We start from the raw sequence: 229,888 nt of genomic DNA, 5'->3' as shown, positions 1-229,888 counted from the left end.
GCTGCAGGTAAAAACCATGGAAGAGTTGGACTTGGAATAGCATGGTATCAGACGGCCAGCCAGGTGAATACTGGTTGGCCTTGTCGGTGGAGGAGATGGATGCGGGGCTGCGGCTGCTATACGGAGTGTAAAAGCCGTACATGCACTCCTGCATTTGACAGAACTTACTGACAAGCGTAGAGTATAGCAGTGTATGGAGGGGGAAGCGAGTGAACTCTGCGCGCACGTTGTTTGTCACAGGCATGATTCAAATTATCCCGGTCGCCGCCGCAGGGATCGTGGACGGGCTTGTGTTTGGCATCCTCGCCCGGCAGGCAGGTCTCGGCATCGCGGAAGCCTTGCTGTTTTCACTCCTCGTCAACGCAGGGTCGTCGCAGTTTGCCGCCGTCGGCCTGATCTCGCAGGGGATTGTGGGCTGGCCCATTCTGGTCTCCGCGGCTTTGCTGAACGCCCGTCACCTGCTGTACGGCCTGTCGCTCGGGCCCCACTTTCGCGGGACGCCACCGTGGAAGCTGTCGTTGATGGCGGCTGGCCTGAACGACGAGACGTACGCCCTGACATCCACCTATCTGGCGTCCGGCCAATAGCCCAGCCTCTCCTTTTTTGCCGGTGCGAGCGCGGTCGACTATCTGATCTGGAACGCCAGCACGCTGGCCGGCGCCTGGTTTGGCGCGGTGTTTACGGAAACGGAGGCGTACGGCCTGGACTTTGCGTTTGTGGCCACGTTCCTCGGCTTTCTCGCAATTAATCTGCTCTCCCCGTTTCATGTGAAGGTGGCGGCCGGCGCTGCGGCTGTCGCCTGCCTCGCGTACTGGGGAGGCGGCGGGACGGCGGCGGTGATTGCCGGAACGCTGACGGCAGTGGTGATGGGAGCGGTGAGCCGTGAACGATAAGGTGCTGCTGATCATTGTCCTGATGGCCGTGATTACCTATCTGACGCGGTTTCCCATGCTGCTGATCAGCTCGCGCTGGGAGATCCCCGACTGGCTCCGGCGCGGACTGGCCATGGTCCCGGTGGGGGTGTTCAGTTCGCTGACCGTGCCGCCCATTCTCTTTTATGGGAAAGACGGGCAGTGGAGTCCGGAGTACCTCGCGGCGGGGGTGGTTTCACTCGCCGTCGGCCTGTGGAGAAAGCAGGTCGTCTGGGCGCTGTTGGCCGGGGTGGGGGCGATTGTGCTGTGGCGGGCCCTTTTCTGAAGATCGGGAAGAGCGTGTAAAAAAAGGCGAGCTTGCGCATCAATGCAGGCTCGCCAGTTGTTTTTTGCCGGCGTACAGCGCCATCATGCTGAACAGAACGGCCAGCGCGCCCGCGTAAAACGGGACGTGCGGCGAGTACCACTCGGCCAGCTTGCCCGCCAGCCAGGGCGCGATCGCGCCGCCGACAAAACGGACGAAGCTGTAGGCGGAAGACGCGACGGCACGCTCCACCGGCGCGACGTCCATCACCGATGCGGTCAGGACGGTGTTGATAATGCCCAAAATCGCGCCGGCCAGGACGATAGCCAGCACCAGCGTCACTTGCGACGATACGCCCAATCCCATGGCCGTCAGGTCTGCGGACAACAGCAGCAGCATGGCGAACAGCGTGGGGACGGACCCGCAGCGCTCCTGCAGTTTCGGCGCCACGATCACCGAGGTGATGGCGAGCATCACGCCCCAGAAGAAAAACACGTATCCCAGGCTGTGTTCGTCCATGTGCAGCACAAACGGAGAAAACGCCAGCAGCGTAAAAAACCCGAAGTTGTACAGAAGCGCCGTCAGCGCCATGGTAAACAGGCCGCGGTGCCGCAACGCGCGGAACGGATCAAGGAGCGAGCTGCGCCGCTTCGGCTTGGGCACGTCGCTGAGCGGTACGAAGACAGCAAGCAGCGCGATCGCCATCAGCACGGCGACGCCGAAAAACGGCCCGCGCCAACTGATGCCCCCGAGCAGCCCGCCAAGCAGCGGCCCCACGGACATCCCCAGACCGATGGCCGCTTCGTACAGGACGATCGCTCCCGCCGTGCCGCCGCTGGCCACGCTGACAATCACCGCCAGGGCGGTGGAGATGAAAAAGGCGTTGCCCATTCCCCAGCCGGCGCGGAACCAGACGATTTGCATCACCGAGTCGGACATGCCGCCGAGAAAGGAAAACAGGATGATGCCGGCCAGGCCGACCAGGAGCGTCGCCTTGGGTCCGATCCGGCTGGAGACCCATCCTGTGACCAGCATTGTCAAGCCGGTCATCAGCATGTAGCTGGTGAACAACAGGGATACTTCACTGGGCGTGGCATTCAGTTGGCTCGCAATCGCGGGCAGGATCGGGTCGACCAATCCGATCCCCATGAAAGCGACCACACAGGCAAACGCGACAGCCCAGGCTGATTTTGGCTGCTGCATGATGATGCGCCAGGCATGCGCGTGACTTTCCATTAGGAATCCTCCTTTTTGATTTCGATTTCTGTCTGCAGTTCCTGTTTTTTTCTGGCAATGCGGGTCAGCTTCTCATCGTAGTCGGCCAGCAGCTCCGAGAGTTTGTTCAGTTTGTCCTGCAGGAAGCCGCGCTTGGCCAGGAGCGTCCGTTCCAGTTCGGTCAGCAGGTTCAGCTTATCTTCGGTGGACACTTCCTGGTAATAGCCCTGCTTCAACAGCTCGTATTTGTGGGACAGGTCCATCATGTCCTTGATTTCCTGCAGCGACGCTCCCAACAGGTCGCGGGTGTTTTTGACGTGCAGGATGTGGGCGATGTCCTCGTCCGTGTACATGCGGTATCCGCTCTCCGTTCGCCCGGACGGATTGACCAGCCCTAATTCCTCGTAATAGCGAAGCGCTCTTTTCGTAAGGCCGGTTTTTTCGGCTGCCTCCTCAATGCGGTACAACGGGCTCCCTCCCATACGCGTGTGTAATGGCACGACGACAAACAGACAAGGTTTATGATACAAAACGGTAACGTTAACGTAAACGTTATTGTTTTCCGCTTATATGGGCCAGCCGCGTGCACAAAAAAGCCCGGACCAGACCAAATGGCTGATCCGGGCACAGCATCGGCAGTGCTCACGGACGGTACCCCAATTCTGCAGACATCTCTCGCACGGTCTCCAGCAGTTCCCTGAGGATCGCATCCTTCTGGGGAAGAACGCGGTCGGACGGGCCGATCACGCTGACCGATGCGGCTACTTCACCGGTGGAATCAAACAGCGGCGCCGCCATCCCGGTAACGCCCACGTTGCGCCGGTCGGAGCTGAATTCGTAGCCCCGTTCCCTGATCTCCTGCAGCGCCCGCTTGATCTCGTCGGCTGACGTGTACGAGTAGGGCGTGTATGTCCGGATTCCCTCCGCCAGCACCTCGTCCTGAAACGATTCCGGTTTGTAGGCCAACAGCACGCGGGACGCGGAGGTGGAATAAAGGGGGAAGCGGCGGTGCGTCTCGACCGTAAAGCGGATCGGGTGAGGCGAATCCACCTTGGTGACGTAGATGGCGTCGGTGACGTCCTGCAGGCACAGCACGACCAGCTCCTGCGTGCGAGATACCAGGCGGTTGATATAGGGAGCGGCAAAGTCGACGATGTCGTGGTTTTTCAGCACCTTGTTGCCCAGCTCCAGCAGCGTGTAGCCGAGTGTGTACTGCCTGGTTTTTTCGTTTTGGCGGATAAATCCTTCCGCCTCCAGCGTCGCCAGCAGCTTGTGCACCGCTCCCTTGGAGAGCTGCAGCCGCTTGCTCAATTCCGTCACGCCGAGCTCCTTGGGCGCGTCGAGGAAGATTTTCAAGAGCCGGCAGCTGTTGCGTACGGAAGACAGAAAATGATCCATGGATACGACTCCTCCAAAGCTCACATTTAGAATTAGTCTACCATAACCGGGAAGACTTTACGGTTCGAAAAGAGATAATCATCCCTTTACTCAGACTACCTTGAATTGTCAGTCTCCTTTATGATAGTATATCACTATAGTTCTCGAATAGGAAACTGTGTTTTCTATTCGTGAACGATTTGCCAATAAACATACACATAGCGGGGGATGAACACGTGAAGAAACAGGCATTATCGGTACTGTCCATTCTTGCTTTAACCGGTTCATTGATCGCCGGCTGTGGGTCTTCCGCCGGGCAGTCAACCGCGTCCGGCCAGCCTGTGGGGCAGGGCGGCAGCCAGGCACAGGCGCAGTTGGAGGACACGTTGGTCGTGGCGGGCAACGGCGCCACCGTCGAACAGCTAATGAAAGACGAGATTTTCAAGAAGTTCAACGAGAAGTACCCGAACGTGAAGCTGACCTACGTCTCCGGCGTCTCGACCGATATCGTGGCCAAGGTAAAAGCGCAGAAAAACGCGCCGCAGATCGACGTCACCATCGTCGAGGGAGGCGAACAGGAAAAAGGGCGCCAGGAAGGGCTGTGGGAGGCGCTTTCCGAGACGGACATTCCCAACATGAAAAACGTTCCGCAGGACCTGCGCGTCGCGGAAAACAGCGGAGTAACCGTCAACTTTACGCCGATGGGCATCTCGTACAACGCGGAGCTCGTCAAGGAAAAAGGCCTGCCGGTGCCCAAGTCATGGAACGACTTGACCAGACCGGAAGTGAAGGGCTATATAACAATGACCGACGTGGCCAGCAACTTCGGCCGCTCCACGATGATCATGCTGGCCTACGCCAACGGCGGTTCGGAGAAAAACATCGAGCCCGGCTTTGAAAAAATGAAAACGATTGCGAGCTACATGCCGACGTTTGCCAAGAGCGCGGCCCAACTCCAACAAAACCTGCAAAACAAAAGTGCAGCCTACACCACCTGGACGATGGCCCGCAGCCTGACGCAAAAAGAGACGGGCCTGCCGTTGGAATTCGTCTTCCCGGAAGAGGGCGGAAACATCGTGCCGAACGTCGCCACGCTGGTCAAAGGGGCCAAGCACCCCAACGCCGCCAAAGCGTTTATCGACTTCCTGCTGAGCGACGAGGTGCAGATCATGTACGCGACCAAGCTCTACTACAACCCGGCCACGGCCGTGAAGCTGCCGGAAGACGTGGCCAAGCAGTTGGAGTTTGACCGCAGTAAAGTGGTGAACTTCGACTACGACACGATCAGCAAGGAAATGTCCGCGTGGCTCGATCGCTTCAACAAAGAGATCGCGCCGCTGACAGGAAAGTAGGTGTCCCTTTGAGCAAGGTAATTGACGTCGAACTGCGCAACATCATGAAGAAGTTCCAGAATAACGTCGTGGTTCGGGATTTCAACCTGCAAGTGGAGCAGGGAGAGTTTGTCTCGTTTCTCGGGCCGTCCGGCTGCGGCAAGACGACCACGCTGAACATGATCGCCGGATTTCTGGACCCGGACGAAGGGGAGCTCTTGATCAAAGGGCGGCGCATGAACGGCGTCCCCCCTTACAAGCGCGAACTGGGCATGGTGTTTCAAACCTATTCGCTGTTTCCGCACATGACGGTGGCGGAAAACGTCGCCTACGGGCTGAAGCTGCGCAAGGTGGGCAAAGCCGAGATGCAGGAGCGGGTGAAGCGGGTGCTGGAATTGGTCAAGCTGCCGCATGTGGCCGAACGCTATCCCAAGCAGTTGTCCGGCGGTCAGCGGCAGCGGATTGCGATCGCCCGCGCACTGGTGATCGAGCCGTCGCTGCTTCTTTTGGACGAGCCGCTCAGCAACCTGGACGCCAAGCTGCGCGAAGAACTGCGCGACGAACTGAAGCGGCTGCACCAGGAGATCGGCGTGACCACCATTTTCGTTACCCATGACCAGGAAGAAGCGCTCTCTTTGTCGGATCGAATCGTCGTGCTGAACCACGGCCGCGTCGAGCAGATCGGCACGCCTGAGGAGATCTACAACCGTCCCGCCTCCGAGTTCGTCCACACCTTCATCGGCAAGACCAATCGCCTGGAAGGAGTCGTACTCGCTCAGGACGGAGAGAGTCTCACCGTGAAAACGATGGGCGGCCTCATCGTCAGGGCGGCCCGGCAGCAGCGGGTGTTTGTTCCTGGCGAAAGAGTGGCGATGTTTGTGCGGCCGGAAAAAATCCGAATGGCGGACGGAGCGGCAGCGAGTGAGGTCAATCACGTCAGCGGCCAGTTGATGATTGCCTCATTTTTGGGCGCCTTTACCGAGTGCGAGGTGAAGGTGGGAGGTCATACCCTGTCCGTTAAGGTGCAGATGGACGGGCAGGGGATGCCGCTTACCCCCGGCAGGGCGGTCAACTGCCGCTGGGAGAGCGAAGACGTGCTGGTCATGCCGGCGGAGAGGGGATAGCCGATGAGCAAGCGTATCTCCATTCTGCTGCTGACGGCGCCGAGCATGATCGTGCTCCTGGGCGTGTTTCTGATTCCGATGCTGCTGATGCTCCTGTTGAGTTTTCAGGACGACACGCAGGCGTTCAGCTTGCAAAACTACCTGTTGTTCATCCAGGACCCGTTTTACCTGGAGATTCTATGGCGGACCATCCGCATCAGCCTCTGGACGGTGCTGTGCACGCTCCTGCTCGGCTTTCCCGTGGCCATGTTCATGGCGCAGGCTTCAGGCCGGATGCGGGGCGTCGTCACCATACTGATTCTGGCGCCGCATCTGATCAGCGTGGTGATCCGCAACTTCGGCTGGGTGGTTGTACTCGGTGAAAAGGGCTGGATCAACGAAACGCTGCTGAGGCTGGGCGTGATCGACCAACCGCTGCGCCTGATGTACAACGAGCTGGGCGTGGTCATTGGCCTGACCGATTCATTTATCGCCTACATGGTGCTGGCGATCGCCACCAGCCTGTATGCGATTGATCCGTCGCTGTCCAAGGTGGCGTCCATTTTGGGAGCGTCTCGCTTGCGGACGTTTTTCACCGTGACGCTGCCGCTCACCCTGCCGGGTATTATCGCCGGTACGACACTGGTGTTCAGCTTGTCGATGAGCGCGTTTGTGACGCCGGCGCTGATGGGGGGCACCTCTGTGAAAGTAATGCCGGTCATCGCCTACGAACAGATTATGTCGACGCTCAACTGGCCGCTGGGAGCGGCACTGTCCTTCCTGCTGCTGGGCAGCACGATCCTGCTGGTCACTCTGTACACGCGGTTGATTGAAACCAAGCGATACAAAGAGGTGTTTGCGTCATGAAAAAGCTGAACGGGTTCGGACTGATCACCTTCTTTGTGCTGCTTCTGGTCAACCTACCGTTTCTGGTTATCATCCCCAGCTCGTTTACCGCGGCCGGATACCTGTCGTTTCCGCCGGATGGCTTTTCCTGGCAGTGGTACGACAAGATTCTGGATCGGCCGGAGTTTATCGAGTCGTTCTGGTTCAGCCTGCAGCTTGCCGCGATTACGGCCGTGCTGGCGACGCTGATCGGCACGTTGGCGGCCTTTGCCTTGAGCAAGTACAAATTCCGCGGCAGCGGGGTCATCAACGGCCTGCTGCTGTCGCCGCTGACCGTGCCGTCGCTGATCATCGGGATCGCCGCGCTGCTGTTCTTTACGCGGATCGGCATTGCAGGCACGTTTACCGGCCTGCTCCTGGCCCACACGCTGATCTCCATTCCGTACGTGGTGCGGCTGGTGCTGACCGGCCTCAGCACGTTCGACTACACCCTGGAAAAGGCGGGCTACATGCTGGGAGCCCGGCCGCTGCGGGTGTTTTGGGACGTCACACTGCCGCTTTTGCGGCCGGCCATCGTGTCGGGTATGATCTTTTCGTTTCTGACCTCGTTTGACAACGTGACGGTGTCGCTCTTCTTGGTGGCGCCCGACACGACAACGCTGCCGCTGGCTATTTTCACCTACATGCAGGAGACGCTGGACCCGCTGGTGGCCTCCATCTCCGCGGTCGTCATCCTACTCAGCCTGGTGTTTATCGTCCTGCTGGAAAAGGTGTACGGGCTGGAGCGCCTGTTTGGACTCAATTCCCAATCCCATTAAGGAAGAGGCACGATGTCAATTCACTCGTATTTGCAACAACATCACCAACACCTGATCCAGCTCTTGGAAGCCTGCGTCAACATGGATTCCCCCTCACGCGACAAGGAGGCGGGGGATCGGATGGCGGAGTGGTTTGCCCGCTGCTTCGAGGAACTGACCGGAGGCAGGGCGGAGCGAATCCCCAACAGCGTCTACGGCGACCAGGTCCGCTGCGTGCTGGGAAGCGGCAGCAGACAAGTCCTGTTGATTGGCCACTACGACACGGTCTGGCCGCGAGGGGAAGCAGCCCGTCGTCCGTTTTTCATCCGGGAGGGAAAAGCATACGGCCCGGGCGTCTACGACATGAAGGCGGGCGTGCTGCAGGCGATGTTTGCGCTGCGCTCGCTGGCGGAGCTGAACCGTCTGCCGGCTGACAAGCAGGTGGTGCTTTTGCTCAACAGCGACGAAGAAATCGGCAGCCCTACCTCGCGGGCACTCGTCGAACGGGAGGCGTCCCGTTCCCTGGCCGGCTTCGTGCTGGAGCCGCCGATGGAGCCGGACGGCGCGCTGAAGACGTGGCGCAAAGGCAGCGCCCACTTTACTCTGCACATCCACGGCGTTTCCGCCCACGCCGGGGTGGACCACGACAAAGGAGTGTCGGCGATTGAGGAGCTGTCCCGGCTGGTGCAGTACCTGCACGGACTGACCGACTATGCGAGCGGGACGACCGTCAACGTGGGGCTGGTCAAAGGGGGAATCGGCTCCAATGTGGTGGCCGATTACGCCGAAGCAGAAGTGGACGTCCGGGTGAGGACGCTGGAGGAAGCGCGGCGAATTGAGCGGCTGTTTGCGGGACTGACGCCCAGCCTGTCCGGCGCGCGGTTGACGGTGTCCGGCGGCATCCGCCGTCCGCCGATGGAACGGACGGAGCAGGTCGCCGCCCTGTTTGCCCTGGCCCGGAAGATTGGGGCAGAGGAGTTGGGTATGTCGCTGCGGGAGTCGGGCACCGGCGGCGTCAGCGACGGAAACTTCGCCGCCGCCTGCGGTCTCCCTACCCTTGACGGGCTGGGGGCAAAAGGCGGGTTTGCCCACTCGCCGGAGGAATTTGTGGAGCTGGACGAGATTCCCAGACGCGCAGCCCTGCTGGCTCGGTTGATCGAAGAGGTGTAGCACATGTCGAGGAACAAGCCTGTTTGTTGATGGACAACCCTTTTGCGCAGCGTCTGCCGGCTATGTCCGGCTGCGAGCGCAAAGGGGTATTTTGCTGTGTGCAAGCCGACAGAGGAAAAAAAAATGCGCCTGCTGTGCGCAGGCGCCGGAAAGCGGGTTATTGTCCCGCTTCGCCGATAAACTCGGCTTTCTCTTTGCCGAACTTGTAGATATACACCTGGGAGTGCTTGTTGTCTCCCTTTTCGTCAAAGCTCACTTTGGTAAACAAACCGTTGAATTCGCTTGTGGCGCGGATGGCGTTCATCACCTGTTCGCGCGTCGGCTTTTTGCCGCCGTTTTCCTTGATCGCCTGCTCGATGCCGTTCAGAGCGACCAGGGTTGCGTCATAGGCAAACGGAGAAAATGCGCCCGGTTCCTTGTTGAATGCCGATTTGAACCGTTCCACCCACTTCTTGCCTTCCTCCTGGGAGCGGATGTCGCTGACCACGGTTGCGTAGACGATGCCTTCTGCGGCAGGTCCGGCGATTTTGTACATGTCGTTCGACTCCAGCCCTTCACCGCCCATGAATTGGCCCGTGTAGCCCTTCTCGCGGGCCTGCTTGGCGATGATTCCCAGCTCGGCGTACATGCCGCCGTAGAAGACGAGGTCGGGCTTGTGTGCCACCAGTTGGTTCACGATTGCGCTGTAGTCTTTTTCGCCGGGGTTGAGGCCTTCATAGGCCACCTCTTTCACACCCAGCTCTTTGAACGCCTTGCGCACCTCATCGGCCAGCCCCTGTCCGTACGCGGTCTTGTCGTGGGCGATGTAGACGGTGGTAATGCCCATCTTTTCCTTGGCGTATTTGGCTGCTGCCGGCGCGATCTGGTCGTTGCGCGCCACCAGGCGGTTTACGCTCTTTTTGCCTGCTTCCGTCAGTTCAACGCCGGTGTTGGCCGGAGAGATCATCGCAAGTTTGCCTTCCTCGTACTTGACGGACGAGGGGATGGCGACACCGGTGTTGTAGTGGCCGATCACGGCGTATACATCCGGGTCGGCGATCAGCATTTCCGCATTGGAGACGCCGATTTTCGGGTCTGCCTGGTCGTCCTGCGGGAAGAGCTGCAGGTCAAAGCCCAGCTTTTTGAAGTCTTCCATGCGGTCCTGGACGGCCAACTGCGCCCCCAGCTTGATCCCGTCGCCCTCCAGCGACTGCGTGCCGGACAGCGGGCTTTGCGTGGCGATTTTGATAACGTTGGAGCCGGCGTTTCCGCCGCTGCCTTCATTGCCTCCCGAAGAAGTGGAATTGCCCCCGCCGCAGCCAGCAACGAGCGAACCTGCCAGCAATCCGGCAAGCAACAAGCGAACGGTTTGTGATTTCATGACGTAACCCCCATATCATTTGTGAGAAATATATTTTTCTCTAACATATCAGGATATAGCATATACGTCAATGAATATTCCGTATTGTGTGAAAATGGAAATTGTTTTGGACATAAACGGTCGGCGCGCAGCAAAAAAGTCCCGGGATGACCGGGACTTCAATTCATTCCGGAAGTCTATTTTCTGTCAACCGGCAGCGTCACCGTAAAACAGGGGCCGTCCGCCTCATTTCGCACGGAAATGCTTCCGCCGTGGGCTTCGAAGACGGCGCGGGCGATGGCCAGACCGAGGCCGTGCTTGCCCGATTTGCCTTTGCGAAAACGCTGGAACAGATGGGGCAGCAGGGCTTCCTCGATGGGCGGCCCGTCATTGGAGATGGTGACGGTCACCGTATCGCCCGTCTGGGTACCGGTGATCGTCAGCCGGTTGTTTGCGTAGCGGAGTTGATTTTCCAGGATGTTGACGAACGCCGTGCTGAGCTGTTCGCCGTCTCCTTCCAGCACCAGCGCAGCAGGCAGGCGCAGTTCCCAGTTGACGGCCGGGTTGAGCACAGAGAGGCGCTGCTGCAGGAGGCTGAACATTTCCGCCAAATCGACGCGCCCCATCTGCATCATCTGGGAGACCGACTCGATCTTCGTCAGGTAGAGGAGCTGACCCACTACCTTTTCCAGCCGCTTGCTCTCTTCCATGATGATCTCCAGCCCTTTTTCCGCCTGCGGGCCTTTAAACACGCCTTCCAGCAGGCCGTGGGCATACCCCTGTATCGCCATGATCGGTGTCTTCAACTCGTGCGAGATGTTTTGGATAAAGTGGCGCTGCGACTCGTCGTATTCCTTCAGTTGGCTTTTCATCGACTCAAACGAGCGGGCCAGCTGGCCAATCTCGTCCTCCCGGTCCATCGTCAGCGGGATGTCGAACTGCCGGCGGGCAATCTTTTGGCACGACTCGTCCAAGGTACGCAGCGGTTTGCTCAGATAGCGGCTGAACCAGACAGCCAACAGCCAGCTCACCAGCAGCAGAATAATGAAGATGATCATAAACTGGCGGGTCAAGAGCGCATTGATCTGGTTCAGTTCCCGCTCCTTGGAGAAGAGGACGAGGTAGTAGGGAAAGCCGTGGTAATCCATCAGCTTGCTGACAAACAGGTAGTCCTCCCCGCCCCGTTCGAGCGTGCCGTGCTGCAGTCGGTTCCGGGGAAAGGAGGACGCCCCCCTGAACAGGTCGACTGTGTCCTCGTAGGAGAGATTGTCTGTCAAGCGCTTGCCCAGCACATGGCCGTCCGCGGAAAAGACGATCATGTCAAACGAGTATTCATAGCGCGACAGGAGCAATTGCAAAAAGTAGGGAGCGGCCGCGGGAACGGGGAGCAGCTCGTTGTGCTCGTTGAAAGCGATGTGTTCCGACAGGGTGTAGAACTCTTCCTCCAAAAGGGCATACGTGTTGTTGACCAGATAATGCTTGACGGCAAAGGGATAGACGATGCCCACGCCGATCCCCAGCACGCTGGTCAGCAGCATGAACAAGATCAATATCTGCCGGGAGAGCGGCAGGTTTTTCAAACGGAATTTATTCATCATGGGATTCATCACGGCCGGGTCAAACGGTAGCCGAAGCCATAGACGGTCTCCAGCGGGAATTTGGGCATTTTTTTGCGGATGCGTTTGACCAGGTCATCCACAGCCCGGTCCGATCCGATGTAATCCTCTCCCCAGATGGCCGTCAAGATTTGTTCCCGGTTCAGGGCAAGCCCCTGGTTGTGCAGGAGGTAGATGATCAGTTCAAACTCCTTGGTGGTCAACTCGATCAGGTTGTCCCCTTCCTTGACCAGCCGGCCTTTCTCCGAAATCAGGTACGGCCCTACCGCGACCCAATCCTGGTACGCCTGCGGCTGGGCTGCTGCGAGGACTGGCCCTTTTTCGTACGTGCGCTGCAGCAATTTTTGCACCCGGATGACCAGTTCCCGGGGCAAAAACGGTTTGGCCAGATAGTCGTCGCTGCCCAGCTCCAGCCCGATGATTTTGTCGATGTCCTGATCCCGGGCGGAGATGAAAATGATCGGCACGTCCGATTTGCTGCGTATCAACCGCAGGAGCTCGTATCCGTCAATGTCGGGCAGCATGATGTCCAAAATCCAGATGTGGGGCTGTTCCGGCTCGTCCAGCACCGGCAGCACGTCGGCCCCGCTGGAAAACGCCCTGACCCGGAAACCGGCGCTTTCCAGGTAGGACTGCAAAAGCCCCAGCAGATTGGTTTCGTCGTCCACGAGATAGACGAGGTAGGGAGTCTGCATGGTTCATTCCTCGCTTTGCCTCAGTCGTTTGGTAACATTGTAGCACAGCGCCGTTGGTGATGTGTGGGAGGGGCGTATGAGAATCGTGGAAAACGTGTGGAAGCAGGATTCTCCTGTCACGCGCAGAAAAGAGAGGAAGGCAATGAGAAAACTGGAAAGGAGCGCTCCCATGCGAAGACGCACACCATTCATGTTGACGCTGCTGACTCTGGCGCTGCTCACGGCGTGTACCGGAAAACCGGGCGACACCACGCCCCAGCCGGAGCAACCGCCCGCTCCCCATGTAGAAACACCTCCGACCGAACAGCCGAAATACGCTTACACCGCCCCGTTTACCGGTCTGGGAAGCCCGGTGAAGCTGGAACAGCGGCCGATCATGGTGATGATCAACAACGCGCCGGCTGCGCGTCCGCAGTCCGGGTTGAATCAGGCAGACCTGGTGTACGAGGTGCTGGCGGAGGGGGAAATGACCCGTTTTCTCGCTGTCTTTCACAGCCAGCGGCCGGACGTGATCGGCCCGGTACGCAGCATTCGCCAGTATTTTATCGAGATTGGCGTCGGCCTGGACGCCGTGCTCGTACACGCGGGCGGCAGCCCGGAAGCACTGGCGACGCTGGCACGTTCCGACTACAGTCATCTGGACGAGATTCCCAACGGCCGTTATTTTTGGCGGGAAACGTTTCGCAACCCGCCGCATAATCTCTACACCAAGCCCGACCTGATCGAGCAGGCGATCCGCGACAAGGGCATGCGGACGAACAGCGATCTGCCGCGGATGTCCTTTTTGCCGGCTGATGCTGAGATTACCGGGGGAGAGCCGGCCAGTCAGATCGACATCACGTTCCATCGCCTGAACAAGGCAGCTTTTCAGTACGACAAGGAAAAGAAAAAATACCTGCGTCTGACCGACGGCAAGCCGCACCTCGACCTGACAACCGGCGAGCAGTTATCCGCCACCAACGTGCTGGTTATCGCCGCCCGACACCGCGTGCTGGACAAGGAAGGACGGCGCCAGGTGGATGTAGTCGGCCCGGGTGACGGCTATCTGTTTGAACAGGGAATGGCGCGCAAGATCAAGTGGAAGCGGCAGGGCGGCATCATTCGCGCGTACGAGGACGCGGCCATGACCAAGGAACTGCCGCTGCTGCCGGGCAACACGTGGGTGGAGATCGTCCCCAACGCACCATCGCTGTCCCACTATGTGAAATACCAATAAGGGCTTGCGAAGTGGCGCCATATCTTCTAAGATTAGAATAGCCTTAGGGCTTTAGTGCTTGAAAATTTTACAGTGAAAAACATTCCCTGCGAAATGATGGGGTGATTGTGATGCAATTGGAAAAATTGAAAGGCAAAGGGATCGAGCAGCTTTTTGAAGCGATTCTCTCCCTGGAAACCATCGAGGAGTGCTATCGCTTTTTCGACGATCTCTGTACCGTGAACGAAATGCAGTCGCTGGCGCAGCGCCTGGAAGTGGCCCGCATGCTGCGCAAGGGGTACACGTACAACCAGATCGAAGCGGAGACAGGAGCGAGCACGGCGACCATCTCCCGTGTGAAGCGCTGTCTGAACTACGGCAACGACGGCTACCAACTGGCGCTGGAGCGGATCGGCAAGTAGAGTGGGAGGCAGACATCGGTGATTGACTATCGTGGCTGGCGCCATACCTTCAAACTGGACCCGGACAAAACGATTGGCGACGAGGCATTGGAAGCGCTGTGCGAGTCGGGGACGGATGCGATCATCGTCGGCGGCACCTATGGCGTGACGTACGACAACACGCTGGAGTTGATGGCACGGGTCCGCCGCTACGCGGTCCCGGCCGTGTTGGAAATCTCCTCGCTGGATGCGGTAGTGCCCGGCTTTGACGCCTATTTCATACCACTGGTGCTCAACGCGGGCGATCCGGACTGGATCTTTGCGCCGCATGTCTCCGGCCTGAAGGCGTACGGTTCCTACATCCACTGGGAAGAGATCTTCACGGAAGGCTACCTGATCGCCAACCCCGAGGCTAGCGTGGCGCAGTTGACCAAGGCCCGCCCAATCGCAGACAGCGACGAGGCCAAAGCATATGCCCAGGTGGCGGCAAACATTTGCCGCCTGCCCATAGTCTATGTGGAGTACAGCGGCACCTACGGCGACCCGGAACTGGTCCGGGCGTGCCGGGCGGGAGCCGAAGGGGCGCATCTGTTTTACGGCGGCGGCATCCGCACACCGCAGCAGGCGGCGGAGATGGCGGCGATCGCCGACACGGTCGTGGTGGGCAACGTGATCTACGACGACTTGCAGGCGGCGCTCGCGACGGTTGCCGCTGTCAAAGGCGTGCAGAAGCAGCGGTAAGGGAAAAGGAGACTCATTGATGAGTCTCCTTTCAGTTTGTAGACTAAGTCCGTGGCGCATGGTTGATCGGGCCCGCTCGCTCTCTTGACGCCCAGCAAAGAAGTGGATGACGTCCGCTCCAAAACGTGACGCGGGCAGGGGGCAAACATCTGGGTGTTTCGACGAAGTGAGACTTGTGCCCCCTGTTTTTCCCGCGTCTTTCGTTTTTCCGCTGGGCAGGTCGTCAAAGGAGCTCATCGTAACCCGCTCGGTCTATTTCAAAGTCCAGTGACCCTTCGACAAATCGGTAACCGCCCGCCAATACTTCCGGAATCTCTGCAAACAGGCCCAACTGGTCCTGGAATGCGGACAAATCGGCAATGACCAGGCTCTTTTGTTTGTAGTAATGGGATTCCATATCCGGACGATCCGTTCGTTGATAGACAAGGTAAGCCGTTCCTGGCGAAAATTGCTTTTCCGGTTCGACCAATTCCTGATCAGCCTTTGTCATCGCGGTCTGCATGCGCTCTTCCTTGCCGACGATCCGGGCCTGTTCGATTTTGTACGAGAAACGTCCGCTCACCATCTCCTTTTTTTCCCTTCTCGATGAAATCTGTCATCTCGTTGCCTCCTTCCTCCCATTTATTAGATAGCCGGACTCGCGAAATGGTTTTTTTATTTCACCTGAAAATGTGGAAAGAATTCCAATAATCAACAAACTTTTGTGTTACGATGTTGGTAAACGGCAAACGGCCAAAATCTGTGTGTTTCCATTGGGGAAGTGCCGATTATGAACTAGACAAAATGCCGCCCGGAACCAAAAAAAGGGCGCCCGTATTCCGTGGGGCGACCCTTTGTCTGCTTTGCCCGACGCCGGGTGTGGCAGATGGCGCTTATCTGCGATGGCTGGAGGGCACATAATCCGGAAAGTCGGTAATGATGCCGTCAACGCCCGCAATCAGCAGCGGATTCACCTCGGCCCGTTTGCGCACGGTCCAGGCGAAGACCTGCATGCCGCGTTCGTGGATGCGGTCGGTCAGATCGGCGGTCACCAGATTGCGGCTGGGGTTCACGTAGTTGGCGTAGGTCGCAAACTCGTCCAGCATCGCGTCTGTCAAATGACTCGCCTTGTTGGTCAGCACACCGATCGGTATGTCCGGCAGGAGCTTGTGAAACCGTTTCAGCGATTCAAAATGGAAGGACTGCACGATAACCTTTGCGCTGCGTGCCTTATCCATGCCGCGCTTCTGCAGGGCGTCGGCCACCTTGCTTTCTACACCGGGATACAGCTCCGGCGACTTCAGCTCGATCAGGATGCCGATTTTGCCGCGGAATTCGTCCAGCACCTGGTCAAGGGTAGGGATCGGTTCCCCGGCAAAGGCGGAGTGGAAGAAACGGCCCGCATCCAGCCTGAGCATCTCCTTGAGGGTGAGGGCGCCTACGCGGCCGGTGCCGTTGGTCGTCCGATCGACCGTATTGTCGTGGATGACCACGAGATGACCGTCCTTACTGACGTGCACGTCAAGCTCGATGTAATCCGCCTTCATCTCCACCGCCTTGCGAAACGCGGCCATGGTGTTCTCCGGTGCGTAGCCGGAAGCCCCCCGGTGTGCGATCGTTTCCGTCCGGTGGTACGAAAAATCGGATGCGACGGTCAAAACGGCAGCCGGCTGAAGCAGCGCCGTCAACAGGGTGGCGGACAAGGTGATTCCCGTGCGAAACATGCGCATCTCCTCCCTAGATTATCAGTATGTGAATGTGCGGGTCTTTGGTTGCAGGGGGAAGAAATGTATCGCCCATTCTGTTCACACACGAATCCGTAATCGTGTGTGCATGATCCAAAGAGTTGCCGGAAAGGAAGGTAGCAAATGAGACCTGTTGCGCGAAGTCGGTTGCGGCTGGCGGCGGGAGTGTGCTTCTACCGCCTGAAACGGTACGCAGAGTGGCTGCTGGGGGGAAAGCAGTATTCGCGTGAAAAGCAAAGCGAACTCCTGCCCCATCTGCACATCCGTCATCAGACGCCGCTCCTGCGTCGGCTCAAGAATGTGGACATGTGGATGCAGCACAACAAAATCATCAATCTGCGCCTGGCTGCCGAACGGCTGAACGGGGTGATCGTTCGTCCCGGGGAAACCTTTTCCTATTGGCGGCTGATCGGCAAGCCGACGCGTAGGAAAGGGTACGTGGAGGGCATGCTGTTGTCACACGGCCGCGTCATATCCGGTGTGGGGGGAGGACTGTGCCAGCTGTCCAACCTTGTATACTGGATGACCCTGCACACGCCGCTGACGGTCACGGAGCGGCATCGGCATGGCTATGACGTGTTTCCCGACGCCAACCGGACCCAGCCGTTCGGCAGCGGGGCCACCTGTTTTTACAACTACCTCGATCTGCAAATCGCCAACCAGACCCAGCAATCGTTCCAGCTGCACGTGTTTCTCACCGACACTCACCTCGTCGGCGAGTGGAGAGCCGAATACCCTCCCACGCGGCGGTACGAAGTGTACGAAAAGGAGCATGCCATTACCCCGGCCATCTGGGGAGGCTACGAGCGAACCAATGTCCTGCACCGCCGGGTGTACACGTTGGACGGAGAATGGCTCGATGACGAATTTATCGCGGAAAATCGCGCGATGATGATGTACGAACCGCTGCTGTCGTCCCAGCAATCCCGCTGACAGCGATGCGAGGGGACGTTATGGACTGCCGGTGATTTTGGATGCGCCATGAAAAGGACCGCCGCCGATCCTGCGCGGGTGCGGCGGTCTTTCCGTTGGCAGGGATTGCATGAGCGAGGGCGCGGATTCAACTGGAACTTGCCTTCGATCTGTGCGAAAATAGGAACATATGCTTTCGTTCGGGAGCGCTTTGACAGGCAAGAAAGGTGGACGTATACATATGGCAACAGTTGACCGAATTTTAGCTGGACTGAATCCGCAGCAGCGGGAAGCGGTCCTGACCACGGAGGGGCCGGTGCTGATTCTGGCGGGTGCGGGCAGCGGCAAGACCAAGGTGCTGACCCAGCGCATCGCCTACCTGATCAGCGAAAAACAGGTGGCGCCGTGGAGCATCCTCGCCATTACCTTCACCAACAAGGCGGCGCGGGAAATGCAGAGCCGCGTGGCGTCCATCGTCGGCGCGGGAGCGGAGGACATCTGGATCTCGACGTTCCACTCGCTGTGCGTGCGGATATTGCGGCGGGACATCGACCGCCTGGGGATCAGCCGCAGCTTCTCCATTCTCGACGCGGGCGACCAGCTGTCCGTCATCAAGCAATGCCTCAAGGAATTGAATCTCGATCCGAAGAAATACGAACCGCGCGCCATCCTGGCGGCAATCAGCGGAGCGAAAAACGAGCTGACGGACCCGGCGGCGTACGCCAAACGGGCGGCCGATCCGTACAGCCAGGTCGTGGCCAGGGTGTACGAGGCGTACCAGAAAAAGCTGAAGAGCAACCAGTCGCTGGACTTCGACGACCTGATCATGACGACGGTCCGGTTGTTCAAGGAAGTGCCGGAAGTGCTGGAATACTACCAGAAAAAGTTCCGCTACATCCATGTGGACGAGTACCAGGACACCAACCGGGCCCAGTACATGCTGATTTCCATGCTGGCCGACCGCTACCGCAACGTCTGCTGCGTCGGGGACGCCGACCAGAGCATTTACAAGTGGCGCGGCGCGGACATTTCCATCATTTTGAACTTTGAAAAGGACTATCCGGAAGCGAAAATGATCAAACTGGAGCAAAACTACCGCTCCACCAAGACGATTTTGCAGGCCGCCAACCAGGTAATCGCCCACAATGTCATGCGCAAGGAGAAAAAGCTCTGGACGGAAAATCCGACCGGGGAAAAGATCGGCTGCTATCAGGGTGATTCCGAGCACGACGAGGCGTACTTCATCGTGGACACGATCAACAAGCTGATGCCCGCCTACAAGCGCTACGACAAGTTCGCCGTGCTCTACCGGACCAACGCCCAGTCCCGCGTGGTCGAGGAAGTGTTTATCAAATCAAACATTCCGTACACGATCGTGGGCGGCACGAAATTCTACGATCGCAAGGAAATCAAGGACATTCTCGCCTATCTGCGGGTCATCTCCAACCCCGACGATGACATCAGCCTGGCGCGGATCATCAATGTGCCAAAGCGCAACATCGGGGAGACGACCGTGGAAAAACTGCAGAACTACGCCAGCGCGCACGGCCTGTCGCTTTACGGTGCGATTCAGGAAGTGGGCTACATGGCGCTGCCGACGCGCACGACCAACGCCATCCTCGCCTTTAACGAGCTGATCACCAACCTGATGCAGATGACCGATTACCTGACGGTGACAGAGCTGGTGGAAGAGGTGCTGAAGCGGACCGGCTACCGGGAGGCTTTGAAAGAGGAGAAGACGCTGGAGGCGACCGCCCGTCTGGAAAACATTGAGGAGCTGTTGTCCGTTACCCAGGAGTTTGAGCGGAAAAACGACGACAAGAGCCTGCTCGCCTTCCTCACCGACCTGGCGCTGATTGCCGACATTGACACGCTGACGGAGGACGGGACAGCAGAAGAAGACCCCTCCGCGGAAGGCCAGGTCGTGCTGATGACCCTGCACAGCGCCAAGGGGCTGGAGTTCCCCGTGGTCTTTCTGGTCGGCATGGAGGAAGGGGTGTTTCCGCACAGCCGGGCGCTGTTTGACGAAGGGGAAATGGAGGAGGAGCGCCGCCTCGCCTACGTCGGCATCACCCGGGCGGAAGAGCGCCTCTACCTGACCTGCGCCCGGATGCGCACCCTGTTTGGCCGGACCACGAACAATCCCCCTTCCCGCTTTTTGCAGGAAATTTCCGCAGAACTATTGGACGGCAGCCCGGTGATCGAGGGACGCTTTGCCCGGACCGGGGTGTTCGGCCAGCGGGAAGCGGCTGGTCGGCCGTATGGCGCGCAGACACAGACGGGGCTGCGATCCGCGACAGGCATGCGGACGGGTGGCTCGTCGTTTGGTCGGCCTGCGCAGTCTGCGGCCAGGCTGCCGGGTCACGGCGCGGCCGCAGGTATCGACTGGAAAGTGGGCGAAAAGGTGAAGCACGGAAAATGGGGCATCGGAACAGTGGTCAAGGTGAAGGGAAGCGGAGACGACATGGAGCTGGACATCGCCTTCCCCAGCCCGATCGGCATCAAGAAACTGCTGGCTAAGTTTGCCCCGATTGAACGAGCTTAACAAAAAGTGAAATATGAAACGGTATAGCAAAGGATGAATGAGATGGACCGATTGACGGCAGAAGCACGAATTCGCGAACTGCGGGAACAAATCGAGCGGCATAACCGTCTGTATTACGTAGAGGACCGACCGGAAATTACAGACCAGGAATACGACATGCTCATGCGGGAACTGCAGGATCTGGAAGACCTGTTCCCGGACATGGTGACGCCCGATTCGCCGACACAGCGGATCGGGGGCGAACCGCTGCCCTTTTTTGAAAAAGTGGTGCACAAGACGCCGATGCTCAGCCTGAGCAACGCGTTTGACGACGAGGACCTGCGCGACTTTGACCGGCGCGTGCGGCAGACGGTGGGCAGCCAGACCGTCCACTACGTCTGTGAGCTGAAAATCGACGGGCTGGCCGTCTCCCTGCACTACGAAAACGGCTTGTTCGTCAAGGGGGCGACCCGCGGTGACGGCACCACCGGAGAGGACATCACGCAGAATCTCCGGACGATCCGGTCCATCCCGCTGCGCTTGACCCGGCCGCTGACACTGGAGGTGCGGGGCGAGGCGTACATGCCGCGCAGCGCGTTTGAAAAGCTGAACCGGGAGCGGGAAGAGCGGGGGGAAGCGCTGTTTGCCAACCCGCGCAACTCGGCGGCCGGTTCGCTGCGCCAGCTCGATCCGAAAATTGCCGCGTCCCGCCAACTGGACACGTTTATCTACAGCATCGGCGAGCTGCAGGGGGAGAGCGTGGAGTCGCACAGCGAAGGGCTTAACCTGCTGGAGTCGCTGGGCTTCAAGGTCAACCCGGAGCGACGGGTGTTTGACAACATCGAGGATGTGATCGAATTCGTCCACGGCTGGACGGACAAGCGGCGGAACCTGCCGTACGACATCGACGGCATGGTGATCAAGGTGGACAGCTACGCCCAGCAGCAGGAACTGGGCTTTACCGCCAAAAGCCCGCGCTGGGCGATCGCCTACAAATTCCCGGCGGAAGAGGCGGTCACGATTCTGGAGGGCATCGAGGTGTCCGTGGGCCGCACGGGGACAGTCACTCCGACCGCCCTGCTGAAGCCGGTCAGCCTGGCGGGAACGACGGTCAAACGGGCTTCCCTGCACAACGAGGACATCATCCGGGAAAAGGGGCTGTTGATCGGCGACCACGTGGTGGTCAAGAAGGCGGGGGACATCATCCCCGAGATTGTGGCCGTCCTGCCCGAACGGCGAACCGGCGGGGAAGTGCCGTTTTCCATGCCGACGCACTGTCCGGAATGCGGCAGCGAACTGGTTCGCCTGGACGATGAGGTGGCCCTGCGCTGCATCAATCCGATGTGTCCGGCGCAGATTCGCGAAGGCATCATCCACTTCGTTTCCCGGCAGGCGATGAACATCGAGGGGCTCGGAGAGAAAGTGGTGGCCCAGCTGTTTAACGCCGGCATCATTCACAGCGTCGCCGACCTCTACTATCTGCACCAGCAGCGGGACGTGCTGCTCGGCATGGAGCGGATGGGCGAAAAGTCGGTCGACAACCTGCTGACGGCAATCGAAGCCAGCAAGGAAAACTCGCTGGAGCGGCTGCTGTTTGGCCTCGGCATCCGCCTCGTCGGAGCCAAGGCGGCGCGCGTCCTGGCCGAACACTTCGGCGACATGGACGCCATCATGCGCGCCAGTGAGGAAGAACTGACGCAGATCAACGAGATCGGACCGAAAATGGCTGCCAGCCTCGTCAACTACTTCCGGCAGCCGCAGGCCGAAGCAGTGATCGAACGGCTGAAGGCGGCAGGCGTCAACATGACCTACAAGGGCGTACGGGCGGAAAGCGGAGCCGACCTGCCGCTGGCCGGTAAAACGATTGTCCTCACCGGCACGCTGTCCAGCATGACCCGCCAGGAAGCGGAAGAAGCGATAACGCGCCTGGGCGGCAAAGTGACGGGCAGTGTCAGCAAAAAGACCGACCTGGTCATTGCCGGTGAAAAGGCAGGCTCCAAACTGGAAAAAGCGGAAAAACTGGGTGTGGCCGTCATGGACGAGGCCGGCTTTTTGCAGCTTTTGGAAGGGAACAACAAGTAGCCATACAGCGGCCACCTGTGTTTGAGAACGGGAAAGGGTGTGGTAAGCATGTATCGCTTGCTGCGTGCGGGAATGGTCATAACGGCGCTGGCGCTTCTGGCAGGCTGCAGCGAGAACGAGCGGAGCAAGCCGGTGACCCCTGCAGTGACAGCGGCCGCCATACCGGGTGACTTGACCTACCAAGACGTTCTGCAAAAAGGGGAAGTGGTGCACAACCTGGCGATGACAGCGGATGCCCGGCAGGTCTGGGTGGGGACCCACTCCGGTCTATACAGCTCGGCCGGCGGCGGTTTGTGGGGACTTCTCTTCCCGCAGTTGGAGCAGGAGGACGTAGCGGGCTGGTATGTCGATCCGCAGAACCCACGGCAGATCTTCATGGCCGGAAGTGACGGGGTCATGCGCTCCACAGACGGGGGAGAGACGTGGAATCGGGCGGACGAAGGGCTTCCCAAGCCGGCCAATATTCGCAGTTTTATCGGCACACGTGAGGGTGACCAGATCCGGTTGTTTGCCTTTGTCACCGGCGAGGGCATTTACCAGTCGTCTGACGAGGGTGACCAGTGGAAGATGTGGCTGCCGCTGGATCAGGAAGTGTACGCGATGGATTACAATCCGCTGGAAGACCGCCTGTACGTGGCTGCGCAATACAATCTGCTCTATCACGAGAGCGGGCAGTGGTACACGGAAACGGTACCGAATGTGCAGCAGATTTACTGTCTGGCCGTCGACCGGACGACGGGGATACTGGCGGTAGCCACCGAACAGGGCATCATGGAAAAAGAGGACGGAGAGTGGCGACCGCTTGCGGCCAAGGCTCCGGAAAAGCTGATCGTGGTTGCGCCCGGAGCAGGCCCGTACAGGTGGGTGGGCATCGGCGAATCTGCCTTTGTGTACGCACTCACTGATGACAAGTGGACGAAGTGGAACTGACCACCCAGGCGAGAAACAAGGGCGTTATGCCTGTTTGCAAATACAAGGGAGTACTGGTTATGAAAATGAAAAAACAGTCCAAGTTCTATTCACTGGCGTTGACGGCACTCCTGTCGGTTGTCACAGCGGGCTGCTCGTTTTGGCCCGGGGGCGGCCAGGAAAACAACCTGCCGCCCAATCCCACCATCACTTCGGTGGTGGCGGTGTCGGAAGATTACTACGGGAGCATCGTTCCTTACAAACCCAACCAGACACGCGGCATGCTGGCAGGAAACAGCTACCGGATCGATTTCAGCCGTCTGGAGCTGGGGTTGATGGAAATTGCCCGTGATACGTTTCCCACGGACGAGTACCTGTTTCAGGAAGGGCAGCAGATAAAAGCGGAACAGGTCAGCGAATGGATTGCGCAGTACAATATCAAAGCCCCGGACGGAAAAAAGAAGACGGGCTTGCTCGTCAATGTGCTGGAGCACGACTATCTGGAGAAGCAGCAGAAGCAGTTGGCCGGCATGGTGCTCGGCATCTCCCTGTCGCCGATCTACATGGACGCGACGGGCAAGGAGAAGACCTACAATACGGATGAACTGCGCGCCAAAGGGCAGCAGGTGGCCGCCCGCATCGTGCAGGCGGTCCGCGCAGACAATCCGCAGATCCCGATCGTGCTCGCGCTCTACCAGGTGCCGGACAAAAACTCGACGCTGGTGCCGGGCCATTTCATCATGTCGGGAACCGTAAACGCCAATGAGACTGCCATTTCCAAATGGCAGCCCATTAACGAGGAATACTTCCTGTTCCCCAGCGATGTTGCGGAGAAAAATTATGCACAGCAATCGCTGCAGTTCGACAAGTTTAAGCGGCAAACGCAAAACTTCTTCGGAGAATACATCGGCATGACCGGACTTGGTCGATTCATGGGCGGCAAGTTGACGGAACTCACCATTACCGCAACAGCCGAGTACGATTCACGAACAGAGGTGCTGCAGTTCACGCAATTTGCTGCAGCTGCGATTGATGAGGCGTTTGACAAAAGCGTGCACGTCAATCTGTACGTGCAGTCGATCAACCGGCCGTTGGCGATTTACATCCGGCCGGCCAGCGGAGAGCCGTACATGCACATCTATCGTCAGTAAAAACGTCCTGTCTATTGGCAAGAAGCCAGAGATACTTCATTTGTATATGAAAAAGCCGGTTTTCCCGCGTATACGGGGATGACCGGCTTCTGTTTTCGCAAGCAGCAACTTCATCATGATGAAGATATCAAGTGAAGTAAATAAGGAGACACTTTTGTCTACGTGTGTTCAGACAATTGCACATTTTTGTTCATATCCAATTCCATTTACGGACTGTTGCTTTTCGGTAAAAATGCAAACACTATAGTGGTCTGCAGGTCGTACAAGGTTGGTATGATCCTTGCATATAATTTGTGATGACAATTTGGAGAACATGATAAGGAGGCGTCACAGATGCAAGTGGAATTCAAAAACGAGCCGTTTACCAATTTTAGCTTGCCGGAGAACAAGAAGGCGTTTGAAGAAGCGCTTGCCAAAGTGGAAAGCGAGCTGGGCCGGGAGTACGATCTGATCATCGGCGGCGAGCGCATCAAAACGGAAAAGAAATCCCGCTCCATCAACCCTTCCAATAAAGAACAAGTGATCGGGATCGTTTCCCAGGCCGATCAGGCCCTGGCGGAAAAAGCGATTCAGGTTGCCGCTCAAACCTTTGAGAGCTGGAAAGCTGTTCCGGCGGAAGCGCGTTCCCGCTACCTCTACAAAGCAGCTGCCATTCTGCGCCGCCGCAAACACGAATTTTCTGCGTGGCTGGTCAAGGAAGCAGGCAAGAGCTGGGCAGAAGCCGACGCTGACACGGCGGAAGCGATCGATTTCATGGAATACTACGGACGCCAAATGGACAAACTGGCTCAACGCCATCCGCTGACCCGCATTCCGGACGAAGACAACGAACTGTACTACATCCCGCTGGGCGTTGGCATCGTGATCCCGCCGTGGAACTTCCCGCTGGCGATCATGGTGGGCATGACCACGGCTGCAATCGTAGCGGGCAACACCGTTGTGCTGAAGCCGGCATCCACCACGCCGGTCATCGCTGCGAAGTTCATGGAAATCCTGGAAGACGCAGGCGTTCCGGCGGGTGTCGTCAACTTCGTGCCTGGTTCCGGCAGCGAAATCGGCGACTTCCTCGTGGAGCATCCGCTGACCCGCTTCATCAGCTTTACCGGTTCCCGCGATGTGGGCCTGCGCATTAATGAACTGGCGGCCAAACACCGTCCGGGCCAAAAATGGATCAAGCGCCTCGTTGCCGAGATGGGCGGTAAAGACTCCATCATCGTAGACAACGACTGCGATCTGGAACTGGCGGCGCAAGCCATCGTGACATCCGCGTTTGGCTTCTCCGGTCAAAAATGTTCCGCATGCTCCCGGGCGATCGTTCACGAGGATGTATATGACCAGGTGCTGAACCGCGTCGTGGAGCTGACGAAACAGCTCACCGTCGGCGATGTTCGCAATCCGGAATTCTTCACCGGTCCGGTTGTTGACGAAAAAGCATACAACAAGATTCTCGAATACATCGAGATCGGTAAACAGGAAGGCAAGCTGATGGTCGGCGGCGAAAAAGGACCGGACAGCGGCTACTTCATCATGCCGACCGTATTTGCCGATGTTGATCCGCAGGCGCGCATCATGCAGGAAGAAATCTTCGGTCCGGTGGTGGCCTTTACCAAGGCACGTGACTTTGACCACGCGCTGGAAATCGCCAACAACACCGAGTACGGCCTGACCGGCTCCGTAATCAGCCGCAATCGCGCGCATCTGGAAAAAGCACGCACCGAATTCCACGTGGGCAACCTGTACTTCAACCGCAAGTGCACTGGTGCTCTGGTTGGCGTGCATCCGTTCGGCGGCTTCAACATGTCCGGTACGGACTCCAAAGCGGGCGGTCCGGACTACCTGCTGCTGTTTACGCAGGCCAAACTTGTTTCCGAAAAACTGTAATCAGCGAGACGACAAAGGCTGCCCCCATACGGGGCAGCCTTTTTGCTGCTCCAGCCGCTCTTTTCTCCCACAAATAAAACAAGCCCGTTAAAAAACGGACGAATGAGCTGGTGACCATTTATTTTGCATAGATGCCAAAAATTTTGGCATTTCCAATGATGTCTCTGTGTTTGTTCATGTTACTTTTTGGATGGGGAGTAGAAGCGATAGTTGTTTCGCCCGCTGCTCTTGGCCTTGTACAGAGCCTGGTCCGCGTGGCGCAGCAGTTGATCCGTGTCAGTGCCGTCGTGGGGAAAGAAGGCGATACCGATGCTGGTGGTGATGGAAAACTGTTGCTTGGCAATCAACCACGGCTGCTGGAGCACGTCCAGGATGCGGGCTGCCACTTTGGCCGCCTCTGTCTCCGATTCCAGGGATGTCAGCAGGATAACGAATTCATCGCCGCCGAGGCGGGCGACCGTGTCCACATCCCGTACGCACGATGTCAGGCGTTTGGCCATCACCTGCAAAAACTGGTCGCCGACGTCGTGGCCCCAGGTGTCGTTGATATCCTTGAAGTTGTCACAGTCGAGGAACAAGACGGCCAGGAGTTGATTCGAACGCTTTGCCTTGGCGATTGCCTGCTGCATGCGATCCAGCAGCAAGCGCCGGTTGGGAAGGCCGGTGAGCATGTCGTGGTACGCCATGTGCGCCAGCTGTGATTCCAGTTTTTTGCGTTCAGTGATGTCCCGCGTCACGGCAAACACGTGGGTGCAAACGCCATTGCTGTCGCAGATGGGGGTGAGGATGGTTTCACCGACGAGTTCGCCGTAGGTGGTGAAATGGGTTGCCGTTCCGCTTGCCACCGCCTGCCGGTACATGCTGTTGAGGACGGCTGCCTTTTCTTCCGGATTGACCTCTTCGATCAGCTTTCCGTATGCCGCTTCCGTCAGACCAGCCGCCTGCATGGCGGCCGGGTTCATCAGCACGTAGCGAAAACGGGGTCCTTCTTCGACTGCCATGAGAAATACCATATCGGACATATGTTCAAAAAAACGGGTCAGCACGCTGCCGTACTGATTGATCAGCACCTCAATGTCTTGTTGTCCCATGCCCCGGTCTCTCCTGTAGGTAAGCTTGTACCGCCATTATAGTATAGCAATCGCCCACCTCAAAATGATGAGACCATGGTCGGAGTCCGGGCTTTACGGCCCGTGTAAAGAAATGGTACAGTAGGGTTATGACCTTTGAACGGAACCATGAGGAGTTGTCATATGCGTAAGAAGCTGCTTCCCGGCTTGATACACCGCCTGCCGCAGAATGCGCTGTCGCGGACGATGGGGAAAATCACCGCATCCCGTTTCAGCCGGCTGGCGATTCGCCATTACATCCGCCATTACAAGATCGATCCGACCATTATGGAAAAGCCGGTTCATGAATATCGCACGCTGAAGGAATTTTTTACGCGCCGCCTGAAACCGGGGGCCCGTCCGATTGCTCCGGGAACGGATGTCGTCATCAGCCCCGTGGACGGAACGGTATCGCAAATGGGGGACATTCGCGAGGGGACGCTGATTCAGGCCAAAGGCAAGCAGTACAGCCTTGCCGAGCTGTTGGGCGACGCTCCGGAAATGGCGGAACGCTTCTACGGCGGCAGGTTCATCACGATCTACTTGAGTCCGCGTGACTATCACCGCATCCACATGCCGGTGACAGGCAAACTGCTCCGCTACACGTACGTGCCGGGGCGCCTGTATCCGGTCAACCAACTGGGGATTGAACACGTCGACAGGCTGTTCGCCCGCAACGAGCGCCTCGTCACCTACATGAAGACGGAACAGATGGGCTGCGTCGCGCTGGTCAAGGTGGGTGCCCTGTTTGTCGGCAGCGTAAAAGTCGTGTACAACACCGCCACGACCAATGTCAAACACGGCCGGCAGACGAGCGGTCCGATCCTGGGAGAGCCCTGCCTCGACAAGGGAGACGAACTGGGCTGGTTTGAATTCGGGTCCACCGTCATCCTGCTGTTTGAATCCAGACAGCTGGAATGGGCGGACAACGTTTCCATCGGCAGCACGGTGCTGATGGGACAAAAGCTGGCACAACTGAAAGCAAGCGAATAACCAGGCAGTGAATGCTAAACGCAAGCCCGAGAGCACGCTCTCGGGTTTGTTTGTCTTTTCATATGATCTCCGCTCTTAATCGAAAAATCCCGGCTTAAATTGACTGAACCCGCTCTTTTCAAGTAAGATCAAAGTTATGTGATAGTTTCGGAGGTGGAATGGATGAGCGCCATTACCCGCAGGGAAGTGGAGCATGTAGCCAACCTCGCCCGCTTGAAGCTGACCGAAGAAGAAGCGGAGCGATACACGAAAGACCTGAACGCCATTTTGGAATTCGCCGCCAAGCTGAACGAGCTGGACACGTCCAGCGTTGAGCCGACCAGCCACGCGACCGACGTAAAGAATGTCATGCGCGAGGACGTGAACCGTCCGTCCCTCTCGCGCGAAGATGCGCTGAAAAACGCGCCCGACCACGAAGACGGCCAGTTCAAGGTACCGGCTGTATTTGAATAACCGCAGACATACAGGAGAAGGGAGGACACCATTGTGTCGCTGTTTGACAAGCGATTGTCGGAAATACATAGCGCTCTGCGCAAAAAAGAGCTGTCCGTCACCGACCTTGTGCAGGCGTCCATCGCCAGCGTCAAGGAGCACGACGAAGACATCCGTTCCGTTCTGTACGTGGACGAAGAAGGGGCCCTGGCTCAGGCCAAAGCATTGGACGAGCGTCTGGCCAAGGGAGGAGAGGAGCTGGGCCTGCTCTACGGCCTGCCTGCAGGCTTGAAGGACAACATCGTCACCAAAGGCGTGCGCACCACTTGTGCCAGCAAGTTCCTGTCCAACTACGACCCGATTTACGACGCCACCGTCACGAAAAAGCTGAAGGAAGCGGACGCGGTGATTGTGGCCAAGCTGAACATGGACGAGTTCGCCATGGGCGGCTCCAACGAAAACTCCGGCTTTTACCCGGTGAAAAACCCGTGGAATACCGAGTACGTGCCGGGCGGTTCCAGCGGCGGTTCGGCTGCCGCCATGGCATCCCGCCACTTCTTTTTCACGCTCGGCTCTGACACCGGCGGCTCCATCCGCCAACCGGCCGCTTTCTGCGGTGTCGTCGGACTGAAGCCGACATATGGCCGCGTCTCCCGTTTCGGGCTGGTGGCGTTTGCGTCGTCGCTGGACCAGATCGGACCGATTACGAAAAACGTGGAAGACGCCGCCTACGTGCTGCAGGCGATTGCCGGCCACGACGAGTACGACTCCACGTCGGCCAGCGTCGAGGTGCCTGACTACCTTTCCGCATTGACCGGCGAGGTGAAAGGCCTGCGCATCGGCGTGCCCAAGGAGCTGATCGGCGAGGGGATCGACCCCGAGGTGCGCGAAGCAGTGCTGGCTGCACTGAAGCAGTTGGAGAGCATGGGCGCCACCTGGAGTGAAGTCTCCATGCCGCACACCGAGTACGCCGTGCCGGCCTACTACCTGCTCGCGTCCTCGGAGGCGTCGTCCAACCTGGCCCGCTTTGACGGGGTGCGCTACGGCGTGCGCGCCGAAAACGCCGACAACCTGATCGAGTTGTACAAGGAGTCGCGCAGCCAGGGCTTCGGACCGGAAGTGAAGCGGCGCATCATGCTGGGAACCTACGCGCTCTCGTCGGGCTACTACGACGCCTACTACAAAAAAGCGCAGCAGGTTCGCACCCTGATTATCCAGGACTTCACCAACGTGTTTGCCGATTTTGACGTGATTTTGCACCCGACCACACCGACCACGGCCTTCAAGATCGGGGAAAACATCGACGATCCGGTCAAAATGTACCTGGAAGACATCTGCACCGTACCGGTCAACCTGGCAGGGCTGCCGGCCATCAGCGTGCCGTGCGGATTTGCCCAAAACGGCCTGCCGATCGGCATGCAGATCGTCGGCAAGGCGTTTGACGAATCCACCGTGCTGCGCGTGGCCCACGCTTACGAACAGGCTGCCGGCCATTATCTGCGCAAGCCGGAACGGGTGAGGGGGTAAGAGAGATGAGCCAGTTTGAAACCGTCATCGGCCTGGAAGTACACGCCGAGCTTTCCACCAACAGCAAAATCTTCTGCGGCTGCCCGACAGAGTTCGGTGCGCCGCCGAATACCCATACCTGCCCGATCTGCCTGGGGCATCCCGGCGTCCTGCCCGTCACCAACAAGCAGGCCGTGGAGTTCGCGATGAAGGCAGCGCTTGCGCTCAACTGCGAAATTTCCCGCGAAACCAAGTTTGACCGGAAAAACTACTTCTACCCGGACCTGCCCAAGGCGTATCAGATCTCCCAATTTGACCAGCCGATCGGCAAAAACGGCTGGATCGAGATCGAAGTCAACGGGGAGAAAAAGCGGATCGGCATCACCCGCCTGCATCTGGAAGAGGACGCGGGCAAACTGACGCACAGCGACTTCGGCGATACGCTGGTCGACTTTAACCGCGTCGGCGTGCCGCTGGTGGAGATTGTCTCCGAACCGGACATCCGCTCGCCTGAAGAGGCAAAGGCGTATCTGGAAAAGCTGAAGGCCATCCTGCAGTACACCGGCGTGTCGGACGTGCGCATGGAGCAGGGCTCGCTGCGCTGTGACGCCAACGTCTCCATCCGTCCGGTGGGCCAAAAGGAATTCGGCACCAAGACGGAATTGAAAAACATGAACTCGTTCCGCAACGTGCAGGCGGCACTGGAGTACGAAGTGGAGCGGCAGAAGCAGGTCGTTCTCTCCGGCGGCACGGTCGTGCAGGAAACCCGCCGCTGGGACGAAACCAACCGGAAGACCCTCTCCATGCGGTCCAAGGAAGAGGCGCACGACTACCGCTACTTCCCGGACCCGGACCTGGTGCGGATGCAGATTTCCGAAGAGTGGATTGAAGCCGTGCGGGCTTCCATTCCGGAGCTGCCTGACGCTCGCCAGGCTCGCTACGTGAACGAATACGGCCTTCCGCAAAGCGACGCCGCCGTCATCACCATGTCCAAGGAAACGGCCGACTTCTTTGACGAAACCGTCAAGACGGGCGCTGATCCCAAAGCGGCCGCCAACTGGCTGATGGTGGAACTGCTGGGCTATTTGAACGCCAACAACTTGACGTTGGCCGACGTGAAAATTACGCCGCACGGACTGGGCGAGATGATCAAGCTGATCGAAAACGGCACGATTTCCTCCAAGATCGCCAAGACCGTCTTCAAGGAGATGGTGGAGACCGGCAAGGAGCCGAAACAGATCGTCGAGGAAAAAGGGCTGGTGCAGATCAGCGACGAAGGCGCCCTGCGCCAGATCGTCCAGGACGTGGTCAACGCCAACCCGCAGGCTGTCGCCGACTACAAGGCCGGCAACGAGAAGGCCGTCGCCTTTTTCGTCGGTCAGGTAATGAAGCAGACCCGCGGCAAAGCAAACCCGCCGATGGTCAACAAGCTCTTGCGGGAAGTGCTGCAAAACGCGTAAGATACAGACGGACAAAACAGGGACACGCTTTCTCATTGAGGAGCGTGTCCCTGTTTGTTGCGCGGGAACAGAGATCCGCTCCTGGTATTTTGTCAGCGACCGATGGGCATTTTGCACCTGGGCAGAAGTAGTTAATCGTAGGATAAAGGTGAAAACCATTATGTATATCATCGGGACCCTGTCGGTGTGCAACGCTTTGGAATCCAACAGTATTCACCCAAAAAAATAACACCCGTTAATTGGGTGCTTTTTAATCAAATCGAGCGACGGGTAAACAAATCATAAATCAAGGGCATGCATGGACCTTCTCGTTCATTTACAGATGAACCTATTATTTGATGCTAAAAACAGTTAGCAACTACATTCGTGAGATTAAAGAAATCTAATAATGCATCCTTCACAGATTTAGATAATCCTTCAGAAGCTTTGTCCAAAGCTTTTGAAATTGATTTCTTTCTGGAAAAACCATTGTACCGGAATTCATCATAATATTTTTTTATCGTCTTTACTGCTTTTGTAGTTCCCCCAAGAGCTTTGATAGCTGATTTAATTTTTGTTATTTTAGTGAATGAAAATGCATTGGTTACCAAAGCTATTCCCACTGCAGCAATACATCCTGCAACGCTTCTGGAAACTTTAAGATTTGGTTTTACCTCGCTAAAGTGTAAATTATCTTCACTGTCTACAGTAACGTATAGTCCGGTTGTTTCCTGGAACCATATCGCAGTTGCTTGAGGGCCTTGATCCAAAACACTTTGTGGAATATCTTCAATCGCTTGAAGAATAACAGTGGTTTGATCAAAGACTTCATTATCAATTAACTGTTCTGCTGGCAGGTTTTCATTCTCATCCGCATTGGCAACGTTAGGAACTACAGTAACAAAGAGACAAAATGACAAGAAACACAACAGAAACTTTTTAACCTGCAAAAGCCTTCTCTCCCTTACTAAAAATTATTACTCTGCGTAACTTAAACATATCAATAAAAATAGAATTTTTTCAAGAGTTTTTCGTATAATATTATACAGAAAAGGAGGATATTTGTAATGAAAGACAATTTATCCCTGGTAGGCGCCATATGCCTGTTAATCGTGACGATCGTTAATTTTTCGACTGACAATCAACTGATTACAGGAACAGTCGGCGGAATTCTATTTCTGTTTGTGTTGATTCTTAACATAAAATCAAGGCTGGATAATAAAAAAGCAAACAAAAAGTAACGAGGAGCGTTTTCAATCCTGAGAAGCATCTCTGACTGACCGGCTGCTGTTGTGTTGATACAAGCGTTTGCCGTCAAGGCAGGAAGTCCTTGTTTGAATTGTAAGATTGTGCCCGCTCCCCTATAATGAAAAGGGACAATGTGTGGAGGAGGAGGGCATGGAAATGAACATCGTGTCCGTCACGGGAGAAAGCGTGCCGCCGAGCAAAGGTGGGTCGCCTGCCGATACATTTGAACGATCCATCGCGACCTGTGAGGTGAACGGACAGCAGAGAACGGTCACCGTCACCTACGTTCGCTACTTTGAAAAGGTGCTGGCCGAGCGGGGCATCTACGATCAGGATGCGGAGGGCATTCCGGTCAACCGGCTGGTGGCCGTGCTCTTTTTGGAAAAACACCCGGATGAGCGGGGAAACCGCCACTACATCAACGACACCGACAAGTTTCTGTCGCTGTTTGCCGGATTTTCGCTGGAAAATTTCAAACGAAAACACGTTGGATTATCCCTTGCGTAACTTGCAAGGGTTTTCTTTTATTTGTCCGTATACCGTACTCTCAGGGGACATCGGCCAGTTGATTTCATATATAATGGATGATAAGCCAAATATTCTCGTGGTGTTGCTAGTGGATCAGAAAGGAGAGCAGTCAGTGATCGAAGTAGATCAGGTCAGCAAACGATTTGGCAACGTCGCGGCAGTGCGGAACGTGACGTTTTCCGTCTCCTCCGGCGAAGTGTACGGGCTGCTCGGTGAAAACGGCGCAGGCAAAACGACGACGATGCGCATGATGGCGACCATCCTGCAGCCAACCGAGGGAGATATTCGAATCGGGGGATATTCTGTCCGCACCCAGCCGGTGGAAGTTCGCCGGCGTATCGGCATTCTGTTCGGGGGTGACGTGGGCCTGTACAACCGGCTGACGGCGCGGGAAAACATCGCCTATTTCGGCAGGCTGTACGGTCTGACGGGGCCGCGCCTGGACCAACGCATCGATCAGTTGAGCCGGATGCTTCAAATGGAGGCGTTTATCGATCGGCGGGTCGGCGGGTTTTCCCGGGGGATGAAGCAAAAAGTAGCGATCGCCCGCACACTGGTGCACGATCCTGACGTGATACTGCTGGACGAACCGACGACCGGACTGGATGTGACGGCGGCCAACATGTTTCGGCGCATGGTGACGATGCTCCGGGAAGAGGGAAAGACTATCCTGTTCTCCAGCCACAATATGGGGGAAATTGAAAAGCTGTGCAGCCGCATCGCGATCATTCACAAGGGAAGCATCCGCTATGCGGGTACGGTGGCAGCGCTTCGAGAGCGCTGCGGCATGAATGACTTGGACGATATCTTCATGGCGATGGTCGAGGAGGGCAGACATTGATGGACAGAAATGTCGTGTGGACCATATTCGCCAAGGAGATGCTCGATCTGCTGCGTGACCGCAAGACCTTGATCGGCACGTTTCTCATACCGCTTGTCGTGATACCGTTTGTGTTCTTTTTGCTCAGCATGTCGTACAGCAACGTGGAAAAGGAAGCGCGCTCCTACGTACCGATCGCCGTTGAAGGCACGTCGAAACTGGTGGATCATCTCCGCTCTCAGCCAGGCGTCCGCATCCTGTCGCCGGACAGACCGATGGAGGCGCTGAAGGCGGGAGAACTGCGGGCAATTGTGACCATCCCTGATCATTTCGACCAGGTACTGCGGAGCGGGGGGAGAGTCCAGCTGCATGTCGCCTACGACAACACCAACCAAAAGTCGGTGTACGCAAAAAGCGTGATCGACAGCGCAGTGCAGCAGTACAGCTCCGACATCGTCAGCATGCGGCTCAGGCAGGCGGGTTTGTCTGTGGAAGCGATCGAGCCAATTGAAACGACGTACGAAAACGCTGCGTCCGACGAACGGCAGACCGGCGGCATTCTGGCCGGGATCATTCCCCTGATGGTGGTGCTGTCGCTCGCTTCCGGCGGGGTGGCGGCCGCCACCGATCTGGTCGCCGGCGAAAAAGAGCGGGGCACGCTGGAATCGCTGTTGACCACTCCGATTGCTGCCAACCAGATCCTGACGGCCAAGCTGCTGGCGGTCATGGTGATGAGCTGCATCAGCGCCACCGCCTCGCTGCTGTCCCTCTCGTTTGTGTTTCGGTGGGGACCTCTGAAGGTGGACGGGACCGACCTTTCTTTCGGCTTTTTGTCCCCGGCCTCACTTGCAGTGCTGGCGGCGACCATTGTGCTGCTGGCCGCCTTGTTCGCTGGGCTGGAGCTGACGCTCAGCACCGTCGCCAAATCGTTTAAGGAGGGGCAGACCTACATGACCGGCGTCGTCATCCTGGCGATGATTCCGTCCTACATGTTGATGCCCATCCACCCTGTAGACATTCCTGCGCTGTACTACGTCTTGCCGGTCTTCAACGGGGTGGCCTTGTGCAAGGAGGCGTTTTACGGTGAGGTCGATCCCTTGCACACCTTGGTCGGATTGGGGACGTCGCTGCTCTACGTGACCGCCATCATCGCCGCGACTGCCCGTCTGTTCCGCCGGGAAGGAGCGGTCGTGAGATAGTTCGTGAGATATTGACGCCGGGCGGCGGATGCCGTTCAATGTCGGCAGTTCGCTTGGCCCGGCGCACCTTTTTTGTCTTCGCCGTTCAGCAGCAGTTGCGGTGAGAGGGGATACGGCATGCTGCCTACTTAACCACGGAGTCGCTTATCACCAGGGAGTCGCGAATCAGCCAACCGGCGCCGATTACACCGGCATCGTTGCCCAACGTTGCGGGCAGGATTTCGGTCGACTCCGCTACGTGAGAGAACGGAACAAACCGGCGGAACGACTCGCGCACCCGGGAAAAGAGAAACTCGCCGGCTGCCGCGACGCCGCCCCCGATAATGAACTTGGCCGGGTTGAGTGTAGCCGCCAGATGGGAGAGGGCCAGACCCAGATAGAAGGCGACTTGGTCGGTGATCGCCAGGGCGGCAGCATCTCCCGCCTTGGCCGCATCCAAGACGTCCTTGGCCTTGATGTCGCCTTGGCGGGCGAGTGTTTCTGCCAGGAGCGGGCTTGTCCCCTCTTGCGCGGCTTTTAGGCCTTCACGGATGATCGCAGTGGCGGAGGCGTACGTCTCCAGGCAGCCGGTCTTGCCGCAGTTGCAGGCCGGCCCTCCCTCGGGCACCATCGTGATGTGGCCGATTTCACCGCCTACGCCGTGGATGCCGTTGACCACCTTGCCGTGCAGGATCACGCCGCCGCCAACGCCAGTGCCCAGTGTGATCAGAACCATATCTTTGGCACCCTGTCCGGACCCCCGCCACATCTCGCCAAGCGCGGCAGTGTTGGCGTCGTTGTCGACAGCCACCGGCAGGCCGGTGAGCGCTTGCAGTTTGTCGCGCAGCGGTACGGGGCGCTTCCAGTGCAGGTTTACCGCTTGATAGACGATGCCGTTGGCCGCGTCGACCGGACCGGGAATCCCTACGCCGATGCCGGCCACCTGTTCCTTGGAAAAGCCATGCTGGTGCAACATGCTCGTTGCCATGTCCACCACTTTTTGCAGGACGCTGTCTTCGCCGTCCGCCACGGGTGTCGGCTCCTGGGTTTTGGCAAGGATGTTGCCCTCCGTGTCGAGCAGGGCCATTTTGATTGCTGTTCCTCCTACGTCAACGCCTACGATGATGGGTTTCACACAAGCTCCTCCTATCTCCTCCGATTGTAATCTTTTCCTATCCTCTTATGATAACATGTCGGGTACAGCATAGCGATTCCCAAAAATGGCTATACAGGATATGATGAAAAGAGAGAAGCCATGAGCGAGTACAGGAAGAAGGGACATGCGTTGAAACGTGCCAGATTGATTTACAACCCCAGCTCCGGCCGGGAAATCGTGCGCCGGCGGCTGCCGGACATTCTGGAACTGCTGGAGTCTGCCGGCTACGAGACGTCGTGCTACGCGACAAAAGGGGAAGACGACGCCACCGAAGAAGCGGAACGGGCGGTCAAGCGCGGCTTTGACGTGATCATCGCCGCCGGCGGAGACGGCACCATCTACGAGGTGGTGAACGGCATGGCCGGAAAGCCCGCACGGCCCGCTCTCGGCATCATCCCCTGCGGAACGAGCAACGATTTTGCGCGTGCTCTCGGCATTCCCAAATCAATTACTCGTTCCTGCAAGATCATCGCAGCAGGAAAGCGGAAGCGGGTGGACGTCGGCCGCATCAACAACCGGTATTTTATCAACATCGCCGGCGGCGGGTCGCTGACCAACCTGACCTACGAAGTGCCCAGCAAGCTGAAAACCCTTCTGGGCCAATTGGCTTACTATGTCAAGGGACTGGAAAAGCTGCCGTCGCTTCATCCCATCCGCGTCAAACTGGAGACGCGGGACAAAGTGCTGGTCGACGAAGAAATCATGATTTTCCTGATCACCAACAGCCATTCGGTCGGCGGTTTCGACCGGCTTGCCCCCAACGCCGACATCTCCGACGGCAAGCTGGATTTGATCGTCGTCAAAAAAGTTGGCCTGGGCGATTTTATCCGCCTGGCGGCACAGGCTATACGAGGGGAGCATGTAAAAGACCCCAACCTGCTGTATTTTCAAACCGACTACATCAAGGCGACATCCCCGTCAGGCGAGACGGTTCAGCTCAATCTGGACGGGGAATTGGGCGGCGAGCTTCCGTGCGTATGCGAAGCGCTGCCAGGGCATCTCGAATTGTTTGTACCGTGAGCCAGTGAGGTCAGGCCCCTCGCCATGACGCGGTCAAAGGCGGCGGGGAACCCCTTCTGTTTTTCAGTATGAAAGTGAAAAGGAGCAACAGTAGTGGCCAAGACAGCAAAGAAGCGACGCGGAACGGCGGTCAAGCCGGAGCTTGACCTGCCGGTCCGCCTCGGACAAACCGTAGAAGTGGAGATAACCGGACTCAATCACGAAGGAGCAGGCGTCGGTCGGGTGGACGGCTACACCCTGTTCGTGCAGGGAGCGCTGGCCGGAGAGCGGGTGCGCGCACGGGTGGAGCACGTGAAAAAAAGCTACGGCTTTGCCTCGCTGCTGGACGTGGTCGAAGCCAGTCCGCACCGCGCCCAGCCGCCCTGTCCGGTGTATGACCGTTGCGGCGGCTGTTCGCTGCAGCACCTCGCCTATGAGGAGCAGATCCGGCACAAGCAGCAGATCGTCAAAGACAATCTGCGCCGGATTGGCGGCTTTCCCGTGGACGGGGAAGGAGCGGTCGTCGTCCATCCGACGATCGGGATGAGTGATCCGTGGCGCTACCGCAACAAAGCCCAGGTGCCGATCGGCGAGCAGAATGGGGCGCTGGTGGGCGGCTTTTACGCCGAGCGCTCCCACGAGATTGTCGACATGAACGAATGCCTGATCCAGCACCCGGCCAACGACGAAGCGGTCGCCGCCGTCAAGCGGATCGCCGCCCGGCTGGGCATCCAGCCGTATGATGAAGTGCGCCATACCGGCCTCCTGCGCCATGTGGTGGCCAAGGTGGGGGCGCGTACAGGCGAAGTGATGGTGGTGCTGGTGACGACAGAGGAATTCATCCCGCAGCGAGAGATGCTGATCGAGTCCATCCGCGCCCAGGTGCCGGGTGTGACCAGCATCGTGCAAAACATCAACCCGGACAAGACCAATGTCATTTTCGGCAAAACGTCGATTACGCTTTGGGGCAGCGACGTGATCTACGACTACATTGGCCCGATCAAATTTGCCATCTCTGCCCGCTCGTTCTACCAGGTGAATCCGGTGCAGACGGAAGTGCTGTACAACAAAACACTGGAGTACGTCGGCGCCACCGGGACAGAAACGGTGATCGACGCCTATTGCGGCATCGGGACAATTTCGCTCTTTCTGGCGCAAAAATCCCGTCACGTCTACGGCGTTGAGATCGTGCCGGAAGCGATCGCCGACGCCAAGCGCAATGCCGAACTGAACGGCATCGCCAACGTCACCTTTGAAACCGGCCCGGCCGAGGTGGTCATCCCTGCGTGGAAAGACCAGGGCATCCGCCCCGACGTGATCGTCGTCGACCCGCCGCGAAAAGGCTGCGACGAGGCGCTGTTGACAACCATTTTGCTGATGAAACCGCAGCGGGTGGTGTACGTCTCCTGCAACCCGTCGACGCTGGCCCGGGATTTGAAGGTGCTGGCGGAGCTGTACGAGCTGAAGGAAGTGCAGCCGGTGGATATGTTCCCGCATACGGGGCATGTGGAGAGTGTGGCGCTGCTGACCCTGAAATAGAGCAGAAAACCCTTGTGTATCAAGGGTTTTTATTTTTTTATCTCTAAAATGGTTGTGTGTGTTGCAGACAAAACCAGCGGGATTTAAAATTATAGGGACTTCATTATCTGAATAGTCAATCTTCTGTCTTGTAGCATTACTGGGGAGATCATCACATTACTACTGGATGCACGGTGCTTTTTCACCGAGGTCGCGTCTTCCGTGGACATTGCAGTATGAACGGCAAGACCGTTGCCCACGCCAGCCTGACCATCGCCAAGGCGAAGCTGGACAAAAAATGTTGATGTCCCCTTGCAGGGGACGCCGGGAGGTACATCCTTATGAGCAATGTTCTCTATGAAAAAAGCAATGGCATCGCCTATGTCACCCTCAACCGCCCCGAGGCGATGAATGCCATTGACGAGGCCACCAACGCAGAACTGGCGGAAGTGTGGCGGGATTTCGCCGCCGACGATGCCGTGGATGTGGCCATTCTCACCGGCAGTGGGCGGGCTTTTTGCGCCGGCGCCGATCTGAAGACCTTTATCCCCAAGTGGGAGGGGGCCAACATGTTGGATATCCGCAAGAATATCCCCCATGGCCTCGGCGGTGGGCTGACTCGTGGGCAGCACCGTATCTACAAGCCTATCATTGCTGCGATCAACGGCTATGCCGTCGGCGCCGGGCTGGAAATCGCCCTGGCCTGTGATATCCGCATCGCTTCCGAACAGGCCAAATTTGGCGTCTTCGAGGTGCGCTATGGCCTGCACCAAGGTGATGGCGGCCTTGTCCGCCTGGTGGCGGTAGCCGGAATCGGCGTGGCGCTTGATCTCACCCTGACAGGACGGGAGGTCTCGGCCCAGGAGGCGCTCGCGCTAAGACTGGTCACCCGCGTCGTGCCGCCTGAAGAACTGATGAAGACCGCCGAGGAGACGGCGCACATGATACGGCGCAACAGCCGCAATGCCGTTCGTTCCGCCAAGGAGACCATCCTTGAACTGATCGGACGCCCATTGGACGACGCACTGAGACTGGAGACGCTATACGGCTATTCGAGTCTAGGGGACTTTGCCGATGCCCGTGCAAGGCTCTCACAGTTTGGAAAGAAATAGCACTGTACCAGCGGAATGGGATGATGCCATCTACGCAGTAAAGCTGCATCTGGGTTCGTAATGAGATTTGGACTGACGATCCTATATGTAACGTTATACTTGAACGAAACAGTTTCTTGCCAAACATCATAACCCTGAATGAAACGATAGAAAGGGAAGTATATTAATGATTCAAACAGAGAGACTGAACATTTATCCGCTTTCTGATGAAGAAATGCGTGACGTGATTCAAAACGAATCAAACGAAGCGCTGAAAGCCGCCTATTCAGAAATGCTTGCCGGTTGCCTGGAGAATCCGGAGCAGCGCATTTGGCATGCGCTGTGGGTGTTGCAGCTGAACGATGGAAGCGGGAAAATTATTGGCAGTTTGTCGTTCAAAGGACTGAACGACAATGGAATGGTTGAAATCGGCTACGGAATAAATCCGGAATACGAAGGAAAAGGGTTGATGACGGAAGCAGTATCCGCAGCGGTTCGCTGGGCATCGAAACAGCCAGGCGTGTTATCCATAGAAGCCGAGACAGAGCCGGACAATATTGCCTCCCAAAGAGTGCTTGAAAAAGCGGGGTTTATACCGAGCGGAGTGATTGGAGCTGAGGGGCCGAGGTACATCTGGAAAAACGGATAACGGCAATCCGCCCATCCCGCTGCAAAAGTCCGCGCCGGTCTGCACAACGCAATTACCACTTATGCGGGAAAGAGGCTTACAATCGCGTGTTCCTGCAGCGTTATGCGAAAAAATCAACGAAAAGGGGATATTATCAGAAAAACCTTTGCTGATGTATAATCATTGATGCAAGTTCGTTATCTCAATCTGTTCAGAATAGCAGTGGTGAGAGATATGAGCGATGAGATTTCCATCTTGCCGATTCAATCGTTCTACTCCCTCAATGATTGCGTCGTAGCGGCAGAGCTCCTCAACAAAGTGCCGTTGGTCATGCGGTTTGAACCGGTGCTGAGTGACGACGAATGCCAGCAGTTGATTGAGGCAGCCGCCTCCCGTCTAAAAGAATCCAGACTTGTCAACAAGGTGGTCAGCCAGATTCGCTCGAGCCGCGGGATGTTTTTTGAAGAAGAGGAAAACCCGTTGATTCGGCGCATTGAAAGGCGAATTTCCGAATTGATGAACGTGCCGATCGAACACGCAGAAGGATTACAAGTGCTTCACTACGCTCCCGGTCAAGAATACAAGGCTCATCATGACTTTTTCCGTCCAAATACTCCTTCGGCCAAGAATAATCGGATCAGCACGCTGGTCATCTATTTGAACGATGTGGAAGAAGGGGGAGAGACAGTCTTTCCGTTACTGCAGTTATCGGTGAAACCAAAACGCGGCTCTGCGGTGTACTTTGAATATTTTTACCGCGACCAAGCCTTGAACGACTTGACCTTGCACAGCAGCGTTCCCGTTGTTCGAGGGGAAAAATGGGTCGCAACGCAGTGGATGCGCAGACAGCGGGTCCGCAGCCTTGGACTCATTCCGAATCCAGCATAGCCGGATGCGTTACATAAATCTTCAATATAATATTCGCACTTACGCGACAACTCGAAGCACGTGAAGGGGGATTTCCCCGTGAGTGTCTTCTGGTTGTCTTTTTTGGGTTTGAATAGGTGATCTGCACCCAAGGAAAGGATTCAAAAGCAAGTCATGCTGACATTAATCCATAACGAATGCTTCCGATTGATTACATGTACTGTATTTTTTTAACCGTATTAAAATTGCAATTGTTCTACATTTCGTATACAGTAACAGTATCGAAACGTTTTCGTGGAGGGTTCACATGGCTACGATGAAGGACATTTCCAAGAGAGCGAAAGTGTCACTTTCGACCGTTTCGGCCGTCATTAATCAATCTGCATATGTGAGTCCGGAACTGACGAAGCGGGTGATGCAGGCGATTGAGGAACTGAATTATCGGCCAAATGCAGTAGCACGGAGCCTGAAAAAGAAGTCCACGAATACCATTGGCTTCATCGTGACAGATATCTTAAATCCCTTTTACCCGCCGATGATCAAAGGCATTGAAGATGTGGCGTTTGACCATAACATCAACGTAATTTTATGCAATATCTCTAATGACCGAAATCGCATTCAGGCATATTTGGAGCTGATGGTCGAAAAACAGGTCGACGGCATTCTTCTGGCGAATATTGCTACAGCAAAGGATTTAAACGAAATTGAAAAAACAGGGTTAAAGTATGTGTTAATCAACCGAAAGCCGCCCGGGTATGATAAAAATTTCGTCGGAATCAACAATCCGCTCAGCTCTGAATTAGCCGTAAATCACCTGGTTTCACTGGGGTACAAACGAATTGCCTATTTTGGCGGCAATTTGGAAATCAACACGGCACGGGAGAGAAAAGACGGATTTATCGCATGTATGGCTCAACACGGATTAGAGGTAGACCCCATGCTTTTGTATGACGGGGAATACTCCATGGAATCGGGGTACCGGAATGTAAAGAAGATGCTCGAACAGGTGAAGGAATTGCCCGAGGCAATCTGTGCGGTGAGCGATATTGTCGCGTTCGGGGTGATCAAGGGGCTGAGAGAAGCGGGTATTCGCGTACCCGAGGATATTGCCGTTATCGGCAATGATAACAGCTCCTTTTCGGAAAACTTCCTGGTCCCCCTGTCCAGCGTCGATCACTCCACGTATGAGATGGGGAAACTATCGATGGAATTGCTGCTGCAGATGATACAGGAAAAGGAACAGATGGTGGCGCGGCAAATTATCCTCACGCCATCCCTGGTCATCCGTGAAAGCTGCGGCGCACAAAAAAGAAAATGAGCTGAATAACCATTTTCCTTATCTTTATGAAAGAAAAATGGTCAGTGTGTAGACAAAGTAGCCGTAGTGGGGAAAACACGTTTCCGTCATCCGCTCCGTGCTTTACCCACCGAACACAAGCTAACGCTCGCGTTCGGCGGGGCCCGTGCTCGCCCAGCAGGGAAGCCAGGCGGCACGCTACGCATCGATTTGCGGGGGATCGCCAAAGCCGCATTGCTACGCCGTCTATTCAAAGGTGGCGCTCCTTTTTCCCGCAAATCGCTGCTCCGCTCGGTAGGGCTCACAAGTCGCTCTGCCTGGAAACGTGATTCTCCTTCGAACAATCTGTGTGTCTTCAGTCTTAACCATTTTCCTTTCTTGGTGAAAGTGAAAATGGTTTTTTTGTGGTTGTAGTAGAAATTATAAAAATTTTCGGCAAAAAATATTGATTTTATACATAGTGGTCATTATAATCAGAATCACAAGCAGCGAAACGTTTCGCCAGAAGTGTAGTGTCTGTCCGTCGATGAGGATTGCTGAAAACAGTGAAAAAGAGAAGTAAACATCCATGTTTTCACTTTGTTCACAAACATGTGAGCCTGAAAATCACAGGGGTTTCACGTCTTTTTTTACGCTTTCTATCGAAACGTTTCGATGAGGCTTTTTGGCGAGCAAGCATTCAAAAACGATGCGAGGAGGAATTGCGATGGAAAAATTGATTATCACCGTTGCTCCCACAGGTTCTCAGACGACTCGTGAGCATACGCCCTATCTGCCGCTTACTCCGAAAGAAATCGCCGATTCCGTTTATGAGGCTTGGCAAGCGGGCGCATCAATCGCACATATTCATGTGAAAGATGAAAACGGAAACAATACCTTGGATTTGGATACGTACAGGGAAGTCGTCGCTCGCATTCAGGACAAGTGCGATATCATTATCAACTTAACGACGGCTGGCGGTTTGTTTATGAACGATGAAGACAGGCTGAAGGTTTGTGAATTGGAACCGGAGATGGCGACCTTTGATGCCGGTACGATGAATTTTGGCTCGCATGTCTTTTATAACACTCCACAGTTTCTGGAGCGGTTGGCGTTAAAAATGAAAGAACATCAGATCAAGCCGGAAATTGAAATATTTGAAGTCGGCATGCTGGAGAATACGTTGAGGATGGCGGAAAAAGGTCTGATTGATTTGCCCGCACATTTTCAATTTGTCCTGGGCATACAGGGAGGAATGCGGGCTACCCCGAGAAATCTGATGTTTTTGGTTGAAAGCCTTCCCCCTGGTTCCACGTGGTCAGCAATCGGGGCCAGCAAAGATCAACTGACGATCAATACCATGAGCATTCTGTTGGGGGGACATGTCCGCGTGGGCATGGAGGACAGTGTTTATTTCCGGAAGGGTGAACTGGCAAAGACGAATGCGCAATTTGTGGAACGAATCGTTCAATTATCAAACATGCTGGGGAGAGACGTTGCAACACCCAATGAAGCGAGAGAGATTTTGGGCTTGAAGCAATCGAAACGTGCAGCAAAACACTAACAGCGAGCACGTTATGAGAGCGATCTTACACGAAAAATTGTAAGCGATTTCACATCGGACCAGACTTCACACCAGACCAATGAAGAGAATCAGCGAGTGAGGAGGAGAACAGATGAGAATGGCAATTATGGGTGCGGGTTCGTTGGGGACGATCATCGGAGCGCTGATTACGAAAGGGGGGCGAGAGATAGAGTTAATCGATATTAACAAGGAGCATGTGGACGCACTCAACAATTCAGGGGCAAGAATTACCGGCTTTTTGGATCTGTGTGTACCCGTAAAAGCGATTGTGCCGAGCGAAATGACAGGTACGTATGATTTGGTTTTTCTGCTGACCAAGCAGGTTTATAACAAGACGACGCTGGCACAACTGCTCCCCCATCTGTCTGAGGACAGCATCGTGTGTACGCTGCAAAATGGTGTGCCTGAAGATTATGTTTCGTCCGTGATCGGGCGCGAAAGAACGATCGGAGGCGTGGTCGGGTTCGGGGCGACATGGTTGGGACCTGGGATTTCAGAGCTGGCGACGGAAGTACATACGATGCAAAACTATGCGTTTGACATTGGAGAACTGGACGGATCGATAACGCCTCGCATCCAGGAAGTAAAGAAGGTGCTGGATCTCGTTGGGCATTGTCATATTTCAGCCAACATTCAGGGAATCAAATGGGCAAAACTCTTGATGAATGCCACATTTAGCGGAATGTCGGCGGCATTGGGATGCCGTTTCGGTGACATTTTGAGGAATGAGGCAGCGATGTTTCATTTGGCCCATATCGCCGATGAAACGATCAAGGTGGCACATGCGCACGGAATCCGCCTGGAGCCGATGCAGGGAAAAGACATGGAATTCCTTGAGCTGCGGGATCACGATGACGTCCCTAATAAAATGAGCTTTTACCGGGAAGTATGGGGACCGCACAGCAATACAAAAGCCAGCATGCTGCAAGATTTGGAGAAACAGAGACCGACAGAAATTGATTACATCAACGGCTTCGTCAGCAAAAAAGGAAGGGAGGCAGGGCTTAAAACGCCGTACAACGATTTGGTCGTTCAGTTGGTGAAAGAAGCGGAGAAAAAGGGCAGACCTCCGAAATTCGAAGACAATATTGTCTATTTTGGTTCGCGTCTATAGGAAAGCGGGGAAAGCCCCCGATGTTGAAATCCTCGAAAATGGAAAGGAGTGTACGGGTATGCCGCTTGTCGCATTGTTTTTAGGGATTGTCCTGTTGTTTCTGCTCGTTATCGTATGCAAGTTCAATGCGTTTTTATCGCTCATGTTGTCCGCAATCTTCGTCGGACTTTTCCTGGGAATGGAGCCGTTAGCGATCGTAAAATCCATTGAAGCGGGACTTGGCGGTACGCTGGGGCATCTGGCGATTATTATTGGATTGGGAGCGGTTTTTGGAAAAATCATCTCGGAAGGCGGCGGAGCGAACCGAATTGCTTCTACCTTGATTGAGATTTTCGGGGAAAAACGGGTGGATTGGGCGATTTGTATCGCATCATTTGTGTTGGGGGTAATCTTGTTTTATGAAGTCAGTTACATTTTGCTGATTCCCATCGTGTATACAATCGCCAATGAAGCAAAAGTGAAGTTGATGAAGGTGGGCATGCCCTTTCTGGCTGCAATCTCCATTACCCACGTCTTCTTGCCGCCGCATCCGGGACCAACCGCAATCTCCGCTGCGTTAGGGGCGAATTTGGGTGTTGTGTTGGGATACGGATTTTTGCTGGCCATTCCCGCTACGGTGATTTTTGGTCCGTTGATTGCCAAGCTGTATCGGAATTGGGAGATCAACATCCCCAATCATTTGGTCACCAAGAAAGAATTTAACATGGCTGAGGTCCCATCCTTTGCAACGTCAGTATTCACGACGTTGTTACCCGTTATCTTGATCTTGATCGGGGTGATTGCAGAGTTCGCATTTCCGAAAGAGTCGATCATCAATCAAACCCTGACCTTTATCGGGAATGCGGATATCGCCCTGCTTGTTTCCCTGCTTGTCGCCGTATACGTGTTTGGGCTGCGTAAAAAGAGAAAGACGATGGTTGAAATCATGAAAATTGCCGAAGGTGCACTGATCTCCATGGGAGGAATCATTTTTATCCTCGGTGGCGGCGGCGCCTTCAAGCAAGTAATCCTTGACAGCGGCATGGCACAATACATTGCCGATGTCACAAACGGATGGGATATTTCTCCCTTTATCCTGGCATGGTTGATTGCGCTGATCATTCGGTTGGCTGTAGGATCGGCCACCGTAACGGTGTTAACGACAGCAGGAATTATGCTGCCCATCGTCCAAGAAACAGGTGTGAGCCCTGAATTGATGGTACTTGCCATCGGAAGTGCTTCCATTGCCTGGGCTCCGCCGAGCGATGTCTCGTTCTGGATGACAAAGGAGTATTTTAATTTGACGATTGGACAAACCATCAAATCTGTATGTTTCATGTACACCCTTGTCGCGATTTACGGCATACTCGGCGTTTTGGCATTGGACATGATGTTCGGATAATTTTGACAAATTGATTGCAACTCATAAGGAATGGATTCGAAAATGTGATGAGGAGTGTCGTGCATGAAACTGGCAGGGAAAGTTGTCATCATTACGGGAGGAGCAGGAGGAATAGGCAAAGATGCGAGTGTATGTTTCGCAAACGAAGGGGCACATGTTGTTGTCGTTGATTGCGATCCGCAGCAGGTGGAAAAAGTGGCAAACGAGGTGAATGGCTTCGGACTGACTGTTGACGTATCCAGACGCGATCAAGTGGATTGGATGGTCAGTGAAGTAATCAACCGATATGGCAAGATTGATGTTTTGATCAATAATGCCGGAATCACCATGGACGCTACGCTTGTGAAGATGACGCAGGAACAGTGGGACCGCGTGATTTCCATTAACCAGACCGGTGTCTTTCATTGCACGCAAGCGGTCGTACCCCATATGATCAGGGAAGGCTCCGGCAGAATCATCAATACCAGCAGCATTGTGGGGAGAATGGGGAATTTCGGACAAACGAATTATGCGGCATCGAAAGCAGCGGTGATTGCCATGACGCAAACGTGGGCAAAAGAGCTTGGCAGGAAGGGAATTCTCGTGAACGCTGTGGCTCCCGGCTTTATCGTGACCCCGATGACAGACAAAATGCCGGAATCTGTACTTCAAGGCATGAAGGAGAAAATCGCTCTCCGACGGCTGGGACAACCAAGGGATGTCGCGAATGTGTATGTATTCCTGGCGAGCGATGAGGCCAGCTATATCAATGGCGCTGTCATACCTGTCGATGGCGGTCTGTCAATTTAGATTGAAAAGCTATGAGGGGATTGAACTTTGCCTCGGGCGAAGCTCAATCCTTTTCGTGTTTGGCTGGTTTTGCCCCCGAGGCGACAAATATCATTCAAAAATACATCAAATAGTGGAGAGAATATATGAGATATGTATATATATGGTATTATTGGAGTGATAAATTTGCAGGAAAATCAAACCAATAGGTCGAAATATTGCAGATACTTAATTATAATAATATTTATTTTCCTTCTAGAGAATTAGGAATTAAAGCGACCCCAATACCGAAAAACGAAAAGATTAGACAGTAATCTTATGATTCCTTATCGAGTATTAGAGGTGTCTTACACGATGAAAAAAGATGTTCATATGCTTCATTTAGGATTTTCAAAAACTGAAATTGAGAGATATAAGTCAAATAAGGTTGCGTATAACATGCTGATTAATTCTTTTGTAAAAAAAAGTAAATTAGAAGCGAAAAGAACTCATTGTATTTGTTGTGGAAAAGAGTGCTCCAGTTTTTGTAATTCGCATTCTATCCCTAAGTTTTGTTTAAAAAATATTTCATTAAACGGATATTTGTATTATTCAGGGAATCTCATTGATATACCATTGTTTGAGAGAGAAAAAGGACTTAATGAAGCTGGAACTTTTAAATTAATTTGCAGAGAGTGTGACAGCCAAATATTTTGTGATTACGAAAATCCCAATAATTACTCAAATAATCCAACTGATAAAATGTTATCGCAGATTGCAATGAAAAATTACTTAAAAAACATTGCCAAAAGAGAGTTGGAAATTGTATTGTACAAGAATTTGGAGAAAGAAATAGATTCTGAATTAAGCATTCTCCAATTTATTAATCGTTTGGATTTAAATGAGTATATTAAAGAGTTTAGTTATGCCAAAAAAGCTAGCCAATCAAAGTGGAATGATTACTATTTCATTAACTATTTTGAAATTTTGGATTACGTTGTGCCATTAGCGTTTCAAAGTAGCATTGCATTGGTTGCAGATTTTGAAGGCAACGTAATAAACAACATATATAATGCTTCACCAGATTATAAGTTGAGTGATCTCCATTTATGTGTGTTTCCTTTGAAAGATAAAAGTATAATTATTTGTTTCACTAAAAATGGAGACAAAAGATATCGTAATTTTTTTAAACAGTTCAGGAAACTATCGAAAGACGAAAAATTAAAAGCCATTAATTATATTATCTTTAGCTATTCTGAAGATGTCTTTTTATATAAGGGGCTTGATTATGATATCTTGCAAAATAAAGCCCTAAAAAATGTAGCTAAAAAAACAACAATAGCAGTTGCAGATAACCCCTTTGCGAATTCATTAGCAAAAGCTATAGAAAACTTTAGTTTTAATGAAATGCAAAAGATACCTAATTTGTTAGATGAGAAGTACAAGATTGTTTACAAGAACAATGAAGGTAATGAATGTCTAAACAAACTACAAAGATCTTGATATTGATAAAATTCAGAGAGAATTGACGTAATTTAAACAAAAAACATTTTTGAGGAATACTTACCAATATATGATCAATCTCGTAAGTCGAGGAGGGGAAGAGTTGCTGTATTATCGCTTTAGACCTTATAGCGAACTTGCCATTAAGGAATTCATGTACGATGAGATATACTTCTCATCAGCTATAGAGTGTAATGATCCATTTGATGGAAAGGTCTTCCTATCATTTGAAGCGGATAAGGAAAAATGGAGACGTCTACTAGAGTGTGCATGGAAAGGATTTGACGCTGCAAACAAATTAGCATGGGAAGAACAACTCTCGGAGTACTTGGCCAGTATATCACCAATAACCTACGGTACTGCCCTTGGACTTAATTACAATGAAATTTTAAGATCGCTTTCTTTTCCACCAAAACCACTAGTTGCAATGTTTCTCGATGCACAGATTAAACGTTTTCTAAACTTGTACAAGCCAAGGAATAAGTACTTTGTCTCGTTATCGCGTAGTTGCAATAATATTCTTATGTGGTCACATTATGCCTCAATGCATCGAGGACACTGTCTAATTTTTAAAGCCGTTGATGGTTGTCTCTATCAGTGTCCGCGAAGAAAGAAAAATGCTATTAGAAGGAATACTCCAGCAGGCATTGGTCAATCAATGAGTTTCTCGCTTCCCGATCGATTTCCATTTCAGGAGGTAATATATAGCCCAGATACAACCCACAACAATGCCTTTTACTATTTTCCCTCATATGTTGTTGGAAGGGAACTTGAAGAGCAAGAGAAATTAGAGCTAGATAAAAAGCAGTCTGAGCAGTATCTGTTGAAACATAATTGTTGGAGCTATGAACAAGAGTCTCGACTAATTCTCGACTCTCCCGATTCATGGCTTTTTGGAGAGAATGTTGAGCTAACCCAACAGGAAAGATTATTCTACTATTTGCCCAATCAACTAGTGGGGGTCATACTTGGGGCTCGTATGGATGCGCAACAGAAGATGCGGTTTCGAGAGTTAATTCAAGCTCGAATGGAGCGTATTGCTCACGATCCAGGTGATAACACTCCGGTTTTTTACTTTACTCTTTTCGAAGCCACTCTTCATGACAATTCAAGGGAGGTTGTCATTGAGCCAAAAGAAATTTTTACTCTTACAGAAACAATAAAACAATATGAAAGTAATTTCGAAAAGTACTTGCATGAGTGGCGAGAGGGATGGGCACTAGTATTTAATAAGTCTAGTGGATACCGAGAGCAATTCTTATGAAATATTGATACTATCATTGTTCAACGTGTAGAATTAGCCTCAAAAATACATCAGTTTGATATATATAATTGATTGTTGACAATATTATGTAAGAGTATCAAAGATAAAATAGTTTAAGAGTTCAATGATTAAATTATTGATAGCACATTATGTATAAGCCGTCTTAATTAACAACTCAATACATGTTGTATTTATGCCTTATTTATTATCGAGCCCACATGAGAGTGTGGCGTTGCTGACACTTAAGCAAAACCCTTATGTCTCAAGGGTTTTCTTTTTTATCTGTTGATCACGGGAAAGAGGTACAGAAATTGATCACAAGTGAGTTGCCAGGTGCTCGAAAATTATCACATTTCCGGGGACAAATAACTTGTTAGACTGACGGAAAGGATGAAACTAACGGACAATAGTGATCAAACATGGAAAAGGGGTGTACTTCATGACCAGCAGCAGAATGAATCCGAAAGTCGATGAATTTATCAGGAACGCGACGAAATGGAAGGCAGAATTTGAGGCGTTGCGCAAGATCGTTCTTGACTGCGGCCTGACCGAAGATTTTAAGTGGATGCATCCTTGTTACACGTATGAGAACAAAAACGTAGTTCTCATACATGGATTTAAAGAATACTGTGCGCTGCTGTTTCACAAAGGAGCATTGCTGCAGGATACTCACGGCATTCTCATCCGACAAACGGAACATGTACAGGCGGCGCGCCAGATTCGCTTCACCAATGTGCAAGAAATCATCGAGATGGAACCCATCTTGAAAGCCTATATTCATGAAGCGATTGAAGTGGAAAAAGCCGGCTTGAAAGTGGATGGCAGCAAGAAGGCAGAACTCACCATTCCTGAGGAACTGCAAAAGAAATTTGCTGAAATGCCTGCCTTGAAAACAGCCTTTGAAGCATTGACGCCGGGACGGCAAAGAGCATACATTCTTTATTTTTCCAAACCCAAACAATCCAAAACGCGTGAGTCACGGATTGAAAAATATGTGCCGCATATTCTCAACGGTAAGGGATTGCATGATTAAGCCTTTGAACGAACGGGAGCGTATATAACGCAGTCTCTCATTCGCGAATTGCTTTATACAGGTAATATATGACAAAATGGGCGTATGCGACATCTATGGCTGCTGCAACTCAACAGAGGATATGGCAAGGTATCAAATCTTGTTGCGGGGGCATCGAGCAGGAACGCCGCGCAATGGGATCATTGGGAGAGGGTAACGATGAAAAAAGTGATCGCTGTTTTCATTTTAGGGTTGGTGGCCGGTGGGGTGATCGGCGCCCATCAAGTCATGTCGTTAACGCCTGAAATGGAAAGAGAAATTGTCGCCAAACTGGGGTCAAAAAACGTCATGATCATCGTGGCGATGCTGCAAACAGCAGTATTGGCGGGGATTGCCACGATCGCAGGCTTGTGGGCTTCGCCAAAAGTAGGTTTGAACAAACCGTTTGTTTATAACAGCAAAAGCCTTGCCGCGGCAGCCGCCATCGGACTTTTGTCTGCCTGCTTGATCGCCATTCCGGAAAAGCTGGTCTTTGCCGAAGCGTTGGGACTGGATGAGAAGTTTGCATTTTCCTGGCTTTATTTTTTGGGCAGCGTATTGTACGGAGGCATCATTGAAGAAATACTGCTGCGGTTCGGACTCATGACGCTCATTGTATGGATTGCCAGCAAGCTGACGAGATCTGCAATCAGCAGCGGCATGTACATGGCGGGTATTGTCATCGCCGCGCTCCTGTTTGCTGCCGGACATCTTCCCGCGACAGCACAAATGCTGGGTATAAGCCCGGTGACTGTCACTCGTGCGTTGCTGCTCAACTTTTTGCCGGGGATTGGGTTCGGCTATTTATATTGGAAGCATGGATTGGCATATGCGATGCTCGGACATGTCAGTACGCACGTCATCAATCAAGTGATCCTGCTCCCTCTCTTGTTCTAATAAATCGGTGGCATCGCTGCCTGATGGTCGAATTCATATCGTTTTTGGCTGAACATAACGTGTGAGACTGACGGCAATCATAACGCCAACAGGCAAGTTGGAGTACGTTGCGCGACATGATGATGGGAGGCAGACGCATGGAGGTTTTTGCAGCGTATTTGGCAGGCATTGATAACCCCGACCACCGTGAGCGGACAAAGGAAGTGTTGGCGTGGGTTGCGAATACATTCCCCAATTTGGAACCGCATATCAAGTGGAATACGCCCATGTTTACCGACCACGGCACATTTATCATCGCTTTTTCCACAGCGAAGCAGCATTTGAGCGTTTCACCGGAAGAAGCGGGCATTGCGCGGTTTGCCGATGAGATTGCACAGGCCGGCTACAGCGCTACCAAGGGATTGTTTCGAATCCCGTGGAATAAGCCGGTCCATTACGATCTGCTTGCGAAAATCATTGAATTTAACATTCGGGATAAAGCAGACTGTTCAACGTTTTGGCGGAAATCGTAAAAATGTGATAGTACGTAACGGAATAAGGTCATTCAAGGAATTGATTGTCGAAAAGACGAGCAATTAGCAGGAGTTTTGGAGGAAGCATGTTTTATTCCATCTTAGCCATCTTTGTAATTGTTCTCATGATGATCTTTATTGCCGGTGCCAAACTATTTGGTTCAAAGAAGTTTTCTATTCCTGTGCAGAAGGATTTTGACCCGTTAAACATCGATATAAAAGATATTGACAAGATGACAGATGGTCATGAATTCGAACTGTATCTCTACCGCCTTTTTGTTGCGTTGGGGTATACGGGAGTCTATAAGACGGTAGGAAGCGGAGATTTTGGCGCTGACCTTGTTTTCACGGATCGTTCCGGAGTCCGAAACGTGATTCAGGCTAAACGCCAAGATATCAATAATCCAGTTGGAATCGCTGCTGTCCAACAGGTCTATTCCTCAATGAGATATTACAAAGCAAAAAAGTCTATTGTGATTGCGTCAACCAGTTTCACAACTTCATGTGAAACGTTAGCGGGCATCAATCACGTAAAATTGTTAGATCGTCAGGATTTAATCGCAATTATCAATGCGTTCAAGCAAGGCGATTTGGAGAAAGCCAAGGACATCATAGAAGCGGAACCAAGAATTATTTTGGAATCGTGGTCCGATTATAAGAATGCGAATCTTGAAGTGAAAAAAGATATCAAGGCTGAAAAGCTGATAAGAAACTTATAAAGCCTCATTCTGGAATTCCTGAACAAGTATAAAAGAAAGCGCGAAAAATAACGCGACTGCAAACAAACCAACCCCCGTGTGACAGAATGTCGTACGGGGGTTGGTGACGGTGGAGACAAGCTTTCCGGCTGGCGATTGGCAGGATTTTTCAATGCTTCCCGATCCTCAAACATGCCGGAAATACTGTACCATAGGGCTAAGACCTTGATTGCGGCTGCAGGCACGGTTCACCGGTCCACGCCCGAGCCACAATCGCAGTCTAAAGCGAGGAGTGAGCGCAATGAAACAGGACCCTGTACAGGCGACGTTTTCTCACCTGCTGTTGTCGGGGACGCTGGTGCACGAAGGCAGTTTTGAAGAGATGCAGGAATCGTTCGGCATCCGGGTGCACCCGCAGGTGGTGATGGTGGTCTCGATCGACCGCTATACCGATCTGGTGATCGGCAAGCCGTTTCATTGGAGCATGGAGATCGGCCAGCAGGTGGTGGAAGGCGTATGCGAGGCGATCAGCGAACCGTTTGTCTGGGTGTGGGTGGCCGAGGGCGTTCTCGCAGTCCTGGTGGAACTGGCGCTGCACTCTCCTAAGGAGTCGGGATTCCGGCAGGTCACCGGCCGGATAGCCCGGCAGATTCAAGAACGGTGCAAGAAGCGCGGAGTAAACGTATCGATCGGGATCGGCAGCTATTACGACAACCCCTACCAGCTTCACTTTTCCTACGAAGAAGCGAAAGAGGCCATGGTGGACCGGTTTTTTCAGGGCAACGCCCTCATTTTCCACTACGAAAAGAAGCAGGGACGGGAAGCCGGCTGGGACTCGCCGCTCACGCCGGCAGAGCGGGCGGAACTGGTCGCACGCCTTCGGATCGGCGATGAAGAGGGAACGGTCGCGTCTCTGCGGGCGCTGCTGGACAAAATGGCGCAGACGTACCGCCATGACGTGAACATGTTCAAATCGGAAGCGGTGGAATTGGTGATTACGATGTCCCGTCAGGTGCTGGATTCGGGGGCCAATGCCGCCCTCATCCTGTCGGAAAACGCCAGATTTATTCAGGATTTGTACGTGACCATCCGGTATGACAAGTTCGTGCAAAAAGTATGCGAATACGCCCGCCGCTTGACAGCGTACATGGAGCAAAACGACCTGAGCGATGTTTCGCCGATCATTCGTCAGGCCGTCCGCTACCTGAAAGAAAACCTGCGCCGGAAGCTCACGCTGGAAGAAGTAGCACAATATTGCTGCGTCAGTGTGTATCACCTGAGCCGCCTGTTCAAGCGGGAGACAGGCATGAGCCCAATCGACTTTCTCAACAGGCTGCGGGTGGAAAAAGCCAAGTACTACCTGAGTTCGACCGACTGCACCATCCAGGAGATCGCGGCTGTTGTCGGCTTTCAGGACGCCAACTACTTTACCCGGACGTTTAAAAAGTACGCGAACTGTTCCCCCACTGCCTACCGTCGAGCAAAATTGTGCTAACAGTTGACAATATCGCCTAGTGGAGAGGCCCAATCAATGCAGTAGAATACGAGATAACGACATCGCGTAAGACTCAGATAATTCGCAGTAGGGTGAGTTGTCGGAAAACAATAGAGGGGGTCGCGTGAGTTTGAGAAAAGCTTCGTTGTTGCTGACGGGATTGGTAAGTTTGGCTCTGATTGTAAGCGCTTGCGGAGGGAACAGTTCTGGCAGTGGCGGCACAGGAGGTTCTGGCGGCGGTGGCGACACGATTAAAATCGGCTGGTTCGGCCCGCTGACCGGCCCCACAGCGACCGACGGGACGCACAGCCGTGATGCCGCGTTGCTTGCTGTGGAGCAGGTCAATGCGGCAGGCGGGATTGACGGGAAAAAGGTGGAACTGATTGCTGAAGACGATCAGGGCAAGCCGGAAGAGGCGCTCAAAGCTGTGCAAAAGTTGATCAACAGCAACAAGGTGGTGGCAATCGTCGGAGGAGCGTACAGCGGCCCCTCGAAGACGGTAGCGCCCAAGGTACAGGAAGCGAAAGTACCCATGACAGTTGCGTACGCAGTTCACCCGGAGATTACCAACGGCGGGGATTACGTAAACCGGATCATCTACACCGGCCCGATCCAGGGGAAAGCTATGGCTGATTACGCCGTCAACGATCTGGGCAAGAAAAAGTTCGCTGTGCTGTATGTGGACATCGACTACGGCCAGTCCATCTTCGGCGCATTCAAGGAAGAGGCGAAGAAACTGGGGGCGGACATCGTCATCGACCGTCCGTTCAAGATGGGGGACAAGGACTTCAGCTCTCTTTTGACTGCGGTCAAGGCAGCCAACCCGGATGCCTTGTATATCGTCGGGTACTATAATGAGGCGGCCGCGATTGTAAAGCAGGCCAGGGAAGCGGGGATCACCGCCCAACTGCTCGGGGTGGACGGGTTTGATTCGCCCAAGTATCTGGAGCTCGGAAAAGAAAATACGGAAGATTCGGTCTTCACGACGTCGTTCTACACCACCGACCAGCGCGAGGTCGTGCAGAAGTTTGTGAAAGCGTGGAAGGAGAAGTATCAGGGAGAACCGGACATGCTTTCCTCGCAAAGCTACGACGCCGCCATGGTGATTCTTGAGGCGCTCAAGAAAGCGGGCCCGGACCGCGAGAAACTGGCACAAGCGATCAACGAGACGAAGGACTTTGAGGGCACGTCGGGCAAGATCTCCTTCGGCCCTGATCACGAGGTGATCAAGCCGGTCATCTTCATGACGGTGAAGGATGGCACGTTCCAGTTTGTCACATCCAAGGTGTACCACTAACTGATCGTTTTGTCTGAGTTTAGGTTTGGTGTGATATGCAGGTGAGGATCGCCCGGTGGTCCTCCTTTTTTTCTCACAACGTTGACTCTCGCCAGGAAAGGAGTGAGACGGGTGCTGGCACAGCAAATTTTGAACGGAGTGGCGCTCGGCTTTATCTACATTTTGGTGTCCGTCGGGCTGACCATGGTGTACGGGGTATTGAAACTGCTCCACTTTGCTCACGGGGTCATTTACATGGTCGGCGCGTTTGCAGCGATGATTGCCATCACGTATCTGCACCTGCCGTTTATCCTTGCCATCCTGTTTGCCATGGCGGTGGCTGCCCTGGCCGGAGTGGCGGTCGAGCGCTTTGCCTACCGGCCTCTTAGGGGAGCCCATCCCATCGCCACCTTGATTAGCGGCGTAGGTGTTGCCATTTTCCTCGAAAACCTGTTCCAGGTGATCTTCACCTCCGATACCCAGGCGTTTCCCGAGACGGGTGTCGAGGTGTCCGTCATCCCGTTAACGGAATCGGTCACGTTTACCAACGTGAAGTTGTTCATCATTCTGGCCGGATTGATCGGCCTGGGACTATTGTACGCGTTCCTGAAGTGTACCCGGATGGGGATCGCCATCCAGGCAGCCGCTCAGGACATGCGAGCGGCGTCGCTGATGGGCGTCAACGTCAACCGCGTGGTGTCGGTAACGTTTATGATCGGATCGGCACTGGCGGCGGTCGCTGGCGTGCTGGTCGCATGGAATTTTAACTCGCTCTTTCCCACAATGGGGGCAATCCCCGGGCTGAAGGCATTCTGCGTGGTCGTCCTCGGCGGATTGGGGTCCATCCCGGGAACCATCGCCGGCGGCCTGATTTTGGGTATTGTGGAATCGCTTAGCGACGGTTTCATGACCAAAATGGTCGTCGACAAGGATGCGATCGCCTTTGTGATCCTGATTCTGATCTTGCTGTTGAGGCCGTCCGGATTGTTCGGCAAGCACGTGGAGAAAGTGTAGGTGGTGGCGATGGACGATCTCTTCAATCCCTATTACGTTGACATCGTTGTCTTTTGGATGATCTACCTGCTGCTCGGGTTGGGCCTGAATCTGATCACGGGCTACGCAGGACAGGTGTCGCTGGGGCACGCCGCGTTCTACGGCATCGGTGCCTACACCTCCGCCATCCTGTCTGTGAAGTACGGGTGGAATGCCTGGCTTTCCATGGCAGCCGCCGTGGTCGTCACCTTCCTTATCAGCGCGCTGTTTGGGCTTCCCAGCCTGCGGGTACGGGAAGACTTTCTGGCGATCACCACGCTCGGGCTCGGGCTGATCGCTCAGTCCTTCTTCAAGAACGCGGAGATCACCGGCGGGGCCTACGGAATTGACGCGATCCCGGCGCCTTCCCTGTTCGGGACAGCGCTGAAAAACACAGGGTACCTGCTGCTGGTGACGGTTGTGCTGATTGCCGCCGTGGTCATCATGAAAAAGATGACCGGGTCGCGCATCGGCCGGGCCTGGATGACCATTCGTGAGGACGAGACGGTAGCTCAGTCAATGGGCATCAACACGACGTATTACAAGGTGCTGGTGTTTGCCATTGGCGGGGCCTACGCGGGAGCGGCCGGGGCGCTGTTTGCTCACAAGGTGTCGTTTATCAGTGGCGAATCATTCGGCTTCACCGTTTCGGCCACGGTACTGAGCATGGTGGTGCTGGGAGGGCTTGGCAGCATCTTCGGTACCTTCTTTGGGGTAACGCTCCTGTACATGCTGCCTGAGATGTTTCGGCTCTTTGAGTTCGAACTCGTCGATCCGAAGTACCTCGACACCTACAAAATGATGCTGTACGGCATTCTCATGGTGCTGATCATGCGGTACCGGCCGAAAGGGTTATTTGGCAAAACCGGCGCAAAACTTGTGAATATTCGCCGGTCAGCGGTCAAACCCTTGGACAAAGGCGGTGATCGGGTTGCTTGATATGCAGGGGATCATCAAGCGGTTCGGCGGATTGACGGCGGTGGACAATGTCAGCCTCAAGGTCCGCCAGGGAGAAATCGTCGGGCTCATCGGTCCCAACGGCGCAGGGAAAACGACGTTTTTCAATATTTTGACGGGCATTTACAAGCCGGATGAAGGAACGATCGCATTCGAAGGACGGGAGATTCAAGGGCTGCGTCCCTATCGCATCGCCCGGTGCGGGATCGCTCGAACTTTTCAAAATATCCGGCTGTTGAAGGAAGAGACAGTGCTGGACAACGTGAAGGTGGGGATGTTCCACAAAACCGGCGCCGGGCTATGGGCGTCGATCCTGGGTCTTCGTTCCGCCCGGGACGAAGAGCGGATGGTGACGGAAGAAAGCCTGCGCATGCTGGAGATAGTCGGACTGGCGGGCTGCGAGCACGAGCAGGCGGGAAACCTGTCTTACGGCAACCAGCGGCGGGTGGAAATCGCCCGTGCGCTCGTCTCCCGGCCCAAGCTGCTTCTGCTCGATGAACCGACCGCCGGCATGAACGCCGAGGAAGTGCAGGAGATGATGGGGCTCATCCGCCTTATCCGCGAGCAGGGCACGACTGTCATCCTCATCGAGCACAACGTCTCCATGGTTGTCGGGTTGTGCGACCGCATCGCCGTGCTGGACCACGGGGTGAAGATCGCCGACGATGTGCCGGAGGCGGTGGTCTCCCATCCGGCCGTAATCGAAGCGTACATCGGCAAGGAAGAGGGAGAGGAGGTGGACAGCGGTGCTGCACATTGACATGCTGAATGTCTGGTATGGGAGCATTCACGCCGTGCGCGACCTGTCGCTCTCCGTCGAGGAAGGCGAGGTGGTGACGCTGATCGGCTCCAACGGGGCGGGCAAGACCACGACGCTTAACGCGATCTGCGGGGTGCTCCCGGCCAAGGGCTCGATCCGTTATGGCGGGAACGAATTAAACGGAGTTCCCACCCACCGCATCGTGCAGGAAGGAATCGTGATGGTGCCAGAAGGACGGCGGGTCTTTCCCAGGCTGACCGTCGCCGATAACCTCATGATGGGGGCGTATTCGCGCCGGGCTTCCAAAGCAGAACTGGAGCGGGAGATGGAGAGCGTGTTCGAATTGTTTCCCCGGCTGGCCGAGCGAAAAGACCAGCTCGCCGGCACGATGAGCGGGGGCGAACAGCAGATGCTGGCGATCGGTCGGGCACTGATGGCCAAACCGCGTCTGCTCATCCTGGATGAGCCGTCTATGGGACTGGCGCCGATCGTAGTGAAAGACATCTTTCAGACGATCCGGCAGATTAAACGGCAAGGCATGACGATCCTCCTGGTCGAGCAAAATGCGACGATGGCTCTCTCTGTTGCTGATCGCGGCTACGTCCTGGAGCACGGGGAGATCCGTTTCCACGGAACGGCTGAGGAGCTAAAGGAGCAGGGCATCGTGAAAAAAGCGTATCTCGGTGGCTAGTGCTGGATCGTGGTGAGACAAGGAGGGGTTTTATTGAAAAAGAGGATTGCTTTGATGAATCCTCCGGAACTGGTGCGCCAGTCCAACTGGCGGGACCGCTATGAGACCAAAGTGGCCCAGTGGCTGACACCGTGGGACGGAGAGGAGCCGATTGACGTCGGGTTTATCGGCGTGCCGCTCTCCAAGACGTCGATCAGCGTGTCGGCGGCCTCCATGACGCCCAATGCGCTGCGGGAGCTGTTTCCCACTGTGACGACGTACAGCATCGATTACGACATCGACCTGACGGCGCTGCGGGCACGCGACCTGGGGGACGTCCAGATGCATCCTACGGATTTGTACCGATGCCACGCCAACATCGAGCAGGCGCTGACCAATGTCTACGAAGCGCTGCCCGACCTGCTCCCGATCATCGCGGGAGGAGACCACTCCATCACCTGCCCGTCGGTCAAGGCGTTTAAGCGGCGGTTTGCCGGAAAGGTGGGCATCGTGCAAATTGACGCGCATATGGATGTACGGAATCTGGAAGACGGCGGACCGACCAACGGCACTCCGATCCGCGGCCTACTGGAGTCGGGGACGGTGGAAGGGAAGCACATCGCCCAGGTGGGAATTCACAGCTTTGCCAACTCCAGGGCGTACAGGGAATACGCGGTTTCACAGGGCATTACCCAGTTTACCGCCCGGCAGGTGGCCCGGGAAGGGATCGAGCCGCTGATTTACAAGGCGATGGAGATTGCCGGCAGCGGCACGGACGCCATCTACGTGACAGTGGACATGGACGTGCTGGATCAGGCGTTTGGACCGGGTGTCCCGGCCATGGTGCCGGCTGGCATGACGTCGTGGCAGCTGCTCGACGCTGTGTACCTGCTTGGCCAAAACCCGAAAGTCAAAGGATTTGACGTGGTCTGCATTGATCCCCTGCAGGACCCGCGCCGGGCGACGGTTCGTACGGCGCTGCACGTAATCCTTACGTTCATGGCAGGCGTCATGACGAGAAAACAATGAGGAAAAGGAGAGAGGACCCTATGGCAGAAACCAAGGCACGCATCATCCGCGCACCCCGCGGCAGCCAATTGAACGCGAAAGGATGGCAGCAGGAAGCAGCCCTGCGGATGTTGATGAACAATCTGGACCCGGAAGTGGCGGAGCGTCCGGAAGACCTCGTGGTGTACGGGGGGATCGGAAAAGCGGCGCGCAACTGGGAGTGCTTTGACAAGATCGTGGAGTGCCTGAAAAACCTGGAGGGGGATGAGACCCTGCTGGTGCAGTCGGGAAAACCGGTCGGCATTTTCAAAACGCATCCGCTCGCGCCCCGCGTGCTGATTTCCAACTCCGTGCTGGTGCCGGCGTACGCCAACTGGGAAACGTTCCGGGAGTTGGAGCAAAAGGGGCTGATGATGTACGGCCAGATGACCGCCGGCAGCTGGATCTACATCGGCACTCAGGGCATCCTGCAGGGGACGTATGAAACCTTTGCGGAAGCGGCCCGCCAGCACCGCGGCGGCACGCTGAAAGGGACGCTCACCCTGACAGCCGGGTTGGGCGGCATGGGTGGAGCTCAGCCGCTTGCCGTTACGATGAATGAAGGGGTGGTAATTGGCGTCGACGTCGATCCGTCCCGCATTCAGCGCCGGATAGACACCCGGTATTGCGACGTGATGGTGCACGACCTGGACGAAGCGCTGAAGCTGGCCCGGGAGGCGCAGGAACAGGGCAAGCCGCTGTCCATTGGTCTCGTTGGCAATGCTGCCGACATTTATCCCGAATTCGTGCGCCGCGGCATCGTGCCGGACTTCGTCACCGACCAGACATCCGCGCACGATCCGCTCAACGGGTACGTGCCCCGCGGCTTTACGCTGGAAGAGGCGGCCGAACTGCGCAAGAACGATCCCGACAAGTACGTCCGCCTTTCTCGCGAGTCGATGGCGGTGCACGTGCAGGCGATGCTTGACCTGCAAAAAATGGGAGCTGTCGTATTCGACTACGGCAACAACATCCGCCAGGTGGCCTACGACGAAGGGGTGAAAGACGCGTTCAACTTCCCCGGCTTCGTCCCGGCCTACATCCGTCCCCTGTTCTGCGAAGGGAAAGGCCCGTTCCGCTGGGCAGCGCTGTCCGGCGATCCGGAAGACATCTACAAGACGGACGAACTGGTGCTCAAGTTGTTCCCGGAAAACGAGCACCTGCGCCGCTGGATTACCATGGCCCGCGAAAAAGTGGCCTTCCAGGGCCTGCCTGCGCGCATTTGCTGGCTGGGATACGGCGAGCGGGTCAAAATGGGTCTGGCCATCAACGAGATGGTGCGACGCGGAGAAATATCCGCACCGATCGTCATCGGCCGCGACCACCTCGACTGCGGTTCGGTGGCGTCTCCCAACCGGGAAACGGAGAGCATGAAAGACGGCAGCGATGTGGTGGGCGACTGGGCGATCCTCAACGCGCTGGTCAATACGGCAGCAGGCGCCAGCTGGGTGTCGGTGCACCACGGCGGCGGCGTGGGGATGGGCTACTCCCTGCATGCCGGCATGGTGGTAGTGGCTGACGGTTCGCAGGAAGCGGAAGAGCGGCTTTCCCGCGTGCTCACCACCGACCCGGGCATGGGGGTCATTCGACACGCCGACGCCGGGTACGACAAGGCGATCCAGACGGCCAAGGAGCGCGGTGTTCGCGTGCCGATGCTGGACATCTGACCGTCTGGGGAAAGACGAGCGAAACAACGCGAAAAAAGCGGCATCCCGAGGGAGGTTTTCCTCGGGATGCTTCCATGGAGGAGAGAAAGCGTGAAGCCGGAACGGATTGATCTGTTGGTACACAACATCGGTGTGCTGGTGACGATGGGCGGCAAGCATGGGCCGCGACGGGGAGTCGAGATGTCGGATGTCGGGCTCGTGACGGGCGGAGCTGTGGCGATTGCGGATGGCAAAATCGTGGCCGCCGGTGCGGAAGCGGACGTCCGGGCGGAAATCGCCGGGCTGCCCATCGAGCAGAGCCTGGATGCAAATGGGCGTCTGGTGACGCCGGGCCTGGTGGACCCGCACACCCATCTGGTGCATGGAGGTTCCCGGGAAAACGAACTGGTGTTGAAACTAAAGGGCATGTCGTATCTGGACATCCTCGCCCAGGGCGGCGGGATTCTCAGCACGGTGCGGGCTACACGGGCTGCGACGGAAGACGAACTGTACGAAAAGGCACGGAAGAGTCTGGATATCATGATGCTGTACGGGGCGACGACTGTAGAGGCAAAAAGCGGCTACGGACTGACGCTGGCAGACGAGCTGAAGCAGCTTCGTGTGACCAGGCGGCTGGATGAAACGCATCCGATCGACCTGGTGTCGACGTTTATGGGGGCACACGCCGTACCGGCGGAGTACAAGGGCCGCTCCGCCGAATACGTCAAGCTGGTGATCGAGGAGATGCTGCCGGAGGTAAAGCGGCAGGGACTGGCCGAGTTTTGCGACGTCTTTTGCGAGCACGGGGTGTTTTCGGTGGACGAGTCGCGGGCGATTCTCGCCGCCGCAAAAGAGCTGGGGTTCGGGTTGAAGCTGCATGCCGACGAGATTGAACCGCTCGGCGGGGCGCAGCTGGCCGCAGAGATGGGCTGCATTTCCGCAGAGCATCTGCTGGCCGCTACCGATGAAGGATTGAAGGCGATGCGGGATGCGGGCGTGATCGCCGTCTGCCTGCCGGCAACGTCATTCAACCTGCGCGCCAAGTCCCACGCTCGGGCCCGAACCATGATCGAGCTGGGAGTGCCGGTTGCGCTGTCCACTGACTACAATCCGGGCAGTTCGCCCACGGAATCGCTGCAGCTGGTGATGACCCTGGCATGCCTGAATCTGAACATGTCACCGGAGGAAGTATTTACTGCCATGACGATCAACGCAGCCTATGCGATTGGCCGCGGAGACCAGGTGGGCAGTCTTGAGCCCGGAAAGCTGGCGGACCTGGTGCTGTTCAACGCCGAAAACCTGGCGTATGTGCCGTATCACTTCGGCATCAACCACGTGGACACGGTGATCAAGAAAGGGCGCGTCGTGGTGGCCGGAGGACGGCTTTTGGAGAAGTAAAAGCAGATGAAACAAGGCACGGAAACAGTTGCTCCGTGCCTCAGCGTGTAGACAATGTTCGCGGCGCATGGAAGATCGGGCCCGCTCGCTCGCTTGACGCCCAGCACAGAAGCGGATGAAGTCCGCTCCAAAACGCGACGCGGGCAGGGGACAAACATCTGGGTGTTTCGATGAAGTGAGACTTGTGTCCCCTGTTGGTCCCCGCGTCTTCGTTTTTCCGCTGAGCCGGTCGTCAAAGGAGCTCGCTTGGCCCATCACTCCATGCGATGTACTTTCTCTCCATCTTCGGTTGATGAATGTGCAGGCCTTTCGGCCTGACAACGATGGACAGATCGTTTCCTTGCGGAACTTCAATGAAAAAGTACAGTTTGTCTTCAGTCTGAGGCACGGAAACAGTTGCTCCGTGCCTTTTTTGCTGTCCAGACAGTGGTGCACATGATTCATTTTCCATAATGGGATTGACTGGAAGATCCGCCTGTGCTACCTTTTTAGTGATAATGATTCTCATTATTGGTGTTTGGGAGGAGGAGTCGTCTCATGCGTACAGACAACGGACAGGCAGCGGACATCAGCTCGTGCAGGCCGAGACGGAATCCCAAAGCAAACCTGGCCAAAATCAAGGAATACATGGACCAGCACTACAACGAACCTCTTTCGATCAAGCAGCTTGCGCAGATGGCGAACATCAGTCCCAAGTATTTTGTGGATCTTTTCAAAAAGACATATGGTCAGAGCGCCATGGAATATTTGACGGATTTGCGCATTAACCGGGCGAAGCGCTATTTGGCCGAATCCGGGGAGCGCTTGCGGGATATCGCCGCAAAAGTTGGGTATAGCGACGAGTTTTACTTTAGCCGCAAGTTTAAAAAGGAAGTGGGCGTATCACCGTCCGATTTCGCGAAACATTTCAAGAAACGCATCGCTGCGTGCTCCGCTGCGGTTACGGGTCATCTGCTTGCGTTGAACGTGGTGCCGATTGCAGCGCCGCTGGACCCCAAGTGGACGCCCTATTACTACAACGCCTATCGCACGCAGATCAAGGCGCATTTAACGCTGACCGACCCGTACACGAGCTGGCAGTTTGAATCAAACCTGGACAAGATCATACGAATTCGACCGGACGCCATTGTCGGAACCGACCAACTGCTGCCCGCCGAGAAAGCCAAATTGACGGACATGGCGTCTTCGTTTTTCGTTCCGACAGAGAAGTTGGGGTGGAGAGACCAGCTCCGCATGATCGCCCGTTTTTTGGACAGGGAGGATCAGGCGGAGATGTGGATCCGGCGATATGAACAGAGGGTTCAGTCGGCTCGGGAGCAGATTGAGGCAAAACTGGGACACGACAGCATTCTGGTGCTGCGTATCTACGGCCAGGCGATCCATGCCTACTGGAACCGCGGGCTGGAGGACGTGCTGCACCGGGATCTGCGGATCAGGACCGTATTTCGGCCGGAACCGTCCGAACATGCGCAGCTTACGCTGGAGCAGGTGGCGGAGCTTGATCCTGACCGGATATTGCTGGTGGTGTGTCCCGAGGCATCGTCGCGGGCGTACTGGCTGGCGCTGCAGCACAAGGCGGCCTGGCGCCAGTTGAAAGCAGTCACAAACCTGAATGTGCACCTGATCTCTGCTGATCCGTGGTTCGAGTACTCGGCGATGTCCATTCTCCGGATGCTGGATGAAGCCATGCTCTTGTTTACGGGAAAATGTCCAAATGTTCTTCTGGATAGAACCCATGGTGACGCTTGAGCGGCATCATCTATAATCATTCTCGGTGAGAATGATTATCACAAGAGGAGGAACACCATGTTTCATCTGGCCAATCGGTTTGGCACTGTCTTTCGTTTTCCGTTTACCGTCTGGCTGTGCCTGGTGCTGGCAGTCAGTTTGCTGACCGGCTGCGGCTCCAATCAGGCTCAACGTGCGGAGTCGTCCGAACAGCCGCAATCGGTGTCAACAGCCGCTGATGCTTCTGCAACGGGAGCAAACACTCCCGCATCGTCTGGTGAGCGAACGGTCAAGGACGAACTTGGCCATGAAATCACCGTGCCAGCGGAACCCAAGCGGGTATTTGCCCCTTATCTCGAGGATTCGCTGCTCAAGCTGGGCATCAAGCCAGTGGTCCAATGGTCCAACGGCAACATGGCACACGCGTATCTGCAAGAGGAGCTGAAGGATGTGCCGAAGCTGGACTTCTCGGGAGGACTGCCGTCTCCAGAGGTGATCATGTCTTACAATCCCGATTTGATCATCCTGCACACCGCGACGTACGCCGCCAATGGCACCTATGAGAACTATGCCAAGATCGCACCGACCTACGTGTTTCAGAATGCGTCCGGCGACGTCGAAAAGTCGCTCGTCACGCTGGGAGAGCTGCTCGGCAAATCTGCCGAAGCCGATCAAGCGCTGAAAGTGTACCGGCAGAAAGTGCAGGAGGCCAAAGAAAAGCTGGATCAGGCGGTCGGGGGAAAAAAGGTCGCGATTATGCGCTTTGCTGCCAAAGGCGTCAGCCTGATGGGAGCAAATTATCTGTGCGGGAATGTTGTGCACCAGCAGTTGGGGGTCGGAAAGTCCAAGCTGGTGGAGAACGCAAACAGTGCGAACGTGACGCTGGAGACGTTATCAAATCTTGACGCTGACTACATATTTGTCATCAATGCGTATGGTCAAGGGACACAGCGCATGAAGGAGATGACGGAAAGTTCCATCTGGAAGAGCATCCCGGCGGTGAAGCAGGGGCACGTGTACGAGGTGAACGACGAGTACTGGCTTGGCAGCGGTCTGATCGCCTATGAAAAGATTATTGACGATACGGTCAAACTGCTTGCCAAATAAGCGGAAGCAAACGCATGTCTGAACGTCTCCCTGTATGGCAAACAAGTGAAACGACATCACATCGATGGGGCCACCTTGCAGCCTGGAAGGGAGATTTTCACGCCGTCCAGATGTAAATGTAAGTGAGGAAAGGTAGGAAATGTCATCCATGTCTTTCGATCATCCTGAACAGCGCGCTGTCTCACTCGAGGAGACCGCGAGCGGCAAGGCGGAAATCCCCCGTTCCAAACGATGGATCATGCAGTCGCGCGCGGAAAACCGCAGCTATCAGATCATGGTGGCCACCCCGGCGGAAGCGCCGCCTCCCTCGGGATATCCGGTCATTTACGTGCTGGATGCCAATTCCGTTTTCGGAACGATGGTGGAGGCCGTTCGCCTGCAGAGCGGCCGCCCGGAGAAGACAGGGGTTGTACCGGCGGTGGTCGTCGGCATCGGCTATGAAACGGACGGCCCGTTTGCCCCGGCCCGGTATTACGATCTGACGCCCATGCCCACCACGGAATTTACGCAACTTCCGAACGGGGCTGCCCTGCCTCCGCAAGGGGGAGCTGAAGCGTTCCTGCAGTTCATTGAAGAAGAGCTGAAGCCGCGGATCGCACGGGAATTCAAGATCGACCGCAGCAGACAAACGCTCTTCGGCCATTCCCTTGGCGGACTGTTCACCCTGCACGTGCTGTTTACGAAGCCGGATGCCTTTCAGTGCTATATCGCCGGCAGCCCCTCGATCCATTGGAACCGGCAGCATCTGATGCAGGCGGAGAAGCAGTTCGCAGCCCGCCTGGAGCAGGAATCGCTGAACATCAAGGTACTGCTTGGGTTCGGAGAAATGGAAAAAGATCACGTATCCCAAAATTGCTATCATGCCCGGGAGTTGTCAGAACGTCTGTCCGCCCATGCTGCACGTGGGCTGCAGGTGGTGTTCAAAGAGTTTGAGGACGAAAACCATGTATCGGTGCTGCCGGTCCTGATCAGCAGGGCCCTGCGTTTTGCCTTGTATCCAGAGAAATAACGAGGCCATGCGGCGCGTGACGAGTGGAGAGTGCGCCGCATCATTGCAGCACCGATGGGAGAAAGAGGAGAGGGACCTTGTATGGAGATTGCGGGAATTACGGGTAAAGTTGCCTTGGTCACAGGAGCCGCGCAGGGGATCGGGAGAGCGGTAGCAGCGGCCCTGGCCGAGCGTGGAGCCTTGGTTGCGGCGGCAGACAAGCAGGCCGCAGGCGTCCAAGCACTCGTGGAAGAACTGCGTGCCGGCGGTCATCAGGCAGCAGCTTTTCCCACAGACATTCGTGACAGCGGCGCCGTCGAAGCGATGGTAGAGCGAATCGAACAAGAGCTCGGTCCGATCGACATACTGGTCAACGTCGCCGGCGTGCTGCGCACAGGGCCAATCGAATCGCTCAGCGACGAGGATTGGGCGGACACGTTCGCGGTGAATGCAAACGGAGTGTTCTATGTTTCCCGCGCGGTCGTCAGGCGCATGGCCTCCCGCCGATGCGGTGCGATTGTGACCGTCGCTTCAAACGCCGCTGGGGTGCCGCGCATGCAGATGTCGGCCTACGCGGCCTCGAAGGCAGCTGCGACGATGTTCACCAAGTGCCTGGGGTTGGAGTACGCCCGGTACAATATCCGCTGCAATGTGGTATCGCCCGGCTCAACCGACACAGCCATGCAGCGGGTATTATGGGCGGATGACAATGGCGCGCAGGCTGTCATCGCCGGCAATTTGGAGCAGTACCGCCTGGGCATACCGCTTGGAAGGATGGCCCAGCCCTCGGACATTGCCGATGCGGTGCTGTTTCTGGTATCCGACCAGGCGCGGCATATTACGATGCACGACCTGTACGTCGACGGCGGTGCAACCCTGGGAATGTAAAAATGGATGGGAGATGACGATGAATGCTGAAACAAGTTGCTGGTTCCGCGACAAGCGCCACAGCGCTGCTTGAAGCATATCAAGCGGGCTCGGCATTCTTTTTCTCTTCGCCCAAGCGTACCCTGCTGGCAGAGGGAGAATGGGCCAGACTGCCGGAGTACGAGGGACCGGATGCGTTGAGAAGCCTGCCCCGAAGAGTTGCCGAGCTGCTTGCCAGCGCCGAGCGGTCCGGGCACGGCACGTCGGTCGCAGTCGGCGCGGTTCCGTTTGATCACACGAAGCCAGCCCAACTCGTCGTGCCGCAAACCCTCCAATGGGCAGGACCGCTTGAATTCACACCGGACGTTTTGGCTGAACAGAACGCTGCATCTGCCTTTGAGATTCGCGAAATACCGGCGCCGGCGGAATATGAGGAGGGCGTAAACCGGATATTGGCGCGCCTTCAACAAGGTGACATTCAGAAGGTGGTGCTGGCGAGATCGCTGCACCTGACCTCCTCTGACTCCGTGAATATCCATCAACTGCTCCGCAACCTGGCCCGGCACAACACGCGCGGCTACACATTCGCGGCAAACCTGACGCCAAAGGGCGTGCGCAGCGCTGCGGCGGACAGCGAAGGATCGCGGACGTTGATCGGCGCCAGCCCGGAACTGCTCGTGGCCAAGACAGGGCCGTACATCATGGCCAATCCCTTGGCAGGTTCTGCGGCCCGCAGTGACGATCCCCGCGAGGATGAGCGGCGCGCGGCTTCGCTGCTTGCTTCCGCCAAGGACCGGCATGAGCATGCGGTGGTCGTCGAGGCAGTCGTCGAAGCGCTCCGTCCCTATTGCAAGCATCTGGACGTTCCCCGGGAGCCTTCGCTGGTGCAGACCAACACCATGTGGCATCTTTCCACGGAAATAAACGGGGAGCTGATCGATCCCTCCACCTCGTCGCTTCAGCTGGCGGCAGCGCTTCACCCGACTCCCGCTGTATGCGGAACGCCTGTCGATCAGGCGCGTGCGGTGATTCAGGAGTTGGAGCCGTTTGATCGAGGGTTCTTTACGGGAATGGTCGGATGGTGCGATGCAAACGGCGATGGGGAGTGGGCAGTCACCATCCGCTGCGCCGAAGTGGAGGGGCGCGTGATTCGTCTGTTTGCCGGAGCAGGTATCGTCCTCGGCTCAAATCCGGAGGCAGAACTTTTGGAAACATCTGCGAAGTTTCGCACCATGCTTCTGGCCATGGGGCTGAACCAGCCGGTGCTGGCCGGAAGAAAGGAGGGGTAAGTCATGCTGTCAGGATGCCCAACGTGGCCCAAGGAATTTGCCGATCGATACCGGGCGGCAGGGTGCTGGCAGGGTGAGACGTTTGGAGAGATGCTGCGGAAGCGTGCCGCCGCTTACGGGGAACGCATCGCCATCGTCAGCGGTGACAGGCGGATCAGCTACGCGGAACTTGACGCCCGGGCCGACCGCTTGGCAGCGGGGTTTCAGAAGCTGGGAATCAAGCCGATGGACCGGGTCGTCGTGCAGCTTCCCAATATCCCGGAATTTTTTGAAGTGATTTTTGCACTGTTTCGGCTGGGGGCGCTGCCTGTGTTTGCCCTCCCCCTGCATCGAAAGAGTGAGATCACCTATTTGTGCGAGTTCACCGAAGCGGTTGCGTACGTCATCCCAGACGTTGAAGCGGGGTTTGACTACCGCGAGCTTGCCGCTCATGTCAAGGAGAGCGTTCCCACCTTGCGTCACGTGATTGTGGCGGGCGACCCGGGACAGTTTGACGCGCTGGATGAAATGCGCACAGATCCCGTCAGTATGCCGGAAGGGCCGAGCGCCAGCGATGTGGCGTTTCTCCAGCTGTCCGGCGGCAGCACCGGACTGCCCAAGCTGATTCCCCGGACGCACGATGATTACGTCTACAGTTTGCGGGTCAGCGCCGAGATTTGCCAGCTTGATGAGAGCAGCGTGTATCTCGCGGTACTGCCTGTTGCCCACAACTTTCCGCTCAGCTCGCCCGGCGTACTCGGGACGCTGTACGCCGGCGGCAGAGTGGTTCTCGCGCGCAGCGGCAGCCCGGACGAGGCGTTTCCGCTGATCGCGCGGGAGCAGGTCACAATTACGGCCGTAGTGCCTCCGCTGGCCCTGGTCTGGCTGGATGCGGCGGCATCGCGAAGGCATGATCTGTCCAGCCTGCAGGTCCTGCAGGTTGGCGGGGCCAAGTTCGCCGCTGAGGCTGCCAGGATGGTCAAACCGACGATCGGCTGCACCCTGCAGCAGGTGTTCGGGATGGCGGAGGGACTGGTTAATTACACGCGGCTGGATGATCCCGAGGAGATCATCGTGAACACCCAGGGCAGACCCATGTCGCCGTATGATGAGATTCGCCTGGTTGACGACAATGATCGCGAAGTCGAGCCGGGCCAGGTGGGACACCTTCTGACCCGGGGACCTTATACCATTCGCGGCTATTACAAGGCCGAGGAGCACAACGCCAAGGCGTTCACTGCTGACGGTTTTTACCGCACGGGCGATCTGGCACGGTTGACTCCAACAGGTCATCTGGTCGTAGAGGGACGTGCCAAAGACCAGATCAACCGGGGCGGAGACAAGGTGGCGGCTGAAGAAGTGGAGAACCATCTGCTCGCTCATCCCGGCGTACATGACGCCGCCGTGGTCGCCATGCCGGACGATTATCTGGGCGAGCGCACGTGCGCCTTCGTGATTCCGCATCATCCGGCTCCCACAGCGGCCGAACTCAAAGCGTTCCTGCGGGAGCGTGGATTGGCGGCTTACAAGATACCGGATCGAGTGGAATTTGTCGATTCGTTCCCCATGACGGCAGTCGGCAAGATCAGCAAAAAAATGCTGCGTGAACGCATCGCCCAGCAATTGCAGTCGCGTACGCACCGACACAAGCAAGGGAGGAGTTAGCATGGCGATTCCCGCCATATTGCCGTATCCGATGCCTGTAGAGTCTGACCTGCCGAAGAACAGGGTGGCGTGGACACCTGATCCGCAGCGGGCGGCTCTGCTGATTCATGACATGCAGCAGTATTTTCTGAATGCGTTCACCGTTACGGAGTCTCCGGTCGTGGAGCTTCTGGCCAATATCCAAAAGCTCAAAGCCTATTGCGCCGAGCAGGGAATCCCCGTCATCTATTCGGCGCAGCCTGGCAAACAGTCCCCAGAGCAGCGCGGACTGCTGCAGGATTTCTGGGGGCCGGGACTGACGAAGTGCCCCGATCAGCAGAAGATCGTCGATGAGCTTGCGCCGGGCGGGCAGGATCTGGTGTTGACCAAGTGGCGGTACAGCGCCTTTCAACAGACCAATTTGCTGGAGATGTTGCAGCAGCGCGGACGGGATCAGCTTATCGTGTGCGGCATCTACGCCCATATCGGCTGCCTGATGACCGCGTGCGAAGCGTTCATGAAAGATGTGCAGCCGTTCTTCGTTGCAGATGCGGTAGCGGATTTCTCTCGGGAGAAGCACATGATGGCGCTGACCTACGCGGCTGAGCGCTGCGCGGTCACGATCACGACGCAGCGTCTGATCGATCAGCTGAGCGGCGTGCAGGCTGAAGCGCCGGCCGCCCGTGAAAGTGACACGCAGCCGATCACGCAGGAAGCGATCCGCGCGCAAGTAGCTGATTTGCTCCAGGAACTGCCGGCAAACCTTGGGGAAAACGACGACCTGATTAACGTGTGGGGGCTTGATTCCGTCAGGATCATGTCGCTGGTGGAGAGATGGCGCCGCAGCGGTGCAGAGGTGACCTTTGTGGAACTGGCTGAGCAGCCGACACTGGCCGCCTGGTGGGCGCTGTTGTCATCACGATTGAAGCAGAGTTTGCCCAATCAGGATTACTTCGTCGTATGAAAGAGGTGATGTTCATGCCGGATCATCAGGATGTACGCTGGCCCTTGTCGGGTGCGCAGAATGGCATTTGGTTTGCACAAAAGCTCGACCCGGACAATCCGGTCTTCAACACCGCCGAGTGCATCGAAATCCATGGCCCCGTCGATCCTGCGCTGTTCGAGGCTGCCCTGCGCCGGGCCGTGACGGAGGCGGAAACGCTGCATCTGCGCTTCGGCGAGGATTGGAACGGTCCGTGGCAGAGCCTCTGCCCGTCAGCTGACTGGCCGCTGCATTTCGTGGACGTCAGCGGCCATGAAGATCCGCAGGAAGCGGCAGAAACGTGGATGAAGCAGGACATGGCCCAACCGGTTGATCTGACCCGCGGTCCCCTGTTTGCACAAGTGCTGTTGAAATTGGCGCCTGACCGGTTCTTCTGGTATCAGCGCATCCATCATATTGCGATTGATGGCTTTGGCTATTCGCTGTTGGCACAAAGGGTGGCACACATCTATACGGCACTCGTCCATGGCCGGCCGTACGACGAGGCGGCCTTTGGGTCTGTTCACTCCATCCTGGAGGAAGAGGCAGCCTATCGCAGCTCGGAGCAAATGGAGCGGGATCGGCAGTTTTGGCTGTCACGCTTCGCCGATGAGCCCGAGGTGGTCAGTCTGGGAGACAGGGCGGCGAGGACATCCCGCGGCTTTTTGCGTCAGTCGGCACAGCTTCCGCCAACCAGCATGACTGCGCTAAAAGGGCTGGCAAGCCAGACGGGGACAACCTGGTCTGACGTCGTGATTGCCGCTGCGGCGGCTTATGTCCAGCGGTTGACCGGCGCAAACGATGTAATTCTCGGCTTGCCCATGATGTGCCGACTCGGCTCTGCATCGCTGCGCGTGCCGGGAATGGTCATGAACGTGCTGCCGCTAAGGTTGACGGTGCGGCCGGACATGAGTCTGGCAGCTCTCCTGCAGCAGGTCTCGCAGGAAATCCACGAGATCAGACGGCATCAGCGTTACCGGCATGAAGATCTGCGGCGCGATCTGAAACTGCTGGGGGACAACCGGCGATTGTTTGGTCCGATGATCAATGTGATGCCGTTTGACTATGATGTGCGCTTTGCCGGCCATCGCGCGACAACGCGAAACCTGTCGGCCGGCCCCGTGGACGACCTGACGATAAACATCTACGACAGATCAGACGGCAGCGGGCTGCATTTCAATTTTGACGCCAATCCGGCGATTTACGGCGCCGACGAGCTGGCGGTTCATCAGCGGCGCTTTCTTTGTTTCCTGGACAATATGGCGTCGGCTGACCCCGGCCAGCCGGTCTCGCAGATTGACTTGCTCCTGCCGGAGGAACGCCAGAAGGTGCTGTTTGAATGGAATGAAACCGCTCATGACCTGCCGACGACCAGCGCGCACGAGCAGTTTGAGCAGCAGGCCTCCCGCACGCCTGAGGCTGTCGCCGTGGAGGTTGAAGGCGTTTCGCTCAGCTATGCCGAGCTGAACAAACGAGCCAATCAGCTTGCCCATCTGCTGATGGCGCACGGTGTCGGACCGGAGCGTGTGGTCGCGCTTGCGCTGCCGCGTTCACCGGAGATGGTCGTCGCCATACTGGCGGTTCACAAGGCGGGAGCGGCGTACCTGCCGCTGGACCCGGACTTTCCGTCCGACCGGTTAGCCTACATGCTGGAGGACGCCAGACCCGTATGCGTCATCACATCCAGACAGGTTGCCCATCGGCTGCCGGATTGTGGTACGGGCTCAAGACTCGTGCTTGACGAGCCGGAAACCATCGACAGGCTGATGCGGCAAGCGATTCACAATCCCGGCAATGCTGATCGAACAAACTGCTTGTCGCCGCTTCATCCTGCCTACGTGCTGTACACCTCCGGTTCGACCGGAAGACCCAAGGGGGTCATGGTCACGTTTGGCAATCTGACCAACCTGATCCTGGCGATGCAGGATCGGTTTGCGCTGGACGAACGGGATGCGTGGCTGTCGGTTACCACGATTTCATTTGACATCTCGGTTCTGGAGCTGTACCTGCCGCTCACGAGCGGGGCCCGTGTTGTCATCGCCGCGAAGGATACGATCATGGACCCGTCGGCTCTGGCGAAAATGATTCGCGAGACCGGCACGACGATCATGCAGGCGACGCCGACCCTGTGGCACGAGCTGGCAGCGAGCAGGCCCGACAAATTTGACGGCCTGCGCATCATTACGGGAGGCGAGGCGTTCCCCAGCGGGCTCAAACTCGCCCTGCAGGAACTGGGGTGCGATGTCCATAATCAATACGGTCCGACGGAAACCACCATTTATTCCACTGCCATGCACCTTGGCGATGAGCGAGCGGGAACACCCCCGATTGGCAGGCCGATTTGGAATACGCGGGTGTATGTGCTGGATGGCGGACTGAAGCCCGTTCCGCCGGGAGTGGTGGGAGAGCTGTACATTGCCGGTGTCGGCTTGGCTCGCGGCTACCTGGGACGGCCGGAGCTGACGGCCGAGCGATTCGTGGCCGACCCGTACGGCGCGCCGAGCTCCCGGATGTACCGCACGGGAGATCTGGTGAGATGGCTGCCGGACGGCTCCCTTGAGTACGTGGGCCGTGTCGATCACCAGGTGAAAATTCGCGGGTTCCGGATCGAACTTGGCGAGATCGAGTCGCTTCTGTCCCGGCATCCTGCGATCGCCCAGGTTGCAGTAGTCGTCCGGGAAGACCAGCCAGGGGACAAACGGCTGGTGGCATATGTGGTCCCGCATGCATCCGCCGGCATAGACCCAGCCGAGCTGCGCCGGCATGTCTCCGCCGAACTGCCCGATTACATGATCCCGTCCGCGTTTGTCCAACTTGCCGAAATGCCGTTGACGCCGAATAAAAAAATTGACCGCAAGGCACTGCCAGCGCCTGATCTCCATACGGTTACAGGGCGCGGACCGAGGACGCCGCAGGAAGAGATGTTGTGCGACCTGTTCGCCGAAGTGCTCGGCCTGGCTCATGTGGGGATAGACGAGGACTTTTTTGCATTGGGCGGTCACTCCCTGCTTGCCGGACGGGTAATCGCCCGTATCCGCGATGTCTTCGGTGTCGAATTGAGCATTGGCAGCCTCTTTGAATCACCCACGGTAGCAGGGCTGGTCAAGCGGCTCGATCATGCGCGGGATGCCAGACCGCCTGTGCGGCCGGTCGCGCGTCCGGAGGCAGTGCCGCTTTCGTTTGCCCAGCGCCGCTTGTGGTTCCTGTACCGACTGGATGGACCCAATCCGGCCTATAACATTCCGCTCGTGGCCCGCCTGTCCGGCGAACTGGATGTACAGGCGCTGGAGGATGCGATTGGCGATGTCGTCGCTCGCCATGAAACCCTGCGCACCATTTTTCCCGACAAGTCGGGCGCGTCGCACCAGCTGGTTTTGGACGCAGCCGACGCTCGACCTGAGCTGATTGTGACGGAAACGAACGAGGCTGAACTGCCCGGGCTGCTTGCCGACGCCGTGCGCTACAGCTTCCAACTCTCGTCGGAGCCTTCACTCCGTGCCCAATTGTTCGTACTTGGGCAAAACGAGTACGTACTCTTGCTGCTGCTGCACCATATCGCCGGAGATGGCTGGTCGCTGACCCCGTTGGCCCGCGATCTCTCCACCGCTTACGCAGCCCGCTGCCGGGGCGAGCTCCCGTCATGGCCGCCGCTGCCGGTACAGTATGCGGATTACGCGGTTTGGCAGGAACAGCTTCTGGGGAGTGAGCGCGACCCCGACAGTTTGATCGCCAGACAGCTTGCGTACTGGACGCGGACACTTGCCAACCTGCCGGATCAGTTGGAACTGCCGTGCGATTATCCAAGACCGGCAGAAGCCAGCTACCGGGGCGGTGTCATTCCGTTCCACATCAGCGAGGAACTGCACGGCCGACTGCTGGAAGTGGCCCGTGAAAACAGAGCGAGCCTGTTCATGGTCCTGCAGTCTGCCCTCGCCGCTTTGCTCACCCGCCTCGGCGCAGGCACCGATATTCCGATCGGCAGTCCGATTGCCGGGCGGACCGACGATGCGCTGGACAGCCTGGTCGGATTGTTCATCAACACGCTGGTGCTTCGTACCGACACGTCTGGAAACCCCAGCTTCCGCGAACTGCTGGCCAGAGTCCGTGAGGTAAATCTGGCTGCGTACGAGCATCAGGACCTGCCTTTCGAGCGGCTGGTGGAGGTTATGAACCCCGTCCGCTCCCGGTCCAGACACCCGCTGTTTCAGATCATGCTGGTGCTCCAGAACACGCCTGATGCGGCGTTGGAACTTACTGGTGTGGAGAGCAGCCTGACAATTGAAAGTGCGGGCACGGCCAAATTTGACCTGACCGTGGAGTTGAAGGAGCGCCGTTCGGCGGATGGCACTCCTGCGGGTCTGGATGGCATTCTGGAATACAGCGCCGATCTGTTCAAACGCAGTACGGCTGAAAGATTGGCGGGCCGGTTCCTGCGGGTACTGGAGGCTGTGGCTGCTGATCCGGGCAAGTCGATCGGAGAACTCGATATTCTGATGCCGGAAGAGCGCCAAAGCATGCTGCAGGAATGGAGTGCGGCTGGAAACGATGTGCCGCAGACCGTGCTGCCGGAGTTGTTCGAGGCACAGGTTGTCCGAATTCCTGAGGCTGTGGCCGTCGTCCATGAGGATGTCTCCCTGAGCTACGATGAGCTGAACACCCGGGCCAATCGGCTCGCGCATCTGCTGATTGCAGAGGGGGTCGGTCCGGAGCAGGTTGTGGCCCTGGCGCTGCCGCGGTCGATTGAAATGGTCGTTGGCGTGCTGGCCGTGCTGAAGGCCGGAGCCGCCTACCTGCCTCTCGATCCGGATTACCCGGCCGACCGGCTGGCATATATGCTGGAGGACGCAAGACCGGTTTCCATTATTACAAGCACGCAGGTGGTCTCCAGACTGCCTGATGCTGGCGGTCTGCCCCTGATCGTGCTGGATGAACCGGAGACGCAAGAGCGGCTCAGGCAGCATTCTCCTGCCAATCCTGGTGACCGTGAACGCCGCGGACGTCTGTCTGCACACAGCCCGGCGTATATCATCTACACCTCGGGCTCCACGGGAAGGCCCAAGGGCGTCGTCATCCCGCATCAGAACGTGGTGAGATTGTTTGCTTCCACCGATCACTGGTTCCGCTTTGGCTCTGACGATGTGTGGACGCTGTTCCATTCCTATGCCTTCGACTTCTCGGTGTGGGAGATTTGGGGAGCGCTCCTGCATGGCGGACGTCTTGTAGTGGTGCCCCATGCGATCAGCAGGTCGCCGGGAGAGTTCCTCCAGCTTCTCGTGCGGGAGGGCGTGACGGTATTGAACCAGACGCCGTCAGCGTTCTATCAATTGATGCAGGCTGATCGGGAACATCCCGACTTGGGTCAGATGCTCTCCTTGCGCTTCGTGATTTTCGGCGGCGAGGCGCTGGAATTGGGACGTCTGGCGGACTGGTATCAGCGCCATCCGGACGATGCTCCCAAGCTGATCAACATGTACGGTATCACCGAGACGACCGTGCATGTCAGCTATATCGAGCTTGACCGTCACCATGCAGCTTCCGGTGCCAACAGCCTGATCGGCCGCCCGATACCGGATCTGCGGGTGTACGTGTTGGATGATTTCCTGCAGCCTGTACCGCCGGGAGTGACGGGGGAGATGTACGTCGCCGGTGCCGGACTGGCCCGCGGTTACGGGGGACGGCCGGATTTGACGGCGGAGCGGTTTGTTGCCGATCCGTTTGGTCCCCCCGGTACGAGGATGTATCGCACCGGCGATCTTGCCAAGCGGCTCAGCGACGGGTCTTTAGAATATTGGGGCCGTGCCGACCAGCAGGTGAAGATTCGGGGGTTCCGCATCGAACTGGGCGAGATCGAGGCCGTGCTCGCCAGACATCCCGCTGTGGCCCAGGTGGCGGTAGTGGTGCGGGAGGATCAGCCGGGAGACAAACGCCTGGTGGCTTACGTCGTTCCGGCCGCGGACACAAGCGTCGAACCTGCTGTACTGCGCCGGTTTGCCGCCTCCAGTCTGCCTGATTACATGGTGCCGTCAGCGATCGTGGAAATGGATGTCCTGCCGCTCACGCCGAATGGCAAGCTGGACCGCAAGGCGCTTCCGGCGCCCGATTTCTCCCTGACTTCAGGCGGGCGCGGCCCCAGAACGCCGCAGGAAGAGGTCTTGTGCAATTTGTTTGCCGAGGTGCTGGGTTTGCAGCGTGTAAGTATTGATGACAGCTTTTTCGAGCTGGGGGGCCATTCGCTGCTGGCCGTTCGCCTGATGAGCCGCATCCGCGAGACCATGGGCCGGGACATCGGCATCGGCGTGCTGTTTGAGGCGCCTACTGTTGCCGGGCTTGCTGAACGGCTTGACATGGACACGGGAAAAAGCGCGCTCCAGGTGCTGCTGCCGCTCCGCGCCCACGGCGAGCAGCTCCCGCTGTTCTGCGTACATCCTGCAGGCGGACTCAGCTGGTGCTATGCCGGGCTGATGAAACATCTCGGCACGGAATATCCGATCTACGGCCTGCAGGCCCGAGGCATTGCCCGGACCGAGGAGTTTCCGAAAACGCTGGGAGAAATGACGGCCGATTACCTTCAACATGTTCGTTCCGTTCAGCCTGCCGGTCCGTATCGGCTGCTGGGCTGGTCGTTTGGCGGCAATGTAGCGCATGCGATGGCCGTGCAGCTTCAGAAAGAGGGAGAAGAAGTCTCGTTCCTGGCCATGCTCGATTCGTACCCCAGCCACCTCCTGCCGCTTCGCGGAGAACCGGATGAAGAGGAGGCCCTGATCGCGCTGCTCGCCTTGGGCGGCTATGATCCGGACAGCCTGGGTGGCGGCCCGCTCACCATGGCCAGCGCGCTCGAAATCCTCCGCAGCGACGCCAGCGCACTGGCCAGCCTGGATGAATCGACCATCATGAATCTGAAACAAACGTATGTGAACTCGGTCCGCATCCTGGGAGCGTATGTACCGGAGCGATACGAGGGAGACCTGCTGTTTTTCCGCTCCACGATCATCCCGGACTGGTTTGATCCGATTGAACCGGATATGTGGATTCCCTATGTAAGCGGACGGATCGAACGGCATGACATCGCGTGCCGGCACAAGGATTTGTGTCAGCCCGGGCCGCTTGCCGAAATCGGCCAGATACTGGCGGCCAAGCTGAAGGCCTTGGACCGTCCGGCATCCGGACACTCGAGGAGGGAATGATTCGATGACCAATCCTTTTGAAAAGGCGGATGGCACCTTTCTGGTGCTGATCAATCACGAGGGGCAGTATTCCCTGTGGCCGGCATTCATCGCAGTGCCTGAAGGCTGGACTGTTGTGCTGGGGCCGCAGACGCGTCAGGAATGCCTGGACTACATCCGCTCACAATGGACCGACCTGCGGCCCCGCAGCCTGCAAGCCGGGTCAGGGGCTGTTGTCAGACAAGGACAATGAAGGCACGTCTGAACCCGAAAGCAGTCGTGTGCGTCATATACGTGGCGGGCTGGCACCAACCCGTGGCTGATTCGCACGCTGTTGTTCGGCGTCGGCGTTTTCCCGGGCCATACGGTCGGAGCGGTGCAGATCGCCGCCTTCGCCAACATTCCTCCGGCTTCCATGGGGCGCGCCTCCACCTCGCCACGGACTTCGTCTACACACTGACAGCCGGTTGCCAAGGCAATCCGGCTGTCAGACTGAAGACAAACCGATTGTACCGAAGGAGAATCACGTTTCCAGGCAGAGCGACTTGTGAGCCCTACTGAGCGGAGCAGCGATTTGCGGGAAAAGGGAGCGCCACCGTTGAACAGGCTGCGTAGCCATGCGGCTTTGGCGATCCCCCGCAAATCGATGCGAAGCGTGCAGTTTGGGCTTTCCTGCTGGGCGAGCACGGAGCGGCTGACGGAAACGTGTTCTCCTCGCAACAGCTACATTATCTACACACTGAGCCGGTTGCCAAGGCAATCCGGCTGTTTTGCATTTCCCTACAGGAGGGTTTCGTACAAGGACGATAGGGAGACGTGCTGGACGTGATCTGGGAGCGCAGCCTTGCACGAGCAGGCCGACAGGATGTGCTCCTCGTCCAAGCTGATGCTTGTAAAATGGAAACCGTCCGCCTCCGGGGAATACCACGTCTGTTCTTCCGTACACACCACGGAAAACGAATCAAGCGGAATGGACAAGCCTTTGCCGACGGCTTTCACATAGCTTTCCTTCAACGTCCATACGCGATAGAAATACTCCAACCGGGCATCTCCCGTTTTGGAGGCAAGCATCCGGTTTTCTTGCGGGGTAAAGAGGTGTTCGGCGATGTGCAGATCCATGCGCACGATCCGCTCCACATCAATACCCGGGCAACAAGAGCTGTCGCCCCAGATCATGGCAATCCAGTTCCCGGAGTGGGAGAGATTGAAGCCCACATCCGGGGTGTTTTGCAAAAACGGCTTTCCATAGGGATTGTAGACAAATTGAAGCGCATCGGGCCTCACACCGGTATGCTCGGAGAGGGTTGAGCGGACCAGCACCTCGCCCAGCAAGGAGCGGTAAGCGTCCTCCTTGCGAACAAACCGGGCGATTTTCTGCCTTCGTTCTGCGGATACCCTGGACAGGAACAGATCCACGTAGTCCGGCGGCAGATTGGCCGGCATGCGTACGACCCGAATCGACAGCATGATTGATCACCTGAACTTTCTGTGTCCGGCGGATGATGAGTTTCATTATAACCAAGCCCGTCCCATGCGTACATAGAGGATGTCATACGCGCTGCTCGTCGATGGAAAATTATGATAAAATTTAATCAGAAATACATACGTTTCGGAACAGGTGAATGTGAAATGAAAATAGGGAAATGGCTAATATCCATCGTGTTGCTCGTCGCGCTTGCCTTGCCGGCTCATCTGGCCGCGCAGGGAGCGGCACAGGATGTATCCAAAAGTGTGATGGCGGGCAGCAAAAAGGTTTCCACGTCTGCCGGAAGCAGAACCGTCCAGTTCGTCACGATCAATCTGAACGATCCCCGGCTGGAAGTCCGTCCGGTACTGGCGCGGGACGAGCTGGGCCGGACGGAAAGCCTGGCGGGGATGGCAAAACGAACGGGAGCACTGGCTGCGATTAACGGAACGTTTTTCATGGCCTACAACAAGGGGGATTACAAGCCGCCCTGGGGATTGATCGTCATCGACTACGAGAAGAAACACGACGGCGTCAGCGGGTCGTCCATCGGATTCAACGGAAACGCCCTGCCGGTGATCGACCGTACCTCCCGGTTTAATGCAGATTCGTTTCAACACGTCACCAGTGCGGGCCCCACTTTGGTAAAGGACGGGAAAATCGTCGTCAATCCGGTCGTAGAGGGAATGAATGATCCCAAGCTGACCAAGGCAAGCGGGCAGCGCTCGTTTATTGGCTACACGGCGAACAATCAACTGGTGATGGGAACGGTCCCCAATGTCACCCTGGCCCAATTGGCCGGCATCTGCCAGTCGATGGGGCTGGTGGCGGCGATGAACCTGGACGGCGGAGCGTCATCCGGCCTTTACGCGCATGGCAAGCTGCTGACGGCGCCGGGCAGGGAATTGAGCAACGCCCTGGTGGTCGTCCCCCGCAAAGTCGCTCCCATCCAGGTCATGCGGCAGTCGGAGAAGATTTCCTTCCTCACGCCGCCCGTACTGATCCGCGGGAGCATCTACGTTCCGACTATGGAGGCCTTTGAGAAACTGGGGGCGGCCGTTCACATAGACCAGCAGGACGGCGCACTGGTGGCAGCCATAGAGGGCACGGTCATCCGGATCACAAAACAGGGCAAGGTGTTTCGCGATGGAAAGGCGCTGCCCCTGTCGGCGGATAAGCGGACAATTGCCGGTACGGAAATGGTCCCGCTCCGGCTGGTGGCGGAACTGCTGGATGGGAAAATCGAGTGGGATCAGCAGAAACGAACCGCCACCATTCAGTTGAAAGCAAGCGCGCCTGAGCGCTGATACGACAAACCGGCATCGCCCGGAAAACAAGGAGGCTGACATCTCCGGATGCACGGAGGATGTCAGCCTCATATTCTCTCGTGGCTCATTTATATCCGATCGCGGCGAGCTTGTCCCGGGTCCCGTCGCCGCAGGCTCGCGGGTGGAAGTGCCCCGTCACTTGATTGAATGGACGTTGTCGGAAACGCTCGGGGCGGTTGTGTACGACATGCCGATCATGACGGCCAAACTGACGGCGATGCCGTACATGATCGGATTCGTCGAGCTGAGACCTTCGATCGCCAATCCGGCCAGCACGACGACGGTGCCGGCAATGATCGAGGAAAAGGCTGCCTTCGCTGTCGCCCGCTTCCAAAAGTATCCGACCACGAGCGGAACGAATATTGCACCGGATAAAATGGCGTACGCCACGTCAAGCGCGACCAGCACGTCCTGAATCCAGATCGAAAAGACAATGGCGAGCGCGCCGATGAACAGCGTCGTTACCCTGGACAGCCGCAGCAGCTGCCGATCGTCCATGTCCCGAAACCAGTACGGCTTCATGATGTCGTGAGTAAGCAATGTGGAGGAGGCGAGCAGCGTCCCGGAGGCGGTCGACATCAGCGCCGAGCAGACGCTGGCCAGCACGAGGCCCAGCACGCCATTGGGCAGAATGGAAATGGCCATGGTGGTGAACGCATTTTGCGGGTTTTCCAGTTGAGGGAAGGCGACGAATGCGCACATTCCGACGATGGTCAATGAAACCGCATACAACATGCTGTAGACACCGGCCAAAACGGAACCGGTACGGGAAATCTGCATCGTGCGGGCGGTAAAGACGCGCTGCCAAATATCCTGGGAGACCACCATGCCGAGCGCGTACAGCAGGAAATATTGAAAAATTTGCTCGCCGCCGATGGAAGTCAGATCAAAATGGGCGGCCGGCAGTCTGGATGCCAGTTGATCCCACCCGCCGACATGCGACAGGCTCATCGGCAGCATGACCAGGAAAACGCCCACGGTCATGACGATGAATTGGATGATGTCCGTCATCGTTACGCTCCACATGCCGCCCAAAATCGTATAGAACAGCACGATTCCGCCGCCGACAACCATCGAGAGAGTCATGTCCCAGCCCAGCAGCACGTTGATGATAGTGCCCATCCCGATCACCTGCGTCACGGCTACCATCAGCGTGTAAATCGCCGCAACCAGGGCGCTCACCAGCCGGGTTTCGGCATTGTAACGCTTGCCCAAAAACTCGCTGATCGTCGTCACGTTGGACTGGGAGATCCGCTTGATGAACAAGGCGCCCAGGAGCATGATGCCTGCTCCAATCATGGTGACAAACCAGATGCCGGAAATGCCGTATGTGTAGCCCAGCTTCGCCGTGCCGATGGTGGAAGCTCCGCCCAAAATGACGGCGGACAAACAGCCGAGAAACATGAACATGCCCAGATTGCGTCCCGCCAATGCGTACTCTTCCGATGTCCGGGCGCGCCTGGAGCCGATGACACCCACCGCAATCAGCAGCGCGAAATACAGCAGAATGACGATCGTATCGATGCTGTTCATCCATTATCCCTCCTGATGTACCTGTTTACGGCGGTGCTTCCACGCGATCAGACTGATCATTTCGTAGGCTACAGCCGCGGCCAGTCCGGCTGTAATTTCGCCAGGGTCGTGCGACGGCAGGACTTCGACCAGGTCAAACCCGACCAGCTGAAGCTTGTCCAGCCCTCTCACCAGTTGAATCGCTTCGTAGCTGGTAGGCCCGCAGACTTCCGGGGTTCCCGTGCCCGGCGCGTACGCGGGATCGACAAAATCAATGTCAAATGACACGTACGCCGGCCGATTTCCCACCCGCTGATGAATGCGGCGGATTGCCTGCTCACCGCCGATGGCGCGCAGTTCGCTCATCGGCATCACTTCATAGCCAAGCGCCCGGGCGTCGTTGATGTCTTCCGGTCCGTAGAGCGGTCCACGCATCCCGATCTGGATGGAATGGGACGTATCGATCAATCCTTCTTCCACTGCCCGGCGGAACGGCGTTCCATGTGTGTACTTTTCGCCAAAATAGCTGTCCCATGTGTCTCCGTGGGAGTCGAAGTGAATCAGGGCGACTGGACCGAATTTTCTGGCAAATGCGCGCAGGCTGCCGAGCGAGATGGAGTGATCCCCGCCCAAAATGATCGGGGTCACGTCGTTGTCGATGAGCGAAAACAGCTCCCGCTCCATGTTGTCGTACGTCTTGTGAATGTTGAATGGAACCACGTCGATATCGCCGTAATCAACACCGGAGCAGTATTCAAAGATATGGATGTCTTGATCGGGATTGTACGGGCGAAGCAGCACCGAAGCGTTCCGGATATGCTGCGGGCCGTACCGCTGACCGGTTCGGTTGGACGCCCCCGTGTCAAAAGGGACGCCCACCACCGCAAAGTCGACACCGTCCGTCGTCCGCACCTGTTCCAACCGCATGAACGTGCGCACGCCGCAAAAGCGGGGGGATTGGGATGAATCCTTGGGTTTGTACCTTACCATAGACGGCCTCCTCCTGTGAAAGTTGGTTACACGGCACTGCTGCCGATGCACAGTATTTCCTGTTCGTATTCCGTAATGGCTTCGTCCAGCATGCGCAGGCCAACGTCGATTTGCTCCTTGGTCACCGTGAGCGGAGGAATCATGCGGATGACTTCACCGCGGTTCCCGCACAGGTAGAACAACACGCCTTTGCTCAGGCACTTGTTCAGGATGGTCAGCAATCCCTCTCCATTGGGAGCCTTCGTGCGCGGATCGACAATTTCGATGCCGATCATCAGTCCGACGGCGCGAATGCTGCCAATCGTCGGGTGTTTCTGCTGCAGGCGGCAAAGCTGTTCCTGAGCGTAGCTGCCCATCACGCGCGCGTTTTCCACCAGGTTCTCTTCTTTCATCACTTCCAGCGTGGCCAGAGCTGCCGCACAGGCGATCGGATTGCCGCCAAACGTGGTGCCGTGGCTGCCCAGCGGCCACTGCTTCATCAGCTCCTGGGAAGCGACCGTGGCACTGAGCGGCAGGCCGGACGCAATCCCCTTGGCGATCGCCATGATGTCAGGGGTAACTTCGAAGGTTTGGGCGGCAAACCAGTTGCCGGTGCGGCCAAAACCGGTCTGCACCTCGTCGAAAATCAACAGGATTCCGTGCCGGTCGCAGATCTCCCTCAGCTTTTTCAGCCAGCCCTTGGGCGGGACAATATAGCCGCCTTCGCCCAGAACCGGCTCGACGATTGCGCAGGCCACTTCTTCGGGCGTCACCTGATGGGCGAACAGTGTCGCCACATCCTTCTCCAGTTGTTCGGCGCAATATACGTCAGGATCGGCCCCTGGCGGAACTTCATCCACTCTGGCGTAGGGGAGCTGGTAGGACAAGCCGCTGGGCTGCAGAAATTTTCGGTACTTGCTTTTCGATGTCGTCACACTAAGGGAACCCATCGAACGCCCGTGAAAGCAGCCGAGAAACGAGAGGACGTAGGGGCGCCTCGTCACGTGCTTGGCCAGCTTGATGGCCCCTTCGATCGCTTCCGTGCCGGAATTGGCAAAGAAAAAGCAGTCCAGTCCAGCCGGGAGCACGGTGGTCAATTCCTTGGCCAGCCGCAGGATCGACTCGTACATGATTACGCCGGACGGACCGTGCACCAGTTGGTCCGCCGCCTGCTTGATTGCCTTCACCACTTTCGGATGGCGATGACCGGTATTGGCGACGGCAATGCCGGATGTAAAGTCCAGATAGGTCTTGCCGTCCAATCCGTAGTAGTAGACGCCTTCCGCCTTGACTACCGGCAGATTCGGGTGGTCTTTGGCCATGCTTGGCGCCAGCAAGGTATGCATCTGACCAACCAAATGACTCCAATCGCTTGACATGCAGCAACCCTCCTCGTTTGTCTGCCGGGAGTGAACTGCAAGTTTCGTTCCAACCCCTTACGTGATTCCGTGTTTTTTTAATTTCCGCACCACGGACGGCTGGCTGATCCCCAGCGCCTGCGCCATTTTCACCGTGGTCTTGTGCGTTCGTTTCGCCTTTAGCAGGACCTGCCGTTCGACCTGATCCAGGATGTCCTGCAGCGGCCGATTTTCATGCACGTCGAACAGCGGCTGATCGTATCGCCGATTGAGGTACGCCGGCAGCAGATCGACCGTCACCACCGGGGAGGAAGAGGTGACGACCAGACGCTCGATGACGTTGATCAGTTCCCGCACGTTTCCTTTCCACTCGTAGTAGATCAGGCGGTGGATCACGGCTTCGTCCAGCGTCCGTTTTCGCTTGTACTTTTGCTCAAACTGCCGCAAAAAGTGCTGGATCAGCGGCAGGATGTCCTCCGTTCTCCGGCGCAGCGGCGGAATGGTTATTGGCACGACATTGAGGCGAAAGTAGAGGTCTTCGCGAAACGTCTTTTCGCTCACGGCCGCTTCCAGGTCCCTGTTGGTGGCGGCAATCAGGCGGAAATCCGCCTCCCGTTCCTTGGTGCCGCCCAGCCGGAAGAACCGCCGCTCCTGAATCAATTTCAGCAGTTTGACCTGGTTGATCAGCGACAGTTCGCCTACTTCGTCGAGAAACAGGGTTCCGCCGGAAGCCAGCTCGGCCAGCCCCAGCTTTCCTTTCGGATTGGCCCCGGTAAAGGCGCCGCTCTCGTAGCCAAACAGTTCCGCCTCAAACAGCGCATCGGGGATCGCTCCGCAGTTTACTTCGATGAACGGTCCCTTGGCGCGTCCGCTGTGATTGTGAATAAACTTGGCGACATGCGATTTGCCCACCCCGGATTCACCGAGCAGCAGGATGGTGGCGTCCACTTCGGCCACCCTGAGCGCCGTGTCGATCACGGTTTTCATTTCCTCGCTGTTGGCGATGATTCCGTCCGCATGCAGATGCTTGTTGCGCAGCATGTCCAGCTCGCTTTTCACGCGCTCGATATCTTCTTCCAGCACCTGCAGGTAGTGCTGCAGGTTGATCAGCTCGGTCACGTCGTGGGAGTAGCTGACGATAAAGATCAGTTCGCCGTTGGGATCAAACACCGGAATGCCCGTGACCAGCAGCTTTTTCCGCTTGTTTGTCGTCTGTATCACGGTGACTTTTCTGCGTTCCTTGATGACCATCGGCGTGACAATCGGCGTAAACAGCCCTTCCTTCTCCAGGTCGTACACCGACTTGCCGATCAAATCTTTTGTGTCCACACCGTAAATCTCCCCGGTTTTTTCCGTGGCCCGCACGATGATGCCATCCGTATTCGTGACCAGCAGATCGTCCTTGAGCGACTGCAGGATGGCCAAATCTTCGCTCCACGTGTGTTGGTCATTCACGTCGCTGTCCCCCTTTGCCCTGTCCCTATCCATTCTTGAATAGATGCCGATGGTGTGCGCTCATCAGGCGCTGAGCTTGCCGTATGATTCACTGTTATGCGTTTTTGTATAATTATTCAGGAATGAATCGCACTCGTCAATTTGTTGCTGATACGCTTTTCACACATGCGCGAAAAACGCCTGTTCTCAGGGGAGAGGGCTTTTTTTTTTCGCCGCCGGGCAGAGATTCCTTCTTTTTTGCAGCCAGGGTTGTATTTTCGTCCCTGTTCCTGCCTATGGAGATGAAACGAAATTCAACAGAGCGGCTTGGGGTGGGGCCGCTTAAGTTGAACACCCCTTCGTTTCTTTCAAATCCAAAACATGAAAGGGGTATCAGACATGGCGTATCCGTATGGTGAACCGTTGACGAATATCGGCAGTGATCCGTGGGATCTCACTGAAATGAAAGGGCGCGACAGCGTTGATTTGCTCGCCCGCATGGTATATGCCGAGGCGCGTGGGGAATCGCTTGAAGGAAAGCGCGGTTGTGCGCACGTGGCCAAAAACCGAAAAGCCAAAAACCTTTCCGAGTTTGGCGGGAATACGTACGAGGGGGTGCTGCTGAAGAAGTATCAGTTTGAGGGAATGACGACGGAAGCGGCTCGGAAGCCGGATCTTTCCTCGCAGGCCTGGAAGGATTCGCTGAATATCGCCATGAACATGTCCACGACGCCCAATCCGATCGGCAACTGCCTGTGGTTTGTGACCAACTCGTACTATGCGACAAGGGTGTCATACAATAACGGTGTCGAATACTTCACCTTCCCTGGTTCCACTGCAAGGAAGGTCGTGGAGAAAAAAGTGATTGGCAACCACACCTTCTTCCGGGTGGAGGGCTATTAAAAAAACCAAAACCGGGCAGCAAAACGCTGTCCGGTTCAGTCTGTAAACAAAGTCTGTGGTGTCATGGGTGATGTTGTCCTCTAGCACTTCTTCTTTAACTTCGTTTGACCAGGCTAGTCCTGCACGAATTCGATAGTCTTTACCTGGAATTGATCCTTGGCAAACTGATAGGTGATGTGAAACTGGCCCACGACATGCGCCGGTGACAACTGGGCGGGAACACGGGCGAGCAGCGCGTCTCCCTGCGTTTCATAGGTCACGATGCCGCCGATTCCAAGAGACGAAAACCAGCTGGATGGTTCCGCAGGGATTTTGTCTGCGGGGATCACCGTTGTCTTTCCGTCAATTGAAATCTCGACGTGGTCCTTGGTGACCTTGCTCGTCATGTGTTGCTTCAGCGTCTCGACCGGATCAGGCACCTTTCGTTCCTCCCATGTGTCCGGTTGGAGGACGTGGACGTCCTGGGTCAGTGCCCCGGTTCCATATCCGGTCGTCAGAATGAAGATCAGCTCGTCTTTTCCGTCACCCGTCAGGTCTTTGGATTGGATCGTTGGCGCGTAGCTGGGGTTTGTTACGCTTTTCCAGTCAAACAGCTTGAATTGGCCCTGGTGTTCTGCCAGCAGCGGAGTATACAGGTCATCTTTTTGTTTCAGGGCATAGAGCGTGGTCTGCTCATGCGGCAAACGGGCGATCGGTGTTGGCCCCTCCGGTTTGCTGACGATCACCGACCTTTGTTTGCTGTCCCAGTTCACTTCAGCGCCCATCGCCTCCGACACCGCGCGAACGGGAACCATGACGCGTCCGTTGATAATCTGCGGGGCCACATCCGTTTCTACTTTTTTGCCGTTGACGATCAATGCGATGTTATCCGTGTTTTTCGCAAGTGCCCAACCGCCGACAGATGCCAGTGAGGCGCACAATGCAGCCGCTACCCATTTTTTCATCGGAATCATCCTCTCGCTTGCTTTCCATATATAGACATATAGACCGCATAGGGACAATCCTATTATAGCTGTTAATTCCTGTAATTGCCAGAAAGCGAGCGGAGCTGCATTGCAGTGGATGGCAAGGTGCGGTTGTCTGCACTCTGGGAGGATAGGGGACGCTCCAATGATTTTTTTCGAGACTTTACCCGTACTTGCGCATATACGCCGCCACCTGCTCTCCGGCCGCAAACACCGGTCCGCCGTGACATACTTCCAGCCGCCTGGGCATCAGCTCCCGCACGATGGCGCTGCTTTTCACCGCTTCCGCCATGTCAGCCGTGAACATCGGCATTGGTCGGCGGAGCTGTCCGTTTTTGGAGGTAAACAGGTCGCCGGCGAGCAGCACGCGGTCCTGCTCATGATAGTAGACGACGTGACCGGGGGAGTGGCCGGGGGTCAGATACGGCTTCAGGCCGGCGATGGGTTGGAGCTGTCCGTCCGCGCTTTCGGCGAGCGGTGCCGCCAGTCCTGCGGCAACGTTGCGCTCCGGTTTCTTGCGGCGGGGATACGGCAGTGCTCCTTCCATGTAGGGAATCTCGATGCGGTGTGCGTATACGGGAACGGCGTATTTGTCCAGAATCCCCCTGATCGCCCCGACGTGGTCGGAATGGCCGTGCGTGAGCAGGATGCGCCGCAGCGGACCGGCGTTCAACCTGTCGATAAACCGCAAAATGCCGGCGGTCATGAACGGCAGGCCGGCGTCGACAAGCGTGACGCCGTCGTCAGCGGTAACGACCCAGACGCGCACGGGGATCAGCAGCCACGCCTTGAGGCTCCAAATGTGCTCGGAGATTTGTTCCGCCTTCATCTACGCACCACTTCCTTTTGTCGCGGTATGGTGAAATCCGGCCAGCAGGACGTCCCAAGCGAGGTCAAACGTGGGTTCCAGCCGCTTCAGCAGGTCGTCGAGCGGCTCGGCGGAGTGGGTGTACGTTCCGATGATTCCATGCAGGGTAAAGAAATAGATGCGGGTGTAGGCCAGCACCCGATCGTCCGGCGTATCCGGCGGCAGACACGCCCGGACCGCCTGCCTGAGCAGGCCGAACAACCGGTTCCGAATCTGCTGGACCTCCAGCGCCGGCGTCTCTTCATCAACGCGGGACGCTTTTGCCATGAAAAAAATCGTGTACATGTTCCGGTTCGCCAGACAAAAGCGGACGAATGTCCGGGTGACTGCCTGCAGGCTGTCTGCGGGAGCGAGCGTTTGGTCGCGCAGGAAGGCCTCCATCTGCTGGTGCAGGGATTGCAGCGGTTCCATGGAGAGATGGTGAAGGAGCGCCTCTTTGTCCTTGAAGTACAGGTAGATGGTCGTGTGGGAGCATCCAGCCTGTTTGGCGATCTCCCGCATGGTCACGGCGTCAAAACCGCGTTCGGCAAACAGCGTTCCGGCTGCTGCCAATATCGCCCGTCGCGTCTCCTCGGAACGGATTTCCTGTCTGTTCGGCATGGGAATTCTCGCTCCTTTCATGTGATTGGACATATGATAACCAATGGTTAGTAACCGTTGGTTATAAAATAACCGATGGTAACCTTGGCTGTCAATCTGGTATGTGCCAGATGAGATAGTGACATAGGCGTCTGGTGTTGCGTATGTATGTAAGTGTAAATCCTACTTGACCTATCGGTTTTTGTATCATATAAATGTATTGTTCCGCATCGGAGCGGAATCAGGAAGTCATGCCGGACAATCGGAGGGAATTATCATGCTGACGTTGTTGTCCATTGTAAACATTGTGTTCATGCTGCTTCTGATGGCCGGATTGTATGCCATGCAGAAGAAGCATGTGTCGTTTTCCAAACGCGTCTTTGCCGCTCTGGGGGCAGGGATCGTTTTCGGTCTGATCCTGCAGGCTGTATACGGCATCAAGTCGGACGTACTGCAGACGTCGATCGACTGGTTCAACATTGTGGGGAAAGGCTACGTCAAACTGCTGCAAATGATTGTCATGCCGCTGGTCTTTCTCTCCATTTTGGCTGCCTTTACCAAAATGAAGCTGTCCGCGAACATCGGGAGGATCAGCACGCTGATTCTCGTCATCCTGGTGGGCACGACCGCAGTGGCCGCAGCCATCGGGATTGGCTTCACATTCGCGTTTGACCTGGACGGCGTGCAGCTGCAGCAGGGAGCAGCGGAGACTGCGCGCATCGAGCAGGTGGAGCAGAAGCTGGGCGAGCTGCAAACGATGACGCTGCCGCAAAAAATCCTGGAGCTGCTGCCGGAAAACCCGTTTCAGGATTTCACGGGAGCACGCCCGACGTCGACGATCGCCGTCGTCATCTTTGCCGCCATCATTGGCCTGGCGTTTTTGGGAGTGAAGCGGAAGCATCCTGACCATGCCGAACAATTCGCCGGCATCGTCGACACGTTTTACACGGTCTTGATGAGGGTGGTGACGCTCATCTTGCGTCTGACGCCCTACGGCGTGCTGGCGATCATGACACGGGTGACCGCCACCAGTGACTACGAAGCCATCTGGAACCTGGGCAAATTTGTCGTGGCGTCGTATGCGGCCCTGCTCGTCATGTTTGCCGTTCATTTGCTGCTGCTGGCTCTGGCGGGATTAAATCCCCTCACCTTTGTGAGAAAGGCGTTCCCTGTGCTGACTTTCGCCTTTACATCCAGGACCAGCGCGGGTACGCTGCCGCTTAACGTCAAGACGCAGACGGACGAACTGGGAGTGCCGGAGGGCATTGCCAACTTCGCCGGGTCGTTTGGTCTGTCCATCGGCCAAAACGGCTGCGCGGGAATCTATCCGGCGATGCTGGCCGTAATGGCGGCTCCTGTTGCCGGCGTCGATCCGCTTTCGCCGTCGTTCATTCTGACGCTGATTCTCGTCGTTGCGCTCAGTTCGTTCGGCGTAGCGGGCGTTGGCGGCGGTGCGACATTTGCCGCTCTGATGGTGCTGTCGACGATGAATCTGCCGGTGGCGATCGTCGGGCTGCTGATCTCCGTCGAGCCGCTCATCGACATGGGCCGGACGGCTCTCAACGTAAGCGGCAGCATGACGGCCGGCCTGCTTACCAGCAGAGTGACCGGTGAGCTGGATTATGACGTGTACAACGAAACGAAACAGCTGCCGGCTGAGGCGTGAGGCACGCAGGCCGGCCGCACAGAGACAAGGAACCCGCGATTGCACACGATCATGGCATCTGCCCTTGACCCGCTGGTGGTTGGGGGTTTTTGCTGCACAAATTGTCATCATTTTCTTTCCTTGAACCTATTCTGGAAGCAGGAAAGAAAAGTATACTTGTCGAATTTGTCGGATTACTGTCTTGCGGACATCACTGCGACGGATGGAAGGGGGAGAACCATGCCAATCAAATTACCTGACGAACTGCCGGCAACAGAGATATTGGCAAGAGAAAACATTTTTGTCATGAAGGAAAGCAGGGCCTTTACGCAGGACATTCGGCCGCTGCGCATCGTCATCCTGAATCTGATGCCGGTCAAACAGACGACGGAAACCCAGCTGCTCCGCCTTTTGGGGAACACGCCGCTGCAGGTGGAAATCGTTTTGCTCCATCCCGGCAGCCACACCTCCAAAAACACCCCGGCTGAGCACCTGTCCACGTTTTACAAGACTTTTGAAGAGATCAAGGACGAAAAGTTTGACGGCATGATCATCACCGGCGCGCCGGTTGAACAACTGCCGTTTCACGAGGTCACCTACTGGAAGGAACTGCAGCAGATTCTCGACTGGAAGCTGACCAACGTCACCTCCACGCTGCATATCTGTTGGGGGGCGCAGGCGGGGTTGTACCATCATTTTGGCGTGCCCAAGCACCCGCTGCCCGAGAAGCTGTTCGGCGTCTTTGCGCACACGGTAAACAAGCCAAACGTCAAGCTGTGCCGGGGATTTGACAGCGTGTTCTACATCCCCCACTCGCGCCATACGGAAAACCGGCGGGAGGACATCGAAAAGGTGGCCGAGCTGGAGATCCTTTCCGAATCGGAAGAAGCGGGCGTTTACATCGTGGCCACCAAGGACGGCCGGCAGATCTTTGTCACCGGCCACTCGGAATACGATCAGGGGACGCTGCGTGACGAGTACGAGCGCGACCGCAGCAAGGGCCTGGACATCGCCATTCCCAAAAACTATTTCCCCAACGACGATCCCAGCCAGCCGCCGGTGGTAAACTGGCGTGCCCATGCCAATCTGCTGTTTTCCAACTGGCTCAACTACTACGTCTACCAGGAGACGCCATACGACTGGAACGCCATCCGCTAGCGCCGGAAGACGCCAACCATCCGGACTGCGGGTGGTTTCTTTTTTGGGGGAGTGGACAGACAGCGACAGTTCCCCGGGAAATCGAATGCGGACCTGGAGGCGGGAGCGGGAGGATTTCTGCGCGCGCTGACATGTGTGGTAAGCTGGAAGGACAGACAAGCTGCGCGAAGAGGGGGCAGAGCGATGGACATCAGGCAGCTTCAGTATTTTGCCGAAGTGGTGAAACAGCGGAGCTTTACGCGGGCGGCGGAGGTCCTGCACGTCTCCCAGCCGTCCATCAGCAAGGTGATCAAAAGTCTGGAAGCGGAGCTCGGGGTGACGCTTCTGGAGCGAAGCGACCGGAAGATGAAACTGACCGATGCAGGCGAATTGGTGTACGAGCATGCGACCAAAATGCTTCAGCTGATGGAGAGCCTCTATGCCTCTGTGGCCGAAATGAGAAACCTGCAGCGGGGCAGGGTCAAAATCGGCATGATGCCGACGGTCGGATCGCTGCTGCTGCCCCAGGTGATTGCTCGGTTCAAACAGGAATACCCCGGCATCGACCTGGAGATGAGGGAGTACAGCGCCAAGCGGCTGGAGGTGCAGGTGGAGCAGGGGCACATCGACGTCGGGCTGACGGTGCTTCCGGTCAACACGCAATCATTTGTCGCCGTTCCGCTCGCGGCGGAGGACCTGGTTGCCATCGTTCACCGGGAGCATTGGCTTTCCGCCAGGGAGTCGGTCAGTCTGGCGGAATTGAAGGACGAGTCGTTTATCCTGTTCACCGAGGAGTACGCCCTGCACGATGTGGTTCGGCAGGCGTGCAGGCGCTCCGGGTTTGAACCGCAGGTCGCCTACATGAGTTCGCTCTGGGATTTCGTCGGGGAAATGGTCGCGACCCGACTGGGCATCTCACTGGTTCCCCGCTCCGTAGCCAGACGGCTCAACAACAGTCTTTTGAAAATGGTCCGCATCTCTTCGCCGCCGATCGACTGGCATTACGCGCTGATCTACCGCAAGGACGGCTATTTGTCGCGCGCGGCACGGGCGTTTGTCGCCTTTGTTCAACAGCACCTTGCATCATAACCACAAGGCATGGAGTTGATGACAATTATGTATTGTACGAATGAAATCGGGACGGCGTAGAATGAACGTAACAATGTGGCATGTCCGTAGGAGGCGGTCCCGATGAAAAAATGGCTGCAAGCAATCCCGCAGATGCTGCTTCTGCTCCTGTTTTCCTGGTTGGGAAAGGCGGTCGCGGCGGTATTTCACCTGCACGTGCCCGGCTCCCTGATCGGGATGATGCTGCTGTTTGTTGCCCTGCAGGCGGGATGGGTGCGGCTCACGTGGGTGGAAGCGGGAGCGGCGCTGCTCTTTGGCGAGATGATCCTGTTCTTTGTGCCGACGATCGTCGGGATTGTGCAGGTCCCGTGGCTGTTGGGGACAAAGGGATTGTTGGTGCTGCTCGTCGTGTTGAGCGGAACCGCACTGGTGATGGTTTCCACCGGTGTCATAGCGGAACGGCTGCACCGGATGAGGGAGGGGAAGCGGCGTGATTGCGTGGAGCGTGTGTAGTTTGCCGCTGACTGTTCTCTTTTATTGGCTCAGCAAGCGGATAAATCGACGCAGACCGGGCCTGCTGTTTTCTCCCGCCGTGCTGACTCCGGCGGCGGTGATCGGGGTGCTGGCTGTCTCCGGTCTTCCTTACGAGGTGTACATTGAAAACGCTTCCATTTTACACGAAATGCTGGGTGTCGTGACAGTGGCGTTTGCCGTCCCTCTGTACCGGAATTGGCCGATTCTTGCCGCCAACTGGCAGATCATCATATTGAGTCTGGCTGCCGGATCGCTGGTGTCCATCATCGCGGGTGTCTCGACGACGATGCTCGTGGGCCTGGGGGAAACGGCGGCCATCAGCGTGATCCCCCGTTCCGTCACCATGCCGATCGCCGTCGGCTTGTCGCAGGCGATCGGCGGAGTGCCGTCGCTGACAGCCGTGTTTTGCATGCTGACCAGTTATGCGGGCGTCTTTATGGCACCGGTGATCATCAAACGCTGCGCGCTTAACCGGCCCGAGTCGATCGGGCTGATGTACGGCATGGGGGCACATGTGCTGGGCATGGTCAAGGCGTTTGAGCGGGGGGATCTGGCGGGAAGCTCCTCGACGCTGGCCGTAATCGCCGGCGCGCTCATCTCGGTCGTGTGGGTATTTCTCCTGCTGCCGGCCATTCAGATGTGGCTCGCCTAGCGAGAATGCACTCCTCGACTTGTGATCCGCAGCAGAGATGGGGGTGATATTCACCGTCTCGTTGCATAGACATTTACAAGGATCCGGTAAGAGAGGGGTGATCGCATGATTACAATCGCAGGTTCGCCGGTCGATCCGTCCGAGTTACTGGGAGCGTGGTCGTTATCCGGGGGACAGCGGGAAGTGGTGACGGCCATGGCGCGCAGCCGGGACGTATACGCCTATCCCTCTGCCCAGGTCTTGCGGTTTGAACTGAAGTTGCGCGAGCGGTTGGTGAAATCAGCAGTGGCACTTGCCCACAGCGGACTGGCATTCGCCACTTTCGAACGGACGAGGTGCAACGAGGAGTTTTGGATCAAAACCGAGTACGGCGGGTGCCTGCTCCGGGAAAACGTGCCGCCGTCCGTCGCCATCGAGGATATTTTCCGCCGCGGCCGGGCCTACGCGCTGGAATGCGCCACGGCGATGGTGGTCATAATCTACTACGCCGTGCTGCAATCGATACGGCGGTCCGACTTTGACCGGCTGTTTTCCGGGTTGCTTCTGTACGATTGGCGGTATGACCAGGACCTGCGGTTGACAACGGTTCGGACGAGGTCCTTCCTGCCGGGAGACATTGTGTATTTTGAAAATCCCGACTTCGATCCGTCCACACCGGAGTGGCAGGGAGAGAATGCAGTGGTGCTGGGAGGAGGGGAGTACTACGGTCACGGCATCGGCATCGGTCCCGCCGAGATGTTCATTCGCCATCTCAACCGGCAGCGGAGACCGGGCGCCACCCGGTCGGCCTTCCTGTCTGATCTGGTGACGCGGCCCGGGTTTGCGTACCTGTCCCAGTTTGAGGGCAGCTCGTTCGCCCAGGCTTCACATGCAGAGCCGCTGCCGGCATGGGAGCTGGTTATCGCTCGGATCGGCTCGTCCGTTTGGGAGGTGTAGCTGTCTGCACGCTGAGCCTCGCCCCTGACTTGGGCGAGGCTGTTTGCGTGCAATTTGTTCAGAAGCGGGTCACTCGAAACAGGGACAGGTCGATCTCTGATGTTCCCCGGGTGATCAACTGGCTGGCTGCTTCTCCCACGGCGCTGGCGAATTTAAAGCCGTGACCGGAAAAACCGGCGGCGATGACGATATGGGGATATTCGGGATGACGATCTATGATGAAGTGTTCGTCAGGCGTATAGGTGTACAGGCAGACCTTGCCCTGGCGAAGCGGTCCGGCAGCCTGGGGCATATACCGTTCCAGGAACGACCGCGTATCCGCTTCGTCCGAGGGATAAAGGCCAAAGGTCCGGTCCAGCTGGTCCGGGTCGGCCGGCTGCCCGCCGTCGTGCCGCCCTATCTTGACCCCCGCGCCGTCCAGGCTGGGAAAACCGTAAAACATCGAATCGGCCAGCGTGAAAAGGAAGGCCGGAAAGCGGTCGCTGCTGTACAGCTGTTCGTCCGCAGCAAACCAGGAGACGGTTTTGCGGGTGGGAGTGAGCGGCAGGGAGAGGCCGAGCGAGACCAAAAGCCCTGCGCTCCAGGCGCCGGCGCTGATCAGCAGCGCGCTCCCGCTGTAGGTGTCGGTTTGCGTTTGCACGCTGACACTGTCGCTCTTTGCCTGAATGCCGGTCACCCGCTCGCCGGTGCGCAGCTCCGCTCCGGCAGCCAGCGCCCGGTTGCGGTAGGCGCGGATGCACTCTTCGCTGTAGAGAACGCCCGCTGTCGGTTCAAAACAACCGAGAAACTCTGCGGGCAGACGGATGCCCGGCCAGCGCTGTCCGACATTCCCCGCGTCCAGCACTTCCAGCGGCAGCGAGTATTGCGCTGCACTCTCCTGCACCTCTCGTAGGAACGGCGCGTCCGCAGGCCCCGCGCTGAGTACGCCCGTTTGCACGAACAGGCGCTTTCCCGTTTCTTCGGCCAGCTCAGCCCACAGCTCTTTGGCCCTCAGCGCCAGCGGCACGTACTGCCTGCCTTCGCCGTATGCGTACCGGATGATTCGGGTATCCCCGTGATGGCTCCCCCACTGGTGAGGCGGATCGCCGGAATCCAGGAGCAGTGTTTTCACTCCTTGCCGGGCCAGGTAATACCCCGCTGCCATGCCCATTGAACCGGCTCCGATGACAATCGCGTCGTAGTGTCGCACGATGGGTTCCTCCTTTTCCCGTTACCCTGTTTCGCAATTCTTTGTCTCTTTTGTGTTTGTTCCATTATCCTACACAAGCGCGCGCAGGTCGAGCTTCCCTTTCGCCCCACTGATTATCTGTGAGGAGAGGCGGGAGTAGTGGAAAGAACAGTTTTCGCCACTATTTGGGCTCATGCGGAACTGGGGAAAACGTACCGGTCACAGACATGGTGTAACGAACGTAAGCCGCACAACACGACTTCCCGTGACAGTTTTCCGCCTCCTGACCAGAGTGCCTGGTCCAAAAAACTACGCCTCCCTGTGCGGGGAGGCGTGTTTCCATGCTGGCGGGACCTAGTGAAACTCCACGTCAATGCGCCGCTTCTCATCCGGATGCGCTTTGGGAATGCGCACTTCCAGGACGCCGTTTTTGTAGGTGGCTTTTACCCCTTCGGAAGAGACACGGGCAGGGAGCGTAACGGAGCGGGAAAAGTGGCCGGAGAACCGCTCCTGCCGGTGCATCCGGTTTTCCTTCACCTCGTTGACCTTGTTGATGCTGCCGGATATGGTCAGGACGTTGTTCTCGATATCGATCTGCACGTCTTCCTTTTTTTCCAGACCGGGGATGTCACACGTCGCGACCACTTCCGTATCCGTTTCGTACACGTCAATGCGGGGAGTGGCCAGGAACCCCTCCGTGCCGGCGAAGAGGCCGGGCATTCCGGTGGTAAAGAAACGGTCCAGCTCGCGGCGCACGTTCTCCAGATGGCGAAATGGTTCATAAGGAATCAGTGACATAACAACCCTCCTTTACGTGCTTACATTGTTATTCTGGCGGTATATGGCAATCGTATGCATCGATTGTGCTGATTTCGTCGTCGTGCCCTTGTGCCGGGAGGGTGGGCGGCTTATAATGGATGTCAGCAAGAAAGATGATAATGAAAATCATTATAGCTGAATATAATGCCAAGGAGAGAACACGAAAGGAAGTCGCCCATGTCCGCCGAATTGAATCTGTCCGTTTTGGAACAAACGTACCGCCTCTCGATCGCAGGCGAAGTGACTGCGCCGCTGGTGTTTGCCGCAGACGGTCTGCTGCAGAAAGAGACCGTCAAGCCGTTTTTGCGCCAGCTGGGTGAACAGATCGGTTCCCCCACGCCCGTGGTGACCGCGTCCATCTTCTTCAAACGCTTCCTGACCGTACTGTGCGGCGGTTTGTACGCCATGTCCGTCTATTCGGCCGGGCTTGATTTATCGCTGGGCAACATTCTTTTGACTGCTGAGAAAAACTGGGCCCTTCCCCGGTTTGTCCTGCGGGATGGGAGTGTCAGCACGCCCGGCGGACAGGGGCGGGACGTCTGGCGGGAACAGGTGCTGCGCCGCTTTTTTGCGGAGACAATTCACCCGCTGATTGCGACCCTGTCTGCGGTTACCGGCATTCACGCCAAGGTTTTGTGGGCGCATACCGCCTACATCGTGCACTACTATTACGAGGAGTGGCAGCAGCGGGAAGAACTGGCTGCGCTTCGCGGTCAGCTTGCCGCCGATTTCCGTTTTCTGTGCCGTCAAGCCGGGCCGGACCTGTTTGGCCTCACCACAGGCAATCCGCTTGACACCAACTTTACCGTCGTCTCGCATCCCAAGCAGCCGGACCGGCAGATTCGCATTCGCCGCCAATGCTGCTTCCAGCACTGCCTGGCGAGCGGCCGATACTGCTACACCTGCCCGCTTTTGAACGAAGAATCGCGGATTCAGCAGATACTTGCTCTCGGACACTGACAGCGCCGTTATTACGGCGCTGTCAGACTGAAGACAAACTGCTTTTATTTATGATGTAGTTTCCCAAGGAACCGATTTTCCCATCGTTTCCAGGCCGCAAGGCCTGCACATTAATCAACCGAAGGTGGAGAAAAAGTACATGGCATGGGGTGATGGGGCAAAGCGAGCTCCTTTGACGACCTGCAAAGCGAAAAGACGCAAGACGCGGGGAATACAGGGGGCACAAGTCTCACTTCGTCGAAATACCCAGATGTTTGCCCCCTGACCGCGTCGCGTTTTGGAGCGGACTCTATCGACTTCGTTGCTGGTCGTCAAGAGAGCGAGTGGGCCCCATTACCCATGCACCACGGACTTTGTCTACACGCTGACAGCGCCGTTATTACGGCGCTGTTTCTGCCTGCAAGCGGGAGCCGGGAGGACCCGGGATTGACGGGCAGCCAAGTGTTTCCTTCTGGTCCGCTCTCCGTGGTATCATGTGGGTATCGTGGACTCAAAGCGCTGGAGGAGTGGGAATGGAACAACTGGTCATCGGCAGTTTGCTGTCGGCGTTGGCGACGGGTTTAGGAGCCTTGCCGATTCTCTTCTTTCATTCGGTGACACACCGCTGGCGGGATATCCTGCTTGCCTTTACAGCGGGCATCATGATGGCGGCCGCCACCTTCAGTCTCATTCCGCAGGCGCTGGCGAACGAGCAGTTTGTCGTCGTCTGTCTCGGCGTGTTGACCGGAACGCTTGTGCTGACCGTGCTGGAAAGCCTCATTCCGCACATTGACCTGGAGCACACGCGCGTCAACATCTCGATGGATACGCAGGCGGTGTTGATTCTGTCAGCCATCACGCTGCACAACATACCGGAGGGGCTCTCCGTAGGAGTGAGCTACTCTGCCGAGCATCCCGGACTGGGCGGTCTGATCGCTTTTGCGATCGGGGTGCAAAATGCCCCGGAGGGCTTTCTCGTCGCGCTGTTTCTGATTAATCAGCAGGTAAGCCGCTTCAAGGCGTTCCTGCTCGCCACGCTGACCGGATCGGTGGAGGTTGTCTCTGCCTTGGTCGGCTACCATCTGACGGCGCTTGTGGAGGGGCTGGTCCCTTACGGCCTGTCGTTTGCCGCCGGCGCGATGCTGTTTATTGTCTACAAGGAACTGATTCCCGAGAGTCATGGAGACGGGCACGCGCGGTCGGCCACCTTTTCGTTTATTCTCGGCCTCCTGGTCATGATCGGGCTGACCCAGTGGTTTGCCTAAAGCCGTTTTGCGTTAGCGGTGTAACAAAGAGTTTCGATTTTTCCTCAACTTCCTCTCACAACCCGGAGCAGAAATACCGAAACCATATATAGAGAGATTTTTGATTACGGGAAGTAGGGAGTGTCACCATGGAAAAGTCGACCTGGATCGGTATTGTACTAGGCATCCTCGCAGTTGGTGTCGGAATGGTGCTGAAAAACGCCAGCCTGACATCGTTAATCAATCCGGCAGCATTTATGATTATCATCGTGGGTACGGCTGCCTCCGTGTTCAACGCGTTTCCCCTGTCGGAGATCAAACGGATACCGGCGCTGTTTCGCGTGCTGTTTACCGAACAAAAGCTGCCGTCCAAGCGGGAGTTGATCGACCAGTTCATGCACTGGGCATCCATTGCCCGCCGCGAAGGCCTGCTGGCGCTGGAAAACACCTCCGACGAGATTGAAGATCCGTTCCTGAGAAACGGCATGAAGATGATCATTGACGGTGGCGAACCGGAGTTTGTTCGCGACGTGCTCAATGAAGAAATTCATTCGATCGAGGAGCGCCATCAAGCGGGCGCGCAAATTTTTTCCCAGGCGGGCAGCTACGCCCCGACTCTCGGGGTATTGGGGGCGGTGGTCGGCCTGATTGCCGCGCTGACCAACATGAGCGACGTAGATGTGCTGGGGCAATCCATCGCGGCGGCGTTCGTCGCTACGCTGCTCGGTATTTTTACGGGTTACGTGCTGTGGCACCCGTTCTCCAACAAGCTGAAGCGCAAATCCAAACAGGAAATCGAAATTAAGAAAATCATGGTGGAGGGGCTGCTCTCCATTCAGGCGGGCGTATCCCCGGCGGCTATTGAGCAAAAGCTCCTGGTCTACATCCCGACCCAGGAACGCGTGGAGGCGAGGGATGTGAAGAAGGAGGAGGAGGCCGTGGTAAATGGCTAGACGACTCAAACGTCAGGTACGTCACGAAGAGCACATGGACGAAACCTGGCTGATTCCGTATGCAGACCTGCTGACGCTTTTGCTCGCGCTGTTCATCGTCCTGTTTGCGTCCAGCAAGCTGGATGCGCAAAAATTTGACCAACTGGTCCGCTCCTTCAACGTCGCACTAAACGGCGGGATCAGCGTACTGGATCAGCCGAGCCCGGTGCCGCTCGATCCCACCCTCCCCCAGCAGACGCTGCACAAGGGGCAGCAGGCCGAACGAAACAAGACGGAAGAAGAGCGAAAGCTGGAAGAGGCGTTTCACAAGGAAACGGAAGACCTGAAAAAGCTGCAGCAGCAGATGGAAGCGTACATTATCAGCAACAAGCTGGGAGACAAGCTGCAGACCCAAATGACCGAAGAAGGGCTCCTGATCACCATCCTGGACAACGCGCTGTTTGATTCCGGCAAGGCCGACCTTAAGCCGGAAGCGCGGAAGCTGGCGACGGAACTGGCAGCGATGCTGGTGCCTCACCCCAAAAAGGTGACCGTCACCGGACATACGGACAACGTCCCGATTCATCGCCCGGAGTTTCCCTCCAACTGGGATTTGAGCGTCAAACGGGCGGTCAACTTCCTAAAAGTCCTGCTGGAAAACAAACAGCTCGATCCGCGCAAGTTCAGCGCGACCGGCATGGGCGAGTACCATCCGGTGGCCAGCAACGATACACCGGAAGGACGGGCAAAAAACAGACGGGTGGAAGTGGCCATTTTGCGCGACCTGATGGCACCGCCGAAAAACAGTGTTCAGCCATCACCATCACCATAAGCAAAGGCAAAGGGATAGCGCGACAAGCGTCTATCCCTTTTTTGACACCTCTTCAGTTTCAGCTTCCGCTTCCGCAAGCCCCATCTCTTTTTTGATCGCAGCCATGCGTTTTTTTCCCCATTCGTACATCATCTGAATGATGGGCAGCAGGGTCATCCCCAGCTCCGTCATGGAATACTCCACACGCGGAGGCACTTCCGGGTAGACTTCCCGATGAACGATGCCGTCCTCGATTAGTTCTTTCAATTGGTTGGTCAGCATCTTGTGCGTAATTTTGGGGAACAGCCGCTGCAGTTCGCTGAAGCGGTGCGGCCCTTCTACCCCGAGATGCCACAGGATGACGATTTTCCACTTGCCGCTGATAATGGACAGCGTCAGTTCCTTCTCGCAGTTAAAGTCTCCGTTGCGGATCTTCTCCTGAATCTCCTTGCGAATGTCAGACATGTCCTTCTCCTCGTTTGCTTGAAATTCGTCAATAGTATCCTTTTTGTAACCATCGCACGAAAAAGTGCATGCTTTCGACGTATGGCATACGTGACTATAATATTGCTTGTCACATAAACACATTGTAAAGGAGTGGAGCCAGAATGTCGAAAAAAGTGCTGATCCTGACCGGTGACGCCGTCGAAGCACTGGAAGTGTACTACCCGTACTATCGATGCCTGGAGGAAGGATTTGAGGTAACGATCGCTTCCCCGACGGATAAAAAGGTGCTCCATACTGTCGTGCACGACTTTGAAGATTGGCAGACGTTTACGGAAAAACGGGGCTACCAGGTGGAAGCCCACGCTTCGTTTGAACAGATCAACCCGGAAGAATACGACGCGCTGATCATTCCGGGCGGGCGCGCTCCGGAACACATCCGGATGCACAAGGATTTTCCCCGCATCGCCCGTCATTTCTTCCAACAGGATAAGCCGATCATGATTCTGTGTCACGCCAGCGTGGCCTTGACGGTGATCGCTGACCAGATCAAGGGGCGTCAGATGACCGCCTACATTGCTTGCCGTCCGGAGGTGGAAGCAGCCGGGGCGACTTACGTGGAAACCCGCTTCCATGTGGACCGCAACCTGATCTCCGGCCATGCCTGGAACGATCTGCCGCAGTTGATGAAAGAGTTTATCAAACAGGTACAAGCTTCCTGATAGACACGCAGGAGAAAGGACAGCGTCAAAACACGCTGTCCTGTCCTTTTTTGTGATGAGCAGTACCACCTGAGTCTTGACCATCATCGCGGACTAATAGCAAGCTGACGTCGGTTTTCTGATGACCGCAAGTGTTTAACGGTATGACAAAATTGTAAATCCACTTACCAAGATATTTACAAATTATTGTAATATATATACAATTTGGAATGGAAAAATCCCAAAATAAGGAGGGAATGTTTTGAAAAAGACAGTTTCATTATCTGTGCTAACCTTAATAACGGTATTTTCTCTCACAGCACCAGTTGTTGTGAATGCTACCCCTGCAGTTTCTAAAGTAAGTACATCTCAGAAGAATGAACAACAAATAGAACAAAAATATTCTTACTTTTACAAGGGCATTAACTTTTCAGGTAATTCACCTCTTTCTGAAAAGTGGTAGAAGAATTCTATAAATTGCTACAAAAACATTCGGTAGAAGAAGATCAGGAAGGAATTAAAACAAATTCAAATAATGGAAAACGCAAAAGAACCATATTTCAAGTTTTTGTATTTTGCTTCCTTATTGGTAACGTTTAAGTCCCATGAATGGTTCGATTTCATAGTTCAAAATAGATTTATTAGTATAACAATAGCAGCAGCAATCCTGTATCTTGTGGTGAAAGTCGTCGACAAATACGTATCAGGTTGGTTGCAAAAGGTTTGCGAAAGATTCAATATAAGAGTTGTTTACTTGTATCTTGTTGCCCTCGTGATTTATTTTCTTCTGTAAAGGGCAGCACCGACTAGATACGGGTGTCGGACACTAAGGGACAATCGGCAAAAGCCCCTCACTTGGAGGGGCTCAGACTGAAGACAAACGGTTCATTGAATAAGCGTCCATAAGAAAATGATTTCCAGGCCGAAAGGCGTGCCCATTCATCAACCGAAACTGTAGACAACGTACATCGCATGGAGAGATGGGCCAAGCGAGCTCCTTTGACGACCGGCTCAGCGGAAAAACGAAGACGCGGGGACCAACAGGGGACACAAGTCTCACTTCATCGAAACACCCAGATGTTTGTCCCCTGCCCGCGTCTCGTTTTGGAGCGGACTTCATCCGCTTCTGTGCTGGGCGTCAAGCGAGCGAGCGGGCCCGATCTCCCATGCGCCGCGAACATTGTCTACACGCTGAGCCCCTCACTCAGAGGGGCTTTCGTTTGCCTGGATGTGGTCGAGCAGGCCGCGGCAGCCGACACAGCAAAATCGGGCGAAGTGACAGCACGGTTGGAAGAAGAGGCTGACGGGGAAAATGGTAACCCGAACTCATTCATACTGTTCGCCAGTGCCCTCTTGTTCGCTTGAGTTTACCCATATATCTTCCCATAAATCTTTTGTATTTGTGATTCGCTCTTTCATCTTCTTCAAGACCGTCTCCGGTGACAATTTTTTGTACGGTGATAAGTTCAATAGCTCGGCTGCCCGGCTGGTCAACCACACTTCCTCTTTATTCTTGTCGACGCTCAAAAAGATTCCGCCGCCCTGGAATTCAAAGTAACGAACATCATTGTCTTCTGAATCATTTTGTTGAATCGCCTTATACAATTTCATCAAGTCTTTACTGTAATTTTCACCCCCCATCTGAATCGGCTCCTTGCTGTCCGCAATTACGATACCTTTTGTCTCACCGTTGTCCTGCATAAACCACAGCCACTGGTCCGATGGCTGTAGAATATCTGACAGTTCCTTTCCCTCGTATGAAGCGATTTCTTCCGCAGTGAGTGTGAAGAAAATGGGGATCGAAAAGTTGGACAGTTTCAGATTGTCTATTGATGCTTGCGCTGACACGCTTTTTTCAAATTGTTTCTGAATACGTTGATAATCCTTCAACGCCTGCTGTTCCGGTTTGTCAGAGGCATAACCGATTGCAAAGAAGCCAATAGCGAGCAATACGATTACAGATGTGAAAAGGATTTTTCGCACATTTGTACCTCCTTATTTTAAATATTTCCAAACCTAAAAGGATCTAAAGTTGTATACTTGACCATACCATGTTTGAGAACTGCTACTTTTAAAAGATTTGTAAGACTTAACAAAATGATCTCCATACCATGGATCCATGTAAGTGATATAATCAGTTGATCCCTCGTCATACCCATCGATATTCACATAGTGTCCACCGCCACTTGTCCATTGAATTAGTGCCATGACAGGATTGTCATTGCTATAGATATTGGAGATCAGGCTAGAAAAAGACATTGGAGATTCGGATACACTTGAATTTACCCCGTAGGCATTGAGCCCTCTTTTCACTTCGTACATCGTTGCAGGCAGATTTAGAGTAGCTCCTTTCACCTTATTCACGAAACTTGTTTGGCTGATACTTTTTCCATAATATTTTAAGACAGACACTGAAGTTCCAGCCCAACACCATTGATCTTTTTCTTGTTTTATATTCGGTACATCCAATGAATATGTAGAAGGATAAGCATTTGCCGTTTTTGCAAGAATTATCAATCCAGCAACTATAGATATAGATAATAATTTTTTACCCGACAGTGCAAAAGTATAAGATTTTCTCTTGAACATATTCTACCTCCTAACAACACGCTTTCGTCCGCATATTAACAAAAATGGTATATAATTACAATACTTTTATTTTCAAAATACAAGTCTAATTAGATCAGGGATGTATTGTGCAAACAATCATTAAAAGCCTGGAATTGACCACCTTTTGAATCCCATTCACCAGTTAGGACGGATAAAAATGGAAATCGTTTCTGTACGTGCAACTAACCCGTATAAAGGCAAAAGCCCCTCACTTGGAGGGGCTTTTGTTTGCCTGGATGTGGTCGAGCAGGCCGCGGCAGCCTGCCTCCACCAACTGGTAGACGTAGTCGAACCGGCCGGTGTAATACGGGTCTTCCACGTCGCTCTCCGGCAGGTGCGGCGCGAAGTCCATCAGACGGTAAACAGTTTTGCCGGGCGGGGCCATGCGCTTCAGCGCGGACAGGTTTTCCTCGTCCATGCAGACGATATAGTCAAATTCAGTAAAATCTGCTGGCGTGATCTGACGGGCCCGCAGGGTGTCATGCGGGATGCCCTTTTCACTCAGGACTTTGCGTGTGCCGGCGTGCGGCGGCTCACCGGCATGCCAACCGCCGATGCCTGCCGAATCGATGGCGATTTGCTCCGCCAGCCCTTTCTCCTCCACCAGCCGGCGGAAGACGGCTTCCGCCATCGGCGAACGGCAGATGTTGCCGAGACAGACAAACAAGACTCGAATCATGGACAAACTCCTTTCGCGCATCTCAATCTCCGATACAGTTGTTATGATAGAATAGGATCACACCAAAGGCAAAAGCAAAAAGGGACGTGATTGATACGTGAAAGCATACCTGTACCGGATCCGCTTTGTCGCCTCCGTCATCGCCGTGACCGTGCTGCCGATTCTCGTTACCGGTGCGGTGCTGCTGAGAGCGGCCGAGCAGGCGCTGCTGGAGGAGAAAAAGCAAAAACTGATCGCGGTAACGGAACAGCTCGACTACGTATTGTCGAAAGATTTTGACGCCGTGCTCCGGGAACGAGGGATGCTGACGGCGCCGCGTGAGCAGCAGATCGAAGCGTTAAACCGGGCGCTGGCACCCCTGACGGACCGCCTCGCCGCTGCACATCCGGGGGTCGGGGTCGGCTATTACGCGGCGGGCCTGGATGCGATCGTGACGTACGGTCCCAGCGAGGAGACGGGTCGTTACGTGGGCGAGCCGATCCCTCCCGACCACCCCGGGCGGCGGGTACTGCGCGACGGCGTCATCGAGGTGGCGGTCGGCCAACAGGTGCGGGGAAACATCATGAACGCGATGCTTCCCCTGATCCGTGACGGCCGGATCATCGGATACGCCTGGGCCAACGAACTGATGAGCAGCATCGACGTGCAGCTGGCAGGCATGCGGAGGAGCATCTACGCCATTCTGGGGATCGGCTGCGTGGTGGCGGCTGCGGCCAGCGGCCTGCTCATGCACCGTCTGGAAACGATTCTGGCCGAGATCAAGGCGGGATTGAGGCGGCTGCGGTTTGACCTGTCCTTTCGCATGAAACGGCTGGACGGAGAGCCGGGGGAGATTTCTGACGCGATCAACAAGCTGGCCAGTGACCTGCAGGCGAGCCGCAGCCATACGGAGACGATCGTGCAGAGCATGGACAGCGGCATCGTCGCCCTGGACCATTGCGGACGGATCACGGCCTGGAACGGTGCCGCAGCCCGGATGACGGGACTGGCAGTAGAGCAGGCGGTGGGGCAGACCTATACGGACATCTTTGCCGAGGAAGAGGTGCTGGTGGCTGCGCTGACCGATGCCCTGCATCACGGTCGGACGGTCCGGGACGCGGAGTGGCGGCCCGCCCGCAGCGGGCAGGGAGCACAGGTTGTCAACGTCACCACCTCCATCTGGCGGAGCCCGGCCGGAGAGATGCTGGGAGCCATCGCACTGCTGGACGACCGGACGGAGTGGAAGCGGATGGAGGCCAAACTGGCGCAGGCGAAACGTCTGGCCGTGGTGGGGGAGCTGGCCGCCAGCATCGCCCACGAGGTGCGCAATCCGCTGACCTCGATCAAGGCGTTTGCGCAAATCCTCGAGGAAGAATGGCCGCCCGGACACGACAACCGCGAGTACACCGGTATCATCGTGGAAGAAGTGGAACGGCTGAACCGATTTGCCGACGAACTGCTGCTGTTCGCCCGCCCCAATGAAGAGCGGCACGTCCCCTCGTCCGTGTGCGACGTGCTGGACCAGACGTTGGCGCTGGTGGAGCCGGGCATGGCCAAGCAGGGCATCTCGGTACAAAAGTCGTACGCCGCTTCGCTGCCGGCTGTATTGGCCTCGCCCGAACTGTTGAAACAAGTGTTTCTCAACATATTGATCAACGCACAACAGGCGATGCCAAACGGCGGCAGCCTCAGGGTGGAGGCGGAGGGAGACGAGCGGGAGGCGCGCATTCACGTAACCAACGACGGCCCGCCCATCGCCGAAGAACACCTGCTGTCCGTGTTTGAGCCGTTTTTTACCACCAAACCGGCCGGGACGGGGCTGGGGTTGGCGATCTCCCAACGAATCGTCCAGGCGTTCGGGGGACAGATCAGCGCAGGCAACGTGCCGGGAGGCGTCCGGTTTACTGTGATGCTGCCGGGGACCGACAGAAAGGAGGAAGAGAATGAAAAAACGGGTGCTGCTGGTGGATGACGAGGCCAATGTGCGAAAGGCGCTGACGACGGCGCTGCGCAGAGCGGGGTACGAGACGAGAGAAGCGTCTGGCGGAGCGGAAGCGCTGGAACTGGTGCGCAGCTTTCAGCCCGAGGTGATGCTCCTGGATCTGCGGATGCCGGAGCCGGATGGCATGGAGACGCTGAGGCGGCTGCAGCAGGTGGATGGGCCGCGTCCCAGCGTGGTGATGATGACCGCCTACGGGTCAGCCGCAGACGTGATGGAAGCGATGAAGCTGGGAGCGTTTGACTACGTGCAAAAGCCATTTGACGTGGCCCGGATCAAGCAGGTGGTGGCCAGGGCGATGCATCAGCGCGAGCCGAACGAATCGGCAGGGGTGGCCAGGAGGCAGACAGAGGAACGGACGGACCAACCGGGGCTGGTGGGATTGAGTCCGGCGATGCAGGAGGTGTACAAGCTGGTCGGGCGGGTCAGCACGACCAAAGCAACAGTGCTGATCCAGGGAGAGAGCGGAACGGGCAAGGAGCTGATCGCCAGGGCGATACACGCCAACAGCCCACGCGCGGCCAAGCCGCTGATTCCCGTCAACTGCGGCGCCATCCCGGAAACCCTGCTGGAAAGCGAACTGTTCGGGTACGAACGGGGCGCGTTTACGGGAGCGGCCGGCCGCAAACCGGGGCTGTTTGAGCTGGCGGACGGCGGTACGCTGTTTCTCGACGAGGTGGGCGAACTGAGCATGCCGCTGCAGGTCAAGCTGCTGCGTGTGCTGCAGGATCGGACGCTGGTTCGGCTGGGCGGCGTGGAACCCGTGCCGGTCGACGTCCGGATCATCGCGGCCACCAACCGGGACCTGCGGGAGCTGATTCGGCGGGGGCGGTTTCGCGAAGACCTGTACTACCGGCTGAATGTTGTTCCCATTCACATGCCGTCGCTGCGGGAACGCAAGGAAGACATCCCGCTGTTGGTGCAGCATTTTCTCGCCAAATACGGTCGGGAACTGGGCAAGGAGGGCTGTTATCTCTCGCCCGCTGCGCTGGACGTCCTGATGGCGTATGACTGGCCGGGCAACGTCCGCCAACTGGAGAACACCATCGAACGCGCACTGGTGCTGGCCGCCGGCTCGGCCATCTTGCCGGAGCACGTGGAGGTGCACCCGATGGAAAACGAACCGGTCGGCGCAGCAGACGGGCTTACCGCGATCCGCATCGAGAATCGGACGATGCGGGACATCATTTCAGAGGTGGAGCGGGAAGCGATCGTCCGCGCGCTGCGCAAAGAGCGGGGCAACCGGCTGCGGACGGCCAAACGGCTGGGCATCTCCCGTCGCGCGCTCCTGTACAAGCTGGAAGCGTATGGGCTGGACGGTCAGGAGTGGGAGTAGAGCGCCGACCGCATGCACACGGGCTGCACCGTTACAAACACGAACTGTGCAAACTGGAGTCAATGTGTGCAAAAAGTAGTCAATGATGCGCAAGCATTACGATGAAAGCGCATACATTTTTGCGGCTCCTGTCCTCCCTGACGATTGGCATGTCTTTTGCTACTTCCAAAAATGAAAGGCAGCCAATTCTTTTGAAAAGGGGGAAACGTCACGTGTTTCAAGCCTTGACCAACGCGTCGGTCCGATTGGTGCAGCGCTACCTGCCCGACGCCTTCATCTTCGCCATCATCCTTACATTCGTCGTGTTTTTTGCCGGGATGGCTGTCAACGGAAAGTCGCCGCTGGAGATGGTAACGTACTGGGGAGACGGCTTCTGGGGACTGCTCAGCTTCACCATGCAGATGGTGCTGATTCTTGTCACCGGTCATACCTTGGCCAGCACGGACCTGTGCAAGCGGGGATTGCGCGCGGTCGCTTCCTCGGTCAAAACACCGGGGCAGGCAATCGTTCTGACCAGCCTGATCTCCTGTTTGGCGGCGTGGATCAACTGGGGATTCGGGATCGTCATCAGCGCTCTGCTGGCCCGGGAAATCGCCCGGCGGGTGGAAAACGTGGATTACCGTCTGCTCATCGCCAGCGCGTATGGCGGTTTTGTCGTCTGGCACGGCGGACTGTCCGGCTCCGTCCCGTTGACGGTGGCCACGGAGAACCACAGCCTGCAGGACGTCATCGGCGTGATTCCCACGTCGGAAACGCTCTTTTCGCCGATGAACCTGACGATCGTCATCGCGATCATGGTCGCCCTGCCGCTGATCAACCGGATGATGATGCCGGCGAAAGAGGATACGGTGGTGTACAAAGGGCCGGGCATCGATCATGAGGAGACGGCAGCCGCGTCTGATGCGACAGCAATGGACAGCCCCGCCGCCAGGCTGGAGAACAGCCGCATCGTGTCCATGCTCGTCTCCGCGTTGGGTCTGATCTTCCTGATTGCCTACTTTGTGAAAAACGGCTTCAAACTCAACCTGGACATCGTCAACTTCGGATTTTTGTTCCTCGGCATATTGCTGCACGGCACACCGCGCAAGTTTCTCGACGCCATGAACGAAGCGGTCAAGGCGACCGCCGGGATCGTTGTGCAATTTCCGTTTTACGCCGGCATCATTGGGATGATGACCGGATCGGGGCTGGCCGCCAGCATCTCCCAGTGGTTCATCAGCATCTCCACGCCAGCCACTTTCCCGCTGTTTACCTTCTGGAGCGCGGGTCTGCTCAACGTGTTTATTCCCTCCGGAGGCGGTCAGTGGGCAGTGCAGGGGCCGATCATGATGCCGGTCGCCACGGAACTGGGCGTTTCCCATGCCAAAGTGGCGATGGCGATCGCCTGGGGAGATGCCTGGACGAACCTGATCCAGCCGTTCTGGGCGCTGCCGGTACTGGCCCTGGCGGGGCTGGGGGCGCGGGACATCATGGGGTACTGCCTGATGATGCTGTTCGTCACCGGCGCGATTATCAGCCTGGGATTCCTGCTGTTTTAGCATCCCGCGACACATACACGCTATCCATCCGGTCGAATACGTCTGTCCCCATGAAAAAGCCGGCATCTGTCACATGCAGATGCCGGCTTTCGGTCGTATGCTGTTACACTGCGGTCAATGGCGATTCTTGTTGGTCTGCTTCGGGGGGAACCAACTGTGTGATGGCGATCCGCGTCACGCGGTGATTGTCCATGTCGGTCACCGTAAACAGGTGGTTTTCCCACTCAACGGAAGCGCCGACGGCAATCTCCTCTTCAAGCTGACTGTACAGCCAGCCGCCAATGGTATCGACGTCATCGGACACCAGTTCAAAGGGCAGGTGATCGTTTAGATCAGCCAACAGGGTTTTTCCCGCGACGGACAGGCCTTCCGGCGTTTTTTCGATGTCGGGACGTTCATCCGTGTCAAACTCGTCCTGAATGTCGCCGACAATCTCTTCCAGGATGTCTTCCATGGTGACCAGACCCGCCGTCCCGCCGTATTCGTCGATGACGATTGCCAACTGCGAGCGTCTTTTCTGCATCAGCCGCAGCACATGGCTGATCTCCATCGATTCCGGCACGGTCAGCACGGGGCGGAGGTAATTCTCCAGCCGCACGTCCTTGTTTTCCAGGGCGGCCAGGTAAAAGTCGGTCGCGTGGACAAACCCGATGATGTTGTCCTTATCTTCGTTCGCCACCGGAAAGCGCGTGTGGCGCTCCGTGCGAATAATTTCAAGGTTTTCCTCAAACGTGTTGGAGGTATACAGGCAAACCATGTCGATGCGCGGGATCATGACTTCCCGGGCCAGGGTTTCGGAAAAGTCAAACACGTGCTCCACGAGCGAAAGTTCGGTCTGGTCGATGTGGCCGCTTTGATGGCTCTGCGTGACCAGCAGGCGAATCTCCTCTTCCGTGTGGGCCGCTTCGTGTTCGGACACCGGTTCCAGTCCGGCCCACTTCAGCAGCCGGTTGGCCGTTCCGTTCAGCACCCAGATGGCCGGGTACATTATCTTGTAAAACAGCATCAACGGTGCTGCCACCCACAGCGAGGTCGCTTCCGCTTTCTGAATGGCCAGCGATTTCGGCGCCAGTTCGCCCAATACGATGTGCAGGAACGTGATGAAGGCAAAGGCCACGCCGAACGAAATCGCGGAAATGACGTAGTCGGGCAGTGCGAAGTTGTGCAGCAGCGGCTCGACAATCATGTGTGCAATGGCCGGTTCCCCGACCCAGCCCAGTCCAAGCGAGGCCAGCGTAATTCCCACCTGGCAGGCGGACAGGTAGGCGTCCAGCTGTTGCGTCACTTTTTGCGCGAAGCCGGCCCGTTTGTGTCCTTCATTGACCAGTTGGGTCAAACGCGTCTGGCGCACTTTGACGAGGGCAAATTCAGCCGCAACGAAAAAACCGTTCAGAAAGACGAGAAAAGCGACAAGCAAAAGGTTCAGCACTAGCGGAATACTCTCCAAGTAAACAGTCATCCTCTCTGGAATATTTTGATGTATACTTTTATGTTACAAAATTGGAACCCTGATGCACAAAGCCGAAAAACCGTCATTCCGCCCCCTGGGGACCCGCTGTCCGGAAAAAACAGCGGTAAGGTGGCCGTCTCACCCGTTTTTGCTCCCGCAACCGACCGCAGAGGCCTGTACGGAAAAAAGCAGCTTGTCAGCGCACGCCCAGCAGGTGCTGGCCGTAGACGAAAAAGGCGGAGAGTACGCCGGCCAGGGCGAGATAGGCGACCAGCACTTTCCACTTGGTGGAGGCAGGTGCCTCGTAATACGTGGTCAGACGGTGCAGCTGCTCCTCCACCCGGGCCAGCTGTTGGCGGGTGGTCTGTTCTGCTTCGGTGAGCAGCGGAGAGGGAGCGGGACGGGACGGATCACCGTCTACAAACAGCACCGGTTCGTGCTCCCACTTCCGGAACAATTCCCAGATCCGATCCGCATACTCTTTGTCCATGGCGATGCGTTCGCGGACAAAACGTTTGTCATCCTGCAAAAACGGGATAGCGAACCCTTTGGGAACCGGGATGGCAAAAGCCTTCTGTTTTTCGGCGCTGAGCCGTTCCCGGGTCTCAATCGACGAGTCGAGCTGCGGCCAGTGGGCAATCTCCTGCAGTACGCCTTCCAGCTTTTCCTTTTCATAACGCAGCACGCGCTGCCGGTACCCTTCCCGCGCACGGCTCCACCAGGTCATCGCTCCGAAGATAAAAATGATGACGATCATCGGGCTGGGGCTGACAAACATCATGAACCCCAGCGCCAGCAGGCCGATCAACCAGATTTTGGTGGACAGCACAGAGACGACCCGTCCGCCGTCCAGCGGCGATACGGGCAGCAGGTTAAACAGGTTGAGCAACGCACCGAGATAGATGACCAGCACCCAGAACGGATCATGCGTCCACCAATAAAGAGGAAGGGCAGGCAAAAAGGCAAGCATGCCAGCCAGCGGTCCGCCGTATGCCAAATACGCTTCAGTGGCGGCGTCACGCGGCTGGTCCTTTATCGCAATAAACGCGCCGGCAAAGGGAATGAACACCGCAGGCGATACCTTGATCCCCTTGCGTTTGGCAGCGATGACGTGCCCCATTTCATGGACAAATATCAAATAGACGAGAGCCGCTGCGAATTTCCACCCGTACATCCAGGCGTACACCCACAGGCTGATGAGCATCGACAGCAGCGTCGTGCCGAACTTTGAAAATTTTAACAGTCCTACAACCCATTTCAGTTTGGTCAGCAGAAAAACGCCAAGGATTACCAGAGCTGACCTGGTTTTGTTCATGCCAGTTCCTCCCGAACGGTAATGCTAGACTCTATTCGGTATACGTACAACGGCGGGAAAAGTTTCCCGGCAAGGGGGCGGCTGATCTCGGGCCCGGTCGGGCGGCTGCTGAAGTGTCTATGTGTCCAGCCGCGGATTGTGAAAGGTAAAGCCGTATTCCCCGTACAAGGCGTTGTAGCGCAGTTCGGCGCCGTCAAAGTACCAGAAGTCGTTCGGGCGAATGACAAAGCGCATACCCTCCACCTCAAAGATTGCGTCGCCCGGCTGCTCCTCGTCTTTTTCAATCGCATAAAACAGGCCGCCGGTGCCGGGACCGCCCGTGCGGACGTACAAGCGCAGCGTGTCGCCGGGGCGGAATCCAGCGTATCGCTGGTAGGCCTGGGCAAACGCCGGTTCGATGGTCACGTGGATGCTCATGATGGAACTCCTCTCTCACAGATCATGTCCATCTATTGTACCATATACGGGAAAAAGCGCCGCTGATGGCACAGCGGCGCATGTTCTCGTCAATCCTTGCCCATGCTGACGTCGTGAGTCGGGTGCATGAACGGCACTCCTTGGGGCGGCTTGTCTTCCAGCAGCTCCTTGTTTTCCGTCGTATTCCAGCCGATGTCATTGGTCGGGTGAACCCATTTGTCGCCGGCCATGACGAACGGGTCTGTCTCCGTGCTCCACTGGTTGAGCGGCGATTCGGGTGAATTGTAAAAGCTGTCGCCGATCACGACGCCGTGTTCGTTGACGAACGGTTTTTGCATGGAGCGGGTCGAGTTTTTAAAATCAGGTGCGTTAATCTGATGGGGAAGCGTGCCATCGATCGAGACGTCTTTATTCACTTCCGTCTTTTGTTCCGTCTTTTGATTGCGGTCCATCGTGAGCACCTCCTCCGGGCGAAGGTTTTGCGCCTGTTGCTCTTACCGGTTTTCTTTTAGCCGCTCTTGTGGTTCACTATTGATGGAGCCGTCAGAGCGGATCGCTTCGGACTGGGCTTTCGGCCTGCTGATTCCGGGGGACTTGCCGAAATCTTTTTCCTTATTGCGTACCATCATCTGCCCTCCTCTTGTGTCGCTTGGTGTTAGTATGACCGGAAGCAGCAGTAATGATGAACAAGCAAACGGTGAAAGGAGAGAATGGACCATGGCGAAGAAACAGCGGCGCCAACCGCAGCGGCCGACGGCACAACCGGCTGCCGCGGAGGTGAAAACGGGTCTGAACCTGAAAGAGATGCTGAGCCAGGAAGCGTTAGACAAGCTGAAAATGCTGGAGCGGGAGGTAAAAGCGGCCCGCGAGCGGGAAGAACAGGAAGCAGCGGAGCGCAGACGGCGGGAGCAGGAAGAGCGGGAGCGCAACAAGAGCTTTGCCGAACTGCTGGAAGAGTATGAGAAAAAAGGCGGAGGCAAGTACAATTGACGGCGGGCGGGGACGGACGGAGGCAGCGGCCGGACACGTCGAAAAACGGCCTGATGAAAAAGCGGCAGCTCACACTCAAGGATGAATCACTCAAGGAGCGGGGACGCGAAATCTTGTCCCGACTGGGGAAAAAGGACAGATAGGCGTACAGGGATTTTTTCCCCGCCTTTCCCATATAGCTATAAGAAGGGAAGGGGGGAGCCCCATGGGGACAATCCTGCTGTTTGTCAGCATCTTCTGCGTGGCGGTAGGCACTTGGCGGCTGATCGGCATATACAAGGAGGGCAAGCCCGAAAGCAAATGGCTCTGGTGGACGGTGGCCAGCGTGGGGATAACGCTCTTTTTTCTCCTGAAACTGGTCACGGACACTCCGGCGCTCTATTGAAAAAGCACCTGCAAGCGCTATGGTCAAACTCCCATAGATGCAGACATGAAGAAACGCCCTGCCGTTGGGCAGCAAGCTGACGCCTGTACGCTGCAGGCGTTTGCTTTTTTGTTGAGCTGAAGACGTTCTTCGTGCGGCGGCGAGACATGCTGATCTGATCAGTCTGCAATATGGAGTGCACTTCAGCGCTTACAGGTGCTTTTTTTGCGTTCGATTCGGGATATGTCCATCAGGCAGGCGGACGCTTCCGTGCGGTTGGGCGAAAGTGCCCCGCGAAGGCGTCGTTATTCGTATCGCAGCGCCTCGATCGGGTCCAGCTTGGCGGCCTTGTTGGCCGGGTAGAGGCCAAAGAAGATGCCGATCGCGCTGGAAAAGGCAAAGGCGATCAACACGCTGTTCCAGGACATGAGCGGCGGCAGTTTGGCAAAGTAGGAAATCAGCGCGGCGGTGCCAAGACCGAACAGGACGCCGATCAGCCCGCCAATCAGGCAGACGATCACCGACTCGATCAGAAACTGGACGAGAATGTCACTTCGTCGCGCTCCCAGCGCTTTGCGAATGCCAATCTCGCGGGTCCGCTCGGTGACGGAGACGAGCATGATGTTCATGACGCCCACGCCGCCGACGACCAGCGAAATGCCCGCGATCACGCTGAACACCGTCGTCAGTATGCCGGTCACCTGGTTGAACTGGCTGACCTGCTGCTGCATGCTCACGGCCCGGTAGTGGCTTTCTTTCTGGTGCTTGCGGCTCAGGTACTGGATCGCCTGCTGCATGGCGGCATTGACCGACTCCTTGTCGGTGGCCTTGCCGATCAGGTAGCTGACCCATGGCTCTTCGTAGCGGCTCTGGTCAAACCGGATGGGCAGGTAGGCGCTGTAGGACTGCTCCACGTCAAAGCGAAACTTGTCTTCCTTGAACGTGCCGATCACCACCAGCGAGGTGCTGCCCATGCGGACGCGCTGGCCCAACGGGTTCATCTGGCCGAACAGCTTCTGTGCCAGTTCTTCCTCCAGAACGATCACCGCCCGCAGTTCCTTGTCATCGGCGGCGCTGAAAAAACGTCCTTTGGACACTTTAATGGTCGGCTGCACCTTGGGAAAATCGGCCGTCGTGGCATACAGGTTGACGCGCTCTTCCTTTTTTGGTCCCTTGAGCATTGCCATGGATTGGTTCATCGGCACGATGTGTTCGATGTTGGGACTGATTTTGCTCAGCACGTCGGCGTCCTCTACCGTAAGGTCTTCCGGCGCATGCTCTTGCTTGCTGTTGTAATCAACAAAGACGTTGAACGAGTTTTGACCGAATTTCTCCATCTCGCTGATGATGGCTTTCTGTCCGCCTTCCCCCAGGGCGGTGACGGCGATCACTGAAGTAATCCCGATCACGATCCCCAGCATAGTCAAGCCGGAGCGCATCTTGTTTGCCCAAATGCCTTCCAGGGCGGTGCGAAAACTTTCCCAGACGTTCATGTCGTGATCACCTCGTCGGACGGAACGGCAATCAGCCGGTTTTCCACCCGTTCGTCGCGGATGATGACGCCGTCCTTGAATGTGACGATGCGTTCCGCGTGCTGGGCGATGTCCGGCTCGTGCGTAACCAGGATGATGGTGACGCCCTGGCTGTGCAGTTCCTGAAACATGGCCATGATTTCGGTGCCGGAGCGGCTGTCCAGGTTGCCGGTCGGCTCGTCAGCCAACAGGATGGACGGCCGATTTACCAGCGCGCGGGCAATGGCCACGCGCTGCCGCTGCCCCCCGGAGAGCTGTGTCGGCTTGTGGTGGACGCGTTCAGCCAGTCCGACCCGCTCCAGCGCTTCCAGTGCCCGTTTTCGCCGTTCCGACCGTCCTACACCGGCGTACATCATCGGCAGTTCCACGTTGTGCAGCGCCGTGGAACGGGGCAGGAGATTAAAGGATTGAAAGACGAAGCCAATTTTTTGATTGCGCACCTGCGCGAGCTGCTTGTCGGACAGTTTGCTGACTTCAATCCCGTCCAGCGTGTAGGTGCCGGAATCAGGTCTGTCGAGGCAGCCGAGCATGTTCATGAATGTCGATTTGCCGGAGCCGGACGGCCCCATGATGGCGACGAATTCCCCTTTTTCCACGGTGAGCGAGACACCTTTCAGGATGGGCAGTACCGACTCGCCCGTCTTGTACGATTTTGTCAGGCCTTCGACGTGCAGCATCGGTCGACCTCCTTTCTTCCGAACAGGTTAGATGCCCGAATTCTGCGGTTCCTCGGATGACAGGACCGGTGCGTTCTCCTGGAGGGTGTCAAACGGACCGAGAATCACTTGTTCGTCCCCTTTCAATCCCGACGTGATCTCAGCGAACAGCTCGTTTTCCACGCCCACGGTCACTTTCCGCTTTTTCGCCGCGCCGTTTTCCGCCACCCAGACAAACGTGCTGCCGTCCGCTTCCTGCTGCACCGCTTCGATCGGCACCTGCCGGGCGTTGTCGATCTTTTGCACGGATATGTCGATGTCGACGTGAAAGCCAGGTTTCAAGGCGGACAAGTCTCCGCTTGGTTCCAGCGTCACTTTTACCCGGGTCTTTTCTCCTTGTCCCGAGCTGTTTGGCGTCGTGACGGCGATCGGGGAGATGCGGATCACCTTGGCGTTCAGCCTTTGCTTGCCCAGCGCGCTGCCTTCGATCACCGCAGTCTGCCCGAGTTTGATCTTGCTGACGTCGGACTCGTTGATGTCCGCTTCGATCAACAGGTGGTTCAGATTGGCGATCGTCAGGATTTCCGTTCCCTTGTTCACGTATTGGCTGTTTTCTGCGGCCCGGTCGATGACTGTGCCGTCGGTCGGGGCGACCAGCACGCTTTGCACGCGTTCTTTTTCCAACAGGGCCTTCTCCGCCAGGCGGGAGTTGATCTGTGCCTGCAGGGAGGCGATCTCTTCCTTGCGCGGCCCTTTTTGTTTCAGCGCGTACTGCTGCCTGGTCACGTTGAGTTGAGACAGCGCCGAGTCCAGCTGCGCCTTCGCCTTGTCCAGCTCCTGCTGGGTAGTGGCGCCTGACTCATGCAGCTGCCGGATGCGCTCGTACTCCCGTTTGGCATTGTCGTAATCCCGCTCCGCCTGGGCGACGCGCTCCCGCTCCTGCTCCAGTTCTTCCGGTTCGCTGCCGGCCTGTGCCTTGGACAGGTTGGCCCGGGCCAGTTCGATCTGCGCGTCGATCTCCATGATCCGGCTTTCCACGTCAGACGTGTCGATCTTGCCGATGACCTGTCCCTTTTTGACGACATCCCCCTCCTTCACGGCAAACTCGCGCAGGATTCCGCTGACATTGGCGTATACCCGTTGCTTGTCTGCGACAGTGACGATCCCGGAGGTGAGTACCTTGGTCTCCAGCGCGGCCGTGGTGACCTTTCCCACGCTTACAGGCATTCCTGCTCCCTGCGGTGAGCCCAACAGGGCCATGCTTGCGGCTCCCACGCCCAGTACGACAGCGACGGAGCCGACGATCCACCAGCGTTTTTTCATACGATCCTGTCTCCTTGATCCATCATGATATAAGATTCAAATGATAAGATTCGAATGGTTTTACGCGGCTGAAGGGAAAAGGTAACAATTGGGCTGGAATCGTTCACAAAATGTTCACAATTATACGGCAAATTTCTTCGCCGCAGGACAGATCCGACTTCTTTCTCTGCCGGCTCAATGTCAAACATGATAAGATGAGAAACAGATACAAACATGTCTTTTTATGGAGGGAACCATGAACCAAGTTCTTCGTTTCGACTGCTCGAATGCTCTGGGCTTTGTCCGGCCGCACGAATGGACACAGCTTGCCCCTGCAATCAAACAGGCACACGAGTTGTTGCACAACAAGACGGGGGCTGGCAGTGATTTTCTCGGCTGGGTCGATTTGCCCATTCACTATGACAAGGATGAATATGAACGGATCAAACAGGCAGCCGCGAAAATTCAAGCGGAGTCTGATGTGCTGCTGGTCATCGGGATCGGCGGTTCGTACCTGGGGGCCAAAGCCGTCGTGGATGTGCTGGGCCACCACTTTTACAACCTGCTGCCCAAGTCCAAACGGCGCACGCCGGAAATTTACTTCGTCGGCAACAATATCAGCCCGGTCTACGTCTCCCATCTGATGGATGTTCTCGAAGGGAAAGACGTGTCCATTAATGTCATCTCCAAATCGGGCACCACGACGGAACCGGCCATCGCGTTTCGTCTGTTCCGCGCCTGGTTGGAGAAAAAATACGGACGTGAGGAAGCGAAAAAACGCATCTACGCGACTACGGACAAGGCGAAAGGCGCGTTGAAACGGCTGGCTGACGAGGAAGGGTACGAAACGTTCGTCATCCCCGACGACGTCGGCGGACGCTACTCCGTGCTGACTGCAGTAGGTCTTTTGCCGATTGCCGTGAGCGGCGCCGATATCGATGCGCTGATGCAGGGCGCTGCTGCTGCCCGCGAGCGTTACCTGACGCCTGTTCTGGAAGACAATCCGTGCTACCAGTACGCGGCTGTCCGCAACGCGCTCTACCGCAAAGGCAAAACCGTCGAGCTGCTGGTCAGCTACGAGCCGCAGTTCCGCTATTTTGCCGAGTGGTGGAAGCAGCTGTTCGGCGAGTCGGAGGGCAAGGACGGCAAGGGGATTTTTCCTGCATCTGCCGAGTTCTCCGCCGATCTGCACTCGCTGGGACAATACATCCAGGACGGCATGCGCCACCTGTTTGAAACAGTGGTGGCTGTGTCCAAGCCGGCGGTGGACGTTACGATCAGCGAAGATCCGGACGATCTCGACGGGTTGAATTTTCTCTCCGGCAAGGGCATGGACTTCGTCAACAAAAAAGCGTTTGAAGGAACGCTCCTGGCCCATGTGGACGGCGGTGTGCCCAACCTCGTGGTGGAAATTCCGGAAGCGACGGCCTACCATCTCGGTGAGCTGATCTACTTCTTTGAAAAGGCATGCGGCATTAGCGGATATCTGCTCGGGGTCAACCCGTTTGACCAACCCGGAGTGGAAGCCTACAAGGCGAACATGTTCGCCCTGCTGGGCAAACCGGGGTATGAACAGCAAAAAGCAGCACTGGAAGCGAGACTGCGTGGAAAGCAATAAGACGTACCTGACTGTGTCCGAGACCGCTGCCTACCTGGAACTGCCGGAGACGTTTATTCTGGAAAAAATCCGCGAGGGACGCATCCGTGCCGTTCACAACGGCGAAGAATACCTGATCAACAAGGACCAGTTTCAACATCATCTGGAACAGATCCGCAAACTGAGGGAATGGGAGGAGGCGACCCGAAACGAGCCCATTCCTGAAAGCTACGATGTGAAAGACGAGGACTGAGCGCCGCGCTCTTGCCAGGGAGCGGCCGCAGGTCTATACTGAAGGGTGTAAACGACATAACGGAAAGCTACTGGGGGAGTCCATCACGCAGGGCTGAGAGGACGGAAGCGATGACCGTCGACCCTTTGCACCTGATCCAGATCATGCTGGCGCAGGGAAGTGGTTGCAAGCAAAAGAGCAGTCTGTGTTTGCGGATGTGCATCGGCCCACCTTTCCTGCCGGGGAAGGTGGGCTTTTTGCATGCTTTCGTCCGGTGGGGCGGCATCAGCGGGGTGGCAGGAGAACAGCGCGTTTACCCAGGCTTCGCCGCTTGAGCAGGGCGGGGCGCAGTTCCATCGAGGAGAGGAAGAACCATGACGAATTGTTTGATTGTAGGCGGAGGCATCATCGGATTAAGTTTGGCTTACGAGCTGTCGCGGCGCGGGTTGTCCGTCACGGTGGCAGAGCAGGGGGCGTGGGGCGGCCAGGCGTCTTCCGCAGCGGCCGGCATGCTGGCTCCGCTCAAGGAATTTTCCCAGCCAGGCCCGCTGCTTGATTTGGGCATCGAGTCGCTTCGCCTCTACCCGGAATGGGCGGCGGAGCTGGAAGCAGAGGCGGGCAGAGATGTGCAGCTTTGCATCGACGGGCTGTTGACCGTGGCGTTGACGGAAGAGGAAGCGGAGCAGTTGCGCGCAAAGTTCACCTGGCAGCGGGAGAGCGGTTACGATGTCCGCTGGCTGACCGGAGCGGCCATCCGCGACGTTGAACCGCTGTTGACGGATCGGGCGATCGCGGCGATCCACTCGCCATCCGAAGGGCATGTCAACAACCGGATGCTGCTGCAGGCACTGGTGACGGCGTGCAAGCGGCGGGGCGTGACGCTGCTTTCCGGCTGCGTGGTGACGGGCTTCGTCACGGAAGGAAGCCGGGTGGTGGGCGTCGAGACGACTGCGGGATCGCTCTTTGCCGACGAAACCATTATCGCCTCCGGGGCGTGGGCCGGCATCGCGATGGGCTGGCTGGGGCTGTCCATTCCCGTTCTCCCGGTGCGTGGACAGATCGCAGCGGTCGACTCGGCGGGGATTCCGCTGCAGACAGTGATTTTTGGCAGCACGGGCTATATCACCCCCAAACGGGACGGCAAAATCGTCCTCGGCGCTACGGAAGACGAGGCCGGCTTCCAGCGGGAGGTCACGCTGGAAGGCTTGACCGGCGTGCTGAACGGCGTGATGCCGTATGTGCCGGCGCTCTCATCGGCCCCGTTTTTGGAAGCATGGGCGGGACTGCGCCCGGCTACCGCCGACGGCAAACCATTGTTGGGGCCGGTGCCGGGATGGTCGGGATTGTCGCTCGCCGGCGGACACTTTCGCAACGGCATTCTGCTTTCTCCGATCACAGCCAAGCTGATGGCGGATTATCTGGAACAGGGACGGACAGAACGGCTGGAACCGTTTTTGCCCGAACGCTTTACGAGTGTCGTGTCACAAGGCCGCAAAATGGGCTAGACTTGCCTGGAAAAATAGACACCTCCCCACACACAGGCGTATATCGTAATACAGAAACGACAAAAGGGGAGGAGTTTTCATGGAGTCGTCGCAAAAACAACTGTTTCAGGCTGAACCGGCGGCGGTCAGCATGTTAAAGGATATGCGTGAAACCGTGCAGGAGATTTGCAAGAAGCACGCGCGGCAAAAGGTACGGATCGAAGCGATGGACGGTCGTGTGTACGAGGGCAAAATTCTCGATGTTGACGATTTCCACGTCTACGTGGAAATTGAGGAAAACGATGAGGGGCCGGCCGATGTTATGGGAGCTGTGGAGCCGGTCTCCAGCCGGTATCCGCAAAAATCACGACCGCAAGACGGATGTCCGCCTCGGGAGAGTGCCGTCAGTCCATACGGTACGACAGGTCCCAACGTCAGTCCGTACGGGATGGTAAGTCCCTACGAGATGGGGCCCGGCGTCAGTCCGTACGGGATGGTGAGTCCCTACGAAGTGGGGCCGAATGTCAGTCCGTACGGGATGGTAAGCCCATACGAGATGGGGCCTGACGTCAGCCCGTACGGGATGGTAAGTCCTTACGAGATGGGTCCCAACGTCAGTCCGTACGGGATGGTAAGTCCCTACGAGACCGGCCCCGCTGAGAGTCCGTACGGGATGGTGAGTCCCTTTGAGTCAGCCGGTCCGTCCGGCAAATCTGAGGGAATGGTGAGCCCCTACGAGCAAACCGCACCGTTTGAACAACCTGCCGAAATGGTAAGTCCGTACGAAGCGGTCAGTCCCTACGAAACCGCTGGACCCCAGGGCAACGTCACGCTGCAAAACAACATCAATTTGTATGGCAACCCGTATTCCCAGGTAAGCCCGTATACTGATTTCAGTCCATACCCATACCCCAGCTATCCATACTTCTACCCTGTTCCGTTCGGCGTGTTCAGAGTGCCTGTTCACAAGAAGAAAAAGCGCCGTTGCCGCCGCAAGGTGATTCCTCTGGCCCTGTTTACCCTGCTGTCGATTTCCCTCATTTGACCATAACACCAGCACGAAGCCTCTGCCGGGCTGTATCCGGCGGGAGGCTTTTTCCATTTTCACCGATGTTTGAGTACAACCGCGCCGTTTGTCGCACACTACCGGGTAGAATCCGAAAAAGGCAGGGATGGAGATGCAACCGATTGAAAGCAGTTTGGCGGGTACGAGAGGCACGTTTGGATTCTTTCGCGAATCGCTCGAACCGGACGGCTTTACCCTGGCCAACTGGGATTACCACCGGGGGTATTTTGACCGCAAGCTGGACGATCAGGGGATGGTGTATCTGCGGCTGCCGGTGACGGTCATGGAAGGGGAACTGGACAGCCCGGACGCCTGGTTGGAACTGGGGACGCCGTTTGTGCTGAAACACGTCTACCAGACCGGTGTGGAGGAAGACATCGGCTATTACTCGCCTGTCGCCTCGGCTGCCATGAACCAGTTTCAGGAGCCGGTGGACAAGGACGCACCTGTGGAACAGGTCTGGATGCGCAAGGCGGAGGCGATTGTCCGGGAGTTGGAAAAACGGTTTGCCTAGCATTAACGGGCCCAGAATAGGGCCCGTTTTTTGCGAATAACACCGGATTGCAATTCCTGATTCTGCCATCTGGCACTGCGCTGACCTGCCGTGTGCCTGCTATGGCGGTGGATTTCGCGGTAGTGTAGAATGGTAGCAACAGGAATGGAATCACAGGGAGTGGAAAACGATGGCCTGGTACTACCCGCTGCTCAAACTGTATTGGCGTATCCGCAGGCCGCTGACGCTGGGTGTCCGGCTGATTGTCACGGACGATGAAAAAGGCGTGCTGCTGGTGCGCCACACGTATGTGAGCGGATGGTATTTGCCGGGCGGAGGAGTGAAAAAGGGAGAGACGTTTTTGGAGGCGGCCCGGCGTGAGCTGTGGGAAGAGTGCGGCATAGAGGCGAGCGAGATGAGGATCTGCCACCTCTACTACAGCGAGCGGGAAGGGAAGCGGGATCACATCGCGCTGTTCCACGTCACCCGGTACCGCCAGCATGAACGGCCAAAGTCTGACCCGGAAGTGGCGGATATGCGCTTTTTTGCTTGGTCAGAATTGCCGGAGCAGTTGTCGCCTGCGACGAGGCGGCGGCTGGAGGAGTTTCGCTCCGGCCGTTTTGCGGCGGAGCGCTGGTAGCCCGCGTCGGCATCCCGGCCACCGGAGTGTTCCTGTAACATTGTGAATAGCAGGCATGTATGTGCGTAAAGTGAGGGTAGACCACCATGAAAATTGCCACCGTACTGCGGAATGACGACTACTCCCGGGAGGTAGAACGGGAGCTGAAGGAAAAACTGCTGGGCGAGGACAGCCCGTACTGCTTTGTCCGGGAAGAGGGCGAGACGCCTGATCTCGTGCTCTCCATCGGCGGGGACGGAACGCTGTTGGAAGCGGTGCATCAATACGGCTTTGAACCGACATACGTCGGCATCCACACCGGCCATTTGGGCTTTTACGCGGACTGGCGGCCAAACGAGCTGGATGCGTTCGTACAGGCTCTCAAAGAGCAGACGAAGCCGTTTGTCGCCGAATACCCCACCGTTTCGTGCCGCATTCTGACCCGCGACGGCCGCATCATTCACAAATGGGCGCTCAACGAACTGGTGATCCGCAATGCGTCCCTGTCCACGCTGGTGGCCTGTGTGTACATAAACGGCGACGAGTTTGAGACGTTTCGCGGAGACGGCCTGATCGTCTCTTCCCCGTCTGGAAGCACGGCGTACAACAAAGCGGTGAACGGAGCGCTCGTCCATCCTTCCATCGAAGCGATTCAGCTCTCGGAGATCGCATCGATCAACAATCAGGCCTACCGGACGATCAACAGCTCGCTGGTGCTGCCCAAGCACCACGAGGTCGAACTGATCGTGATGAATCCACAGATCATGATCGGGTTGGACCGGGAGCAGGCAGTCTGGCAGGACGTGTGCTCCATCACCTGCCGCGTCGGCGTGGACAAAGTGAAGTTTGCCCGCTACAAGCGGCTCACGTTTTGGAGCCGGGTGCGCAATTCGTTCATTACGGGATAGAGAAACGCTGGAAAACAGGCGGAGGAGGCGGCTGGGATGAAAAAAGCGGGGACGCTTGCGGCGATTTTTCGTCATCCCGTCAAGGCTATGGGCGGCGAGCGGCTGACGACGTGCCGCGTGGACGCATTTGGCGTGTACGGCGACCGGGGCTATTACTTCCGGGACAGGAACGGCAAGTATCTCAGTGCGGATGCAGTTCCGGGCGTCTTGGGCTTCACCGCCCGGCTGGCAGCGGAGAGCGGCGAGGACGCCTATCCGGAGGTGCGCGTGACCGCGCCGGACGGTACCGTGTACGGCTGGGAGGAGACGCTGTTCGCCAGGGTGGCTGAGACGACGGGACGGCCGGTGACTGCTGTGCGCAGCACACCGCGTGAAGGCGGAGAAAACTGGGAAGATCACATCCTGCTGGTGACCGATGCCTCGCTGCGGGAGATCGCCCGCCTGATTGGCCGGGAGAGTCTGGACCCTCGCCGCTTTCGGGCCAATTTTGTAGTCGTGCTGGATGAGGACACGCCGTTTGCCGAGGATGCCTGGCTGGGCAGGCGGCTGCGCATCAATGACGTGGAACTGCAGGTGAACAAGCCTTGCGAACGCTGCATCTCCATCAACATCGACCCGGATACGCTGGAGCTGCATCCGGCTGTGCTGAAAACGGTGGTAAAGCGGCACCGCAACCACTTCGGCGTGTACGCGTCCGTCGTCACCCAGGGGCGGGTGTCGGAAGGCGACGAGGTATTTGTGGAAGAACCATGACGGAAGGCTGTCCGACAAGACTGACGGACAGCCTTTTTATCTGAGTTCCTCGTAGATCTCCCCCAAATCGGTATATCCCTGCTCAATCGCCTTTCTCAGGTAGATCCCCCAGAGCGAGGCGGCGGCGACGGCATCGCAGTAGGCGTGGTGACGGCGGGAGATGTGAATGCCGTGGGCGGCGCACAGGGCGTCCAGCGAGCTGTTGCCGATCACCTCGCCCGACACGCGGACCAACAGCATGGTGTCCAGCAGCCGATGCGTAAACCGCCGGCGGCCATGTTTCCATAACGCCGCCCGAAAAAACTGCCGCTCGTGGCGGGAGTGGTGGGCGACCAGCGGCCGGTCGCCGACAAACTGGAAAAAGCGCTGGAGCGCGGCAGCCGGATCGGGCGCGGTGCGAACCATCTCGTCGCGTATCCCGGTAAGGGAGGCGATGTGGGGAGGAATCGGCCGGCCGGGGTCGACCAGGCTGTAAAACGATTCTCCCAAAAGCAGTTGGTCTCCCCGCATCGCCACGGCACCGATGGAGAGGATGGTGTCACCGCGGTCAGGGGAAAAGCCAGTCGTCTCCAGATCGACGACGACCACTTCCAAATCGGCGAGCGGCAGCCGGCCCTCCGCTTCCTTTCGTTCGCGCCGCAGCGAGCGGAGAAAGGCGATTAGCCCCGGATTGCCAAGGTCCCGGTCCGCTGACGGCATTCGAACTGTCTCAGCGGCCCGGCTCATCTGCCGCAAGCGTTCCCACAGGTCTCTGGTGTGCATGCCGGCACCTCCCTATTCCGGGTACGCGGCCAGCATTTTTTTTGTCCATTTCTGCAACCGCAGCGCCAGCTTCATTGCCTCGCGCAGCATTGAGAGCGTATCTGACGACAACTCCGACAGTTTGACGTAGCTGTTGCTGGCGTAGGTGCCGTCCCGCCAGTGCAGCGGAGCGATCAGCCTAAGGCCCAGCAGCAGCCGGAAGTGGTGCTCCACCTCCCGGCAGAACGCCACCGGCCAGATGCCTGCTTCCCGCAGGGCAGCCAGCCGCTCCAGCGTGGAGGCGGCGTGAATGCCGTGAGCCAGGGCGAAGTGGCGGACGACGTTGACGATCGGCAGATACACGCCGTATTTTAGGTTGATCGCGCCCTGGTAGCGGCCGGTGATGTCCGGAGCGATCCGGCCCAGCCACGTGAGCGGAATCCGGTGGAAGCGGGTGTTGCTCACAAGCCTGCCGATCAGAATCGGGTTGTGGGCGAGCAGCCTCCGGTACTGCTTGATCAGCGGGGCGACCACATCCGGCTCCCCCCAGAGGATGCGGGCGTCGCCCACCAACAGGAGATAGCGGGCGTGCTCCCACACCGGATCGGCAGCCCAGGCGGCGAGGCGCTCCATCCATTGGTCCGTGCTGCCGCGCCAGCGGGCCGACACGCAGGTGACGTTGCCCCGGCAGGGCGGATAGCCTACTTGTTCCAAGCCCTGCACGATGGCAGCCCCCAGCAGGTGAAAGTAGTTTTCCACACGCTCCATCTCCCGTTTGTCCATGCCGTCAAGAATCCGGTAGACAAGTCCGTTGTCCTGATCGCTGATGACGGCCTGTTCGCTTCGCCCGCCGCTGCCAAACTGGAGAAAGGCGAACGGGACGGGCGGCGTGCCTACGCCCATTTTCGCCAGGTGGCGCACGGCGAGCAGCACGCCCTGGCGGATCACCTTGTCGTGGATCAGATTGACAGTCACGGCGTACGGTGCCATTTCCCCGGCCCGATTCATCCCTTCCAACCGGGACAGGTTCAAGAGCTCCCGGCGCAGGGAGAGCAGTTCCTGAAACGAACCGGCGTCCGCGATGCGGTGACAATCCTCAAGTGAGAGAATGAGTGGATCGCCTTTGTGGGGCGGAAACGTAAGGGCGTTCCGATTGCAGCAGTTCGGGATATCCGTATCCCCCGTGTTCGCTAAGGTCAAGGCCCATCACCTCTTCTTCTTCGGTTACGCGAAGTCCCATCGTTTTCTTCATGATGGCGAGAATGACGTACGAAGCGACAAGCACATACACCAGCGCGGCAAATACACCCAACGCCTGAACGCCCAGTTGGTGGAAGCCGCCGCCGTAGAACAGGCCCGGCATCCCGACGCCCACTTTTTCTACCAGGGCGGGAGCGGCAAAAAAGCCGTTGGACAGCGTTCCCCAGATGCCGGCGATGCCGTGGACGGAGAAGGCGTAGATTGGATCGTCAATGCCCATCCGATCAAACCAGATGGCAGTATAGAATGTAAGAATACCTGCCACGGACCCGATGACAATCGCAGCCCACGGTTCCACAAACGCGCAGGAAGCGGTGATTGCCACCAGGGCGGCCAGCACGCCGTTCAGCATGCTCGGGATGTCTGCTTTCCCCGTGACAGCCCACGCGATGCCCAGAGCGGCAACCGCACCGGACGCGGCCGCGAGGTTGGTCGTCAGCGCCACATGGCCAAAGAGGCCGGAGACGGAGCCAAACGCAGACCCCGCGTTGAAGCCAAACCAGCCAATCCACAAGATGATGACCCCCAGCGTGGTGTAGACCTGATTGTGACCGGGTATCAAGTTGGAACTGCCGTCTTTGTTGTACTTGCCGAGGCGCGGCTTGAGCAGGATGGTGGCGACGAGAGCGGCGGTTGCTCCGGTCAGGTGGACGACCGTCGATCCGGCAAAATCCTGTTTGCCGTGGTCCGCCAGCCATCCGCCCCCCCAGATCCAATGGCCGACAACCGGATAAATTAAGATCGTATACAATATTCCGAAAACGACGTAGACAGAAAGTTTGGCGCGCTCGGCGAAGCCGCCCCAGGCGATGGAGAGGGAGACGCCGGCAAAAGCCAGTTGAAACAGGAACTTGATCCCGACCGGAATGTTGGCGAAGGAAAGGGATTCGTAGGCCGCAGCCGCCTGTTCCTCCGTTCCGTTGAAGAAAAAGCCGGTCAGTCCGATGAACGAATTGCCGTTGCCAAACGTCAGGCCGAAGCCCAGGGCCCAAAACGCCAAGGTGCAGATTCCAAACGTCAGGACCGTCTTGCCGGCGATGTGTCCGGCGTTTTTCATGCGCGTCGACCCAGCCTCCAACAGCGCGAATCCGGCCTGCATGAAGATCACCAAAATGGCGGAGACCATCACCCAGGTGGCATCCACTGCGGAAGCGAGAAGAGGCAGTGTCGGTTCCATGTAATCCACTCCTTTTTTGTGTCAGATAATCTGACATGTTAATTTTTTATGTTAGATTATATGACGTGAGATGGTGGAATGCAATCATTTTTTCGCAAGGCTCGTACATCTCTGCAAAGAAATGAAATGATGACAATCACTGCACCATCCGGGACGAACATGTCGGTGTCGGGTTAAGGTACACGTCAAGATGGAATCCGCAATGATACAATAAAACAAAATATGGGAATCCCTGGGGGGAGCATCTGATGGGAACCAATCTGTATCTTGTGCGGCACGCCCATTCCGTTTATACGCCGGATGAAAGAAACCGGCCATTGTCCGAGCGCGGCTGCCTGGACGCGAAAAAAGTAACCGAATTGCTCAAGCGGAAAAACGTCGATCATGTCATATCAAGTCCGTACAGACGAGCGATTCAAACCGTCGAAGGCATAGCCCATTCCATTGGGAAAGCGGTGGAGATCGAGGAAGGGTTCAAGGAAAGAATCTTGTCTGATAAACCCGTGGAGGATTTTCAATACGCTGTCGCACGGGTGTGGGAAGACGAGCATTTTTCATGGGAAGGCGGGGAGTCGAATGCCGCTGCCCAAAAACGGGGAATCAAAGCAATCGAGCAGGTTTTAACCAGGTTTTCCGGAAAGAACGTCGTCATCGGCACCCATGGCAATTTGATGGCATTAATCATGAATGTGTTTGACAAACGGTACGATTATCATTTCTGGCAACAACTTTCCATGCCCGATATCTACCGATTGTCATTTGACGGCACAGAATTGCGGGAGGTCAGCAGGGTGTGGGAAGGCTGACAAACCGGGTAACTGCGGGAAGCGATTCGCTCCCTCGGTACCAAAACAGCCGCCTTGTATAAGACGGCTGTTTGAGAGACAAGCGGTCCTTACATGGGCCGGGGCTCGGGCTGCTCCTTCTGCTTGCGCTGCTGCGAAGTTCCCTGGTTGTCTTCCGTGTGCGTGTCGTCAGCGATTGTGCTGCTCGTCAGGCCGGTGACAGCCAAGCCTTTCTGGTTCAAATTTTTGGCGCTTTTCCACTGTGCCATGGTGCACGCTCCTTTCCCCCTGGTTCACCTCTAGCTTCCCCCGGCAGGCGTCTGTGTTACGCAGCCAGATGTTCCCGGCGGTCTATTTCCGGCCGCTTTTGGAACGGGTATACTAAACGTATCACCTCGCTGGAAAAGGAGGCGTGGCCGCGTGGAAGAACGTGTCATTATTGTCGAGGGAAAAACGGACAGGGAGCGGCTTCTGCAGGTTTTGGCCGAACCGGTATTGATTTACTGCACATACGGGTCGTACAGCGCGGACAAGGCGGGGCGGCTTGCGGAAAAACTGGAGACGGCCGACGAGGTGTACGTGTTTACGGATGAGGACCACAGCGGAAAAAAATTGCGCAGGCAGCTATCGGACGATTTTCCCCACGCCCAGCATTTGCATACAAGGCGGATGTTTGCCCAGGTGGCCAACACACCGTTGGATGTGCTGGCCGAAATTCTGGAGCGGGCGGGCTTTCAGGTGCAGGACCGACAGAGGGACCCGGAAGTTTGGCCGGACGGGGATAAGAAGCGGCCGCAGGGGCAATAACAACAGTATCTGCACAAGTGGGAGGTGTCTGTTGGTTGCGCAGTCTGGTCGCCTTTATCAACCGGATGAACATCGGGATCTGGCTGTTGGGCATTTTTGTCGCTCACGTCCTGCTCTACCTGTTATTGGGGACCGCCACCTGGCTGGCCACATCGCTCCTGGCTACGGCGTTTTACGGCCTCGTGCTGCTGGTGGCCAAACTGGTGGCCAGCCGGTACGGAGACAAGGAGCACATAAAGTGAAAGAGCCGGCGGCAGCGCCGGCTTATTGTTTGGCTATCCGCCGAAATACTGCATGCCGAGGATGATAATGCCCAGGACCCAGACATAAACGGCAAAGCCTTTCATCGAGCCGGTGCTGATGATCTTCAGCATCCAGCGTATGGCCACGTATCCGGCGATGGCGGCACACATCGTACCCACCAGCATCGGAATCATCGCGGCCGTTTCCACCGGTTGCCTGACCAGCTTGAGCGTCTGCAGTCCGGTTGCTCCCAGAATGGCCGGAAGCGACAGCAAAAAAGAAAAGCGAGCTGCATCGGCGCGATTGATGCCGCGCATAAGCGAACCGGCAATTGTCAGGCCGGAGCGGGAGATGGCGGGCAGGATGGCGGCGCCTTGCAGCGTACCGATGATCAGGGCGTCTGTGTAGTTGATCTCGTCGAACTTCCGCGTCCCCCTGCGCATTGATTCCACTCCCCAGATAATCACGCCGGTGGCGAGAAACTCCCACCCGATCGTCACACCGGTCCGGGAAATCTCCTCAAAATAGTCTTCAAATGTCAGGCCGATGACGGCAGTGGGAATGGTGCCGACGACCAGCAGGCGGGCCAGTTTGCCGGTCGGGTTAATCAGGACGTGACGAATCTCCGGCCAAAACACAATGACGACGGCGATCAGCGTCCCAAAGTGAAGCATCGTGTCAAAGAGCAGGCCGGCTTCCTGCAGACCGAACAGCTTGCGGAACAGCACCAGATGACCGGTGCTGGAAATCGGCAGGAACTCCGTCAACCCCTGAACAATGCCGAGAATGATATGTTCCAGAAGCACAAGCATCACGAGTCGCTCCCATCTATTTAGACTGGAAATAACTGCTGGTAATTACGACAGTCGTCATCAGTTGGTTACACATCAAAACAGGTACAACCGGTACAATCCATACATATTGCAACCGTCGGCCGGACTTGCCTGATTAGCCGAATTTTCTGCGGGATGGGCAAAAAGGTGTGGAATGGATTGCCGCCGGTTGGGTATAGTTAGGATGCAAACAGGAGAGAGAGGAAAGGACGCAAATGAACAAGAGGCACAACAAAAACCGGGTGCACACCGCTCTGACCCACCTCCAGGCGGGCATGACCGTGACGATGACGGTGGCGCGGCAGACGGATTTCGGCTATTTTCTTCACGAGGGAGAGGCGGAGGTGTTTCTCCACCGGAGCGAAGCAGACGGTCCGCTCCGGGTCGGTGAAGAGGTGGACGTCTTTCTCTACCACGACCATGAAAATCGATTGGCGGCTACCATGCAGATGCCCTATGTATCGTGGGGCGAGTACGGCTGGCTGGAAGTGGTGGATGTGTCCCCGCGCCTGGGCGTATTTTTGGATAACGGCATCAAGAAGCACCTGCTGCTGTTCGTGGACGATCTCCCCAAGATGCGGCAGGAATGGCCTCGCGCGGGGGACCGCCTGCTGGTAACGCTGAAGCGGGACAAGCAGGGACGTCTGTTGGCCAGGCCGGTGTCGGAGGAGGAAATCAGCCGGATTGCCGTCCCGGCCGACAACGACATGCACAACAAGTGGGTAGAAGGCACGGTCTACAAAGTGATCCAGGAGGGAGCGTTCCTGTTTACGGACGACGAGCATGTGCTGTTCGTCCACCGCGACGAGATGACGGAACCGCTTCGCCTGGGGCAGTCGGTCCGCTGCCGAGTGAGCTACGTGCGCGCAGACGGCCGGTTGAACGGCTCGATGCATGCGCGCAAGGAAGTCCGGTACGCAGAAGACGCGGACAAGCTTCTCCACTACCTGATCGACCGGGGCGGGGCGATGCCGTACACGGACGACACCCCGGCCGACATCATCCGGGAGAAGTTCGCGATGAGCAAGTCAGCCTTCAAGCGGGCCCTGGGCAAGCTGATGAAGGAGCAAAAGGTGGAGCAGGACGAAGGCTGGACAAGATTGATTCGCAAGTAAAAAGACGGGTCCCTAAACAGGGGCCCGTCAGTGTGTAGACGAAGTCCGTGGTGCATGGGGTGATGGGGGCGACTCGCTTGGCCCAGGACATTTCATAAAAGTCATACCCCCCCCGGAAAAATTCATTAATGGAATAGATTACAAATTTTGATATTTTAATAGTGACCACGAGAGGAGGAGGTTGGCAATGAAAAGCAACTGGTTTCAAATATGGGTAGGAATTTTACTTTCGATACTTACAGTGGCGGTTGTTTACGGAATTGTTTCGATTGCAGAGACTGCAAAAGAGACGTCAAGAGAAATCATCTATCATCTTCAGACGAAACCGCAGTTATCAGAGCCGCTCTTCGCTCAGGATGGGGCGTTGTCCAGCGGTGATGCTGTCATGATGCATTCCACTTCGGCGAATGGCGACAAGTTTTTATGGATATACGACACCACGAGCAAAAAGATGGTTCTGTACCGATTTACACTCGACGGATCCGTTTATAAAAAAGGTGAAAAAATTCTTGAGCAAATGTTAGAGTAACAAGCTGTGTTTAACCGTTTTCAGCTTCCGATTTGGCCAAACCACCCCGTGAAACATGAAGGGAAATCCAAGACCCTTATTCACCCCATTGGACAATACTGATGCAGCGTGATAAAAAAATGTAGCTCTCCGACTTGGCCCGTCTGGGATAAGAGGAGAGCTATTCAACATCTATGTCCGCTCCAAACGTGCGGGTGAACGTGTAAAGGCAAGCGTGGAGCGATACTTGACCAGGGTTCTCAAACTCAAGGTAAATCAACAGAAAAGTGCGGTGGATCGCCCGTGCAATCGGAAGTTTTTCGGCTTTAGCTTTACTCTGGGAAAGAAAGCACGGATACGCCTGCACCCCAAATCGATCACCCGGTTGAAAGAACAGATTCGCCAATTAACCAACCCACATTGGAGCATGACCATGCAGGAGCGGATTCAAAAACTCAACCAGTACCTCATGGGATGGATCGGGTATTTTGCGCTAGCCGAGGCGAAAACCCATCTCCTGCGAATAGAGGAATGGATTCGCCGAAGGCTCCGACTCTGTCTATGGACGCAGTGGAAACGAGTTCGTACGAGGTACCGCGAACTTCGTTCGCTTGGCCTTTCTCACAACAGAGCACTGGAAATCGCAAACACCCGAAAGGGGGCATGGCGGACAACAAAATCCCCGCACATGCACAAAGCCCTTGGTATTGCCTACTGGCAACAACAAGGGCTGATGAGTTTGATACAGCGATATTTCACACTTCGTCAAGCTTGGTGAACCGCCGTATACCGGGTCGGTACGTACGGTGGTGTGAGAGGACGGGGGTTAGCCACCCCCTCCTACTCGATTAGACAAAATGTCCGTTGCGGGGAGAACACGTTTCCGTCATTCGCTCCGTGCTTTACCCACCGAACACAAGCTAATGCTCGCGTTCGGCGGGGCCCGTGCTCGCCCAGCGGGGAAGCACAAACTGCACGCTCCTCATCGATTTGCGGGGGAGCGCCAAAGCCGCATCACTACGCGGCCCATTCAGAGGTGGCGCTCCTTTTTTCCGCAAATCGCTGCTCCGCTCGGTAGGGCTCACAAGTCGCTCTGTCTGGAAACGTGATTCTCCTTCGGCACAATCGGTTTGTCTTCAGTCTGGACGGGTCCCTGGAGAGGGGACCCGTTTTCCATGTCGGGTGTAAATTGTGGTGGTTCTGCAAACAGGATGATCCCGCGAAACGCGCCTGTAGATGGAGAAAGACAGGCATCACACACTTATGATGAAACGAAAGTGGTCTTGTGTCCGTCAAAAATTGTAAATAGTATCGCACTAAAGGATGCACCTGGAACCTAAATGAATGTCTCTCATTCCACAAGCTGTACATTCCGCTTTTGTTCCCTGTCCCGGAAACATTTCGCGAACACATTTTTCAGAATCCCCTTTGCATCAAAGAAATACATATCGAATCGTTGCTTTGTTGCTCCAGAAATTGGTACATCAAGTTCCATTGGAGGATGTGTACAGACGGCAACGGTGTCGTAAGCAAATTACAAATTTTTGGTTATTTTGAAAATATAGGATTCACACACTCATCATGGATGTGATAACCTTTTATATGTAAATTTTGTAAAAATACTGGAAGGGTTTATGTGAAAAAAATGAAGATGATGATGTTGGCCATAAGTCTAACCAGTGTCGTAGCTACTTCAGCATATGCGGCCAATATTTATTTTGAACAGGGAACAGGAGTTAGTATCTCATACGACAGTGATAATACACAATGGAGAAGTGATGCAGTTACCATTGGTTCGTATGGGACAAAGTATGCTAGAGCCTATACAGAAATATGGGGGGCGGTAAAAAGCGAGGATACAAAGAAAGCAAGAAAGAATCAGGGACAACAGCTTATGCTAGTGCATACTGCCCAATTGGATTGGATGACACTTATGCCACATCGAATCATAGAATTTGGTGGTCTTCTAGTGACGCTGATTCAATTACTACGTCGGATCGAACAGAACTTTAGTTAGGCAAATTTCGTGAAATCACTTAGAAAAGAGGAGGTTTTTTCGTTGAAAAAGCGCATGGTACTTTTACCTTCACTGCTCACAGTGGCAATACTAACAGGTGTCGGAATTGGAATTGCACCCTACTATGTTGAAGCGCAAAAGAAGGAAAGCAAAAAAATCAAACATGAAGACAAAATAAAGAATCATCGATCAGAGAAGACAAACAAGTTGCTGGAAAAGACATGGAATACCGCAATGAAAAAATTCAACATCGATACAAATGGCTTGGAGCAGGTAGATTATGCGGACAACCATCATATTTGGGACAAACTTGATACGCGCGAACAGGTCAGCTACACGGAAGCATTGCATCAAGCAATGTCTCACCATAAGATTGGCGACTATGAGCCTCTTTTGTTAGTCGATAAGGATGTAACCCAAACAACGATCCTTTTCCAACGTGGGGACGACAAAACATCAGTGAAAATAGAATTGAAGTCCAAGACTGGCGACAACGGTAAGGAATGGTTTGTTGACGGCCAACCGGAAGAAAAGTAGTCAAAAAGGGAAACGAAGTCTCACCCCATTGGACAATACTGATGCAGCGTCATGAAAAAATGTAGCTCTCCGACTTGGCCCGTCTGGGATAAGAGGAGAGCTATTTTTTTGACTGCTTCGCGTAAAAAAGAAACAGGCTGTCGAAATGGCATCGACAGCCTGCAGTTTTATGAAACCATTAGCACCTGGCTTAGGAAGCGATCTGAATCTGCTGATTTTCCTTGCGCCCCCTGAAGTAGGAGAGACCAAACACGAGCGCCAGCAGGGCGAAACCTGACAAGTCGGTGGCAAGTCCGGGCATTACGGCCAAAACGCCGCCTGCGACAGCCAGGAGACGCTCCAGCGGATTCAGCTTCGACATCCAGAAGCCGATCAGACCGGCGCCAACGCCAATCATGCCGAGCGTGGAGGTGATCAACACCCACACCGATTCCCAAAACGTGGTGTCGATCAACAGCAGCTGCGGCGACAGGACGAAGATGTAGGGCGCCATAAAGGCTGCGATGGACAGCCTCGTCGATTCCACGCCAGTCTGGATCGGTTTTGATTTGGCGATACCGGCCGCAGCGAACGCCGCCAACGCAACTGGCGGGGTAATGTCGGCAATAATCCCGAAGTAGAAGGTGAACATGTGCGCGGCGATGTCCGGCACGCCCATCTGGATGAGGGCGGGAGCGGCAATCGTCGATGTAATGATGTAGTTGGCCGTGGTCGGTGTGCCCATCCCCAGGATCAGCGACGCGATCATGGTGAAGAACAGGGTGAGCAGCAGAATGCCGCCCGCCAGGTCGATCAAGCCGTTGGCCAGTTTCAGCCCGATACCGGTCAGCGTGACCATCCCGACAATAATGCCGGCACAAGCCGTTGCCGCCACCACACCCAGAGCGGTGCGGGCGCCGGAAGCGAACGCTTCCAGAATGTCCGCAAGCGACAAGCGCGTCTCTTTGCGGAATGCGCTGACCACGATTGTGGACGCGATTCCGATGATGGCGGAACGCTCGGCAGAGACGCCCATCATCAGTACGACGATGATCACCAGAATCGGCAGCAGCAGATACAGTTTCTTCAGCACCTCTTTTTTGTTCGGCAGCTCTTCCGGGGTCAGACCGCGCAGCCCGAGGCGCTTGGCTTCAAAGTGCGTCATGATCCAAATGCCGGTGAAGAACAGAATTGCCGGCAGCGCAGCCGATTTGGCGATCTCCATGTACGGAACGTTGATGAACTCCGCCATCAGGAAGGCGGCGGCGCCCATGATCGGCGGCATGATCTGACCGCCGGTGGAGGATGACGCTTCGACGGCGGCGGCAAACTCGGAGCGGTAGCCCAGGCGTTTCATCATCGGAATGGTGAAGGCGCCGGACGTCACCACGTTGGCGACGGAGCTTCCGCTGATCGTTCCCTGCAAGGCGCTGGAGAAGACGGCCACCTTTGCCGGTCCGCCGATGCGGCGCCCGGCGATGACGAGCGCCAGATCGTTAAAGTATTCGCCTACGCCGGTCTTTTCCAGGAAGGCGCCAAACAGGATGAAGAGAAAGATGAACGTGGACGACACCCCGAGCGGCGTGCCGAGAATCCCTTCCAGCGTGTAGAAGGAATGACCGATAATCCGGCTGACGTCATTGCCGCGGTGCTCCAAAAAGCCGGGCATGTACGGCCCGAAGTAGGTGTACAGCAAAAAGAAAGCGGCGATGATGGTGATGGGCAGGCCCACGACACGGCGTGCGGCCTCCAGCACCAGGAGGATGGCCGCGCCTCCGATTACCATGTCAAACGTGGTGTAGTTCCCGGTGCGCAACACCAGCCCGTCGTAGTCGAAAACCCAGTACAGCGACACCAGAACGGCGACGATGGACAGGATGATGTTGACGATTCCCACCTTGCCGTCAGCTTGCCCTTTCGAACGTCCGGCGTAGAGCAGATAGACCAGCCCCAGGCCAAACGCCAGGTGGATGGGGCGGTGAATTTGCGGCGGCAGCGTCAGGAAGAGCGTGCTGACCAGTTGGTAGACGGAAAACAGAACCAGCAGGACAAAGGTGACCCATTTCATCGGCCCGGACAGCTGACGCACGGCGGATTCCTTGTCGTACTGAGCAATCAATCGTTCCATTTCCTGTTGACTCATCTGTTGCGTGCTCATCTAGTACCCTCCAATCGCTTGCAAAATGGAGCGCTTCTCCACCCGGATCGTTACCGCCGCGCCGGGATTGTCCACGTCGGCGAGCGGAATTTCCCGTCCGGAAAAAAGCAGTGTATGATTAGCCCTTACCTGTCCGATGAACAGATGGAGGGCGGGGTAGGCGCGGTGCATGTTGACGATGCGAAACAAACCATTTTCGCTGATCAGTTGTTCATCGTCAGCCAGTTGGGTTTCCATGCCGATCCCGTAATCCTGAAAGGTCAATTCGGATAAAATGATCTGCCCGTTTTGGACGCGGTACGTCTCCACGACGGGCGTGCGGTTGATGGAATGAGTCCAGCGTATGGCAAATGTGCCGTCGTCGGCGATTTGGCTGCTCCACACCAGCCGGTTCGTCTCCGTGTCGCGGATGACCAGAGCGGGGAAAATGGGGATGAGAGTCGCCAGAATCACAGCGGTCAATAAAAGGAAGGAGAAAAGGCGGAACGACGTCCGCCCTTTCCCGGTTCCTACCTGGTTGTGCAGAAACATGGGGTCTTACTGTACGCCTTTTTCGTCAAAGAACTTTTTCGCGCCCGGGTGTACCGGCAGGCTGACGCCTTTCAGCGCGTCCTCAATCTTGATTTCTTTTGCCTTGGCATGTCCCAGTTTGTCCGTGTTCTCAAAGATCGCCTTGGTCACCTTGTACACCAGGTCTTCACTTAAGTCAGAGCGGACGATGAGCATCGACTTGACGGAGACGGTGTTGACTTCTTCCGGTACGGTCTGGTAGGTGTTGGCCGGGATTGTCGTTTTTACGTAGAACGGATACTTCTGGATCAGTGCGTCAATCTTGTCATCGTCAACCGGAATGATCGTCACGCCTGTCGTGGCGGCCAGTTCGGTAATGGCTGCAGTCGGTGTGCCGGCCGTCTGGAACGCGGCGTCCAATTGGCCGTCCTGAATGGCTCGCGCAGAGTCGGCAAAGGAGAGGCGCTGCAGCTTCAGATCGTCAAAAGTCAGGCCGTACACCTCGAGGATTTGCTGGGCGTTCATTTCCGTTCCGCTGCCCGGAGAGCCGACGGAGACGCGCTTGCCTTTCAGGTCAGCGACACTTTTAATGTTGCTGTCTTTGGCGACGACGATCTGAATGGTCTCGTTGTAGAGGGCGCCCAACGCCTGGAACTTGTCGATTTTGCCGTCCTGCTGGAACATGTTGGTGCCTTGGCTTGCGTATTCGGCGATGTCGTTTTGGATAAAAGCAATATCTGCTTGATTGTCGCGGATGAGACGGACGTTTTCTGCCGAAGCGCCGGTTGCAGTCGCTGTGGCCGTTACCCCGGTGTTTTTCTTGATGAGATCGGCCATGCCCCCGCCAAGCGGATAGTAGGTGCCGCCGGTACCGCCGGTTGCGATGATCAGTTGGCTCGGATCGCTGCTGCCACCGCCGGCATTGCCGTCCTGGCCCCCTTGCGCATTGTTCCCGCCGCCACATGCCGTCACGAGCGACATCGTGAGGAGCAGCGTCAGCGAGAGAAGCAGACTGCGTTTTTTCATGAAAATTCCCCCTTATGCAAATAGTCTTTCCATAACCTTATAGTACCCTTTTTTTGTCAGAATACAATCATTTTGCGGGATGAAAGGGACTATCTACCCACGAGTGTAAGCGCTTCCCTACAAAAAACTACAAAAATCTATGCAAAAGTTATAGTAAAATAAAATAATGTCGAAACCTTCTTGCAACGAAAGTGGAAAACCGATGAGAGAAAGCGTATACATTTTGATGCTGATGCTGATCGCCGTGCCAATCGCAGGCGAGTTGAAATTTCATCCGTTTCAGGACGATTTTCGTGTGAGTTTTGGCACGACTGCTTTTTTCTTTTTCCTGTTGTGGCTGCGCAAGGTTCCGGCGTATGTGAGTGGGGGGCTGACGGGCTGCCTGGTGGTGCTGTTTCGGGTTGCACTGGATTGGGCTGTGTCCGATCGGTTTGATCTGGTTTCCTCCATTCACATGCACCTGCCCGCCTTTTTCTTTTACGTGACGTATTCCTGTCTCTTCTCCCTGTTTCGTGTCAATGAATGGCACCACCGCCCGCTGTTGGTCGGCGGGCTGGCGACGCTGGCGGAGATTGGGGGCAATCTGGTGGAACTCTGGTTTCGCGCGTCGTCGTGGGAGGCGGTGCTTCAACTTTCGGTAATCTGGCCGGTGTCGGCGATTGCGCTGATTCGCAGCTTTTTCGTGCTCAGCTTTTTCAACGTGATCCAGCTCCGTCAGGCGAAGTGGATGGAGGAGCAGCAGCGCATCCGCAGCGAGCGCATGCTGATGCTGATCGCCAGCCTGTACGAGGAGTCGATTTATCTGAAAAAAACCTTGCAGCAGGTGGAGGAAATCACGCGGGAGTGTTACGATCTGTACCGCAAAATGAAGGACACCGCCCGCGACGAGAACGACGAGGCCTTCGCCCGGCAGGCGCTGCGCATCGCCGGGCAGGTGCACGAGGTGAAAAAGGACAACCAGCGGATTTACGCCGGTCTGTCCAAGCTGATTTCCGATGAAAACGCCAGGGACTACCTGCCGCTGGGAGAGCTGATCCGCATCATCGTCCGCGCCAACGAAAAGTATGCCCGCCTGCTGGGCAAGGACATTCGCTTCGAGGCTCGCGTGGATATGCCCCATTTATCCTGTCACATCTACACGACCTTGTCGTTGGTAAACAACCTCGTTGCCAACGCCGTGGAAGCGATCCGGGAGCGCGGCACGGTGGCCGTCTCCGCCACAATGGACGAGAGACAGGAGTGGCTGCGGTTATCGGTCAGCGACGACGGCCCGGGCATTGCTGTCAAAGACAAGGAACTGCTGTTCAAGCCCGGATTTACCACGAAGTACGACGTGTCGGGCCATCCGTCCACCGGAATTGGACTTTCGTATGTCAGGGAAGTGGTGGAAACCCTGCAGGGAAACATCGAGATTTGCGAAAACACAGACGGGTACGCCACTGTCTTTATCATTCGCCTGCCGGCGGCCCATCTCGTGCAGAAAGGATGATGACATGCGCTATTTTATTGTAGATGACGATCCGGCCATCCGTTCGATGCTGGCACATATCATCGAGGATGCAGATCTGGGGGAAGTGGCCGGTGAAGCGGAGGACGGTTCGCTGATAGACAAAAACTACCTGGAGTTGAAGGGAGTCGACATCCTGCTGATCGACCTGTTGATGCCGAACCGCGACGGGATTGAGACGGTTCGCCACTTGTCCGGCTTTTCCGGCCGCGTCGTGATGATTTCCCAGGTCGAATCCAAAGACATGATTGCGGAGGCGTACTCCCAGGGCATCGAATACTACATCACCAAGCCAATCAACCGACTGGAGGTGATCAGCGTCCTGCAAAAGGTGCGGGAGCGCATCCTGCTGCAGCGCTCCATCGAGGGCATCCAGCGATCGCTCAGTGTCTTGACCCAAGGCGCGGGCGGCGAGCGAAAAGAGCAGCCAGTGCCGGACAGGACGATCCGCACGGCGGGCAAATTCCTGCTGACGGAATTGGGGATGATCGGGGAAAGCGGCAGCAAGGATTTGCTGGACATGCTGGACTACCTCTACCGGATGGAAAAAGAAGAAGCCGGCGATTACAAGTTTCCCGCCCTGAAAGACATCTTTGCCAGCGTGGCTGCGGAGAAATTGGGCTGGCAGGCGGCGGCCGCCGACGTGCAAAAAGAGGTAAAGGCTGCGGAACAGCGGGTGCGCCGGGCAATCTATCAGGCGCTGACCCACCTCGCGTCACTCGGGTTGACCGACTACGCCCACCCGAAGTTTGAAAGCTACGCGACTACCTTTTTTGACTTTACCGAAGTGCGCAAACGGATGAAGGAGTTGGAGACCCATATCGAACCGGCTCCGTCGTCCATCCGGATCAACGCAAAAAAATTCATCCTGGTGCTGTATCTGGAGGCCAAACGGCTGATCGGATAGTTTGCTGTTCCCCGCATGGCGTTCTTTCCTCCGTCCATTCTTCCGTCCATGCCTGGTGGCAGAAGGTGTTCCCCTTCTTTTCGGAAGGTGTGAAGAAATTGGCACGCACGCGGCAACAATGAGGAGAAGAGAGGGTATTTGTGGTAAGATAGTGCTATGTGTATAAGGAGGGAATGACGTGAGGGAACTACGACATCCGTGGCAGCTGTTGTACAGGATCTACCGTCATGTTCGTCCTGTGCTGGAACGGGAGTTTGCCGCCTGGTACCGGCGGGCGCAGGCGATTCCGGACCCGGAACTCCGCAAGCAGGCGCTGTCCAGCATGGAGACCAAGAAATTCCACTGCGAGGGCGGGTCCGTCTACGCCGCTCAGGTGGTCCCTCACGTTGAGGTCGTCGTACCGCTCATCGTAGCCTACCAAACGATCAGCGATTACCTGGACAATCTCTGCGACCGCAGCACGTCGCTCGATCCCGAAGACTTCCGGCAGCTTCATCTGTCCATGCAGGACGCCTTGACACCCGGTGCTCCGCTGCAGGATTACTACCGGTTTCACAAGGAAAAGGACGACGGGGGTTTTTTGGCCGACCTCGTGCTGACCAGCCAGCGCCATGCCCGGCAGCTTCCCGGCTACAGCAAAATCATGCCGCGCGTGCTGGAACTGTCCCGCCTTTACAGCGACCTGCAGGTGTACAAGCACATCGCTCCCGATCAGCGGGAGAAACAACTGCTCGCCTGGTGGGACGGGCACAAGGAGCGGCACCGGGATCTGTACTGGCAGGAGTTTGCCGCCGTTACCGGATCGACCATCGGCATCTTTGCCCTGTTTTGCCTGGCGACAGAGCTGCACGTCCCGGACGAAGAGATCGAGGCGGTCACCGCGGCTTACTTTCCATGGGTGTGCGGGCTGCACATCCTGCTGGATTACCTGATCGATCTGGAAGAGGATCGCTTGGGCGGCGATCTCAATTTTGTCAGCTATTACGCCTCGGAGCAGGAAGCGACGGAGCGGATGCGGTACTTTATACAACAAGCAAAGGCAAGCGTCGACCACTTGCCCAATCCTGCGTTTCACCGTATGATCGTAGACGGCTTGGTCGCCTTTTACCTCGCCGATCGCAAGGTAAACCGGAGCCAGCCGCACATTTACACCATTGCCAGAGAGCTGTTGAAACAGGCCAAGGGGTTTACGTCCGTGCTGTTTTACGTGAACAGCCTGCTCGTTCGGCGTTGAGGCCATAGGGTCAGCGCATGTGTTTGCGCTTGTAGGTAAAGCCGAGTCCCATCAGGACGATCGCTCCGACGATTCCGACCACCACGCCGAGCCAACTGCGTTCACCGATGGCCACTCCTACTCCGATGAAGCACGCGGCCACGGCAAGTGCCAACGCCAATGTAATCCATTGATAACGACTCATGGGTTCTGTAACCTCCTATCTGTCAATGTTCCCATTATACCTCATTTTCCGTGAAAACGATCGCGTGAGTCTTTCCGGAAAAGCCGGCAAATTTTAGTGTGAAGTGGTGGAGACTGCAGATGGAATGCATCTTGCAAATTCGAAAAGGCAAGCAATTATTTGAAGGCAGCGTTATCTATGAAGAGGGCGACCTCATCGAGGCTGTCTTTCCCGACCAGGTGGACGTGACGGTGGGGGACCAACTGCCTTGTGTGCGAACCAGCGACTACGACACCATCAACAATTTTGAGGCGGTGGTGCTGGCAAAAGAACGCAATCGTCTCTTTCTGTTCCACTCGCCGACCGTCATGGAATTTCGCGAGCAGCGCCGTCGATATCCGCGGTTTGACATGGACGTCCAGGGATGGGTCCAGTATCAGTCCGTCGATTCCGCAGCGCCCAATGCCTTTTTCTATCAAAAGGTGAATCTCGTCAACCTGAGTCTGGGGGGATTGGCGATCCGCGCCAACAAGCCCGTTCCCGACGAACGGAAGCTGTGCTTCTACGTGGAGCTGTACGGCCGCAATCGCGCCGATGGCATCGTTCAGGCTGACCTGCAGGTGATCCACGAGCGTGTCGAGGGACCGCATTACTTCTACGGCTGCAAAATTGTCGGCATTGGCTCCAGATATTTTCACACGTTGCGCAAGTACCTGCTGCAGCGGCAGTTGGCAGAACGGAGGGTGGCTCAACCGGAATAGCGGAATGCAAATTGGTTCTGACAGGGAACCAATTTTTTTCTGTCTGCCTAAAAGAGAAGGTTAGGGGGCCGGCGCCCCTCATGGGAACGCCGGTCCGCTTGTCAACGGCTTTGACGAGACTTGCCATCTGCACCAAAGACATGCCGGAGCATGGTGTACCGGACAGCAGAGACGCTGCGGAACACGAAGGCAACGTGATCCTCGTGCGGCTCCAGATGGTAACGCGTAATGCCGTGGCTGGTCAACACCCGGATGAAGTGCACCGCGTCCTGGAGACGAACGGCAAAGTACAGATGCTTCGTCATGGCAATCACCTCCTTTCCGAGAGAGAGGTCATTACACATGCGGATACGGAAGGCCGTCAAAGCCGAATGTCCGGAAAACAAGTTGGTATTGGCGTGCGGGCAACTCCGGAAACACCAGGGCTACGTAGCCGTCTGGGATGCTGATGATGCGGTGTGTCTCTTCCAGCACAAACGGAATTCGCAGGCGGATCAATTTGCGCGTATAGCGGGGAAGACGACTTTTCCGCACCAAGTAGAAGCAGGAATGCACCATGAATCACGCTCCTTCCGAAAGGGAGCGTAGCAGAAAAGGCTGGAAAAAAGTATAAAAAGCCTGCGGGAGTTTTGTTCAGGAGGCGAAATGACCAAACTGACTGAGAAGATGGCTGTCGGAGGGATGAGATGAGGAAGTGGATGATGGCAGCTGCTGCGGCTATCGCCTTGACGGCTGCCGGCGGGTGTGAAGCAAATAACGCAGAACGGCAGGAAAGACCAGCTGTGGAACCGGTCGTCGCGGCGCCCCGTCCCACGGTGCTGGCGGATGAGGAGGTGCCGTATACGCCGGAGACGCTGGCAGACAACGTGAACGTGCCCTGGGCGCTGGACGTCGCCCCGGACGGGCGCATCTTTTTTACAGAACGGCCAGGGAGCGTGCGCGTGATCCAGCAGGGCAGGCTGCTTCCGGAACCGCTTATCACCTTTCCCGCGCCGTTCACGAGCGAAGGGGAAGGCGGTCTGTTGGGGCTGGCCGTCGATCCGGATTTTGCCGCCAACCACTGGCTGTACGTGTACCACACCTATCGCCAGGGAGACAGCACCTACAACCGTGTCGTGCGGCTGCGGGAGGAGAACAATCGGGCACGGGTGGACAAGGTGCTGATCGACGGGATTCCGGGGGACGTGATTCACAACGGCGGACGACTGAAAATCGGCCCGGACCGTCGGCTGTACATCACCACCGGCGATGCCCGCGTCCCGGAACGGGCACAGGACCTCTCCAGTCTGGCGGGGAAAATTCTGCGCCTCAACCTGGACGGTACGATACCGGCAGACAATCCGTTTCCGCAATCACCGGTGTACAGTTGGGGTCACCGCAATCCGCAGGGGATTGGCTGGAGTCCTTCCTCTGGCCGCATGTACAGTTCGGAGCACGGCCCTTTCGCTCACGACGAGCTCAACCTGATCGAGCCGGGGGGCAACTACGGCTGGCCGGTCATCCAGGGGGATCAGCAAGCTGCCGGTATGACTGCGCCGATCCTGCACAGCGGCGACACCACCTGGGCCCCTGCGGGAATGACATTTGTGACCAGAGGACCGTGGCGAGGACGGCTGTTGGTCGCCAATTTGCGCGGTGAACAACTCCTGAATGTCGCCCTGGACCCGGGGAACCCTTCTGTCGTCCAATCGTTTTCGGTGTTTTACCAAAACAAATACGGTCGGCTTCGCGATGTCGTGGAAGGGCCGGACGGTTCGCTTTACCTCCTGACCAGCAACCGGGATGGACGCGGTGAGCCTGGGCCCGGAGACGACCGCATCATTCGGCTGAGACCTGGACGTTAGCTGCTTCGGTGCGGCGATGATCGACAAAAATGCCCAATCGTTTATGATTGGGCGTTCAGCGTGTAGACAAGTCCGCGGCGCATGGGAGAGAGGGCCCGCTCGCTCGCTTGACGCCAGCACAGAAGCGAATGATGTCCGCTCCAAAACGAGACGCGGGCAGGGGACAAACATCTGGGTATTTCGAGGAAGTGAGACTTGTGTCCCCTGTTGATTCCCGCGTCTTCGTTTTTCCGCTGAGTAGGTCGTCAAAGGAGCTCGCTTGGCCCATCCCGCCATGCGATGCACATTGTCTTCCGCTTCGGTTGATGAATGGGCAGGCCTTTCGGCCTGGAAATCATTTTTTGTGGACGCTAACTCAATGAACCGTTTGTCTTCAGTCTGATGCCCAATCGTTTATGATTGGGCGTTTCTTTTTGCAGCAGGCAAGCAGATGCGATCATGAACAGGTACTAAGCTGCAGCGTCCCCTTACCGCTCATGGCTGATCCCGTACTTTCTCATTTTGTTGTACAGCGTGCCGCGCGAGATGCCGAGCAGGTCGGCCGCCGCCTTTTTGTTTCCGTAGGTGCGATCAAGCGCGGCCAGGATGCGTTCCCGTTCCGACAGGGCCGAGTCCGGAGCGAACGGGTAGCCCGCCGGTGAAGTCTGGGAAACGGGCGCATACGGGGGTGTCAGCGGCACGGCAGGCGGCGCTGCCAACGTCAGGGAGCGGATGGCGGAAGGCAGGTGCTCCGGCAGAATGACACCTCCTTCCTGCAGGATGGACAGGCGCTCGATGACGTTGCGAAGCTGGCGGATGTTGCCCGGCCAGGTGTGGTCAATCAGGGCCTGCATCACGTCCGGAGTGATGCGCGGGACAGGCTGATCGTTGGCGATGGCGTACTCGTGCAGGAACAACTGCACCAGCTCGGGAATGTCCTCACGCCGCTCCCGAAGCGGCGGAATCTCCAGCGTAAAGACGTTCAGACGGTAGTAGAGGTCTTCGCGAAAGCGGCCCTCCGCCACCATGTGTTCCAACTGGCGATTGGTAGCGGCGACGATCCGGGTGTTGACGGTGATCGGCTCGGTGCCGCCCACGCGGTAAAACTGCCGCTCCTGCAGGGCGCGCAGCAGCTTGACCTGCAGTTCCAACGGGAGTTCGCCGATTTCATCCAAAAACAGCGTTCCGCCGTGGGCCAGTTCCAGCTTGCCGGGCTTTCCCTTTTTCTCCGCTCCGGTAAACGCTCCGCCCTGGTAGCCGAACAGCTCGCTTTCAAACAGCGCAGCCGGGATGGCCCCGCAGTTGATGGCGATAAACGGCTTCTCCCGCCGTCGGCTGGCCTGGTGGATGGCCTGGGCGAACAGTTCCTTGCCCACGCCGCTCTCGCCGTAGATGAGGACGGTAGCGTCCGTCTGAGCCACCTTGCGCGCCGCTTGAATCGCCGACTGAATGGCGGCGGAATGTCCCTTGATCGTGAAAAACGGGTCGTCGGCCGCCTGAAAGCGGCTCATCTCCTGTTGCAGATTGTGCAGGTGGGCGGTGGTGTGGGACAGTTCCTCGTTGAGCCGCACCAGTTCGGTAATATCCTGTTCGATGGATATCGCGCCGATAATATCCCCTTCCTGCCGGATCGGGGCGGCGTTGATCAGCACGTGCCGGTCCGGCCGGGGGATGTGGTAGACCCGCTGCACCGAGGTGCCCTGCTTGAGCGCGTCCAGAAGGCGGATGGACTCGCTGTCAAAATGGGCGTCCAGCGGCGTGCCCACCACCTGCGCGCGGTCGATTTCGTAAATGTTCTCGGCCGCCTTGTTCCAGTAATGAACCACGTTGTGCATATCGACAATCGTAATGGCCTCGCTCATCGTGTCCAGCAGCGTGTGCAGCAGGGCGGACTGGTTTTGCGCCAACGTGACGAAAGCGCTGAACAGCCGATGAGCAGTCACCAGGCCGGAGGGATTGTTTGCCTCGTTGAGCGTCACCAGATCGGGCACAGAGGGGCGTTTCCAGGCAAGGAGCCGTTCACCCGCCTTCAGCAGCGTCTCCTTCTCCGGGACGACGAGAACGGCAGCGTCGCGATCGCCGAGGTGCAGCACACCTTCCGTTTCGCCATCACGTATACTGACAGCAGCGGAGCCGATTGGCTCGGCCAGACAAGCCAATGGACAATCGAGAGAAAATAACGGTTTCAAAAAATCACTTCCTATCCAAACTAAGAAGTACACGCATGGTACAGGCCAACCACCGGATGGACAGTGTTTTACCTTGTAATCAAAAGTGTACAAGAATGGACACAATCTGTACATATGTGTGTAATTTCCTGTGCGTCAGCAAGCTGAATCGCTGGCATCTGTCCTGTTCATCCTGTTTGGCACGATTCCTGCTAGGTATATGGACACAGATCCCTGTTGAGGAGGAGACCGATTTCTCATGGAACAACTCATGAAAGACTTTTTCCTGTTCCTGTCCAAAAACAAGACGCTGAACGCTGCGGCGAAAAAGTGGGGCCTGCGGTTCGGCGCGAGCCGCGTCGTCGCCGGTGAAACGATTGCCGAAGCGATCAAAACCGTTCGCCAGTTGAACCAAAAGGGGCTTGTCTGCACGCTGGACCACCTGGGCGAGTTCGTCTACAGCGTGGAAGAGGCCAACGAGTCGGCAGACTACTGCATCAAAACGCTGGAAGCGATTCACCAATCCGGCGTGGACTGCAACCTGTCGCTGAAAATGACCCAGCTTGGCCTGGACATCAGCCGCGATCTGTGCATGAACAACATGCGGCGGATTTTGGACGCAGCCAAGAAAAACGGCAACATTTTCGTGCGGATTGACATGGAGGACTACGCACACAACGAAGTGACGCTGGAGATTCTGGACGAACTCCTGAAAGACTACGACAACGTGGGCACCGTCATCCAGGCCTACCTGTACAAGTCCAGCGAAGACGTCGAAAAGCTGAAAGAAAAGAAGGTCAACCTGCGACTGGTCAAAGGGGCGTACAAGGAATCGCCGGAAGTGGCTTTCCCGAACAAGGCAGACGTCGATGAAAACTACAAGAAGATCATCAAGCAGCACCTGCTGAACGGCTGCTACGCCGCGATCGCCACGCACGACGACAACATCATTGCCTACGTGAAGCAATTGGAAAAAGAGTACAACATTCCGCGCACGCAGTTTGAGTTCCAGATGCTCTACGGCATTCGTCCGCAGTCCCAGATCGAGCTGGCGCGCGAAGGATACACAATGCGCGTCTACGTGCCGTACGGCAACGACTGGTACGGATACTTCATGCGCCGTCTGGCCGAGCGTCCGGCCAACGTGGCGTTTGTGATCAAAGGGCTGTTCAGCAAGTAAGAAGCCGCCAAACGATCCTCGCCTGCCCCGCGTTGGGCGGGCGAGGATGTTTTTTCCCACAGGCATGGTTCAGGAGTCCTTTTACGTTTTGTTGCCGTGTTGTCACCAACCGTGTGACATACGGCCTTTTTTGGTGTAGGCTGGATACAAGCACGACGGGCTGGATGTCCGCGCAGAGAGGAGCGATGTGTGTCGATGGATGGTTCCATAATTGCCGTGAAACCGCCGTATTCGTTTGAACGGCTGCTGAAGAGGCTGGAAACGCACCCGGACCCGCAGATGCAGGTGGAGGCGGAAGCGCGAATGATCCGCCGCGTGTTTCGCGTCGGACAGCGGCCCGTGGTGGCGGCCCTGCATTTTACCGGGGATGTGGAACAACCGGCGATCACATGGCGGACGGATGCAGCCTTGACCGCCAGTGAAAAGATGGCGCTCGAAGCGACGATCCGGCACATGTTCAGTGTCGACGTGGACCTGGAGCCGCTGTACCGGCACATGCGGCAGGATGATGTCCTGCGCCCGCTGACGGAGCGCTTTCGCGGGCTTCGCTTTCTGTTGGACGCCGACTTGTTTCAGTCGATGGTCCGGACGATCATCGGACAGCAGGTGAATCTGCCGTTTGCCGCTGCTTTGACCCGTCGGTTGCTGGAGTTGGCGGGAGAGAAGCTGCAGGACGATCAAGGCCGCACTTATTTTGCTTTTCCCACGGCCGAGGCGGTCGCCCGCCTGGAGCCGGCAGACCTGCGGCCGCTGCAGTTCAGTCAGCGCAAGGCGGAATACATCATCGACTTCGCCCGCGCCGTAGTGGATGGCCGTGTCGATCTGGACAGTTTGTGGAGGATGGAGGACGAGGAGATTTTTGCATATCTCACACCGCTGCGCGGTATCGGCAGATGGACGGTGGAGTGCCTAATGATGTTTGGCATGGGCCGGCCGGATCTGCTGCCCGCGGCCGACATTGGACTGCGCAACGGCATCCAGTTGGTGTACAGCCTGCCGGGCAAGCCGGACGAACAGGAAATCCGCCGGATTGGCGAGAGCTGGGCACCCTGGCGCAGCTATGTGTCGCTTTATGTGTGGGAAGCGGTCGGCGCTGTCAAACGAAAGGAAGATCAGAACGCATGACGCCTCTGGGCGTCTTTTTTTGTCATTATTTGGACTTGAAAAAAACGAACGTAAGGTATATAGTTAACACTCGTGTGATACCTGAGCGTTTCACAGGGACTTTAAAAAATTTCAAAAAATTTCAATTTACCTGAGAGTTGGGGAGGAAAACCATGAGAGAATTAACCCATAGAGAAACCCTGACCATCGGGCTGATGCTGTTTGCCCTGTTCTTCGGAGCGGGCAACATGATCTTCCCGCCGGCCTTGGGGCAAGCCGCGGGTACCCATGCATGGGAGGCCATGGCCGGGTTTATCATCACTGGTGTGGGGTTGCCGCTCCTGGGTGTCATTGCCACCGGGATGAGCGGCGGAAATTTGCAGATGTTGGCAGGCCGGGTTCACCCGGTATTTGGCGCCGTATTTACCGTTGTCGTCTATTTGGCCATCGGGCCGTTTCTGGCGATTCCTCGGACCGGAACGGTTGCCTTCGAGATGGGCGTGCTGCCGTTTCTCCCTGAAAGCGCGAAGACGAGCTGGGTGCCGCTGTTTCTCACTACACTGGTCTATTTTGCCGTCACCTTCTGGCTGAGTTTGCGTCCTTCCAAACTGGTGGACCGCATCGGAAAGGTGCTGACGCCGGCCCTGCTGCTGATCATTGCGGTGATGTTTGTCCAATCGTTCCTGCATCCCATTGGATCAGCGGGCGAGCCTGCCGAAGCGTACCAAACGGCGCCGTTCTTCAAGGGCTTCGTGGAAGGGTATCTCACCCTTGACGCCCTGGCTGCGCTGGTGTTCGGCATCGTTGTCACGTCCGCGATCGAGGACCGCGGCATCACCGGACGCAAAAAGCTCGGGTGGGCCACTGTCAAGGCGGGAGTGATCGCCGCCACCGGATTGGCGCTGGTCTATCTCGCCCTTGCGTACCTGGGGGTGACCAGCCACTCGCTGGGTCAGTCTGAAAATGGCGGGCAAATCCTGACAACGGTGGTTCAGCACCTGTTTGGCGGGAAGGGACTGCTGCTGCTCGGAGCCGGTGTCATACTCGCCTGCCTGACGACGTCGGTCGGTCTGGTGACCGCCTGCAGCCATTTCTTTTCGGAACGGCTGCCGGGCGTGTCCTACAAAACCATGGCGCTGATCCTGAGCCTGTTCAGCGCGGCAGTGGCCAACGTCGGCTTGACCCAGTTGATTGCCATTTCCGTTCCCGTGCTGCTGATGATCTATCCGATCGCGATTGTGCTGATGCTGCTCTCCTTCCTGCATCGCCTGTTCCGCGGATACTCGGAAGTGTACGTCGGAGCCACCATCGCTACCGCAATTATCAGCATCGTCGATGGGCTCAAACAGTTCGGGCTTTCGCTTGACGGGATCACGTCGGTATTTGCACACCTTCCGCTTTACAACGAAGGCATCGGCTGGCTGCTCCCCGCAGTATGCGGAGCTGCGATCGGCTTCCTCGTGGGATGCGTTCGTCAGCCAGGGGGCGCGAAATACCAGGAAACAACAAGCGGCACACCCTAATGGGGTGTGCCTTCGTTTTTCTCGTACGATTCCGCTTGCTGCAGGTTGGACAGGGCGACGCCGCCAAAGATGAACGCGGCTCCCGCAAAAAAGCCGAGGCCCAGATGCTCGTTCAACAGCAGCCAGCCGAGCAGCGCGCCCACGACTGGCTGGATGAAGAAAAATCCTGCCCCGCTGCCCGCCTGCATCAGCTCAAATCCTTTGTTCCACAGGTAAAACGCCCCCGCCGTGGAGATGATGCCGATGTAGAGCACGCCGGCCCAAATCTCCCAGCCGAACCCCCAGGTGACGGGCGTCACCGACAGTTCCCACACCATTAACGGACTGGTAAAGATGATGCCAAACAAGGCCACGTAAGTCGTCACCGACAGGGATGAGTAGCGGAGCGTCGCCTTTTTGCTCAACACCGTGTACAATCCCCAACTGACCGCTGCCAGCAGCAGAATCAGGTTGCCGATCAGGGACGATTGGGCATCAGCCTCGTCCGGGACGCCGATCACGATCAGCACGCCCACGGTGGCCAGCAGGATGCCGGTCAACTGCCGTCCATTTATCCGTTCCTTCAACAGCCAGACGGCAAAGAGGGCGATGAAGGCGGGCGACGCCGAGGTAATCAGCGCTCCCATGTGGGCGGTAGAGAGTTTGGTGCCGACAAACTGGGCGGCAATCGAAATCGTGACGCCGACAAACGCGACGGTCATGATGAGCGGAAAATCCCGTCTCGCAATAAACTCCCGCCGCGCTGCGACAAAGGCGCCCAGTACCACCAGCGCGATGGTGAAGCGGATGATCAGGAGCGTAAACGGCGGAATTACATCCAATACCACTTTGCTGACGACGTATACGCCGCCCCAGATAGCGGCGGCAAGCGTGAGGCACACGCCTCCAATCAACTGCTGTTTCCACTGTGGATTCATCATGTTAGCCCCTCCCGGAAATGTGGTGTGTTGCGTGTCGCGTGCCGGGGGGACATCCGAGGATCGTTCCCGCACCGGCTAGGTGAGGGGAACGCCGGGTACATCGCATTCAAACAGGGTACGTGCCATTGTGTTTCACCTCCCGGAAGATGGGAAAACGTCCGGCTGCCTGCGCACCGGCGCATCACGCCGATCCGGCCGGCGTGCAACCGGTGTGGTAACCAAGCTGTCCCAACGCCCGCCTGACAGGGATCAGGTCCCTTTCAGCGTGCGGTTCCCTCATGTGTCTGTACGCTTTCATTATAAGGAATGTGAGAAGAAAAAACAGCAGAATCCTTCTGAATATTGCGAATGAATATTCACTCAGCGGCGGTCATTCGCTATACTGGAAAAAAGACAGGCGAAGGAAGAGAGGGGCGATGGGGATGCTGCATCTGTTTGATCTGGTCGTTCGTTCGACCGACATCGACGTGATCGGGCACGTCAACAACGCCAAATACCTGGAGTACATGGAGTGGGCCCGGTTTGACTGGATGTTTCAGCAGGGGTTTACGTTGGAGGAGCTGAAGCGGCGGCAGATCATGCCGGTCGTGGTCAGCATCCAGATCAACTACCGCAAGGAACTGCGGATGCTGGAGCAGGTGCAGGTGCGCACTTCCGTGGTGAAAATCGGGGAGAAAAGTTTCGTCATCCGCCAGGAGCTGTACAATCAGCAGGACGAACGGGCGGCAGACGCCGACGTGACGATGGTGATGATCGACACGGTTGCGCGACGCTCGGTCCCGCTGCCGGACGATCTGGCCCGCGCGCTGGCTGAGGCGATGCCGAGCGGGCAGACCAGCGGATAACCAACAACATGGTCAGCCTGACAACAATGGCCTCTCCATTTTACCCGTTTTTCTTCTACAATGGGTAAGATGGGGGCTGTTTTTTTGCGCACAACCGGCGCATCGATGAAACGCTTGCAAAGGAGGAGGGCCATGCCGGACTTTCAGCTGATCTTGTTTGATTTGGACGACACGCTGTTTGATTTTTCAGCTTGCTGGGAAAAGGGCATGCGGCAGACGATCGCATCCCACCCGCTGACGATCGGGCTTGACCCCGATGCCGTGTACGAGGCGCTGCAGCGGCACAGCGACGCCTTGTGGGCGGACATCCGGGAGAAGCGGATCAACTTTGACCAACTGCGCCGCCTGCGGCTGTCGCGCACCCTCGCCGAATTTGGGCGCCGGGCGGAGACAGACCGGCTGGACGACTTTCAGGAGCAGTATGTGGCCGCCTGCATGGCAGCCGTCGTTCCCGACCGCGCCGTTCAGTCGCTGCTGACGCAGCTTGAAGAACGGTACACCCTGGCAATTGTCACCAATGGACCTGCGGACATGGCGTTTGAAAAAATTGAACGCCTGGGGCTCACCCCCCTCTTTCCCGCTGAGAGGGTGTTCGTCTCCGAGCAGATTGGCTGGCACAAGCCGGACCGGCGCATTTTCGCGGCTGTACTTGAGCGCTTGGGGGCTTCCCCGGCGGAAGCGCTGTTCGTCGGGGACAACTGGACAGCTGACATCGCCGGCGCGATGGATGCAGGCCTCTCGGCAGTATGGCTGAATCCCGCCGGCGTGCCGCCTGCTACGGATCACAAGCCCCTCGCTGTGATCAAACGGTTGGAAGAGCTTTGGGAAATTGTCGCCTGAGGGGGGGCAGCGCGCGCATCCTTGAAAATCATTCGATTTTTCGATAGGGTGATAATGATTCTATTTGTTTTTCAGGAGGGTGAGAAATGAGCGTATTGCCCAAGTTTGTTCAAAACAGCGCCGGTTCGTGCTGGCTGACCGAGAACGAACGGGAGAACCTGATGATTCGTTACCGGATTCGTGAAGTGATCCACGAGGAACAGTCAGCGTTTCAGCATGTGATGATTCTCGATTCCTACGATTTTGGCCGGATGCTTGTCTTGGACGGAGTTGTGCAAACAACATCAATGGATGGATTTATTTACAATGAAATGATTGCCCATGTGCCGCTGGCGTTTCATCCCCAGCCTCGCCGCGTTCTGGTGATTGGCGGTGGAGATTGCGGGGCGGCCCGTGAAGTGTGCAAATATCCGGAAGTGGAACAGGTTGATTTGGTGGAGATAGACGAGTGCGTTGTGCAGGTGTGCAAACAGCATCTGCCCGAAGTGTCGGGCGGCTTGTCGGACCCCCGCGTCCGTTTCCTGTATCGCGACGGGGTGGAGTTTGTCCGCGAGATGAAAGATACCTACGACGTGATCATCGTCGATTCGTCCGATCCCATCGGCCCGGCGGAGCAGTTGTTTTCCTATTCGTTTTACGAGCATGTGCAACAGGCGCTGAAAGCGGACGGGCTGATGGTCTGCCAGAGCCAGTCCCCCATCTTTCACGCCGATGTGATGGGGCAGACGTACCGCAACATCAGCCAACTGTTTCCGATCACCCGCATGTACACGGCAGTTGTGCCCACGTACCCGGGAGGCTTGTGGAGCTTTACCCTCGGGTCGAAGACGTACGATCAGCCGGTAGCCGGGCGCGTCTCCGGAAAGGATACGCGGTATGTCGATGAGGGCATCATCCATCAGTGTTTTCATCTGCCGGTCTTTATAAAGCAAACGTTAGGAGAGGGATAATCCCTCTCCTTCGTCATTCCTCGAGAAAAATGCGCTCCAGGGACGGCTCCTCCACGTGGACGCCGTAAATGTCCACGCGGGCCTGCACCAGCGCCCGCACCAGCGCAGCCACGTTCTGGTCGTCGTCCACCTGCAGGGAGAACCGGCCCTCTTCCCACTGAAGATGGCGGCCGATGCATTCGGCGAAGGCGACCAGCTCGGGCTTCTGTTCTGCGGCCAATTGGGAGTGGCGGACACGGACGGTGCGCCAGGAGCGATGCGCCGCCTGCAGTTCAGCCAGACTGCCCAGGGAGGCAATCTTCCCCGCCTTCATAATCGCGATCCGCGTACAGATTTTTTCCACCTCATGCAGGTTGTGCGAGGTCATGAATATGGTTTTTCCCTGCTTGTGCAGCCTGAGCAGCAGTTGCTGAATCTGCAGCGCCGACTCCACGTCCACGCCGGAGGTCGGCTCGTCGAGAAACAGCAGCTCCGGATCGCCCGCCAGCGCCTGGGCGATGCCCAGCTTTTTCTTCATCCCGAAGGAAAACGTCTTTGCCTTTCGTCCGGCGTGTTCCGCCAGACCGACGTCCTCCAGGATGCGCTCGCACTCCTTTTTGCTGAGACGGATGCCTTTGACCCGTGCCAGATAGCGCAGGTGGTCCAGAGCCGTCAGTGAGTCGTAAAAGGTGGAGTAGTCGGGCAGGACGCCGATCCGCCGCTTCCAGTCATCCGGCTGGCCGACGCCGTCAAACATGCGGATCGTACCGGAAGTGGGGCGGATAATGCCCGTCAGCATGTTGATGAACGTCGACTTGCCAGCCCCGTTTTTTCCCAAAAACCCGAAGATTTCGCCGGCGTTTACGGACAGGGTGACGCCGTCGACGACCGTTCGCTCGCCAAAACGCTTGGTCAACTGGTTGGTTTCCACGAGTGCCACTAGCAATCCCTCCGTTGAAACAGATAGACGGACGCACTGAGAAAGAGCAGTGCGTACAGCCAGATGACGCCGGTGAACGCGCCCCCTTTTTCGATGTAGAAGTAGGGGGTCAGATAGCCGATCCACTTCGCCGTGGCATGGGAGGAGACGAGCGTCCAGAGGCCGAGAAAGGGCAGTCCCAACCCCAGGACGATCCCCGCAAACATCGTGTAGCTGGGGCGCGGCACCGCGATGGACATCAACAGCGCGAGGGACGTGCTGTACACCAACAGCGTCATGCACTGCCACAGCGTGTTGGCGTCAAACGTGCGGACGGAGGCGAACAGGACGCCAAACGTGACCAGCATGCAGCACGTCCAGAACAGCAGGACACCGAACCATTTGCCGAGCACGATGCTCGCCCGCGAGGTACGGGTAAGCAAAAACCGGATCGTCCGGCTGGACAGTTCCCGGTTCATGATGTCATGGGACAGGCCAAACACAAACAGCGGCCCGAAAAGCATCACCAGCACGAACACGCCCAGCGCATGTCCGTGCGCCAGCTCCTTTTCCGAGAATATGTCTGCTACCTGATTGACCAGATCGGAGACCCAATAGGAGATCCCGACGATCACAGCGACGGTAATGAGCGACTTCACGCTCCGCAACAGACGGGTACACTCTTGAAAGCAAACTTCCCACATGTTGATTCCTCTCCTTTCACGATTCAGTGTAAAAGGAGAGCCTTATTTCTCCCCAATCGCTTCCTTATCGTTTTCTTAAACATGCCGGTCGTCACCCGCCCGCGCTCAATCACGTGGTATGATGAAAACACAAGGAGGGAACGGCTGTGGAACACCAAGCGCACATATTGCTGGTCGATGATGAAGAAGCGATTTTGCAGATGCTCAAAACCGTGCTTGAAAAAGAGGGGTTCCGCAACGTGGACACCTGCACGCGTGCGGAAGAGGCCATCCGGCTCATCGAGAAGAAGGCTTACGACCTGCTGATTCTGGACGTGATGCTGCCGGATAGGAGCGGGTTTGAGCTGTGCACCGCGATACGGCAGCGAACGCAGGCGCCGATTTTTTTCCTGACCGCCCGCGACTCCGATTATGACAAGCTGAGCGGCTTTGCGTACGGAGCGGACGATTACATCACCAAGCCGTTTCATCCGCTGGAAGTGGTGGCGCGGATGAAGGCACACCTGCGCCGGACGCTGTCCCAGTCCAGGGAGCAGCCATACGATTCCGGCCGCGTATACGATTTCGGCCGGTTTCAGGTAAACGTCGCGGCGGCCGAACTGATCGTCGACGGCAAGCAGGTGGAATGCTCCGCCCAGGTCTTTCGCCTGCTGCTCTTTTTTTGTGAGCGTCCCAACCGCGTCCTCACCAAGCAACAGATATACGAGCACGTCTGGAACGAGTACGGCTTCTTTGACGAAAACACGGTCATGGTCCACATTCACAAGCTGCGGCAGAAAATTGAAGAAAATCCGAGCCAGCCGAAATACTTGGTCACGGTAAGAGGCTTGGGCTACAAACTGGTGGCTGACGGGAGGAAGCGATGAGGCTGCGCCGCAAAATGATCGTCCATCACTTCCGCCAGCTGCTCCTGTTTTTTGTGGTGCTGATCGTCGTGCTGGTGATCTCGCTCGCATTGTTAGGCTACCAGCTCACAAAAAGGGAAATGGCAACCGATTTAAGCCTCCTCAGCGCCAGCGACTTGTCCTTGTTCTTCATTGCTGTGGACAAAAATGGCGTCCGCGTCGACGAGGACGTGGAGCACAGCGTAAAAAATCAAAACGGCTGGCTGCAGGTCATCGACAGAAACGGCGAAGCGGTCTACGCCTACAACTGTCCGCCTGATGTGCCGCGCCGGTACACGCCGGGCGAACTGGTGGGGCTTGCTCAGCCCGAAAGCGGCTTTCCGCATCACACCCGTATCTGGACGATCCGGTCGGGAGAGGAGAGCTATTTGGTGCTGTACGGCACCCCGGCGCCGGAGGTTCGGCTGCTGCATCTGGTGCTGCCGCGGGAGGCCGGTGAAAATGCTGTCTCCCGTCCGGCGCCAGGGAGCGAAGTGCAGGAGGCGTTTCGCCAACACAACGCCTGGCTGGCCGTGTACGACAGACAGGGGAGCCTTGTGGAGCAGTGGAACAATCCGCAGGCGGCCAAACGGCTGGAGGCGGCTGAGATACTGCAGGCGGAACAGGAGCGGAGAAGCCGGCCGGTCAATATCATCAGCCGCTACGATGAGGCTACCGGCCGCACGTTTGTTGTCGGCGTCCCCAATCCGCTCTACCGCCCCGGCACCTCCGCCGCCGAGAACAGCGATCGCCTGGTGCAGGAGGCGTTGTTAAAAATCGTGCTGATCCTGGTGCTGGTTGTGCTCGCAGCTGCTCTGTGGTACGGGCGCAGGGTGGGTCAGCCGCTCTTGCACATGATGAACTGGCTGGAACAGTTGGCAAACGGACGCTATCAAGAACCGACAGGCCGAAACGGCAGGCTCGTGGGCACCACACGCAGGGGCAGGCGGAAGAAGTCGTTTGCCGTGTTTCAGGACATCTTTGACGCTCTGCAGCATTTGACGGTCGTCCTGAGCGACAGCGAACGGCGGAGAAAGGACATGGAACGGACCCGGGAAGAGTGGATCACCGGCCTGTCCCACGATTTGAAGACGCCGCTCAGTTCCATTTACGGCTACGCGGCCATCCTGGAATCGGACCAGTACGAATGGGGGCCCGGCGAGATTCGCCGGTTCGGCGGGATTATTCGGGAAAAGGCCGACTACATGACCGGGTTGATCGAGGATTTGAACCTGACGTACCGGCTGAAGAACAACGCCCTGCCGATGGTGAAGAAAACAGCGGAGATCGTGGAACAGGTGCGGCGCATCGTCGTCGATACGGTCAACGACCCCGGGACGGAGCGGCACGTCATCCGCTTTCAACCGGAGGTGGCGTCGCTGTTGGGGCAGGTGGACGGCAAATGGTTCCGGCGGATCGTCGCCAACGTCCTGGCCAACGCGGTGAAGCATACGCCGCCCGGAACCAACGTGCTGGTGTCAGTCGGACCAAACAGCGGCGGTGGGTTTGTCGTGAAGGTGGCAGACGACGGCCCGGGAATGGACGAAGAGACGAAGGAAAACCTGTTTGAACGGTACTACCGGGGAGGTCACACGCAGGAAGACGCCAGCGGGTCCGGCCTGGGCATGGCGATTGCCAAGCAGTTGGTGCTGGCGCACGGTGGAGAGATACGCGTCGAGAGCGAACCGGGCAGGGGGACGACAGTGGCGATGCTGTTTCCGCCCGCCAATGATCTGAAGGAACGGGACGAGGTGAAACAGGAGCGGGTGATCCGCTCTGGATGCTGAATCTGTCTCCGCAGGCATTGGAACAGGCGAGCCGGGTGGTGTCGATGCTGCCGCAGAAGACGGGCGGACTTACAAATCAAATTATAAAGAATACAAGACAGGAAAAAACGAAAACCGTGCCCCTCTGCACCAGCAGGCACGGTTTTCCTGTCAAACGGTTAGTGAATATCCCTCTTTTTAAACTGCCCGCCGCGAACGTCGTGAATGTTGCCGACGGCGAGAAATGCGCCGGGGTCCACTTCCTCGACAATCAGCTTCAGCTTGGCTTCCTCCAGGCGAGTGATGATGCAGAACACCACTTTTTTGTCGTCGCCGGTATATCCGCCTTCTCCGCGGAGGTACGTTACACCCCGTCCCAGCCGGGCGACGATGGCGTCTCCAATTTCCTTGTAGTTGTCGCTGATGATCCAGACCGATTTGGAGCCTTCAAACCCTTCAATCGTCAAATCAATCATCTTAAAGGCGATGTAGTACGCCATCAGCGAATACATGGCACGGTCCCAGCCGAACACGAAACCGGCGCTTCCGAGAATAAACACGTTGAAGAACATGACGATCTCACCGACGGAAAACGGTGTCTTTTTGTTAAACAGGATCGCCACAATCTCCGTGCCGTCCAACGATCCTCCGTAGCGGATGACCAAGCCCACACCAATGCCGAGAATGATGCCGCCAAATACGGTTGCCAGGAGCGGGTCTTCCGTCAACGGACGAACGTCGTGCAGCATCGTGGTTCCTATCGACATGGCTGTAACGCCCAACAGCGTTGAAATTGCAAACGTTTTTCCGATTTGTTTATAGCCGACGATCAAAAACGGCAGATTGAGCAGGAACAGGAACAACCCGAGCGTCCAGCCTGTCAAGTGGGACAAGATGATAGATATCCCGACTATTCCACCGTCAATGATGTGATTTGGGACCAGAAAGATTTCCAGCCCGACGGAGACGAGGCCAGACCCGATCAGGATGAACAGCGCCCTCTTGAGCAGTTTGCCGAGGGTCAATTTTTTATGAGTGGCATGTTGTTTGAGCGTTTCTTCCATTCATTCCCCTCCTACGATAATAATTATGTTTTTATTATACCATTAACTGTCCAATCGCTTGCGCATTTTCAGATATGTTCAGAATAGAAAAAATAGACGGAGACACGATCTTTTCTCCGTTCGCCTGCGAATGGATACAAGCACACCTTGACAAAATTATAGACAAAACAATAAAATGTCTATAAAAATATAAACAAAACAAGGGTGTGTTTGTGTGATTGGCGTATCGGAACTGTTTTGGAACGCCTCGTTGGAGGAATTGAAACGCGGGTACATTCTGCAGGACGAACATGTTGTATGCCTGCTTTGCGGCAAGCGGCTGGAGAAAGGCGTCGTCTATCCGGCTGACGGCGTTTTCTATGAAGCGGAGCGGTATATGCGCGTTCACATTGAACAGGCGCATCAGTCCGTGTTTGACTACCTGATCCGGCTGGACAAAAAGCTGACCGGCCTGACGGACCATCAAAACCGTCTGCTGCGCCTGTTTTACCAGGGAAATAGCGACGCGGACGTGCAGAAGGAGCTGGGCATCGGCAGCGCTTCCACGATCCGGAATCACCGCTTTGCCTTGAAGGAGAAGGAGCGTCAGGCCAAGGTGTTTTTGACGTTGATGGAGCTGTTGAAAGAACGGGACAAGTACGCGCCGACCTTCATTGATGTGCATCACACCGCCAGAATGGTGGACGATCGGTACAATGTGACGCTGGACGAGTACGACAAGTTATTGAAAAAGTACTTCCCGGCAGGAACCGATGGATCATTGAAGACTTTCCCCTCGAAGGAAAAACACAGACTGGTGGTGCTGCGGGAAATCGCCAAGCGGTTTCAGCCTGAGCGCATCTACACGGAAAAAGAAGTCAATCAGATCTTGCAGGCGGTGTATGACGACTACGTTACCGTCAGACGGTATTTGATCGACTACGGGTTTCTGGATCGAAAGGACGACGGCAGCCAATACTGGCTGAAAGCGTGATTTTGAGGGAAAGGAAGAGATACCGATGGATCGACGAGCGGAACTGAAACAACTGTACAAGGAAATGAAGACTGAGGCGGGTGTCTACCGGATTACCAACCGACAAAACGGGAAAGTGTTCATCGGCAGCACCATGAACCTGAAGACCATAAACGGCACGCAATTCCAGCTGAATTACGGCAGTCACAAAAACAGTAAGCTGCAGCAGGAGTGGAACGAATACGGGAAAGACGCCTTTGACATTGAGGTGGTGGAGCGCCTGGAAGTGAAGCAGGACAAATACCAGGAGACCAAGGACAAGCTGAAAAAGCTGGAGGAAACCTGGATGGAAAAGCTGCAGCCGTTTGGCGAACGGGGCTATCACTAGGGGGGCGGCAACCGCCGTTCCCGTCAAAAAACAAGGATCGTTGCGGGATGTCCGCACGATCCTTGTTGATTTTTCCGCAGGTTGTCTACAGAGGCACTATGTGTGTCAGCAAAGCCGTCGGCTGCAGGTGACGTGAACCGCGCCGCTTCGGCTCTTGGCCCGTTGTTACGGGGTTTGCGCCGCATAGTACTGTTTCAGGCTGGAACCCACCCCTGCGGTATTGTTCAGAAGCGTTTTGGCGCTGAAAAAGATGCTGCCTTTTACCTGGGGATACGCCTTGTTGAGTTGGAGCTGCTTGATCAGCGCATCGCTGGTCGCCCAGTCGGTCGTGTTGCTGCCCACGCGGTACGCGGCGTGACCGATGTAGAGTTTGACGGGGGTGCCGTTTGTTTCCGCCGCCCACCAGTGGACGAGCTTGTCGTACGCGGCCGGCTTGTACCCGATGCTCCAGTAGAGCTGAGGCGCTACGTAATCGAGCCAGCCGCTGCGAATCCACGTGCGGACGTCGGCGTACAGGTTGTCGTAGGAGCTTTGGCCGTTCGTGTCCGAACCGGTGGGGTCGTCCTTCGCGTTGCGCCAGATGCCGAACGGGCTAATCCCGAACTCCACCTGCGGCTTTACGCGTTTAATCGACTGGTACAGGTCGCGGACGAAGGTGTTGATGTTGTCGCGGCGCCAATCGCCTTTATTGGCAAATCTCCCTTGATTGTAGGCGGCATACGTCGCATCGTCCTTAAACGCTTCCTGCCCGTACGGATAAAAATAATCGTCCAGGTGCACGCCGTCAACATCGTACTTGTTCACCACTTCCAGAATGGTGGCGATCACGTGCTGCCTCACTTCCGGAATGCCCGGGTTGAAGATCAGTTGGTTATTGTGAGGCACGACCCAATTCGGATGCAGTCTGGCGGGGTGATTTGCCGCCAGTTTTCCCGGATCTTTGTTCGTGCTGGCCCGGAACGGGTTGAACCAGGCGTGAAACGCCATGCCGCGCTTATGCGTTTCTTCGATCATGAAGGCGAGCGGATCATAGCCCGGGTGTTTTCCCTGCGTGCCGGTCAGCCATTTGGACCAGGGAACGAGAGCGGAAGGGTAGATGGCGTCCGATTCCGCTCTCACCTGGACGATGATGGCGTTCATGCCGGTCGCTTTCAGCTCGTCCAGCAAGCGTATGTACTCCTGTTTTTGCGCGTCGATGCTCAGGCCCTGTTTCGACGGCCAGTCGATGTTGTACACCGTGCTCACCCATGCGGCGCGCATCTCCTGCTGGGACTGGTTCACAGGGGTGCTGCTCCCCTCGGCACCGGCGTTCGGATTGATGACAGGTTGCGGAGCCGTTCCATTGACGATGTCCGGCGGGACTGTCGGGGGAATCGATTGGCCGACGGCAGCATTGGCGGTCACCCCTGTGCTCGTCTGCGGCTGAGCTGCCGTTGCGATCGGCTGCAGCCCAAACAGCAGGAGGAGCAGACTCATCAGCAAGCGGTATCGTTTCAATTCACAATCCTCCTTATTGCGTGAAAAATGTTCCCGTACAAGATCTGCCGTGTAGGCGGAAGAAATCTACCAATCTAGTAGACGTTTGAGAGAGACATTCGTTGCTTTCGGACTGCAAAAAACGGCAAAGATGGGTCTTGTGTCCTATGGTGATCGTTTCCTGGTTCGGCACATGTTTCACGGAAGACTTGATGGCGTTGATCGTACCGCTGGCCGAGCACATCGTTTTTGGCAAACAACTTTACAGGAAGACGAGATAGCGATAACGTTGAGGAAGAGTGTGAACGTGCATGAAGGTTGGAAGGATATACGCATCATGAATGAGGAGAGATCAGAGAGATGAAGATGGACCCGCAAACGGGATCGCTCGAAGGTATCGGTCACGAACGGCGGAAAGCGGACATGCGCGTGCTCGTGATGACCGCTGTTCCGGCAGAGAGAGACGTGGTCTTGCGCGGACTGCGCGGCGACCGCCGCTTTGACGTGCTGGCAGGGGGCGTCGGCGCGGCGGCAGCGGCAGCCAGTACGGCGCGGGCCCTGGCTGTTGGCCCGTACGACCTGGTCGTGTCTGCCGGCATCGGCGGCGGTTTTACGGGACGGGCGGAAGTGGGCTCCCTGGTGGTGGCGAACGAGATTATCGCCGCAGACCTGGGGGCGGAGACTCCGGACGGCTTCTTGAGCGTGGACGAGCTGGGATTCGGTTCTGCCCGCATCCAGGTCCCCGCTGAGTGGGCGGCCCGTGTGACCGAGGCGCTGCGCGAGGCGGGGCTGCCCGTCAGCACCGGCCCCGTCCTGACGGTAACGACTGTGACAGGCACCGCTGAGACCGCTCGTACATTGGGCGTGCGTGTGCCCGGGGCGGCTGCTGAAGCGATGGAGGGCTATGGCGTGGCTGTTGCCGCCCGTCAATGCGGCCTCCCCGTCCTGGAGGTCCGTGCCATTTCCAACCCGGTCGGACCGCGTGACCGTGCCTCCTGGCGCATCGCGGAGGCGCTGAACGCATTGGAGGCAGCAAGCTCAGTATTCCTGGAGGTGCTACGATGAGAATTGCCTTTTCGCCTTGTCCCAACGACACGTTTGTATTCCACGCCTGGGTGCACGGCCTGATCCCCGGCGCACCCAAGCTGGATGTCACATACGCCGACATCGACATTACCAACGGCCTGGCAGCGGCACCCAACGGGCCGGACGTACTCAAGATTTCGTATGCAGCCCTGCCGTGGGTGCTCAACGAGTACGCGCTGCTCCCGTGCGGAGGGGCGTTGGGCCGGGGGTGCGGACCGCTGGTGCTGACCAAGACTGGCAGCAACGATCCGGGGGTGCTGTCCGGTCGTCGCGTGGCGGTCCCCAGCGAACGCTCAACCGCCTACCTCCTGTTCCGCCTGTGGGCCGCCCGCAACGTGCCGGGAGGTGTTGGCGAGATCGTAGTGATGCCCTTTCACGAAATCATGCCGGCGGTGCGTGACGGCTTGATCGACGCCGGATTGGTCATCCACGAGGCGCGTTTTACGTACCCCTCGTACGGACTCAGCCTATTGGCCGACATGGGAAGCTGGTGGGAAGAAGATACCGGCCTGCCGATTCCGCTGGGGGCGATCATCGCTCGCCGTTCGCTCGATCAAAAGGCCATCGCCGGCTGGATCCGCGCGTCAGTCGAATACGCATGGGCTCACCCGGAAGCGTCGCGTGAGTACGTGCTGCACCACGCGCAAGAGATGGACCCCGATGTGGCGAAAGCGCACATCAACCTGTACGTAAACGAGTTTACCGCCGACCTGGGCGAAGAAGGGTATGAGGCGGTCACCGCTCTGCTCACGCGGGCAGCGGCGGAAGGTCTTGTGCCGGAGGTGGACCCGGCCAAGCTGCGCTGACACGGCCGGTGAATCATGAGACGCAAAAAAGGGGCTATTAGGCCCTTTTTTTGCGTCTGGCCATGCGGGCCCCCCTGCTTTACACGAAAAAATGGGAGCCTGTGTTGCACATGCTCCCGTTCGTGGTTCTGCATTCTGTTTCACATTCACTTTCAAACCGGCTTTTTCCACTTCAATATATTCTTTCTCCCACTTTTTGGCTTTCACGCTGATATCTGGTGAAGTGCCTCTAGGGCGTCGGATTCGGTCTCCTTGAATAAGACCATATTTCCCTGATTGGATTCGTACATGAAGGCGTTCAGGCTGTTGCTTTGGTAGTTGCTGAAATCACCGACGATCGCGACTTTCATCTGGTAGTTGGTAAAACACAGGGTCTAGTGAAAGCCACTCCAGCGATGGTGCGGCCCGTTCGTTTAACACAGTTACTTCTGTACCAGTTGAATAAGGTTGCCGCATGTATCGTCGAAGACGGCGATTGTGACGTCACCGACTTTGGTCGGCTCCTTCGTAAACTTCACGCCCTGTTCCACCAATCGATTGTATTCTTTCTGAATATCTGCAACGCCAAACATGGTTGCGGGGATGCCATCGGCATAGATCTTCTGCTGATACGCTTTGGCGGCAGGATGGTCATTTGGCTCGAGCAACAGCTCGGTACCGTCTTGCTGATCGGGAGAAACAAGCGTGATCCACCTGAATTTCCCCATGGGAACGTCCTGCTTTTTGACAAACCCCAGTGTTTCTGTATAAAACCTCAATGCCTTCTCTTGATCGTCAACCAATACACTCGTAATAATGATGTTCAACATCTGGCAGCCTCCTGATTATGACGTTGGTACTATCTTAACAATCTGGCTTCAAACAGACAAATCCATACAGTGCCACACGTTCCACGCAGCTCGAAAGGAGCAAATGAATCGCTGTTATTCAGCAGGATTTTCGCATATCCCCACAAACAGCAGGCTGCCGTTTGGCGCCGTAATCCCGTAGATAAAGGGCCGGTCAAGAATCATTTCTGCCCGGCTTTCCGGCGGCCTGGAACCGGCATAGGCGATCAGCGTATAGGCGGACGCTTCCACGCCGTTTTCGTCAATCGCGATATGTGTTCCTTGAAGGACTCTGGAAAAAAATGCTGTGTAATCGGTAATACCGCTAAAGTCTGCCCTGGGTGTGAAGGCTGAAATCACGCCAAGTTTTTTGAGAACGTTGGCCAGGTCAAGGTTTGACTGAAAGCTGAATTTGGGGATTTTCCAGACGATTTGCCCATGGCTGTCCTCGCCTTCTTCAAACGCATTCCGCATTTGCTCGGGGGATGAAAGCAGCTCGTAAGGGGATACCCCGCGATCCGGCAGGATAAATACCATTTGTCCCCCATTTTTGAGCCCCAGGCCGGCGCGAGTAAACCCCTTTCCTTTTGCATAGCTTCCGGTCCCAAACGTCTGATTCATAAACTCGACGTGTACATCATGACCATCTGCGAGGTGGAACACATCCACGGCTGTTTTCTCATTATCAAATTGATCAACCCATTCGTCATAGAAGTATACGGTATTCAGGATTGACAGGATTTGATCCGCACTCGTTTCCAGCCTGGGAGACAGTGTACCGTTCGTATTGGCTGATATCCAGGCAGCCATCGCTTTTCCGGCTTCTTCCTTGGCAAAGTCGACAATGTGGGAACTTGCATAGAAATGTTCTGCTGCGTGTTTTACAAAGTCATGTTTGAATTGAACCGGGTTCCCATCGTGCTCTTGATTCATCCAGATGGAATTGGCGATTTTCAGCTTGCCAATGTCATTGTCCCTGTAAAGCGTGCGGTATAAATTTCCTGACTGTTCCAAAAGAAATGCCGGATCGGAAACACCCAATACATGAAGCAATTGTGCCTGTGTCTCGTTCTTAGCACCGGATGCGGCAAGCGACAGCGCAAAGTAGAGCGAGAGGGGGGAGTAATTTACGTTTTTGCCGCCGTTATTCAGGATATGGGGGCTAGTCTTATACGAGAATTCGTTGATGGCCTCAATAAAATCATCCGCAACAGGATTTTGCTCGCGAACCTCACTCCATGTGTCATGGTCGTCAAAGGCATAAGCCTTGGGATAAACGACATCCAAAATGGCGCCTGTACGGGGCTGTTCACTGCCTGGTTTGGGAGCCAAAAGACTAATGCCCGCTAACAATACGGCACAAACCGTGAAAGCCGCCCATTTATACCAGGCGGGTTTTCTTTTTTTCATGCACAGTACCACTCCTTTCTTTTTTCATTGCCGTCTTTCCATGAATGCCGACAGCGGTGTAAGGTTTGAAAATATAGCATTTTTTGGCAGATGATTGTTTATTATACCCCATGATTTATGTATACTGTAGAAAACTTACTTTTTAAGAGAAAGGGAGTGTCCGCACTCAAAATAGAGATCGCGAACATGCGTGTCATCACGGTAAACAATCCAACATGACGAGGTGTTGCTGTAATGAGCGGAAAAATTACCAGAACCAATCCCGCAACTGTCCCGGCGCCAGTTGGGAAGTACACGCACATCACCAAAATCCCGAGAGGTGCCGAGCTGTTTGTGGCATCAGGACAAATTGGCGTAACCCCTCAAGGGGAGATACCAGCGGCTTTGAATGAGCAGGTGGTTCATACATTCGCCAATATCAAGGCAATTCTGGAATCGGAAAACTTGACAAGCGAACATATCATTAAAGTGAATATCTGGGCCACGGAAAAACTTGATTGGGATTTCTTCTACGCCGAGTGGGACAAGTTATTCGGAAATGACTATCCTGCGATGACCGTTGGCTATATTTCTGCACTGGGCTTGCCTGAAATTAAAATTGAAATCGAAATATGGGCTGCCAGAGTATAGCAACCGCTCGCTCATGCAAAAAGCGGAAGAGCGGGCAAAACAGGAAGGCCGCTATCGCTTTTGGTGCTCGACACGCGGGAAGGAGATCGGTCCAATTACCTCTATACGTCGATCGGTTTTGTCGAAGCGGGACGAATCCCTCGATACGCCCAATCAGCAAACGGGGAACTCCATGCAACCGTTATTTAATATAAAACGTTGTAATTACAGCAAAAAGACACGGAACAGCAATTCCGTGTCTCCGTGTGCAGACAAAGTCCATGGCGCATGGGTGGTAGGGACCGCTCGCTCTCTTGACGACCAGCAAAGAAGCGGATCGCGTCCGCACCAAAACGCGACGCGGGCAGAGGGCAAACAGCCCCTTGGTTTCAGGGGTGTCAGAAAAACAACGGACTTACTCTTTTGCCCCTCTCAAAGTAAGCAACACCACACTCTCCACATGACTCGTATGCGGAAACATATCCAACGGCTGGACGCTGACAAGTTCGTAGCGGGCCAGCAGCTTCGCCACGTCTTTGCCCAGAGTGGACGGATTGCAGGAGACGTAGACGATCCGCTGCGGCTGCACCTCCAGGAGGGAGCGGATCAGGGCGTCGTCCAGTCCGGTGCGGGGCGGGTCAACCACGACCACGTCCGGTTTTACGCCCTGCTTGGCCCACTTCGGCATCAGCACCTCGGCGCGGCCGACGTGGAAGGTGGCGTTGGCGGCCCCGTTTTTCTCGGCGTTGCGGCGGGCATCCTCGACTGCAGCGGGAATCAATTCGATGCCCCGGACTTCCCGGGCGTACGGCGCCAGCCAGAGGGCGATTGTCCCCGTGCCGCAGTAGAGGTCCAGCACCAGTTCGCTGCCGGTCAGCCCGGCGGCTTTTTTCACTTCCTCGTACAGCTTGCGCGTCTGCTCCGGGTTCAGCTGGAAAAAGGCGCGGGCCGACAGGTCAAACGACAGCTCCCCCAACTGCTCCGCGATCGACGGTTTTCCCCAGAGCTGGCGGGTGGAGTCGCCGAAGATCAGCGACGTCTTTTTTCGATTGACGTTCTGCACGATGCTGACCAGGCCGGGCAGACGGGTGCGCAGTTCCAGGATCAGTTCCTTGACGCGCGGAAACTCCTCGGTCGCCGTCACCAGCGTGAGCTGCGTCTCGCCTGTGGCAAAGGCCACGCGGGCGACGATGGTGCGGATGACACCGGTCCGTTTTCGTTCATCGTACGCGGGAATGCCCAGCTCCTCCATGATCTGCCGCGCCGTGCGGACGATCTCGTTCGTCGCCTCGTGCTGCACGCGGCATTCCTCCAGGTCAACGAGGCGGTGGCTGCCGGTCTGGTACAGGCCGGCCACCAGCCGGCCGTTCTGCCGTCCTACCTGAAACTGCGCCTTGTTGCGGTAGCCCCAGGGGTTGTCCATGCCGATCGTCTCCGCCACCGGCGGATTCTCCAGCCGGGCGTACTTGCGCAGCGATTCGATCACCAGCTCCCGCTTGCTGGCCAATTGGGCCTGGTAATCCATGTGCTGCAGGCTGCAGCCGCCGCATTCCTCATAGACCGGACAGGGCGGCTCGACCCGCGCAGGGGAGCGCTCCACCACGCGCACCAGTTTGGCGATGGCGTACGTTTCCTTGACGTCCGTCACTTCGGCGTGCACCACCTCCCCGGGCAAGGCCTTATCCACAAAGACGATTTTTCGTTTGTAATAGCCGATGCCTTCGCCGTTGATGCCGAGACTTTTGATCGTCAGGGTCATCTGCTGGCCGATGCGAATGGCGGCTTCCTTTTGCGACGATTTGTTCATGCGTGCCGATCTCCTTCACAGGTGGTTGTCCCTTCATTATACCGCTGCCTGGACCTGTGCCAAAATGAATTCGCTCCACACCTGCTTTTCCGGCAGAATTTTTCCGTCCCGTTTTTGTCATCACAATCCGAAGGGACAGCGCCGCCAATCTGACCATGATGCGGCTTTCTCCCTTGTCCCGTTTTTTGCTATAATAGGGCAGAAAAAAACGAGGGAGTTGTGACGAAAGATGCAAGAGCTGTTTGACAAAATGAAGGAATATCTGAACATGGATACGGAGATTTCCTTTGAAGAGTTTGACGGATACTATAAGAAAGTGGTTGCGTTTCTGAACGACAACTGGACCAGTTTGAACGAGGACGAGACGCTGCACATGCTGTTCATCCTCGACAACCTGAAGTCCAACGGCGAGGATCGCGCCAAGCGCAGGGAAAAAGAGGCGAAAAAGTACGCCAAGATGGCACAGCGCTCGGAAATCTGGGCTACTGCGCTGATCAAGCGTCTGCGCGACGCCGGCATGAGCGATGAGGAGATCGGCAAGCGCTACGAAGCGATCTACGAAGCGGTGTAACTATCTTAGCAAAACCAAGTGGGGACGGCGGACCCCGCTTTTTTATTTGGCGGGGGAAGTGGCAAAGCATTGACAATGCATGGCAAAATGACTATAATTTCTTACTAATTTAAATAGTTCTTTTTGGTTGAACAGCGCGGAAAAGGACGAGTAAAAACAGAAGCGGCGCACAGAGAGCTGTCCCTCGTGCTGAAAGGACAGCCGCTGGCCTGTTTTGAATATCACCTTGGAGCTGTGCCTTGGAAAGAACGGGATCGCCGATTTGAGTACAGGGCAACGGTCACGCCCCCGTTACCGGGCGGGAGTTCTGCTCAGGGGAACTCGCCGAGTCTGTTTTTCGCGAGGAAAGCAGAGAAGCTGAGTGGTACCGCGATGCCCTCGCCTCAGCCAGTCGTGCGCGATGCGCCGAAGGCTGGAGGCGGGGGCTTTTTGCATGTTCCGCGCTGCCGATATCACCATCAGGGGGAGGAGCTAAAAACACATGCCTGCTGTCAACATGGAAGACATCATCGTCGCCAACCATTTGCTCAAAGACGTAATCGAGAAAACGCCGCTGCAGCGAAACAAGCTCCTGTCCGAGCGGTATGGCTGCAACGTCTACTTGAAGCGGGAAGATTTGCAGGTAGTGCGCTCGTTCAAAATTCGCGGCGCCTACAACCTGATCCGCCACCTTTCGGATGAAGAGCGGCAAAGGGGAGTGGTCTGCGCCAGCGCCGGAAACCACGCGCAGGGCGTGGCCTACTCCTGCCGGCTGCTGCAGATTCGCGGCCATATTTTCATGCCGGCTACGACGCCGCGGCAGAAAGTGTCGCAGGTCAAGCTGTTCGGAGGTGAGTATGTCGACGTAGTGCTGGTCGGCGACACGTTTGACGATTCGTTTGCGGAGGCGATGGCCTACTGTCTGGAACAGAACATGACGTTCGTCCATCCGTTTGACGATCCGCTGGTGATTGCCGGACAGGGCACGGTCGGAGCGGAAATCATGAACGATATGGCGGAGCCGATCGATTACCTGTTTGTGAGCATCGGCGGCGGGGGACTGGCTGCGGGCGTCGGCACGTACGTGAAGGGAGTCAGTCCGTCCACCCGCATAATCGGGGTGGAACCGGCCGGCGCTCCCTCGATGACGGAGGCGCTGGCCAGGGGAGACGTCGTCACGCTGGAGGAGATCGACAAGTTCGTGGACGGGGCGGCGGTCAAACAGGTGGGACAGCTCACCCGCGAAATCTGCAAAGAGATCGTGGACGACATCGTGCTGGTGCCGGAAGGAAAAGTATGCACCACGATTTTGGAACTGTACAACGAGAACGCCATCGTCGTCGAACCGGCCGGGGCCCTGCCGATTGCCGCGCTTGACGCCTGCCGCGAGCAGATTGCAGGGAAAAACGTCGTCTGCGTCATCAGCGGGGGCAACAACGACATCGACCGGATGCAGGAAATCAAGGAGCGTTCCCTGCTGTATGAAGGCTTGAAACATTACTTCATCATCAATTTTCCGCAGCGGGCCGGAGCGCTGCGCGAGTTTATCGACAAAGTGCTGGGGCCGCACGATGACATCGTCCGTTTCGAGTACACGAAAAAGAACAACAAGGATAACGGGCCGGCACTTGTCGGAATCGAGCTGAAGTGCAGAGAGGACTATCAGCCGTTGGTGGACCGGATGAATAAGCATGGCATTCGCTACGTGGAGGTAACCAAGGACCCGACACTGTTTAACCTGCTGATCTGATCAAAACATGTCCAGGGTGCGCTTGTGTTGTAAAACAGCGCGGAAAAATCAAAAAAGTATTAATACAGCGAAAGCAGGAGAAACGGACAGAAAACAGAAGCAAGCGAGCGAAAATGCGCCGTAATGTTTTATAACAACGTTTTATAAAACAACCCCTGTTATAATACAATAACCTCAACGAACACGTCGGGAGGTTATAATCATGACGCCGATCGCCACCTTTTTCCGCAATCTGGAAGCCAAATGTTGCACCGTGTGCGGCCAAGCGATGACAGAGCAGGCTGAATCCTACATGACCGAGTGCTTTGACTGCCAGGAAAAAATAGCGAAGGATGCCTACCTGCGCCATTACAACAAGCGGTAAGCATCCATCCGTTTAAGAGAGGAGAGCCGCCAGGGCAGCCGTTCCCGTATCAGTCTTTCGCGCAAGCGGAGAAGTGCAGGGAGACAGCCGCAGCCGGGCGGCTTTTTTTTTTTTTTTTTTGTCTGCTCCCGGACCGACGTCGGCCCGGAAGCAGGAAGGATGTTGTTTAGAACGCCCAGTTTCCGTTTCGGAAGATGGGCTCGCGTGTGCCGTCGGCCAGTTCCCCGTCGATGTCCATTTCCGCCGAACCGATCATGAAATCGACGTGCATGAGGCTGGTGTTGAGACCGCGCTGCTCCATTTCCTCGGGGGAGAGGTTGTCTCCGCCCTCCAGGCAGACCGGATAGGCATTCCCGATCGCCAAATGGTTGGAGGCATTTTCGTCGATCAGCGTGTTGTAAAAAATCAGGTTGGACTGGGAGATGGGCGATTGATGCGGCACCAGGGCCACTTCTCCCAGGTAGCGGGAGCCTTCATCCGTCTCGATCAGCTTCTGCAATACGTCAAAGCCCGTCTCTGCCGTCACTTCCACGATGCGTCCCCGCTCGAAACGGAGTGTAAAGTTCTCGATCAGATTGCCGTTGTGGCTCAACGGCATCGTGCTGGAAACGACGCCGTTCACCCCGTCTTTCAACGGAGCGGTGTAGACTTCTTCCGTCGGGATGTTGGCTGTAAACGGTACGCCGTTTGCGGTCACACTGGCTCCTCCTTGCCAGCGGTGACCGGGCGGCAGTTGGACCGACAGGTCGGTGCCGGGCGCTTTAAAGTGAAGGCAGCGGTACTGCTTGCCGTTCAAGTAGGTCACCTTTTCGTTCAGTGCTGCTTGATGGTTCCGCCAGGCTGTCACCGGGTCGTCCACGTCTGTCCGGGTGGCGCGGAAGATGGCATTCCACAGGGCGCTCACCTGCTCGCTTTCGGGCAGGTTCGGGAAGACTTTTGCGGCCCATGCAGGAGAGGGAGCTGCGATCACCGACCAGCTGACGCTGTTGTTCATCGTGTAGTTGCGAAACGTGTACATGGCAGTTCTCATCGCTTTGTCGGCAGCGGCGATCCGCTCCGGATTGACTCCCTTGAGCAGATCGGGGTCGGTCGCGATGATAAAAAGAAACACAGCCCCGTTCTCGGCCAGCTCCTCGTACGCTTTTGCTCTCCACATCGGGTATTCCGTCAGCGCTTCATACGGGGCGAGATCGTACTGGAGCCGGGTTAGTTCATCGTCCGTCCATTCGGTATACACGTGTTTGGCTCCGGTCAGGTAAGCTGTTTTGGCAATCTTGCGGACCAGTTCGGCCGTGCAGAGGGGGGCGTTGATGACAAGGGTTTGCCCCGGCTGGACATTGACGCCGATTTTCACAGCCAATTCGGCGTAGCGATCAAGCATGCGATCAGCAGCGGTCATGAAAAACCTCCTCGTCAGAATATGTGGTGTTGGCAGACAGGCAGTCAGATAACTGGATGTTGATTTAATACTATACCAGTTTATGGATTGTGTATAGATAATGGAGTATAAGTCGTTCTTGCCAAACGGAAAAAAGACGGGCATCCTAGTAGCGTGTGCCATTCGGATGGAAAGGAGGAGCGGAGGTGTTTCATCCGCTGGTGTTCGACAATATCCGGGTCGTGCTGGAAGGAGTGGTGTACGATCGGGATTTCGAGGGAGCCATCATCATCACGGGCCGCTCCGACGTGATGGACCTGGCTACATTTGAGCGGCTGTTTCAGATTGAATTCCGTCAGGCAGGTAAGGCTGATGGTGACACGGCGGTGACGGCGCAGATCCAGCTGCGCACCTCGCTGGCAGACATTGCGGCGGAGCAGCTGGACAAGCCGCTGACAGAGCATGTGGGCTGCACGATCTGCATCCATTATTTCCTGGAGATCAGCGACGTGCCGCGGGAGACAGAAGCGATCACCGCGATTCTCAACGAGGTGTGGGGACACCGGCCGCACATCACGCAGACGGTCAAGGCGCGTTTAGACGAGCATCGGCAGGAGTGGCCGCCGCAGCGCTTTGCCAATCAGATCACGCTCGATTTTCACCGCAAGATCGACGAGGGCAACATAGAGGACTTGCGCCGCCTGATCGATCACACGGTCGATTCGCTGATTCACCTCCAGGCGTACTGCGACCGCCGCGCATAGCCGAAACGATCGGGAATGGAAAGCGCGAGTCTCCCGCCTGTCTGCCTGACGATTCGGCGTGCCTCAATACCTCCCGTTTTGCCATTTACATTTGTTCGGACAGGCATTATGATTAAAGTGTTAACTCATCTTATGTTTTGGTTGACAAAAACGGGAGGTTACCATGAGAAACGAACGATTGAGATGGATGCTCTTATCTGCTGTGTTTGCCGCTGTGACGGCCGTTTTTTCGCAAATCACAATTCCCCTGCCGCTGATTCCGATTACCGGACAGACACTGGCGGTCGGTTTGGCCGCCACCATTCTCGGCAGTCGGTACGGCACGCTGGCGATGATCATTTACGTGCTGCTGGGCGCGGTCGGTCTGCCGGTTTTCTCGGGGGCGAGCGGCGGACTCCAGGTGCTGGCCGGCAAATCCGGTGGATACATTTTCGGTTTCATTCTGACTGCCTACATTACCGGCCTGATCCTGGAGAAAACCCGATTCTCCATTGGCTGGGCGCTGGTGGCCAACCACGTCGGCATGGTTGTGACACTGGTTTGCGGCGTGATTCAGCTCAAGTACGTGCTGGACATTCCGTGGAGCGCCGCGATCATGAGCGGCGGCGTTTCCTTTTTGCTGGTGGGAGTCATCAAGGCCGTGCTGGCCGCCTGGATCGGCATCAAGGTGCGCGAGCGGCTGGTGTCCAACCGGCTGGTGCAGGTGGACAAGCCGACCCTTTCGTAAACAGAAGAGAGACCGCCTGATAATTCAGGCGGTTTGTTTTTTTGACGCTGCCCAAGGGCGTTTGTGGTATAAGGTGCCGGGCCGGATGGATACTAGAGACGAGCACTGATACTGGGAAAGGATGTCTGCGATGAACCTGACAACGATTCCCGCCCCCAAAGGGCTGCCCATATCCGGCCATTTGCTCGCCTTTCGCCGCGATCCACTCGGCTTTTTGCAGAGGGCTGCGGAACAGCACGGCGATGTCGTCCATTTTCGTTTTGGTCCCAGCCGGCACATGTATCTCTTGACCAATCCCGAACACATCAAGGAAGTGCTGGTCACCAAACAGGCCCACTTTCGCAAGGCCAAAGGACTGCAGGTGGCGCGTGCAGTGGTGGGAGACGGCATTCTCACCAGCGAGGGACAAAAGCACATGCGGCAGCGCCGGCTGATGCAGCCTGCTTTTCGCCGGGAGCGGATCGCCGCTTACGCCGACGTGATGGTCCGTCAGGGGCTCGCCATGATGGACCGGTGGAAAGACGGCGATATCCGTGACGTGCACCAAGACATGATGAAAGTAACGCTGGCGATTATCACCGAGACGATGTTCGGCAAAGGGTTGACGGAAGGTGTCGAGAAGATCGGCCGCGCCATCGAAATCGGGCTGCAGTACGTGTCGAACAAGGCTTCGGCGATAATCGACATTCCGCTCGGCGTGCCGACGCCGCAAAACCAGAAGTTTCAGGAGGCGGCGAAGACGCTGGACAAAACCATATACGAGATCATCGAGGAACGGCGGAGGAATGGCGGGGAAGGACGGAACGACCTGTTGGCCATGCTGCTGGCCGCGCGTGACGAAGAGGACGGGCAGGGCATGACAGACGAGCAGGTACGTGACGAGGTGATGACCATTTTTGTCGCCGGCCACGAGACGACCGCCAACACCATGTCGTGGATCTGGTACCTGCTGGCCACCCATCCCGAAGCGGAACGAAAGCTGTGGACAGAACTGGACGAGGTGCTGGGCGGACGGCTGCCGACGGCAGAGGATGTCCCGCGGCTTGTCTATACCAATCAGATCATCAGCGAAACCCTGCGGCTTTATCCCGCGGCCTGGGTGATTAACCGGGAAGTGGTGGACGAAGTGGAGATCGGAGGGCACGTGTACCGTCCGGGTGAGACGCTGATGATGAGTCAGTATGTGATGCACCGCAGCAGCCGCTATTTCGACAACCCGGACCAATTCATCCCGGAACGGTTCGGCGGCGATTTGCTGAAGCGAATTCCCGCATTCGCCTACTTTCCGTTTGGCGGCGGGCCGCGCATCTGCATCGGCAACAACTTTGCGCTGATGGAGGCGGCGCTGCTGCTGGCCACGATCGCCCAGCGCTTCCGCCTGCGGCTGGCCGAACCGGGACAGCGGGTGGAGCCGGAGCCGCTGGTTACCTTGCGTCCGAAAAACGGGTTGAAGATGCGGCTGGAGGTGCGGAAATAAAGGGGGATAAAAAAAGAGGCATCTTTCCACCGAGCATGACCGCTTGATGTCAGATACCAAAAATGGGGGTTATTTATCACGGAAAGCAACATGCTTGCTTACAAGAGATACTGTATCAGATAAAAATAAAGTGAATATTAACCATCAATAAATTGAAATAAATTATGGTTGAAAAAACGGGATCGTAAAGGAAAAGCAGCTGCCCACGCCCAGCTCGCTGCTTGCGGTGATCACGCCGCCGTGGCGCTGGACGATGCTCTGACAGATGGGCAGACCCAGGCCGGTGCCGCCGTTGTTCCGGTTGCGTGATTTTTCTGCGCGGTAAAATTTGGTGAACACCTTGGGCAGGTCCTCCGGCGCGATGCCCTCTCCCTTGTCGATCACGGAAAAGAGCACGTGCCCGTCCCGCTGATCGCAGGTAAGCAGGATGGACCCATTTGGCTTGTTGTAGTAGATGGCGTTGTTCAGCAGGTTTTCCAGCACGCGGCGCAGTTTGGCCTCGTCCGCCTCGATGTGCAGTTCGTTGGAGACGCGCAGCTTCCACTGAAACGACAGCCCCGCCTCCTTGATGCGCACCAGGTAGTCTTCGATGACGCCTTTGACAAAACTTTTTACGTGGATGCGGCTGATGTTCAGCTTGATCTCCAAGCTTTGCTGGCTAAAATCCTGCAGCTCGTCCAGCAGCTTTTCCAGATCAGCCGTTTTTTCCTCGATCTTGCGCATCTGTTTTTGAATGCGCTTGACATCGGTGACGCGTCCCGAGCCGATGTAGGAGGCATAGCCCTTGATGGTCGTCAGCGGCGTGCGAAAGTCGTGGGCGATGGCCGAGATCAGTTCGGACTGTCGGTCTTCGGCCTCGCGAAGCTCGTTTACCATGTCGGAAAAGTAGTCGAACAGCTGGCCAAACTCGTCCTGCGAGCGGTAGCTAAACGAGACGTAGCGCTTGCCTTCACGGATTTCCTGGGTCACGCGGGACAGTTCGCTGACCGGCCGCAAGATCCAACGGACAAAGAAGGTGAGCAGAATGAGGCCGACCAGCGCGATGCTGCCGTAGATGAACCACAGCATCATCGAGACGCCTTTGGTGGCGAGAATGTCCGATTCATCCGTGTAAAAGTAGATGATGGTATGTCCCTGACGCGGGGGTTCGTGCTGAAAGTGGTATTCCGCCACCACTTTCAGATCGCTTTTCTCCTGGGCGGCGGGATTGGCTGTATGCGGGTTTTTCAGGTTGTAAGCCTGAGATGTCTTGATGTAAATGGCGTTGCCGTCCGCATCCGTGACGACCATTTTGTACATCAGGTCTTCCGGAAGCTGTGTCTCCAGCTCCCGCCGCTCGGACGGGTCCTTGAACACGCTGGAGTTCAACAACTGATTGACCCGCACCTTTTCCGCCGTTTCCTTTTCATACCGGTACTGGTTGTGCCGGTCCGTCTTCAACTGCTCGACGATGATGTCCTCAAAAACGAACTTGAACAAAAGCAGGTTGAGTGTGATCAAGCCGATAAACGAGAGGAACAGCTTCTTTCGGATGCTCATCTACACTTTCTCCCCGATGAACACGTACCCCGTCCCCCATTGCGTTTTGATGAACTGGCGATCCTTCTCCAGTTTTTCGCGCAGGTTCTTGATGTGCACGGTAACCGTATTGAGCGAGCCGTATCCGTAGCCCCAGACGCGGTCGTAAATCTGCTCCCGCGTAAAGACGATGCCCGCGTTTTCGGCCAGAAAGGTAAGCAGTTGAAACTCCTTGGTGGACAGATCAACTTTTTGGTCGTTGACGTAAACGGAGTACGTTTCCTTGTGAATTTCCAGCCCCTTGAACTTCAGGACAGTAATGGAGGATGCTGCTCTCTCTTTCTCTGCCGCCTCCTCACTGTAACGGCGAATGCGTTCGTAGCGGCGCAGGTGGGCGCGGATGCGGGCAAGCAATTCCTCCGTGTCAAACGGCTTGGTGATGTAGTCGTCGGCTCCGATCTCAAAGCCGACCACCTTGTCTACCGCCTTGCCCTTGGCACTGAGAAAAAGGATGGGCAGTTCCCACTCGCGGCGAATCTGCGAGCAGAGCTCATAGCCGCTCATGCCGGGCATCATGATGTCAAGCAGAATCAGATTGGGCTTGGTGCCTGCGTTCAACAGCTCCAACGCCTGCTCACCGTTTACTGCCGTGGACACATCGTATCCTTCGCTTCCCAAAATATCTTCCAGCATTTCGAGAATTTCCTCATTGTCGTCCACTATCAAAACATGGTCTTTCACCGGAACTCTCCCCCAGTCACCAGATGTGTTCTGGTCCTGTTTCTTTCATCATAATATCACGGTTCGTCCTGATGCGGGGGACAGATTCCTGGCACCCGCACGGACAAGCCGCGTCAGCGTAGAAAAGATGGATGTTACTACCTCTTGACACCAGGTGCTAAATGTAGCCAGAAAAAGCCAGAGACCTGTCGTCCCTGGCTCAATGTGCGTCGGTTACTGCTGTTGTGCTGAAGTCTGCTGTTGTTGTGGATTCGGTTGTTGTTGTTGTTGTTGTTGTTGTTGTTGTTGTTGTGAATTCTGCTGTTGTTGCGTCGATTGTTCTTGCTGCTGCGACGGCTGTGTGGCCTCGGGCAGCGATGCTGCTTGTACAGGTTTCTTTTTCTGTGGATTCTGCGGAGCTTCGGCAATGGCAGGCAGCGCAATCCGCTTGGCACCCACAAAGCGCTTGCTCCAGTAATACGGATCGTTCAGCTTCGTGTTGACGACTCCTCTGCCGCTCTCCGAGTGTACAAACAAGCCATTTCCGATGTAGATGCCCACGTGTGAAACGCTGTGCCCGTTGGTGTTGAAAAAGACCAGGTCACCGGGCTGGAGATCGTTGCGGGACACCGGTACTCCCAACTTGAATTGGGCAGACGACGAATGAGGCAGATCTACACCCAGCGCATGAAACACATAGCGCGTAAAGCCGGAGCAGTCAAATCCGTTTTTGGTTGTGCCGGACGACTTGTAAGGAACACCATACAGGCTGTTGACAACACCCATCAGGGTTTTTTCCTCCTGGGCGTGTGCAGCGCCTGCTCCTATTGCAAGCATCCCGGCGATGAAGAGAGTAACCACCGTTTTGCGCAAAAGAAACTGCTCCTTTCCTAAGCCTACGAGGTTAGCTGATGGGTTCGGTCGAAAGGAATGCCCTAGGCGGCCGGCAGGCGGCTGCCATTCACCCCGAAAAACGTGGGTCCCCCGTTTCCGCACCGCGGAATTCGGCTAAATTCGATGTTTTTTACACGCACCTCAGCACAATTCAACACTTGTCCGATTTTTCCTGTCTTTTTTTGGTGGAGTTCATAATTTTGTCACAATTTGCACCCTCAAGCAGGAAACGATTCGTGTCAGATCACGTCAGCGCATGGTTCACCACATCTCGCCAGGGTGCTTGTCCGATTGCGGAAGGAAGGTGCCTCCGCCCCGGGTCGGAGGGAAAAACCAACCGCCCGCCCGTTATGACGAGACCTGTCAGCCGTCTACAATAAAGCCATAAGGGTGACACCCAAACAAAGTCGATGGGAGGGTAAGCAGTTAATGAGCGAACGGTCTGGAAAAGTGCTTCTCGGACTGATCCTGCTGCTCATTGGGGGATTAGTCATACTCGATCAGCTTGGCATTGACAGCAGTGAGCTGCTCCGCGTGCTGATTCCCGGGCTGATCATGTTGTACGGCGCCCGCAAAATGATGAGCAGCTCAGGTTCCCGGTTTACCGGCGGCCTGATCCTTCTGATCGGGTTCCTGATGCTGATCGGCAAATTGCATGTTTTGTTCCACGCCGTGCTGGCCATTGGTGTCATGTACCTGGGCTTCCGCCTGCTTCGCCAACGGGATGTGCCGGATCAAACGGTTCCGACCGTCGGGGAGCGGCAGTGGGCACAGCGCGTGCTGCAAGACGATGACGTATTGGATCGATGGGAGAAAAGTGTAACCAGGCGGCAGCAGCCGTAATCCTCGCGTCGGCATGGCCGGATCGCAGGACAAGGTTGTTAATCCAACGAGAATCATATGGTATGATGAGGAGGAGAAGTGACGATGGGTATCTTGAAACGCTTGCGTGATTTGACTGTGGCTTCGGTGAATGACGTGCTGGATTCTATGGAAGATCCGGTAGTAATGCTGAACCAGTACATGCGTGACATGGAAGTGGAGATCGGACAGGTGGAAGTGGCCGTCGCCCGCCAGGTGGCGCTTGAGAAGAAGTTCCGTCAGCAGTGGGAAGAGGCGCTGGCCTTCGTGGAAAAACGGGATCGCCAGGTAAAACTGGCGCTTAGCGAGGGTGAAGACGAACTGGCGCGCCGCGCGCTTGCCGACAAGAAACAGTACGAAGCGCGTGCCCGGGAGTACGAGACGCTCTATCAGTCTGCTTCGGATGCGGCGCAAAAGATGCGCGAAAAGCTGGCTGAGCTGAAAGAAGAGTTTTACAAGATGCGGGCGAAAAAATACACCCTGATGGCCCGCGCCCAAGTAGCCAAGACGCAAAAACAGGTAAATCAGGCCATTGTCGGGATGGGGAGCGAAACGGCGAGCCGCGGATTTGCCCGGATGGAAGAAAAAGTGATGCGCATGGAGGCGGAAGCGGATCTCAGCGACCAGTGGCGCCTGACCAACGCAGGCCTGGACCACTCGCTGAGCAAATGGGAGAAGGACGAGCTGGATGCGGAACTGGCGCAGATCAAAGCCTCCCTGCTTGATAAAAAGGAAACGCCACAGCATCCGGAACAAGCGTAAGCGAGAGGAACGGCGGCGTTTGATGTAGAATTGAACCTAAGGCAGCCTGGGAAACAGGCTGCTTTTCCCCTAGAGGAGGTCCTTTTTTTGTCAGACTTCTTGGTGTTTCTACGACGGTTTTTTGCCGAACCAGGCCGAGTCGGCAGCATCATCCCCAGTTCCCGTTTTCTCTGCGCGCGCATGCTGACCCATGTGGATTGGGCAAACGCTGGCGTCATCGTTGAACTGGGGCCGGGCACGGGCGTGTTTACGCAGGCCATTCTCCAAAAGAAGCGGCCGGACGCCCGTTACCTTCTGGTTGAGCGTGATCATCAGTTTCGGACCATGCTGCGCGACCGGTTTCCCGACGTGCCGATTCGGGAAGAGGCTTTAAAGCTTGGGCAGTATATGGAGGAAATGAGGTTGGGCAAAGCCGACGTAATCATCTCCGGCCTTCCGTTTGCCATCTTTCCGGAAACGCTGCGTACCGGCATTCTGGACCAAATTGAATCCGCGCTGGCCCCTGATGGGCTGTTCATCACGTTTCAATACTCACTGCAACTGAAATCGGAGCTGCAGGCGCGTTTTCAACGGGTCGAGACTGATTTCACGCCGTTGAACATTCCGCCTGCGTTTATCTATACATGCCGTAACAGTTTGGAAGGAAAATGAGCGGCATGGGGCGTAAGAGAGGAGACTCCTGTGAAACTGTCCCGCTTGCACAAAATGACGGCTGGTGTTCTGATCATCTTGACGGGCATTGGCCTGTTGCTCGACACCTTGCATATCATTTCGTTCAGTTTGTTTAGCCTGTGGCCGATGATATTGGTGTACGTCGGCGCGCGCATGTGGGAGAAGCGAAAACGCATCAGAGGCGGTCTTTTGGCCGGATTTGGCATCCTGATTGCGCTGGAGATGTGGTTCGGCGTGGGATTCCATGAGCTGTTCCATTTCTTCGTCCCTCTGGCGTTGATCTACTTTGGCTTCCGCCTGATCCGGGGGCGCTCGCAGCGGCGCGATGGACGGGTGGATACGCTCGGTGACATGAGCAGTTTCTCCCCGAAATGGGACGCGCCCGACGATAAGTCGTTTCACGATAAGGCGGCACGCTCGGCCAAGCCAACAGAATACGGGCCTGTCTACAAGGAACGGGTTAAGACCCATCACCCCGGCAGCATTCTGCGGCCCAAGGATACCCGCAGTTCCCTGATCGGCGATTTTCATCTTACGTCCGGCAGGTTTGAGCTGAATGAACTGCACATCTGGCACGGCATCGGGGATGTGGTGATCGACCTGTCGCGGGCGATGGTGATGCAGGAGGAAGCGTTCCTGACTGTCGACGGCTGGGTGGGGGACGTCACCATTTACGTGCCGGTCGACATGCCGGTTGCCGTTACAGCCGAGGTGAGCTTAGGCGACCTGGAAGTGTTTGGACACCGGCAAGGCGGCATCAGCCGCAGTGTGATGGTCCGCTCCGAGCAGTACGAGCAGGCCGCTCAAAAAGTCCATTTACAACTCTCGCTGCTTGTCGGCGATATAAAAGTCAAGTACATCTAGGGGGTACTGACCGATGCGTCGACAGCGATTAGCGAGCGTACAATGGCAGTATGTGCGGTTCGGCCTGATGCTGGTCATCGGCACGGTAACCGCCACGTTCCTCTGTTTCCTATTGATGCACATCGCCTGGGCCAACGATCCAAAGATCCGTCTCCTCTACTCGACATTGGTAGACGACCCGGAACTGAGCCAATGGTTTGCCGCCAATCTGCAAATACAACTGCCGGCGGAGCCGGATTGGGTGATCATGCTGGCAGCCTTTGCCGTCTCGCTTGCCGTGGGGACGGTGCTGGGCGTGATCAGCGGCTACATTTTCGGCAATCTGTTGAAAAAGCGGCTGTACGTGCTGGGCGAAGCGACCATGAATCTGAGCCGCGGCCGCTTGTCCTACCGCGTTCCCGATCTGGGCGCGGACGAGATCGGCGAGCTGGGCTGGCAGTTTAACCGCCTGGCGTCGCAGTGGGAAGAGCAGGTGGCGTCGCTGCAGCGGCTGTCCAATCACAACGCGGCGCTGGCGGAGCAGTTGAAACAGGCAGCCGTTACGGAAGAGCGGCAGCGGCTTGCCCGGGAGCTGCACGATGCCGTCAGCCAGCAGTTGTTTGCCATCGCGATGACCACGGCCGCCTTGAAGCGGCTGGTGGAGAAAAATCCGCAGCGCGCTGCCCAGCAGATAGAGCTGGTGGAGGAGATGGCGGCGGCGGCCCAGGCGGAGATGAGAGCGCTTTTGCTGCATCTCCGTCCGGCCACGCTGCAGAACAAGACCCTGAAGGAAGCGATCGTCGATCTGCTGGAAGAACTGTCGCGGAAAAATACACTCGCGATCTCCTGGGAAATCGAAGACGTCGAAGGCTTGCCCAGCGGCATTGAAGATCATCTGTTCCGCATCCTGCAGGAGTCCCTTTCCAACACGCTGCGCCACGCCCGCGCCAACCAGATCGCGGTGAAGCTGTTTACGCTGCAGGGACAGGTGCGGCTAAGGGTGACGGACGATGGGGTCGGGTTTAATCCGGAAGGCGAAAAACTGACCTCCTATGGTCTTCGGAGCATGCGCGAGCGCGTGGCGGAATTGGGCGGATCGCTTGACATTTACTCTGCAGTAGGCAAAGGGACGCAAATCGAGGTGCGCATCCCGGTGATGCCGCAAACGGAACAGGAAGGGAGTGAGCATCCGTGATTCGTGTATTGTTGGTGGATGATCACGAGATGGTGCGGATGGGCCTGGCCGCCTATCTGTCCACGGAAGAAGACATAGAGGTGGTGGCCGAAGCGGCGAGCGGAGAGGAAGGCGTACGGCTGGCGGTGGAGCTGAAACCGGATGTCGTCCTGATGGATTTGGTCATGGACGGCATCGGCGGCGTGGAAGCCACCCGCCGCATCCGGGAGCAGTGTCCCTCCTGCAAGGTGATCGTGCTGACCAGTTTCATCGACGACGAAAAGGTATACCCGGTGATCGAAGCAGGGGCGTTCAGCTACCTGCTGAAGACCTCGCGCGCTGCTGAAATCGCCCGCGCTATCCGAGCCGCCGTGGCCGGAGAACCGGTGCTGGAATCCCGCGTGGCCGGCAAGATCATGGCCCGTTTTCGCCACGGTCAGGAGCCGCTGCCCCATGAGCAGCTCACCCCGCGTGAGCTGGAAGTGCTGAAGCTGATCGGCCAGGGGAAATCCAACCAGGAGATCGCCGACGAGCTGATTATCGGCATCAAAACCGTCAAAACGCACGTCAGCAACATTTTGGCCAAGCTGGATGTGGAGGACCGAACACAAGCCGCCATTTACGTGCATAAACACAATCTCGTGTGACGGTGGAGTGCTCACCTCGGAAAAAAGGGGGTGAGTTTTTTTCTTTTTTATGGTAAACAATAGACAATAATAGTTATGTGGAAAGGAGGGGATGGGCATGAAACGCAAACCGAGGATGCGCTCCAAAATGCTGATAGCGGACAAGGGTGTCGATATTATCGGCGACGTACACGGCTGTTACGACGAATTTATGGAGCTGCTGCAGCGACTTGGCTACGAGCGCAGTCACGACGGGACGTACCGCCATCCCCGCGGCCGCACGCTTCTTTCGCTTGGAGACATTACCAGTCGAGGGCCGAATTCGATCAAGATGCTGCAGTTTTTCATCCGCCACGTCGAAATCGGCGTAGCGGAGATGGTGGACAGCAACCACGGGTGGAAGATTGCCCGCTGGCTGGACGGGCGACCGGTTACGCTGGCGCATGGCGATGAAAAAGTGGAAGAGGAGTTTCGCCGTTTTGAGCAGGAGTACGGAACGAAAAACGCGCTGCTCCTGAAAGAGCAGAGCAGGCGGCTGCTGTTTTCCTCCCCGTCGCACATGATGATCAAGTACGGCGGAAAACTGGAAGCGGTAGCGGTTCACGCCGGCATCCGCGACGATTACATCGGGATGGAGTCTCCAGCCGTACAAACCTTTTGCCGTTACGGAGACGTGGCCGGCACGGGAGCGGACGGCCGGCCGATCCGCCGGGATTGGGCGGCAGAACGAAAAACGACCCATCCGCTGATCATCTGGGGGCACGACCCCCGGCCCCAACCGGAACGTAAAAACGGCACGCTCAATATCGACCAGGGCTGCGTGTTTGGCGGAATGCTGACCGCCTACCGTTTTCCCGAGGACGACCTTTTGAGTGTATCGGCCCGAGAGAATTATTCGGGGCTGAGCGACACCCCGCTGACGCGGTACGCCGCGGATTGATACCGGTGCACCTGTGGTTCGCGCCGGAATGCCGCGGGTAACCTTTCAACCTTTCGATCTTCCCCATGTCCGCGATGTACAGCGGCGGCAGATGTGGTACAATAGGTACGACTGTAATTCCAATAGAGGATGGTAATGAATCAATGGCTTGGTACAACTGGGTAATTCCGATCGTTACGCTGATTATTGGCCTGGTGGGCGGATTTGCCGGCGGCACGTATTACCTGAAGAAGCAATTGCAGAACATGCAGATGGATGAAAAGCAATTGCAGGCGATGGCCCGCGCGATGGGCGTCAATTTGAATCAAAAACAGCTGAAGCAAATGAGCCGCAACATGAAAAACATGAAGCTGCCCAACAAATTCGGCAAGTAAGGCGGTGGGGATGAATGGGTCCGACCCGTCTGCGCTTTACGATGATCGGGTTTATTCTCGGTGTGGTCATCGTTTATCTGAAAGAACTGCCGATTAGCGAAGGCATTCGCTTCGCCAGTCCGTTTTACGGCGCGGGGATCGGTCTGTTGATCGACGGCATCATCGTGCGCCTGAAACAGCGAAAAGGGAATGAAAAATGAAAAAGCTTGGCCGATGCGCCAAGCTTTTTGTATTGGTCCGGCTCCGTTTGCTAGCCGGCATGCCGATTCTCGCGTCTACGTGAAAATCAGCTCGTAAATCATTTTGGTCATCAGGCCGATGGACACCAGCAAAAACAGCGGGCGGACGTAGCGGACGCCCGTCTTGATCGCCAGCCGCGCGCCGAGGGTGGCGCCCAAGAGCATCGCGAGCCCCATTGTCAGGCCGGTGAGGAAAATCACCTTGCCTTCGACGATAAAGACGAACAGCGCGGCGATGTTGCTGGCCAGGTTGAGAATCCGCCCGTTTCCGGCGGCGATCACAAAGTCGTAGCCAAACAGGAGCACCATCAGGAAAACGAAAAAGGAACCGGTCCCCGGCCCAAAGAAACCGTCATAAAAGCCGATCAAAAACGTCAGGGGAATCCCCAATCCCAGCGAAAATGTGGTCAGTCCCTTATAGCTGGACTGTTCACCAAACCGTTTGTTGATAAGCGTATAGACAAAAATGGCGGCCATCATCACGATGACCAGTACTTTCAGCACTTCCTGCGGGACAAACAGGACCGTTTTGGCCCCCAGGTAGGCCCCGATCAGCGAAACGGGAAACAGCAGGATCATTAGCTTTTTGTCGTATTTGCCCATCCGGATGAAGGTAAACGAGCTGGTCGCCGACGAAATGGTTCCCGCCAGCTTGTTGGTCCCCAGTGCCAGATACGGGGGAATGCCGAGACCGAGCAGCGCCGGCAGGGAGATCAGCCCTCCCCCTCCCACTGTACTGTCGATGAAGGCAGCCACGAAACCGAAGAATGCGAGAAACAAGATCGTTGTTACGTCCAAGTCCACGAAGAATCACCCTGTCTGTTGGAAATATGGAATACTCCAAGTCTAGCACGGCGGTTCCGCATTGCAAGATAGTATTGCGTGATATATGCTGATAGATTACGATACTTAGCATACCGATTTGTTGTAAAAGTGCTCTGCTTGCATTATAATAAGTGGTAGCTTGACCCATACATATCACGAGGAGGAATGAAGAATGGCACACCAACTTCCTGAACTGCCGTACGCGCACAACGCGCTGGAGCCTCACATCGACGCGCAAACCATGGAGATCCACCACGGACGTCACCATGCTACCTATGTGAATAACCTGAACGCTGCTCTGGAAGGTCATCCGGATCTGCAATCCAAGAGCGTAGAGGAACTGATCAGCAATCTGGACGCACTGCCGGAGTCCATCCGCACGGCGGTTCGCAACAACGGCGGCGGCCATGCCAACCATACCCTGTTCTGGCAAATCATGAGCCCGAACGGCGGCGGCACTCCGTCCGGCGCGCTGGCTGACGCGATCAACGCGGCTTTCGGCAGCTTTGACAACTTCAAGGCCGAGTTCACCAAAGCGGCAACCACCCGTTTCGGTTCCGGTTGGGCTTGGCTGGTCGTAGACGGCGGCAAGCTGGCCATCACGTCTACTCCGAACCAAGACAGCCCGATCATGGAAGGCAAAACGCCGATCCTCGGTCTGGACGTGTGGGAGCACGCGTACTACCTGAAGTATCAAAACAAACGCCCGGACTACATCAACGCTTTCTGGAACGTCGTCAACTGGGACGAAGTAAGCAAGCGCTTTGAAGCAGCAAAGTAATTACGATTGACGGTCCGTGAATGAATGAGGCATGCCGTTTTTGTGCGGCATGCCTTTTTTACGTTGGCGAGCGAAGTGCCGCAGGCAGATGACGGGCGGCCGTCAACCCAGTGAAGACACCGCCTGAGCAAAGGGCGCGGCAGACACCGTTTCTCAGCGCGGAAAAAATGGGAGAAACACGGGGATAGTAAAAAACGATCACATCTGGTATGATGGTTACAAAAAGTAATCTACTGACAAAAGTAAATTGGAGTGAACATACATGTTGCCATCCCTGTTTATCGCCCACGGAGCGCCCACGCTGGCCGTTGAGAAAAACGCGTATACGGATGCGTTAAAGGAGTTGGCCGGCCAATTGAAACGTCCCCGGGCCATCGTGATATTTTCCGCTCACTGGGAGAGTCCGGTTCAGGAAATCGGTTCAGCCGACGTGTTCAGTACCATTCACGACTTCGGCGGCTTCCCCCTCGAACTGTATGAGATCCAGTATCCCGCTAATGGTGATCGGCTGCTGGCAGAAGAGGCGGCGGCCCTGCTGCGGTCGGCAGGCGTTTCGGTTCGCTTCCATCCGTCGCGGGGGTTGGATCACGGGGCCTGGGTCGTGCTGCGGCTGATGTACCCGGATGCCGACATTCCCGTAGTGCCCATGTCCGTCAACCCTGCCCTCACTCCCCAAGAACAGTACGACATTGGCCGGGCATTACGCGCGCTGCGCCGGCGTGACATCCTGATCATCGGCAGCGGCGGTACGGTGCACAACTTTGCCAAAATAAACATGTGGGCCAAACCAGGGCAGGCGGACGAGTGGGCGGTCCAGTTTGAAGAATGGCTCGCGGAAACACTGACTGCCTGGGATCTGCCCGCCTTGTACCGCTACCGGGAGCTGGCTCCCTATGCGAATTGGGCCGTTCCCCGGCACGGCAGCGAACATTTTGTTCCGCTTCTCTACGCCATGGGAGCAGCCGACGACGACCGCCGCGCCCAACGGCTGCACCTCAGCTTCCAGTTGGGCAGCTTAAGCCACGTGATCTGGCAATTTGGCGCGGGGACGGACTGATGTTGTGACATGACGCGCCAAAGGTATGCAAAAAAGCGCCTGCCTCTCAGGGCACGCGCTTTTATTACGGTCAAACGGTCGTTAGTTAAGCTGAATCTCTTTTTCGGGGTCCAGTTTTTTGGCCAACTGCTCCTCGCCGCGGTGAATCCAGCCGACAAACGAGTCGCGGATGTTTAGTTCCTTGTCCAGATAGACGACGGCGACAAACATGTAGTGGCTCTTGCCCTGAAAGCGGGCGCGGTAGCGCAGGTCAAACCACTTCACTTCGTAGCCGAAGGGCTGTTCCTTTGTCTCCACGTGGGCGTAGCGGGTAAACGATAAGAACGCCTGTACCTTGGGACTTTGTTTGGCTGCTGCCACCAGCTCGTTTTCCGGTTTGACGGCAAACACGTCGAGGATCGTGACCTCCCCGCCGTGCACTTCCCCGACGTACCAGTGCTGCTCCGTCCTGATGACAAACGTCCACTGGTTCCAGGAAAGCGTGGGAATGACGGTGTACGTGCCTTCCTTGCCGATGCTTTCCCTGACCAGTGCGGTCGTCCGCTTATGCGCCTGGCTGCGCCAGACGTAATAGCAGGCGATCAGCACATAAATCCAGAAAAACAGCGGTCCCGGAGCCGCGCCTGCGCCCCACAGCATCAGGCCGGCCACATGTACGCCAAAAATAAACGGGTCGAAGATGAAGATGGTGTTCCAGGCGATCCACTTGTCGCGGAAGGGATAAAGGCCTTTGGTTCCGTACGCGTTAAAGAGGTCGACAAAAACGTGCAGCACGACCGCGGCAAAAATCCAGCCCAACAGGTGAAGCCAGTGCGTCTGCGGTGTTATCGCCTGTACCAGGGCAAACACCGCTGCCGTCCAGACAAACAGAGCGGGAATGGAGTGGGAGATTCCCCGGTGATGGCGGATGTAGGCGGCACTTCCCCGGATGCGGGTAAAACCGTCCAAATCAGGAGCTTGAGAGCCGATGACGGTGCCGAGCGCCACCGCCTCCGCCAAACCCGGCGTCGCGGCCACAACGGGATCGAGGTGGGCCAGACCGGCCAGTCCGAAGCCCATGACAAAGTGTGTGGCGGTGTCCATGAATTACGTGTTCTCCCTCCTTTGATCCTGCCGGTTCTATTCCTTATTATAGCGATTTGGGCGTGAGATTTCCCCTTCACAGTCGAAAAAAATGCGCGCTTGTTCCCTGTCGCTCAGACGGGTATGATGGAAGGGACCGAAAGGAGAGAAGAAGCTGTGCTTACCGTGTTTATCGAATACAAGACGGACGAGTCGAAGCGGGACCGATGCCTGGAGCTGCTGGCTTCCATGGCCGGAAGGATGGAAGCGATGGGTGCCCGTCAGTACCGGCATTGGGAAGGCCTGGAGCAGCCGGGCCTGTTCGTCGAAGCGTTTGACGTGGAAACGGTGGAGCAGTACGAGCGCATCAAACAGTGGCGGCGTGCCGATCAGGCGTTTTGCGAGTGCATCGCGGGAGGGGCCGCCAAGCTGAACATCTGGGCGTTTCGCCCGATCGATTTGGCTGACAAAAGGAGCAAGCAGGAATCTGATGGCAGGTAAAAAACGCAAGGCATTGACGTATACGTTACCGGAAGAGTTTCACGTGTTTGGCTTTTCCCGCGATCTGCTGGCCTGGTACGATTCCCAGAAACGGGATTTGCCCTGGCGGATCAACCGCGATCCGTACCGCGTCTGGGTGTCAGAGATCATGCTGCAGCAGACGCGTGTGGAAACGGTAAAGCCGTACTACCAGAACTTCATGGCCAAGTTCCCCACCGTGGCCGCGTTGGCCGAAGCGCCGGAGGAGGAAGTGCTGAAGGCATGGGAAGGGCTTGGCTACTACTCGCGCGCCCGCAATCTGCAGGCGGCCGCGCGGGAGGTGCAGGAACGCTACGGCGGCGTCATTCCCGATACGCCAGAAGAGATCGCCACGCTGAAAGGCATCGGACCGTACACCGCCGGCGCCATTCTGAGCATCGCCTACGAAAAACCGGAGCCGGCCGTGGACGGCAACGTGATGCGCGTCTTTTCCCGGCTGCTCTACCTGACGGACGACATCGCCAAGCCGGCGACCCGCGTCAAGGTGGAACACCTCGTGCGGCAGGTGATTCCGCATGGCCGAGCAGGTGATTTCAACCAGGCGTTGATGGAGCTGGGCGCTCTCGTCTGCCTGCCGCGTACGCCGCAGTGTCTCACCTGTCCCGTGTTTGACTACTGTCTCGCCCGGAAGGAAGGGGTACAGGACGAATTGCCGGTCAAAGGCAAGGCCAAACCGCCGCGTCTCGTCCGATTGCAGGTGGCGGTGGTCAAGCGGGGGGATGCCGTCTTGATCAACAAGCGTCCGGAGCAGGGGCTGTTGGCCGGCATGTGGGAGTTTCCCATGGTGGAGACGGACGCTGACACCCGTTCCCTGAAGCAGGAGGCGCTTTTACAGGGGCTCAGGAAGCGGTTCGGGGTGGACGTGGAGGTGATCGAGCCGCTGATGGAGCTGACACATACGTTTTCCCACCTGCAGTGGCACATGGAAGTGTGGCAGTGCGACTGGATCGAGGGCGACGACTTGCCGCCGAACGCCCGGTTTGCGACAGCGGACGAACTGGCTGGGCTCGCGTTTCCCGTGGCTCATCAAAAAATCCTGGAAACGATCAAAAGCGACCGGTGACCGGTCGCTTTTTTGCAGGTGAAGTGTCTTTGCGATTACAGCCGCGTACAGTACTCGGGAAACTGGGACGCCTGATAGATGCGCTGCTCTTCCCATGCCTTAATCGCCTGCTGCTGCCTGTAGCGGGCTTCGCGCTCATCCGTAGAGATCACGCGTCTTTCGATGATGATGGCAAAGAAAATCATCGGAATGTACATGACCCAATCCCTCCTGTGCAAATTGTCTGGTTCAGTCAGCCGCCCTCTATCGATTTGACTCCCGTGAACCGCATCCTTTGACGTCTTTGCTTGCTGCTCATAAGAACACCCTCCTCAAGGTATATATGCGCGTTACACGCGAGTGAGAAATTCCGGATATCGGGCGGCTTCGAGCGCCTGAGCTTCGGCGCGTTCCTGCAGATAGCGGGAGCGCTGGTACTCGGCGGCACGCTGATTGGCGCTGGACTTTTTGCGCTCAATCCTCACTGTGAAAAACAAGAAGTGGAATACCATCCGTCTCACCTCCTTTCAAGAAAAAAACCGCAAGCCAAACGGCTGCGGTCGTGTTTCCAGCAACGAGGAAACAAAAAGACCGCAAGCGACAGCGCCTGCGGTCGGGTATGCGACGAAAGGGGTATGGCAAAGAAACGAGTCCTGTTACGATTCGTCCGTCCGGGAGGCGTTGCCGTATGAAGTTGGAACAACTGTGAGCCAATCATTTCGGTCGAGATTTCCTTTGAACATCATAGCAGCACAACCTCCTTTCCATTCGAGGGAAAAATCGTAATCTTAGCATATGGCAACTTTTTCTTGATGTAAAGTATTTTTTGCCCAATTTAAAGAAGAAAGTATTTTCTGACAACAATGCGCGGTGCCGGCCTACAACGGGAGCCGGACAGCCTGGTGGCGGGTTACCAAAACATGTACAAAAGTCCGATCATCGCGGCAAGGCTGATTGCCACGATTCCGATGATGATGCCCCATTGACGAGTCTCTGTTTTCATTTTTCATTCCCTCCTTTTGTTCAATCGTAAATCGGCGTAGACGCGTGATCCCAGCCGCCGCCATCGCCTCCGATTGGTCCGCGTGATTCCAGTTCGCGGATGATGCGGGCGTGGAGCGAACATCCTTCAGCATTGAGATAGGCTGCCAGTTGAGACATGGCGTGATGGTAGTAAAGCAATTCGTTTACTTCCCATTGGGAGAGCGGTGTCATCGTCAGTTCCGACAGTTCGCGGCCAATAAACATGAAAACACTCCTTCCCCGCCGTCAGGCACAAGCTGTTTCGCATAGTATGGCTGTCCGCTGCCGCTTCCATGCCTGAAGTCGCGCTGTCTGGGAGCAAGTGGTCAGGTGGCAATTCAGACAGTCACGGTGTATAATGAGAATGTTCTTTTTTGGTACCTGATATTAATAGTTGGTGTGATAGGAGGAAACCCTCATGCATACAAACCGAAAAGTGGCGCTCGTTACGGGCGGAACCCGGGGGATCGGAAAGGCGATCGCCCGTCGACTGGCGGAACAGGGATATGACCTGGTGCTCAACTACCTGCGCAACCGCACGGCCGCCGGGGAAACAGCGGCGGAGCTGGAAGCCCTGGGTGTCCGCGTTCGCCTGGTGAAGGCAAACGTGGGCGATGTGGCCAAAATCAAAGAACTGTTTGCCGAAATCGACCGGGAGTTCGGCCGCCTGGACGTACTGGTGAACAACGCCGCGTCTGGCGTAATGCGCCCGCTCATGGAGCTGGAAGAGAATCACTGGGACTGGACGATGGAGATTAACAGCAAGGCCCTGTTGTTCTGCGGACAGGAAGCGGCCAAACTAATGATGAAGAACGGCGAGGGCGGGAAAATCGTCAGCATCTCCAGCCTTGGCTCAATTCGCGTGCTGGACAACTACACCGCTGTCGGCGTGTCCAAAGCGGCACTCGAAGCCCTCACCCGCTACCTGGCTGTCGAACTGGCGCCGTACAACATTGTCGTCAACGCGGTGTCCGGGGGAGCTGTGGACACCGACGCGCTCCGTCACTTCCCCAACCGCGAGGAGCTCCTGGCCCACTCAGCGGCGCGTACACCGGCTGGCCGCATCGTGGAGCCGGACGATCTGGCCAATGCGGTGATGTTCCTGTTGTCCGATCAGGCCTGGATGATCCGCGGCCAGACCCTCATCGTGGACGGCGGTCTGTCGCTGCTGACCTAAGTCCGTTTGGGCCGTTTGGGCCGGGCCGACGGGTTTGTATTCCCAATTGCGACCTGTTTCTCGCGTTCATACGGAGACAAAGTTGTCCAAGTGGTGTACAATAAGAACAGAAGGCATCGAAGGAGGCAACGTATGCTGATTCGACCGTTTCGGCTCGGTGACTATTCGGCGATAACGCGTATTTGGCAGGAAACCGGTTTGGAAGAATCGGACACGGAGTCATTGAACGACCTGGCCAAACAGTTGGCCTGGGACAGCGATTTGGTCATGGTTGCGGAGAAGGATGGAGAAGTGGTAGGGGTGGTCGTCGGCACGATAGACGGGTCACGCGCCTACTTTTACCGCCTGGCCGTTACTCCCCGCCTGCAGGGGACCGGCATCGGGCGGAAGCTGGTGGAGGCGATTGAAAAACGCTTTCGGCAACGGGGCGTCCATCGCGTCTTGATCATGGTGAATCAGGACAACCCGGAGGTTCTCCCTTTTTACTATTCACTTGGCTACGAGATGCAAAAATATGTTACACTTTCCAAAAAGCTCTCTTCTTAAGTTAAGGGAGGCTTATCCCCATTCATACAGAGAAGAGAAGAAAGGGGAGAGTCATGTCGCCAGCTCCAGGCTCCATTATCCGCATTGAAAGTTTTAAACACGACCATTCACTGCACCGCATCTGGGATAAGACGACGCTGATTCATTCCAGCGATGCGGTCGTGATTGGAGGCAACGACCGGGTCAAGGTAACAGAGGCAGACGGCCGGGAATGGCGGACGAGAGAGCCTGCCATCTGCACGTTTGGCCGCGGACAGTGGTTTAATACGATCGCGATGATTCGCGATGACGGCATCTATTACTACTGCAACATTGGTTCGCCTTTTAGCTTGAAAGGAAATCTGTTAAGCTACATTGATTACGATTTGGACGTCAAGGTATTTCCCGACATGACTTACACCATTCTCGACGAAGAGGAGTTTCTGCTGCACAGCAAGCAGATGAACTACCCTCCGTTTGTCGTCGAACGCGTGCAGACCGCTCTCCGGGAAGTGCTGGATTGGGTCCGTTTGCGGCGTGGCCCTTTTCAAAACGGATTTGTCCAACGCTGGTACGAGCGTTACCTGCTGGTGCGCGATGACGAGGTATGATCCCTTTCCCGAACGGCCGGGAGAGGGATTTCCTTGTTTGTCGGTCATCACCTGTCCCGGAACGAATACATGTAGGAGGGAAAGCGGGAACTGGCAAAAGGAGGGACGACCGTGAACAGCATCCGGCGCTACATGGCATACGTCATGCCCTATTGGAAACAGATCCTGGGAACCATTTTTATCGGCATCATCAAATTTTCGATACCGCTGCTGTTGCCGCTGATGATCAAGTACGTGATTGATGACCTGCTGCCCAGCCCCCTGCCCCGGGAGGAGAAGCTGACTCAACTGTTCTGGCTGATGGCCGTGGCGTTTGTGGTCTTTACCGTTGTGCGAGCGCCTGTGGAGTACTGGCGGCAGTACTTCGCCCAGTGGGTGTCCAGCCGCATCTTGTTTGACATTCGCAACCAACTGTTCACTCACCTGCAGCGGCTCTCCATGCGCTACTACAACAACCACAAGACAGGGGAAGTGGTCTCCCGGGTAATCAACGATGTGGAGTCAACCAAGTCCTTTATTGAAACGGGCCTGATGAACATCTGGCTGGACCTGATCACGATCGGTTTGACCCTGAGTGTGATGCTGTACATGGACGTCAAGCTCACGCTGGTCGCGATCCTGGTCTTTCCGCTGTACGCGATGTCTGTCAAATACTTTTACAAGCGGCTGCGGCAGCTTACGCGGGAGCGCTCGGCCGCCCTGGCCCACCTGCAGGGACACCTGCACGAGCGCGTAAACGGCATGTCGCTGGTGCGCAGCTTTGCCCTGGAGGAGCACGAATCCCGGGTGTTCGCCAAGGAGAACAACCGCTTTTTGCAAAAGGCGCTGGAGCATACGCGTTGGAACGCCAACACCTTTGCTGCCGTCAACACGGTGACGGACATTGCGCCGCTCATGGTGATCGCCTACGCCGGCTACCAGGTAATCGGGGGAACGCTCACCATCGGGACGCTGGTGGCGTTTTACGCCTATCTGGAACGCCTCTATACGCCGCTGCGCCGGTTGGTCAACTCCTCCACCACGCTGACACAGGCCGTTGCTTCGATGGATCGGATGTTTGAATTTATCGACGAGTCGTACGATATCGTCGACAAGCCCGGCGCCGGCCGGCTCCCGGTCGATCCGCAGACGGGGCGGATTCGCGGCGAAATCCGGTTTGAAAACGTCTCGTTTCGCTATCGCAAGGATGGGCCGCTGGTGCTGGATCGCGTCAATTTGACGATCAATCCGGGCGAGACGGTCGCCATCGTCGGCATGTCGGGCGGAGGCAAGACCTCGCTGATCAGCTTGCTGCCCCGTTTCTGGGACGTGACGGAAGGACGGATCACCATCGACGGTGTTGACATTCGCGACGTGCAGCAGCAGAATCTGCGCAGCCACATCGGCATGGTGCTGCAGGACAACATCCTGTTCAGCGAGTCAGCGCGGGTAAACATCCTGATGGGCGATCCCGACGCGGATGAAGCGGCCGTGATCGAAGCGGCCAAGGCGGCCAACGCCCACGAGTTTATCATGGAACTGCCCGATGGATACGACACCGAGCTGGGCGAGCGGGGAGTCAAGCTGTCCGGCGGGCAGAAACAGCGGATTGCCATCGCCCGCGTCTTTCTGCGTGATCCGGCCATTTTGATCCTGGACGAAGCCACATCAGCACTCGACCTGGAGTCTGAGCACATGATTCAGGAATCGCTGGCCCGCTTGACCAAAGGGCGCACCACGATCATCGTGGCCCACCGCCTCTCCACCATTACCCACGCGGACAAGATCGTGGTCATGAAAGAGGGGCGGATCGTCGAACAGGGAAGACACGAAGAATTGTTGGCGCTAAAAGGTGTGTATCATAATTTGTGGAGCGTACAGGATCTGGGCGCTCCCACAGCAGAGCATCCGGTGTCATAGGGAACCCGGCCAGTGGACGAAACGCGCGGGGCCGCGAGGAGACGGCGAGGCAGTCGCGTTTCCTCGCACCGGAAAGGAGGAGGGCGCCCGTGGAAACGTGGAAACGCAACTTGTATGTATTGTGCGGGGCGCTGTTTGTCGTCATGATGGCGATGAGCATGATCATGCCGTTTTTGCCGCTGTATATCCAGCAGGATTTCGGGGTGGAAGACCCGCATGAAGTGACCGCATGGGCAGGAGTCATTTTTGGCGCCAACTTTTTGACCGCCAGTCTGGTGTCCCCGATCTGGGGCAATCTGGCTGACAAGTACGGCCGCAAAATCATGATCTTGCGCTCCGGTTACTTCATGTCCGTCATCATCGCGGCGACCGGTTTTGCCGGGAGTTTGTGGCAGCTTTTGGCCCTGCGCCTCTTGAACGGAACGGTGGGAGGAATTGTCCCGGCCAGCACGGCTCTGGTCGCCTCCAATGCGCCTCGGGAAAAAGCGGGATGGGCATTGGGGCTGTTGCAGTCGTTCGTGACCGCCGGCTCCATTATGGGACCGCTGATCGGCGGGGTGTTGGCCGATCGAATCGGGTTCCGCATGATCTTTGTCGTGACCGGCAGCCTGGTCCTGTTGGCGACGCTGGTGATTACGTTTACCGTAAAGGAAACATTTGTGCCCCCGAAGGCCAAGGAACGCTCCAGTCTGTCTGATGACTTTCGCAAGATTTTCTCTTCCAGGGAGCTGCCGACGGTCTTCTTCGTGACGATCATGATCCAGTTTGCCTTGTTCAGTATCGTACCGGTGCTGCCGATTTTCATTGCACAGCTTTTGCATCAGCAGGGAAACGTCGCCTTCTGGGCGGGTGTGGTCCAGGCGTCTACCGGCATCGCCAACGTGCTGGCGGCGCCCCTCTTGGGACGGTTGGGAGACCGCTACGGTTCCCATCGCGTTTTGTTTGGCAGCCTGCTGTTTGCAGCCGTGTTGTTCGTGCCGCAGGCTCTGGCAGCAAACGTCACCCAGTTGGTGGTGCTTCGCTTTTTGCTCGGCTTGTCGCTTGGCGGCCTGCTGCCCGCTGTCAATGCTCTGCTGCGCCGACTCACGCCCAGTCACATGATCAGCCGTGTGTACGGGTACAACAACAGCTTTGTCAGCATGGGCAGCATGCTGGGACCGATGATCGGCGGCTTCCTGGCCGGTTTCATCAGCATCAACGGGGTGTTTCTGATGACCAGTGCCCTGCTGTTCATCAACGCCGGCTGGGTGTTTTTCAGCTTCTTCCGTCAAAAGCCCCAGCGGGAAATGGAAACATGATGATCAACCGAAGTGGGAGAAAAAGTACGTGACATGAAGTGATGGGCCTAGCGAGCGAGCGGGCACCATCACACATGACACCACGGACTTTGTCTACATACTGAAGGACCGGCGTTACTGCCGGTCCAGAAAACGCAAGATTGCCATGACGTCCAGATCACCCAGGCCGTCCTCCAGCGCGGCGCGGTAGCAGGCGGCCGCCGATTCGGCCAACGGCGTGGAGACGCCTTCGTCGCGGGCGAGGCGAAGGTCTTTGGCCATGTGTTTGAGGGCAAACGCGGCCGGGTAGTTGTCGGCGAGAATGGACGCTTCCTTGCCGCGGATCAGCGGCGTGCCGACCGCGCTCTCTCTAATGATGGTCAGCATCTGCTCGGCTTCGATACCCATGCTGCGGGCGAACAGCAGGGTTTCAGCCGCTCCCTGCACGGTAATGCCCAACAGCAGGTTGATCGCCAGCTTGGCCGACGTGCCGGCACCGTTGGGGCCGAGGTGAAGTGCCAGTTTGCCCAGCTTGTCCAGCAGCGGTTTGACTTGGGCATAGTCGCTCTCGTCGCCGCCGACCATGATGACCAGCTTGCCTTCCTTGGCCGGGCCGACACTGCCGGAGACCGGTGCGTCGAGGAAGCGAAATCCCGCCTGTCGGCACTGTTCGGCCAGATAGCGGGACGTCTGAGGAGAGACCGTACTCATGTCCACGGCCAATGTGCCGCGAGCACCGGAAGTGAGCAGACCGTCCGGTCCGGTGTAGACAGCCTTGACGGCCTCGTCATCGCTCACCATTGTAAACACGATATCGCATTCCGCCAGTTCCGCCAAAGAGCCAGCCAGGGTGGCTCCCTGCGCGAGCAGCGGCTCTGCCTTGCTGGGCGTGCGGTTCCACGCCTTCACCTCATATCCGGCAGCCAACAGATTGCCGGCCATCGGGATCCCCATGTTGCCCAGCCCGATCCATCCGATTTTCATCACAACTGTCTCCTTTCTTGTTGCGGAAAACTGCAATCGTTCATTCGGCAGGACGTGTTTGGCTTACCGAGCCACGTTCACATCCATTATACCTATGTAAAGCTTCATCACCTATCGTAGCGGATATAAGGAAAAAGGTACAGCCTCCTTAACAACAGGAGGCTGTACCTGTTCGTGCATGTGCTGCAAGATTTATCAGTCTTCGTTGGAGCTGTTGAAGATCATTACGTATTTGGCCAGTTCGAGCACGGAGATCAGCGCGGCGGCCACATAGGTGAGCGCAGCGGCGCCCAGCACCTTGTTGACGCCTCGTTCTTCCGTGTTGCGGATGAAGCCCATTTTGACCATCATGTCTTTGGCGCGGCTGCTTGCGTTGAACTCGACCGGCAGCGTGATCAATTGGAAGGCGACGGCTGCGGAGAAGAAGATGATCCCCAGCAGCAGCAGATTGGCTGCCTTGAAGAAGAAGCCGGCCAAAAGCAGCAGCGGTGCAACCCCCGACGCAAAGTTGACGACCGGGAAGATGCGGTGGCGGGCCACCAGCATCGGGTAGGAGACCTTGTGCTGCACGGCGTGTCCTACCTCGTGGCAGGCGACGGAGATTGCCGAGATGGAATTGCCAAAGTAGACCGGATCGGACAGACGAACCGTGCGGGAAATCGGGTCGTAGTGGTCGGTCAGCGTACCGGGGATGTGTTCAACTGGAACGTGCGTCAGGCCATTGGCGTCCAGCATGCGGCGTGCCGCTTCCGCACCGGTCAGGCCGGAAGAGGCGGGAACATCGGCAAAGCGGTTGAACGTTCCCTTGACGCGAAACTGGGCCCACAGCGACAGGCCGAACGCGATCAAAATCAGGAAGTCCATGGGGTGAAAGAACATGGGGGAAAATCACTCCTTCGTATATGATCATGAACAATGAGAGCACGTATGATAGTTTGCCCTATACTCAATTGTACGATCATCACAGGTGACAGTTTCACTTTTTTATTGTACAGTCTTTGACCAATCTTGACAATATCAGTGAATGCTTATGTGTGGTAAAAAAGCACTCTTCCCATAGTGGGAAGAGTGCGAGTGTTTTCAGGACGTCAGTCCTCTCTGGCAGGCTGCTGATCTTGTCGGGGAGGTTACTCGGTGGAGACAGACGGATCGGCCTGCTCTTTTTTCGGCGAAATCATCAGGAAGTGTGCAGCCGGATCGTCAATCAGCTTCTGGATGCGGCCGGCTGTTTCGTACTGCTCGGTGGCAAGCAGTTCCTCCTTGTAGGCGGAGAGCAGCTCGCGCACGTCGTTTACGCCTTTTTCGTCCAGTTGGTAGAGGAACACCTTTGCCCCTTTGGCGATCCTGCGCTCCAGAGCTGCCTGGTCAAAGCCCATCTCAGGTTGCAGGCGGACGTACACGACACCGCCGGTCATGCCCGCGCAGATCCACGGACCGGGATCGCCCAGCACGACGGCGCGCCCGTTGGTCATGTATTCAAAGGCAAAGCCTTTCAGGTTGGCCCGTGCTCCGATACCGCCCAGCTCGTCGCGAATCGGCTCGGTAATCTCGCCGCCAAACACGACGTCTGCGCCGGAGAGGCGGATGCAGGCGCGGGAATCGGCATTGCCCTGTACGATGAACAAGCCTTTTTGCGCACCGTAGCAGAAGCTCTTGCCGACGGAGCCGTTGATGTACGCACCGTTATGACCCTTGTGCTTGAGGATGGAGACGCGGCCGCCAAAGCTGGTTTTGCCGACGCCGTCCTGGGCGCCGCCTTCCACCCGAATGGTAACGCCCTGTGCGTTGTAAGCGGCCAGACCGTTGCCCGGCACGCTGCCGTCGGTGAAGTGGAGCGACACTTCCGGCAGCGAGGCGTAACTGCCGTCCAGGTAATTTTTCACGCGGGCACCGGACCAGCGGCTGCCCAGCACGCGTTCACTGGACAAAATCCCGGCAAACGTCTCCCGGATGGGTCGATCCGGGCTGAAGTAGCGGTTCTCCGAAGCGGCGGCAGCACCGGCGGTGACCAGCACGCGCTCCTCCGCTTCTTCCGCCCGCACGGCGGCTGCCTCCGGCGTGTACAGCGGATGGACGGCCAGCAGCGCCGACAGGTTGATTCGCTCCAGCAGACGGGTTTGGACCAGGAGGTCGGAGCGGCCGACCAGATCCTGCGTACGGCTGAAGCCGAGCGCGGCGGTGATGCGGCGCACTTCCTCGCCAAACAGGGTAAACAAGGTTTTCAGCCCGTTGACGGCCTGGTCGAACTGGCGCGGCACAAAGCGGCGCAGCCCTTTTTCGTGGGCCTCTTCCAGCGAGTCGATCTGGGTGGCGATACCCACGTGGCAGGTGTCCAGGTGACAGCCGCGGCAGGTGGTGCAGCCGACAGCGATCATCGCCAGGGTGCCAAAGCCGACGCGATTGGCGCCAAGCAGCATCAGCTTGACGACGTCTGCTGCACTTTTCACGCCACCGTCGGCCCACAGTTCCACCTTGTGGCGCAGGCCTGCTTCGAGCAAGGCGTTGTGGGCGGCTTTGACGCCAATCTCGGCCGGCAGCCCCACGTGCTGCAGGGCGTGGACGCGTGCCGCCCCCGTTCCTCCGTCAAAACCGGAGAGCGTGATGAAATCGGCGCCTGCCTTGGCAATGCCGACGGCGATGGTCCCGATGTTGGGCACGACCGGCACCTTGACGCACACCTTGGCTTCGTGGTTGGCCGTCTTCAGCTCCGTGATCATCTGGGCCAGGTCCTCGATGGAGTAGATGTCGTGGTTGTTGGACGGCGAGATCAGGTCGGAGCCGATCGTGGCGTTCCGGGCAGCGGCGATTTTCGCCGTTACCTTGGAGCCGGGCAGGTGTCCCCCTTCGCCCGGTTTTGCCCCTTGGCCGATCTTGATTTCCAGGATATCCGCCGCGTTGGCCAGCTCCACGTTGACCCCGAAGCGGCCCGACGCCACCTGGATACCGCGCGTTTTGCGGTAGCGGCCGAGCATGTCTTTGATTTCGCCGCCTTCGCCGTTCATGCTGATCATGTTGAGCTGGTCGGCGGCTTCGGCATAGGCGCGGAAGGCCGTTTCGTTCTGCGAGCCGAACGACATGGAGGAGATCAAAAACGGCAGCGAATGATCGCCTACGCTGATGTCCACCTGGGCCGGGTCCACCTGCTGCTCGGCACGGTCAAAGGCAAAGTCGGCCACGTGACGAATCGCAATCGGGTTGTCCCGTTCGTTTTCTTCCAGCTTCAACGCGTAGTCGGTGTACGGAATCTCTCCGGCGGCGACCTGTCCGATCAGTTTCCACAGGCGGGGGAAAATGTGGAACGTCTTGGCTTCCCTCGCCGTTGCACTGGCGTAATCCTCGTGCCGTTTGATGCTGTCCGCCTCCAGATCGGCATAGGAGAGGCCGACCTGATCGGAACCGCAGAAGTTCACGATGGAGAGCGCCTTCGCCACGTCCGCCTGCAGCCCGATGGAGGAGAACAGCCGACCGTAGCCGCGCAGCTCGTGGATGCCGATGGTGGAGATCACTTTCTCCAGCCCCTTGTTCAGTGCGGCGTAGAGATTGGCGGCTGATGCCGCGCCTGCTTTGGCAAAGGCGGTGGCAAACATCAGGTACGGCGAAACCGCGTCCGCACCGGAACCAAAGGACAAGGCCAGGTCGTGCAGCGAACGGACGGCACCGGAGCGGAGGATGATGCCGGCCCGGCGGCGCAGGCTGATACCATCAGCGTCAAACGCTGCTTTCAAGCCTTGGTCGACAGCGGATACGGCGAGCAGCGGGTCGATCCAGTACCGGCCGTTCTGATGCGTCTCTGTGTCGTCCAACACAATCAGCACGGCTCCATTCTGCACTGCCTGTACGGCCGATTCCTGCAGCCGTTTCAGCCCGCCTTCCAGTCCGCTTTCCCGTTCGAAGTGGGTCGAGAGGATCGCGATGCTGGACGGGTGGTTGTTGAAGTAGTGGATGACCTGTTCCAGCGACAGCGTGCCCTGCTGCTGCGCCGTTTCCTGCAGCGACTGCCCTTCGAAGAGCAGCGGCGAGGGCAGCTCCAGACGCAGGCCGTCCGAGGCTGTGCCGGACAGCGGTACGCGGGTCCCGATCACGACGCGCGTGGAGAAATGCTCCATCTCCCGGTCGCGGTCAATCGCCGGGTTGGTGACGACAGCCACGCTTTCCTTGATGTAATCGGCCAGGTTTTGCCGCTCCTTGGACAGTGCAGCCAGCGGGCCGTCGTGGCCGAGCGAACGGATCGGTTCGGCTCCGTTGGCGGACATCTGCTCCACGAGTTGAATCTGCTCACGGTCCCAGCCAAATGCGCTGTAGACGGAAGAGGTCGGTGCCGACGTGTCCGGTTCGGCGACGAGCGCGTTGGCTTCATAGGCGAAGTGCAGGTGCTGACGGGCACCGGCTGCTTCCACCTTTTCCGCAAAGCGGTCGCGGACGATCTGCTGCAGCTTGTGGTGGGGGATCACTTCCACCTCTTTCTCCGCGTGCAGGATGACGCCCACCTTTTCACCGGGGGCGAGCGGTTTTGGTTCGCTTGCCATTTGATGAACCGGTATGATTCCCTGCTCGGAGGAGAAGTAATAGGACGTGGCGCTTTCCACCATCCACAGCGGTCTCAGCCCCAGGGCGTCGACGCTGAACACGCACTCATTTCCGTACCGCGAAACGATCCCGGCCGGTCCCTGGGCAAAGTGACCCCAAGCCTGGCGCAGGTACGTGTACAAGTCCTGCAGGTCATCCGGCAGGTTTTTCATCTCGTGATGGATCGGCGGGAACACCACTTCCATCGCTTCAAACAGGCTCAGGCCGTACCGATGGATAAAGGTTTCGATCGTGCGGTTGAGGTTTTGCGAGTCGCTCCCTCCGTCGACCAAAGGCACGCCGAGCATCTGTGCCTCTTCTTCCAGCTTGCTGATCGTGTTGATCTCACCGTTGTGGCCCAGGAGGGAAAACGGCTGAACGCGGAAGAAGTTGGACAAGGTATTGGTGGAATAGCGGTTGTGACCGATGGTGACGGACGAGACAAAGCGTTCGTCAGCCAGGTCGTGAAAATACTGAGGCAGAATGTTGGCGGCGCCCATTACCTTGTAGGCGCTGGTCACCGGGCTGAGCGAAGCGACGTGAACGTTGTGGGCCGCTTCGATGGCGACGTGCAATTCAAACAGGCGGCTGGCATACGCAGCTTGGTTCAAGCCTTCCGGCGCGAAGACGGCCAACTGCCAGAAAACCGGTTCGTCCCGCTTGCCGTTATTGCCAAGCACTGCCGAGTTGACGGCGTTTTCCCGTTCCAGCAGGATCTCCACACCGTGCGCGGCAAACAGTCCGCGAATCGCTTCCTGAACGGCCTGCGGGTCGTGGCCCGAGCGCGGCACGAAGATGTGGGCGACGGCAAAGCGTGGATCACGGGCCAGATCGCCGTCCAGCCCGGCCTGGTGCAGATAGGCGGACCAGAGCGCGCGGGGGATGTCCGTGAGGATGCCACAGCCGTCTCCTTCCCCGTCGATAAAGCCGGAGCGGTGTTCCATCTGGATCAGCGAGCGAATCGTTTCCTGCACGTTGGTCCGCGTCGGTGTTCCCGACTTCTCGATGATACAGATGATGCCGCAACTGTCGTGTTCAATCACATGATAGCCTTGAAACTGCTCAATCGTATTTCTCTGTCTGTTGTCTAGCATGGTCCCGGTCAGTTGGCCTGACCCTCCACCTCCCCTGCGTACAATTCGGAAAGTTCAAAATTGTAATGTTTAGAATACCACGAATATAAGGGGGACACAAGAAATCGTCTGGCTTTTTATGCAAATGAAAGCGTTTTTATGCAAATAAAATGTTTTTGTTCGATAAAAACGCCTGTCCCACGCGCATAAAAAAAAGCGCATTCGTCTGTGGTAAATAGAGGAATGCGCATTAATTTGCATTTGTTACCGGTCGTGCTGTTGGGTTTTGTGATGTTCGGTTTTTCGCGGATTTTGAAAGCCGACGACCTCCATCATCTTGGAGTTCATCTTTGGGTCCATCGTCTTTTCCGGTGCCTGCGGGTAAGTGTGTTCGCCTTTGGACACGGGGTTCCCTCCTGTGTGAATGCTGTTTGAGGCTAGTATGCCCGAGCGGCCGGCGGCTGTCGCAGGCAATTTTTGACCGCTTACTTCGCGAGTGCGGCAAATGAACGGTCCACTGCCGCCACGGTGGCGCGAATATCGTCTTCCGTGTGGGCGGTGGTGATGAACCAGGCTTCGTATTTGGACGGCGCGAGGCAGATGCCCTCGTCCAGCATCAGCCGGAAGAAGCGGGCAAACAATTCTCCGTCCGCCGCCTGAGCGGAGGCATAGTCAGTGACCGGCTGGTCCGTGAAGTAGACGGCCAGCGCTCCCTTGACGCGGTTCACCTGAATGGTGATTCCGTGTGTCTCGGCAGCGCGGCGAATGCCCTCTTCCAACAGCTGGCCCAACCGTTCAAACTCCTCGTAGACGCCCGGCTGCCGGAGCACTTCCAGGCAGGCGATGCCGGCTCGGATTGAGGCTGGATTGCCCGCCATCGTACCGGCTTGATACGCAGGGCCGAGCGGTGCCACCTGCTCCATGATCTCGCGTCGGCCGCCGTACGCCCCGATTGGCAGCCCGCCGCCGATGATTTTGCCCAGTGCGGTCAGGTCCGGCTCTACGCCCAGCAGGTTTTGCGCCCCGCCGTAGCAGAAGCGGAAGCCGGTGATCACTTCGTCGTAGACGACCAGCGCGCCCGCCTCGTGGGCGATCCGGTTCACCGCTTCCAGAAAACCGGGTTTGGGCGGCACGATCCCGAAGTTGCCGACGATCGGCTCCACCAGGACGCACGCGGTCTCCTGTCCCCAGACCCGGATCGCTTCGGCAAACGCGTCGATGTCGTTGTAGGGAACGGTGATCACTTCGTTGGCGATGCTCTGCGGGATGCCGGCACTGTCCGGGATGCCCAGCGTGGACGGCCCCGAACCTGCCGCCACCAGCACCAGGTCGGAGTGGCCGTGGTAGCAGCCGGCGAATTTGATGATCTTGACGCGACCTGTATACGCGCGGGCGACGCGGATGCAGGTCATCACCGCTTCCGTTCCGGAGTTGTTGAAGCGGATGCGCTCCATCGACGGAATCGCCTCGCGAATCATGCGGGCAAACTGGATTTCCCACGGCGTCGGCGTGCCGTACAGCGTGCCGTTGGCCGCCGCTTCACTGATCGCTTTGGTAATGTGCGGATGGGCGTGGCCGGTGATAATCGGACCGTACGCCGCCAAATAGTCGATGTACCGGTTGCCGTCGACGTCCCAGAAATAGGCGCCCTGCGCCCGTTCCATCGTGACGGGGGCGCCGCCGCCGACTGCCTTGAACGAGCGGGACGGGCTGTTCACCCCGCCCAGGATGACCTCCATCGCTTCTTCGTGCAGCTGTGCGGATCGCTCTCGTTTCATATGTACTCCCTCTTTTCTGTCCACAAAGTCCTCCATCATCTTACCACAGCCGGCTTGGGGGCGTAATTGGAAAAGGTGCAATTGTCCCCGTTAAAAAGCAGGACGACGGGATGGCGATCTGTCGAACAGATTGGCGTCTCGACGCTTTTCAGCACACTGGATTTTGCAGAAATGAATGGCCTTCGATAAACTTAGCTATGGATTATGTAGAGGTTAAGCAAAGGACGGGTTGTCATGATACGTGTCAGTCATTTGCAAAAGGAATTTCGCATCCACCAGGCCCGTGCCGGCTTGGCGGGTGCGTTTCGCGACTTGTTCAGCCGGGAGTACAAAACGGTCAAGGCGGTTGACGATATTTCCTTTACCGTTGAGGAGGGGGAGATGTTCGCCCTGATCGGGGAAAACGGAGCCGGCAAATCAACCACGATCAAAATGCTGACGGGGATTCTCACCCCGAGCGGCGGCGAGATCGTCATCAACGGATACGTGCCGTACCGGCAGCGGGAGCAGTACGTCCGCTCGATCGGCGTCGTTTTCGGACAGCGCTCCCAGCTTTGGTGGGACCTGTCGCCGCTGGAGTCGTTCCGCCTGCTGAAAAACGTCTACAAGGTGGACGACACGGAAGGAGAGCGCTGGCTGGAGCGGTTGATCGAGGAGTTGGACATCGCCTCGTTCGTCAGCCAGCCGGTGCGCAAGCTGAGCCTCGGCCAACGCATGCGCTGCGAAGTGGCCGCCGCCTTGATTCACAAGCCGAAGCTGCTCTTTCTCGACGAGCCGACGGTCGGACTGGACGTGCTGGTCAAGCAGAAAATCCGGGAATTTCTCCGCAACCTGAATGAAACGGAACATACGACGATTCTCTTGACCACGCACGATGTGTCCGACATCGAGGCGCTTTGCAAGCGGGTGCTGGTGATGGACCAAGGCCGGCTGATCTTTGACGGCCAACTGACTGATCTGAAAGAGAAGTGGGGCAACGGCACCGAGGTGGCATTCCAGTTCAAGAAGCGGACGGCGCCGGAAGAGATGCGGGCGGCGCTCGGCGAGCTGCCCTGTGAAATCCTGCAGGACAACGAGTTCTCGCTGCGGGTAAAAGTGGCGCGCAGCCAGGAGATGCTGCCGTTCGTCCTGTCTGTGGTGATGGGCTCGTTTGAGGTGAGCGACGTGAAGATCAAGGAGGCCAGCACGGAAGACATCGTGCGCAACATCTACTCGACTGACGGCGAGGTTGTCAGCCATGGGTAAACTTTATCTGGAACTGATTCGCATCCGGTTTCTCACCATGCTCGCCTACCGGGTGAACTACTACAGCGGCATCATTATCTACGCGATCAACATCGGCGCCTACTACTTCCTCTGGGGAGCGATCTACGGCGGCCAGCAGCAGCTCGGCGGCCTCACCGTGGAGCAGATGACCGCATACGTCGCCATCGCCTGGATGTCCCGAGCGTTCTACTTTAACAACATCGACATGGAGATCGCCCAGGACGTGCGGGAAGGCAAGGTGGCCATCGAGATGATCCGGCCCTACAATTACCTTTCGGTGAAAACGGCGCAGGCTTTTGGCGAGGGCATCTTTCGCCTGCTCTTTTTTGCAGCGCCCGGCATTTTTCTGGTCAGCCTGCTGATCCCGTTCCGCTTCCCGGGAACGCCGGAAGGCTGGGGCCTGTACCTGGTCAGCCTGACGCTTGCGTTTGTCATCAACACGGAGCTGAATTTGCTGACCGGCCTGTTTACCTTTTTCCTGTTCCGCAACGACGGGATGATGCGGGCCAAGCGGGTGATTGTCGATCTGATGTCCGGCCTGGTGCTGCCGATCAGCTTTTTCCCCGGTTGGGCCCAGACGCTGATGGGGTGGCTGCCGTTCCAGGCGATCAACTACTATCCCAGCCTGATCTTCACCGGCGCGATTTCACCGGAGCAGGCGTGGGAGCTGATCGGGCTGCAGGCGGTCTGGATTGCGGTGATTTTCATGCCGATCCTGATTCTGTGGCGGCGGGCTCGTCACAAACTGGTCGTGCAGGGAGGGTAACCGATGCAAAACGCGCGACACATCATCGGCGTCTTCGCCGATTACCTCGGACAGTATTTCAAGACCAGGCTGGCATACCGGGCCGACTTTTTCGGCGATCTGGTCTCCAATCTGATCTACGAGCTGATTAATCTCGTCTTCATCATCGTCGTCTTTCAGCACGTGCCGCTGCTGAAAGACTGGACGCGGGACGAAATCATCTTCATTTACGGCTTTTTCCTGATTCCGTACGCGCTGTTCTCCATGTTTTTCAGCTTCTGGGACTTCAACGAGCGCTACATCATCCGCGGCGAAATGGACCGCATCCTGACCCGGCCGCTGCACAACCTGGCCCAGGTGTGTCTGGAATCGATGGCACCGGACCGGATCTTTGGCATCATCTCCGGGCTGATTATCATGGGCTACGCCGCATTCAAGCTGGATCTGTCCTTCCACTGGTACGATCCGCTGCTGTTTGTCGTGCTGGTGATCGGCGGGGCACTGATCTATGCAGGGGTGTACACGGCGATTGCCGCCGTCAGCTTTTTCTCTGATTCGCGCACGGGCATCGCGCCAATGATCTGGAACATCCAGCAGTACGGCCGCTACCCGGTGGACGTGTACAACAAGGTGATTCGTTTCGTGCTGACGTACATTCTGCCGTTTGCTTTCGTCGGCGTTTATCCGGCCGCCTACTTTCTGCGCAAGGAGACGTGGTACGTGTACGCGGCGTTTACGCCGGTCATGGGGGTAATCTTTTTCGGCATCGGGCTGGCGATCTGGAACTGGGGTGTGCGCAAATACAGAGGAGCGGGGTCGTGACCCCGCTCCAGTTTTGTTGCCAAAGCCGACCAGCAACTTTGGCAGATCAATGTGCAGGCCTTCAAACGGGAGACTATGAATTTCCGATTGCTTTGGCCAAGGCTTCAACCAGTTTTTCAGGATGTTGCGAACCGATCACAAATACCTTGTTGTTCTTCAGGCGTACTTTGATTCCGCGATTTCCGCTCACGGTATAGGCCCATCCGCCAAAGATCCATCTTCCACCCAAACCGCCGAAATCCCAGAAAGGGCTGAATTGACATACTTCATACGCTGCTATCTCGTTATAGGGGATAAAGTGTTTCGCGAATGGGAAAAAACGCAGGTACAACCCTTTCTCCCTGATCTCAACGACGAGTTTTGTCAAGAACAGCGAGGTTATCAACAGCGGCGTAGCAATACCAAACAGAATCCAAATGATCCACGCTTCCACATCGGTTACCGGCTCGCTGACCACTTTTCGCAAAACGATTCGTTGGTACAAATCATAGCTAAATGCGGACAACAGGATCACATCCACGATGATGACGATCGTCCACAGCACTTTTTGGCGAAAGCGCTGGACTTCACGGTGATACACCTTTTCTCCCATACGCAAACCTCCCCCACAAGTAGCCTCTTCACCCCAAAAAAGAACTCGCAAGTATATATTATACAATTTTATGCAGATATTTCCATGATGCACCGCGAGAAGACTGACATACTGCGATAATAATAGTTGATTTTTCAAAATATTGGATATAGTAGTAAAAAAGGAATAAGATGTATCCAAATGATAGATTTTCCACTCCCAAAAACTGATGCAAGTCATGGTCCAATCCTACTAATGGATGGAAAAATATATAAATTTTTTTAATCATTTCTATCCTGGGTGTACGGAGCGAAACCATGGCCAATCCAGATGAAAAAACAGTGAAAGGGGAGAAGCATGTTGAAGCCTGTCGGTGTAACCAGATTTTCACGCTTTGGGCTCATCTTCGCTCTGGTGGCTGCCTTTTGGCTCTACATCTTTGTCGCAGCCATTCACGCAGTGATGCCCACCAATCCCATTTCCGCTTTACCGCTTGCAAAGGAACTGTACATTGCCTCGTGGTTTCCGCAGGGGTGGGGCTTTTACAGCAAAGATGCGCGAGACCTCACGTTTCAAGTGGTGGACATAACAAATGGGACACTGGCAGCCGCCTGGCCAAATAATCGGTCTGAAAACTTTTTTGGATTGAAGCGCTTTGGAAGAAGTCAAGGGATCGAGGCCGGTCTTCTCAGTTCCAGAATACCGGAGTCCGCCAAAACGGATTGCGAAGAAAATCCCTATGCTTGCTTGAACAAGGCAGCTGTCTACGCGGAATTGGACAACCCTACGCCTTATCCGACCATTTGCGGAGACATCGGCTTTGTGTATCAGGAACCGGTTCCCTGGGCGTGGAGCCGCAGCGGTAAGAAAATCGATATGCCATCAAAAGTTGTGAGGGTGAACGTGAAATGTTCGAAAAATTAGGATCATTTGCCTACAACCTGGCGTTGACGCAAAACCCGTGGACAAACGTGTATGGCTTGGCCAGATCGTTGATGGCATTGTCGACCGCGCTGACGTTGGCGGTAAACGATGCCCATACGTTTTTCCGACCTTCGTCCGGCATGGATGTCTATCCCACTTGCGTGAACACGATCAGCCTGTTTTGCACCGTTCCCAACGACTATTTCTATTTGGACATGGTCAGATGGATCGCGGTCGTTTTGCTTCTGATCGTCGCTTCCGGATGGCGTCCGCGAATTACCGGGGTCATTCACTGGTGGATTTGCTACAGTTTCAACGTGTCGGCCATCACCTTGGACGGCGGAGACCAGGTAGCTGCTGTCTTTACGTTTTTGCTGCTGCCGATCACATTGACCGATTCGAGAAAATGGCATTGGCAAAAAGCCCATGAACCGCAAGTTGTTTCCGATCACGTCATTATTCGGCGCATCATCGCACTGGTAACCTTCTTTGCCATTCGTTTGCAGGTTGCGATCATATATTTTCATTCATCGGTTGCCAAGATGTTCGAGTCAACGTGGCTCAACGGAACCTCCGTCTACTACTATTTGCGGGACCCGATGCTGGGTCTGCCCTCATTCTTTCTGCAACTGGTAAACCCCATCCTGACATCGCCAGCGGTCGTCCTGCCGACATGGGGCACCCTTGTTCTGCAAGTGTGTTTGTTTGGCGCGCTGTTTGCCCCCAAGAAGTATTGGAAATATTTCCTCATTGCTGCCCTGCTCATGCATGAAGTGATTGCCGTTATGCTCGGGTTAATCAGCTTTTCCATGATCATGAGCGCCGTTTTGATCCTTTATCTGCGGCCAGTGGAGCAAGAGTTCACGTCTCTGCATCGGATCAGACTGTTCAAGAAGGAGACAAGCCCAACGCAGAAAGATTATCACCTTTCTCCTCAACAAGTGAAAGGTGCTTAATCTTTACAACAACACGTTGGAGCAGCAACAACCGTCTTGTCCATGGCGAAGGCAGCGGCACTTTTCATTTCAACGTGGCAAGGATTCAGGTTGGCTTTGCTCCATGTTGAAAGGGAGGGGACGCCTATAAGATTTTGAATCATCGCTAATTGACCACAGAGAAGAAAAAATATTGTGAAAAGGGGTTTGAGTAGGGATGAATCTCAAAAAAGCACTTCCCATTTTTCTGGCCTTTTTGCTTATGCTGGTAAGCGTAAATGCTTACGCAACTCAACCTTCCAAAGTGAAGTACGATGGGGAAACGCTCTTCCGCGGCATTATCTTTGGACAAGGTCCTGTTGCCCACCTTTTCCCTGAAATCTGGACGAAAGATTTGCTGAGCAAGGTAAATCAAAAAGAAACGAAGCAAGTCATTGATCACCTGGTTGCGCGGATGAAGGCGAAATCTCCGTCCTACTTCGCGGAATTTGAGCGCGCAGTATACAGCGGTGACCATCTCAAAATTAATAAGGCAATCGACAAGGGCGGCCAAATTTTGGATCAGGTAATCAAAGAAGATGAACGAAGGGTAAAAAGCGGAAAAGAAGGATACGGAACTGGACAGTGCGTGTTGTACGTTGCGTACGCTGCTGCGGCGATCAGTGCAGCGGCTATATACAGCCATATAGTGGCCTTGAATGCCGGTGGTGCAGTAACCATTTACCTTGCTGTCGCTGTGTCGAAATACTTCTGGGTCGGCGATAAACCAAATGAATTAGCTCTGCAAAAAGAAATGCTGATCAACAATATCGTAGAACGCTTGGCCACCCAGTAAAAAAACAGCCGAAGCAGTAACGGGTCAAACCGCAGATTCCACCATCTGCGGTTTGACCATGTGGGCTCCCTGATGATTTGGAGATTTGGAAACTTCCGGCATTGTCAACTTCATCAGCGTCGTCGTATAATAAGCTGGTAACAACCAATATACAATTCCTTCGGGGCAGGGTGAAATTCCCGACCGGCGGTGATCGCGCACGGCGCGTAAGCCCGCGAGCCTCCCGGCGTAAACGCTTGGAGTGCAGGATCCGGTGCGAGTCCGGAGCCGACAGTACAGTCTGGATGGGAGAAGGATGACGACAGTACGTACACCGCACGTGCTTGTTTGTCTGTGCGCGGGTACGGGATGTGGGGGCGTATGCCTGTTGTGGCCCCTTTCATTTCGCATACCTGTGGCACTGGCATGGTCAGCTGTCCGCGTTCGCAAGCCCTGAGGAGAAGTCAGTCCTCAGGGTTTTTGTTTGGTGAACGTACGGATAGACGACCGGGCAGGGGTGGACGTTTCTGTTGCCATTCCTCATCAGAAGGAAGTAACACGTGAGGAGATGGTACAGATGAAAGCAACGACGATGCGCCCATCACACGCGACGCAGCGGCTGGTGGCGATTCCCATGCTGGCGGCGGTCGCATTTGTTCTGCAGTATCTCGAGTTTCCGGTGCCGCTGCTGCCGCCGTTCCTGAAGCTGGATTTCAGCACGCTGCCGGCGTTGATCGGGGGCTTGCTGTACGGACCGGTGGCCGGGGTCCTGGTGGAAGTGCTGAAAAACACGCTGCACATGCTGTTAAAAAATACGGATGGCCTGCTGATCGGCGAGGCGGCCAACGTCGTTGCCGGCGCCAGCTTTATCCTGGCAGCCATTTATCTGCAGCGCCGCGGCATGGGGAAAAAGGGCTTTGCCGCAGGACTTGTGCTGGGAACCGTGCTGATGACGGCGGTCATGGCGGCTGCCAACGCCTACTTCCTGCTGCCCGCCTACGCGGCTCTCTACCAGGTGTCGCTGGAACAGCTGCTGGCCCAGTTCCAGGCGGACAGCGTCTGGTCGTTTGTTTTGTACAGCATCGTGCCGTTTAACATACTCAAAGGGGTTGTGCTCTCGCTGGCAGCGTATCCGCTGTACGTAAAGCTGTCTGGACGGCTCAACCTTCGCATGACAAATTGACAATGATTTCTTGGCTTGCTATGATATTGCCTAATCAAAGGCAATGAAAGGACCCGCAGGTACTGACCGTGTTCCAGAGAGTCGGCCCTTGTCTGGAAGGTCGATGCACAGGCGTATCTGCTCCCCATCCTGGAGCCGCTGGCGATGAGCCATGCCGGATGCCCTTCCGTTATCGGGCGTTGAGTGGGCCGCAGCACGCCGTTGCGGTCAATCAGGGTGGTACCGCGGGTAATTCCCCCGTCCCTAATTGGGATGGGGGTTTATTTATTTTAGAGGAGTGTGTGACATGGCGAATGAAAAAGCGTATGTAAAGGAGATTACCCCGCAGTCGGAAGACTTTTCGCGCTGGTACATCGATACGATTACCAAGGCGGATCTGATGGATTACACACCAGTCCGCGGCTGCATCGTGTTCAAGCCGGACGGGTACGAGCTGTGGGAGCGGATTCAGGCGGCGATGGACAAACGGTTCAAGGAGACGGGCCACCGCAACGCCTATTTCCCGATGCTGATTCCCGAGTCGTTTTTCCAAAAAGAGAAGGAGCACGTGGAAGGCTTCAATCCGGAGCTGCCCTGGGTGACCGAAGCGGGCGGCGAAAAGCTGGAAGAGCGGCTCGCCCTGCGGCCGACATCGGAGACGATCATCGGCCACATGTACAGCCAGTGGATTCAGAGCTATCGCGATCTGCCGGTGCTGATCAACCAGTGGGCCAACGTCTTTCGCTGGGAAAAGCGGACGCTGCCGTTCCTGCGCACGTCTGAATTCCTCTGGCAGGAGGGGCATACCGCCCACGCCAACGAGGAGGAAGCGCGGCAGGAAACGATGCAGATGCTGGACATCTACAGCGAGGTGGTCGAACAGGAGCTGGCCATCCCTGTCTGGAAAGGGCAGAAGACGCCGAGCGAACGCTTTGCCGGCGCAGTGGACACCTATTCCATCGAAGCGATGATGAAGGACGGCAAGGCGGTGCAGGCCGGCACCTCGCACTACCTGGGTGAAAACTTTGCCAGAGGCTTTGACATCAAGTTTCTCGACAGGGACAATCAGTTCAAGTACGTCCATACCACTTCGTGGGGGACGTCCACCCGCCTGATCGGGTCGATGATCATGGTTCACGGTGACGATCGCGGTCTGGCGCTGCCGCCGCGTGTGGCACCGACCCAGGTGGTGATGATCCCGGTCGGTCCGCCCAAACTGCGGGAAAAGGTGATGGAGAAGTTCGATCCGCTGTTTGACGCTCTGAAGGCGGCGGGCGTGCGGGTGAAGGCAGACCTGCGTGAAGAGACGCCGGGCTGGAAGTTCAACGAGTGGGAAATGCGCGGCGTGCCGATTCGCCTGGAGATTGGTCCGCGCGATGTGGACAACGGACAGGTGGTCCTGGCCCGTCGCGATACCGGCGAAAAGGTGACGGTCGCCCTGGACCGGGCAGTGGAAGCGGTCGCCGACCTGCTGGAAGAGATTCAGCGGAACATGTTTGAAAAGGCGCTGGCGTTCCGTACCGCCCACTCCCACCTGGACATCGACACCCTGGATGCGCTGAAGGAGCACATCGCCAAGGCGGAAAGCGAAAACCGCATTGCCGGCTGGGTGCTGGCCGGCTGGTGCGGCGACGACGCTTGCGAGGCGAAAGTGAAAGAGGAGACCAAGTTCACCTCCCGCAACATTCCGTTTGAGCCGCCGACAGTCAAGCATACCTGCATCACCTGCGGCGGGGAAGCCAAACATACTGTCTGGTTCGCTCGCGCCTATTAAACCGTCCTCAACACAAAAGGGCACCCGTGTCTATCGGGTGCCCGCTTTTTCATTACCCAGGACCCAATCTGTAAAGGACCCGGGGTCTGTAAACAGGTAATCCGGTTCGGGCTGGAAGCAGCCCGCTTTTTGTGTGACTGGCAGCCAATCCACGCCGACCGTGACCAGGGATGCGGCCCGTCCCGCAAGTACATCGGCATCGCTGTCTCCCACGTACAGCGTTTGTTCGGCGCGTGCTCCCAGTTGTTTCATTGCCGACAGAATGCCTTCGGGATCGGGCTTTGGCCGTGACACGTCGTCGCCAGTGATGACCACGTCAAAATAGCGGTCCAGCCCCCACGCCTGCAGGGAAATGTCGGCGCTGCGCCGCCCTTTTCCGGTGACAATGCCCATGGCGAAGCCGGCCTCGCGCAGCCGGTCCAGCATCAGTGCGATTTCCGCTGGATTGTGCACGTGCCGGTGTCCTTCCGCATAGACCCGGAAAAAGTGGTCGAGAGCCTGTTCCAGCTGTTCTGGCGGAATCATCGCCTGCAGAATGTCAGTCTCCGTCGGTCCGAACATGGCGAGGATCTCCTCGTCTGTGTAGTGGCGGTGGAGATACTGCTGAAACGTCGAGCGAAACGCGGTGAAAATCAGCGGCAGCGTATCTGCGACGGTGCCGTCAAAATCAAACAGGATGGTGCGCATTGCCAACCTCCTTGCCGTCAAACATGGGTGAAAACCATCGCGCGAACATGATGTTCGTGTGTCAGCGTGACAGTCATTCCTATGCGTCAGGCAAAGCGGTTATTCGTCGCTGTCCTCAACCCCGTCGCCCTCGTCTTCGGCCGGATCGGGCGGCATCAGCGGAAACAGCACGTCAAAGAACTTGAATTTGCGGCGGCCGTTTTCATTTTTCAGCCCCTTGTACTTTTGCAGCAGTTCGCTGATCTCGTCCACCAGCTGATTCCGTTCTTCTTGATTTAAATAAAATTCAGTTAAATTGAACGCGAACGTGTCCTTGTACTCTTTGCGCACGTCCACATCGCTGGCCACAAACCGGTTGAGTGTCCGCATCAAATCCTGCTCCGTGGTGCGGAACGGCGTAAACATGATGTCGCTCAACTGCTGTGCGTTTTCTTCGATCATCAGCTGCAGTTTGACCTGGATCACCTTGGCCACAGGCTGATAGTACTTCTCCACGATCGAGCCTTTGACCCGGGTGTCCACCTGTTCCAAAAGACCGACGCGGACCAGCTCCTTCACGTGGTAATGCAGGCGAGCGGCGTTTTCGCCCAGTTCGGTCGCGATCTGCTTCGCCGTGCGGGGCTCCAGGTCTTCAAACAGTTCCAAAATCTTTACGCGCTCCGGTATGGCAAGAGATTTAAGGGCATCCGGCTCGGTTACCTGAAAAAACTCCTTCATGATTGATTCACCATCCAGCTACTACGCCAAATTTTATAATTCTTTATTTTTGACAATTTTCCTATCCTTCCATTTTATCGTCTTCCTCCCAAATACGCAACGTGCGAGCAGATGAAGTGGATCTGCGCTTTGTGGTAAAATGAGACAAACGCGTCAATAAAAATTGAAACGGAAAGTAGGGATTTCATGATGGTAGCAGTAGGACAAGCGGCGCCTGATTTTACCCTGCAGGCGAACGGCAATCGGACGATTTCTCTTCGGGATTTTCGCGGTCAATACGTAGTGTTGTACTTTTATCCCAAGGACATGACCCCGGGCTGCACGACGGAAGCGTGCGATTTTCGCGACTATCACCCGAAGTTTGCCGAGCTGAACACGGTGGTGCTCGGCATCAGCCCCGACGATGTCAAATCGCATGACAAGTTCGTTGCCAAGCACGAGCTGCCGTTTCCGCTGCTGGCCGACCCGGATCATCAGGTGGCGGAGGCGTACGGCGTCTGGGTGCTGAAAAAGATGTACGGCCGGGAATACATGGGCATTGAACGCTCTACATTTCTCATCGACCCGGAAGGCACGATCGTCAAGGTGTGGCCCAAGGTAAAAGTGAAGGGGCACGTCGAGGAAGTGCTGCAAACGATTGAGCAACTGCAGCAGCAATAACATTAGCCCCTCTGTCGCGCCTGCTCACGCGAGGAAGGCTTTTTCATTCAAGGATACTGCACGCATCATGATGCAAGACATTGGAGGAAATACGATGACCGTATCGACCGACTACATGGTGGAGATGTTTTGCCGCCTGGCCAACACGCCCAGTCCGACCGGCAATACCGCCAAAGTAATGGCCCTGATCGAAGCAGAATTGAGCCGATTGGGCATCGACTATGTTCGCACCAACAAGGGAGCGGTGCTGGCCACCCTGCCTGGCAGAAACGACGACAAGCAACGACTGCTGACGGCCCATGTGGACACGCTGGGCGCAATGGTAAAAGAGATCAAGGAAAACGGCCGGCTGAAACTGGACTTGATCGGCGGGTTCGCGTGGAACGCCGTGGAAGGTGAGCACTGCATGATCGAGACGGACAGCGGCCGGATCATTACCGGCACGATCCTCTCGACCAAGGCGTCGGTCCATGTCTACGGCCGGGAAGCAGGCAAAATGGAGCGCACCGAGGAAACCATGGAAGTGCGGCTGGACGAAAAGGTAAAAAACGAGGAAGACGTGCTGGCGCTGGGCATTCGCGTCGGTGATTTTGTTTCGTTTGATCCGCGGGTGACTGTTACCGAGAACGGGTTTATCAAATCCCGCCACATCGACGACAAGGCCAGCGTGGCCATCCTGTTTGGCGTGCTGAAACACTTGCGGGAGAGCGGAGCCACACTGCCGTACACGACCCATTTCCTCTTCAGCAACAACGAGGAGATCGGCTACGGCGGCAATGCCAGCGTGCCGGAACGGGTAGTGGAGTATCTGGCGGTGGACATGGGGGCGATCGGCGAAGGACAGACCACGGACGAGTACTGCGTCTCCATCTGTGCCAAAGATTCATCCGGTCCGTACCACTATGGACTGCGCAAGCACCTGGTGAAGCTGGCTGAAGCGCATGGGTTGAACTACCAGGTGGACATATACCCGTACTACGGCTCCGACGCCAGCGCCGCGCTTCGTGCCGGATACGACATCGTGCACGGGTTGATCGGGCCTGGCGTGGACGCGTCCCACTCCCACGAGCGGACGCACAAGGAGGCACTGGAAAACACGGCCAAACTGGTGCTGGCCTACCTCGATTCGGAAGTCATGCAGGCGTAGGTGAAGAGATGATGAGTGAGATCTATCGTTGGACGCAGTATTACGATCTGACGCAGCGCGGTCTGCCGGGGGACGTCGAATTTTACTTGGAGATGGCCCGCGCTGCCGGGGGTGAGGTGCTGGATCTCGCCTGCGGTACCGGACGCATTGCCATTCCGTTGGCAGAGGCGGGGGTGAGCGTTACCGGGTTGGACCTGTCGGCGGAAATGCTGGAGCGGGCCCAAAAGAAGGCGGACGAGCGCGGAGTATCGGGACGGCTTACATTTGTGCAGGGAGACATGCGGGCATTTGATCTGGGCAAAACCTTTCCGCTGATCATGATTCCGTTTCGCTCGTTTTTGCACCTGCTGCATATCCAGGAGCAGATGAAGGCCCTCTCCTGTATCCGCCGTCACCTGGCACCGGGCGGGAAATTCGTGATGAACGTATTTGTCCCGAAAATCGCTCATCTTTACGAAGAGAGCGAAAAAATGTCCTTGCGCGGGGTTTATCGGCTGGAGTCGGGCGAAGAGGTCGCGATGTGGGATTACACTCGCTACGACCACTTTCAGCAGTTGGCCGAAGTGACCCGGACCTACGAGCGGATCTCCCCGGAAGGAGTGGTGACTGAGCGGGTGACGGGCCGCTTTACACTGCGCTACATCTTTCCGGCTGAGCTGCACCACCTGCTTCGGCTTAATGGATTGAAAGTGACGCAGCGGTTCGGCTCGTTTGCCAAGGCGCCGTTTGACGCCTCCAGCACCGAGCTGATTGTGGTCGCCGAAGCCATGTAAAACGGCGGTGCATTCAAAAAGCCGCGTGTTTTTGTCGATTTCCAGGGAAATAACGGGAATGGGGGGCTGTTTGTGAAAATCTATACCAAGTCGGGTGACAAAGGGGAAACGTCTCTGGTATCCGGCGTGCGCGTTCCCAAGCACGCTGACCGCGTGGAGGCCTACGGCACGTGCGACGAGGCCAACTCCGCCATTGGGCTGGCGCTGTCGCTGCTTCCTGACGGGGAAGCATGGAACGAACTGCGGGGCGTGTTTCACATCGTGCAGACCAAGCTCTTCCACATCGGTGCAGAGCTGGCGACGCCGGAAGGAAAAACGGTGGGCTGGCCGATTCGTGACGAGGATGTTCAGTTTTTGGAGGAACAGATCGACAAGCTTGACGCGACTCTGCCGCCGCTCTCCAACTTTATCCTGCCCGGCGGTCACCCTGCTGCGGCCGCTTTTCACGTGGCGCGGACGGTAGTGAGGAGAGCGGAGCGCAAGGCGGTGCTGGTCAGCAGTCAGGAGCAGCTGAATGCTGCGGTGGTCAAGTATTTGAACCGACTCTCCGATTACCTGTTTGTCGTCGCCCGCTGGGTCAACCGAAATACGGGCCAAGCGGAGCAGCATCTGCACGAACAGGGAACAGACTGACTGCGTTGTACTTAGTGCAACAGCAGATAGAAGGCAGCAGGACTGTCAGCACCCGGGCAGCTTGTGTTCTGCAAGTGCAAAGGATCTGTCGCCGGATCAGTCGCCGGCCGCTCAGTGAACAGGAGCGGCCGGTCCGGCTATATGTCTGAACTGGTGAGAGAGCAATCAGGGGCATGGCGGATCATGATGTCTTCCCTCTAGACAGAAAAATCGCAATTTTTTAAAAGGTTATCAGCGTGATTTGAGCATCCCGTCGGATCGGCAGACGTTTAGAGATCGCCCCTTTTTACGGCAGTTTCGCTGCTGACGTTAAACACACCGGAAATGGAGCGTGTCGCAGCAAATCGGTTATCTGCTGCACTGTCTGCCGTTTTTCGAACATGACACGTAAGGCGGGTGAGCAAAAGTGACTGTCTTCTCACAGGCTGCAATTTTGTCGATTACGGAACAGACGGACATTGCGTACAAGCGGGCGTTTTCCCGAATGGAGGTCCGTTCCTGGGGGATGTTGTTTGTGAATGAAGCAAATCCCATGCACTACGATGCCAATCACGCCCATGTGTCCCGGCCGGTCACCGGGGAAGCTGAGGCGGAAGCGATTGTCCGTGAGACCATCTCGTTTTTTTCAGAGCGCGGCATCATTCCCCGTATGTACGTGTACGAACAGGGGGACAAAGAGCCGCTGATTGCGGCGTTGGAACGGCACGGCTTTCAAATGGAATCCCTGCCTTCGCCCATGCAGTTGTGGCAGGGGGAATTGGCTGAGGCTCGGCCGATGGAAGGGATTGTGATCGAACCGGTGACGGCGGCCAACTACGACGATTGCCTCACCGTCGAGTCGATTCCGGAATTGGGCGGACGAGAAGTCAGGGAGAAGGCGTTTGCCAGGGAGTTTGCCCATCCCGATTTTTCGCATTACCTGCTGCGCGTCAACGGCGAACTGGCCAGCACGCTTTGCCTGCTTCGCGCCGGGGAGTACATGCGGGTGGAAAACGTGGCTACCCTGCCCGCATTTCGCGGCCGCGGCTTGATCGGCCATTTGCTGCGCCATGCCCAGGAGCGGTTTTTGGAGGAGGGCGGCAGCCGGCTTTTGGTCTTCCCGATCAATGATCACGTCGCGCGCCTTTACCGCCGGTACGGCTTCGCTGACGTTGGCGAGGTTCGGCTCCTGCACGCCTACCGCGGCGGCAAAGGCATCCTGGAGATACGCTAAATGCTAAAAACCCCTGATGAAACTAACAGGGGTAATCTGGTCATCGTACATACCGGGCAATTCCTTCCCGAAACGGGATCTTGGGCGTATCAAACGCGCTGTACAGGACGTCGGTGTCGGAGCAGGCGTTGCCCTCCAGCAGCATGGTGAGCTGCGTATGGGTTATCGGGAAAAAGGAGAAGCCTTCCATCAGCGAGACAACCGGCTTCATCAGCCCCACCGGTATGTGCAGCTTGCGGACGTGCCGCTTGCCGATTACCTCTCCGATGACGTCCAAAATCTCAGCGTAGCTAAGAGGGATCGGACCTCCCACTTCAAACGTTTGGCCTGTGACGCTCTCCCGTGTCAGCGCCTGTTCAAACACGTCGGCTACCGTCTCGCGGGCGACAGGCTGCAGCGGGTAGGAACCGTCGCCGATGACAGGGGTGACGGGAAGCCTGACCAAATTGGCCAGCATGTTCACAAACTCGTCGCCCGGGCCGAAGATGACCGATGGTTGAAAGATCACGTAGGGAATTCCGCTCGCTTTGACCAGTTCCTCGGCTTCGTGCTTGGTGCGGTGATACGTGCTGGCGGCACCGGCTCGCGCTCCTAGTGCACTCATGTGGACGAATCGGCGGACGCCGCTTTGTGCGGCCGCTTGCAGCACATTCCGCGTGCCTTCGACGTGGATGCGGGAAAACGTCACGCCCGCTTTCGGCTGTTCCCGGATAATGCCGACGAGATGAATCACCGCTTCAGCGCCTTCCATCGCCCGCCGGAGCGAATCCGGGTCGAACAAGTCTCCCGGGGCCATCGTGACTTGCGCTGTGTCCGCCTGCGCCAGCTTCGCCTCCGAGCCGGGACGGACCAGACAGGTGACCTCGTGACCGGATGCCGTCAGCCTGGACAGCACTCCTTTTCCCACAAAACCGGTTGCACCCGTGAGAAATACCTTCATCAGCGTCACCTTCCCGGTGTAACATTCTTCCAAATCGTATTCGACGCCAGGGCTTACATCCCTGCCATGACCTGCAGCAGCTTCAGGCGTACAGGACGACTGGTTGACGGCGGACGTATAATGAAGAGGAAAGGGGGACATACCTATGGCGCAACGAAAAGTACCAGTCGACCAAATTCTTGATACCCTCTATCAAATGTACCCGGACGCTCATTGCGAGCTGAACTACACGACGCCGTTCGAACTCTTGATTGCCACGATTCTCTCTGCGCAGTGCACGGACAAACGGGTAAATGAAATCACCGGCCCCCTGTTTCAAAAATTCAACAAGCCGGAGCATTTCATCCATTTGACGCAAGAAGAGCTGGAAGAGCATATAAAAGGGCTGGGGTTGTATAAGAATAAAAGTAAGAACATCCTGGAGACCTGTCGCATCCTCTACGAGAAGTACAACGGCGAAGTGCCGCAAACCCATGCGGAGCTGGAGGCGCTGCCGGGTGTCGGGCGCAAGACAGCCAACGTCGTCCTCTCCAACGCTTTTGGCGTACCGGCAATTGCAGTCGATACGCACGTCTTCCGCGTCGCCAACCGGCTGGGTCTGGCGAAAAGCGACAATGTGGATGAAGTGGAGCGGCAGTTGATGAAGCGGATTCCGCGGGAGAAGTGGTCCGACGCCCATCACTGGCTGATCTGGCACGGACGTCGGGTGTGTGCCGCGCGCAATCCCAAGTGCGACGTCTGTCCGCTGCGGGAGATGTGCAGATATGCCCAGGCAGAGGCGAAAAAATCGCGGACTCCATCCACGGCAGCGAAACAGAAAACGACCAAGCGGACCGTGGCCAAATGACGGGGAACGGCTCCGGACATTCCCGTTTTCAGCGGAATGGATATTGACAGCGTTCGAAGAATAGACGTACACTTATTTAAAGTAATTCTAATCAATCACAAACAAGCAACGCTTGTTTGTTTGGCTTGCATAAGACTGTGAGGTGTAACTCAATGTCACAGCGAGTGGAAAAGGCTGTTGAAATCCTGAAAAGTACCGGGGTACGTATGACACCTCAGCGTCATGCCATTCTCTCCTATCTGTTGGACAGCATGTCGCATCCGACGGCTGACGAGATATACAAGGCTTTGGAAGGCAAGTTTCCCAACATGAGCGTGGCGACGGTTTACAACAATTTACGCGTGTTCAAGGAGGCGGGTCTGGTTCGCGAGCTGACCTACGGGGACGCGTCCAGCCGCTTTGACGCCAACGTGGAGGAAGACCATTACCACGCCATCTGTACGAAGTGTGGAGCCATCCGCGATTTTCACTTCCCGTACCTGCAGGATGTGGAGGAAGCGGCTGCCGAGTCGGTCGGATTCCGCGTGACCGGTCACCGCATGGAGATTTACGGCGTGTGCGAAGAGTGCCAAAAGAAATCTCATTGATTGAACCGCGTGCGCCCCGGAACAACACCTTCTGCTTCAACCGGCTGTTCCTGTTGGAGAGAGGGTGTTTTTTGTTGGTGTAACCTTTTTTCGTCTGATTCGTCTTTCTTACAGGGGCACGTTTCCCAACATGTCCCTCCAGCCAAAAGGTTGTGAATCGACCGACAATGCCCTATGATCAAAAAAAGCGGAAACGACCGGGATGCCTGTCTTTTCTGGCAGGCGGACCGTGTGCAAGGAGAGCAAATCTGTGAGTCTGGAAGTGCAATTGGGCCCTCGCCCTCGTTTCAAGCGCAAGCGAAAGAGAAAGCGCGTGACCCCGATCCTTCTGCTGCTGGCGGCGATTGCCGCGGCGGCGTACTGGTTTTTCATCAAACCGTCCAACGAACATGTCGAACCGTATGGAGGCAGCCGTCAGGCAATCGTTTGGCAGGGCGGCCTGTACGACAAGAAGTATCTCTTTGAAGCGGAGCAGGTGCTGCTGCCGTTTGAATTTCTCAAGGAACATCTCGATCCTGCGATCTATTGGGACGAGCCTACCCGATCGGTGATCGTGACCACGAAGGACAAGGTGCTGCGCATGCAGAGCGGGGAACTGGTCGCGTACCTGAACAAACGGCCCGTTTCCCTGCAGGTGCCCGTCAAGGAAGTAAACGGCACCCGCTTCATTCCGCTCGAGCCGCTGGAAAAGCTGTACCGCGTCTCGTTCAGCCGCGATCCCGACACCGGGGTGCTGCGGGTGGAAAAGGAAGGGTACACCGTGCAGCAGGGGAGCGTCGTCAGCGGGGATGAGCCGGTCCGCCTGCGCCTGGAGCCGACGCACCGTTCCCCCTATGTGGCTGAGCTGTCCAATGGCGAGGCCGTCGATATTTTGAGCGAATCGGAAAAGTGGTACCGCGTATTGTCCTCCAAAGGGATTACGGGCTACCTGCCGACATCGGCGGTATCGCTGACCGAGGTGCGCAAAGTCAGTCTCGACCAGCCCGGCCGGGAACAGCCGACCGTGTGGAAGCCGGAGGGTACAAAAATCAATTTGACCTGGGAACACGTGGTCAACCGCAATCCCGCCGTTGCCAACATTGGTCCGATGCCGGGGGTGAACGTCGTCTCCCCTACCTGGTTTGAGCTGAAGGACGGCAACGGCACGCTGCTCAACAAGGCGGACCCCGGGTACGTGCAGTGGGCCCACCAGCGCGGGTACCAGGTCTGGGGGGTGGTGACAAACGGGTTTAACCCCGATTGGACCCAGTCCGTTTTGGGCAGCTACGACAAGCGGGAAAACCTGATTGCGCAGATCGTGCACTACGCTCATCTGTACGATCTGGACGGCATCAACATCGATTTTGAAAACGTCTATGTAGAGGACAAGGAGCGACTTGTCCAATTCGTCCGTGAGATGACGCCGTACCTGCACGAGCTGGGACTGGCCGTGTCCATGGACGTCACGATCAAGTCGTCCAGCGACCGATGGTCCCGTTTTTACGACCGGGCGAAACTGGCCGAGGTCGTGGACTACATCGCGGTCATGACGTATGACGAGCACTGGGCGTCCAGTCCGATAGCGGGCTCTGTCGCTTCCTTGCCGTGGACGGAGAGAGGACTGCAGGGCGTTCTGGAAGAGGTGCCCGCCGAGAAGCTGCTGCTGGGTGTGCCGTTTTACACCCGGCTGTGGAAAGAGACGAAGCAGCCGGACGGCAGCGTCAAGGTCACATCCAAAGCGCTGTCGATGGCCGGGGCCTCAGAATGGATAAAAGAGCGCAAGCTGACTCCCACGCTTGACGAAGATTCCGGACAATTGTTTGTCCGCTATGAGGACCCTGCCGATGGAGCTGTCTACAAGATGTGGCTGGAAGACGTCACCTCCATGCAAAAGCGGGTCGCCCTTGTGCACAAGTACAATCTGGCCGGCATCGCTTCGTGGCGGCGCGGCTTCGAACAGCCCGAGATCTGGAAGGCGATCAATGACGGGCTGAATCGAAAGTGATACACGGTGATTTCGCGCGCGGCTTTCCGGCCGCAATGACATGTGACCAAGGAAAAAATCCACCTTGCGCCAATCGGCTGCAGGTGGATTTTTTGTTTCCCGTCAGGTCTGGTTTTGCTGCGGCTGTTCGTCCTCGAGCAGGAGAGGCTGCCCGCAAAACATACAGGCGTCTTTTTTTCCCAGCATTTTCGTCACTTTTTTGCACGAGGGGCATTCCACTTGGGGAGCGGACATGGACACCATCCCGGAAATCATGAACATGACGGTGCTGCCCATCGTCAACAAAAAGCCGATGACCAACAGGAGCGTCATAAACGCGTAGGAACCCTTCAACCATGTGCCAAAGAACGGAATAAAGTCCAGATAGCCGGCAAAAAACGCATACCCGGAATACATCAGCAGGATGCCGATCCCCATGCTCCAGTTGCCCCAGGTACGCATGCGTTTGATCTTGCTCAGGCGGTCAGTTTTCTTCATTATCATTCCTCCTGTTCCCAGTATAGCATAGAAAGGTTTTGTCTGTTGACAAGCAGGAAACGGACAAGCCTTGTAGAATCCATAAGTTCAAACTGCGGGAAGAGGAGGGGGAAATCGTGACTGAATGGTCGCCGGCTGAAGACTGCCAGACTCATCTGAAACTGCTGCAGCGGCGGCGGGACGTTCAAGCGGTGCTGATCATGCCGGACCATTTGAAAATCCCTCCGTTTCAGGCGGACCCCCTGTACCTCCTCGTAATCATGCAGGCTGCCGGAAACGGGAGCGTCAAACAGTACCGGCTGTCTGACCGGTTGGTGGTCGAGCGGCACATCAGCGCTTGGGAGCTGGAAAAGAGCGCGGTTCACGGTCTGGGTGAGCAGATGGCCACCTGGATGGAGCGGGCGGAATTGGTCTGGGCCAAGGACGACCATACAATCCAGTTGATTCAGCGGTTGAGGCGGTTGTCCGACTCGCTGCAAAAGCGGATGCTGTGCCGGGAGTACTCGCGCATGCTTCGTTATTTTCAGGAGACCAGAGACTTTCTCCAGCTGGGCATGCCGCTGGACGCCTATCTGGCGTTGATTAAAACGCTGCAAGCCTGGGCGAGATGGATCGCGTTCGCAGAGGGTGAACAGCCGGCTCCGGAGTTGTGGAGTCAGGTCAAACGGCTGGACCCTGCGGTCTGCAAGCTGTACGAAGAGCTGGTAGTCAACGATGAAGCGCTGGATAAGCGCATGGAGCTGCTGCTCCTGCCGATCGAGTTTTTCCTTTCCTCGAAATTGAGGGAGTCCGTCCACTTTCTCCTGGAGCTCATGGGGAGCAAGCAGGGGGCGTGGACGTTGGCCGAGCTGCTGGAACATCCGCTGATCGCCAACAGCGGGATGGAGCTGGAGATTTTGCTGGAGAAGCTGGTCCAGCGTACACTTGTGCTGGAAGTCCCTTGCGGCAGCAAGGACGGTGTGGGCAGTGAAATCGGCTATCTTTCATTGAAGTAAATTTTTTAAATGCTATTGACTTGTTTGTTTTGTTTGTGCTATATTAACAATCGTCGCTGCTGAATCAAGCAAAACAGCGGCGGCGCAAAAAAAATACCACTTGATTTTTGAGCAAACAACGTGGTATATTAAAAAAGTCGCCTCCGGGCGGCTGACCAACTGGAAATGTTCCTTGAAAACTGAACAGCGAATGCGTCGAACGAGCCTAGCAATTCCTTTCTCTTTAAAGAATGCTAACGATTCAACTCAACTTTATTGGAGAGTTTGATCCTGGCTCAGGACGAACGCTGGCGGCGTGCCTAATACATGCAAGTCGAGCGGACCTGTATGGAGCTTGCTCCAGACAGGTTAGCGGCGGACGGGTGAGTAACACGTAGGCAACCTGCCCGTAAGACCGGGATAACGTAGGGAAACTTACGCTAATACCGGATAGGGCACTCTCTCGCATGAGAGGGTGCGGAAAGGTGGCGCAAGCTACCACTTGCGGATGGGCCTGCGGCGCATTAGCTAGTTGGTGGGGTAACGGCCTACCAAGGCGACGATGCGTAGCCGACCTGAGAGGGTGACCGGCCACACTGGGA

The 229,888-nt window shown here is 56.5% G+C and carries 227 protein-coding genes, 1 rRNA gene, 1 pseudogene, 3 riboswitches and 1 other annotated feature (1 of these 233 cut by a window edge); of the genes and pseudogenes, 156 read left to right on the top strand and 73 right to left on the bottom strand.

All coding sequences use genetic code 11. The annotated features are described in order from the left end of the window. From ETC00_RS06990 to ETC00_RS06975, 4 genes are all read left to right on the top strand, one after another. Positions 1-40, top strand: partial view of a hypothetical protein gene (locus ETC00_RS06990; RefSeq protein ID WP_171565264.1) — the 3' end only. The gene continues 560 nt to the left of window position 1, outside the view; the window shows 40 of its 600 coding nt (coding positions 561-600); the start codon falls outside the window, past its left edge; it ends in the stop codon at positions 38-40. Positions 41-209: 169 nt separating this feature from the next. Then, positions 210-587 carry an AzlC family ABC transporter permease gene (locus tag ETC00_RS06985; RefSeq protein ID WP_371808875.1) on the top strand — a complete coding sequence of 126 codons (378 nt, stop codon included), beginning with the start codon at positions 210-212 and terminating at the stop codon, positions 585-587. An 87-nt stretch (positions 588-674) separates the two neighbouring features. Further along, positions 675-893: a hypothetical protein gene (locus ETC00_RS06980; RefSeq protein ID WP_171565263.1), complete on the top strand. Its 219-nt coding sequence runs from the start codon at positions 675-677 to the stop codon at positions 891-893. Beyond that, positions 883-1,197, top strand: a complete 315-nt coding sequence (locus ETC00_RS06975) for an AzlD domain-containing protein (protein WP_230077717.1) — start codon at positions 883-885, stop codon at positions 1,195-1,197. Before ETC00_RS06980 ends, ETC00_RS06975 begins: the two co-directional genes overlap by 11 nt. 39 nt (positions 1,198-1,236) lie before the next feature. On the opposite strand, the gene ETC00_RS06970 is transcribed toward ETC00_RS06975, so the two are convergent. The 3 genes from ETC00_RS06970 to ETC00_RS06960 all read right to left on the bottom strand — a co-directional run bounded on the left by ETC00_RS06970 (position 1,237) and on the right by ETC00_RS06960 (position 3,789). Beyond that, positions 1,237-2,412 carry an MFS transporter gene (locus ETC00_RS06970; protein WP_171565262.1) on the bottom strand — a complete coding sequence of 392 codons (1,176 nt, stop codon included), beginning with the start codon at positions 2,410-2,412 and terminating at the stop codon, positions 1,237-1,239. After that, a complete protein-coding gene (locus ETC00_RS06965; RefSeq protein ID WP_171565261.1) occupies positions 2,412-2,858 on the bottom strand; it encodes a MerR family transcriptional regulator in 447 nt (148 codons plus the stop codon). Before ETC00_RS06965 ends, ETC00_RS06970 begins: the two co-directional genes overlap by 1 nt. Before the next feature lie 175 nt (positions 2,859-3,033). Further along, the gene (locus tag ETC00_RS06960) at positions 3,034-3,789 is read right to left on the bottom strand and encodes an IclR family transcriptional regulator (protein WP_171565260.1); all 756 of its coding nucleotides are present in this window, start codon (positions 3,787-3,789) and stop codon (positions 3,034-3,036) included. 215 nt (positions 3,790-4,004) lie between these two features. Here ETC00_RS06960 and ETC00_RS06955 point away from each other — a divergent pair, with 215 nt between their 5' ends. The 5 genes from ETC00_RS06955 to ETC00_RS06935 are packed head-to-tail and all read left to right on the top strand — an operon-like array spanning position 4,005 to position 9,015. Next, a complete protein-coding gene (locus ETC00_RS06955) occupies positions 4,005-5,120 on the top strand; it encodes an ABC transporter substrate-binding protein (RefSeq protein WP_171565259.1) in 1,116 nt (371 codons plus the stop codon). Positions 5,121-5,128: 8 nt separating this feature from the next. Next, positions 5,129-6,223 (top strand): ABC transporter ATP-binding protein, encoded by a 1,095-nt coding sequence (locus ETC00_RS06950; protein ID WP_171565258.1) that lies wholly within the window; start codon positions 5,129-5,131, stop codon positions 6,221-6,223. A gap of 3 nt (positions 6,224-6,226) precedes the next feature. After that, positions 6,227-7,069: an ABC transporter permease gene (locus ETC00_RS06945; protein ID WP_171565257.1), complete on the top strand. Its 843-nt coding sequence runs from the start codon at positions 6,227-6,229 to the stop codon at positions 7,067-7,069. Then, entirely contained in the window at positions 7,066-7,866 is an 801-nt protein-coding gene (locus ETC00_RS06940) for an ABC transporter permease (RefSeq protein ID WP_171565256.1), read from the top strand. Before ETC00_RS06945 ends, ETC00_RS06940 begins: the two co-directional genes overlap by 4 nt. A gap of 12 nt (positions 7,867-7,878) precedes the next feature. Further along, positions 7,879-9,015, top strand: a complete 1,137-nt coding sequence (locus ETC00_RS06935) for a M20 family metallopeptidase (RefSeq protein WP_171565255.1) — start codon at positions 7,879-7,881, stop codon at positions 9,013-9,015. A gap of 157 nt (positions 9,016-9,172) precedes the next feature. On the opposite strand, the gene ETC00_RS06930 is transcribed toward ETC00_RS06935, so the two are convergent. The 3 genes from ETC00_RS06930 to ETC00_RS06920 all read right to left on the bottom strand — a co-directional run bounded on the left by ETC00_RS06930 (position 9,173) and on the right by ETC00_RS06920 (position 12,665). After that, on the bottom strand, positions 9,173-10,375 hold the full coding sequence (locus ETC00_RS06930) for a branched-chain amino acid ABC transporter substrate-binding protein (RefSeq protein WP_171565254.1): 1,203 nt from the start codon (positions 10,373-10,375) through the stop codon (positions 9,173-9,175). Between the two features lie 176 nt (positions 10,376-10,551). Then, a complete protein-coding gene (locus ETC00_RS06925; protein ID WP_171565295.1) occupies positions 10,552-11,949 on the bottom strand; it encodes a sensor histidine kinase in 1,398 nt (465 codons plus the stop codon). Between the two features lie 11 nt (positions 11,950-11,960). Further along, the gene (locus tag ETC00_RS06920; protein ID WP_171565253.1) at positions 11,961-12,665 is read right to left on the bottom strand and encodes a response regulator transcription factor; all 705 of its coding nucleotides are present in this window, start codon (positions 12,663-12,665) and stop codon (positions 11,961-11,963) included. Between the two features lie 169 nt (positions 12,666-12,834). Here ETC00_RS06920 and ETC00_RS06915 point away from each other — a divergent pair, with 169 nt between their 5' ends. From ETC00_RS06915 to pcrB, 3 genes are all read left to right on the top strand, one after another. Continuing rightward, positions 12,835-13,881: a DUF3048 domain-containing protein gene (locus ETC00_RS06915; protein ID WP_253264250.1), complete on the top strand. Its 1,047-nt coding sequence runs from the start codon at positions 12,835-12,837 to the stop codon at positions 13,879-13,881. A 110-nt stretch (positions 13,882-13,991) separates the two neighbouring features. Further along, positions 13,992-14,282 (top strand): YerC/YecD family TrpR-related protein, encoded by a 291-nt coding sequence (locus tag ETC00_RS06910; RefSeq protein ID WP_029100795.1) that lies wholly within the window; start codon positions 13,992-13,994, stop codon positions 14,280-14,282. Between the two features lie 18 nt (positions 14,283-14,300). Further along, positions 14,301-15,002 (top strand): heptaprenylglyceryl phosphate synthase, encoded by a 702-nt coding sequence (gene pcrB / locus ETC00_RS06905; protein ID WP_171565251.1) that lies wholly within the window; start codon positions 14,301-14,303, stop codon positions 15,000-15,002. A gap of 223 nt (positions 15,003-15,225) precedes the next feature. Here the strand turns inward: pcrB and ETC00_RS06900 are convergent, their stop codons facing one another. Both ETC00_RS06900 and ETC00_RS06895 read right to left on the bottom strand, forming a co-directional pair. After that, complete coding sequence (locus ETC00_RS06900; protein WP_171565250.1) at positions 15,226-15,567, bottom strand: hypothetical protein; 342 nt, start codon at positions 15,565-15,567, stop codon at positions 15,226-15,228. Positions 15,568-15,874: 307 nt separating this feature from the next. Beyond that, entirely contained in the window at positions 15,875-16,705 is an 831-nt protein-coding gene (locus ETC00_RS06895; RefSeq protein ID WP_171565249.1) for a glycerophosphodiester phosphodiesterase, read from the bottom strand. 144 nt (positions 16,706-16,849) lie between these two features. On the opposite strand from ETC00_RS06895, the gene ETC00_RS06890 reads away from it, so the two are divergent. From ETC00_RS06890 to pruA, 6 genes are all read left to right on the top strand, one after another. Then, entirely contained in the window at positions 16,850-17,659 is an 810-nt protein-coding gene (locus tag ETC00_RS06890; RefSeq protein ID WP_171565248.1) for a VanW family protein, read from the top strand. 220 nt (positions 17,660-17,879) lie between these two features. Further along, a complete protein-coding gene (pcrA, locus tag ETC00_RS06885; protein WP_171565247.1) occupies positions 17,880-20,183 on the top strand; it encodes a DNA helicase PcrA in 2,304 nt (767 codons plus the stop codon). Positions 20,184-20,216: 33 nt separating this feature from the next. Then, positions 20,217-22,244, top strand: a complete 2,028-nt coding sequence (gene ligA / locus ETC00_RS06880) for an NAD-dependent DNA ligase LigA (RefSeq protein ID WP_371808874.1) — start codon at positions 20,217-20,219, stop codon at positions 22,242-22,244. Positions 22,245-22,292: 48 nt separating this feature from the next. After that, positions 22,293-23,174, top strand: a complete 882-nt coding sequence (locus tag ETC00_RS06875) for a WD40/YVTN/BNR-like repeat-containing protein (protein WP_171565245.1) — start codon at positions 22,293-22,295, stop codon at positions 23,172-23,174. 59 nt (positions 23,175-23,233) lie between these two features. Continuing rightward, positions 23,234-24,304, top strand: coding sequence for a CamS family sex pheromone protein (locus tag ETC00_RS06870; protein ID WP_171565244.1), 1,071 nt, complete (start codon positions 23,234-23,236; stop codon positions 24,302-24,304). Positions 24,305-24,637: 333 nt separating this feature from the next. Next, positions 24,638-26,185: an L-glutamate gamma-semialdehyde dehydrogenase gene (gene pruA, locus ETC00_RS06865; RefSeq protein ID WP_171565243.1), complete on the top strand. Its 1,548-nt coding sequence runs from the start codon at positions 24,638-24,640 to the stop codon at positions 26,183-26,185. 179 nt (positions 26,186-26,364) lie between these two features. On the opposite strand, the gene ETC00_RS06860 is transcribed toward pruA, so the two are convergent. Continuing rightward, entirely contained in the window at positions 26,365-27,276 is a 912-nt protein-coding gene (locus ETC00_RS06860) for a diguanylate cyclase domain-containing protein (RefSeq protein WP_171565242.1), read from the bottom strand. A gap of 162 nt (positions 27,277-27,438) precedes the next feature. Between ETC00_RS06860 and asd the strand changes: the two genes are divergently transcribed. The 4 genes from asd (at position 27,439) to gatB (ending at position 31,685) form a co-directional block, all read left to right on the top strand. Next, positions 27,439-28,287 carry an archaetidylserine decarboxylase gene (gene asd / locus ETC00_RS06855; RefSeq protein WP_171565241.1) on the top strand — a complete coding sequence of 283 codons (849 nt, stop codon included), beginning with the start codon at positions 27,439-27,441 and terminating at the stop codon, positions 28,285-28,287. A gap of 162 nt (positions 28,288-28,449) precedes the next feature. Further along, positions 28,450-28,740: an Asp-tRNA(Asn)/Glu-tRNA(Gln) amidotransferase subunit GatC gene (gene gatC, locus ETC00_RS06850; protein WP_171565240.1), complete on the top strand. Its 291-nt coding sequence runs from the start codon at positions 28,450-28,452 to the stop codon at positions 28,738-28,740. Positions 28,741-28,773: 33 nt separating this feature from the next. Further along, complete coding sequence (gene gatA, locus ETC00_RS06845; protein ID WP_171565239.1) at positions 28,774-30,246, top strand: Asp-tRNA(Asn)/Glu-tRNA(Gln) amidotransferase subunit GatA; 1,473 nt, start codon at positions 28,774-28,776, stop codon at positions 30,244-30,246. A 5-nt stretch (positions 30,247-30,251) separates the two neighbouring features. Beyond that, on the top strand, positions 30,252-31,685 hold the full coding sequence (gene gatB, locus ETC00_RS06840) for an Asp-tRNA(Asn)/Glu-tRNA(Gln) amidotransferase subunit GatB (RefSeq protein ID WP_171565238.1): 1,434 nt from the start codon (positions 30,252-30,254) through the stop codon (positions 31,683-31,685). Between the two features lie 341 nt (positions 31,686-32,026). Here gatB and ETC00_RS06835 read toward each other — a convergent pair whose 3' ends face one another. After that, the gene (locus ETC00_RS06835) at positions 32,027-32,614 is read right to left on the bottom strand and encodes a hypothetical protein (protein WP_230077725.1); all 588 of its coding nucleotides are present in this window, start codon (positions 32,612-32,614) and stop codon (positions 32,027-32,029) included. 454 nt (positions 32,615-33,068) lie between these two features. On the opposite strand from ETC00_RS06835, the gene ETC00_RS06830 reads away from it, so the two are divergent. The 3 genes from ETC00_RS06830 to ETC00_RS06820 all read left to right on the top strand — a co-directional run bounded on the left by ETC00_RS06830 (position 33,069) and on the right by ETC00_RS06820 (position 35,459). Continuing rightward, the gene (locus tag ETC00_RS06830; RefSeq protein ID WP_171565237.1) at positions 33,069-33,419 is read left to right on the top strand and encodes a hypothetical protein; all 351 of its coding nucleotides are present in this window, start codon (positions 33,069-33,071) and stop codon (positions 33,417-33,419) included. Between the two features lie 133 nt (positions 33,420-33,552). Continuing rightward, complete coding sequence (locus ETC00_RS06825; protein WP_230077726.1) at positions 33,553-34,281, top strand: ABC transporter ATP-binding protein; 729 nt, start codon at positions 33,553-33,555, stop codon at positions 34,279-34,281. After that, entirely contained in the window at positions 34,281-35,459 is a 1,179-nt protein-coding gene (locus ETC00_RS06820; RefSeq protein ID WP_171565236.1) for an ABC transporter permease, read from the top strand. The genes ETC00_RS06825 and ETC00_RS06820 overlap by 1 nt, the downstream gene beginning before the upstream one ends. Positions 35,460-35,583: 124 nt before the next feature. Here the strand turns inward: ETC00_RS06820 and ETC00_RS06815 are convergent, their stop codons facing one another. Next, entirely contained in the window at positions 35,584-36,573 is a 990-nt protein-coding gene (locus tag ETC00_RS06815; RefSeq protein ID WP_171565235.1) for an ROK family glucokinase, read from the bottom strand. Between the two features lie 150 nt (positions 36,574-36,723). On the opposite strand from ETC00_RS06815, the gene ETC00_RS06810 reads away from it, so the two are divergent. From ETC00_RS06810 to ETC00_RS06645, 34 genes are all read left to right on the top strand, one after another. After that, positions 36,724-37,614: a diacylglycerol kinase gene (locus ETC00_RS06810; RefSeq protein WP_230077729.1), complete on the top strand. Its 891-nt coding sequence runs from the start codon at positions 36,724-36,726 to the stop codon at positions 37,612-37,614. A 93-nt stretch (positions 37,615-37,707) separates the two neighbouring features. Beyond that, positions 37,708-39,132, top strand: a complete 1,425-nt coding sequence (rlmD, locus tag ETC00_RS06805; protein ID WP_171565233.1) for a 23S rRNA (uracil(1939)-C(5))-methyltransferase RlmD — start codon at positions 37,708-37,710, stop codon at positions 39,130-39,132. A gap of 320 nt (positions 39,133-39,452) precedes the next feature. Beyond that, positions 39,453-40,223 carry an enoyl-CoA hydratase/isomerase family protein gene (locus tag ETC00_RS06800; protein ID WP_171565232.1) on the top strand — a complete coding sequence of 257 codons (771 nt, stop codon included), beginning with the start codon at positions 39,453-39,455 and terminating at the stop codon, positions 40,221-40,223. A gap of 166 nt (positions 40,224-40,389) precedes the next feature. Beyond that, complete coding sequence (locus ETC00_RS06795) at positions 40,390-40,851, top strand: GNAT family N-acetyltransferase (RefSeq protein WP_171565231.1); 462 nt, start codon at positions 40,390-40,392, stop codon at positions 40,849-40,851. 213 nt (positions 40,852-41,064) lie between these two features. After that, positions 41,065-41,718 carry a 2OG-Fe(II) oxygenase gene (locus ETC00_RS06790; protein ID WP_171565292.1) on the top strand — a complete coding sequence of 218 codons (654 nt, stop codon included), beginning with the start codon at positions 41,065-41,067 and terminating at the stop codon, positions 41,716-41,718. Positions 41,719-42,004: 286 nt separating this feature from the next. Continuing rightward, positions 42,005-43,015: a LacI family DNA-binding transcriptional regulator gene (locus ETC00_RS06785; protein WP_171565230.1), complete on the top strand. Its 1,011-nt coding sequence runs from the start codon at positions 42,005-42,007 to the stop codon at positions 43,013-43,015. A gap of 685 nt (positions 43,016-43,700) precedes the next feature. Beyond that, the gene (locus tag ETC00_RS06780; protein WP_171565229.1) at positions 43,701-44,537 is read left to right on the top strand and encodes a beta-keto acid cleavage family enzyme; all 837 of its coding nucleotides are present in this window, start codon (positions 43,701-43,703) and stop codon (positions 44,535-44,537) included. 112 nt (positions 44,538-44,649) lie between these two features. Further along, positions 44,650-45,672 carry a ketopantoate reductase family protein gene (locus ETC00_RS06775; RefSeq protein WP_171565228.1) on the top strand — a complete coding sequence of 341 codons (1,023 nt, stop codon included), beginning with the start codon at positions 44,650-44,652 and terminating at the stop codon, positions 45,670-45,672. A gap of 58 nt (positions 45,673-45,730) precedes the next feature. Continuing rightward, positions 45,731-47,053, top strand: a complete 1,323-nt coding sequence (locus tag ETC00_RS06770) for a gluconate:H+ symporter (RefSeq protein WP_171565227.1) — start codon at positions 45,731-45,733, stop codon at positions 47,051-47,053. Between the two features lie 63 nt (positions 47,054-47,116). Beyond that, on the top strand, positions 47,117-47,842 hold the full coding sequence (gene fabG, locus ETC00_RS06765; RefSeq protein WP_171565226.1) for a 3-oxoacyl-ACP reductase FabG: 726 nt from the start codon (positions 47,117-47,119) through the stop codon (positions 47,840-47,842). Between the two features lie 333 nt (positions 47,843-48,175). Then, the gene (locus ETC00_RS06760) at positions 48,176-49,303 is read left to right on the top strand and encodes a hypothetical protein (protein ID WP_171565225.1); all 1,128 of its coding nucleotides are present in this window, start codon (positions 48,176-48,178) and stop codon (positions 49,301-49,303) included. A 103-nt stretch (positions 49,304-49,406) separates the two neighbouring features. Beyond that, a complete protein-coding gene (locus ETC00_RS06755) occupies positions 49,407-50,567 on the top strand; it encodes a DUF2971 domain-containing protein (RefSeq protein WP_171565224.1) in 1,161 nt (386 codons plus the stop codon). Between the two features lie 439 nt (positions 50,568-51,006). Further along, the gene (locus ETC00_RS06750) at positions 51,007-51,600 is read left to right on the top strand and encodes a YdeI/OmpD-associated family protein (protein WP_171565223.1); all 594 of its coding nucleotides are present in this window, start codon (positions 51,007-51,009) and stop codon (positions 51,598-51,600) included. A gap of 198 nt (positions 51,601-51,798) precedes the next feature. Beyond that, complete coding sequence (locus tag ETC00_RS06745; protein WP_171565222.1) at positions 51,799-52,515, top strand: CPBP family intramembrane glutamic endopeptidase; 717 nt, start codon at positions 51,799-51,801, stop codon at positions 52,513-52,515. Positions 52,516-52,652: 137 nt separating this feature from the next. Next, positions 52,653-53,027 carry an iron chaperone gene (locus ETC00_RS06740; RefSeq protein ID WP_171565221.1) on the top strand — a complete coding sequence of 125 codons (375 nt, stop codon included), beginning with the start codon at positions 52,653-52,655 and terminating at the stop codon, positions 53,025-53,027. Between the two features lie 86 nt (positions 53,028-53,113). Next, positions 53,114-53,746 (top strand): restriction endonuclease, encoded by a 633-nt coding sequence (locus tag ETC00_RS06735; RefSeq protein ID WP_171565220.1) that lies wholly within the window; start codon positions 53,114-53,116, stop codon positions 53,744-53,746. 280 nt (positions 53,747-54,026) lie between these two features. Beyond that, entirely contained in the window at positions 54,027-55,220 is a 1,194-nt protein-coding gene (locus tag ETC00_RS06730; RefSeq protein WP_171565219.1) for a helix-turn-helix domain-containing protein, read from the top strand. A gap of 130 nt (positions 55,221-55,350) precedes the next feature. Further along, on the top strand, positions 55,351-56,517 hold the full coding sequence (locus ETC00_RS06725; protein ID WP_171565218.1) for an ABC transporter substrate-binding protein: 1,167 nt from the start codon (positions 55,351-55,353) through the stop codon (positions 56,515-56,517). A gap of 111 nt (positions 56,518-56,628) precedes the next feature. Next, positions 56,629-57,510 (top strand): branched-chain amino acid ABC transporter permease, encoded by an 882-nt coding sequence (locus ETC00_RS06720; protein WP_171565217.1) that lies wholly within the window; start codon positions 56,629-56,631, stop codon positions 57,508-57,510. A gap of 9 nt (positions 57,511-57,519) precedes the next feature. Then, positions 57,520-58,467 (top strand): branched-chain amino acid ABC transporter permease, encoded by a 948-nt coding sequence (locus ETC00_RS06715; RefSeq protein WP_171565216.1) that lies wholly within the window; start codon positions 57,520-57,522, stop codon positions 58,465-58,467. Position 58,468: 1 nt separating this feature from the next. Beyond that, on the top strand, positions 58,469-59,245 hold the full coding sequence (locus ETC00_RS06710; RefSeq protein ID WP_371808876.1) for an ABC transporter ATP-binding protein: 777 nt from the start codon (positions 58,469-58,471) through the stop codon (positions 59,243-59,245). Continuing rightward, positions 59,232-59,936, top strand: coding sequence for an ABC transporter ATP-binding protein (locus ETC00_RS06705; protein ID WP_171565214.1), 705 nt, complete (start codon positions 59,232-59,234; stop codon positions 59,934-59,936). Before ETC00_RS06710 ends, ETC00_RS06705 begins: the two co-directional genes overlap by 14 nt. A 33-nt stretch (positions 59,937-59,969) precedes the next feature. Next, positions 59,970-60,944, top strand: a complete 975-nt coding sequence (locus ETC00_RS06700) for an agmatinase family protein (protein WP_230077741.1) — start codon at positions 59,970-59,972, stop codon at positions 60,942-60,944. Between the two features lie 20 nt (positions 60,945-60,964). After that, positions 60,965-62,629 (top strand): urocanate hydratase, encoded by a 1,665-nt coding sequence (hutU, locus tag ETC00_RS06695; RefSeq protein ID WP_171565213.1) that lies wholly within the window; start codon positions 60,965-60,967, stop codon positions 62,627-62,629. A gap of 144 nt (positions 62,630-62,773) precedes the next feature. After that, positions 62,774-64,006: an imidazolonepropionase gene (gene hutI, locus ETC00_RS06690; protein WP_249178925.1), complete on the top strand. Its 1,233-nt coding sequence runs from the start codon at positions 62,774-62,776 to the stop codon at positions 64,004-64,006. A 537-nt stretch (positions 64,007-64,543) separates the two neighbouring features. Beyond that, complete coding sequence (locus ETC00_RS06685) at positions 64,544-65,755, top strand: AraC family transcriptional regulator (RefSeq protein WP_171565211.1); 1,212 nt, start codon at positions 64,544-64,546, stop codon at positions 65,753-65,755. A gap of 57 nt (positions 65,756-65,812) precedes the next feature. Then, complete coding sequence (locus ETC00_RS06680; protein ID WP_171565210.1) at positions 65,813-66,841, top strand: ABC transporter substrate-binding protein; 1,029 nt, start codon at positions 65,813-65,815, stop codon at positions 66,839-66,841. A 148-nt stretch (positions 66,842-66,989) separates the two neighbouring features. Continuing rightward, positions 66,990-67,850, top strand: coding sequence for an alpha/beta hydrolase (locus ETC00_RS06675; RefSeq protein ID WP_171565209.1), 861 nt, complete (start codon positions 66,990-66,992; stop codon positions 67,848-67,850). 81 nt (positions 67,851-67,931) lie between these two features. Continuing rightward, entirely contained in the window at positions 67,932-68,717 is a 786-nt protein-coding gene (locus tag ETC00_RS06670) for a 2,3-dihydro-2,3-dihydroxybenzoate dehydrogenase (RefSeq protein WP_171565208.1), read from the top strand. A gap of 23 nt (positions 68,718-68,740) precedes the next feature. After that, positions 68,741-69,985 carry an isochorismate synthase DhbC gene (dhbC, locus tag ETC00_RS06665; RefSeq protein ID WP_171565207.1) on the top strand — a complete coding sequence of 415 codons (1,245 nt, stop codon included), beginning with the start codon at positions 68,741-68,743 and terminating at the stop codon, positions 69,983-69,985. A gap of 3 nt (positions 69,986-69,988) precedes the next feature. Continuing rightward, on the top strand, positions 69,989-71,629 hold the full coding sequence (locus tag ETC00_RS06660; protein ID WP_171565206.1) for a (2,3-dihydroxybenzoyl)adenylate synthase: 1,641 nt from the start codon (positions 69,989-69,991) through the stop codon (positions 71,627-71,629). Position 71,630: 1 nt separating this feature from the next. Beyond that, positions 71,631-72,572, top strand: coding sequence for an isochorismatase (locus ETC00_RS06655; protein ID WP_171565205.1), 942 nt, complete (start codon positions 71,631-71,633; stop codon positions 72,570-72,572). A 14-nt stretch (positions 72,573-72,586) separates the two neighbouring features. Next, positions 72,587-79,774 (top strand): amino acid adenylation domain-containing protein, encoded by a 7,188-nt coding sequence (locus ETC00_RS06650; RefSeq protein ID WP_171565203.1) that lies wholly within the window; start codon positions 72,587-72,589, stop codon positions 79,772-79,774. A gap of 4 nt (positions 79,775-79,778) precedes the next feature. Then, positions 79,779-80,006: an MbtH family protein gene (locus ETC00_RS06645; RefSeq protein ID WP_171565201.1), complete on the top strand. Its 228-nt coding sequence runs from the start codon at positions 79,779-79,781 to the stop codon at positions 80,004-80,006. 527 nt (positions 80,007-80,533) lie between these two features. On the opposite strand, the gene ETC00_RS06640 is transcribed toward ETC00_RS06645, so the two are convergent. Continuing rightward, entirely contained in the window at positions 80,534-81,220 is a 687-nt protein-coding gene (locus ETC00_RS06640) for a 4'-phosphopantetheinyl transferase family protein (protein ID WP_171565199.1), read from the bottom strand. A gap of 162 nt (positions 81,221-81,382) precedes the next feature. Here ETC00_RS06640 and ETC00_RS06635 point away from each other — a divergent pair, with 162 nt between their 5' ends. After that, on the top strand, positions 81,383-82,525 hold the full coding sequence (locus ETC00_RS06635; RefSeq protein ID WP_171565197.1) for a phosphodiester glycosidase family protein: 1,143 nt from the start codon (positions 81,383-81,385) through the stop codon (positions 82,523-82,525). A 156-nt stretch (positions 82,526-82,681) separates the two neighbouring features. On the opposite strand, the gene ETC00_RS06630 is transcribed toward ETC00_RS06635, so the two are convergent. Genes ETC00_RS06630 through ETC00_RS06615 form a run of 4 tightly spaced genes read right to left on the bottom strand, consistent with a single transcriptional unit; the run spans position 82,682 to position 87,873 of the window. After that, positions 82,682-84,079: a sodium:solute symporter family protein gene (locus ETC00_RS06630; protein WP_171565195.1), complete on the bottom strand. Its 1,398-nt coding sequence runs from the start codon at positions 84,077-84,079 to the stop codon at positions 82,682-82,684. A 3-nt stretch (positions 84,080-84,082) separates the two neighbouring features. Beyond that, a complete protein-coding gene (gene speB, locus ETC00_RS06625) occupies positions 84,083-85,048 on the bottom strand; it encodes an agmatinase (protein ID WP_171565194.1) in 966 nt (321 codons plus the stop codon). A gap of 26 nt (positions 85,049-85,074) precedes the next feature. Beyond that, positions 85,075-86,406 carry an aspartate aminotransferase family protein gene (locus tag ETC00_RS06620; RefSeq protein ID WP_171565192.1) on the bottom strand — a complete coding sequence of 444 codons (1,332 nt, stop codon included), beginning with the start codon at positions 86,404-86,406 and terminating at the stop codon, positions 85,075-85,077. Between the two features lie 57 nt (positions 86,407-86,463). Beyond that, positions 86,464-87,873: a sigma-54 interaction domain-containing protein gene (locus ETC00_RS06615; RefSeq protein ID WP_171565190.1), complete on the bottom strand. Its 1,410-nt coding sequence runs from the start codon at positions 87,871-87,873 to the stop codon at positions 86,464-86,466. A 345-nt stretch (positions 87,874-88,218) separates the two neighbouring features. On the opposite strand from ETC00_RS06615, the gene ETC00_RS06610 reads away from it, so the two are divergent. Then, entirely contained in the window at positions 88,219-88,722 is a 504-nt protein-coding gene (locus ETC00_RS06610) for a cell wall hydrolase (RefSeq protein WP_171565188.1), read from the top strand. A gap of 113 nt (positions 88,723-88,835) precedes the next feature. On the opposite strand, the gene ETC00_RS06605 is transcribed toward ETC00_RS06610, so the two are convergent. From ETC00_RS06605 to ETC00_RS06595, 3 genes are all read right to left on the bottom strand, one after another. Further along, on the bottom strand, positions 88,836-89,666 hold the full coding sequence (locus tag ETC00_RS06605; RefSeq protein WP_171565186.1) for a copper amine oxidase N-terminal domain-containing protein: 831 nt from the start codon (positions 89,664-89,666) through the stop codon (positions 88,836-88,838). A 184-nt stretch (positions 89,667-89,850) separates the two neighbouring features. Next, positions 89,851-90,516, bottom strand: a complete 666-nt coding sequence (locus tag ETC00_RS06600) for an MBL fold metallo-hydrolase (protein ID WP_171565184.1) — start codon at positions 90,514-90,516, stop codon at positions 89,851-89,853. Continuing rightward, on the bottom strand, positions 90,517-91,155 hold the full coding sequence (locus ETC00_RS06595) for a TetR/AcrR family transcriptional regulator (RefSeq protein WP_171565182.1): 639 nt from the start codon (positions 91,153-91,155) through the stop codon (positions 90,517-90,519). It abuts the gene before it with no gap. 256 nt (positions 91,156-91,411) lie between these two features. Here ETC00_RS06595 and ETC00_RS06590 point away from each other — a divergent pair, with 256 nt between their 5' ends. The 6 genes from ETC00_RS06590 to ETC00_RS06565 all read left to right on the top strand — a co-directional run bounded on the left by ETC00_RS06590 (position 91,412) and on the right by ETC00_RS06565 (position 97,106). Next, positions 91,412-92,800 carry an L-cystine transporter gene (locus ETC00_RS06590; protein WP_171565180.1) on the top strand — a complete coding sequence of 463 codons (1,389 nt, stop codon included), beginning with the start codon at positions 91,412-91,414 and terminating at the stop codon, positions 92,798-92,800. A 219-nt stretch (positions 92,801-93,019) separates the two neighbouring features. Then, a complete protein-coding gene (metA, locus tag ETC00_RS06585) occupies positions 93,020-93,937 on the top strand; it encodes a homoserine O-acetyltransferase MetA (RefSeq protein WP_171565179.1) in 918 nt (305 codons plus the stop codon). A 183-nt stretch (positions 93,938-94,120) separates the two neighbouring features. Then, positions 94,121-95,005: a LysR family transcriptional regulator gene (locus ETC00_RS06580; RefSeq protein ID WP_171565177.1), complete on the top strand. Its 885-nt coding sequence runs from the start codon at positions 94,121-94,123 to the stop codon at positions 95,003-95,005. 102 nt (positions 95,006-95,107) lie between these two features. Beyond that, a complete protein-coding gene (locus ETC00_RS06575) occupies positions 95,108-95,497 on the top strand; it encodes a CidA/LrgA family protein (protein WP_171565175.1) in 390 nt (129 codons plus the stop codon). Then, on the top strand, positions 95,475-96,170 hold the full coding sequence (locus ETC00_RS06570; protein ID WP_171565173.1) for an LrgB family protein: 696 nt from the start codon (positions 95,475-95,477) through the stop codon (positions 96,168-96,170). Before ETC00_RS06575 ends, ETC00_RS06570 begins: the two co-directional genes overlap by 23 nt. Before the next feature lie 105 nt (positions 96,171-96,275). Further along, a complete protein-coding gene (locus ETC00_RS06565) occupies positions 96,276-97,106 on the top strand; it encodes a protein-glutamine gamma-glutamyltransferase (protein WP_171565172.1) in 831 nt (276 codons plus the stop codon). Between the two features lie 58 nt (positions 97,107-97,164). Here the strand turns inward: ETC00_RS06565 and solA are convergent, their stop codons facing one another. Continuing rightward, positions 97,165-98,295 carry an N-methyl-L-tryptophan oxidase gene (solA, locus tag ETC00_RS06560; protein ID WP_171565170.1) on the bottom strand — a complete coding sequence of 377 codons (1,131 nt, stop codon included), beginning with the start codon at positions 98,293-98,295 and terminating at the stop codon, positions 97,165-97,167. 333 nt (positions 98,296-98,628) lie between these two features. Beyond that, on the bottom strand, positions 98,629-99,072 hold the full coding sequence (locus ETC00_RS06555; RefSeq protein ID WP_171565168.1) for an Hsp20/alpha crystallin family protein: 444 nt from the start codon (positions 99,070-99,072) through the stop codon (positions 98,629-98,631). Positions 99,073-99,270: 198 nt separating this feature from the next. On the opposite strand from ETC00_RS06555, the gene ETC00_RS06550 reads away from it, so the two are divergent. From ETC00_RS06550 to motB, 4 genes are all read left to right on the top strand, one after another. Then, the gene (locus ETC00_RS06550) at positions 99,271-100,053 is read left to right on the top strand and encodes an IucA/IucC family C-terminal-domain containing protein (protein ID WP_171565167.1); all 783 of its coding nucleotides are present in this window, start codon (positions 99,271-99,273) and stop codon (positions 100,051-100,053) included. A 512-nt stretch (positions 100,054-100,565) separates the two neighbouring features. Next, positions 100,566-101,297, top strand: coding sequence for a ZIP family metal transporter (locus tag ETC00_RS06545; RefSeq protein ID WP_171565165.1), 732 nt, complete (start codon positions 100,566-100,568; stop codon positions 101,295-101,297). 128 nt (positions 101,298-101,425) lie between these two features. After that, the gene (motA, locus tag ETC00_RS06540) at positions 101,426-102,229 is read left to right on the top strand and encodes a flagellar motor stator protein MotA (protein ID WP_171565163.1); all 804 of its coding nucleotides are present in this window, start codon (positions 101,426-101,428) and stop codon (positions 102,227-102,229) included. Beyond that, positions 102,222-103,040 (top strand): flagellar motor protein MotB, encoded by an 819-nt coding sequence (gene motB, locus ETC00_RS06535; protein WP_171565161.1) that lies wholly within the window; start codon positions 102,222-102,224, stop codon positions 103,038-103,040. Before motA ends, motB begins: the two co-directional genes overlap by 8 nt. Positions 103,041-103,070: 30 nt before the next feature. On the opposite strand, the gene ETC00_RS06530 is transcribed toward motB, so the two are convergent. Then, positions 103,071-103,484 (bottom strand): winged helix-turn-helix transcriptional regulator, encoded by a 414-nt coding sequence (locus ETC00_RS06530; protein WP_171565160.1) that lies wholly within the window; start codon positions 103,482-103,484, stop codon positions 103,071-103,073. A gap of 143 nt (positions 103,485-103,627) precedes the next feature. Here ETC00_RS06530 and ETC00_RS06525 point away from each other — a divergent pair, with 143 nt between their 5' ends. Together ETC00_RS06525 and ETC00_RS06520 are read left to right on the top strand one after the other, a co-directional pair. Further along, positions 103,628-104,185, top strand: a complete 558-nt coding sequence (locus ETC00_RS06525) for a DJ-1/PfpI family protein (RefSeq protein WP_171565158.1) — start codon at positions 103,628-103,630, stop codon at positions 104,183-104,185. 241 nt (positions 104,186-104,426) lie between these two features. Then, complete coding sequence (locus ETC00_RS06520; RefSeq protein WP_171565156.1) at positions 104,427-104,627, top strand: hypothetical protein; 201 nt, start codon at positions 104,427-104,429, stop codon at positions 104,625-104,627. Between the two features lie 863 nt (positions 104,628-105,490). Here the strand turns inward: ETC00_RS06520 and ETC00_RS06515 are convergent. The 3 genes from ETC00_RS06515 to ETC00_RS06505 all read right to left on the bottom strand — a co-directional run bounded on the left by ETC00_RS06515 (position 105,491) and on the right by ETC00_RS06505 (position 107,453). After that, complete coding sequence (locus ETC00_RS06515; RefSeq protein ID WP_171565155.1) at positions 105,491-106,147, bottom strand: hypothetical protein; 657 nt, start codon at positions 106,145-106,147, stop codon at positions 105,491-105,493. A 33-nt stretch (positions 106,148-106,180) separates the two neighbouring features. After that, the gene (locus tag ETC00_RS06510) at positions 106,181-106,753 is read right to left on the bottom strand and encodes a C39 family peptidase (protein ID WP_171565154.1); all 573 of its coding nucleotides are present in this window, start codon (positions 106,751-106,753) and stop codon (positions 106,181-106,183) included. Between the two features lie 229 nt (positions 106,754-106,982). After that, positions 106,983-107,453 (bottom strand): low molecular weight protein-tyrosine-phosphatase, encoded by a 471-nt coding sequence (locus ETC00_RS06505; protein WP_171565153.1) that lies wholly within the window; start codon positions 107,451-107,453, stop codon positions 106,983-106,985. A 97-nt stretch (positions 107,454-107,550) separates the two neighbouring features. Between ETC00_RS06505 and atoS the strand changes: the two genes are divergently transcribed. From atoS to ETC00_RS06490, 3 genes are all read left to right on the top strand, one after another. Next, a complete protein-coding gene (gene atoS, locus ETC00_RS06500; RefSeq protein ID WP_171565152.1) occupies positions 107,551-109,404 on the top strand; it encodes a two-component system sensor histidine kinase AtoS in 1,854 nt (617 codons plus the stop codon). Further along, positions 109,376-110,767: a sigma-54-dependent transcriptional regulator gene (locus ETC00_RS06495; protein WP_171565151.1), complete on the top strand. Its 1,392-nt coding sequence runs from the start codon at positions 109,376-109,378 to the stop codon at positions 110,765-110,767. Before atoS ends, ETC00_RS06495 begins: the two co-directional genes overlap by 29 nt. A gap of 212 nt (positions 110,768-110,979) precedes the next feature. Beyond that, positions 110,980-112,305, top strand: coding sequence for a short-chain fatty acid transporter (locus tag ETC00_RS06490; protein WP_171565150.1), 1,326 nt, complete (start codon positions 110,980-110,982; stop codon positions 112,303-112,305). A 103-nt stretch (positions 112,306-112,408) separates the two neighbouring features. On the opposite strand, the gene ETC00_RS06485 is transcribed toward ETC00_RS06490, so the two are convergent. The 5 genes from ETC00_RS06485 to sspK all read right to left on the bottom strand — a co-directional run bounded on the left by ETC00_RS06485 (position 112,409) and on the right by sspK (position 116,116). Beyond that, the gene (locus ETC00_RS06485) at positions 112,409-113,752 is read right to left on the bottom strand and encodes a hemolysin family protein (RefSeq protein ID WP_171565149.1); all 1,344 of its coding nucleotides are present in this window, start codon (positions 113,750-113,752) and stop codon (positions 112,409-112,411) included. A 199-nt stretch (positions 113,753-113,951) separates the two neighbouring features. Then, entirely contained in the window at positions 113,952-115,070 is a 1,119-nt protein-coding gene (locus tag ETC00_RS06480) for a site-2 protease family protein (RefSeq protein ID WP_171565148.1), read from the bottom strand. 117 nt (positions 115,071-115,187) lie between these two features. Next, on the bottom strand, positions 115,188-115,487 hold the full coding sequence (locus ETC00_RS06475) for an iron-sulfur cluster biosynthesis family protein (protein WP_171565147.1): 300 nt from the start codon (positions 115,485-115,487) through the stop codon (positions 115,188-115,190). Positions 115,488-115,576: 89 nt separating this feature from the next. Beyond that, on the bottom strand, positions 115,577-115,939 hold the full coding sequence (locus ETC00_RS06470) for a DUF3905 domain-containing protein (protein ID WP_171565146.1): 363 nt from the start codon (positions 115,937-115,939) through the stop codon (positions 115,577-115,579). Between the two features lie 42 nt (positions 115,940-115,981). Further along, entirely contained in the window at positions 115,982-116,116 is a 135-nt protein-coding gene (gene sspK / locus ETC00_RS06465) for a small acid-soluble spore protein K (protein ID WP_230077763.1), read from the bottom strand. Between the two features lie 88 nt (positions 116,117-116,204). Between sspK and ETC00_RS06460 the strand changes: the two genes are divergently transcribed. The 3 genes from ETC00_RS06460 (at position 116,205) to ETC00_RS06450 (ending at position 116,862) form a co-directional block, all read left to right on the top strand. After that, positions 116,205-116,477, top strand: coding sequence for a DUF3886 domain-containing protein (locus ETC00_RS06460; protein WP_171565145.1), 273 nt, complete (start codon positions 116,205-116,207; stop codon positions 116,475-116,477). Then, on the top strand, positions 116,474-116,620 hold the full coding sequence (locus tag ETC00_RS06455; RefSeq protein ID WP_171565143.1) for a hypothetical protein: 147 nt from the start codon (positions 116,474-116,476) through the stop codon (positions 116,618-116,620). Before ETC00_RS06460 ends, ETC00_RS06455 begins: the two co-directional genes overlap by 4 nt. Before the next feature lie 62 nt (positions 116,621-116,682). Next, a complete protein-coding gene (locus tag ETC00_RS06450; protein ID WP_171565142.1) occupies positions 116,683-116,862 on the top strand; it encodes a hypothetical protein in 180 nt (59 codons plus the stop codon). A 284-nt stretch (positions 116,863-117,146) separates the two neighbouring features. On the opposite strand, the gene ETC00_RS06445 is transcribed toward ETC00_RS06450, so the two are convergent. From ETC00_RS06445 to ETC00_RS06435, 3 genes are read right to left on the bottom strand one after another with little or no spacing between them, the layout of a single operon-like run. Next, entirely contained in the window at positions 117,147-118,334 is a 1,188-nt protein-coding gene (locus ETC00_RS06445) for an ABC transporter permease (protein ID WP_171565141.1), read from the bottom strand. Then, positions 118,331-119,050, bottom strand: coding sequence for an ABC transporter ATP-binding protein (locus tag ETC00_RS06440; RefSeq protein WP_171565140.1), 720 nt, complete (start codon positions 119,048-119,050; stop codon positions 118,331-118,333). Before ETC00_RS06440 ends, ETC00_RS06445 begins: the two co-directional genes overlap by 4 nt. A 27-nt stretch (positions 119,051-119,077) precedes the next feature. Beyond that, the gene (locus ETC00_RS06435) at positions 119,078-120,352 is read right to left on the bottom strand and encodes an efflux RND transporter periplasmic adaptor subunit (RefSeq protein ID WP_171565139.1); all 1,275 of its coding nucleotides are present in this window, start codon (positions 120,350-120,352) and stop codon (positions 119,078-119,080) included. 235 nt (positions 120,353-120,587) lie between these two features. Here ETC00_RS06435 and ETC00_RS06430 point away from each other — a divergent pair, with 235 nt between their 5' ends. The 8 genes from ETC00_RS06430 to ETC00_RS06395 all read left to right on the top strand — a co-directional run bounded on the left by ETC00_RS06430 (position 120,588) and on the right by ETC00_RS06395 (position 127,483). After that, positions 120,588-121,949, top strand: coding sequence for a glucose-6-phosphate isomerase (locus tag ETC00_RS06430; RefSeq protein ID WP_171565137.1), 1,362 nt, complete (start codon positions 120,588-120,590; stop codon positions 121,947-121,949). Continuing rightward, the gene (locus ETC00_RS06425) at positions 121,936-122,181 is read left to right on the top strand and encodes an excisionase family DNA-binding protein (protein WP_304414723.1); all 246 of its coding nucleotides are present in this window, start codon (positions 121,936-121,938) and stop codon (positions 122,179-122,181) included. The genes ETC00_RS06430 and ETC00_RS06425 overlap by 14 nt, the downstream gene beginning before the upstream one ends. Before the next feature lie 62 nt (positions 122,182-122,243). Beyond that, positions 122,244-122,356, top strand: a riboswitch (TPP riboswitch). A gap of 178 nt (positions 122,357-122,534) precedes the next feature. Next, positions 122,535-123,665, top strand: a complete 1,131-nt coding sequence (gene thiO, locus ETC00_RS06420; protein ID WP_171565134.1) for a glycine oxidase ThiO — start codon at positions 122,535-122,537, stop codon at positions 123,663-123,665. Positions 123,666-123,744: 79 nt separating this feature from the next. Beyond that, entirely contained in the window at positions 123,745-124,689 is a 945-nt protein-coding gene (locus ETC00_RS06415; RefSeq protein ID WP_171565132.1) for a S1 domain-containing protein, read from the top strand. A 133-nt stretch (positions 124,690-124,822) separates the two neighbouring features. After that, the gene (locus ETC00_RS06410) at positions 124,823-125,224 is read left to right on the top strand and encodes a YugN family protein (protein ID WP_171565130.1); all 402 of its coding nucleotides are present in this window, start codon (positions 124,823-124,825) and stop codon (positions 125,222-125,224) included. Between the two features lie 169 nt (positions 125,225-125,393). Then, positions 125,394-125,843 carry an NUDIX domain-containing protein gene (locus tag ETC00_RS06405; protein ID WP_171565128.1) on the top strand — a complete coding sequence of 150 codons (450 nt, stop codon included), beginning with the start codon at positions 125,394-125,396 and terminating at the stop codon, positions 125,841-125,843. An 86-nt stretch (positions 125,844-125,929) separates the two neighbouring features. Further along, positions 125,930-126,730 (top strand): NAD kinase, encoded by an 801-nt coding sequence (locus ETC00_RS06400; protein ID WP_171565126.1) that lies wholly within the window; start codon positions 125,930-125,932, stop codon positions 126,728-126,730. 36 nt (positions 126,731-126,766) lie between these two features. Next, positions 126,767-127,483 (top strand): MOSC domain-containing protein, encoded by a 717-nt coding sequence (locus ETC00_RS06395; protein ID WP_171565125.1) that lies wholly within the window; start codon positions 126,767-126,769, stop codon positions 127,481-127,483. Between the two features lie 36 nt (positions 127,484-127,519). Here ETC00_RS06395 and ETC00_RS06390 read toward each other — a convergent pair whose 3' ends face one another. From ETC00_RS06390 to ETC00_RS06380, 3 genes are read right to left on the bottom strand one after another with little or no spacing between them, the layout of a single operon-like run. Then, the gene (locus ETC00_RS06390) at positions 127,520-128,245 is read right to left on the bottom strand and encodes an exonuclease domain-containing protein (RefSeq protein ID WP_171565124.1); all 726 of its coding nucleotides are present in this window, start codon (positions 128,243-128,245) and stop codon (positions 127,520-127,522) included. 12 nt (positions 128,246-128,257) lie between these two features. Then, a complete protein-coding gene (locus ETC00_RS06385) occupies positions 128,258-129,424 on the bottom strand; it encodes a DUF294 nucleotidyltransferase-like domain-containing protein (RefSeq protein ID WP_171565123.1) in 1,167 nt (388 codons plus the stop codon). Beyond that, positions 129,321-130,661, bottom strand: a complete 1,341-nt coding sequence (locus ETC00_RS06380) for an ammonium transporter (RefSeq protein ID WP_171565122.1) — start codon at positions 130,659-130,661, stop codon at positions 129,321-129,323. The genes ETC00_RS06385 and ETC00_RS06380 overlap by 104 nt, the downstream gene beginning before the upstream one ends. 248 nt (positions 130,662-130,909) lie before the next feature. On the opposite strand from ETC00_RS06380, the gene ETC00_RS06375 reads away from it, so the two are divergent. After that, on the top strand, positions 130,910-131,467 hold the full coding sequence (locus tag ETC00_RS06375; RefSeq protein ID WP_171565121.1) for a histidine phosphatase family protein: 558 nt from the start codon (positions 130,910-130,912) through the stop codon (positions 131,465-131,467). A gap of 89 nt (positions 131,468-131,556) precedes the next feature. On the opposite strand, the gene ETC00_RS06370 is transcribed toward ETC00_RS06375, so the two are convergent. Next, on the bottom strand, positions 131,557-131,715 hold the full coding sequence (locus ETC00_RS06370; RefSeq protein WP_171565120.1) for a hypothetical protein: 159 nt from the start codon (positions 131,713-131,715) through the stop codon (positions 131,557-131,559). A 151-nt stretch (positions 131,716-131,866) separates the two neighbouring features. Here ETC00_RS06370 and ETC00_RS06365 point away from each other — a divergent pair, with 151 nt between their 5' ends. Together ETC00_RS06365 and ETC00_RS06360 are read left to right on the top strand one after the other, a co-directional pair. Continuing rightward, a complete protein-coding gene (locus ETC00_RS06365; protein ID WP_171565119.1) occupies positions 131,867-132,253 on the top strand; it encodes a toprim domain-containing protein in 387 nt (128 codons plus the stop codon). Positions 132,254-132,288: 35 nt separating this feature from the next. Beyond that, a complete protein-coding gene (locus tag ETC00_RS06360) occupies positions 132,289-132,495 on the top strand; it encodes a hypothetical protein (RefSeq protein ID WP_171565118.1) in 207 nt (68 codons plus the stop codon). A 33-nt stretch (positions 132,496-132,528) separates the two neighbouring features. On the opposite strand, the gene ETC00_RS06355 is transcribed toward ETC00_RS06360, so the two are convergent. After that, positions 132,529-133,308, bottom strand: coding sequence for an undecaprenyl-diphosphate phosphatase (locus ETC00_RS06355; RefSeq protein WP_171565117.1), 780 nt, complete (start codon positions 133,306-133,308; stop codon positions 132,529-132,531). 236 nt (positions 133,309-133,544) lie between these two features. Here ETC00_RS06355 and ETC00_RS06350 point away from each other — a divergent pair, with 236 nt between their 5' ends. The 5 genes from ETC00_RS06350 to ETC00_RS06330 all read left to right on the top strand — a co-directional run bounded on the left by ETC00_RS06350 (position 133,545) and on the right by ETC00_RS06330 (position 137,506). Next, a complete protein-coding gene (locus ETC00_RS06350; RefSeq protein ID WP_171565116.1) occupies positions 133,545-134,444 on the top strand; it encodes a CvfB family protein in 900 nt (299 codons plus the stop codon). 187 nt (positions 134,445-134,631) lie between these two features. Further along, on the top strand, positions 134,632-134,973 hold the full coding sequence (locus ETC00_RS06345; protein ID WP_171565115.1) for a hypothetical protein: 342 nt from the start codon (positions 134,632-134,634) through the stop codon (positions 134,971-134,973). A 226-nt stretch (positions 134,974-135,199) separates the two neighbouring features. Beyond that, the gene (locus ETC00_RS06340) at positions 135,200-135,730 is read left to right on the top strand and encodes a group II intron maturase-specific domain-containing protein (RefSeq protein WP_171565114.1); all 531 of its coding nucleotides are present in this window, start codon (positions 135,200-135,202) and stop codon (positions 135,728-135,730) included. Between the two features lie 858 nt (positions 135,731-136,588). Further along, positions 136,589-136,969, top strand: a complete 381-nt coding sequence (locus tag ETC00_RS06335; protein WP_171565113.1) for a hypothetical protein — start codon at positions 136,589-136,591, stop codon at positions 136,967-136,969. Between the two features lie 42 nt (positions 136,970-137,011). Then, positions 137,012-137,506: a hypothetical protein gene (locus tag ETC00_RS06330; protein WP_065067756.1), complete on the top strand. Its 495-nt coding sequence runs from the start codon at positions 137,012-137,014 to the stop codon at positions 137,504-137,506. A 190-nt stretch (positions 137,507-137,696) separates the two neighbouring features. Here ETC00_RS06330 and ETC00_RS06325 read toward each other — a convergent pair whose 3' ends face one another. Genes ETC00_RS06325 through ETC00_RS06315 form a run of 3 tightly spaced genes read right to left on the bottom strand, consistent with a single transcriptional unit; the run spans position 137,697 to position 141,179 of the window. Next, on the bottom strand, positions 137,697-139,643 hold the full coding sequence (locus tag ETC00_RS06325) for a TRAP transporter permease (protein WP_171565112.1): 1,947 nt from the start codon (positions 139,641-139,643) through the stop codon (positions 137,697-137,699). Next, positions 139,644-140,174: a DUF1850 domain-containing protein gene (locus ETC00_RS06320; protein ID WP_171565111.1), complete on the bottom strand. Its 531-nt coding sequence runs from the start codon at positions 140,172-140,174 to the stop codon at positions 139,644-139,646. Positions 140,175-140,180: 6 nt separating this feature from the next. Beyond that, positions 140,181-141,179 (bottom strand): TAXI family TRAP transporter solute-binding subunit, encoded by a 999-nt coding sequence (locus tag ETC00_RS06315; protein ID WP_171565110.1) that lies wholly within the window; start codon positions 141,177-141,179, stop codon positions 140,181-140,183. Positions 141,180-141,381: 202 nt separating this feature from the next. Here ETC00_RS06315 and ETC00_RS06310 point away from each other — a divergent pair, with 202 nt between their 5' ends. The 3 genes from ETC00_RS06310 to ETC00_RS06300 all read left to right on the top strand — a co-directional run bounded on the left by ETC00_RS06310 (position 141,382) and on the right by ETC00_RS06300 (position 144,827). Then, the gene (locus tag ETC00_RS06310) at positions 141,382-142,668 is read left to right on the top strand and encodes a sensor histidine kinase (protein ID WP_171565109.1); all 1,287 of its coding nucleotides are present in this window, start codon (positions 141,382-141,384) and stop codon (positions 142,666-142,668) included. 4 nt (positions 142,669-142,672) lie between these two features. After that, on the top strand, positions 142,673-143,593 hold the full coding sequence (locus ETC00_RS06305; protein ID WP_171565108.1) for a response regulator: 921 nt from the start codon (positions 142,673-142,675) through the stop codon (positions 143,591-143,593). Positions 143,594-143,771: 178 nt separating this feature from the next. Continuing rightward, a complete protein-coding gene (locus ETC00_RS06300; protein WP_171565107.1) occupies positions 143,772-144,827 on the top strand; it encodes a tetraprenyl-beta-curcumene synthase family protein in 1,056 nt (351 codons plus the stop codon). A gap of 10 nt (positions 144,828-144,837) precedes the next feature. Here ETC00_RS06300 and ETC00_RS06295 read toward each other — a convergent pair whose 3' ends face one another. Next, positions 144,838-145,011: a DUF5325 family protein gene (locus ETC00_RS06295; protein ID WP_171565106.1), complete on the bottom strand. Its 174-nt coding sequence runs from the start codon at positions 145,009-145,011 to the stop codon at positions 144,838-144,840. A 119-nt stretch (positions 145,012-145,130) separates the two neighbouring features. Between ETC00_RS06295 and ETC00_RS06290 the strand changes: the two genes are divergently transcribed. Continuing rightward, positions 145,131-145,751, top strand: coding sequence for a PilZ domain-containing protein (locus ETC00_RS06290; RefSeq protein WP_171565105.1), 621 nt, complete (start codon positions 145,131-145,133; stop codon positions 145,749-145,751). A 101-nt stretch (positions 145,752-145,852) separates the two neighbouring features. Here ETC00_RS06290 and ETC00_RS06285 read toward each other — a convergent pair whose 3' ends face one another. Next, positions 145,853-146,056 (bottom strand): hypothetical protein, encoded by a 204-nt coding sequence (locus ETC00_RS06285; RefSeq protein ID WP_171565104.1) that lies wholly within the window; start codon positions 146,054-146,056, stop codon positions 145,853-145,855. Between the two features lie 31 nt (positions 146,057-146,087). After that, entirely contained in the window at positions 146,088-146,309 is a 222-nt protein-coding gene (locus ETC00_RS06280; RefSeq protein ID WP_171565103.1) for a hypothetical protein, read from the bottom strand. Between the two features lie 128 nt (positions 146,310-146,437). Between ETC00_RS06280 and ETC00_RS06275 the strand changes: the two genes are divergently transcribed. Next, positions 146,438-147,595: a PQQ-dependent sugar dehydrogenase gene (locus ETC00_RS06275; protein WP_171565102.1), complete on the top strand. Its 1,158-nt coding sequence runs from the start codon at positions 146,438-146,440 to the stop codon at positions 147,593-147,595. A gap of 467 nt (positions 147,596-148,062) precedes the next feature. Here ETC00_RS06275 and ETC00_RS06270 read toward each other — a convergent pair whose 3' ends face one another. Further along, positions 148,063-149,763 carry a sigma-54 interaction domain-containing protein gene (locus tag ETC00_RS06270; protein ID WP_171565101.1) on the bottom strand — a complete coding sequence of 567 codons (1,701 nt, stop codon included), beginning with the start codon at positions 149,761-149,763 and terminating at the stop codon, positions 148,063-148,065. A gap of 238 nt (positions 149,764-150,001) precedes the next feature. Here ETC00_RS06270 and ETC00_RS06265 point away from each other — a divergent pair, with 238 nt between their 5' ends. From ETC00_RS06265 to brnQ, 3 genes are all read left to right on the top strand, one after another. Continuing rightward, complete coding sequence (locus tag ETC00_RS06265) at positions 150,002-150,922, top strand: proline dehydrogenase family protein (protein ID WP_171565100.1); 921 nt, start codon at positions 150,002-150,004, stop codon at positions 150,920-150,922. A gap of 195 nt (positions 150,923-151,117) precedes the next feature. Continuing rightward, positions 151,118-152,047: a DNA-3-methyladenine glycosylase 2 gene (locus tag ETC00_RS06260; protein ID WP_171565099.1), complete on the top strand. Its 930-nt coding sequence runs from the start codon at positions 151,118-151,120 to the stop codon at positions 152,045-152,047. 152 nt (positions 152,048-152,199) lie between these two features. Next, positions 152,200-153,549, top strand: a complete 1,350-nt coding sequence (gene brnQ / locus ETC00_RS06255) for a branched-chain amino acid transport system II carrier protein (RefSeq protein WP_171565098.1) — start codon at positions 152,200-152,202, stop codon at positions 153,547-153,549. On the opposite strand, the gene ETC00_RS06250 is transcribed toward brnQ, so the two are convergent. Next, entirely contained in the window at positions 153,546-154,469 is a 924-nt protein-coding gene (locus tag ETC00_RS06250; protein WP_171565097.1) for a DMT family transporter, read from the bottom strand. The two genes, brnQ and ETC00_RS06250, sit on opposite strands and share 4 nt — an antisense overlap. A 422-nt stretch (positions 154,470-154,891) precedes the next feature. Here ETC00_RS06250 and ETC00_RS06245 point away from each other — a divergent pair, with 422 nt between their 5' ends. The 3 genes from ETC00_RS06245 (at position 154,892) to speE (ending at position 157,104) form a co-directional block, all read left to right on the top strand. After that, entirely contained in the window at positions 154,892-155,314 is a 423-nt protein-coding gene (locus tag ETC00_RS06245; RefSeq protein WP_368509264.1) for an acyl-CoA thioesterase, read from the top strand. 132 nt (positions 155,315-155,446) lie between these two features. Beyond that, the gene (locus ETC00_RS06240) at positions 155,447-156,154 is read left to right on the top strand and encodes an HAD family hydrolase (protein ID WP_171565095.1); all 708 of its coding nucleotides are present in this window, start codon (positions 155,447-155,449) and stop codon (positions 156,152-156,154) included. A gap of 86 nt (positions 156,155-156,240) precedes the next feature. Continuing rightward, positions 156,241-157,104, top strand: coding sequence for a polyamine aminopropyltransferase (gene speE / locus ETC00_RS06235; RefSeq protein WP_171565094.1), 864 nt, complete (start codon positions 156,241-156,243; stop codon positions 157,102-157,104). Positions 157,105-157,117: 13 nt separating this feature from the next. On the opposite strand, the gene ETC00_RS06230 is transcribed toward speE, so the two are convergent. Together ETC00_RS06230 and ETC00_RS06225 are read right to left on the bottom strand one after the other, a co-directional pair. Continuing rightward, positions 157,118-158,023 carry an ABC transporter ATP-binding protein gene (locus ETC00_RS06230; RefSeq protein WP_171565093.1) on the bottom strand — a complete coding sequence of 302 codons (906 nt, stop codon included), beginning with the start codon at positions 158,021-158,023 and terminating at the stop codon, positions 157,118-157,120. After that, positions 158,023-158,706 carry an ABC transporter permease gene (locus ETC00_RS06225; RefSeq protein WP_171565092.1) on the bottom strand — a complete coding sequence of 228 codons (684 nt, stop codon included), beginning with the start codon at positions 158,704-158,706 and terminating at the stop codon, positions 158,023-158,025. The genes ETC00_RS06230 and ETC00_RS06225 overlap by 1 nt, the downstream gene beginning before the upstream one ends. Positions 158,707-158,852: 146 nt before the next feature. Here ETC00_RS06225 and ETC00_RS06220 point away from each other — a divergent pair, with 146 nt between their 5' ends. Both ETC00_RS06220 and ETC00_RS06215 read left to right on the top strand, forming a co-directional pair. After that, positions 158,853-159,572: a response regulator transcription factor gene (locus ETC00_RS06220; protein ID WP_171565091.1), complete on the top strand. Its 720-nt coding sequence runs from the start codon at positions 158,853-158,855 to the stop codon at positions 159,570-159,572. Continuing rightward, entirely contained in the window at positions 159,569-161,377 is a 1,809-nt protein-coding gene (locus ETC00_RS06215; RefSeq protein WP_171565090.1) for a sensor histidine kinase, read from the top strand. Before ETC00_RS06220 ends, ETC00_RS06215 begins: the two co-directional genes overlap by 4 nt. Positions 161,378-161,535: 158 nt before the next feature. On the opposite strand, the gene ETC00_RS06210 is transcribed toward ETC00_RS06215, so the two are convergent. After that, complete coding sequence (locus tag ETC00_RS06210) at positions 161,536-162,420, bottom strand: YitT family protein (RefSeq protein WP_171565089.1); 885 nt, start codon at positions 162,418-162,420, stop codon at positions 161,536-161,538. A 217-nt stretch (positions 162,421-162,637) separates the two neighbouring features. Between ETC00_RS06210 and ETC00_RS06205 the strand changes: the two genes are divergently transcribed. Further along, complete coding sequence (locus ETC00_RS06205; protein ID WP_171565289.1) at positions 162,638-163,393, top strand: DUF2087 domain-containing protein; 756 nt, start codon at positions 162,638-162,640, stop codon at positions 163,391-163,393. Between the two features lie 25 nt (positions 163,394-163,418). Continuing rightward, a complete protein-coding gene (locus ETC00_RS06200) occupies positions 163,419-163,760 on the top strand; it encodes a GIY-YIG nuclease family protein (RefSeq protein WP_171565088.1) in 342 nt (113 codons plus the stop codon). Positions 163,761-163,925: 165 nt separating this feature from the next. Here the strand turns inward: ETC00_RS06200 and ETC00_RS06195 are convergent, their stop codons facing one another. Next, positions 163,926-165,257: a glycoside hydrolase family 10-like protein gene (locus ETC00_RS06195; protein ID WP_230077786.1), complete on the bottom strand. Its 1,332-nt coding sequence runs from the start codon at positions 165,255-165,257 to the stop codon at positions 163,926-163,928. 345 nt (positions 165,258-165,602) lie between these two features. Between ETC00_RS06195 and ETC00_RS06190 the strand changes: the two genes are divergently transcribed. After that, complete coding sequence (locus ETC00_RS06190; RefSeq protein WP_216369327.1) at positions 165,603-166,301, top strand: futalosine hydrolase; 699 nt, start codon at positions 165,603-165,605, stop codon at positions 166,299-166,301. Further along, the gene (locus tag ETC00_RS06185; RefSeq protein WP_171565087.1) at positions 166,298-167,128 is read left to right on the top strand and encodes a 1,4-dihydroxy-6-naphtoate synthase; all 831 of its coding nucleotides are present in this window, start codon (positions 166,298-166,300) and stop codon (positions 167,126-167,128) included. The genes ETC00_RS06190 and ETC00_RS06185 overlap by 4 nt, the downstream gene beginning before the upstream one ends. Positions 167,129-167,331: 203 nt before the next feature. Here the strand turns inward: ETC00_RS06185 and ETC00_RS06180 are convergent, their stop codons facing one another. The 3 genes from ETC00_RS06180 to ETC00_RS06170 form a co-directional block, all read right to left on the bottom strand. Next, positions 167,332-167,499: a DUF4180 domain-containing protein gene (locus ETC00_RS06180; RefSeq protein ID WP_256379860.1), complete on the bottom strand. Its 168-nt coding sequence runs from the start codon at positions 167,497-167,499 to the stop codon at positions 167,332-167,334. A 51-nt stretch (positions 167,500-167,550) separates the two neighbouring features. Continuing rightward, the gene (locus ETC00_RS06175; RefSeq protein WP_171565286.1) at positions 167,551-167,934 is read right to left on the bottom strand and encodes a VOC family protein; all 384 of its coding nucleotides are present in this window, start codon (positions 167,932-167,934) and stop codon (positions 167,551-167,553) included. 117 nt (positions 167,935-168,051) lie between these two features. Beyond that, a complete protein-coding gene (locus ETC00_RS06170) occupies positions 168,052-169,365 on the bottom strand; it encodes a serpin family protein (RefSeq protein WP_171565085.1) in 1,314 nt (437 codons plus the stop codon). 234 nt (positions 169,366-169,599) lie between these two features. On the opposite strand from ETC00_RS06170, the gene ETC00_RS06165 reads away from it, so the two are divergent. Together ETC00_RS06165 and ETC00_RS20620 are read left to right on the top strand one after the other, a co-directional pair. Next, on the top strand, positions 169,600-169,995 hold the full coding sequence (locus ETC00_RS06165) for a RidA family protein (RefSeq protein WP_171565084.1): 396 nt from the start codon (positions 169,600-169,602) through the stop codon (positions 169,993-169,995). Positions 169,996-169,999: 4 nt separating this feature from the next. After that, positions 170,000-170,184, top strand: a pseudogene (locus tag ETC00_RS20620) (GNAT family N-acetyltransferase); the annotation flags it as partial. 205 nt (positions 170,185-170,389) lie between these two features. On the opposite strand, the gene rlmD (ETC00_RS06160) reads toward ETC00_RS20620, so the two are convergent. Further along, positions 170,390-171,781, bottom strand: coding sequence for a 23S rRNA (uracil(1939)-C(5))-methyltransferase RlmD (gene rlmD / locus ETC00_RS06160; RefSeq protein ID WP_171565083.1), 1,392 nt, complete (start codon positions 171,779-171,781; stop codon positions 170,390-170,392). A gap of 229 nt (positions 171,782-172,010) precedes the next feature. Between rlmD (ETC00_RS06160) and ETC00_RS06155 the strand changes: the two genes are divergently transcribed. From ETC00_RS06155 to yhfH, 3 genes are all read left to right on the top strand, one after another. Continuing rightward, entirely contained in the window at positions 172,011-172,352 is a 342-nt protein-coding gene (locus ETC00_RS06155) for a hypothetical protein (protein WP_171565082.1), read from the top strand. 128 nt (positions 172,353-172,480) lie between these two features. Continuing rightward, positions 172,481-172,741: a binding site (T-box leader), on the top strand. A gap of 92 nt (positions 172,742-172,833) precedes the next feature. After that, complete coding sequence (gene ilvA, locus ETC00_RS06150) at positions 172,834-174,081, top strand: threonine ammonia-lyase IlvA (protein WP_171565081.1); 1,248 nt, start codon at positions 172,834-172,836, stop codon at positions 174,079-174,081. A 202-nt stretch (positions 174,082-174,283) separates the two neighbouring features. Next, a complete protein-coding gene (gene yhfH / locus ETC00_RS06145; protein ID WP_171565080.1) occupies positions 174,284-174,445 on the top strand; it encodes a protein YhfH in 162 nt (53 codons plus the stop codon). A 166-nt stretch (positions 174,446-174,611) separates the two neighbouring features. On the opposite strand, the gene ETC00_RS06140 is transcribed toward yhfH, so the two are convergent. Continuing rightward, entirely contained in the window at positions 174,612-175,844 is a 1,233-nt protein-coding gene (locus ETC00_RS06140; RefSeq protein WP_171565079.1) for an aminopeptidase, read from the bottom strand. Positions 175,845-176,029: 185 nt separating this feature from the next. Between ETC00_RS06140 and ETC00_RS06135 the strand changes: the two genes are divergently transcribed. From ETC00_RS06135 to ETC00_RS06125, 3 genes are all read left to right on the top strand, one after another. Next, the gene (locus ETC00_RS06135; protein ID WP_171565078.1) at positions 176,030-176,587 is read left to right on the top strand and encodes a hypothetical protein; all 558 of its coding nucleotides are present in this window, start codon (positions 176,030-176,032) and stop codon (positions 176,585-176,587) included. A gap of 163 nt (positions 176,588-176,750) precedes the next feature. Continuing rightward, the gene (locus tag ETC00_RS06130) at positions 176,751-177,314 is read left to right on the top strand and encodes a biotin transporter BioY (RefSeq protein WP_171565077.1); all 564 of its coding nucleotides are present in this window, start codon (positions 176,751-176,753) and stop codon (positions 177,312-177,314) included. 130 nt (positions 177,315-177,444) lie between these two features. Continuing rightward, on the top strand, positions 177,445-178,791 hold the full coding sequence (locus tag ETC00_RS06125) for a cytochrome P450 (RefSeq protein ID WP_171565076.1): 1,347 nt from the start codon (positions 177,445-177,447) through the stop codon (positions 178,789-178,791). Between the two features lie 162 nt (positions 178,792-178,953). On the opposite strand, the gene ETC00_RS06120 is transcribed toward ETC00_RS06125, so the two are convergent. The 3 genes from ETC00_RS06120 to ETC00_RS06110 form a co-directional block, all read right to left on the bottom strand. Further along, the gene (locus tag ETC00_RS06120; protein WP_171565075.1) at positions 178,954-180,330 is read right to left on the bottom strand and encodes a sensor histidine kinase; all 1,377 of its coding nucleotides are present in this window, start codon (positions 180,328-180,330) and stop codon (positions 178,954-178,956) included. Further along, positions 180,331-181,050: a response regulator transcription factor gene (locus ETC00_RS06115; RefSeq protein WP_171565074.1), complete on the bottom strand. Its 720-nt coding sequence runs from the start codon at positions 181,048-181,050 to the stop codon at positions 180,331-180,333. 213 nt (positions 181,051-181,263) lie between these two features. Next, positions 181,264-181,902: a C40 family peptidase gene (locus tag ETC00_RS06110; protein ID WP_171565073.1), complete on the bottom strand. Its 639-nt coding sequence runs from the start codon at positions 181,900-181,902 to the stop codon at positions 181,264-181,266. A gap of 5 nt (positions 181,903-181,907) precedes the next feature. Then, positions 181,908-182,049: riboswitch (cyclic di-AMP (ydaO/yuaA leader) on the bottom strand. A 303-nt stretch (positions 182,050-182,352) separates the two neighbouring features. Here ETC00_RS06110 and ETC00_RS06105 point away from each other — a divergent pair. The 9 genes from ETC00_RS06105 (at position 182,353) to ETC00_RS06065 (ending at position 188,375) form a co-directional block, all read left to right on the top strand. Beyond that, a complete protein-coding gene (locus ETC00_RS06105; RefSeq protein WP_171565072.1) occupies positions 182,353-182,766 on the top strand; it encodes a LiaF transmembrane domain-containing protein in 414 nt (137 codons plus the stop codon). 84 nt (positions 182,767-182,850) lie between these two features. Then, positions 182,851-183,546 carry a PspA/IM30 family protein gene (locus ETC00_RS06100; protein ID WP_171565071.1) on the top strand — a complete coding sequence of 232 codons (696 nt, stop codon included), beginning with the start codon at positions 182,851-182,853 and terminating at the stop codon, positions 183,544-183,546. A gap of 87 nt (positions 183,547-183,633) precedes the next feature. Beyond that, the gene (locus ETC00_RS06095) at positions 183,634-184,197 is read left to right on the top strand and encodes a class I SAM-dependent methyltransferase (protein ID WP_171565070.1); all 564 of its coding nucleotides are present in this window, start codon (positions 183,634-183,636) and stop codon (positions 184,195-184,197) included. Between the two features lie 30 nt (positions 184,198-184,227). After that, on the top strand, positions 184,228-185,082 hold the full coding sequence (gene liaF / locus ETC00_RS06090; protein WP_171565069.1) for a cell wall-active antibiotics response protein LiaF: 855 nt from the start codon (positions 184,228-184,230) through the stop codon (positions 185,080-185,082). A gap of 13 nt (positions 185,083-185,095) precedes the next feature. Then, positions 185,096-186,256: a HAMP domain-containing sensor histidine kinase gene (locus ETC00_RS06085; RefSeq protein ID WP_171565068.1), complete on the top strand. Its 1,161-nt coding sequence runs from the start codon at positions 185,096-185,098 to the stop codon at positions 186,254-186,256. Continuing rightward, complete coding sequence (locus ETC00_RS06080) at positions 186,253-186,882, top strand: response regulator (RefSeq protein WP_171565067.1); 630 nt, start codon at positions 186,253-186,255, stop codon at positions 186,880-186,882. Before ETC00_RS06085 ends, ETC00_RS06080 begins: the two co-directional genes overlap by 4 nt. Before the next feature lie 97 nt (positions 186,883-186,979). After that, positions 186,980-187,801 carry a bis(5'-nucleosyl)-tetraphosphatase PrpE gene (gene prpE, locus ETC00_RS06075; protein ID WP_171565066.1) on the top strand — a complete coding sequence of 274 codons (822 nt, stop codon included), beginning with the start codon at positions 186,980-186,982 and terminating at the stop codon, positions 187,799-187,801. Positions 187,802-187,944: 143 nt separating this feature from the next. Then, positions 187,945-188,175 carry a YneF family protein gene (locus ETC00_RS06070; RefSeq protein ID WP_171565065.1) on the top strand — a complete coding sequence of 77 codons (231 nt, stop codon included), beginning with the start codon at positions 187,945-187,947 and terminating at the stop codon, positions 188,173-188,175. Positions 188,176-188,189: 14 nt separating this feature from the next. Next, complete coding sequence (locus ETC00_RS06065) at positions 188,190-188,375, top strand: hypothetical protein (RefSeq protein WP_171565064.1); 186 nt, start codon at positions 188,190-188,192, stop codon at positions 188,373-188,375. 75 nt (positions 188,376-188,450) lie between these two features. On the opposite strand, the gene ETC00_RS06060 is transcribed toward ETC00_RS06065, so the two are convergent. Next, complete coding sequence (locus ETC00_RS06060; protein ID WP_171565063.1) at positions 188,451-189,218, bottom strand: TSUP family transporter; 768 nt, start codon at positions 189,216-189,218, stop codon at positions 188,451-188,453. Between the two features lie 193 nt (positions 189,219-189,411). Between ETC00_RS06060 and ETC00_RS06055 the strand changes: the two genes are divergently transcribed. Both ETC00_RS06055 and ETC00_RS06050 read left to right on the top strand, forming a co-directional pair. After that, positions 189,412-190,020 carry a superoxide dismutase gene (locus ETC00_RS06055; RefSeq protein ID WP_171565062.1) on the top strand — a complete coding sequence of 203 codons (609 nt, stop codon included), beginning with the start codon at positions 189,412-189,414 and terminating at the stop codon, positions 190,018-190,020. Positions 190,021-190,282: 262 nt separating this feature from the next. Continuing rightward, complete coding sequence (locus tag ETC00_RS06050) at positions 190,283-191,077, top strand: dioxygenase family protein (RefSeq protein ID WP_171565061.1); 795 nt, start codon at positions 190,283-190,285, stop codon at positions 191,075-191,077. A gap of 81 nt (positions 191,078-191,158) precedes the next feature. Here ETC00_RS06050 and ETC00_RS06045 read toward each other — a convergent pair whose 3' ends face one another. Continuing rightward, a complete protein-coding gene (locus tag ETC00_RS06045; RefSeq protein WP_171565060.1) occupies positions 191,159-192,160 on the bottom strand; it encodes a metal-dependent hydrolase in 1,002 nt (333 codons plus the stop codon). Positions 192,161-192,316: 156 nt separating this feature from the next. Here ETC00_RS06045 and ETC00_RS06040 point away from each other — a divergent pair, with 156 nt between their 5' ends. Together ETC00_RS06040 and mutY are read left to right on the top strand one after the other, a co-directional pair. Next, positions 192,317-192,640 carry a hypothetical protein gene (locus ETC00_RS06040; protein ID WP_171565059.1) on the top strand — a complete coding sequence of 108 codons (324 nt, stop codon included), beginning with the start codon at positions 192,317-192,319 and terminating at the stop codon, positions 192,638-192,640. Then, positions 192,630-193,742, top strand: a complete 1,113-nt coding sequence (gene mutY / locus ETC00_RS06035) for an A/G-specific adenine glycosylase (RefSeq protein WP_171565058.1) — start codon at positions 192,630-192,632, stop codon at positions 193,740-193,742. Before ETC00_RS06040 ends, mutY begins: the two co-directional genes overlap by 11 nt. Before the next feature lie 35 nt (positions 193,743-193,777). Here mutY and ETC00_RS06030 read toward each other — a convergent pair whose 3' ends face one another. From ETC00_RS06030 to ETC00_RS06020, 3 genes are all read right to left on the bottom strand, one after another. Next, positions 193,778-193,939 (bottom strand): YrzI family protein, encoded by a 162-nt coding sequence (locus ETC00_RS06030; protein ID WP_171565057.1) that lies wholly within the window; start codon positions 193,937-193,939, stop codon positions 193,778-193,780. A gap of 132 nt (positions 193,940-194,071) precedes the next feature. After that, positions 194,072-194,233: a YrzI family small protein gene (locus ETC00_RS06025; protein ID WP_171565056.1), complete on the bottom strand. Its 162-nt coding sequence runs from the start codon at positions 194,231-194,233 to the stop codon at positions 194,072-194,074. 511 nt (positions 194,234-194,744) lie between these two features. After that, on the bottom strand, positions 194,745-194,969 hold the full coding sequence (locus ETC00_RS06020; protein ID WP_171565055.1) for a hypothetical protein: 225 nt from the start codon (positions 194,967-194,969) through the stop codon (positions 194,745-194,747). Positions 194,970-195,162: 193 nt separating this feature from the next. Here ETC00_RS06020 and fabL point away from each other — a divergent pair, with 193 nt between their 5' ends. From fabL to ETC00_RS05995, 5 genes are all read left to right on the top strand, one after another. After that, positions 195,163-195,921, top strand: a complete 759-nt coding sequence (fabL, locus tag ETC00_RS06015) for an enoyl-[acyl-carrier-protein] reductase FabL (protein ID WP_171565054.1) — start codon at positions 195,163-195,165, stop codon at positions 195,919-195,921. A 132-nt stretch (positions 195,922-196,053) separates the two neighbouring features. After that, a complete protein-coding gene (locus tag ETC00_RS06010; RefSeq protein WP_171565053.1) occupies positions 196,054-196,467 on the top strand; it encodes a GNAT family N-acetyltransferase in 414 nt (137 codons plus the stop codon). A gap of 53 nt (positions 196,468-196,520) precedes the next feature. After that, positions 196,521-197,057: a DUF402 domain-containing protein gene (locus tag ETC00_RS06005; protein WP_171565052.1), complete on the top strand. Its 537-nt coding sequence runs from the start codon at positions 196,521-196,523 to the stop codon at positions 197,055-197,057. Between the two features lie 132 nt (positions 197,058-197,189). After that, positions 197,190-198,956, top strand: coding sequence for an ABC transporter ATP-binding protein (locus tag ETC00_RS06000; protein WP_171565285.1), 1,767 nt, complete (start codon positions 197,190-197,192; stop codon positions 198,954-198,956). Positions 198,957-199,045: 89 nt separating this feature from the next. Next, positions 199,046-200,254, top strand: coding sequence for an MFS transporter (locus ETC00_RS05995; RefSeq protein ID WP_171565051.1), 1,209 nt, complete (start codon positions 199,046-199,048; stop codon positions 200,252-200,254). A 114-nt stretch (positions 200,255-200,368) separates the two neighbouring features. Here ETC00_RS05995 and ETC00_RS05990 read toward each other — a convergent pair whose 3' ends face one another. From ETC00_RS05990 to ETC00_RS05970, 5 genes are all read right to left on the bottom strand, one after another. Continuing rightward, a complete protein-coding gene (locus ETC00_RS05990; protein ID WP_171565050.1) occupies positions 200,369-201,217 on the bottom strand; it encodes an NAD(P)-dependent oxidoreductase in 849 nt (282 codons plus the stop codon). A gap of 195 nt (positions 201,218-201,412) precedes the next feature. Continuing rightward, complete coding sequence (locus ETC00_RS05985; RefSeq protein WP_171565049.1) at positions 201,413-202,096, bottom strand: zinc metallopeptidase; 684 nt, start codon at positions 202,094-202,096, stop codon at positions 201,413-201,415. A gap of 248 nt (positions 202,097-202,344) precedes the next feature. Further along, positions 202,345-206,877, bottom strand: coding sequence for a glutamate synthase-related protein (locus tag ETC00_RS05980; RefSeq protein WP_171565048.1), 4,533 nt, complete (start codon positions 206,875-206,877; stop codon positions 202,345-202,347). Positions 206,878-207,120: 243 nt separating this feature from the next. Further along, complete coding sequence (locus ETC00_RS05975) at positions 207,121-207,261, bottom strand: hypothetical protein (RefSeq protein WP_171565047.1); 141 nt, start codon at positions 207,259-207,261, stop codon at positions 207,121-207,123. 80 nt (positions 207,262-207,341) lie between these two features. Further along, entirely contained in the window at positions 207,342-208,634 is a 1,293-nt protein-coding gene (locus ETC00_RS05970) for a glutamate-1-semialdehyde 2,1-aminomutase (protein ID WP_171565046.1), read from the bottom strand. Between the two features lie 234 nt (positions 208,635-208,868). Here ETC00_RS05970 and ETC00_RS05965 point away from each other — a divergent pair, with 234 nt between their 5' ends. The 3 genes from ETC00_RS05965 to ETC00_RS05955 are packed head-to-tail and all read left to right on the top strand — an operon-like array spanning position 208,869 to position 211,467. Continuing rightward, positions 208,869-209,879: an ABC transporter ATP-binding protein gene (locus ETC00_RS05965; protein ID WP_171565045.1), complete on the top strand. Its 1,011-nt coding sequence runs from the start codon at positions 208,869-208,871 to the stop codon at positions 209,877-209,879. Continuing rightward, positions 209,872-210,666: an ABC transporter permease gene (locus ETC00_RS05960; RefSeq protein WP_171565044.1), complete on the top strand. Its 795-nt coding sequence runs from the start codon at positions 209,872-209,874 to the stop codon at positions 210,664-210,666. The genes ETC00_RS05965 and ETC00_RS05960 overlap by 8 nt, the downstream gene beginning before the upstream one ends. 3 nt (positions 210,667-210,669) lie before the next feature. Further along, positions 210,670-211,467 (top strand): ABC transporter permease, encoded by a 798-nt coding sequence (locus ETC00_RS05955; RefSeq protein WP_171565043.1) that lies wholly within the window; start codon positions 210,670-210,672, stop codon positions 211,465-211,467. 73 nt (positions 211,468-211,540) lie between these two features. On the opposite strand, the gene ETC00_RS05950 is transcribed toward ETC00_RS05955, so the two are convergent. Beyond that, on the bottom strand, positions 211,541-212,059 hold the full coding sequence (locus ETC00_RS05950) for a DUF6141 family protein (RefSeq protein ID WP_171565042.1): 519 nt from the start codon (positions 212,057-212,059) through the stop codon (positions 211,541-211,543). Positions 212,060-212,395: 336 nt separating this feature from the next. On the opposite strand from ETC00_RS05950, the gene ETC00_RS05945 reads away from it, so the two are divergent. From ETC00_RS05945 to proS, 5 genes are all read left to right on the top strand, one after another. Continuing rightward, complete coding sequence (locus tag ETC00_RS05945; protein ID WP_171565041.1) at positions 212,396-212,962, top strand: SdpA family antimicrobial peptide system protein; 567 nt, start codon at positions 212,396-212,398, stop codon at positions 212,960-212,962. Next, positions 212,947-213,918, top strand: a complete 972-nt coding sequence (locus ETC00_RS05940; RefSeq protein WP_171565040.1) for a sporulation-delaying protein SdpB family protein — start codon at positions 212,947-212,949, stop codon at positions 213,916-213,918. Before ETC00_RS05945 ends, ETC00_RS05940 begins: the two co-directional genes overlap by 16 nt. Positions 213,919-214,114: 196 nt before the next feature. Next, positions 214,115-214,732, top strand: coding sequence for a sporulation delaying protein family toxin (locus ETC00_RS05935; RefSeq protein ID WP_171565039.1), 618 nt, complete (start codon positions 214,115-214,117; stop codon positions 214,730-214,732). Positions 214,733-214,884: 152 nt separating this feature from the next. Further along, positions 214,885-215,032, top strand: a riboswitch (FMN riboswitch). A 256-nt stretch (positions 215,033-215,288) separates the two neighbouring features. Next, positions 215,289-215,894 carry an ECF transporter S component gene (locus tag ETC00_RS05930; RefSeq protein WP_171565038.1) on the top strand — a complete coding sequence of 202 codons (606 nt, stop codon included), beginning with the start codon at positions 215,289-215,291 and terminating at the stop codon, positions 215,892-215,894. Between the two features lie 286 nt (positions 215,895-216,180). Further along, complete coding sequence (gene proS, locus ETC00_RS05925; RefSeq protein WP_171565037.1) at positions 216,181-217,647, top strand: proline--tRNA ligase; 1,467 nt, start codon at positions 216,181-216,183, stop codon at positions 217,645-217,647. A 30-nt stretch (positions 217,648-217,677) separates the two neighbouring features. Here the strand turns inward: proS and ETC00_RS05920 are convergent, their stop codons facing one another. Together ETC00_RS05920 and ETC00_RS05915 are read right to left on the bottom strand one after the other, a co-directional pair. Continuing rightward, positions 217,678-218,334: an HAD family hydrolase gene (locus tag ETC00_RS05920; protein WP_171565036.1), complete on the bottom strand. Its 657-nt coding sequence runs from the start codon at positions 218,332-218,334 to the stop codon at positions 217,678-217,680. Between the two features lie 99 nt (positions 218,335-218,433). Next, positions 218,434-219,051, bottom strand: coding sequence for a winged helix-turn-helix domain-containing protein (locus tag ETC00_RS05915; protein WP_171565035.1), 618 nt, complete (start codon positions 219,049-219,051; stop codon positions 218,434-218,436). 189 nt (positions 219,052-219,240) lie between these two features. Here ETC00_RS05915 and bcp point away from each other — a divergent pair, with 189 nt between their 5' ends. From bcp to ETC00_RS20930, 5 genes are all read left to right on the top strand, one after another. Next, complete coding sequence (gene bcp, locus ETC00_RS05910; RefSeq protein ID WP_171565284.1) at positions 219,241-219,711, top strand: thioredoxin-dependent thiol peroxidase; 471 nt, start codon at positions 219,241-219,243, stop codon at positions 219,709-219,711. A gap of 94 nt (positions 219,712-219,805) precedes the next feature. Further along, positions 219,806-220,858, top strand: a complete 1,053-nt coding sequence (locus ETC00_RS05905; protein ID WP_171565034.1) for a M42 family metallopeptidase — start codon at positions 219,806-219,808, stop codon at positions 220,856-220,858. Between the two features lie 11 nt (positions 220,859-220,869). Beyond that, entirely contained in the window at positions 220,870-221,631 is a 762-nt protein-coding gene (locus tag ETC00_RS05900; protein ID WP_171565033.1) for a class I SAM-dependent methyltransferase, read from the top strand. 72 nt (positions 221,632-221,703) lie between these two features. Continuing rightward, positions 221,704-222,264: a cob(I)yrinic acid a,c-diamide adenosyltransferase gene (locus ETC00_RS05895; protein ID WP_171565032.1), complete on the top strand. Its 561-nt coding sequence runs from the start codon at positions 221,704-221,706 to the stop codon at positions 222,262-222,264. Positions 222,265-222,670: 406 nt separating this feature from the next. After that, on the top strand, positions 222,671-223,477 hold the full coding sequence (locus ETC00_RS20930; RefSeq protein ID WP_171565031.1) for a GNAT family N-acetyltransferase: 807 nt from the start codon (positions 222,671-222,673) through the stop codon (positions 223,475-223,477). A gap of 40 nt (positions 223,478-223,517) precedes the next feature. Here the strand turns inward: ETC00_RS20930 and ETC00_RS05885 are convergent, their stop codons facing one another. Next, positions 223,518-224,417: a complex I NDUFA9 subunit family protein gene (locus tag ETC00_RS05885; protein ID WP_171565030.1), complete on the bottom strand. Its 900-nt coding sequence runs from the start codon at positions 224,415-224,417 to the stop codon at positions 223,518-223,520. Between the two features lie 145 nt (positions 224,418-224,562). Between ETC00_RS05885 and nth the strand changes: the two genes are divergently transcribed. The 3 genes from nth (at position 224,563) to ETC00_RS05870 (ending at position 227,835) form a co-directional block, all read left to right on the top strand. After that, a complete protein-coding gene (gene nth / locus ETC00_RS05880) occupies positions 224,563-225,264 on the top strand; it encodes an endonuclease III (RefSeq protein WP_171565029.1) in 702 nt (233 codons plus the stop codon). A 152-nt stretch (positions 225,265-225,416) separates the two neighbouring features. Further along, entirely contained in the window at positions 225,417-225,851 is a 435-nt protein-coding gene (gene perR, locus ETC00_RS05875; RefSeq protein ID WP_171565028.1) for a peroxide-responsive transcriptional repressor PerR, read from the top strand. A 250-nt stretch (positions 225,852-226,101) separates the two neighbouring features. Next, on the top strand, positions 226,102-227,835 hold the full coding sequence (locus ETC00_RS05870; protein ID WP_371808873.1) for a glycosyl hydrolase family 18 protein: 1,734 nt from the start codon (positions 226,102-226,104) through the stop codon (positions 227,833-227,835). Positions 227,836-227,937: 102 nt separating this feature from the next. Here the strand turns inward: ETC00_RS05870 and ETC00_RS05865 are convergent, their stop codons facing one another. Then, positions 227,938-228,312, bottom strand: a complete 375-nt coding sequence (locus ETC00_RS05865) for a DUF2614 family zinc ribbon-containing protein (protein WP_171565026.1) — start codon at positions 228,310-228,312, stop codon at positions 227,938-227,940. Positions 228,313-228,428: 116 nt separating this feature from the next. On the opposite strand from ETC00_RS05865, the gene ETC00_RS05860 reads away from it, so the two are divergent. Both ETC00_RS05860 and ETC00_RS05855 read left to right on the top strand, forming a co-directional pair. Then, complete coding sequence (locus ETC00_RS05860) at positions 228,429-229,307, top strand: hypothetical protein (protein WP_230077807.1); 879 nt, start codon at positions 228,429-228,431, stop codon at positions 229,305-229,307. A 252-nt stretch (positions 229,308-229,559) separates the two neighbouring features. Further along, positions 229,560-229,888 (top strand): 16S ribosomal RNA (locus ETC00_RS05855); the annotation flags it as partial.

This window comes from Brevibacillus sp. MCWH, from assembly GCF_013096935.1.
In the GTDB taxonomy this organism is placed as follows: domain Bacteria; phylum Bacillota; class Bacilli; order Brevibacillales; family Brevibacillaceae; genus Brevibacillus; species Brevibacillus aydinogluensis.
The sequence above is the reverse complement of the archived record's forward strand: the minus strand, read 5'-3'. Positions and strand labels throughout refer to the sequence as shown.

Coding starts and splice junctions, on each gene's coding strand:
- ETC00_RS06970 (WP_171565262.1), bottom strand. CDS start 2,412: ATGGAAAGTCACGCGCATGCCTGGCGCATCATCATGCAGCAGCCAAAA.
- ETC00_RS06960 (WP_171565260.1), bottom strand. CDS start 3,789: ATGGATCATTTTCTGTCTTCCGTACGCAACAGCTGCCGGCTCTTGAAA.
- ETC00_RS06945 (WP_171565257.1), top strand. CDS start 6,227: ATGAGCAAGCGTATCTCCATTCTGCTGCTGACGGCGCCGAGCATGATC.
- ETC00_RS06940 (WP_171565256.1), top strand. CDS start 7,066: ATGAAAAAGCTGAACGGGTTCGGACTGATCACCTTCTTTGTGCTGCTT.
- ETC00_RS06935 (WP_171565255.1), top strand. CDS start 7,879: ATGTCAATTCACTCGTATTTGCAACAACATCACCAACACCTGATCCAG.
- ETC00_RS06930 (WP_171565254.1), bottom strand. CDS start 10,375: ATGAAATCACAAACCGTTCGCTTGTTGCTTGCCGGATTGCTGGCAGGT.
- ETC00_RS06925 (WP_171565295.1), bottom strand. CDS start 11,949: ATGAATAAATTCCGTTTGAAAAACCTGCCGCTCTCCCGGCAGATATTG.
- ETC00_RS06920 (WP_171565253.1), bottom strand. CDS start 12,665: ATGCAGACTCCCTACCTCGTCTATCTCGTGGACGACGAAACCAATCTG.
- ETC00_RS06915 (WP_253264250.1), top strand. CDS start 12,835: ATGCGAAGACGCACACCATTCATGTTGACGCTGCTGACTCTGGCGCTG.
- ETC00_RS06910 (WP_029100795.1), top strand. CDS start 13,992: ATGCAATTGGAAAAATTGAAAGGCAAAGGGATCGAGCAGCTTTTTGAA.
- ETC00_RS06900 (WP_171565250.1), bottom strand. CDS start 15,567: ATGGTGAGCGGACGTTTCTCGTACAAAATCGAACAGGCCCGGATCGTC.
- ETC00_RS06895 (WP_171565249.1), bottom strand. CDS start 16,705: ATGTTTCGCACGGGAATCACCTTGTCCGCCACCCTGTTGACGGCGCTG.
- ETC00_RS06890 (WP_171565248.1), top strand. CDS start 16,850: ATGAGACCTGTTGCGCGAAGTCGGTTGCGGCTGGCGGCGGGAGTGTGC.
- pcrA (WP_171565247.1), top strand. CDS start 17,880: ATGGCAACAGTTGACCGAATTTTAGCTGGACTGAATCCGCAGCAGCGG.
- ligA (WP_371808874.1), top strand. CDS start 20,217: ATGAATGAGATGGACCGATTGACGGCAGAAGCACGAATTCGCGAACTG.
- ETC00_RS06875 (WP_171565245.1), top strand. CDS start 22,293: ATGTATCGCTTGCTGCGTGCGGGAATGGTCATAACGGCGCTGGCGCTT.
- ETC00_RS06870 (WP_171565244.1), top strand. CDS start 23,234: ATGAAAATGAAAAAACAGTCCAAGTTCTATTCACTGGCGTTGACGGCA.
- pruA (WP_171565243.1), top strand. CDS start 24,638: ATGCAAGTGGAATTCAAAAACGAGCCGTTTACCAATTTTAGCTTGCCG.
- ETC00_RS06860 (WP_171565242.1), bottom strand. CDS start 27,276: ATGGGACAACAAGACATTGAGGTGCTGATCAATCAGTACGGCAGCGTG.
- asd (WP_171565241.1), top strand. CDS start 27,439: ATGCGTAAGAAGCTGCTTCCCGGCTTGATACACCGCCTGCCGCAGAAT.
- gatC (WP_171565240.1), top strand. CDS start 28,450: ATGAGCGCCATTACCCGCAGGGAAGTGGAGCATGTAGCCAACCTCGCC.
- gatB (WP_171565238.1), top strand. CDS start 30,252: ATGAGCCAGTTTGAAACCGTCATCGGCCTGGAAGTACACGCCGAGCTT.
- ETC00_RS06830 (WP_171565237.1), top strand. CDS start 33,069: ATGAACATCGTGTCCGTCACGGGAGAAAGCGTGCCGCCGAGCAAAGGT.
- ETC00_RS06820 (WP_171565236.1), top strand. CDS start 34,281: ATGGACAGAAATGTCGTGTGGACCATATTCGCCAAGGAGATGCTCGAT.
- ETC00_RS06800 (WP_171565232.1), top strand. CDS start 39,453: ATGAGCAATGTTCTCTATGAAAAAAGCAATGGCATCGCCTATGTCACC.
- ETC00_RS06795 (WP_171565231.1), top strand. CDS start 40,390: ATGATTCAAACAGAGAGACTGAACATTTATCCGCTTTCTGATGAAGAA.
- ETC00_RS06790 (WP_171565292.1), top strand. CDS start 41,065: ATGAGCGATGAGATTTCCATCTTGCCGATTCAATCGTTCTACTCCCTC.
- ETC00_RS06785 (WP_171565230.1), top strand. CDS start 42,005: ATGGCTACGATGAAGGACATTTCCAAGAGAGCGAAAGTGTCACTTTCG.
- ETC00_RS06780 (WP_171565229.1), top strand. CDS start 43,701: ATGGAAAAATTGATTATCACCGTTGCTCCCACAGGTTCTCAGACGACT.
- ETC00_RS06775 (WP_171565228.1), top strand. CDS start 44,650: ATGAGAATGGCAATTATGGGTGCGGGTTCGTTGGGGACGATCATCGGA.
- ETC00_RS06770 (WP_171565227.1), top strand. CDS start 45,731: ATGCCGCTTGTCGCATTGTTTTTAGGGATTGTCCTGTTGTTTCTGCTC.
- fabG (WP_171565226.1), top strand. CDS start 47,117: ATGAAACTGGCAGGGAAAGTTGTCATCATTACGGGAGGAGCAGGAGGA.
- ETC00_RS06760 (WP_171565225.1), top strand. CDS start 48,176: ATGAAAAAAGATGTTCATATGCTTCATTTAGGATTTTCAAAAACTGAA.
- ETC00_RS06750 (WP_171565223.1), top strand. CDS start 51,007: ATGACCAGCAGCAGAATGAATCCGAAAGTCGATGAATTTATCAGGAAC.
- ETC00_RS06745 (WP_171565222.1), top strand. CDS start 51,799: ATGAAAAAAGTGATCGCTGTTTTCATTTTAGGGTTGGTGGCCGGTGGG.
- ETC00_RS06740 (WP_171565221.1), top strand. CDS start 52,653: ATGGAGGTTTTTGCAGCGTATTTGGCAGGCATTGATAACCCCGACCAC.
- ETC00_RS06735 (WP_171565220.1), top strand. CDS start 53,114: ATGTTTTATTCCATCTTAGCCATCTTTGTAATTGTTCTCATGATGATC.
- ETC00_RS06730 (WP_171565219.1), top strand. CDS start 54,027: ATGAAACAGGACCCTGTACAGGCGACGTTTTCTCACCTGCTGTTGTCG.
- ETC00_RS06715 (WP_171565216.1), top strand. CDS start 57,520: ATGGACGATCTCTTCAATCCCTATTACGTTGACATCGTTGTCTTTTGG.
- ETC00_RS06710 (WP_371808876.1), top strand. CDS start 58,469: ATGCAGGGGATCATCAAGCGGTTCGGCGGATTGACGGCGGTGGACAAT.
- hutU (WP_171565213.1), top strand. CDS start 60,965: ATGGCAGAAACCAAGGCACGCATCATCCGCGCACCCCGCGGCAGCCAA.
- hutI (WP_249178925.1), top strand. CDS start 62,774: ATGGGCGGCAAGCATGGGCCGCGACGGGGAGTCGAGATGTCGGATGTC.
- ETC00_RS06685 (WP_171565211.1), top strand. CDS start 64,544: ATGCGTACAGACAACGGACAGGCAGCGGACATCAGCTCGTGCAGGCCG.
- ETC00_RS06680 (WP_171565210.1), top strand. CDS start 65,813: ATGTTTCATCTGGCCAATCGGTTTGGCACTGTCTTTCGTTTTCCGTTT.
- ETC00_RS06675 (WP_171565209.1), top strand. CDS start 66,990: ATGTCTTTCGATCATCCTGAACAGCGCGCTGTCTCACTCGAGGAGACC.
- ETC00_RS06670 (WP_171565208.1), top strand. CDS start 67,932: ATGGAGATTGCGGGAATTACGGGTAAAGTTGCCTTGGTCACAGGAGCC.
- dhbC (WP_171565207.1), top strand. CDS start 68,741: ATGCTGAAACAAGTTGCTGGTTCCGCGACAAGCGCCACAGCGCTGCTT.
- ETC00_RS06660 (WP_171565206.1), top strand. CDS start 69,989: ATGCTGTCAGGATGCCCAACGTGGCCCAAGGAATTTGCCGATCGATAC.
- ETC00_RS06655 (WP_171565205.1), top strand. CDS start 71,631: ATGGCGATTCCCGCCATATTGCCGTATCCGATGCCTGTAGAGTCTGAC.
- ETC00_RS06650 (WP_171565203.1), top strand. CDS start 72,587: ATGCCGGATCATCAGGATGTACGCTGGCCCTTGTCGGGTGCGCAGAAT.
- ETC00_RS06645 (WP_171565201.1), top strand. CDS start 79,779: ATGACCAATCCTTTTGAAAAGGCGGATGGCACCTTTCTGGTGCTGATC.
- ETC00_RS06640 (WP_171565199.1), bottom strand. CDS start 81,220: ATGCTGTCGATTCGGGTCGTACGCATGCCGGCCAATCTGCCGCCGGAC.
- ETC00_RS06635 (WP_171565197.1), top strand. CDS start 81,383: ATGAAAATAGGGAAATGGCTAATATCCATCGTGTTGCTCGTCGCGCTT.
- ETC00_RS06630 (WP_171565195.1), bottom strand. CDS start 84,079: ATGAACAGCATCGATACGATCGTCATTCTGCTGTATTTCGCGCTGCTG.
- speB (WP_171565194.1), bottom strand. CDS start 85,048: ATGGTAAGGTACAAACCCAAGGATTCATCCCAATCCCCCCGCTTTTGC.
- ETC00_RS06620 (WP_171565192.1), bottom strand. CDS start 86,406: ATGTCAAGCGATTGGAGTCATTTGGTTGGTCAGATGCATACCTTGCTG.
- ETC00_RS06615 (WP_171565190.1), bottom strand. CDS start 87,873: ATGGATAGGGACAGGGCAAAGGGGGACAGCGACGTGAATGACCAACAC.
- ETC00_RS06610 (WP_171565188.1), top strand. CDS start 88,219: ATGGCGTATCCGTATGGTGAACCGTTGACGAATATCGGCAGTGATCCG.
- ETC00_RS06605 (WP_171565186.1), bottom strand. CDS start 89,666: ATGAAAAAATGGGTAGCGGCTGCATTGTGCGCCTCACTGGCATCTGTC.
- ETC00_RS06600 (WP_171565184.1), bottom strand. CDS start 90,516: ATGAAGGCGGAACAAATCTCCGAGCACATTTGGAGCCTCAAGGCGTGG.
- ETC00_RS06595 (WP_171565182.1), bottom strand. CDS start 91,155: ATGCCGAACAGACAGGAAATCCGTTCCGAGGAGACGCGACGGGCGATA.
- ETC00_RS06590 (WP_171565180.1), top strand. CDS start 91,412: ATGCTGACGTTGTTGTCCATTGTAAACATTGTGTTCATGCTGCTTCTG.
- metA (WP_171565179.1), top strand. CDS start 93,020: ATGCCAATCAAATTACCTGACGAACTGCCGGCAACAGAGATATTGGCA.
- ETC00_RS06580 (WP_171565177.1), top strand. CDS start 94,121: ATGGACATCAGGCAGCTTCAGTATTTTGCCGAAGTGGTGAAACAGCGG.
- ETC00_RS06575 (WP_171565175.1), top strand. CDS start 95,108: ATGAAAAAATGGCTGCAAGCAATCCCGCAGATGCTGCTTCTGCTCCTG.
- ETC00_RS06565 (WP_171565172.1), top strand. CDS start 96,276: ATGATTACAATCGCAGGTTCGCCGGTCGATCCGTCCGAGTTACTGGGA.
- ETC00_RS06555 (WP_171565168.1), bottom strand. CDS start 99,072: ATGTCACTGATTCCTTATGAACCATTTCGCCATCTGGAGAACGTGCGC.
- ETC00_RS06550 (WP_171565167.1), top strand. CDS start 99,271: ATGTCCGCCGAATTGAATCTGTCCGTTTTGGAACAAACGTACCGCCTC.
- ETC00_RS06545 (WP_171565165.1), top strand. CDS start 100,566: ATGGAACAACTGGTCATCGGCAGTTTGCTGTCGGCGTTGGCGACGGGT.
- motA (WP_171565163.1), top strand. CDS start 101,426: ATGGAAAAGTCGACCTGGATCGGTATTGTACTAGGCATCCTCGCAGTT.
- motB (WP_171565161.1), top strand. CDS start 102,222: ATGGCTAGACGACTCAAACGTCAGGTACGTCACGAAGAGCACATGGAC.
- ETC00_RS06530 (WP_171565160.1), bottom strand. CDS start 103,484: ATGTCTGACATTCGCAAGGAGATTCAGGAGAAGATCCGCAACGGAGAC.
- ETC00_RS06525 (WP_171565158.1), top strand. CDS start 103,628: ATGTCGAAAAAAGTGCTGATCCTGACCGGTGACGCCGTCGAAGCACTG.
- ETC00_RS06510 (WP_171565154.1), bottom strand. CDS start 106,753: ATGTTCAAGAGAAAATCTTATACTTTTGCACTGTCGGGTAAAAAATTA.
- ETC00_RS06505 (WP_171565153.1), bottom strand. CDS start 107,453: ATGATTCGAGTCTTGTTTGTCTGTCTCGGCAACATCTGCCGTTCGCCG.
- ETC00_RS06495 (WP_171565151.1), top strand. CDS start 109,376: ATGAAAAAACGGGTGCTGCTGGTGGATGACGAGGCCAATGTGCGAAAG.
- ETC00_RS06480 (WP_171565148.1), bottom strand. CDS start 115,070: ATGAACAAAACCAGGTCAGCTCTGGTAATCCTTGGCGTTTTTCTGCTG.
- ETC00_RS06475 (WP_171565147.1), bottom strand. CDS start 115,487: ATGAGCATCCACGTGACCATCGAACCGGCGTTTGCCCAGGCCTACCAG.
- ETC00_RS06470 (WP_171565146.1), bottom strand. CDS start 115,939: ATGGACCGCAATCAAAAGACGGAACAAAAGACGGAAGTGAATAAAGAC.
- sspK (WP_230077763.1), bottom strand. CDS start 116,116: ATGATGGTACGCAATAAGGAAAAAGATTTCGGCAAGTCCCCCGGAATC.
- ETC00_RS06460 (WP_171565145.1), top strand. CDS start 116,205: ATGGCGAAGAAACAGCGGCGCCAACCGCAGCGGCCGACGGCACAACCG.
- ETC00_RS06450 (WP_171565142.1), top strand. CDS start 116,683: ATGGGGACAATCCTGCTGTTTGTCAGCATCTTCTGCGTGGCGGTAGGC.
- ETC00_RS06445 (WP_171565141.1), bottom strand. CDS start 118,334: ATGAACGTCTGGGAAAGTTTTCGCACCGCCCTGGAAGGCATTTGGGCA.
- ETC00_RS06440 (WP_171565140.1), bottom strand. CDS start 119,050: ATGCTGCACGTCGAAGGCCTGACAAAATCGTACAAGACGGGCGAGTCG.
- ETC00_RS06435 (WP_171565139.1), bottom strand. CDS start 120,352: ATGAAAAAACGCTGGTGGATCGTCGGCTCCGTCGCTGTCGTACTGGGC.
- ETC00_RS06430 (WP_171565137.1), top strand. CDS start 120,588: ATGAACCAAGTTCTTCGTTTCGACTGCTCGAATGCTCTGGGCTTTGTC.
- thiO (WP_171565134.1), top strand. CDS start 122,535: ATGACGAATTGTTTGATTGTAGGCGGAGGCATCATCGGATTAAGTTTG.
- ETC00_RS06415 (WP_171565132.1), top strand. CDS start 123,745: ATGGAGTCGTCGCAAAAACAACTGTTTCAGGCTGAACCGGCGGCGGTC.
- ETC00_RS06410 (WP_171565130.1), top strand. CDS start 124,823: ATGCAACCGATTGAAAGCAGTTTGGCGGGTACGAGAGGCACGTTTGGA.
- ETC00_RS06405 (WP_171565128.1), top strand. CDS start 125,394: ATGGCCTGGTACTACCCGCTGCTCAAACTGTATTGGCGTATCCGCAGG.
- ETC00_RS06400 (WP_171565126.1), top strand. CDS start 125,930: ATGAAAATTGCCACCGTACTGCGGAATGACGACTACTCCCGGGAGGTA.
- ETC00_RS06395 (WP_171565125.1), top strand. CDS start 126,767: ATGAAAAAAGCGGGGACGCTTGCGGCGATTTTTCGTCATCCCGTCAAG.
- ETC00_RS06390 (WP_171565124.1), bottom strand. CDS start 128,245: ATGCACACCAGAGACCTGTGGGAACGCTTGCGGCAGATGAGCCGGGCC.
- ETC00_RS06380 (WP_171565122.1), bottom strand. CDS start 130,661: ATGGAACCGACACTGCCTCTTCTCGCTTCCGCAGTGGATGCCACCTGG.
- ETC00_RS06375 (WP_171565121.1), top strand. CDS start 130,910: ATGGGAACCAATCTGTATCTTGTGCGGCACGCCCATTCCGTTTATACG.
- ETC00_RS06370 (WP_171565120.1), bottom strand. CDS start 131,715: ATGGCACAGTGGAAAAGCGCCAAAAATTTGAACCAGAAAGGCTTGGCT.
- ETC00_RS06355 (WP_171565117.1), bottom strand. CDS start 133,308: ATGCTTGTGCTTCTGGAACATATCATTCTCGGCATTGTTCAGGGGTTG.
- ETC00_RS06350 (WP_171565116.1), top strand. CDS start 133,545: ATGAACAAGAGGCACAACAAAAACCGGGTGCACACCGCTCTGACCCAC.
- ETC00_RS06345 (WP_171565115.1), top strand. CDS start 134,632: ATGAAAAGCAACTGGTTTCAAATATGGGTAGGAATTTTACTTTCGATA.
- ETC00_RS06325 (WP_171565112.1), bottom strand. CDS start 139,643: ATGAGCACGCAACAGATGAGTCAACAGGAAATGGAACGATTGATTGCT.
- ETC00_RS06320 (WP_171565111.1), bottom strand. CDS start 140,174: ATGTTTCTGCACAACCAGGTAGGAACCGGGAAAGGGCGGACGTCGTTC.
- ETC00_RS06315 (WP_171565110.1), bottom strand. CDS start 141,179: ATGAAAAAACGCAGTCTGCTTCTCTCGCTGACGCTGCTCCTCACGATG.
- ETC00_RS06310 (WP_171565109.1), top strand. CDS start 141,382: ATGAGAGAAAGCGTATACATTTTGATGCTGATGCTGATCGCCGTGCCA.
- ETC00_RS06305 (WP_171565108.1), top strand. CDS start 142,673: ATGCGCTATTTTATTGTAGATGACGATCCGGCCATCCGTTCGATGCTG.
- ETC00_RS06295 (WP_171565106.1), bottom strand. CDS start 145,011: ATGAGTCGTTATCAATGGATTACATTGGCGTTGGCACTTGCCGTGGCC.
- ETC00_RS06290 (WP_171565105.1), top strand. CDS start 145,131: ATGGAATGCATCTTGCAAATTCGAAAAGGCAAGCAATTATTTGAAGGC.
- ETC00_RS06285 (WP_171565104.1), bottom strand. CDS start 146,056: ATGACGAAGCATCTGTACTTTGCCGTTCGTCTCCAGGACGCGGTGCAC.
- ETC00_RS06280 (WP_171565103.1), bottom strand. CDS start 146,309: ATGGTGCATTCCTGCTTCTACTTGGTGCGGAAAAGTCGTCTTCCCCGC.
- ETC00_RS06275 (WP_171565102.1), top strand. CDS start 146,438: ATGAGGAAGTGGATGATGGCAGCTGCTGCGGCTATCGCCTTGACGGCT.
- ETC00_RS06265 (WP_171565100.1), top strand. CDS start 150,002: ATGGAACAACTCATGAAAGACTTTTTCCTGTTCCTGTCCAAAAACAAG.
- ETC00_RS06260 (WP_171565099.1), top strand. CDS start 151,118: ATGGATGGTTCCATAATTGCCGTGAAACCGCCGTATTCGTTTGAACGG.
- brnQ (WP_171565098.1), top strand. CDS start 152,200: ATGAGAGAATTAACCCATAGAGAAACCCTGACCATCGGGCTGATGCTG.
- ETC00_RS06250 (WP_171565097.1), bottom strand. CDS start 154,469: ATGATGAATCCACAGTGGAAACAGCAGTTGATTGGAGGCGTGTGCCTC.
- ETC00_RS06245 (WP_368509264.1), top strand. CDS start 154,892: ATGCTGCATCTGTTTGATCTGGTCGTTCGTTCGACCGACATCGACGTG.
- ETC00_RS06240 (WP_171565095.1), top strand. CDS start 155,447: ATGCCGGACTTTCAGCTGATCTTGTTTGATTTGGACGACACGCTGTTT.
- speE (WP_171565094.1), top strand. CDS start 156,241: ATGAGCGTATTGCCCAAGTTTGTTCAAAACAGCGCCGGTTCGTGCTGG.
- ETC00_RS06225 (WP_171565092.1), bottom strand. CDS start 158,706: ATGTGGGAAGTTTGCTTTCAAGAGTGTACCCGTCTGTTGCGGAGCGTG.
- ETC00_RS06215 (WP_171565090.1), top strand. CDS start 159,569: ATGAGGCTGCGCCGCAAAATGATCGTCCATCACTTCCGCCAGCTGCTC.
- ETC00_RS06210 (WP_171565089.1), bottom strand. CDS start 162,420: ATGGAAGAAACGCTCAAACAACATGCCACTCATAAAAAATTGACCCTC.
- ETC00_RS06200 (WP_171565088.1), top strand. CDS start 163,419: ATGGATCGACGAGCGGAACTGAAACAACTGTACAAGGAAATGAAGACT.
- ETC00_RS06190 (WP_216369327.1), top strand. CDS start 165,603: ATGGACCCGCAAACGGGATCGCTCGAAGGTATCGGTCACGAACGGCGG.
- ETC00_RS06185 (WP_171565087.1), top strand. CDS start 166,298: ATGAGAATTGCCTTTTCGCCTTGTCCCAACGACACGTTTGTATTCCAC.
- ETC00_RS06170 (WP_171565085.1), bottom strand. CDS start 169,365: ATGAAAAAAAGAAAACCCGCCTGGTATAAATGGGCGGCTTTCACGGTT.
- ETC00_RS06165 (WP_171565084.1), top strand. CDS start 169,600: ATGAGCGGAAAAATTACCAGAACCAATCCCGCAACTGTCCCGGCGCCA.
- rlmD (WP_171565083.1), bottom strand. CDS start 171,781: ATGAACAAATCGTCGCAAAAGGAAGCCGCCATTCGCATCGGCCAGCAG.
- ETC00_RS06155 (WP_171565082.1), top strand. CDS start 172,011: ATGCAAGAGCTGTTTGACAAAATGAAGGAATATCTGAACATGGATACG.
- ilvA (WP_171565081.1), top strand. CDS start 172,834: ATGCCTGCTGTCAACATGGAAGACATCATCGTCGCCAACCATTTGCTC.
- yhfH (WP_171565080.1), top strand. CDS start 174,284: ATGACGCCGATCGCCACCTTTTTCCGCAATCTGGAAGCCAAATGTTGC.
- ETC00_RS06140 (WP_171565079.1), bottom strand. CDS start 175,844: ATGACCGCTGCTGATCGCATGCTTGATCGCTACGCCGAATTGGCTGTG.
- ETC00_RS06130 (WP_171565077.1), top strand. CDS start 176,751: ATGAGAAACGAACGATTGAGATGGATGCTCTTATCTGCTGTGTTTGCC.
- ETC00_RS06125 (WP_171565076.1), top strand. CDS start 177,445: ATGAACCTGACAACGATTCCCGCCCCCAAAGGGCTGCCCATATCCGGC.
- ETC00_RS06120 (WP_171565075.1), bottom strand. CDS start 180,330: ATGAGCATCCGAAAGAAGCTGTTCCTCTCGTTTATCGGCTTGATCACA.
- ETC00_RS06105 (WP_171565072.1), top strand. CDS start 182,353: ATGAGCGAACGGTCTGGAAAAGTGCTTCTCGGACTGATCCTGCTGCTC.
- ETC00_RS06100 (WP_171565071.1), top strand. CDS start 182,851: ATGGGTATCTTGAAACGCTTGCGTGATTTGACTGTGGCTTCGGTGAAT.
- ETC00_RS06085 (WP_171565068.1), top strand. CDS start 185,096: ATGCGTCGACAGCGATTAGCGAGCGTACAATGGCAGTATGTGCGGTTC.
- prpE (WP_171565066.1), top strand. CDS start 186,980: ATGAAACGCAAACCGAGGATGCGCTCCAAAATGCTGATAGCGGACAAG.
- ETC00_RS06070 (WP_171565065.1), top strand. CDS start 187,945: ATGGCTTGGTACAACTGGGTAATTCCGATCGTTACGCTGATTATTGGC.
- ETC00_RS06065 (WP_171565064.1), top strand. CDS start 188,190: ATGGGTCCGACCCGTCTGCGCTTTACGATGATCGGGTTTATTCTCGGT.
- ETC00_RS06055 (WP_171565062.1), top strand. CDS start 189,412: ATGGCACACCAACTTCCTGAACTGCCGTACGCGCACAACGCGCTGGAG.
- ETC00_RS06050 (WP_171565061.1), top strand. CDS start 190,283: ATGTTGCCATCCCTGTTTATCGCCCACGGAGCGCCCACGCTGGCCGTT.
- ETC00_RS06045 (WP_171565060.1), bottom strand. CDS start 192,160: ATGGACACCGCCACACACTTTGTCATGGGCTTCGGACTGGCCGGTCTG.
- mutY (WP_171565058.1), top strand. CDS start 192,630: ATGGCAGGTAAAAAACGCAAGGCATTGACGTATACGTTACCGGAAGAG.
- ETC00_RS06030 (WP_171565057.1), bottom strand. CDS start 193,939: ATGTACATTCCGATGATTTTCTTTGCCATCATCATCGAAAGACGCGTG.
- ETC00_RS06025 (WP_171565056.1), bottom strand. CDS start 194,233: ATGGTATTCCACTTCTTGTTTTTCACAGTGAGGATTGAGCGCAAAAAG.
- ETC00_RS06020 (WP_171565055.1), bottom strand. CDS start 194,969: ATGTTTATTGGCCGCGAACTGTCGGAACTGACGATGACACCGCTCTCC.
- fabL (WP_171565054.1), top strand. CDS start 195,163: ATGCATACAAACCGAAAAGTGGCGCTCGTTACGGGCGGAACCCGGGGG.
- ETC00_RS06010 (WP_171565053.1), top strand. CDS start 196,054: ATGCTGATTCGACCGTTTCGGCTCGGTGACTATTCGGCGATAACGCGT.
- ETC00_RS06005 (WP_171565052.1), top strand. CDS start 196,521: ATGTCGCCAGCTCCAGGCTCCATTATCCGCATTGAAAGTTTTAAACAC.
- ETC00_RS06000 (WP_171565285.1), top strand. CDS start 197,190: ATGGCATACGTCATGCCCTATTGGAAACAGATCCTGGGAACCATTTTT.
- ETC00_RS05990 (WP_171565050.1), bottom strand. CDS start 201,217: ATGAAAATCGGATGGATCGGGCTGGGCAACATGGGGATCCCGATGGCC.
- ETC00_RS05985 (WP_171565049.1), bottom strand. CDS start 202,096: ATGTTCTTTCACCCCATGGACTTCCTGATTTTGATCGCGTTCGGCCTG.
- ETC00_RS05980 (WP_171565048.1), bottom strand. CDS start 206,877: ATGCTAGACAACAGACAGAGAAATACGATTGAGCAGTTTCAAGGCTAT.
- ETC00_RS05970 (WP_171565046.1), bottom strand. CDS start 208,634: ATGAAACGAGAGCGATCCGCACAGCTGCACGAAGAAGCGATGGAGGTC.
- ETC00_RS05965 (WP_171565045.1), top strand. CDS start 208,869: ATGATACGTGTCAGTCATTTGCAAAAGGAATTTCGCATCCACCAGGCC.
- ETC00_RS05960 (WP_171565044.1), top strand. CDS start 209,872: ATGGGTAAACTTTATCTGGAACTGATTCGCATCCGGTTTCTCACCATG.
- ETC00_RS05955 (WP_171565043.1), top strand. CDS start 210,670: ATGCAAAACGCGCGACACATCATCGGCGTCTTCGCCGATTACCTCGGA.
- ETC00_RS05950 (WP_171565042.1), bottom strand. CDS start 212,059: ATGGGAGAAAAGGTGTATCACCGTGAAGTCCAGCGCTTTCGCCAAAAA.
- ETC00_RS05945 (WP_171565041.1), top strand. CDS start 212,396: ATGTTGAAGCCTGTCGGTGTAACCAGATTTTCACGCTTTGGGCTCATC.
- ETC00_RS05940 (WP_171565040.1), top strand. CDS start 212,947: ATGTTCGAAAAATTAGGATCATTTGCCTACAACCTGGCGTTGACGCAA.
- ETC00_RS05935 (WP_171565039.1), top strand. CDS start 214,115: ATGAATCTCAAAAAAGCACTTCCCATTTTTCTGGCCTTTTTGCTTATG.
- ETC00_RS05930 (WP_171565038.1), top strand. CDS start 215,289: ATGAAAGCAACGACGATGCGCCCATCACACGCGACGCAGCGGCTGGTG.
- proS (WP_171565037.1), top strand. CDS start 216,181: ATGGCGAATGAAAAAGCGTATGTAAAGGAGATTACCCCGCAGTCGGAA.
- ETC00_RS05920 (WP_171565036.1), bottom strand. CDS start 218,334: ATGCGCACCATCCTGTTTGATTTTGACGGCACCGTCGCAGATACGCTG.
- ETC00_RS05915 (WP_171565035.1), bottom strand. CDS start 219,051: ATGAAGGAGTTTTTTCAGGTAACCGAGCCGGATGCCCTTAAATCTCTT.
- bcp (WP_171565284.1), top strand. CDS start 219,241: ATGGTAGCAGTAGGACAAGCGGCGCCTGATTTTACCCTGCAGGCGAAC.
- ETC00_RS05905 (WP_171565034.1), top strand. CDS start 219,806: ATGACCGTATCGACCGACTACATGGTGGAGATGTTTTGCCGCCTGGCC.
- ETC00_RS05900 (WP_171565033.1), top strand. CDS start 220,870: ATGAGTGAGATCTATCGTTGGACGCAGTATTACGATCTGACGCAGCGC.
- ETC00_RS05885 (WP_171565030.1), bottom strand. CDS start 224,417: ATGAAGGTATTTCTCACGGGTGCAACCGGTTTTGTGGGAAAAGGAGTG.
- nth (WP_171565029.1), top strand. CDS start 224,563: ATGGCGCAACGAAAAGTACCAGTCGACCAAATTCTTGATACCCTCTAT.
- perR (WP_171565028.1), top strand. CDS start 225,417: ATGTCACAGCGAGTGGAAAAGGCTGTTGAAATCCTGAAAAGTACCGGG.
- ETC00_RS05865 (WP_171565026.1), bottom strand. CDS start 228,312: ATGAAGAAAACTGACCGCCTGAGCAAGATCAAACGCATGCGTACCTGG.